General features: G+C 65.4%; 205 protein-coding genes, 2 tRNA genes, 3 other RNA genes and 7 pseudogenes (2 of these 217 running past the window's edge). 117 read left to right on the forward strand and 100 right to left on the reverse strand.

What is annotated here, in order from left to right; all coding sequences use genetic code 11:
* The 15 genes from HLH45_RS12395 to purB form a co-directional block, all read right to left on the reverse strand.
* Positions 1 to 88, reverse strand: partial view of a hypothetical protein gene (locus HLH45_RS12395; RefSeq protein WP_008577231.1) — the 5' portion only. Its footprint begins 107 nt before the window's first position; 88 of the gene's 195 nt are visible here — the first part of the coding sequence; its start codon is at positions 86 to 88; the stop codon falls past the left edge of the window.
* A 446-nt stretch (positions 89 to 534) separates the two neighbouring features.
* Positions 535 to 1,938 (reverse strand): TolC family protein, encoded by a 1,404-nt coding sequence (locus HLH45_RS12400; protein ID WP_046931948.1) that lies wholly within the window; start codon positions 1,936 to 1,938, stop codon positions 535 to 537.
* A complete protein-coding gene (locus HLH45_RS12405) occupies positions 1,935 to 3,020 on the reverse strand; it encodes an efflux RND transporter periplasmic adaptor subunit (RefSeq protein WP_008571780.1) in 1,086 nt (361 codons plus the stop codon). The genes HLH45_RS12400 and HLH45_RS12405 overlap by 4 nt, the downstream gene beginning before the upstream one ends.
* Positions 3,004 to 4,692: an ABC transporter transmembrane domain-containing protein gene (locus HLH45_RS12410; RefSeq protein WP_008571779.1), complete on the reverse strand. Its 1,689-nt coding sequence runs from the start codon at positions 4,690 to 4,692 to the stop codon at positions 3,004 to 3,006. The genes HLH45_RS12405 and HLH45_RS12410 overlap by 17 nt, the downstream gene beginning before the upstream one ends.
* Positions 4,693 to 4,781: 89 nt before the next feature.
* On the reverse strand, positions 4,782 to 5,681 hold the full coding sequence (locus tag HLH45_RS12415) for a hydrogen peroxide-inducible genes activator (RefSeq protein ID WP_046931950.1): 900 nt from the start codon (positions 5,679 to 5,681) through the stop codon (positions 4,782 to 4,784).
* Between the two features lie 241 nt (positions 5,682 to 5,922).
* A complete protein-coding gene (locus tag HLH45_RS12420; protein WP_046931951.1) occupies positions 5,923 to 7,692 on the reverse strand; it encodes an ABC transporter transmembrane domain-containing protein in 1,770 nt (589 codons plus the stop codon).
* A complete protein-coding gene (locus HLH45_RS12425; RefSeq protein WP_008572004.1) occupies positions 7,689 to 8,291 on the reverse strand; it encodes an IMPACT family protein in 603 nt (200 codons plus the stop codon). Before HLH45_RS12425 ends, HLH45_RS12420 begins: the two co-directional genes overlap by 4 nt.
* A gap of 265 nt (positions 8,292 to 8,556) precedes the next feature.
* Complete coding sequence (locus tag HLH45_RS12430) at positions 8,557 to 9,150, reverse strand: LOG family protein (protein ID WP_008572002.1); 594 nt, start codon at positions 9,148 to 9,150, stop codon at positions 8,557 to 8,559.
* Between the two features lie 154 nt (positions 9,151 to 9,304).
* A complete protein-coding gene (lpdA, locus tag HLH45_RS12435; protein WP_008572001.1) occupies positions 9,305 to 10,747 on the reverse strand; it encodes a dihydrolipoyl dehydrogenase in 1,443 nt (480 codons plus the stop codon).
* A 111-nt stretch (positions 10,748 to 10,858) separates the two neighbouring features.
* Positions 10,859 to 12,073: a dihydrolipoyllysine-residue succinyltransferase gene (gene sucB, locus HLH45_RS12440; RefSeq protein ID WP_008572000.1), complete on the reverse strand. Its 1,215-nt coding sequence runs from the start codon at positions 12,071 to 12,073 to the stop codon at positions 10,859 to 10,861.
* A 42-nt stretch (positions 12,074 to 12,115) separates the two neighbouring features.
* Entirely contained in the window at positions 12,116 to 14,944 is a 2,829-nt protein-coding gene (locus HLH45_RS12445; protein ID WP_008571999.1) for a 2-oxoglutarate dehydrogenase E1 component, read from the reverse strand.
* A 180-nt stretch (positions 14,945 to 15,124) separates the two neighbouring features.
* On the reverse strand, positions 15,125 to 16,057 hold the full coding sequence (locus HLH45_RS12450; RefSeq protein WP_008571998.1) for a GNAT family N-acetyltransferase: 933 nt from the start codon (positions 16,055 to 16,057) through the stop codon (positions 15,125 to 15,127).
* The gene (locus tag HLH45_RS12455) at positions 16,054 to 17,547 is read right to left on the reverse strand and encodes a ribosomal protein uL16 3-hydroxylase (RefSeq protein WP_008571996.1); all 1,494 of its coding nucleotides are present in this window, start codon (positions 17,545 to 17,547) and stop codon (positions 16,054 to 16,056) included. Before HLH45_RS12455 ends, HLH45_RS12450 begins: the two co-directional genes overlap by 4 nt.
* 245 nt (positions 17,548 to 17,792) lie before the next feature.
* Positions 17,793 to 18,293: a DUF3060 domain-containing protein gene (locus HLH45_RS12460; protein WP_011346970.1), complete on the reverse strand. Its 501-nt coding sequence runs from the start codon at positions 18,291 to 18,293 to the stop codon at positions 17,793 to 17,795.
* Between the two features lie 243 nt (positions 18,294 to 18,536).
* Complete coding sequence (gene purB, locus HLH45_RS12465; RefSeq protein WP_008578090.1) at positions 18,537 to 19,904, reverse strand: adenylosuccinate lyase; 1,368 nt, start codon at positions 19,902 to 19,904, stop codon at positions 18,537 to 18,539.
* 196 nt (positions 19,905 to 20,100) lie between these two features.
* Between purB and HLH45_RS12470 the strand changes: the two genes are divergently transcribed.
* Positions 20,101 to 21,051 carry a CAP domain-containing protein gene (locus HLH45_RS12470; RefSeq protein WP_008578092.1) on the forward strand — a complete coding sequence of 317 codons (951 nt, stop codon included), beginning with the start codon at positions 20,101 to 20,103 and terminating at the stop codon, positions 21,049 to 21,051.
* A 10-nt stretch (positions 21,052 to 21,061) separates the two neighbouring features.
* Here HLH45_RS12470 and HLH45_RS12475 read toward each other — a convergent pair whose 3' ends face one another.
* A complete protein-coding gene (locus tag HLH45_RS12475; RefSeq protein ID WP_008578093.1) occupies positions 21,062 to 22,384 on the reverse strand; it encodes a hemolysin family protein in 1,323 nt (440 codons plus the stop codon).
* Between the two features lie 283 nt (positions 22,385 to 22,667).
* On the opposite strand from HLH45_RS12475, the gene HLH45_RS12480 reads away from it, so the two are divergent.
* Positions 22,668 to 24,074 carry a class II fumarate hydratase gene (locus HLH45_RS12480; protein ID WP_008578094.1) on the forward strand — a complete coding sequence of 469 codons (1,407 nt, stop codon included), beginning with the start codon at positions 22,668 to 22,670 and terminating at the stop codon, positions 24,072 to 24,074.
* 129 nt (positions 24,075 to 24,203) lie between these two features.
* Here the strand turns inward: HLH45_RS12480 and HLH45_RS12485 are convergent, their stop codons facing one another.
* The 7 genes from HLH45_RS12485 to HLH45_RS12515 all read right to left on the reverse strand — a co-directional run bounded on the left by HLH45_RS12485 (position 24,204) and on the right by HLH45_RS12515 (position 28,855).
* The gene (locus HLH45_RS12485; protein ID WP_014089812.1) at positions 24,204 to 24,626 is read right to left on the reverse strand and encodes a hypothetical protein; all 423 of its coding nucleotides are present in this window, start codon (positions 24,624 to 24,626) and stop codon (positions 24,204 to 24,206) included.
* Positions 24,627 to 24,992: 366 nt separating this feature from the next.
* Positions 24,993 to 25,529: a DUF2884 family protein gene (locus HLH45_RS12490; protein WP_008578096.1), complete on the reverse strand. Its 537-nt coding sequence runs from the start codon at positions 25,527 to 25,529 to the stop codon at positions 24,993 to 24,995.
* Between the two features lie 28 nt (positions 25,530 to 25,557).
* Entirely contained in the window at positions 25,558 to 26,376 is an 819-nt protein-coding gene (locus HLH45_RS12495) for a DUF4097 family beta strand repeat-containing protein (RefSeq protein ID WP_008578097.1), read from the reverse strand.
* Positions 26,377 to 26,386: 10 nt separating this feature from the next.
* Positions 26,387 to 27,373 carry a hypothetical protein gene (locus tag HLH45_RS12500; RefSeq protein WP_008578098.1) on the reverse strand — a complete coding sequence of 329 codons (987 nt, stop codon included), beginning with the start codon at positions 27,371 to 27,373 and terminating at the stop codon, positions 26,387 to 26,389.
* Entirely contained in the window at positions 27,370 to 28,245 is an 876-nt protein-coding gene (locus HLH45_RS12505) for an ABC transporter ATP-binding protein (protein ID WP_008578099.1), read from the reverse strand. Before HLH45_RS12505 ends, HLH45_RS12500 begins: the two co-directional genes overlap by 4 nt.
* Positions 28,242 to 28,604, reverse strand: coding sequence for a GntR family transcriptional regulator (locus HLH45_RS12510; RefSeq protein ID WP_003483692.1), 363 nt, complete (start codon positions 28,602 to 28,604; stop codon positions 28,242 to 28,244). Before HLH45_RS12510 ends, HLH45_RS12505 begins: the two co-directional genes overlap by 4 nt.
* Positions 28,605 to 28,606: 2 nt before the next feature.
* Positions 28,607 to 28,855: a hypothetical protein gene (locus HLH45_RS12515; protein WP_074053199.1), complete on the reverse strand. Its 249-nt coding sequence runs from the start codon at positions 28,853 to 28,855 to the stop codon at positions 28,607 to 28,609.
* Positions 28,856 to 28,988: 133 nt separating this feature from the next.
* On the opposite strand from HLH45_RS12515, the gene HLH45_RS12520 reads away from it, so the two are divergent.
* The 11 genes from HLH45_RS12520 (at position 28,989) to HLH45_RS12565 (ending at position 38,959) form a co-directional block, all read left to right on the forward strand.
* On the forward strand, positions 28,989 to 29,546 hold the full coding sequence (locus HLH45_RS12520) for a glutathione peroxidase (RefSeq protein ID WP_011346979.1): 558 nt from the start codon (positions 28,989 to 28,991) through the stop codon (positions 29,544 to 29,546).
* Between the two features lie 30 nt (positions 29,547 to 29,576).
* Complete coding sequence (locus HLH45_RS21795; RefSeq protein ID WP_223866235.1) at positions 29,577 to 29,762, forward strand: hypothetical protein; 186 nt, start codon at positions 29,577 to 29,579, stop codon at positions 29,760 to 29,762.
* Positions 29,680 to 30,603 (forward strand): FKBP-type peptidyl-prolyl cis-trans isomerase, encoded by a 924-nt coding sequence (locus HLH45_RS12525; RefSeq protein WP_223866234.1) that lies wholly within the window; start codon positions 29,680 to 29,682, stop codon positions 30,601 to 30,603. Before HLH45_RS21795 ends, HLH45_RS12525 begins: the two co-directional genes overlap by 83 nt.
* 25 nt (positions 30,604 to 30,628) lie before the next feature.
* Positions 30,629 to 31,978 carry a UDP-glucose dehydrogenase family protein gene (locus HLH45_RS12530; protein WP_008576522.1) on the forward strand — a complete coding sequence of 450 codons (1,350 nt, stop codon included), beginning with the start codon at positions 30,629 to 30,631 and terminating at the stop codon, positions 31,976 to 31,978.
* Positions 31,971 to 32,207 (forward strand): SlyX family protein, encoded by a 237-nt coding sequence (locus tag HLH45_RS12535; RefSeq protein WP_008576524.1) that lies wholly within the window; start codon positions 31,971 to 31,973, stop codon positions 32,205 to 32,207. The genes HLH45_RS12530 and HLH45_RS12535 overlap by 8 nt, the downstream gene beginning before the upstream one ends.
* An 18-nt stretch (positions 32,208 to 32,225) precedes the next feature.
* Positions 32,226 to 32,960: a DUF2058 domain-containing protein gene (locus tag HLH45_RS12540; protein WP_008576526.1), complete on the forward strand. Its 735-nt coding sequence runs from the start codon at positions 32,226 to 32,228 to the stop codon at positions 32,958 to 32,960.
* A gap of 330 nt (positions 32,961 to 33,290) precedes the next feature.
* Positions 33,291 to 34,136: a transporter gene (locus tag HLH45_RS12545; protein ID WP_033479129.1), complete on the forward strand. Its 846-nt coding sequence runs from the start codon at positions 33,291 to 33,293 to the stop codon at positions 34,134 to 34,136.
* A 138-nt stretch (positions 34,137 to 34,274) separates the two neighbouring features.
* Positions 34,275 to 35,450 (forward strand): LacI family DNA-binding transcriptional regulator, encoded by a 1,176-nt coding sequence (locus HLH45_RS12550; RefSeq protein WP_011346982.1) that lies wholly within the window; start codon positions 34,275 to 34,277, stop codon positions 35,448 to 35,450.
* Positions 35,451 to 35,463: 13 nt separating this feature from the next.
* The gene (gene fucP / locus HLH45_RS12555) at positions 35,464 to 36,774 is read left to right on the forward strand and encodes an L-fucose:H+ symporter permease (protein WP_008576532.1); all 1,311 of its coding nucleotides are present in this window, start codon (positions 35,464 to 35,466) and stop codon (positions 36,772 to 36,774) included.
* The gene (locus HLH45_RS12560; protein ID WP_008576535.1) at positions 36,771 to 37,757 is read left to right on the forward strand and encodes a carbohydrate kinase family protein; all 987 of its coding nucleotides are present in this window, start codon (positions 36,771 to 36,773) and stop codon (positions 37,755 to 37,757) included. The genes fucP and HLH45_RS12560 overlap by 4 nt, the downstream gene beginning before the upstream one ends.
* The gene (locus tag HLH45_RS12565; protein ID WP_008576537.1) at positions 37,754 to 38,959 is read left to right on the forward strand and encodes an AGE family epimerase/isomerase; all 1,206 of its coding nucleotides are present in this window, start codon (positions 37,754 to 37,756) and stop codon (positions 38,957 to 38,959) included. Before HLH45_RS12560 ends, HLH45_RS12565 begins: the two co-directional genes overlap by 4 nt.
* 140 nt (positions 38,960 to 39,099) lie before the next feature.
* Here the strand turns inward: HLH45_RS12565 and metH are convergent, their stop codons facing one another.
* The 3 genes from metH to HLH45_RS12580 all read right to left on the reverse strand — a co-directional run bounded on the left by metH (position 39,100) and on the right by HLH45_RS12580 (position 44,142).
* Positions 39,100 to 41,853: a methionine synthase gene (metH, locus tag HLH45_RS12570; protein WP_008576538.1), complete on the reverse strand. Its 2,754-nt coding sequence runs from the start codon at positions 41,851 to 41,853 to the stop codon at positions 39,100 to 39,102.
* Between the two features lie 166 nt (positions 41,854 to 42,019).
* A complete protein-coding gene (locus HLH45_RS12575) occupies positions 42,020 to 43,150 on the reverse strand; it encodes a homocysteine S-methyltransferase family protein (protein WP_008576539.1) in 1,131 nt (376 codons plus the stop codon).
* On the reverse strand, positions 43,147 to 44,142 hold the full coding sequence (locus HLH45_RS12580; protein ID WP_008576541.1) for an ArsR/SmtB family transcription factor: 996 nt from the start codon (positions 44,140 to 44,142) through the stop codon (positions 43,147 to 43,149). The genes HLH45_RS12575 and HLH45_RS12580 overlap by 4 nt, the downstream gene beginning before the upstream one ends.
* 88 nt (positions 44,143 to 44,230) lie before the next feature.
* Here HLH45_RS12580 and HLH45_RS12585 point away from each other — a divergent pair.
* From HLH45_RS12585 to HLH45_RS12600, 3 genes and pseudogenes are all read left to right on the forward strand, one after another.
* Positions 44,231 to 45,553: pseudogene (locus HLH45_RS12585) on the forward strand (acyl-CoA dehydrogenase family protein).
* Positions 45,554 to 45,610: 57 nt separating this feature from the next.
* Positions 45,611 to 45,694: pseudogene (locus HLH45_RS21800) on the forward strand (acyl-CoA dehydrogenase family protein); the annotation flags it as partial.
* A gap of 294 nt (positions 45,695 to 45,988) precedes the next feature.
* Positions 45,989 to 47,512, forward strand: coding sequence for a platelet-activating factor acetylhydrolase IB subunit (locus HLH45_RS12600; protein WP_008576546.1), 1,524 nt, complete (start codon positions 45,989 to 45,991; stop codon positions 47,510 to 47,512).
* A 346-nt stretch (positions 47,513 to 47,858) separates the two neighbouring features.
* Here HLH45_RS12600 and HLH45_RS12605 read toward each other — a convergent pair.
* Positions 47,859 to 47,945 (reverse strand) — tRNA-Leu (locus tag HLH45_RS12605).
* 121 nt (positions 47,946 to 48,066) lie between these two features.
* Between HLH45_RS12605 and rnr the strand changes: the two genes are divergently transcribed.
* From rnr to HLH45_RS12625, 4 genes are all read left to right on the forward strand, one after another.
* On the forward strand, positions 48,067 to 50,595 hold the full coding sequence (gene rnr / locus HLH45_RS12610; protein ID WP_031421995.1) for a ribonuclease R: 2,529 nt from the start codon (positions 48,067 to 48,069) through the stop codon (positions 50,593 to 50,595).
* 273 nt (positions 50,596 to 50,868) lie between these two features.
* Positions 50,869 to 51,342 (forward strand): GFA family protein, encoded by a 474-nt coding sequence (locus tag HLH45_RS12615; RefSeq protein ID WP_033478631.1) that lies wholly within the window; start codon positions 50,869 to 50,871, stop codon positions 51,340 to 51,342.
* Positions 51,343 to 51,650: 308 nt separating this feature from the next.
* Complete coding sequence (rlmB, locus tag HLH45_RS12620; RefSeq protein WP_011346992.1) at positions 51,651 to 52,400, forward strand: 23S rRNA (guanosine(2251)-2'-O)-methyltransferase RlmB; 750 nt, start codon at positions 51,651 to 51,653, stop codon at positions 52,398 to 52,400.
* Positions 52,401 to 52,661: 261 nt separating this feature from the next.
* On the forward strand, positions 52,662 to 55,697 hold the full coding sequence (locus HLH45_RS12625) for a ligand-binding sensor domain-containing diguanylate cyclase (RefSeq protein WP_033478628.1): 3,036 nt from the start codon (positions 52,662 to 52,664) through the stop codon (positions 55,695 to 55,697).
* A gap of 137 nt (positions 55,698 to 55,834) precedes the next feature.
* Here the strand turns inward: HLH45_RS12625 and rnt are convergent, their stop codons facing one another.
* From rnt to HLH45_RS12670, 9 genes are all read right to left on the reverse strand, one after another.
* On the reverse strand, positions 55,835 to 56,476 hold the full coding sequence (rnt, locus tag HLH45_RS12630) for a ribonuclease T (RefSeq protein WP_008572178.1): 642 nt from the start codon (positions 56,474 to 56,476) through the stop codon (positions 55,835 to 55,837).
* 257 nt (positions 56,477 to 56,733) lie between these two features.
* Complete coding sequence (locus HLH45_RS12635) at positions 56,734 to 57,141, reverse strand: RcnB family protein (RefSeq protein ID WP_011346994.1); 408 nt, start codon at positions 57,139 to 57,141, stop codon at positions 56,734 to 56,736.
* A gap of 110 nt (positions 57,142 to 57,251) precedes the next feature.
* Positions 57,252 to 57,962, reverse strand: a complete 711-nt coding sequence (phoU, locus tag HLH45_RS12640; protein ID WP_008572166.1) for a phosphate signaling complex protein PhoU — start codon at positions 57,960 to 57,962, stop codon at positions 57,252 to 57,254.
* Between the two features lie 128 nt (positions 57,963 to 58,090).
* On the reverse strand, positions 58,091 to 58,921 hold the full coding sequence (gene pstB, locus HLH45_RS12645; RefSeq protein WP_033478627.1) for a phosphate ABC transporter ATP-binding protein PstB: 831 nt from the start codon (positions 58,919 to 58,921) through the stop codon (positions 58,091 to 58,093).
* A gap of 22 nt (positions 58,922 to 58,943) precedes the next feature.
* Positions 58,944 to 59,813, reverse strand: a complete 870-nt coding sequence (gene pstA, locus HLH45_RS12650; RefSeq protein WP_008572164.1) for a phosphate ABC transporter permease PstA — start codon at positions 59,811 to 59,813, stop codon at positions 58,944 to 58,946.
* Positions 59,813 to 60,787, reverse strand: coding sequence for a phosphate ABC transporter permease subunit PstC (pstC, locus tag HLH45_RS12655; RefSeq protein ID WP_008572163.1), 975 nt, complete (start codon positions 60,785 to 60,787; stop codon positions 59,813 to 59,815). The genes pstA and pstC overlap by 1 nt, the downstream gene beginning before the upstream one ends.
* Before the next feature lie 112 nt (positions 60,788 to 60,899).
* Positions 60,900 to 61,991: a phosphate ABC transporter substrate-binding protein PstS gene (gene pstS, locus HLH45_RS12660; RefSeq protein WP_008572162.1), complete on the reverse strand. Its 1,092-nt coding sequence runs from the start codon at positions 61,989 to 61,991 to the stop codon at positions 60,900 to 60,902.
* Positions 61,992 to 62,337: 346 nt separating this feature from the next.
* Entirely contained in the window at positions 62,338 to 63,357 is a 1,020-nt protein-coding gene (pstS, locus tag HLH45_RS12665) for a phosphate ABC transporter substrate-binding protein PstS (protein WP_008572161.1), read from the reverse strand.
* A 190-nt stretch (positions 63,358 to 63,547) separates the two neighbouring features.
* Positions 63,548 to 64,798, reverse strand: a complete 1,251-nt coding sequence (locus tag HLH45_RS12670; RefSeq protein ID WP_008572160.1) for an OprO/OprP family phosphate-selective porin — start codon at positions 64,796 to 64,798, stop codon at positions 63,548 to 63,550.
* 337 nt (positions 64,799 to 65,135) lie between these two features.
* Here HLH45_RS12670 and HLH45_RS12675 point away from each other — a divergent pair, with 337 nt between their 5' ends.
* From HLH45_RS12675 to HLH45_RS12685, 3 genes are all read left to right on the forward strand, one after another.
* Positions 65,136 to 65,456, forward strand: a complete 321-nt coding sequence (locus HLH45_RS12675) for a hypothetical protein (protein ID WP_014089829.1) — start codon at positions 65,136 to 65,138, stop codon at positions 65,454 to 65,456.
* A gap of 114 nt (positions 65,457 to 65,570) precedes the next feature.
* The gene (locus HLH45_RS12680; protein ID WP_008572158.1) at positions 65,571 to 66,251 is read left to right on the forward strand and encodes a carbonic anhydrase; all 681 of its coding nucleotides are present in this window, start codon (positions 65,571 to 65,573) and stop codon (positions 66,249 to 66,251) included.
* 11 nt (positions 66,252 to 66,262) lie between these two features.
* The gene (locus tag HLH45_RS12685) at positions 66,263 to 67,831 is read left to right on the forward strand and encodes a SulP family inorganic anion transporter (protein WP_008572157.1); all 1,569 of its coding nucleotides are present in this window, start codon (positions 66,263 to 66,265) and stop codon (positions 67,829 to 67,831) included.
* A 199-nt stretch (positions 67,832 to 68,030) separates the two neighbouring features.
* Here the strand turns inward: HLH45_RS12685 and nth are convergent, their stop codons facing one another.
* The 3 genes from nth to HLH45_RS12700 are packed head-to-tail and all read right to left on the reverse strand — an operon-like array spanning position 68,031 to position 69,908.
* Positions 68,031 to 68,741, reverse strand: a complete 711-nt coding sequence (gene nth, locus HLH45_RS12690; protein ID WP_011346997.1) for an endonuclease III — start codon at positions 68,739 to 68,741, stop codon at positions 68,031 to 68,033.
* A complete protein-coding gene (locus HLH45_RS12695; RefSeq protein WP_014089831.1) occupies positions 68,738 to 69,118 on the reverse strand; it encodes a hypothetical protein in 381 nt (126 codons plus the stop codon). Before HLH45_RS12695 ends, nth begins: the two co-directional genes overlap by 4 nt.
* Before the next feature lie 7 nt (positions 69,119 to 69,125).
* Positions 69,126 to 69,908, reverse strand: a complete 783-nt coding sequence (locus HLH45_RS12700) for an enoyl-CoA hydratase-related protein (RefSeq protein ID WP_031422007.1) — start codon at positions 69,906 to 69,908, stop codon at positions 69,126 to 69,128.
* A gap of 163 nt (positions 69,909 to 70,071) precedes the next feature.
* Between HLH45_RS12700 and HLH45_RS12705 the strand changes: the two genes are divergently transcribed.
* The 4 genes from HLH45_RS12705 to HLH45_RS12720 all read left to right on the forward strand — a co-directional run bounded on the left by HLH45_RS12705 (position 70,072) and on the right by HLH45_RS12720 (position 73,597).
* On the forward strand, positions 70,072 to 70,770 hold the full coding sequence (locus tag HLH45_RS12705) for an FKBP-type peptidyl-prolyl cis-trans isomerase (RefSeq protein WP_004429231.1): 699 nt from the start codon (positions 70,072 to 70,074) through the stop codon (positions 70,768 to 70,770).
* Positions 70,771 to 70,882: 112 nt separating this feature from the next.
* Positions 70,883 to 71,686: a CoA pyrophosphatase gene (locus HLH45_RS12710; protein ID WP_033479087.1), complete on the forward strand. Its 804-nt coding sequence runs from the start codon at positions 70,883 to 70,885 to the stop codon at positions 71,684 to 71,686.
* Entirely contained in the window at positions 71,683 to 72,555 is an 873-nt protein-coding gene (locus HLH45_RS12715; protein ID WP_008576340.1) for a sulfurtransferase, read from the forward strand. The genes HLH45_RS12710 and HLH45_RS12715 overlap by 4 nt, the downstream gene beginning before the upstream one ends.
* A gap of 88 nt (positions 72,556 to 72,643) precedes the next feature.
* A complete protein-coding gene (locus HLH45_RS12720; protein WP_008576338.1) occupies positions 72,644 to 73,597 on the forward strand; it encodes a DUF1684 domain-containing protein in 954 nt (317 codons plus the stop codon).
* 219 nt (positions 73,598 to 73,816) lie between these two features.
* Here the strand turns inward: HLH45_RS12720 and HLH45_RS12725 are convergent, their stop codons facing one another.
* A complete protein-coding gene (locus tag HLH45_RS12725; protein WP_008576336.1) occupies positions 73,817 to 74,392 on the reverse strand; it encodes an N-acetylmuramoyl-L-alanine amidase in 576 nt (191 codons plus the stop codon).
* A 23-nt stretch (positions 74,393 to 74,415) separates the two neighbouring features.
* Here HLH45_RS12725 and HLH45_RS12730 point away from each other — a divergent pair, with 23 nt between their 5' ends.
* The 8 genes and pseudogenes from HLH45_RS12730 (at position 74,416) to HLH45_RS12765 (ending at position 81,212) form a co-directional block, all read left to right on the forward strand.
* A complete protein-coding gene (locus HLH45_RS12730; RefSeq protein WP_008576334.1) occupies positions 74,416 to 74,907 on the forward strand; it encodes an MOSC domain-containing protein in 492 nt (163 codons plus the stop codon).
* The gene (locus HLH45_RS12735; RefSeq protein WP_008576332.1) at positions 74,904 to 75,431 is read left to right on the forward strand and encodes an alpha/beta hydrolase; all 528 of its coding nucleotides are present in this window, start codon (positions 74,904 to 74,906) and stop codon (positions 75,429 to 75,431) included. Before HLH45_RS12730 ends, HLH45_RS12735 begins: the two co-directional genes overlap by 4 nt.
* A gap of 40 nt (positions 75,432 to 75,471) precedes the next feature.
* A complete protein-coding gene (locus HLH45_RS12740) occupies positions 75,472 to 75,978 on the forward strand; it encodes a GNAT family N-acetyltransferase (protein ID WP_008576330.1) in 507 nt (168 codons plus the stop codon).
* A 297-nt stretch (positions 75,979 to 76,275) separates the two neighbouring features.
* A pseudogene (locus tag HLH45_RS12745) lies at positions 76,276 to 76,771 on the forward strand (ATP-binding cassette domain-containing protein); the annotation flags it as partial.
* Complete coding sequence (locus HLH45_RS22000) at positions 76,768 to 76,959, forward strand: hypothetical protein (protein ID WP_074053196.1); 192 nt, start codon at positions 76,768 to 76,770, stop codon at positions 76,957 to 76,959. The pseudogene HLH45_RS12745 and the gene HLH45_RS22000, both read left to right, overlap by 4 nt.
* The gene (gene rlmKL / locus HLH45_RS12755) at positions 76,956 to 79,091 is read left to right on the forward strand and encodes a bifunctional 23S rRNA (guanine(2069)-N(7))-methyltransferase RlmK/23S rRNA (guanine(2445)-N(2))-methyltransferase RlmL (RefSeq protein ID WP_008576327.1); all 2,136 of its coding nucleotides are present in this window, start codon (positions 76,956 to 76,958) and stop codon (positions 79,089 to 79,091) included. The genes HLH45_RS22000 and rlmKL overlap by 4 nt, the downstream gene beginning before the upstream one ends.
* A 220-nt stretch (positions 79,092 to 79,311) precedes the next feature.
* Positions 79,312 to 80,088: an NAD kinase gene (locus HLH45_RS12760; RefSeq protein ID WP_008576325.1), complete on the forward strand. Its 777-nt coding sequence runs from the start codon at positions 79,312 to 79,314 to the stop codon at positions 80,086 to 80,088.
* 167 nt (positions 80,089 to 80,255) lie between these two features.
* Entirely contained in the window at positions 80,256 to 81,212 is a 957-nt protein-coding gene (locus HLH45_RS12765; RefSeq protein ID WP_014089840.1) for a 5'-nucleotidase, read from the forward strand.
* Positions 81,213 to 81,242: 30 nt separating this feature from the next.
* Here the strand turns inward: HLH45_RS12765 and HLH45_RS12770 are convergent, their stop codons facing one another.
* From HLH45_RS12770 to sbcB, 4 genes are read right to left on the reverse strand one after another with little or no spacing between them, the layout of a single operon-like run.
* Positions 81,243 to 81,794 carry a DUF2939 domain-containing protein gene (locus tag HLH45_RS12770; protein ID WP_008576322.1) on the reverse strand — a complete coding sequence of 184 codons (552 nt, stop codon included), beginning with the start codon at positions 81,792 to 81,794 and terminating at the stop codon, positions 81,243 to 81,245.
* 41 nt (positions 81,795 to 81,835) lie between these two features.
* A complete protein-coding gene (locus tag HLH45_RS12775) occupies positions 81,836 to 82,828 on the reverse strand; it encodes an aldo/keto reductase (RefSeq protein ID WP_008576320.1) in 993 nt (330 codons plus the stop codon).
* The gene (locus tag HLH45_RS12780; RefSeq protein ID WP_008576319.1) at positions 82,828 to 83,514 is read right to left on the reverse strand and encodes a DUF2461 domain-containing protein; all 687 of its coding nucleotides are present in this window, start codon (positions 83,512 to 83,514) and stop codon (positions 82,828 to 82,830) included. The genes HLH45_RS12775 and HLH45_RS12780 overlap by 1 nt, the downstream gene beginning before the upstream one ends.
* Positions 83,511 to 84,956: an exodeoxyribonuclease I gene (gene sbcB, locus HLH45_RS12785; protein WP_008576316.1), complete on the reverse strand. Its 1,446-nt coding sequence runs from the start codon at positions 84,954 to 84,956 to the stop codon at positions 83,511 to 83,513. Before sbcB ends, HLH45_RS12780 begins: the two co-directional genes overlap by 4 nt.
* A 147-nt stretch (positions 84,957 to 85,103) precedes the next feature.
* On the opposite strand from sbcB, the gene HLH45_RS12790 reads away from it, so the two are divergent.
* A non-coding RNA gene (locus tag HLH45_RS12790) (sX9 sRNA) lies at positions 85,104 to 85,180 on the forward strand.
* 239 nt (positions 85,181 to 85,419) lie between these two features.
* Here HLH45_RS12790 and HLH45_RS12795 read toward each other — a convergent pair.
* From HLH45_RS12795 to can, 5 genes are all read right to left on the reverse strand, one after another.
* Positions 85,420 to 86,787 (reverse strand): FAD-dependent oxidoreductase, encoded by a 1,368-nt coding sequence (locus tag HLH45_RS12795; protein WP_008576314.1) that lies wholly within the window; start codon positions 86,785 to 86,787, stop codon positions 85,420 to 85,422.
* A 171-nt stretch (positions 86,788 to 86,958) separates the two neighbouring features.
* Positions 86,959 to 88,230: a kynureninase gene (kynU, locus tag HLH45_RS12800; protein WP_008576312.1), complete on the reverse strand. Its 1,272-nt coding sequence runs from the start codon at positions 88,228 to 88,230 to the stop codon at positions 86,959 to 86,961.
* Positions 88,231 to 88,263: 33 nt separating this feature from the next.
* Complete coding sequence (locus HLH45_RS12805; protein WP_008576311.1) at positions 88,264 to 90,444, reverse strand: FUSC family protein; 2,181 nt, start codon at positions 90,442 to 90,444, stop codon at positions 88,264 to 88,266.
* Positions 90,445 to 90,456: 12 nt separating this feature from the next.
* On the reverse strand, positions 90,457 to 90,987 hold the full coding sequence (locus HLH45_RS12810; protein WP_008576309.1) for a 3-hydroxyanthranilate 3,4-dioxygenase: 531 nt from the start codon (positions 90,985 to 90,987) through the stop codon (positions 90,457 to 90,459).
* Between the two features lie 86 nt (positions 90,988 to 91,073).
* Positions 91,074 to 91,736, reverse strand: coding sequence for a carbonate dehydratase (gene can / locus HLH45_RS12815; protein ID WP_008576307.1), 663 nt, complete (start codon positions 91,734 to 91,736; stop codon positions 91,074 to 91,076).
* A gap of 155 nt (positions 91,737 to 91,891) precedes the next feature.
* On the opposite strand from can, the gene HLH45_RS12820 reads away from it, so the two are divergent.
* The 5 genes from HLH45_RS12820 to HLH45_RS12840 are packed head-to-tail and all read left to right on the forward strand — an operon-like array spanning position 91,892 to position 94,451.
* Positions 91,892 to 92,428: a glycoside hydrolase family 108 protein gene (locus HLH45_RS12820; RefSeq protein ID WP_008576306.1), complete on the forward strand. Its 537-nt coding sequence runs from the start codon at positions 91,892 to 91,894 to the stop codon at positions 92,426 to 92,428.
* A 42-nt stretch (positions 92,429 to 92,470) separates the two neighbouring features.
* Positions 92,471 to 93,001, forward strand: a complete 531-nt coding sequence (locus tag HLH45_RS12825; protein WP_008576304.1) for a DUF2589 domain-containing protein — start codon at positions 92,471 to 92,473, stop codon at positions 92,999 to 93,001.
* 51 nt (positions 93,002 to 93,052) lie between these two features.
* Positions 93,053 to 93,670 (forward strand): DUF2589 domain-containing protein, encoded by a 618-nt coding sequence (locus HLH45_RS12830; protein ID WP_003485902.1) that lies wholly within the window; start codon positions 93,053 to 93,055, stop codon positions 93,668 to 93,670.
* A 46-nt stretch (positions 93,671 to 93,716) separates the two neighbouring features.
* The gene (locus HLH45_RS12835) at positions 93,717 to 93,977 is read left to right on the forward strand and encodes a hypothetical protein (RefSeq protein ID WP_008576302.1); all 261 of its coding nucleotides are present in this window, start codon (positions 93,717 to 93,719) and stop codon (positions 93,975 to 93,977) included.
* Positions 93,978 to 94,451, forward strand: coding sequence for a hypothetical protein (locus tag HLH45_RS12840; RefSeq protein ID WP_008576299.1), 474 nt, complete (start codon positions 93,978 to 93,980; stop codon positions 94,449 to 94,451).
* Between the two features lie 11 nt (positions 94,452 to 94,462).
* Here HLH45_RS12840 and HLH45_RS12845 read toward each other — a convergent pair.
* A pseudogene (locus HLH45_RS12845) lies at positions 94,463 to 94,651 on the reverse strand (hypothetical protein); the annotation flags it as partial.
* A 52-nt stretch (positions 94,652 to 94,703) separates the two neighbouring features.
* Here HLH45_RS12845 and HLH45_RS12850 point away from each other — a divergent pair.
* From HLH45_RS12850 to HLH45_RS12865, 4 genes and pseudogenes are all read left to right on the forward strand, one after another.
* On the forward strand, positions 94,704 to 95,414 hold the full coding sequence (locus HLH45_RS12850; RefSeq protein ID WP_029819143.1) for a hypothetical protein: 711 nt from the start codon (positions 94,704 to 94,706) through the stop codon (positions 95,412 to 95,414).
* A gap of 168 nt (positions 95,415 to 95,582) precedes the next feature.
* Positions 95,583 to 96,451, forward strand: a pseudogene (locus HLH45_RS12855) (hypothetical protein).
* Between the two features lie 371 nt (positions 96,452 to 96,822).
* Positions 96,823 to 97,536: a LuxR C-terminal-related transcriptional regulator gene (locus HLH45_RS12860; protein WP_050541581.1), complete on the forward strand. Its 714-nt coding sequence runs from the start codon at positions 96,823 to 96,825 to the stop codon at positions 97,534 to 97,536.
* Positions 97,503 to 97,732, forward strand: a pseudogene (locus HLH45_RS12865) (hypothetical protein). The gene HLH45_RS12860 and the pseudogene HLH45_RS12865 overlap by 34 nt, the downstream one beginning before the upstream one ends.
* Before the next feature lie 140 nt (positions 97,733 to 97,872).
* Here HLH45_RS12865 and HLH45_RS12870 read toward each other — a convergent pair.
* The 5 genes from HLH45_RS12870 to asnS are packed head-to-tail and all read right to left on the reverse strand — an operon-like array spanning position 97,873 to position 100,787.
* Positions 97,873 to 98,508 (reverse strand): FMN-binding negative transcriptional regulator, encoded by a 636-nt coding sequence (locus tag HLH45_RS12870; RefSeq protein WP_008576286.1) that lies wholly within the window; start codon positions 98,506 to 98,508, stop codon positions 97,873 to 97,875.
* A gap of 1 nt (position 98,509) precedes the next feature.
* Positions 98,510 to 98,836, reverse strand: coding sequence for a hypothetical protein (locus HLH45_RS12875; RefSeq protein WP_008576284.1), 327 nt, complete (start codon positions 98,834 to 98,836; stop codon positions 98,510 to 98,512).
* Positions 98,833 to 99,138, reverse strand: coding sequence for a hypothetical protein (locus HLH45_RS12880; RefSeq protein WP_008576283.1), 306 nt, complete (start codon positions 99,136 to 99,138; stop codon positions 98,833 to 98,835). Before HLH45_RS12880 ends, HLH45_RS12875 begins: the two co-directional genes overlap by 4 nt.
* Entirely contained in the window at positions 99,135 to 99,332 is a 198-nt protein-coding gene (locus HLH45_RS12885; RefSeq protein ID WP_008576281.1) for a hypothetical protein, read from the reverse strand. Before HLH45_RS12885 ends, HLH45_RS12880 begins: the two co-directional genes overlap by 4 nt.
* A 60-nt stretch (positions 99,333 to 99,392) precedes the next feature.
* Positions 99,393 to 100,787: an asparagine--tRNA ligase gene (gene asnS, locus HLH45_RS12890; RefSeq protein ID WP_008576278.1), complete on the reverse strand. Its 1,395-nt coding sequence runs from the start codon at positions 100,785 to 100,787 to the stop codon at positions 99,393 to 99,395.
* Between the two features lie 204 nt (positions 100,788 to 100,991).
* Between asnS and HLH45_RS12895 the strand changes: the two genes are divergently transcribed.
* From HLH45_RS12895 to HLH45_RS12925, 7 genes are all read left to right on the forward strand, one after another.
* Positions 100,992 to 101,330 (forward strand): HesB/IscA family protein, encoded by a 339-nt coding sequence (locus tag HLH45_RS12895; protein WP_007966300.1) that lies wholly within the window; start codon positions 100,992 to 100,994, stop codon positions 101,328 to 101,330.
* A 407-nt stretch (positions 101,331 to 101,737) separates the two neighbouring features.
* Entirely contained in the window at positions 101,738 to 102,169 is a 432-nt protein-coding gene (rpsF, locus tag HLH45_RS12900) for a 30S ribosomal protein S6 (RefSeq protein WP_003485869.1), read from the forward strand.
* Positions 102,170 to 102,180: 11 nt separating this feature from the next.
* On the forward strand, positions 102,181 to 102,411 hold the full coding sequence (gene rpsR, locus HLH45_RS12905) for a 30S ribosomal protein S18 (protein WP_002804494.1): 231 nt from the start codon (positions 102,181 to 102,183) through the stop codon (positions 102,409 to 102,411).
* Between the two features lie 187 nt (positions 102,412 to 102,598).
* On the forward strand, positions 102,599 to 103,048 hold the full coding sequence (rplI, locus tag HLH45_RS12910; RefSeq protein WP_003485864.1) for a 50S ribosomal protein L9: 450 nt from the start codon (positions 102,599 to 102,601) through the stop codon (positions 103,046 to 103,048).
* Positions 103,049 to 103,257: 209 nt separating this feature from the next.
* Positions 103,258 to 106,761 carry a chromosome segregation protein SMC gene (smc, locus tag HLH45_RS12915; RefSeq protein ID WP_014089857.1) on the forward strand — a complete coding sequence of 1,168 codons (3,504 nt, stop codon included), beginning with the start codon at positions 103,258 to 103,260 and terminating at the stop codon, positions 106,759 to 106,761.
* A 56-nt stretch (positions 106,762 to 106,817) separates the two neighbouring features.
* Positions 106,818 to 107,549 (forward strand): cell division protein ZipA, encoded by a 732-nt coding sequence (gene zipA / locus HLH45_RS12920; protein ID WP_008576275.1) that lies wholly within the window; start codon positions 106,818 to 106,820, stop codon positions 107,547 to 107,549.
* Positions 107,550 to 107,555: 6 nt separating this feature from the next.
* Positions 107,556 to 107,939 (forward strand): hypothetical protein, encoded by a 384-nt coding sequence (locus HLH45_RS12925; protein WP_008576274.1) that lies wholly within the window; start codon positions 107,556 to 107,558, stop codon positions 107,937 to 107,939.
* A 181-nt stretch (positions 107,940 to 108,120) separates the two neighbouring features.
* Here HLH45_RS12925 and HLH45_RS12930 read toward each other — a convergent pair whose 3' ends face one another.
* Complete coding sequence (locus HLH45_RS12930) at positions 108,121 to 109,245, reverse strand: pyridoxal phosphate-dependent aminotransferase (RefSeq protein ID WP_031422051.1); 1,125 nt, start codon at positions 109,243 to 109,245, stop codon at positions 108,121 to 108,123.
* A gap of 344 nt (positions 109,246 to 109,589) precedes the next feature.
* Between HLH45_RS12930 and ligA the strand changes: the two genes are divergently transcribed.
* The 3 genes from ligA to HLH45_RS12945 all read left to right on the forward strand — a co-directional run bounded on the left by ligA (position 109,590) and on the right by HLH45_RS12945 (position 113,845).
* The gene (gene ligA / locus HLH45_RS12935; protein ID WP_074053194.1) at positions 109,590 to 112,091 is read left to right on the forward strand and encodes an NAD-dependent DNA ligase LigA; all 2,502 of its coding nucleotides are present in this window, start codon (positions 109,590 to 109,592) and stop codon (positions 112,089 to 112,091) included.
* On the forward strand, positions 112,088 to 113,050 hold the full coding sequence (epmA, locus tag HLH45_RS12940) for an EF-P lysine aminoacylase EpmA (RefSeq protein WP_008576271.1): 963 nt from the start codon (positions 112,088 to 112,090) through the stop codon (positions 113,048 to 113,050). The genes ligA and epmA overlap by 4 nt, the downstream gene beginning before the upstream one ends.
* 108 nt (positions 113,051 to 113,158) lie before the next feature.
* The gene (locus tag HLH45_RS12945; RefSeq protein ID WP_008576270.1) at positions 113,159 to 113,845 is read left to right on the forward strand and encodes a DUF3011 domain-containing protein; all 687 of its coding nucleotides are present in this window, start codon (positions 113,159 to 113,161) and stop codon (positions 113,843 to 113,845) included.
* A 4-nt stretch (positions 113,846 to 113,849) separates the two neighbouring features.
* Here the strand turns inward: HLH45_RS12945 and HLH45_RS12950 are convergent.
* Positions 113,850 to 113,926: non-coding RNA, sX9 sRNA (locus HLH45_RS12950), on the reverse strand.
* A 117-nt stretch (positions 113,927 to 114,043) separates the two neighbouring features.
* Between HLH45_RS12950 and mtnA the strand changes: the two genes are divergently transcribed.
* The 3 genes from mtnA (at position 114,044) to HLH45_RS12965 (ending at position 120,713) form a co-directional block, all read left to right on the forward strand.
* Entirely contained in the window at positions 114,044 to 115,108 is a 1,065-nt protein-coding gene (gene mtnA, locus HLH45_RS12955) for an S-methyl-5-thioribose-1-phosphate isomerase (protein ID WP_008576269.1), read from the forward strand.
* A 209-nt stretch (positions 115,109 to 115,317) separates the two neighbouring features.
* On the forward strand, positions 115,318 to 118,020 hold the full coding sequence (gene gyrA / locus HLH45_RS12960) for a DNA gyrase subunit A (RefSeq protein ID WP_008576268.1): 2,703 nt from the start codon (positions 115,318 to 115,320) through the stop codon (positions 118,018 to 118,020).
* 224 nt (positions 118,021 to 118,244) lie between these two features.
* Positions 118,245 to 120,713 (forward strand): membrane-bound PQQ-dependent dehydrogenase, glucose/quinate/shikimate family, encoded by a 2,469-nt coding sequence (locus tag HLH45_RS12965; RefSeq protein WP_008576267.1) that lies wholly within the window; start codon positions 118,245 to 118,247, stop codon positions 120,711 to 120,713.
* A gap of 332 nt (positions 120,714 to 121,045) precedes the next feature.
* Here the strand turns inward: HLH45_RS12965 and HLH45_RS12970 are convergent, their stop codons facing one another.
* From HLH45_RS12970 to hutI, 5 genes are all read right to left on the reverse strand, one after another.
* Positions 121,046 to 121,774 carry a hypothetical protein gene (locus tag HLH45_RS12970; RefSeq protein WP_008576266.1) on the reverse strand — a complete coding sequence of 243 codons (729 nt, stop codon included), beginning with the start codon at positions 121,772 to 121,774 and terminating at the stop codon, positions 121,046 to 121,048.
* Positions 121,775 to 122,043: 269 nt separating this feature from the next.
* Positions 122,044 to 123,711 carry a urocanate hydratase gene (gene hutU, locus HLH45_RS12975; protein WP_008576264.1) on the reverse strand — a complete coding sequence of 556 codons (1,668 nt, stop codon included), beginning with the start codon at positions 123,709 to 123,711 and terminating at the stop codon, positions 122,044 to 122,046.
* A 16-nt stretch (positions 123,712 to 123,727) separates the two neighbouring features.
* Entirely contained in the window at positions 123,728 to 124,585 is an 858-nt protein-coding gene (gene hutG, locus HLH45_RS12980) for an N-formylglutamate deformylase (protein ID WP_033479085.1), read from the reverse strand.
* 181 nt (positions 124,586 to 124,766) lie between these two features.
* The gene (gene hutH / locus HLH45_RS12985) at positions 124,767 to 126,308 is read right to left on the reverse strand and encodes a histidine ammonia-lyase (protein ID WP_031422068.1); all 1,542 of its coding nucleotides are present in this window, start codon (positions 126,306 to 126,308) and stop codon (positions 124,767 to 124,769) included.
* Positions 126,309 to 126,321: 13 nt separating this feature from the next.
* Positions 126,322 to 127,527 carry an imidazolonepropionase gene (gene hutI / locus HLH45_RS12990; RefSeq protein WP_008576258.1) on the reverse strand — a complete coding sequence of 402 codons (1,206 nt, stop codon included), beginning with the start codon at positions 127,525 to 127,527 and terminating at the stop codon, positions 126,322 to 126,324.
* Positions 127,528 to 127,587: 60 nt separating this feature from the next.
* Between hutI and HLH45_RS12995 the strand changes: the two genes are divergently transcribed.
* From HLH45_RS12995 to hutC, 3 genes are read left to right on the forward strand one after another with little or no spacing between them, the layout of a single operon-like run.
* Entirely contained in the window at positions 127,588 to 128,958 is a 1,371-nt protein-coding gene (locus HLH45_RS12995; protein ID WP_008576256.1) for a formimidoylglutamate deiminase, read from the forward strand.
* A 60-nt stretch (positions 128,959 to 129,018) separates the two neighbouring features.
* A complete protein-coding gene (locus HLH45_RS13000) occupies positions 129,019 to 129,246 on the forward strand; it encodes a hypothetical protein (RefSeq protein ID WP_008576254.1) in 228 nt (75 codons plus the stop codon).
* A gap of 28 nt (positions 129,247 to 129,274) precedes the next feature.
* Positions 129,275 to 130,012, forward strand: a complete 738-nt coding sequence (hutC, locus tag HLH45_RS13005) for a histidine utilization transcriptional repressor HutC (protein WP_008576253.1) — start codon at positions 129,275 to 129,277, stop codon at positions 130,010 to 130,012.
* A 182-nt stretch (positions 130,013 to 130,194) separates the two neighbouring features.
* On the opposite strand, the gene HLH45_RS13010 is transcribed toward hutC, so the two are convergent.
* The 3 genes from HLH45_RS13010 to HLH45_RS13020 form a co-directional block, all read right to left on the reverse strand.
* Positions 130,195 to 131,193 (reverse strand): restriction endonuclease, encoded by a 999-nt coding sequence (locus tag HLH45_RS13010; RefSeq protein WP_011347042.1) that lies wholly within the window; start codon positions 131,191 to 131,193, stop codon positions 130,195 to 130,197.
* Between the two features lie 539 nt (positions 131,194 to 131,732).
* On the reverse strand, positions 131,733 to 132,293 hold the full coding sequence (locus tag HLH45_RS13015; RefSeq protein ID WP_008576248.1) for a phasin family protein: 561 nt from the start codon (positions 132,291 to 132,293) through the stop codon (positions 131,733 to 131,735).
* A gap of 162 nt (positions 132,294 to 132,455) precedes the next feature.
* Complete coding sequence (locus HLH45_RS13020) at positions 132,456 to 132,731, reverse strand: polyhydroxyalkanoic acid system family protein (protein WP_008576246.1); 276 nt, start codon at positions 132,729 to 132,731, stop codon at positions 132,456 to 132,458.
* 235 nt (positions 132,732 to 132,966) lie between these two features.
* On the opposite strand from HLH45_RS13020, the gene HLH45_RS13025 reads away from it, so the two are divergent.
* Positions 132,967 to 133,776, forward strand: coding sequence for an FHA domain-containing protein (locus HLH45_RS13025; protein WP_033479079.1), 810 nt, complete (start codon positions 132,967 to 132,969; stop codon positions 133,774 to 133,776).
* Here the strand turns inward: HLH45_RS13025 and msrQ are convergent.
* Both msrQ and msrP read right to left on the reverse strand, forming a co-directional pair.
* Entirely contained in the window at positions 133,718 to 134,374 is a 657-nt protein-coding gene (msrQ, locus tag HLH45_RS13030; RefSeq protein ID WP_008576242.1) for a protein-methionine-sulfoxide reductase heme-binding subunit MsrQ, read from the reverse strand. The two genes, HLH45_RS13025 and msrQ, sit on opposite strands and share 59 nt — an antisense overlap.
* A gap of 125 nt (positions 134,375 to 134,499) precedes the next feature.
* Positions 134,500 to 135,468, reverse strand: a complete 969-nt coding sequence (msrP, locus tag HLH45_RS13035) for a protein-methionine-sulfoxide reductase catalytic subunit MsrP (RefSeq protein ID WP_008576241.1) — start codon at positions 135,466 to 135,468, stop codon at positions 134,500 to 134,502.
* Between the two features lie 176 nt (positions 135,469 to 135,644).
* Here msrP and serC point away from each other — a divergent pair, with 176 nt between their 5' ends.
* From serC to aroA, 3 genes are all read left to right on the forward strand, one after another.
* Positions 135,645 to 136,730: a 3-phosphoserine/phosphohydroxythreonine transaminase gene (gene serC / locus HLH45_RS13040; protein ID WP_011347046.1), complete on the forward strand. Its 1,086-nt coding sequence runs from the start codon at positions 135,645 to 135,647 to the stop codon at positions 136,728 to 136,730.
* An 82-nt stretch (positions 136,731 to 136,812) separates the two neighbouring features.
* A complete protein-coding gene (gene pheA, locus HLH45_RS13045) occupies positions 136,813 to 138,021 on the forward strand; it encodes a prephenate dehydratase (RefSeq protein ID WP_033478911.1) in 1,209 nt (402 codons plus the stop codon).
* A 123-nt stretch (positions 138,022 to 138,144) separates the two neighbouring features.
* Positions 138,145 to 139,467: a 3-phosphoshikimate 1-carboxyvinyltransferase gene (gene aroA / locus HLH45_RS13050; RefSeq protein ID WP_008574926.1), complete on the forward strand. Its 1,323-nt coding sequence runs from the start codon at positions 138,145 to 138,147 to the stop codon at positions 139,465 to 139,467.
* A gap of 138 nt (positions 139,468 to 139,605) precedes the next feature.
* On the opposite strand, the gene HLH45_RS13055 is transcribed toward aroA, so the two are convergent.
* Positions 139,606 to 140,073 carry an energy transducer TonB gene (locus HLH45_RS13055; RefSeq protein ID WP_033478917.1) on the reverse strand — a complete coding sequence of 156 codons (468 nt, stop codon included), beginning with the start codon at positions 140,071 to 140,073 and terminating at the stop codon, positions 139,606 to 139,608.
* A 358-nt stretch (positions 140,074 to 140,431) separates the two neighbouring features.
* The gene (locus HLH45_RS13060; RefSeq protein ID WP_008574928.1) at positions 140,432 to 141,103 is read right to left on the reverse strand and encodes an energy transducer TonB; all 672 of its coding nucleotides are present in this window, start codon (positions 141,101 to 141,103) and stop codon (positions 140,432 to 140,434) included.
* A gap of 111 nt (positions 141,104 to 141,214) precedes the next feature.
* Between HLH45_RS13060 and serS the strand changes: the two genes are divergently transcribed.
* Entirely contained in the window at positions 141,215 to 142,495 is a 1,281-nt protein-coding gene (gene serS / locus HLH45_RS13065; protein WP_008574929.1) for a serine--tRNA ligase, read from the forward strand.
* Between the two features lie 321 nt (positions 142,496 to 142,816).
* On the opposite strand, the gene HLH45_RS13070 is transcribed toward serS, so the two are convergent.
* On the reverse strand, positions 142,817 to 143,401 hold the full coding sequence (locus HLH45_RS13070; RefSeq protein ID WP_011347050.1) for an FMN-dependent NADH-azoreductase: 585 nt from the start codon (positions 143,399 to 143,401) through the stop codon (positions 142,817 to 142,819).
* A 100-nt stretch (positions 143,402 to 143,501) separates the two neighbouring features.
* Here HLH45_RS13070 and HLH45_RS13075 point away from each other — a divergent pair, with 100 nt between their 5' ends.
* From HLH45_RS13075 to HLH45_RS13085, 3 genes are all read left to right on the forward strand, one after another.
* Positions 143,502 to 144,518 carry a LysR family transcriptional regulator gene (locus HLH45_RS13075; RefSeq protein ID WP_003485786.1) on the forward strand — a complete coding sequence of 339 codons (1,017 nt, stop codon included), beginning with the start codon at positions 143,502 to 143,504 and terminating at the stop codon, positions 144,516 to 144,518.
* Positions 144,519 to 144,886: 368 nt separating this feature from the next.
* Positions 144,887 to 144,976: transfer RNA gene (locus tag HLH45_RS13080), tRNA-Ser, on the forward strand.
* Positions 144,977 to 145,328: 352 nt separating this feature from the next.
* On the forward strand, positions 145,329 to 145,934 hold the full coding sequence (locus tag HLH45_RS13085) for a DUF488 domain-containing protein (protein ID WP_008574932.1): 606 nt from the start codon (positions 145,329 to 145,331) through the stop codon (positions 145,932 to 145,934).
* A 72-nt stretch (positions 145,935 to 146,006) separates the two neighbouring features.
* Here HLH45_RS13085 and HLH45_RS13090 read toward each other — a convergent pair whose 3' ends face one another.
* From HLH45_RS13090 to HLH45_RS21650, 4 genes and pseudogenes are all read right to left on the reverse strand, one after another.
* Positions 146,007 to 148,118 (reverse strand): methyl-accepting chemotaxis protein, encoded by a 2,112-nt coding sequence (locus tag HLH45_RS13090; RefSeq protein WP_008574933.1) that lies wholly within the window; start codon positions 148,116 to 148,118, stop codon positions 146,007 to 146,009.
* A gap of 268 nt (positions 148,119 to 148,386) precedes the next feature.
* Positions 148,387 to 149,577, reverse strand: coding sequence for an FAD-dependent monooxygenase (locus tag HLH45_RS13095; protein WP_008574934.1), 1,191 nt, complete (start codon positions 149,575 to 149,577; stop codon positions 148,387 to 148,389).
* A 35-nt stretch (positions 149,578 to 149,612) separates the two neighbouring features.
* Positions 149,613 to 150,077 carry a MarR family winged helix-turn-helix transcriptional regulator gene (locus tag HLH45_RS13100; RefSeq protein WP_033478918.1) on the reverse strand — a complete coding sequence of 155 codons (465 nt, stop codon included), beginning with the start codon at positions 150,075 to 150,077 and terminating at the stop codon, positions 149,613 to 149,615.
* Between the two features lie 42 nt (positions 150,078 to 150,119).
* Positions 150,120 to 150,289: pseudogene (locus tag HLH45_RS21650) on the reverse strand (MarR family transcriptional regulator); the annotation flags it as partial.
* Positions 150,290 to 150,550: 261 nt separating this feature from the next.
* Between HLH45_RS21650 and HLH45_RS13105 the strand changes: the two are divergent.
* On the forward strand, positions 150,551 to 153,406 hold the full coding sequence (locus tag HLH45_RS13105) for a hybrid sensor histidine kinase/response regulator (protein ID WP_008574937.1): 2,856 nt from the start codon (positions 150,551 to 150,553) through the stop codon (positions 153,404 to 153,406).
* A gap of 114 nt (positions 153,407 to 153,520) precedes the next feature.
* Here the strand turns inward: HLH45_RS13105 and HLH45_RS13110 are convergent, their stop codons facing one another.
* Entirely contained in the window at positions 153,521 to 153,865 is a 345-nt protein-coding gene (locus HLH45_RS13110; RefSeq protein ID WP_031422223.1) for a response regulator, read from the reverse strand.
* Between the two features lie 125 nt (positions 153,866 to 153,990).
* On the reverse strand, positions 153,991 to 154,224 hold the full coding sequence (locus tag HLH45_RS13115) for a hypothetical protein (protein ID WP_008574939.1): 234 nt from the start codon (positions 154,222 to 154,224) through the stop codon (positions 153,991 to 153,993).
* Between HLH45_RS13115 and HLH45_RS13120 the strand changes: the two genes are divergently transcribed.
* Together HLH45_RS13120 and HLH45_RS13125 are read left to right on the forward strand one after the other, a co-directional pair.
* Complete coding sequence (locus tag HLH45_RS13120; protein WP_031422225.1) at positions 154,163 to 155,680, forward strand: ATPase domain-containing protein; 1,518 nt, start codon at positions 154,163 to 154,165, stop codon at positions 155,678 to 155,680. The two genes, HLH45_RS13115 and HLH45_RS13120, sit on opposite strands and share 62 nt — an antisense overlap.
* A complete protein-coding gene (locus tag HLH45_RS13125) occupies positions 155,667 to 157,739 on the forward strand; it encodes a PAS domain-containing hybrid sensor histidine kinase/response regulator family protein (protein WP_008574941.1) in 2,073 nt (690 codons plus the stop codon). Before HLH45_RS13120 ends, HLH45_RS13125 begins: the two co-directional genes overlap by 14 nt.
* Positions 157,740 to 158,098: 359 nt before the next feature.
* Here HLH45_RS13125 and HLH45_RS13130 read toward each other — a convergent pair whose 3' ends face one another.
* The 14 genes from HLH45_RS13130 to HLH45_RS13195 all read right to left on the reverse strand — a co-directional run bounded on the left by HLH45_RS13130 (position 158,099) and on the right by HLH45_RS13195 (position 169,549).
* Complete coding sequence (locus HLH45_RS13130) at positions 158,099 to 158,806, reverse strand: tetratricopeptide repeat protein (protein ID WP_008574942.1); 708 nt, start codon at positions 158,804 to 158,806, stop codon at positions 158,099 to 158,101.
* Complete coding sequence (locus tag HLH45_RS13135) at positions 158,800 to 159,297, reverse strand: cytochrome c-type biogenesis protein (RefSeq protein WP_033478914.1); 498 nt, start codon at positions 159,295 to 159,297, stop codon at positions 158,800 to 158,802. The genes HLH45_RS13130 and HLH45_RS13135 overlap by 7 nt, the downstream gene beginning before the upstream one ends.
* Positions 159,294 to 159,836: a DsbE family thiol:disulfide interchange protein gene (locus HLH45_RS13140; protein ID WP_008574944.1), complete on the reverse strand. Its 543-nt coding sequence runs from the start codon at positions 159,834 to 159,836 to the stop codon at positions 159,294 to 159,296. Before HLH45_RS13140 ends, HLH45_RS13135 begins: the two co-directional genes overlap by 4 nt.
* Complete coding sequence (locus HLH45_RS13145; protein WP_008574945.1) at positions 159,833 to 161,821, reverse strand: heme lyase CcmF/NrfE family subunit; 1,989 nt, start codon at positions 161,819 to 161,821, stop codon at positions 159,833 to 159,835. The genes HLH45_RS13140 and HLH45_RS13145 overlap by 4 nt, the downstream gene beginning before the upstream one ends.
* Positions 161,822 to 161,884: 63 nt before the next feature.
* Entirely contained in the window at positions 161,885 to 162,355 is a 471-nt protein-coding gene (ccmE, locus tag HLH45_RS13150) for a cytochrome c maturation protein CcmE (protein ID WP_008574946.1), read from the reverse strand.
* Positions 162,352 to 162,558 carry a heme exporter protein CcmD gene (gene ccmD / locus HLH45_RS13155; protein ID WP_008574947.1) on the reverse strand — a complete coding sequence of 69 codons (207 nt, stop codon included), beginning with the start codon at positions 162,556 to 162,558 and terminating at the stop codon, positions 162,352 to 162,354. Before ccmD ends, ccmE begins: the two co-directional genes overlap by 4 nt.
* A complete protein-coding gene (ccmC, locus tag HLH45_RS13160) occupies positions 162,555 to 163,313 on the reverse strand; it encodes a heme ABC transporter permease CcmC (protein ID WP_008574948.1) in 759 nt (252 codons plus the stop codon). Before ccmC ends, ccmD begins: the two co-directional genes overlap by 4 nt.
* A 10-nt stretch (positions 163,314 to 163,323) precedes the next feature.
* Positions 163,324 to 164,649, reverse strand: coding sequence for a S8 family peptidase (locus tag HLH45_RS13165; RefSeq protein ID WP_008574949.1), 1,326 nt, complete (start codon positions 164,647 to 164,649; stop codon positions 163,324 to 163,326).
* Positions 164,646 to 165,302, reverse strand: coding sequence for a zf-HC2 domain-containing protein (locus tag HLH45_RS13170; protein WP_008574950.1), 657 nt, complete (start codon positions 165,300 to 165,302; stop codon positions 164,646 to 164,648). The genes HLH45_RS13165 and HLH45_RS13170 overlap by 4 nt, the downstream gene beginning before the upstream one ends.
* Positions 165,299 to 165,892, reverse strand: coding sequence for a sigma-70 family RNA polymerase sigma factor (locus HLH45_RS13175; RefSeq protein ID WP_007964109.1), 594 nt, complete (start codon positions 165,890 to 165,892; stop codon positions 165,299 to 165,301). The genes HLH45_RS13170 and HLH45_RS13175 overlap by 4 nt, the downstream gene beginning before the upstream one ends.
* A gap of 51 nt (positions 165,893 to 165,943) precedes the next feature.
* Positions 165,944 to 166,666: a TorF family putative porin gene (locus HLH45_RS13180; RefSeq protein WP_033478919.1), complete on the reverse strand. Its 723-nt coding sequence runs from the start codon at positions 166,664 to 166,666 to the stop codon at positions 165,944 to 165,946.
* A gap of 416 nt (positions 166,667 to 167,082) precedes the next feature.
* Complete coding sequence (locus tag HLH45_RS13185; protein WP_011347070.1) at positions 167,083 to 167,475, reverse strand: c-type cytochrome; 393 nt, start codon at positions 167,473 to 167,475, stop codon at positions 167,083 to 167,085.
* Between the two features lie 26 nt (positions 167,476 to 167,501).
* Positions 167,502 to 168,845: a hypothetical protein gene (locus HLH45_RS13190; protein WP_031422239.1), complete on the reverse strand. Its 1,344-nt coding sequence runs from the start codon at positions 168,843 to 168,845 to the stop codon at positions 167,502 to 167,504.
* Positions 168,846 to 168,928: 83 nt separating this feature from the next.
* On the reverse strand, positions 168,929 to 169,549 hold the full coding sequence (locus tag HLH45_RS13195) for a cytochrome b (RefSeq protein WP_170922856.1): 621 nt from the start codon (positions 169,547 to 169,549) through the stop codon (positions 168,929 to 168,931).
* A 304-nt stretch (positions 169,550 to 169,853) separates the two neighbouring features.
* Between HLH45_RS13195 and HLH45_RS13200 the strand changes: the two genes are divergently transcribed.
* From HLH45_RS13200 to HLH45_RS13270, 15 genes are all read left to right on the forward strand, one after another.
* Positions 169,854 to 170,291 carry a sugar 3,4-ketoisomerase gene (locus tag HLH45_RS13200; RefSeq protein WP_008574961.1) on the forward strand — a complete coding sequence of 146 codons (438 nt, stop codon included), beginning with the start codon at positions 169,854 to 169,856 and terminating at the stop codon, positions 170,289 to 170,291.
* Entirely contained in the window at positions 170,288 to 170,959 is a 672-nt protein-coding gene (locus HLH45_RS13205; protein ID WP_008574962.1) for an acetyltransferase, read from the forward strand. Before HLH45_RS13200 ends, HLH45_RS13205 begins: the two co-directional genes overlap by 4 nt.
* 3 nt (positions 170,960 to 170,962) lie before the next feature.
* Positions 170,963 to 171,916 carry a glycoside hydrolase family protein gene (locus HLH45_RS13210; protein WP_008574963.1) on the forward strand — a complete coding sequence of 318 codons (954 nt, stop codon included), beginning with the start codon at positions 170,963 to 170,965 and terminating at the stop codon, positions 171,914 to 171,916.
* Positions 171,917 to 171,923: 7 nt separating this feature from the next.
* Positions 171,924 to 172,835: a GNAT family N-acetyltransferase gene (locus HLH45_RS13215; RefSeq protein ID WP_008574964.1), complete on the forward strand. Its 912-nt coding sequence runs from the start codon at positions 171,924 to 171,926 to the stop codon at positions 172,833 to 172,835.
* Positions 172,823 to 173,947, forward strand: a complete 1,125-nt coding sequence (locus HLH45_RS13220; RefSeq protein ID WP_077708885.1) for a DegT/DnrJ/EryC1/StrS family aminotransferase — start codon at positions 172,823 to 172,825, stop codon at positions 173,945 to 173,947. Before HLH45_RS13215 ends, HLH45_RS13220 begins: the two co-directional genes overlap by 13 nt.
* Complete coding sequence (locus HLH45_RS13225; protein ID WP_008574967.1) at positions 173,944 to 175,197, forward strand: O-antigen translocase; 1,254 nt, start codon at positions 173,944 to 173,946, stop codon at positions 175,195 to 175,197. The genes HLH45_RS13220 and HLH45_RS13225 overlap by 4 nt, the downstream gene beginning before the upstream one ends.
* Complete coding sequence (locus HLH45_RS13230; protein ID WP_008574968.1) at positions 175,194 to 176,144, forward strand: glycosyltransferase; 951 nt, start codon at positions 175,194 to 175,196, stop codon at positions 176,142 to 176,144. Before HLH45_RS13225 ends, HLH45_RS13230 begins: the two co-directional genes overlap by 4 nt.
* Entirely contained in the window at positions 176,141 to 177,274 is a 1,134-nt protein-coding gene (locus HLH45_RS13235; protein ID WP_008574970.1) for a hypothetical protein, read from the forward strand. The genes HLH45_RS13230 and HLH45_RS13235 overlap by 4 nt, the downstream gene beginning before the upstream one ends.
* A gap of 43 nt (positions 177,275 to 177,317) precedes the next feature.
* Positions 177,318 to 178,169, forward strand: a complete 852-nt coding sequence (locus tag HLH45_RS13240; protein ID WP_008574973.1) for a Wzz/FepE/Etk N-terminal domain-containing protein — start codon at positions 177,318 to 177,320, stop codon at positions 178,167 to 178,169.
* A gap of 283 nt (positions 178,170 to 178,452) precedes the next feature.
* Entirely contained in the window at positions 178,453 to 179,295 is an 843-nt protein-coding gene (locus tag HLH45_RS13245) for a class I SAM-dependent methyltransferase (RefSeq protein WP_008574975.1), read from the forward strand.
* Between the two features lie 12 nt (positions 179,296 to 179,307).
* Complete coding sequence (locus HLH45_RS13250; RefSeq protein ID WP_033478921.1) at positions 179,308 to 180,543, forward strand: amidohydrolase family protein; 1,236 nt, start codon at positions 179,308 to 179,310, stop codon at positions 180,541 to 180,543.
* Positions 180,540 to 181,238 carry a class I SAM-dependent methyltransferase gene (locus HLH45_RS13255; RefSeq protein ID WP_008574978.1) on the forward strand — a complete coding sequence of 233 codons (699 nt, stop codon included), beginning with the start codon at positions 180,540 to 180,542 and terminating at the stop codon, positions 181,236 to 181,238. The genes HLH45_RS13250 and HLH45_RS13255 overlap by 4 nt, the downstream gene beginning before the upstream one ends.
* Before the next feature lie 133 nt (positions 181,239 to 181,371).
* A complete protein-coding gene (locus tag HLH45_RS13260) occupies positions 181,372 to 182,502 on the forward strand; it encodes a glycosyltransferase family 4 protein (RefSeq protein WP_008574981.1) in 1,131 nt (376 codons plus the stop codon).
* Positions 182,499 to 183,620, forward strand: a complete 1,122-nt coding sequence (locus tag HLH45_RS13265; protein WP_008574982.1) for a glycosyltransferase family 4 protein — start codon at positions 182,499 to 182,501, stop codon at positions 183,618 to 183,620. The genes HLH45_RS13260 and HLH45_RS13265 overlap by 4 nt, the downstream gene beginning before the upstream one ends.
* A 131-nt stretch (positions 183,621 to 183,751) precedes the next feature.
* Positions 183,752 to 183,828: non-coding RNA, sX9 sRNA (locus HLH45_RS13270), on the forward strand.
* A gap of 15 nt (positions 183,829 to 183,843) precedes the next feature.
* On the opposite strand, the gene HLH45_RS13275 is transcribed toward HLH45_RS13270, so the two are convergent.
* A complete protein-coding gene (locus HLH45_RS13275; RefSeq protein WP_008574984.1) occupies positions 183,844 to 185,058 on the reverse strand; it encodes a nucleotidyltransferase family protein in 1,215 nt (404 codons plus the stop codon).
* Between the two features lie 55 nt (positions 185,059 to 185,113).
* Positions 185,114 to 186,667, reverse strand: coding sequence for a B12-binding domain-containing radical SAM protein (locus HLH45_RS13280; RefSeq protein ID WP_008574985.1), 1,554 nt, complete (start codon positions 186,665 to 186,667; stop codon positions 185,114 to 185,116).
* A 131-nt stretch (positions 186,668 to 186,798) separates the two neighbouring features.
* Here HLH45_RS13280 and HLH45_RS13285 point away from each other — a divergent pair, with 131 nt between their 5' ends.
* Both HLH45_RS13285 and HLH45_RS13290 read left to right on the forward strand, forming a co-directional pair.
* Complete coding sequence (locus HLH45_RS13285; protein ID WP_008574986.1) at positions 186,799 to 187,857, forward strand: phosphoenolpyruvate carboxykinase (ATP); 1,059 nt, start codon at positions 186,799 to 186,801, stop codon at positions 187,855 to 187,857.
* Between the two features lie 93 nt (positions 187,858 to 187,950).
* On the forward strand, positions 187,951 to 189,672 hold the full coding sequence (locus HLH45_RS13290; protein WP_033478916.1) for an ATP-binding cassette domain-containing protein: 1,722 nt from the start codon (positions 187,951 to 187,953) through the stop codon (positions 189,670 to 189,672).
* Between the two features lie 161 nt (positions 189,673 to 189,833).
* On the opposite strand, the gene HLH45_RS13295 is transcribed toward HLH45_RS13290, so the two are convergent.
* Complete coding sequence (locus HLH45_RS13295; RefSeq protein WP_014089966.1) at positions 189,834 to 191,249, reverse strand: MFS transporter; 1,416 nt, start codon at positions 191,247 to 191,249, stop codon at positions 189,834 to 189,836.
* Between the two features lie 346 nt (positions 191,250 to 191,595).
* Here HLH45_RS13295 and HLH45_RS13300 point away from each other — a divergent pair, with 346 nt between their 5' ends.
* A complete protein-coding gene (locus HLH45_RS13300) occupies positions 191,596 to 192,597 on the forward strand; it encodes an LLM class flavin-dependent oxidoreductase (protein WP_008574989.1) in 1,002 nt (333 codons plus the stop codon).
* A 60-nt stretch (positions 192,598 to 192,657) separates the two neighbouring features.
* Positions 192,658 to 193,158: a pyridoxamine 5'-phosphate oxidase family protein gene (locus HLH45_RS13305; protein ID WP_046931967.1), complete on the forward strand. Its 501-nt coding sequence runs from the start codon at positions 192,658 to 192,660 to the stop codon at positions 193,156 to 193,158.
* 34 nt (positions 193,159 to 193,192) lie between these two features.
* Here HLH45_RS13305 and HLH45_RS13310 read toward each other — a convergent pair whose 3' ends face one another.
* Both HLH45_RS13310 and HLH45_RS13315 read right to left on the reverse strand, forming a co-directional pair.
* On the reverse strand, positions 193,193 to 193,861 hold the full coding sequence (locus HLH45_RS13310; protein WP_008571219.1) for an exopolysaccharide biosynthesis protein: 669 nt from the start codon (positions 193,859 to 193,861) through the stop codon (positions 193,193 to 193,195).
* Positions 193,845 to 195,185 carry a hemolysin family protein gene (locus HLH45_RS13315; RefSeq protein ID WP_008571220.1) on the reverse strand — a complete coding sequence of 447 codons (1,341 nt, stop codon included), beginning with the start codon at positions 195,183 to 195,185 and terminating at the stop codon, positions 193,845 to 193,847. The genes HLH45_RS13310 and HLH45_RS13315 overlap by 17 nt, the downstream gene beginning before the upstream one ends.
* A gap of 272 nt (positions 195,186 to 195,457) precedes the next feature.
* Here HLH45_RS13315 and HLH45_RS13320 point away from each other — a divergent pair, with 272 nt between their 5' ends.
* From HLH45_RS13320 to HLH45_RS13330, 3 genes are all read left to right on the forward strand, one after another.
* Entirely contained in the window at positions 195,458 to 196,084 is a 627-nt protein-coding gene (locus tag HLH45_RS13320) for a DUF47 domain-containing protein (RefSeq protein ID WP_008571222.1), read from the forward strand.
* Positions 196,085 to 196,093: 9 nt separating this feature from the next.
* Positions 196,094 to 197,221, forward strand: a complete 1,128-nt coding sequence (locus tag HLH45_RS13325) for an inorganic phosphate transporter (RefSeq protein WP_008571223.1) — start codon at positions 196,094 to 196,096, stop codon at positions 197,219 to 197,221.
* Positions 197,222 to 197,327: 106 nt separating this feature from the next.
* Positions 197,328 to 198,089 carry a YdcF family protein gene (locus tag HLH45_RS13330; RefSeq protein WP_008571224.1) on the forward strand — a complete coding sequence of 254 codons (762 nt, stop codon included), beginning with the start codon at positions 197,328 to 197,330 and terminating at the stop codon, positions 198,087 to 198,089.
* A gap of 193 nt (positions 198,090 to 198,282) precedes the next feature.
* On the opposite strand, the gene HLH45_RS13335 is transcribed toward HLH45_RS13330, so the two are convergent.
* Positions 198,283 to 199,788 carry a S10 family peptidase gene (locus tag HLH45_RS13335; protein ID WP_014089971.1) on the reverse strand — a complete coding sequence of 502 codons (1,506 nt, stop codon included), beginning with the start codon at positions 199,786 to 199,788 and terminating at the stop codon, positions 198,283 to 198,285.
* 383 nt (positions 199,789 to 200,171) lie between these two features.
* Complete coding sequence (gene parE / locus HLH45_RS13340) at positions 200,172 to 202,061, reverse strand: DNA topoisomerase IV subunit B (RefSeq protein WP_003481816.1); 1,890 nt, start codon at positions 202,059 to 202,061, stop codon at positions 200,172 to 200,174.
* Between the two features lie 164 nt (positions 202,062 to 202,225).
* Here parE and HLH45_RS13345 point away from each other — a divergent pair, with 164 nt between their 5' ends.
* From HLH45_RS13345 to truD, 9 genes are all read left to right on the forward strand, one after another.
* Entirely contained in the window at positions 202,226 to 202,468 is a 243-nt protein-coding gene (locus tag HLH45_RS13345) for a hypothetical protein (RefSeq protein WP_008571226.1), read from the forward strand.
* A gap of 314 nt (positions 202,469 to 202,782) precedes the next feature.
* Positions 202,783 to 204,447, forward strand: coding sequence for a CTP synthase (locus HLH45_RS13350; protein WP_008571227.1), 1,665 nt, complete (start codon positions 202,783 to 202,785; stop codon positions 204,445 to 204,447).
* Positions 204,448 to 204,670: 223 nt separating this feature from the next.
* Positions 204,671 to 205,501, forward strand: a complete 831-nt coding sequence (kdsA, locus tag HLH45_RS13355) for a 3-deoxy-8-phosphooctulonate synthase (protein ID WP_008571228.1) — start codon at positions 204,671 to 204,673, stop codon at positions 205,499 to 205,501.
* A gap of 116 nt (positions 205,502 to 205,617) precedes the next feature.
* A complete protein-coding gene (locus tag HLH45_RS13360; RefSeq protein ID WP_041470058.1) occupies positions 205,618 to 205,860 on the forward strand; it encodes a hypothetical protein in 243 nt (80 codons plus the stop codon).
* A gap of 124 nt (positions 205,861 to 205,984) precedes the next feature.
* Positions 205,985 to 207,277, forward strand: a complete 1,293-nt coding sequence (eno, locus tag HLH45_RS13365) for a phosphopyruvate hydratase (protein ID WP_008577316.1) — start codon at positions 205,985 to 205,987, stop codon at positions 207,275 to 207,277.
* 3 nt (positions 207,278 to 207,280) lie between these two features.
* Positions 207,281 to 207,646, forward strand: a complete 366-nt coding sequence (ftsB, locus tag HLH45_RS13370) for a cell division protein FtsB (RefSeq protein ID WP_008577317.1) — start codon at positions 207,281 to 207,283, stop codon at positions 207,644 to 207,646.
* Positions 207,643 to 208,437 (forward strand): 2-C-methyl-D-erythritol 4-phosphate cytidylyltransferase, encoded by a 795-nt coding sequence (gene ispD / locus HLH45_RS13375; protein ID WP_008577319.1) that lies wholly within the window; start codon positions 207,643 to 207,645, stop codon positions 208,435 to 208,437. The genes ftsB and ispD overlap by 4 nt, the downstream gene beginning before the upstream one ends.
* A 3-nt stretch (positions 208,438 to 208,440) precedes the next feature.
* A complete protein-coding gene (gene ispF / locus HLH45_RS13380) occupies positions 208,441 to 208,941 on the forward strand; it encodes a 2-C-methyl-D-erythritol 2,4-cyclodiphosphate synthase (RefSeq protein ID WP_008577320.1) in 501 nt (166 codons plus the stop codon).
* A 113-nt stretch (positions 208,942 to 209,054) separates the two neighbouring features.
* Positions 209,055 to 210,164, forward strand: a complete 1,110-nt coding sequence (gene truD, locus HLH45_RS13385) for a tRNA pseudouridine(13) synthase TruD (RefSeq protein WP_008577321.1) — start codon at positions 209,055 to 209,057, stop codon at positions 210,162 to 210,164.
* Positions 210,165 to 210,414: 250 nt separating this feature from the next.
* Here truD and HLH45_RS13390 read toward each other — a convergent pair whose 3' ends face one another.
* A complete protein-coding gene (locus HLH45_RS13390; protein ID WP_014089975.1) occupies positions 210,415 to 210,957 on the reverse strand; it encodes a Smr/MutS family protein in 543 nt (180 codons plus the stop codon).
* Positions 210,958 to 211,056: 99 nt separating this feature from the next.
* On the opposite strand from HLH45_RS13390, the gene surE reads away from it, so the two are divergent.
* From surE to HLH45_RS13410, 4 genes are read left to right on the forward strand one after another with little or no spacing between them, the layout of a single operon-like run.
* Positions 211,057 to 211,836 carry a 5'/3'-nucleotidase SurE gene (gene surE, locus HLH45_RS13395; RefSeq protein WP_008577325.1) on the forward strand — a complete coding sequence of 260 codons (780 nt, stop codon included), beginning with the start codon at positions 211,057 to 211,059 and terminating at the stop codon, positions 211,834 to 211,836.
* A complete protein-coding gene (locus HLH45_RS13400; protein ID WP_008577326.1) occupies positions 211,833 to 212,510 on the forward strand; it encodes a protein-L-isoaspartate(D-aspartate) O-methyltransferase in 678 nt (225 codons plus the stop codon). Before surE ends, HLH45_RS13400 begins: the two co-directional genes overlap by 4 nt.
* A gap of 18 nt (positions 212,511 to 212,528) precedes the next feature.
* The gene (locus HLH45_RS13405) at positions 212,529 to 213,143 is read left to right on the forward strand and encodes a YqaA family protein (protein ID WP_003481846.1); all 615 of its coding nucleotides are present in this window, start codon (positions 212,529 to 212,531) and stop codon (positions 213,141 to 213,143) included.
* Positions 213,140 to 213,919 (forward strand): peptidoglycan DD-metalloendopeptidase family protein, encoded by a 780-nt coding sequence (locus HLH45_RS13410; RefSeq protein ID WP_008577330.1) that lies wholly within the window; start codon positions 213,140 to 213,142, stop codon positions 213,917 to 213,919. Before HLH45_RS13405 ends, HLH45_RS13410 begins: the two co-directional genes overlap by 4 nt.
* A 183-nt stretch (positions 213,920 to 214,102) precedes the next feature.
* Here HLH45_RS13410 and HLH45_RS13415 read toward each other — a convergent pair whose 3' ends face one another.
* Positions 214,103 to 214,477: an Mth938-like domain-containing protein gene (locus tag HLH45_RS13415; RefSeq protein WP_008577332.1), complete on the reverse strand. Its 375-nt coding sequence runs from the start codon at positions 214,475 to 214,477 to the stop codon at positions 214,103 to 214,105.
* Positions 214,478 to 214,492: 15 nt separating this feature from the next.
* The gene (yhbY, locus tag HLH45_RS13420; protein ID WP_005915020.1) at positions 214,493 to 214,798 is read right to left on the reverse strand and encodes a ribosome assembly RNA-binding protein YhbY; all 306 of its coding nucleotides are present in this window, start codon (positions 214,796 to 214,798) and stop codon (positions 214,493 to 214,495) included.
* A 65-nt stretch (positions 214,799 to 214,863) separates the two neighbouring features.
* On the opposite strand from yhbY, the gene rlmE reads away from it, so the two are divergent.
* From rlmE to recA, 10 genes are all read left to right on the forward strand, one after another.
* Positions 214,864 to 215,496, forward strand: a complete 633-nt coding sequence (gene rlmE, locus HLH45_RS13425) for a 23S rRNA (uridine(2552)-2'-O)-methyltransferase RlmE (RefSeq protein ID WP_005915021.1) — start codon at positions 214,864 to 214,866, stop codon at positions 215,494 to 215,496.
* 60 nt (positions 215,497 to 215,556) lie between these two features.
* Complete coding sequence (gene ftsH, locus HLH45_RS13430; RefSeq protein WP_014089977.1) at positions 215,557 to 217,497, forward strand: ATP-dependent zinc metalloprotease FtsH; 1,941 nt, start codon at positions 215,557 to 215,559, stop codon at positions 217,495 to 217,497.
* Between the two features lie 126 nt (positions 217,498 to 217,623).
* Entirely contained in the window at positions 217,624 to 218,526 is a 903-nt protein-coding gene (gene folP / locus HLH45_RS13435; RefSeq protein ID WP_008577336.1) for a dihydropteroate synthase, read from the forward strand.
* Positions 218,526 to 219,509, forward strand: a complete 984-nt coding sequence (miaA, locus tag HLH45_RS13440) for a tRNA (adenosine(37)-N6)-dimethylallyltransferase MiaA (protein WP_046931970.1) — start codon at positions 218,526 to 218,528, stop codon at positions 219,507 to 219,509. The genes folP and miaA overlap by 1 nt, the downstream gene beginning before the upstream one ends.
* Before the next feature lie 77 nt (positions 219,510 to 219,586).
* Positions 219,587 to 219,865 (forward strand): RNA chaperone Hfq, encoded by a 279-nt coding sequence (gene hfq, locus HLH45_RS13445; protein ID WP_005915027.1) that lies wholly within the window; start codon positions 219,587 to 219,589, stop codon positions 219,863 to 219,865.
* An 11-nt stretch (positions 219,866 to 219,876) separates the two neighbouring features.
* Complete coding sequence (gene hflX / locus HLH45_RS13450) at positions 219,877 to 221,196, forward strand: ribosome rescue GTPase HflX (protein WP_007972061.1); 1,320 nt, start codon at positions 219,877 to 219,879, stop codon at positions 221,194 to 221,196.
* Between the two features lie 427 nt (positions 221,197 to 221,623).
* Positions 221,624 to 222,118 (forward strand): CinA family protein, encoded by a 495-nt coding sequence (locus tag HLH45_RS13455; RefSeq protein WP_008574640.1) that lies wholly within the window; start codon positions 221,624 to 221,626, stop codon positions 222,116 to 222,118.
* Positions 222,119 to 222,585: 467 nt separating this feature from the next.
* The gene (gene ubiB, locus HLH45_RS13460; protein WP_008574639.1) at positions 222,586 to 224,262 is read left to right on the forward strand and encodes a 2-polyprenylphenol 6-hydroxylase; all 1,677 of its coding nucleotides are present in this window, start codon (positions 222,586 to 222,588) and stop codon (positions 224,260 to 224,262) included.
* A gap of 88 nt (positions 224,263 to 224,350) precedes the next feature.
* Positions 224,351 to 224,992 (forward strand): transcriptional repressor LexA, encoded by a 642-nt coding sequence (gene lexA / locus HLH45_RS13465; RefSeq protein ID WP_008574637.1) that lies wholly within the window; start codon positions 224,351 to 224,353, stop codon positions 224,990 to 224,992.
* A gap of 172 nt (positions 224,993 to 225,164) precedes the next feature.
* Positions 225,165 to 225,279, forward strand: partial view of a recombinase RecA gene (recA, locus tag HLH45_RS13470; RefSeq protein ID WP_008574635.1) — the 5' end (the start) only. Its footprint extends 920 nt past the window's final position; only the first 115 of its 1,035 coding nucleotides appear in the window; the start codon lies at positions 225,165 to 225,167; its stop codon lies beyond the right edge, outside the window.

Raw genomic sequence — 225,279 nt, forward strand, 5'->3', positions numbered from 1 at the left:
TTGCACGCGGTTGTTGCTCGTCGCGAAATTCGATGATGACGTAAGGCTCGCCATCTGCACCGATTGCGGGAAATTGCCGGAAAGACATACGCACCTCCGAAAGTTCCTGAGTTTGCAGTGCAGATCGCGATGGACTGCACGCCCGGCGCCGAGCCGGTATGGCGAGCATGCGCATGCAGGTGTTACCCAGATGTCGATATGCGGTGAGGTGTGCGAGCCCTGCTGGTTGAGCTCGTCAGGCGCGGTGGCGACAGTGTTTGGCCACGCCGACAAGCGGCTGAGTACGCGTGCGTGGCATGGACGGCTGCCTGGGAGTGATGGGGCAGGCAGCTGCAACCTCGGGTTCGACCACGCGCCAAGCGCGCTGAAGCGTCGCTGGGCGTCATCAGCCAGCCACCTGCGTGACGGTTGCGTACGTGCGTGCGCTGCGTAGGCTTTGCTTGAATCCAGGGATGCTGCTGCGGCATCGCCAAGTCACTCGCACAACCGCGCGATCGCCCGGCATCACCGCCTGCCCGGCGCGCAGCCGAGCGGTCAACGACTCAACTGCAAGGCATCCCGGTCGGCGGTGGCCGCCGCCAGTTCGGCACGCGCAGAGGCGATGCGCGCCTGCGCATCGATCAGGCGTACGCGCGCGTCGTTGGCGGTTTCCTCGCGCTGGTTGACCAGGAAAAAGTCACCCGAGCCCAGCTCGAAGCGCCGCCGCTCGGCCGCGGCCAGGCGGTCTGCCAGGCCGCGTTCCTCATCGGCGATCTTGGCCAGCCGCTCGGCGGCATTGAGCGAGATGACGATCGATTCGACCTCGATCGAAATCTGGTCGCGTAGAAAACGGCTGCGCTGATCCAGCGCTTCGATCTCGGCACGCGCTTCGGCCACGCGGCCCCTGGCGGCGCGGTTTTCCAGTGGCACGCTGAAACGGAAGCCGATGATGGCGTCGGTCAGCGACCGGTTCGGGCCGCCGACGCCGGGCGGGCCCAGATCCTTGCTGACTTCCACGCTGACATCCAGGCGTGGTTTGAGATCGTTCTGGGCCAGCATCAGCCGTGCGGTGGCCTGGTCGATGCGGGTCAGCACGGCGCGGTAATCCGGGCGCTCCACCGGCGCGGTGATCTTGCTGGCGCCGGCCAGTCCTTCCAGCGCCGAGGTGTCGGCTGGCAGGCGTTCGGCGGACACGATCAGCGGCATGCCGGCGTCGTCGCGCAAATACAGCGACAAGGCGTTGGCCGCATTGGCGAAGTCCTGTTCCGCGCGCACCACCAAGGCGCGACGACGCACCAGATTCTGGTCGTTTTCGGTCAGCAGGATGGTGGGTCGCGCACCGAGCGTGACCTGGCGCGAAATCGCATTGCGGCGTTGCTCGGCCAGTTGCAGCAGCTCGTTGTAGGCGCGCAACTTCAGCCCGGCGGCGACCCAGTTCTGGTAGGCATCCACGGCGCGCCGCTGCACGCCGATGGCCACCATTTCCGCCTCGTACTTGGCCACATCGATATCGGTGCTGGCGATACTGCGCTTGGTGCGGCGTTCGTCGATCACGCGGTCGCGCAGCAGCGCGTACAGCGCGCCGACCTTTACTTCGCCGCCGCGATCGGTATAGGACTTGTCCTCGTAGATCGGGAAGGAGCCACGCGAGGAGCGGTAGCCACCGTAGTAATAGCCGCCGTTCTCTTCGAACGGCCGCTTGACCCCGGTTTCGATCGTACTGCCGTCGTAATAGCCGGCCTCGCGCGAGCGGCCTTCGATGTCGAACACCGTGTCGAAGGCGCCATCGGCCGAGATGCCCTTGCCTTCGGCCTGGCGCACCTTCGCCAGCGCTTCGACGATCTGCGGTGCCGAGCGTGCCGAGGACTGCAGCACCTCATCCAGCGTCAGCGCAGCGCCCTGGGCGAATGCCGCACCGGGGCAGAGTGCGATCAACAGGACGACAAGACGGCCGATCATTTCTTACCCGTCGCTTCGTCTTCGGACTTGGGTGCGGCCGGCTTGGCCTTGCTCTCTTCCTGCGTGGCCGCAGCCGGGCGCCGGCCGAATTCCAACGGGAAGTTGTTGAGCTGGCGCCACAGTTCGTAGCCGACCTTGACCGTTTCGCCCTGCACCCAGCCGCGCACCTTGCCGCCCTGGCGGGCGAATTCCTGCGCCGGCCATGCCGGCTTGCCCGGCATCGGCTCCACCAGGATGCGGAACAGCCCATCGGGCGCGGCGTTGGGGTCGATGGCGCGCACCCGGCCGTCGAACATGCCGTGCGCCACCGACGGCCAACCGCTGAACTGGATCGCCGGCCAGCCTTCGAATTCCAGCCGCACCGGGCGGCCGGGGCGGATCAGCGGCACGTCGCGGCCGTCGATATACAGCTCGACCGCGCGTTCCACCCGTTCCGGCGCGATCACCGCCAGCACGGTGCCCGGCGAGACCATGGCGCTGCCGCTGGCGGCATTGAGCTGCTGCACGCGGCCGTCGCGCGGGGCGCGCACCAGCTGTGCAGACTGGCGATTCAGCTGGATGTCGATGCGGGTCAGCTTGGCGCGCGATTCGGCCAGCTTGGCGTCGGCTTCGGCCACCTTGATCTGGGTCAGCTCGTAGTCGCGGCGGCCGGCCAGGCCTTCGGCCAGCAATTGCCTGCTACGCGCCACGTCGATGCTGGCCACTGCACGCGACTGCTGGATGGCGGCGATTTCCGCCTGCGCCTGCGCGCGCTCGCTGGCCAGGCGGGTGAGCAGGTCCGGGTCCAGATCGCCGACACGCGCGATCGGGTCGCCCTTGGAAACATGCTGGCCGTCATGCACGTACCAGCGCTCGACGCGACCCGGCACGAAGGCGGTGACCGGTTGCTGACGGTCGCTGGGATCCAGCGACACGACCTGGCCTTTGCCACTGGCGGTTTGCACCCACGGCGCCAGTGCCAGGATCGCCGCGGCGATGCCGATGCCGATCAACAGCATCCAGGCGACCGCCTTGGCGATGCTGGGCGGTCGCATTGCCGCCAGGGTCGGGAAATGCACCATGCGATCAGGGGCGTGCGGCATGCGGCACCTCCTGCGTGGATGCGATCAACTCGGCGCGTGTGGCGTAGCGTTGCTGGCGCTCCGGCTCCAGCCGGAACCAGCCATCCAGGGTGATGTCCTCCGGCCGCCCGGTGCACAGCAGCACCGTGGTTCCTGCATCCTTCAAGCGTCGCAGGACCTGGGTTAGGCGCTCGGCCGGGATCAGGTCGTACAGCTGCGACAGCATCAGCACGCGCGGGCGCACCAACAGTGCATTGGCCAGCTTCAGCGCCATGACCTCGCCAATCCACAGCGGGAACCCGGAGGCGGCAAGCCGGGTGTCCAGGCCTTGCGGCAACGCGGCGATGCGCGCGCGCAGGCCCACCGTATCGATGGCTTGCAGCATCGCTTCGGAGGTCACATCGGCCGAGGCCATCGCCAGGTATTCGCGAATGGTGACCTCCACGATGGTCGGGCGGTCGAGCACGGTGACTTCCGAACGCAGCAGGTACATATCGAACGTGGCCATGTCCGCACCACCCACCATCACCAGCCCGCGGTCGGGAACGACGTGGCGCTTGAGCACCATGGCCAGCAGGCGCTCGGCGCCGCCATCGGCCAGCGTGACCAGCTGCTCGCCGGCTTCCAGCGCGAAATCGAAACGCGCGCCCTCGATCACCACCCCATCCAGGCGTACCCCGCTGTTGCGCGGCGCCTCGCCGGCGGCAAGCACCGGGCGTTCCTGGGGGATGGCGTACAGCAGCGACAACTCCTCCGCGCTGGCCACCAGGTCGTAGAACGTGTCCAGGTAGCTGCCCAGCTGTGCAATGCCGTAGAACACTGCGCTCAGGATCAGTTCGGCTGCCACCAGCTGGCCGATCGACAGCTCGCCGCGCAGGATCAGGCTGCCGCCCAGCGCCAGCAGCGCCGCGCTGGCCACTGCATAGGTGAGCAGGAATGCCAGCGTCTGGGTGAAGGTGTAGCGGAAATGGCGCCGATGCCGGTCGACATAGTCGGCGGTCACCTTTTCCGAGCGATCCATGGCGAAGTTGAGATGGCGGCTGGATTTATAGAACCCGTTGGAGCCGCCGACGCTTTCCAGCCAATGCGCGGCGTTGTGTTTGGCCTGGCTCAGTTCGACCGCCGAGCGGATCGAACCGCGCGACCAGATCATCCAGATCGAGAAGATGGTCAGCAGCAGCAGCGCGTTGAAGCCGAGGAAAAACGGGTGATAGAAGCTGGTGACGATCAAGCCGACCGCCGACTGCAGCACGATGGTGAACGCACCGACCGCCAGGCTGGGCACTGCCTTTTGCACCACCACCAGATCGAAGTAGCGGTTGAATACATCGCCGCGGTTCTGGTCGGCGAAGAACGGATTTTGCGCATGTACCGCGCGCACGGTGATTTCCGCCACCACGCGTGCGAACAGGCGACGTTCGAACAGCGCCATCACCCACACCCGCATCGCGCTCAGTGCCGCCACCAGCAGCAGCAGGCCCAGCAGCAGGCCGGACAAGGTCCACAGCGGCGTGGGCAGCGCGGTGTTGGCAACGCTGTTGATCAGCAACTGCACCGAGATCGGCGTGGCCAGCGACAGCAGGCTGATCGCAACGCCGTACACCAGGGTCAGGCGCACATACGGCATGTCCGGGCCAAGAACTTCCGTCAGCCAGCTCGCCGCTTCCCGCCATCCAATCCGCTTGGCCGCCATTCGATATCCGTTGATGAGTTCAGTGAAGCATTGACGAGTTGCCGGCCCGCAAACAAGGCCATCGTGCTTATGTGCCGCATAGGATTTTCCTATGCAGCCACCGCGCGCAACAGATTGGCGATCAAACCGAAGGCCGGTGCGCGACCGGCACCCTGGCGCCAGAGTAGACCGATCTCCCTATAGTAGCGCCCGCCTTTGACCGGCCGCACCACCACGTCGTCGCCTTCGCGGATTTCCTGGCGCACGTACAGGTCCGGGAGCAAGGCAAGACCCATGCCCATGCCGGCCATCTGGCGGATCGCGTCCAGGCTGGTGCCTTCGTAATCGCGCAAGACATTGGCGCCCACGTCCATGGCGATCGCGGCAACCTGTTCTGCCAATCGGTATTCCGGCATCAAGGTCAGCAAGTTGGCGCCGCGCAGATCGGCTGGGGTGATGCAGGCCTTGGTGCGCAGCGGATGATCGGCCGCCATGGTCACATGCAGCAGTTCGCGAAACAGCCGCTCGCTGTGCAGGCCGCGGCCGGCCACCGGCAGTTGCGCGAGGACCAGATCGTGCGTGCCGCTGCTCAGGTCGGCGGCGAGTGCGGTTGGCAGGCCTTCGCGCACGTGCACGCGCAGGGCCGGGTGCTCGCGATGCAGACGTGCCACCAGGCTGGGCATCAGATAGGCGCCGAGCGTGGGCGAGACGCCAAGGCGGATGGTGCCGATCAAGGTATCGGCGGCGGTGGCGCGGACCTCTTCCAGATCGGTGACATCGAGCAGGATGCTGCGTGCGCGGTCGAGCAGCTCGCGACCGAGCGGGGTCAGGATCGCCTGCGCGCCGCGCTCGAACAGCGGCGCACCGATGATCGCTTCCAACGCGCGGATCTGCTGCGACAACGATGGCTGCGAGACGCCCATCTGCTCGGCGGCACGGGTGAAGCTGCCGGTATCGGCCAGCGCGACGAAATAGCTCAGCTGGCGAAGGGTGGTTCTGGGGCGGGTCATGGGGTCACATCGGATTGCGTGGGAGCGCACGGCCGGCATGGCCGGTGAGACAAGACGGGCGAGGTACGGCTAGCGAGTGCAGCGGTAGCGCGTCCGGCGAGTGCGGACGAGCCGCGGTAACCGCAGTGTACGAATGGCGCATGCCGATTCCGAGCACCGGCCGCGCCCGCATCGCGGTGGGCGCAGTCGTTTCGCTGGTTGCGCCAGGTGCCACCGCTGGAACGACGGCGCCTGGCGGCGCTCATTGGTCGATGAACTGCAGCCGCGCCAGCTCCGCATACAGCCCACCTTCGGCGATCAACTGCGCATGCGTACCCTGCGCGACGATGCGCCCGGCATCCATCACCACGATGCGGTCGGCCTTGAGCACGGTGGCCAGGCGGTGCGCGATCACCAGCGTGGTGCGGCCTTCCATCAGCCGCTCCAGCGCCTGCTGCACGGCGCGCTCGCTCTGCGCATCGAGCGCGCTGGTGGCTTCGTCCAGCAGCAGGATCGGCGCGTCCTTGAGCAGCGCACGCGCAATGGCCACGCGTTGCTGCTGTCCGCCGGACAGGCGCGTGCCGCGCTCGCCCAGTTCGCTGGCGTAGCCCTGGGGCAGGGCGCGGATGAAGCCATCGGCTTCGGCGGCGGCCGCCGCCGCTTCCACCTCGGCGTCGCTGGCTTGCAGGCGCCCGTAGCGGATGTTGTCGGCGGCGCTGGCGGCAAACAATGTGGGTTGCTGCGGTACCAGCGCGATGTGTTCGCGCAGCAGGACCGGGTCGACGTCGCGCAGGTCGATGTCGTCGATGCGCACCTTGCCGCTGACCGGGTCATGGAAACGCAGCAGCATCGACAGCACCGTGCTCTTGCCCGCTCCGGACGGGCCCACCAGCGCCACGGTTTCGCCGGGGCTGACATGCAGGTCGAACCCATCCAGCGCCGGCGCGTCCGGGCGTTGCGGGTAATGAAAGACCACCCGGTCGAAATGGATCGCGCCGCGCAGCGGCTGCGGCAAGGCCTGCGGCGTGGCCGGCGCCACGATCGCCGGTTGTTCGTCGAGCAATTCACTCACCCGGCCCATGCCGCCGGCGGCACGCTGCAACTCGTTCCAGACCTCGGCCAGCGCCCCGACCGACCCGCCGCCGATCAGCGCGTACAACACGAATTGGCCGAGTGTGCCCGGCGTCATGCGGCCAGCGATCACATCGTGCGCGCCAAGCCACAACACCGCGACGATCGCACCGAAGATCAGCATGATCGCCACCGCGGTCACGGTGGCCTGGGTGCGGATGCGCAGCTTGGCGGTATCGATGGCGGCAAACAGCGCAGTGCTGAAACGTTGGCTTTCGTAACGCTCGCGCGCGTGTGCCTGCACGGTACGCACCGCGCCCAGGGTTTCGGCCGCCAGCGTATTGGCGTCGGCCACGCGGTCCTGGCTTGCGCGCGAAATCTTCTGCAGGCGGCGTGCGCCCAGCACGATCGGCAGCACCGCCAGCGGGATGCCGATCAAGGTGAAGCCGGCCAGCCGCGGGCTGGTGACGAACAGCATGACCATGCTGCCGATCACCGTGACCGAACTACGCAAGGCCACCGACATGGTGGTGCCGATCAGCCCCCGCAGCAATTCGCTGTCGGCCGACAGGCGCGACACCAGTTCGCCGCTGCGGCTGCGGTCATGGAACCCGGCGTCCAGTCCGATCAGGTGCGCGTACAGCCGGCCGCGCAGGTCGGCAACCACTTTTTCGCCCAGCAGGGCGACGAAATAGAAGCGCGCCGCAGTTGCCAACGCCAGCACGACCGAAACTGCGAACAGCAGCGAGAATGCCTGGTTGATCTGCGAGTCGCCGGAGAAGCCCTGGTCGATCATGCGCTTGACCGCTGCGGGCAGGCTCAGTGTGGCGGCAGCGGAAATCGACAGCGCGACCAGCCAGGCGGCGAACAGGCCGCGCTGACGTCGGACGAATGGCCACAAGGTGCGCAGGCTGCCCAGCTTCCGCAACGGGTTGGAACGTGCAGCGGCTGGCTCGGTCATGCGGCTTCCGGGGTTGAGAGATGGACACGATTGCGAGTGGCGTCGCACAGGCGGGTTTTCAAGCCGGCGAGCTGATCTGCAGGCAGTTGCACGCGCAACGCTGCACCTTCGGCATCGAAGCGTTCGTCCAGTTTGTCGGCATGGAAGGCCGCCAGTGCTGCGTGCACCAGGCCCAGATCGTCGAACCGGCATTGCACCTGCACCAGCGACAACGCGATCAATGGCTGTCGCGTTGCCAGCCGCAGGCACTCGGCCGCGGTACCGCCGTAGGCGCGCACCAGCCCGCCAGCACCGAGTTTGATGCCGCCATACCAGCGCGTGACCACGACCACCACCCGATCGAAGCCCTGGCCATCGATGGCGGCCAGGATCGGCCGGCCGGCGGTGCCGCTTGGCTCGCCGTCGTCGCTGGAGCGGTAGTCCTGCCCGAAGCGATAGGCCCAGCAGTTGTGCGTCGCGTCCGGCACTGCCACGCGCTGCACGACCTCCAACGCATGCGCGGGAGCATCCAATGCGGCAGCGTGGGCCACAAAGCGACTGTGCTTGATGTCCAGACTGTGGTGCGCATCAGCGGCGAGGGTATCGAGCATCGCCGCCATTCTATGCGAGGCGGTGCTACCGATCGCTGCAGCCATCGTGACTGCCGTTGCAAGCTGGCGACACGGCCCGTGCGCGTGCCGTCGTGCTGCAGCACCTGCGCAGTGTGGCAGTGACGGCGGGCGACGCGCCGGCAGTGGCATCGTGCGTGCCGACGCCGCGGCAGCGGCTACGTACGCCTGTCATCGTGTGCCGGGCGACCAGGGAGCCGCGCTCTGCAACCCAGCCGACGCGCAGTGAGACGCCGTTTGTCTTGGCTGCCTTCGATTACACCAGCGTGGAACGACGCTTCTCGTCGATCCATTTCGACGCCTGCGCCGGGGTGTAATGCTGCATCCAGTCGAGCATCTGCTCGATATCGGCGCCGTACCACAGGTCGGCGCGTTGGTCCGGGTGAAGGAAGCGCTCTTCGACCATGCGGTCGATCATGCCAATCAGCGGTGCGTAAAACCCTTCGATGTCCAGAAACGCGCACGGCTTGTTGCCGATGCCGAGCTGGCGCCAGGTCAGCATTTCGAAGATCTCTTCCATGGTACCGAAGCCGCCGGGCAGGGCCACGAACGCATCCGACAGCTCGAACATGCGCATCTTGCGCTCATGCATGGAACCGACGATTTCCAGCGTGGTCAACCCACGGTGCGCCACTTCCCAATCGGCCAGCTGCTGCGGAATCACCCCGGTCACTTCACCGCCGGCCGCCAGCACCGCATTGGCCACGGTGCCCATCAAGCCAACGTTGCCGCCGCCATACACCAGGCGCAAGCCCTGCTTGGCGATGCGATCGCCCAACGCAATGGCGCGCTCGGCATAGGCGGGTTTGTTGCCGGCATTGGAGCCGCAGTAGACGCAGATGCTTTTCATGGGAACGGGAATCGGGAGTGGGGAATAGGGAATGGGTCAACGCAACCGCAGAAGCCGAAACGCATGACGCCGGACCTGGGTCCGGCGTCAGCATGAGGAGTGAAGTGATGGGAGCGCTTCTACGATTCCCGATTCCCCACTCCCGATTCCCGGCTTAATTCGCCTTATGAATCGCGCGCTTGCTCACCGCCATGGCGGCATCGTGGATCGCTTCGGACAGCGTCGGGTGCGCGTGGCAGATGCGCGCCAGGTCGTCGGCCGAGCCGTTGAATTCCATGGTCAGCACGCCTTCGTGCACCAGCTCGGACACGCCCACGCCCACCAGGTGCATGCCCAGCACGCGGTCGGTTTCGGCATCGGCGATGACCTTGACGAAGCCGGCCGGCTCGCCCATGGCCACCGCGCGACCGATCGCTGCGAATGGGAAGCTGCCGGCCTTGTAGGCGACGCCTTCGGCCTTCAACTGCTGCTCGGTCTTGCCGACCCAGGCGATTTCCGGCTCGGTGTAGATGACCCACGGAATGGTGTCGAAGTTGACGTGACCCGGCAGGCCGGCAATCAGCTCGGCGACCGCGATGCCTTCCTCGAAGCCCTTGTGCGCCAGCATCGGGCCGCGCACGCAGTCACCGATCGCCCATACGCCATCCACGCCGGTGTGGCAATGCCCATCGACCTCGATCTGGCCGCGGTCGGTGACCTTGACGCCCGTGCCTTCGGCCAGCAGGTTCTTGGTGGCAGCTTTGCGGCCCACGGCCACCAGCAGCTTGTCCACGGTCAGGGTCTGCTCGCCGGCCGCGTCGGTGTAGCTAAGCACTACCTGCTTGGCGTCGCCACTGCCGGTGATCTCGGTCTTGCTGACCTTGGCGCCCAGCTTGATGTCCAGACCCTGCTTCTTGAATTCCTTCAGCGCGGTCTTGGCAACCTCGGCATCGGCCAGCGCCAGGAAGTCCGGCAGTGCCTCGAGGATGGTGACCTCGGCGCCCAGGCGCTTCCACACGCTGCCCAGCTCCAGACCGATCACGCCGGCGCCGATGACCGCCAGACGCTTGGGAACGGCGGTGAAATCCAGGCCGCCGACGTTGTCGACGATGGTGTCGCCGTCGAACTTGGCGAACGGCAGTTCGATCGACTCCGAACCGGCCGCCAGGATCACGTTGGTGCCCTTGAGTTCGATCTCGCCGCCTTCGTGCTGGGTCACCTTGACGATGTTGCCCGGCAGCAACTGGCCGAAGCCGTAGTACGGAGTGATCTTGTTGGCCTTGAACAGCATCGCGATGCCGCCGGTGAACTGCTTCACGATCTTGTCCTTGCGGCCGATCATGGTGGGCACGTCCATCTTGGCGTCGTTGAAGCTGATGCCGTGGTCGCCGAACAGGTGCCCCATGTTCCAGAACTGGCGCGAGGAATCCAGCAGCGCCTTGGACGGAATGCAGCCCACGCGCAGGCAGGTGCCGCCCAGCGCCGGCTTGCCGTCCTTGCCCAATGCCGCGTCGATGCAGGCGACCTTCATGCCCAGCTGCGCCGCACGGATGGCGGCGTGATAACCGGCCGGACCGGCACCGATGACGACGACGTCGAATTGTTCTTGTTCGCTCATTCTTCGCTCACGAGATTAGGAATTGGGGATTGGGGATTCGCAAAACGCAGGATGCTCGAGACCGGGATGCTTTCGCCATCCCGAATCCCGAATCACCAATCCCGGCTTTCATCACAGACCGAACAACATCCGGCCCGGGTTTTCCAGCTGATTCTTGATGTCGACCAGGAACTGCACCGAATCCTTGCCGTCGATGATGCGGTGGTCATAGGACAGCGCCAGGTACATCATCGGGGCGATCACGACCTGGCCGTTCTCGGCGATCGGACGTTCCTTGATCGCGTGCATGCCCAGGATGGCGCTCTGCGGCGGGTTGATGATCGGCGTGGACAGCAGCGAGCCGAAGGTGCCGCCGTTGGTGATGGTGAAGGTGCCACCCTGCAGGTCCTCCAGGCCCAGCTTGCCGGCGCGCGCCTTGGCGGCGTAGTCGGCGATGCCTTGCTCGACATCGGCGAACGACTGGCGCTCGACGTTACGCAGCACCGGCGTGACCAGGCCCTTGTCGGTCGACACCGCGATCGAGATGTCGCTGTAGCCGTGATAGATGATGTCGTCGCCGTCGATCGAGGCGTTGACCAGCGGGAAGCGCTGCAGCGCGTTGGCGGCGGCCTTGACGAAGAAGCTCATGAAACCGAGCTTGATGCCGTGTGCCTTCTGGAACTCGTCCTGCAGTTCCTTGCGTGCGGCCGACACCTTGGCGAGGTTGACCTCGTTGAAGGTGGTCAGCATCGCGGTGGAGTTCTTGGACTCCATCAGGCGCTTGGCAATGGTCTTGCGCACGCGGGTCATCGGCACGCGCTCTTCCGGACGGGCGCCCGAGGCCTTGCCGACGCCGCCGGCCTTGGCGAAGTTGACGATGTCTTCCTTGGTGACCGCGCCACGACGGCCGGTGCCTTCGACCTGCGACGGGTCCACGCCCTGGGTGATTGCGGAGAAACGCGCACCCGGCGGCAGCGCATCGGCAGCCGACTTGGACGCAGCAGCAGGCGCGGCGGCGGCAGCCGGTGCCGGAGCGGCGGCCGGCGCAGCAGCGGCAGGTGCCGGTGCATCGGCCTTCTTGGCTTCAGCCGGTGCAGCGGCAGCCACGGCGCCTTCTTCGATGATCGCCAGAATCTGGTTGCTGGTGACCGTGCTGCCGGTGTCGAACTTGATTTCCTTCAGTACGCCGTCGACCGGCGAAGGAACTTCCAACACGACCTTGTCGGTTTCCAGGTCGACCAGATTCTCGTCGCGCTTGACCGCTTCGCCGGCCTTCTTGTGCCAGCTGGCGATGGTGGCGTCGGAAACGGATTCGGGCAGTACCGGAACTTTGACTTCGGTGGCCATTCGGGGAGCGTCCTAGGGTTTTCGTTCTTTGGGGAAGAGGAGTTATTCAGCGACTTGGTCGTTGAACGGGTTGAGCAGCGCATCGGCAACCAGCTTCTGCTGCTCGATGATGTGGTCGGCCATGTGGCCGGCGGCAGGCGAGGGCGAACGGGCACGGCCGGCATAATGCAGGCTCTGGCCGCCAGCCAGGCAGAAGTTGAGGTGATGGCGGATCTGGTACCACGCACCCTGGTTCTGCGGCTCTTCCTGGCACCACACCACATCGGTGGCGTTGCCGTAGGCCTTGAGCTCGGCCGCCAGCTGCGCGCGCGGGAACGGATACAGCTGTTCGATGCGCACGATGGCAACGTCGTCCTGGCCGCGCTTGGTCTGGTCTTCGAGCAGGTCGTAATAGACCTTGCCCGAGCACAGCACCACGCGCTTGACCTTGGCCGCGTCGGCCTTGGCGTCCGGGATCAGATGCTGGAACTGCCCGTCGGCCAGTTCTTCCAGGCTCGACACCGCCAGCTTGTGGCGCAGCAACGACTTGGGCGTCATCACCACCAGCGGCTTGCGGGTGGTCATGCGCATCTGGCGGCGGATCATGTGGAAGCACTGCGCCGGCGTGGTCGGCACGCAGACCAGCATGTTCTCCAGCGCGCACAGCTGCAGGAAGCGCTCCAGACGTGCGGAGCTGTGTTCCGGGCCCTGGCCTTCGTAGCCGTGCGGCAGGAACAGCGACAGGCCCGCGATGCGGCCCCACTTGGCTTCGCCGGCGGCGATGAACTGGTCGATCACCACCTGCGCGCCATTGGCGAAGTCACCGAACTGCGCTTCCCAGATGCACAGTGCATTCGGGTCGGTGGTGGAGTAGCCGTATTCGAAGCCCATCACCGCTTCTTCGCTCAGCAACGAGTCGATGACGGTGGCGTCTTCCGGGTTCTGCACCAGCTGGCGCAGCGGCAGATAGTAGTCGTCGGTCTTCTGGTCATGCAGGATCGCGTGACGGTGGAAGAACGTGCCGCGGCCGGCGTCCTGGCCAACCAGACGCAGCTTGTGGCCTTCGGCCAGCAGCGTGGCGTAGGCCAGGTTTTCCGCGAAGCCCCAGTCGCCGGGCTGATCGCCGGCAGCCATCTTGACGCGATCTTCGTAGATCTTCGCCACGCGGGCGTGCAGTTCGACGCCTTCCGGGATGGTGGTGATCAGCTTGGCCAGACGGTCCAGCTGGTCGCGCTTGACGCGCGTGTCCACCGGATCGGCAGCGGTGCCGACCAGGTACTTGGACCAATCGATGGCGAATTCGTCCGGCTTGCGCTTGGCCAGTTCGGTGGTGTATTCGCCCGAATCCAGCTTGTTGCGGTAGCCGTCCACCAGTGCCTTGGCCTCGTCGGCGCTCAGCACGCCTTCGCTTTCCAGCTTGGCGGCATACAGCTCGCGGGTGGTCTTGTGCTTGCGGATGGTCTGGTACATCACCGGCTGGGTCGCTGCCGGTTCGTCGGCTTCGTTATGGCCCCAACGGCGGTAGCACACCAGATCGATGACCACGTCCTTCTTGAACTGCTGGCGGAACTCGTAGGCCAGCTTGGACACGAACATCACCGCGTCCGGGTCGTCGCCGTTCACGTGGAAGACCGGCGCGCCGATCATCTTGGCCACGTCGGTGCAGTACAGCGTGGAGCGGGCGTCGTCGCGGGTGCTGGTGGTGAAGCCGATCTGGTTGTTGACCACGATGTGCACGGTGCCGCCGACCGCGAAACCGCGCGCCTGCGACATCTGGAACAGCTCCATCACCACGCCCTGGCCAGCGAATGCGGCATCGCCGTGGATCAGGATCGGCAACACGCTCTTGCGCTCGGCATCGCCGAAACGCTCCTGGCGCGAACGCACGCTGCCGACCACGACCGGGTCGACGATTTCCAGGTGCGAGGGGTTGAAGGCCAGCGCCAGGTGCACCTGCTTGTCCGTGCCAACGGCGATGTCGGCCGAGAAGCCCATGTGGTATTTGACGTCGCCGGTGTGCGCGCGGTCGTCATGGGCATGCTCGAACTTGCCTTCGAATTCGTCGAACAGCTTGCGCGGATTCTTGCCCAGCGTATTGACCAGCACGTTGAGGCGGCCGCGGTGGGCCATGCCGATCACGATGTCCTTGACCTGATCGTTGCCGGACTGGCGAATGATCTCGTCCATCATCGGGATCAGCGAATCGCCGCCTTCCAGCGAGAAACGCTTCTGACCGACGTACTTGGTGTGCAGGTAGCGCTCCAGGCCTTCGGCAGCGGTGAGCCGCTCCAGGGTGCGCTTGCGGCTGGCCGCATCGCCGGCAATCTTGCCGCCGGCGTCTTCCAGGCGCTTGTAGATCCACTGGCGCTGGTCGAACTCCTGGATGTGCATGAACTCGGCGCCGATGCTGCTGGCGTACGTCGCCTTCAGGCGCGTCAGCAGATCCTTGAGCTTCATCCGCGGCTGGCCACCGACGCCGCCGGTGCTGAATTCGCTGTCCAGATCGGCCTGGGACAGGCTGTGGAACGGCAGGTCCAGGTCGGGCGGGTTGACCGGCGGGACCAGGCCCAGCGGGTCGAGCTGTGCGCCGAGGTGGCCACGGGCGCGGTAGGCGGTGATCAGACGGCCGACATTGCGCTCGCGCTCGTCACTGGCGCCTGCGCCGGTGCCGGCGTTGGCAGCCTGCTTGGAAGCGGTGAGGATGTGGGCGATGGCCGCCGAATGCGGGACGTCACCGGCACCGCGACCTTCGAAACCATCGAAGTAGCTCTTCCACTTCGGATCGACACTGTCCGGGGCGACGAGGTACTGCTCGTACAGATCCTCGATATAGGCGGCGTTGCCGCCGGCGAGCTGCGATGACTGCGCGAACTGCTTTAGGAGATTATCCACGATGGTAAGTCGGGTCTGCTGTGGGGATGATTGTGCGGAAGCGGCAGGGCGAGATGCCCCATCGGTCGGTCTCAAATCTCGAAAAATTATACCCCCTTGCGCTAGTGAGGGGGCGTCTGCAAGCTGACCGGCGGGGTAGACCAATTGCGCGCGCGCCTACGTGCGAGGGGCGCTGTGGGGTCAGATGCCGAGCGCGCGCGGCTCGTTCCAGAGCGCGCTGCGCTCCCATATCTGCGCGAATTCGCGCTCCAACTGGCGGCTGCGCGCTGCACCCGACAGCCAGGTTTCGCCATCATCGAAGCGATGACCCGTTGGACGAAAGTAGTAGGCGTCGTCGCCGACAACATAGGCCGATGCAAAACTTGCATCGACCGGGTCGCTGACCGCGCGGAACCGGAACACGCTGGGCAGGCGCTGTGCCAGGCGCAGCATCGCGCTGCTGCTGGCCGCGGCGCTGGCGGTGTCTTGCACCAGGATATGCACGCGCTTGTCGTGGCGGGCGGTGGCGAAACGGCGCAGCGCATCCAGCACCGCCGCGTTGTCGAACAGGGGCGTGTCCAGGGCGCGGGTGTAGATGAGCACCTGGCGGCGCGCGGTGCACAGCAGCCCGGTGGTGGCGGCCAGGGCTGCGGTGAAGGTGTCCACTGCCATCGGGCCGTCGAGGCGACGGTGCACGACGGTGCCGGGCGCATCGTGGGCCTGGCCGATGTGCTCGGGTGAGGAAAGGGGGGGCGCGTCGGGCAGAAAGCCCAGGCGCGCGAAGACCGCTTCCGCAGCTGGGGTGGGACATGCGTGCAGGCCGGGCCAGCCGTGCTGCCGTGCCGCGTCGACCGCGGCAGCGAGCAGTTGGTCCGCCACGCCACGGCGGCGCCAGTCGGGCAGAACGCCGAGCCGGTCGAGACGGCGGTCGGCGGTGAGCCGCACCGAGGCGATCAACTGGCCGTCGTCGGTGCGCGCTGCCAGATGCAGGCTGAGTGGGTCCAGTGCATCCCACTCGACACCGCTGGTGTCGCCCGCGGTGTCGGTGGCACAGGACGGCCGCAGCGCACGCAGCGCCGCGGCGTCGGTGGCCGGGTCCAGCGTGACGATCTGCGGTCTGGCGTGCGCGCTCATGCAGGCTTGGTGGCGTCGTCGCTGTCGTCGGAATCGGTCTCGTCGGCGATCGCGCTGTCGACGTCCTGCTCGGCTCCGGCTTCGGCGGCGTCGCCGGGTTCGACATCGGCCTGCAGCGCCTCTGCCGGGGTGTCGGCAGCGTCGGCAACCTGTTCGACATCGGCGTCGGCATCGATGTCCTCGTGCGCCTCCGGCGCGTCGTCGTCGGCGTCTTGGTCGTCGTGGTCGGCCGACACGCTCAGGGCATGCGCGTGGTCGTCGTCTGCGATGTCGTCCTCGGCATCTTCGTGGGCGCGCTGGTAGTGGCCCTGTGCCAGCAGCTCCAGCACCACCTCGCGGCCACGCGGGGACAACTGCGCGTACAAGGTGCCGTCGATCTCTTCGGCTGCCGCCAGCCGGGACGCATCCTTGGCAGACAGCGCAAACTCCAGGCCGCTGCAGAACAGCGTGGCACCACGCTTGGCGCGCCGCCAGGCCAGTCGCGACCACGGGTGGCGGTGCAGCAGCACGCCTTCTTCCAGTGCCTGCTCGACCGCTTCGCGCGGGATCGGCTCGGGCGCCGGCACCACGTCGCCGGAGGCGCGGTAGGTGGTCATGAAGCGGCCGAACCAGTCGCCCAGACGGTCGGGGTCATTCATGCGCAGCGCATTGAGCGCAGCGACCACGCGGTTCATCGCGGTGACGTCGATCTCGTAGGGGTCGGCCGGCACCTTGAGGTCTTCGTCGTGATAGCGCACGGCCTCGTCGGCATCGGCAATCAAGGTGTCCAGGTAATCGCCGATCAGCTCGGCCGAGGACGGTGCGCGGGTGCCGATGGAGAAGGTCAGGCAGGCGTCTTCGGCCACGCCGTGGTGCGGGATCAGCGGCGGCAGGTAGAGCATGTCGCCCGGGCCCAGCACCCAATCGTGGGTGGGCTTGAACTCGCGCAGCAGCTTGAGCTCGACATCGTCGCGGAACGCCAGCGGCGTGGCCTTGCGGCCCTGGACGGTGCGCGCATCGATCTGCCAGCGGCGGTGGCCCTGGCCCTGCAGCAGGAACACGTCGTAATGGTCGACGTGCGCGCCTACCGAACCACCGGTGGCGGCGAAGCTGATCATGATGTCGTCGATGCGCCAGCGCGGCAGGAAGCGGAAGTGCTCCAGCAGGGCACGCACGTCGGCGTCCCATTTGTCCACGTCCTGCACCAGCAAGGTCCAGTCGTGGTCGGGCAGGCCGGGGAAATCGGTTTCCTGGAACGGGCCGGTGCGCACGTCCCAGCCGTCGGTGGCGCGGTCGTGGCTGATCAGGCGCGCCAGCACGCCGTCTTCGCAGGCCAGCCCGGCCAGGTCTTCCGGCTGCAGCGGCGAGGCGAAATCCGCGAACGCATTGCGGATCAACAGCGGGTGCTTGTGCCAGTAATTGCGCAGGAAACGCTCGACCGGCATGCCCAGCGGCTGTCCCGGACGGGCCTGGACTTCGATGGCAAGTGGGGTCGCTTTACGTACGGCCATGTGGGGTCCTTACACGATGTAGAAGAGAGTGTGGTGCGCGGCATCGGCCGGCGCCAATGGCCTATTGTCGACTGCCCGAGCCGGATGTCCACCTGTGCGGCGCGCAGCGTGCCGGCTCGCGTTCGCCGCTGCAGGGCTGGTCGGCATTTCCGATCGCTTCTTGATGTCGATGGCCTTGCGAGCGGCATGGTGGCGCTATCGGCGCACGCTGATCGCCGCGTGCGCCGATAGCGCACCAGCGCGCATCACATCACCTTGTTGCCGCTGCCACGGTCGTCCAGTACGGGCTTGCTGGATGGGTTGACGGTGTTGTCGTTGCCCGAAAACCGTACCTGTTTCACGGCACGCGCGAGCACAAGATTCTTGTTGCCCTGGATATCCACGCGATCGACATCGGTGAGATTGAGCGTGTTGTCGTGACCGCTCACGCTGAGCTGGCCAAGTTGCTGGTTGAGCACCGTGAAGTTGCTTCCCTCCAGGCGAATGCTGCGCGCGGTGTCCAGATTCATCGCGCCACGCGAGGCGGTGATGGTGACCGTGCCGCACTCGCCGTGCAGGATCCATTCGCTGTCATTGCGGGTCAGCCGGACATCCTTGCCGGCACAGTCTGCGCCGCTGGCCGGATCGGTCAGCGTGTTAGATACCGCCGACGGGGCCTGCGCGGCGGGGCCATCGCCGCCGCATCCGCTCAGTGCAAGGACGCTTCCCAGCGTCAACAGGGTCAGTGCCGTGTGAGTGACGCGCATCGCCGATCTCCTGGAAGTGAGGCCGGCAAGATAGCAGTCCGGTTTGGTCACCATGTGCAGGCCCTCGCCGGCCGCCCGTCCGCATGCGAGGTGCGACGCATCCCGCCCCGGGCGTCTTGGCCTCGTCATCATTGGCCTTGATCGTGCTGCATCGGCATGTGGTGATGCCGATGCAGCTTCGCCGATGAGGTCCGATGACGTGGCCCGCTTCGCAAGCCCTGCACCGCGTGCGGTTCGGTCAGCTCAGATCGCCCGCGCCAGCTGCTCGGCCAGGCCGGTATAGGCGCCCGGAGTGAGTGCGCGCAGGCGTTGCTTGTCGTCTTCCGGCAGTTGCAGGCTTTCCACGAAGGCCTGCATCGAGGCGGCGGTGATGCCCTGGCCGCGGGTCAGCGCCTTGAGTTGTTCGTAGGGGTTCGGCAGCCCGTGGCGGCGCATGACCGTCTGTACGGCTTCGGCCAGCACTTCCCAGGCCGCATCCAGGTCGCCATCCAGGCGCTCGGGGTTGACGGTGAGCTTGCCCAGGCCCTTGGCCAGCGAATCCAGCGCGACCTGGGTGTGGCCGAACGCGGTGCCGAGCGCACGCAGCACGGTGGAGTCGGTGAGGTCGCGCTGCCAGCGGCTGATCGGCAACTTGGCGGAAAAATGCTCGAACAGCGCGTTGGCGATGCCGAAATTGCCTTCGGCATTTTCGAAGTCGATGGGGTTGACCTTGTGCGGCATGGTCGAGGAGCCGACTTCGCCCTCTTTCAGCTTCTGCTTGAAGTAGCCCAGCGAGATATAGCCCCAGATGTCGCGCGCCAGGTCGATCAGGATGGTGTTGGCGCGGCGGCTGGCATCGCCGATTTCGGCCACATTGTCGTGCGGCTCGATCTGGGTGGTGTAGGGATTGAACACCAGCCCCAGGCTTTCCACGAAACGCTGTGCGAACGCTGCCCAGTCCAGGTCCGGGTACGACACCAGGTGCGCGTTGTAGTTGCCGACCGCGCCGTTGATCTTGCCGGTCAGTTCGACCGCGGCGATCTGCTTGCGCTGGCGCTCCAGGCGCGCGACCACATTGGCGATTTCCTTGCCCAGCGTGGTGGGCGAGGCGGTCTGGCCGTGGGTGCGCGAGAGCATCGGCTGGGCGGCCTGGGCGTGGGCGAGGGTGCGCAACGCGGCGGTAATGCCGTCCAGGCTGGGCAGCAGCATCTCGCGGCGGGCCTGCTCCAGCATCAGCCCGTAGCTGAGGTTGTTGATGTCTTCGCTGGTGCAGGCAAAGTGCACGAATTCCAGCGCCGGACCCAGCTCGGCGTCGTCCTTGAGCTGCTCCTTGATGAAGTACTCCACCGCCTTGACGTCATGGTTGGTGGTGCGCTCGATCTCCTTGACCCGCGCGGCATGCGCCACGCTGAAATCGTCGGCCAGGGCGCGCAGGCGCTGCGCGGCAGCCGGCGAGAACGGCGCCAGTTCGGCGATGCCCGGCTCGGCGGCCAGTGCCAGCAGCCATTCGATTTCGACCTTGACCCGCGCCTTGATCAGGCCGTATTCGGAGAAGATCGGGCGCAGCGCATCCACCTTGGAGGCGTAGCGGCCGTCGAGCGGGGACAGGGCGAGCAGGGCGGAATCCGACATGGGCAAGGGAGGCAGCGGTGACAGTGGGGCCAGCATTCTACGCCGCCAGGGCCGCGGGCAGGCCCGCTGCGCTGGAAAGTGGGTTGCCAGGCCCACGCCAGCGTGGGCTGAATGGCGGGCTATCAGCGCGGCAGAGACGCCCGACATGGCGCGAGCTGCACTTTATGGTAGAGCTCCCGCGCTGTTCCGGCCTGCCATGCGCCCGATCTTCGCTCGTCTCGCCTTCGCGATCTTGCCCGCCGCGCTGCCCGCCACCGCGCAGGATGCCGATTTCGCCGCGCAGGCGGCGGCGCTGTATCGCACCCCGCCAGCAATCGCCAGCTGCCGGGCCGGCGAGTTGCAGCCGGCGCAGCGACAACGCGTGCTGGCGCTGATCAACGACATCCGTCGGCTGCACGGTCTCGACGCGGTCGACGACGACCCGGCGGCCGAGCCCGAGGCCACCCAGGCGGCCTTGGTGATTGCCGCCAACGGCCGCCTCAGCCATGCGCCGACGCCGGACTGGCGCTGCTATTCCGACAGCGCGGCCAAGGGCGCGCGCCGCAGCCTGATCTATGGCGGGGTCAGCTCGCCGCTGCTGCGTTTTTCCAGCGCCGATGAGATCGTGATCGAGTGGCTGACCGACGCCAACAACGTCAGCGCCGGTGGACTGGGGCACCGGCGCTGGCTGCTGGATCCGTTTCTGCAACGCGTCGCCTTCGGCATGGTGGCCGGCCGCAATGGCGCTGCGTTCAGTAGCGGTGCCGCGCTGCGCTTGGTTCCGACGGTCGGCATCGCCGCGCGAACGCGCGAGGATTTCGTCGCCTGGCCGATCGGCGAGTACCCGGGCCGGTACTACGCCGACGATGCGTTGTTGTCGTTCACCGCCTTGCCGGACCGCAAGCGCAAGTTCGCCAATCGCGATGTCGACTACGCCGATGCGCAGGTGGAGATCCGTGAGCGCGATGGACGCCAGCTGCAGGTGCGCAACCTGAGCGAGGACCACGAAAGTTTCGGGGTGCCCAACAGCCTGCAATTCCGGGTGCCGCGCTTGCAGCCGGGTGTGATATACGACGTGACCATCCGCGGGGTGCGGTTCGGTGGGCAGTCGCGCGATTACCGTTATTGGTTTCGCATCGGCCAATCGCCTCGCGCGTCCACCGAATGAATCGACGACATCAGCTGGCCGCATCGACGGCTTCGCCCACCGGGCGCACCGTGACCGCCTGGATGCGGTGGCCTGCCATGCGCCGTACGGTCAGCAAGTGGCCATCCAGTTCCAGCGTTTCGCCTTCCTCGGGCAGGCGCTGCAGCTGATACAGGATCAGCCCGCCGACCGAATTGACGTGGTCCGGCGCGCTCAGATCCTGACCGAGCAGGCGTTCCAGGCGGAAGATCGAGGTGCTGCCGGCGACCAGCAGCGAGCCGTCCTGGCCACGGATCGGGGCATCGCGCACCACATGGCGGTGCTCGTCCTCGATGTCGCCGACCACCACTTCCAGCAGGTCTTCCAGGGTGAAAAAGCCCAGGATGCGGCCTTCTTCTTCCACGCACAGCGCCAGATGGGTGGTGCCGGCGCGGAATTGCTCCAGCGCGTTGGGAATCGGCGTTTCCAGGGTCAGCACGGTGGGAGGGCGCAGCAGCGGGCGCAGATCGTCCAGGTTCTGGCCGCGTGCCATCGCCACCAGCAGATCCTTGGTGTGCAGGATGCCCAGCACCTGCTCGCCATCGGCATCGAACCAGGGGTAGCGGCTGTAGCGCGACTCACTGAATTCGGCCAGCACCGCTTCCAGGGTCATGCCTTCGCGCAGGCTGCGCAGGTGCTCGCGCGGACGCATCAGGTCGCCGGCGACCAGATCCGGCAATTCCAACGCGTGGCTCATCAAGGCCAGCCCCTGGTCGGGCGCTACGGCGTTCGGGTCCTGGCGGCCGACGATCAGCATCAATTCCTCGCGTGAATAACGATGCGAGTGGTGTTCCACTTCGCCCCACCCGAGCAGGCGCAGAAAGCGGTTGGCGCTGGTATTGAGTACCCAGATGGCCGGGTACATCAGCCAGTAGAAAACGTACAGCGGCGCGGCGGTCCACAACGACATGCGTTCCGGGCGGCGGATCGCCATGGTCTTGGGCGCCAGTTCGCCCAGCACGATGTGCAGGAACGAAATCAGGCTGAAGGCGATTGCCAGCGCGGTGAATTGTGCCGCTTCCGGCGACAGGCCCAGCGTATCGAACAGCGGTTGCAGCAGATGTGCGAACGCCGGCTCGCCGACCCAGCCCAATCCGAGCGAGGCCAGGGTGATCCCGAGCTGGCAGGCCGACAGATACGCATCCAGATGGGCGTGCACCCCGAGCAGCAAGCGCCCACGCCAGCCGTTGGTTTGCGCCAGGCCCACCGCTTGCGTGTGCCGCAGCTTGACCAGCGCGAATTCGGCGGCGACAAAGAACCCATTCAACAGCACCAGCAACAGCGCGACCAACAGGAGCAAGACGTTACCTAACATGTCCGCCTCCGTGCGCTGCAGGAGCGGTACATCTGCGTGCTAGCGCATATGCGGCAGAGGTGCGGGGTATCCCGGCAACAGATGTGGAGTCTGCGTTTCTACAGTCAGGCTCGTCGCCCATGGCGGCTTGGCATCTCGTCATGATCAACAGGCAGTCTAGCCGACAGCGTGCGACGACATCGTCGCAACGCGGCGAGCGAGTATCGTAGGCAGCCTCGCCAGCGTGGGTACGCCCGCCGCCAGCCATCGATCACCACAAGTCAGCAATGTGCGGAGAGTGCAGATGAGCGAACGTTTCAGGACCGAACACGACAGCATGGGCGAATTGCAGGTACCCGCCGATGCGCTGTGGGGCGCGCAGACCCAGCGCGCGGTGCAGAATTTCCCGGTGTCCGGGCAGCCGATGCCGCGTGGTTTCATTCGCGCGCTGGGCTTGATCAAGGCCGCGGCAGCCGGCGTCAACGCCGAGCTTGGATTGTTGCCCAAGTCGATCGGCAAGACCGTGCAGGCCGCCGCGTTGCAAGTGGCCGAGGGTCGCTTCGATGCGCAGTTTCCCATCGATGTGTACCAGACCGGTTCGGGCACCTCGTCCAACATGAATGCCAATGAGGTGATTGCCACCTTGGCCACGCGTGCCGGCAAGGATGCGGTGCATCCCAACGACCACGTCAATCTCGGCCAGAGTTCCAACGATGTGGTGCCCACCGCCATTCGCGTGTCGGCATTGCTGGCTGTGCAGGAACATCTGCAACCGGCGCTCAAGCATCTGCGCAAGACCATCGATAAGCGCGCCAAATCGCTGGACAAGATCGTCAAGACCGGTCGCACGCATTTGATGGATGCGATGCCGCTCACCTTTGGGCAGGAGTTCGGCGCGTGGTCGGCGCAGCTGAGTTCGGCGCAGGAGCGTATCGACGACGCGCTCAAACGCCTGCGACGCTTGCCGCTGGGCGGTACGGCGATCGGGACCGGCATCAATGCTGACCCGCGCTTCGGTGGCAAGGTGGCCAAGGCCTTGTCCAGCCTGAGCGGAGCCAGGTTCGAGAGCGCGGAAAACAAGTTCGAAGGCCTCGCCGCGCAGGACGATGCGGTGGAGCTGTCCGGTCAGCTCAACGCGTTGGCGGTGGCGCTGATCAAGATTGCAAACGACTTGCGCTGGATGAATGCCGGACCGCTGGCGGGACTGGGCGAAATCGAACTGCCGGCGCTGCAGCCTGGCAGCTCGATCATGCCGGGCAAGGTCAATCCGGTGATTCCCGAAGCCACCGTGATGGCGTGCGCGCAGGTGATCGGCCACCACACTGCCATCACCATCGCCGGGCAAACCGGCAACTTCCAGTTGAACGTGACCTTGCCGCTGATCGCCTACAACCTGCTGGATTCGATCAACTTGCTGGGCAACGTTTCGCGTCTGTTGGCCGACACGGCCATTGCCGGGCTGAAGGTGCGTCAGGAGCGCGTCCGCGAGGCGCTGGACCGCAACCCCATTCTGGTGACCGCACTGAATCCGATCATCGGCTACGAAAAAGCCGCGGCCATCGCCAAGCGTGCCTACAAGGAGCAGCGGCCGGTACTGGATGTGGCCAAGGAAGACAGCGGGCTCGGCGAAGCGGAACTGCGGCGATTGCTCGACCCGGCAGCCTTGACGCGCGGCGGTATCCAGGCCGGCGGCGGTGGCGGCGGCGGCTGATCACCGCAGTGCATATGGAAGAGCGCACCTGTGCGCGATGAGGCGTGATCGGTAACTGCTCATCGCGCGCAACCGCGTTCCTGCGGTTTTCTTGCTGCTTCTGGCCGCTTGGCTGACGTGCGCTGGGCGTCAATGCCGCTCGGCTTGCAGGTTACTAAAACTCTCGCGATACGGCTGCAGCGACGGGATTTCATCCAGCAATTCCCCACTGAGCGTCTGGATCTGCGGCGTGGCGGTCAGCTTGATCGACTTGTATTCCGGATCCGGGCCGGCCTCGTTCACTGCCTGCTGACGCAACATCTGCAGGTGGCCGAACAGCAATTGCAGCTTGGCGCGTGTGGCTTCTTTCTGCGGCAGCGCGATGTCGTCGATCTTGAGCGTGCCGTCGGGGGTGATTTCGGCATTGGCAGCCGGCGGGCGGCGGATCATCACCGACTGCGTGGTGACCGCAACGCGCGGCTTGCCGCGTTCGGCGCGGCGAGACGACTGGTCGCCGCAGGCAGCAAGCGTGCACAGCAGAAGCGCCATGCAGAGCATCACGAACTTGTTCATGGGGTCGATGGAGTGAGGGAAGCACATTAGTGTAATCCCGCTCCGGTCTGCGGATCGGCAAAGCGGCCGTCCGGTGCCTGCCAAAATGTCGCAGGGCGTCGATGCGTTTGGTTACCGTGCACGCATCGCCGGTTCCAAGCGCGTTCCGGCCGGCCGATCAGCGATGGCACGCGCCATGCGGACAGCTGCGCAGGCGGTGCGATACGCAGTTGCTGAGCGTTGCGGATGGAGGCGCTGCCACCTGCCTGCGAACGGTCGTCAACCAGGCGTGTGGCGCACCGGCGTCGCAGTGGACGATCGGCACATGCCGCGCCGCGCACCGACGACGCCCGCCCGGCGGTGCGCGTCGTCGGTCTGTCGGGCCATCTACTTGCGGCAATCGTCGATGTCGTGCTGCGTCAGGGTCGAGTACGGCGCAAAGGCCGGCACCAGGTGCGCGGCTGCATCCTGTGCGGTGCGCAGCGTGGCCAGCTGATCGCAGATCTGCAGGGCCTTGTGCTTGAAGGTGTCTGCCTCGGCCTCGATCTTGTCGCCGATCTGATCTGAGTTGCCGCTGAGCACGCCCTTGATCGCTTGGCCTGCGGCATGTGCGCCGAACGCCGCGCCCTGGGTGCCGATGTCGATGCCCTTCTTGGCCACGCCTTGCACTTGCGCGTAGTAACTGCGCATCGCCTGGCGTTGCGCCTCATTCAAGTCCACCGGCTTGCCGTCGATGCTGAGCGCGCCATCGACACCGATGGTGGCGGCCGGCAAGCCGTCGCGCTTGAGCGTCAGGCTCTTGCCGGTAAAGGTCACGCCGGCACCATTGGCCTGGCTGGAGACGTTGACGGTGGGTTCGGACTTGCCGCAACCCGCCAGCAATACGCTCATCACTACCGCCGAAACAAGCAATTTCATCAGCATTTCCCCCACATCCTGAAAGAAGTCGTCGTCATTTGTCTGTCGGTACCCGGGTGCTGCCGGAGACCTCGCTCACATCGATATCGCCGCTGCCCTTGTGCGCCACGCTCAGATCGCCACGCACCTTGCGGACATTCAACGCGCCGGAAGCGACCGACTCCACGTTGACATTGCCTTGCACATCGCGGATATCGACATCGCCCGAGCCGATCGTGCCGATTTTGATGTTGCCTGCGACGCCGTGCAGCTTGATCTCGCCGGACTGCACTTTCGCCACCTCTGCCGCACCGTGCACCTCACGCGCCTTGAGGTCGCCCGAGCCCACTGCCAGCACGCGCAGCGCGCCCAGATCTTCCAGCTCGACATCGCCGGAACCCACCTTGGCGGTCACGCGGCCCTTGGTGTGACGAATGGTCATGTCGCCCGAACCCACGTCGGCGCTCACTGCGGCGGCCCCGTTGATCTGCGCATCGCCGGAACCCACGTCAAATTGCACCAGCACCGTGTTGGGCACGCTGCCGCGCAGGTCCAGGTAGGAATAGCTGTTGCCGAAGGAAAACCGGCGGTCATCGTTCAAGCTCACCACCAGCTTGTCGCCGACGCGCTTCTGGGTCACGGTCAGGCTCTTGAGCAATTCGGCCCTGGCAGCACAGGCGCGCCCGCCCAGTTTCCCGCCGCCGCCGGGCGAGGCGTCCAGATGCAGGTCGTTGGAAGCGACCTCGAACAGGACCGACTTCACGCCGGTCAGTTGCAGGTCCAGGCTACGTGGTTCGGAGAACTTGCACTGCTCCTCTGCCGCTGCAACACCGGGCAATGCGAGCAGGATGGCCAGGCTCAGGGTCAGGCGCATGGGAGGTCCCTCAGGCTTCGGAGCGCCGACGGCGCAGGTAGATGGAAGAGGCGATCAAGGCGATACCGACGGCTGCGCCAATCCAGATATCCGCGCTGCCATAGACGCGCGTGCTGTCGGTGTGCTGCAGGGCCCATTGCACCAGGTCGCTGGGGCTTTGCAGGGTGCTGCTGTCCAGGTTCCCGCTGACGGCAAGTGGCGACCAGGTGCCGGGCAGGGCGCTGAGCAGGCCACGGTAGCCGACGATGTACCAGATCCAGCCGATCGGCAGCGACACGCCCGGCATCGCCGAGAGAATGCTCAGCATCACGCAGGCCAGCAGCGGAAACAGCACCGCCCACAGGAACGGCTTGCTGTTGGCCCAGGCCGAGCAGAACATCAGCCAGCCCACGGTCGGCAGCGCCCATAGCAGGCTCATCGGCACGGTCTTGAGCAACAGCCACAGCAGCGAGAACGGGTGCGAATGGGTCGCCAGCGCCCAGGGGCTGGGCACGCCGGCAATCAGGGCGCCAACGATGGCGATCAGCCACAGCGCCATGCCGACCGCCGCACCGATCGCGATGGAGATCAGCGGCGCCAGCAGCAACGCCCAGGCAGCCTTGGACAACACGGTCTGCACGTCCGACACCGGCAACGATTTCCAGAACAGCACGCTGCGGTCGCGGCGATCGTCGTACAGGCTGCCGAGTGCGTAGAAAAACACCACGAATGCCAGCACCACCGAGGCGATGCCGATGCCGCCCAGCAGCAGGCCGTCGCCGACCTGGCCCAGCGTGCGCGTGTATTCGGCCAGATCGTCCATGGTGATGCTGTCGCCGACCATGTTGCGGCGGGCGCTGATCGCACCGATCACCGCGCCCAGCAGCGCGAAGAACACCGCGATGCCGCCGGTGATGAACTGCGCCCACACGAAGCCGCCACGGTGCTCCCAATATTCGCGTTTGAGCAGCCAGGCGAAGGTGCGTGCGGGTGATGCTTGGTTGGTCACTGCATTCATGCGTAGGTCCCCTTCATGACCGCAACGAACAGGTCGGCTAGGCCGGGATTGCGGGTTTCGCCAAAACGGGCGAGCTGCTCTTTCGGCGCGCCATCGAACAACATCACGGTCTTGCCGAACGGCAGGCCGCGCTCGTCGATCGGCTTCAGGGAGCGCGCTGCATCCAGCTGGTCGGCACCGACCAGGACTTCGGTGTAGCGCTCGGAGATGCTTTCCATGTCGGCGGTGAGCACGATGCGGCCGTCGCGGATGAACATCACATCGGTGAGGATGTGCTCGATCTCTTCGACCTGGTGGGTGGTGACGATGATGGTCTTCTGCTCGTCGAAGTAATCCTCCAGCAGGCGCTGGTAGAACTGCTTGCGGTAGAGGATGTCCAGGCCCAGGGTTGGTTCGTCCAGCACCAGGATGCGTGCGTCGATGGCCATCACCAGCGCCAGATGCAGCTGCACGATCATGCCCTTGGACAACTCGCGCACCCGCGATTTGCGGTTGAGCTGGGTATTGGCCAGGAAGCGCTCGCACTTGGCGCGATCAAAACGCGGATGCACGCCGGCGACGAAGTCGATCGCTTCGCCGACCCGCAGCCAGCGCGGCAGCACCGCCACGTCGGCAATGAAGCAGACCTCGTTCATCAGCGCATTGCGCTGGGTGCGCGGATCCATGCCCAATACCTGCAACTCGCCGGCGAAATCGGTCAGCCCCAGCACCGCCTTGAGCGCAGTGGTCTTGCCGGCGCCGTTGGGGCCGATCAGTCCAATAATGCGGCCGGCGGCAATGGTGAAGCTGGTGTTGTCCAGCGCGAGCCGATGCTTGTAGGCCTTGCGCAGGCCACGTGCGTCGACCACATGGTCGGAGGAGACGGCGGTCATGGTGTTTTTCCCTGTGGCAACAGATCGTCGATGGACAGTCCCAGGCGCTGGATCCTTTCCAGCACGGCGGGCCATTCTTCATTCAAGAAACGCTCGCGTTCGCTGCCACGCAGCTTCTGTGCGGCCTCCGGGGTCATGAACATGCCCAGACCGCGGCGTTTTTCCACCAGGTTCTCGTCGGCCAGTTCCTGGTAGGCGCGCGAGACGGTGATGGGGTTGAGTTGGTAATCGGCCGCCACCTGGCGCACCGAGGGCAGGGCATCGCCGGGCTTGAGAATTCCATCGAGCATCATGGCAATCACCCGTTCCTTGAGTTGGCGATAGATGGGAGCGCCGTCGCTCCACTGAATGTCGTTCATGATCAGCTCCGTGGGCGCAGGGCCTGCGCGAAGGAGAAATAGGGCATCGACAGCGAGGCGCGCACATGCCGGCCAGGCCGGGAACGCGCTTCGGGGGGAGTTGTCGCGTTTTCCGTAACCGCCTCCGACACGCCATAATCGGCGCCGGACTCCGTCACCTGACTGGAAGCGGCTCCCAGGCAACCAATGGCAAACAGGGTGCTGCCGAACAGCAACAGCGGAACTGGTCGCGTCAAGCGTGTGCTGTTCATGCTTTCCCCTGCGTTGGGTGACTGGTGTTGTATTAAACTATAACACCGACACGCAGGCAGTCAACTGTTTGTCATCCCCAACTGATGGCACCCCTCATCGGTGCGCCGCCTCAACTTTCGAAGGGCATTGCTCATGTTGCTCAATCGTCTGCTAGCTCTTGTATTGACTGGCTTTTTTGCAACATCCGCGTTCGCTGCCGGCACTCCGGTACTGGATGTGGAATACCGGCCGCTGGCCGGCAAGACGCCAATCAACCTGAACCGTACCTACGGCGGCAAGGTCGTCATGGTGGTCAACACCGCCAGCAAGTGCGGCTTCACCCCACAGTACGAAGGGCTGGAAGCGCTCAACCAGCGCTTCGGCAGCCGCGGCTTCACGGTGCTGGGTTTTCCATCCAACGATTTCCAGGGACAGGAACCGGGATCGGAGAAGCAGATCCAGGAATTCTGCACGCTGACCTATGGGGTGAAGTTCCCGATGTTCGAAAAGGTCCATGTGCTGGGTGCGCAGGCAACGCCGCTGTATCAGCGCCTGACCCAGGCCACTGGCGTGGCGCCGGGCTGGAACTTCCACAAGTATCTGATCAGTCGCGATGGCCGGGTGGTTGCGCAGTTCCCCAGCAAGATCAAACCGGACGATCCGAGCGTGCTGGCAGCAATCGAACGCGAGCTCAAGGCACCGGCGCACTGAGCACTCGCATCGCCGCGCGCGCATGCGACAATGCGCATTCAGCGCCATCGGTGGCGTGTCTTTTCACTTTTGGGAAGTGCATCGAATGAAGATGGGAAAGCGCGGCGCGGCGGCGTCGTTACTGATGGTGGCAATGTCGGCATCGATGCCGGCGATGTCGCAGCAACCGGCCGCAGCGGCCACCAAGGAGAAGCCAGCTTTGAATGCATCGTCTGACAAGAGCACGCGCGAGGACGTGAGCTACGCCATCGGTATGGACGTGGCACGTTCGTTCGAGCCGATTGCTCAGGACATCGATGTGAACGCGATGCAACGCGCCATCGAAAATGCATTCAAGGGCGGCAAGCCGCTGTTGTCGGATGAGCAGACCCAGGCCACCGACACCGCGTTGCGTACCGCGCTCGCTGCCCGCAATGGCCAGCAGGTGCCAGGCATGGCGCCGGGCGCCGCGCCGGCCGCCCCGTCCAAGGAAAATGTCGGCCTGATGCTCGGCGATCGTGCGGTTGGTCCGTCGCTGGCCGGCATCAAGGACGAGATCGATCTGTCGATCCTGATGGAAGCGGTGCGTACCGTGTTCGCCAAGGGCACCACGCGTCTGACCCAGCAGGAAGCCGCAGCCACCATGCAGGCATTCGCCTCTGCCAAGCAGGGTGCCGCCGCTGCCAACAATCGCAAGCAAGGCAATGAGTTCCTTGCCAAGAACAAGACCGAGAAGGGCGTGATCACCACCGCGTCCGGCCTGCAGTACATGGTGTTGCGCCAGGGCAGCGGCGAGCGCCCGATGCGGACCAGCAAGGTGCGTGTGAACTACGAAGGCAAGCTGCTCAACGGGCAGGTCTTCGACAGTTCCTACCAGCGCGGCCAGCCGGCGGAGTTTGGTCTGGATCAAGTCATCCCCGGTTGGACCGAGGGCGTCGCGTTGATGCCGGTCGGTTCGAAATACCGTTTCTGGATTCCGTCCAACCTGGCCTATGGCCCGAACGGCACGCAAGGCGGGCCGATCGGACCTGACGCAACGTTGACGTTCGATGTCGAGCTGATGGGTATCCTTCCCTGATCTTCCGCGGCAGGCATTCCATTCCATGCGCGTTGCGATCTTCGGCACCGGCTACGTGGGTCTTGTGACCGGTGCCTGCCTGGCCGAAGTGGGGCACCAGGTCGTCTGCGTGGATATCGATCAAGCCAAGCTTGATGCCCTCAATCGCGGGCTGATTCCGATCTATGAGCCCGGCCTGGAGCCGATGGTGAAGGCCAACCATGCCGCCGGCCGGTTGCGCTTCACCAGCGATGCGGCTGCAGCCATCGCGCATGGCGAGATCACCTTCATTGCCGTCGGCACGCCGGCTGACCAGGACGGGAGTGCCGACCTGCAATACGTGCTGGCAGTTGCGCGCACGGTGGGCCGGCATATCGACGGCCCGGCGATCGTGGTCAACAAGTCCACCGTGCCGGTCGGCACGGCCGACATCGTGCGCGTGGCGATCCAGGAAGAACTGGCCGCGCGCGGAGTTGCGCACGAGGTCGATGTCGTCTCCAACCCCGAATTCCTCAAGGAAGGCGACGCGGTGGCCGACTGCATGCGCCCGGACCGCATCGTGATTGGTGCCAAGAAGCCGGCGGCCATTGCGCGCATGCGGCGGCTGTACGCACCGTTCAACCGCAATCGCGATCGCATCGTGGAAATGGACGTGCGGTCGGCCGAGCTGACCAAGTACGCGGCCAACGCGATGCTGGCGACCAAGATCAGTTTCATGAACGAGATTGCCACCATTGCCGAGCGTGTCGGTGCCGACGTCGAGCACGTGCGCAACGGCATCGGTTCGGATCCGCGTATTGGCTGGCACTTCATCTATCCCGGCGCCGGCTACGGCGGCTCGTGCTTCCCGAAGGACGTGCAGGCATTGGCCAAGACAGCCGAGCAGTACGGCATGCGGCCGACCCTGCTCGAGGCAGTGGAAAGCGTCAATAACGCGCAAAAGGGCCATCTGTTCGAATTGGTGCAGCGGCATTACGGTGCCGAGGGCACCGGCAGTGTGGCCGGCAAGACCTTCGCGGTGTGGGGTCTGGCGTTCAAGCCCAATACCGACGACATGCGTGCTGCGTCCAGCCGTCGCCTGATGGAACAGTTGTGGGAAGCCGGTGCCACCGTGCGCGCCTACGACCCTGAAGCCACTCGCGAAGCCAGGCGCATCTTCGGCGAGCGCGATGATCTGGCGTATTGCGACGATGCCTTTTCTGCACTGGAAGGTGCCGACGCCCTGGTCGTGGTCACCGAGTGGAAGCAGTTCCGCAGCCCGGACTTCGGCAAGATCAAGCAGGCCTTGAAGGACGATGTCGTCTTCGACGGCCGCAACCTTTACGACCCGCAGGAGATCGAAGCCGCAGGTCTGGCGTACTACGCCATTGGACGAGGCCGTTCGTTATATGCATGAGCAACTCCCGCTGCACGACCGCGCGCTGGAAGCGCGGTTGATCGAATTGGAAACGCGCCTGTCCTTTCAGGAGCAGGCGCTCAACGAACTGAGTGAAGCACTTGCAGACGCCCGTTTGACGGGTGCACGCAACGCCGAACTGATCCGCCACCTGCTCGAGGATCTGGGCAAGGTGCGCTCCACATTGTTTGCCGATGCAGCGGACGAACCGCCGCCTCCGCACTATTGATTGCAGATTGCCGCCGCCATGAGCGATACCTTACGTGACCAGTTGCTTGGGTTGGGCTTCAAGTCCGCGCCCAAGCCCGAACGCAAACCCGACGCACGGCCTGCAGCGCGTGCACATGGCAATGGCGGCAAGCCAGCACCCGGGGGAAATCGGCCGGGCCAGGGCAGGGGACCGCAGCGGCCACATGCCGCCGCGTCAACCGACGGCAATGGCGAGCGCAAACCCGCTGGCAGGCCCGAGCGTCGGCATGACGGCAAGCCCGGCGCAGCGCCGCGTCCGCAGCATGCCGCTGCAGACCGTCGCGGCCCCAGGCCGGCACGCACGCGCGAAGATATCGATCTGGCCAAGGCCTATGCGATTCGTGCGCAGCGCGAGAAGGACGAGCGCATCGAAGCCGAGCGAGTGAAGCAGGAAGAAGCACGCCTGCGTCGCGAAGCCAAGGCCAAGCTCGAAGCGCTGGTGAAGGACAAGGGTTTGAATGATGCCGCTGCGGATATCGCCCGGCATTTTCCGTATGGCGGCAAGATCAAGCGCATTTACGTCACCGCCGATCAGCTCAAGGCGCTCAATGCCGGCGAGCTGGGTGTGCTGCAACTCAACGGACGCTATCTGCTGGTGACTGCCGAGCTGCTTGCCGAAGCCGAAGCGGTGTTCGCCCCATCGGTCGCCTTGAAGGTGGACCCGAACGCACCAGCGGGCGACGACCCGTACGCTGATCCGAAGTATCAGGTGCCCGACGACCTGGTCTGGTAGAACGCCCGATGCGTGGTGTGTGTTGTACATGGGCACCTGCGGGTGCCCATTTTCATTGCGTTTTCCGCAGGCAATAGGCGCGTAGCCACCGCGCAAGCCAGAGGGCGGCCATCGGATTGTCTGGCGCAGAATGCGGGTTGGTTGCTTGATCATGGTGCTTCATGCAAGGCCATCGGGGCTCACCCCGACCGCTGGCGCGGGAGACAGCACGCAGCGCGACGCTATACAAGCCGGTCACGGGTGGCGCGGCACCATGCGCGCCGTTACGTGTCGATGCAGGCCGGCGCCTTTGCCGTGCCCTCGTCCCTGCTCGGTTGCTCCGTCCTGCCAATGGTGCTGCATATGTCCCTGTCGTCGAAATTCCTGAAATCCAACGTCGTGGCAGCCGTCGACAGTCGTGCCCTCAGTCGCGTGCCGGTGCAGGCGCTGCGCCGAACGGCGTCGGCCTTGGTGATGCTTGCGCTGTGCGTGGCTAGCGGGCACGCCGCCGCACAGGCAGACGATGCGCCGGCGTTCGACCGGCCAGGCATTCCATTCGCTGCGGAGGCGTTGCAGCCAGGTGCGTTTGCCTGGGAGCAGGGCTTGCCGGATGCAAGTACCGACCGCAGCGACGGGCAGCGCACGACCCAATACACCGCCGACACGCTGCTGCGTCTGGGGTTGTTCCAGAATGTCGAACTGCAACTCGGGAGCGACAGCTACAACTGGCAGCATGGTGGGGGCGTGCGGGTACGTGGCGGCGGGGATAGCAGTGTCGGATTGAAGGTGGCCTTGCCATCGCGTTCGGAGAGCTTTCATTGGGCTGCGCTGGGCACTTACAGCATCCCGACCGGCAGCCCGTCCTTCAGCGACGGCTACTCGCGCGAACTCGGTGTGACTGCATCCTGGGATCTGGCGCAGCAGCGTGCCATCGCGTTGTACGTCAATTACGCGCGCGATGACGACGGGCACACCTGGACCTTCGCGCCCAATTACACGTTTTTTTCCGGCGACCATTTCAGCAGCTATGTGGAAGCGGGCGTGGACACCGGCAGCGCGCATTCGCGCGTGGCCGGCGCGGGTGGCGCCTGGCAGCTGCCGCATGCGATGCAGCTGGATGTGTCGGTGTTGCGGGGACTGACCTCGGAAAGCCCGGATTGGCAAGGTGGCATCGGGCTATCGATCGCGTTTGAGTGACTGGTGCGAACCGCCGCTGTCGGATCACTGGCCAGTCGGTGCGTTGCCTTGGGCCTTGGCCTCGTGCGAAATGGACTATGTTGCACTGCCGCATGCATTGACTGCGCGGAAGAGGCCTAATTGGATCGATCCAATTTGATGCCACTGCATGCGTCTTTTTTCCACCGCAAGGCTTGCCACGTGACGCCAGCCAAGCCGACACCCGAGATGACTGCGGACGATGGTACGCCGGGCGCGCGGCGCGGCGCGGTGACGCTACGCGATATCGCCAGCGCCATCGGTGTCTCGCGCGCGACGGTGTCGCTGGTGCTGCGCGGGAGCCCGCTTGTGCATGCAAGCACGCGCGCGCGCGTGGAGGCCGAGTTGGATCGGCAGAATTACGTCTACAACCGCGCCGCGGCGAATTTGCGCCAACGCACCTCGTCCAGCGTCGCGCTGGTCATCAACGATTTGTCCAACCCGTTTTTTGCCGAGTTCGCCGCCGGTGTGGACGAGGCACTGGGCGCAGCCGGCTATGTCACCTTGCTCGGCAGCACCGGCGAATCGACGCAGCGTCAACAGGCAGTGCTGACCTCGCTGATGGAGCACACGCCGGCGGGCATCATCCTGTCGCCGGCCGAAGGCAGCCAGGCGCAGGCGCTGACCCAGGTGCTCGGCCGCCAACGCAACGTGGTGCTGTTCAATCGCGAGGTGGAGGGCGCGCAATGGGATCTGCTGGCGCTGGACAACGCACAAGGCGCGTTCGAGGCCTGCTCGCACCTGATTGCGCAAGGTCATCGGCGTATCGTGTTCTTCGGTGGGCATGCCGCATCCAGTTCCTGCCGGCAGCGTCGCGCCGGCTATGCGCGCGCGATGCAGGAGGCGGACCTGGAAACGCATTACGTCGAGTCGGCTCCAAATCGCCAGGACGCCGCACTGTGCGGGGCGCGCTTGCTGAGCACTGCGGCGCAGGCTGCGACTGCAGCGGTCTGCTACAACGACAGCGTTGCGCTCGGTTTGATGGCGGCCCTGGCCAGGCACGGCATCGTGCCCGGCCGCGACTTTGCGGTGACCGGCTTCGACGACATCGCCGAAGCGGCGCTGTTCACGCCTGCATTGACCACCCTGGCCGCAGACCCGCGTGCACGTGGCAGGCAGGCTGCGCAGCTGGTACTGCAACGCATCGGTAGCCCTGAGCTCGCCGCACAACAGCTGACCGCCGCAGTTGCCTTGAATATTCGCGCGAGCAGCGCCTGCGGACCGACAGCGCGAATGTCATCACCTCCCCAAAGCGGTCCATCCGCCCATTCCCCCACCAAGGCCTCCGGCCGCTGACCAGGCAATCCCTATGGTTTCCCTTTCCACGCAATCCTCCGTGCCCAGCGGCAACAAGGCGCCCGTCAACAACGGCGTCGCGTTGTCGGTGGTCACCACGATCTTTTTCATGTGGGGCTTTCTGACCTGCCTCAACGACATCCTGATCCCGCATCTGAAGGCGGTGTTCGAGCTCAATTTCGCGCAGGCGATGCTGGTGCAGTTCACCTTCTTCGGTGCGTACTTCCTGATGTCGCTGCCGGCCGGTTGGCTGGTGAATCGGTTGGGCTACAAGCAGGGCATCGTGGCCGGGTTGGCGGTGGCGGCGGTCGGCGCGCTGGGTTTCTGGCCGGCGGCGGAATTGCGCGTGTACAGCGCATTTCTCGGCGCATTGTTCGTGCTGGCCACCGGCATCACCATCTTGCAGGTGGCCGCCAATCCCTACGTCGCCTTGCTGGGACCCGAGCGCAGCGCCTCCAGTCGCCTGACCCTGGCCCAGGCACTGAACTCGCTCGGTACCGCGATCGCGCCGCTGTTGGGCGGCTGGTTGATCCTCTCCAACACGGTGATGAGCGGCGACCAGCTGAAGGCCCTGCCGGAAGCCGAGCAACTGGCTTATCGCGTGCAGGAAGCGCAGGCCGTGCAAGGCCCGTACATCGGGCTGGGTATCGTGCTGTTCTTGCTGGCGATTTTCGTGTTCTTGTTCCGTCTGCCGGCACTGACCGACGCCAGCGCACAGAAAGACGACAGCAAGCATTCCTTGCTCGATGCCTTGCAACACCCGCATGTGCGCTTCGGTGTGTTGGCGATCTTCTTCTATGTGGGCGCAGAAGTGGCCATCGGCAGCCTGATGGTCAATTACTTCTCGCTGCCGCAGATCGGTGGGTTCACCGAGCGTGAGGCAACCAAGTACGTGTCGGCCTACTGGACGCTGGCGATGATCGGCCGTTTCATCGGCTCGGCGCTGCTGGCCAAGTTGTCGCCGCGCGTGTTGTTGTCGGTGTTCGCGGCCATCAATGCGGTGTTGCTGGGCCTGACCATGGCTAGCGGCGGCATGTTGGCGGTATATGCGCTGGTGGCGATCGGCCTGTTCAATTCGATCATGTTCCCCACCATCTTCACCCTGGGTATCGAACGGCTCGGCCCGCTGACCGGGCGCGCCTCGAGCCTGCTGATCATGGCCATTGTCGGTGGCGCCATCGTGCCGTATCTGCAAGGGCTGCTGGCAGACAGCATCGGCCTGCATGAGTCGTTCGTGCTGCCGTTGCTGTGCTACCTGTACATCGTGTTCTACGGTATCTGGGGCTCGCGGTTGCGCGGCGCACTGGCGGAGGCACGCGCATGAGTGCGACCAAGCATCAGGTAGTGTGTTTCGGCGAAGCGCTGATCGACATGCTGGCGTTGCCGCAGGACGGCCCGGACCAGGCGCGTACCTTCGCGCAATATGCCGGCGGTGCGCCGGCCAATGTCGCCGTTGCGGTGGCGCGCCTGGGGGGCGCTGCGCATTTCGTCGGCATGCTCGGGCGCGACATGTTCGGCGATTTCCTGCTGCAAAGCCTGCAGCAGTCCGGCGTGGCGACCGATGGCATCGTGCGCACCGATCAGGCCAAGACTGCGTTGGCGTTCGTTGCGTTGGACGACGCGGGCGAACGCAGTTTCAGTTTCTACCGTCCACCGGCAGCGGACCTGTTGTTCCGTCCCGAGCACTTCGCCGAGGACGGGTTTACGCAGGCAGCGGTATTGCATGTGTGCTCCAACAGCATGACCGAGCCGGAGATTGCCCAGTGCACGCTCGACGGCATGCGCCGTGCGCGCGCCGATGGCGCCATCGTCAGCCTTGACCTCAACCTGCGCCCGATGCTGTGGCCGCAGGATGTCGATCCGGCGGCGTTGCTATGGGAGGCGCTGGCGTTGGCCGATGTGGTCAAGCTTTCGCGCGAGGAGCTTGAGTATCTGGCGGGAACGCTCGATGGCGATGCCGGTGCGGTGACGCAAAAGCTGTGGCAGGGCAGGGCCAGTTGGTTGCTGGTCACCGATGGCGGCGGACCGGTGCATTGGCAGACACGCACCGATGCGGGCCAGGTGCCGGCGTTCCAGGTGCAGGTGCGCGATAGCACCGCCGCTGGCGATGCGTTCGTCGGCGGGCTGCTGTATCAGCTGGCAACGCGTGCTGCATCGCTGGAGCAGCTATGCGGCGATTCCGCGGCAATCAATGAGGTGATTCGGTTTGCTGCCGCGGTCGGCGCGCTGGCGGTGACGCGCAAGGGCGCGTTCGCGGCAATGCCGAGCATCGATGAAGTCCATTCCTTGATCCAGGAACAATCATGAGCCGTTTGCCTGCAACACCCGCACCCGATTTCCGTTCGGCTGACGTCTTGCGCCAGCACATCGCCGACACCATGGCGTTCTACCATCCGCGCGCGATCGATCCGGCAGGTGGGTTTTTCCAGTATTTCCGCGATGACGGTTCGATCTACGATGCCGGGCATCGGCACCTGGTCAGCAGTACGCGCTTCGTTTTCAACTACGCAATGGCCTACCGCGAGTTTGGCGATGCTGCGTACCTGCAGGCGGTACGTCACGGGCTGGACTATCTGCGCAATGTGCATCGCAATCCGCAAACCGGCGGTTATGCGTGGACGCTGCGCGATGGCGTGGTCGAAGACGACATGAATCACTGCTACGGCGTGGCCTTCGTGTTGCTGGCGTATGCGTGTGGTTTGAAGGCCGGTGTCGATGAGGCACGCGCGTGGATGGACGAAACCTGGCAGCTGCTGGAAAAACATTTCTGGGAAGCGGAGTTCGGGCTGTATCGCGACGAAGCCGACGCGCAATTCAACTTCACCAGCTACCGCGGCCAGAACGCCAACATGCATATGTGCGAGGCGATGATCGCCGCGTACGAGGCCAGCGGCGAGCAGCGTTATCGCGATCGCGCGCTGGTGCTGGCCGAGAACATGACCCGGCGCCAGGCCGCCAAGGCCGATGGGCTGGTGTGGGAGCATTACAACCCGCAGTGGAACATCGATTGGGACTACAACCGCGACAATCCCAAGCACCTGTTCCGCCCGTGGGGTTTTCAGCCCGGCCATCAGACCGAATGGGCCAAGCTGCTGATGCTGCTGGATCGGTATGCGCCGGCCGACTGGTTGCTGCCGACCGCGCAGCATCTGTTCGACGTGGCAGTGGAGCGCTCATGGGACACGCAGCGCGGTGGGCTGTATTACGGCTTCGACCCTGAGGGCAATGTCTGCGACGACGACAAGTATTTCTGGGTGCAGGCCGAGTCGTTGGCCGCTGCTGCATTGCTGGCGCAGCGCAGCGGCGACGATCGCTACTGGCAGTGGTACGACAAGCTGTGGGCCTATTCGTGGGCGCACATGATCGACCATCAGTATGGCGCGTGGTATCGCATCCTGGATGCGGACAACCGCAAGTACAGCGATGAGAAAAGCCCGGCGGGTAAGACCGATTACCACACCATGGGCGCGTGCTACGAAGTCTTGAACGTGTTGCGGCCGGCTGCTTGATGCTGGCGTAATCCAGGCGCCGCCGCGCAATGCGGTGGCGTTGCCGCGCAGGAGCGCACCCGGGCGCGATGAGGCTTTACCGATAAGACCCCCATCGCGCCCGGGTGCGCTCCTACGATATCTGCGGTCAGCAGATGCCCTTACTCCGGGTCGTAATCCAGATTCGATGCCAGCCAACGCTCGGCCAATGCCAGCGTGATGCTCTTGCGCTTTGCATAATCGGCCACCTGTTCCTTGCTTAGTCGCCCGACCACGAAGTATTGGCTCTTGGGATGGCTGAAGTAATAACCGGAGACCGCGGCAGTGGGCAGCATCGCAAAGCTTTCGGTCAGCGACATGTCGGCGTTGCGCTCGGCATCGAGCAGATCGAACAAGGTGCGTTTTTCGCTGTGTTCCGGGCAAGCCGGGTAGCCGGGAGCCGGGCGGATGCCGCGATAGCGCTCGGCGATCAAGGCTTCGTTGTCCAACGCTTCGTCCTCCGCATAACCCCAGAACTCGGTGCGCACGCGTTGATGCAGCCGCTCGGCCAGCGCCTCTGCCAGACGGTCGGCCAACGCCTTGAGCAGGATGGAGTTGTAGTCGTCGTGCGCCGCTTCGAACCGGGCCACATGCGCATCGATACCGATGCCGGCAGTGACCGCGAACGCGCCGATCCAGTCCTGCTTGCCGCTGCTCTTGGGAGCGACGAAATCGGCCAGGCAGAAGTCGGGGCGGTCGATGGGCTTGTCGACTTGCTGGCGCAAGAAGTGCAGGGAATGGGGAATGGAGAATCGGGAATGGTCAAGTGTGCGGGCATCGCCTTGCAATTCCCGGTTCCCGATTCCCGATTCTGCCGGCTCCGTCAGGACGACAACATCGTCTCCAACGCTATTTGCCGGCCACAGCCCGAACACGGCCTTGGCCGTCAGCCACTTCTCTTCGACGATGCGCTTGAGCATGCGGCGTGCGTCGCGATACAGCTCGCTGGCCTGGGTGCCGACGATTTCGTCGCTGAGAATCGCCGGGAACTTGCCGGCCAGCTCCCATGCCTGGAAGAACGGCGTCCAGTCGATGAGTTCGATCAGCTCCTGCAACGAGTAGTCGTCGAAAACGTGGATGCCTGGCTGGCGTGGGGCCGGTGGAGTGTAGGTGTCCCAATCGCCGTCGAAGCGCTGCGCACGGGCTTTTTCGAGCGACACCAGGCGCTTGGCATCGCCGCGGTTACGGTGGCGTGCGCGGATTTCCGCGTAATCGGCATCGTTGGCGGCAACGAAGGCCTGGCGCAGGTCGCGCGAGATCAGCGACTGCGCCACGCCCACGGCACGCGAGGCGTCCTTCACCCACACGGTGGGCGCGGTGTAGTGCGGGTCGATCTTCAGCGCGGTGTGCGCGCGCGAGGTCGTTGCGCCGCCGATCAACAACGGAATGTCAAAGCCCTGCCGCTGCATCTCGCGCGCCACATGCGACATTTCTTCCAGAGATGGCGTGATGAGGCCGGACAGCCCGATCAGATCCGCGTTTTCTTCGCGAGCGCGATCCAGGATCACCTGCGCCGAGACCATCACGCCCAGATCCACCACATCGAAGTTGTTGCAGGCCAACACCACGCCGACGATGTTCTTGCCGATGTCGTGTACGTCGCCCTTGACGGTTGCCATGATGATCTTGCCGTTGGACTTGCCGACATCGCCGGTGCGCAGTTTTTCCGCTTCGATGAAGGGCAGCAGATAGGCCACCGCCTTTTTCATCACGCGCGCGGACTTGACCACCTGCGGCAAAAACATCTTGCCGGCGCCGAACAGATCGCCCACCACGTTCATGCCGTCCATCAGCGTGCCTTCGATCACGTCCAGAGGGCGCGTGGAATGCTGGCGCGCTTCTTCGGTGTCGGTTTCCACGAATGCGTCGATGCCGTGCACCAGCGCATGCGCCAGGCGCGCGCGGACCGGCTTGTCGCGCCAGGCCAGGTCTTCGACTTTCGCCGCGCCCTTGGTGCCCTTGTAGCGCTCGGCGATTTCCAGCAGACGTTCGGTGCCGTCGCGGCGCCGGTTGAGGATCACGTCCTCCACGCGTTCGCGTAGTTCCGGATCCAGCTCGTCGTAGATCGGCATGCCGCCGGCATTGACGATGCCCATGTCCATGCCGGCCTTGATCGCATGGAACAGGAACACCGAGTGGATTGCCTGGCGTACGGTTTCGTTGCCGCGGAAGGAGAACGAGACGTTGGAAACGCCGCCGGACACATGGCAGTGCGGCAGCGTGTCCTTGATGATGCGGGTGGCTTCGATGAAGTCCACCGCGTAGTTGTCGTGCTCTTCGATGCCGGTGGCCACGGCAAAGATGTTCGGGTCGAAGATGATGTCTTCCGGCGGAAAGCCAACCTGCTCGGTCAGCAGCGTGTAGGCGCGCGTGCAGATCTCGACCTTGCGCGCGCAGGTGTCGGCCTGGCCCGCCTCGTCGAAGGCCATCACCACCGCGGCGGCGCCGTAGCGCAATACCTTGCGGGCGTGTTCGATGAACACTGCTTCGCCTTCCTTGAGCGAAATGGAGTTGACCACGCTCTTGCCTTGCAGGCATTTCAATCCCGCTTCGATGACGCTCCACTTGGACGAATCCACCATCACCGGAATGCGCGCGATATCCGGCTCGGACATGATCAGGTTGAGAAAGCGCGTCATCGCCTTCTCCGAATCGATCAGGCCTTCGTCCATGTTGACGTCGAGGATCTGCGCACCGCTGTCCACCTGCTGACGCGCGACCTCCACCGCTTCCTCGTAGCGCTCCTCCTTGATCAGCTTGCGGAACTGCGCGCTGCCGGTGACGTTGGTGCGCTCGCCGACGTTGACGAACAACAGGTCCGGCGTAATGACCAGCGGCTCAAGGCCGGACAGGCGGGTGTAGCGGGGAGTGCTCATGCAAGGCTCTGCTGGACGATGACGGCGCGATCGGTCGTGGTGAGTGGGTGTTCACGGCCCGGGCCTCGGGCGCGGTGCAATGCAGCCCTCATCCGGCGCTGCGCGCCACCTGCTCGCGCAGGCGGGAGAAGGTGCGCAAAGGGTGGATGAGGGTGAGCCTGACGCATCACGCCGCCAGCTCTGGTGCGCCAGGCAGTTGCCGCGGTGGCAAATCGGCGACCGCTTCGGCGATGGCGCGGATATGGTCCGGAGAGGTACCGCAACAGCCGCCGACCAGGTTGAGCAGGCCGGCCTGTGCGAATTCGCGTAGCGTGGACGCCATTTCTTCCGGCGTCTCGTCGTATTCGCCGAAGGCATTCGGCAAGCCGGCGTTCGGATGCGCGCTGACATAGGCGTCGGCGATCTGCGCCAAGGTTTCCACGTGCGGGCGCAGATCCTTGGCGCCGAGCGCACAATTCAAGCCGATCGACAACGGCCTGCCGTGCGCGACCGATGCATAAAACGCTTCGGCAGTCTGTCCGGACAAGGTGCGCCCGGATGCGTCGGTGATGGTGCCGGAAACCATCACCGGCAAACGCCCGCCGCGTGCCTCGAAGACCTCTTCGATCGCATACAACGCGGCCTTGGCGTTGAGCGTGTCGAAGATGGTTTCCACCATCAGCGTATCCGCGCCGCCATCGATCAAGCCCTCGATGGCCTCGCGATAGGTTTCGCGCAGTGCATCGAAACTGGTGTTGCGGTAGCCGGGATCGTTGACATCGGGGCTGATGGAGGCGGTACGGCTGGTGGGGCCGAGCACGCCGATCACAAAGCGCGGTTTGTGCGGAGTCAACGCCTCGACTTCGTCGCAACAGGCGCGCGCGACTTGCGCGCCTGCCTTGTTCAACTCGTACACCAGATGTTCCAGGTGATAGTCGGCCTGGCTCACCGACGTGGCGTTGAAGGTATTGGTTTCCAGTAGATCGGCACCTGCATCCAGATAGGCGCGATGAATGCCGGCAATGATCTCCGGGCGGGTCAACAGCAGCAGATCGTTGTTGCCCTTCAGATCGTGGCCCTGCGGTACGTGTGCGTGGTCGCAACCGGGGCCGTGCACGTGCGCACTGTCGTAGCCCTCGGCAAAGCGGGTGCCGCGGTAATCGGGCTCCTGCAGATCGTGGCGCTGGATCATGGTGCCCATCGCGCCATCGATGATGAGGATGCGCTCGGCAAGCGCGGCGGTGAGCTTGGCTGCGCGCTCGGGACGTAGCCAGGGCAGGGCATGTGCAACGGGGGAGTGGAGTGCTGCAGGCGTCATGATGCGATGCTCCGTGAGCCAGCGGCGCTGCGGTCGGCGATTCCCGAATCCCGATTCCCCATTCCCGGCTTCACAGCAATCAACGAGATCACTTCGAAATGGGGCGGGCGCTTTTCGCGTGTCACCGTCTCCAGGCTGGAGACGTCCAGCCCGGCTTTTTCAACGAACTTGCGCAGCTCCTTGGCAGCAAACCCCAGATTGACGTGGCCGTACGCATGCACCGCGGCGCGGTGTTCGTGCTTGGCCAGGCTGCACAGCAGCAGGCGGCCGCCCGGGCGCAGCACGCGCGCCGACTCGGCCACCGCCTGCGCCGGTTTGGCCGCGTAAGTCAGCGCGTGCATCAGCACCACCAGGTCGAAGCTGGCATCGGGGAATGGCAGCGCATGCATATCGCCTTCGCGCACTTCCACGTTGCGTAGTTTGCGCAGGCGCTCGCTGGCGGCCGCAACCACGCGCGCGCTGGTATCGATGCAGATATAGCGGGTGGCATGCGGTGCCACCAGTTCGGCCAGCACGCCGTCGCCGGACGCGATATCGAGCACGTCGCCGGTTTCCAGCAGGGGCAGGGCGGTGCGCGCCAGCGCTTCCCAGGTGCGTCCGGGCGAGTAATGCCGCTCCATGTCGCCTGCCACCGAATCGGCCCAGTTCTGGTCCGCGGCACGGTTGGCCAGCACGGCGGCCACGCGCTCGGCATCCTGGCGCAACAACGGATCGTCGCTGCCGGTGCTCAGTGCCAGCCATAGCGCGCGCTGCGCCGGGTCCAGCGACACTTCGTCGAAGCGGTAATACGCCGATACCCCGGCGCGGCGGTCGCGGACCAGCCCGGCTTCCTTGAGTTTGGCCAGGTGCGTGGACACCCGCGGCTGCGCCAGCCGGGTAATGGCCGACAGCTCGGCCACGGTGAGTTCTTCCTGCTCCAGCAAGGCCAGCAGGCGGACTCGGGTGGCGTCGGCGAATACCTTCAAGCGGGCCGACCAGTCTTCCAGATCCATGAATATCTCTATATCGCGATATGGAGATATTTTCGGGCCGGCGGCGGGTGCGGTCAACTACATACGCATGCGAATGGTTGGCGCTACAATGGGGTCCAGCTCAGGCCTGAAGGGGTGCGACGTGGATTTCAGCTTTACCGAAGAACAATTGATGATCCAGGATGTGGCGCGCCGCATCGCGCAGGAAAAGATCGCGCCCAGCGCCGAGCAATTCGACCGTAGCGGCGAATTCCCGCTGGAAAATATCCGCCTGCTTGGCGAAAACGGTCTGATGGGCATCGAGGTGCCGGTCGAGTACGGCGGCGCCGGCATGGACCCGATCAGCTATGCGCTGGCGATGATCGAAATCGCCGCGGCCGATGGCGCGCACTCCACCATCGTCTCGGTCAACAACTCGCTGTTTTGCACCGGCATTCTCAAAAACGGCAGCGAAGCGCAGAAGCAGCTGTACGTGCGCGCGATCGCCGAGGGCACGCACATCGGTGCGTTCGCGCTAACCGAGCCGCAGTCCGGCTCGGATGCCTCGGCAATGCGCTGCCGCGCGGTCAAGCAGGCCGATGGCAGCTTCGTCATCAATGGCAAGAAGAGCTGGATTACCTCCGGCCCGGTGGCCAAATACATCGTGTTGTTTGCGGTGACCGAGCCGGACAAGGGCTCGCGCGGCATCACCGCCTTCATGGTCGATACCGACCGCGCCGGTTTTCATCGCGGCAAGACCGAGCCCAAGCTCGGCATCCGTGCCTCGGCCACCTGCGAAATCGAGTTTGCCGATTACGTTGCGCAGCCCGACGAGGTGCTGGGCGTGGAAGGCGAGGGTTTCAAGACTGCGATGAGCGTTCTGGATGCCGGGCGCATCGGCATTGCCTCGCAAGCGGTCGGGATTGCACGCGCGGCGTATGAGGCCACGCTGGCCTACGTCAAGGAGCGCAAGGCATTTGGCGCGGCGATCGGCACGTTCCAGATGACCCAGGCCAAGATCGCCGACATGAAGTGCAAGCTGGATGCGGCGCTGCTGCTGACGTTGCGCGCGGCGTGGTTGAAGGGGCAGGGGCAAAAGTTCGGTACCGAAGCGGCCGTGGCCAAGCTCACCGCATCCGAGGCGGCGATGTGGATCACCCATCAGGCGGTGCAAATTCATGGCGGCATGGGGTATTCGAAAGAAATGCCGCTGGAGCGCTACTTTCGTGATGCCAAAATTACCGAAATCTACGAGGGCACCTCGGAAATCCAGCGCCTGGTGATCGCGCGCGGCGAAACCGGGCTGCGCTGAGGTCTTGCCGCGCTCCAGCAGTGCCGCTGCGCGCGGCACCGCTGGAGCGCTCTCCGCGATGCCAAAATTACCGAAATCTACGAGGGCACCTCGGAAATCCAGCGCCTGGTGATCGCGCGCGGCGAGACCGGGCTGCGCTGAGGTCTTGGCGCGCTCCAGCGGTGCCGCTGCGCGCGGCACCGCTGGAGCGCTCTCCGCGATGCCAAAATTACCGAAATCTACGAGGGCACCTCGGAAATCCAGCGCCTGGTGATCGCGCGCGGCGAGACCGGGCTGCGCTGAGGTCTTGGCGCGCCCCAGCGCTGCCGCTGCGCGCGGCACCGCTGGAGCGCTTTCCGCGATGCCAAGATCACCGAAATCGACGCGGGCGCCTCGGAAATCCAGCGCCTGGTGATCGCGCGCGGCACGGCAGGGTTACGGCAAGGTCCGTGATTCCCTCAGCATTGCCGCAGCAACGCGGCAACGTCGGAGTGCTCACTGCAGTGCGTTGTGATCATCAAGGGCGGCTACGCCAAGGGTTGTCCTGCGTTGCACGCGCGGACCACAATCGACGCTTCTCCCGTGTCTGGTGCGCGCATGTCCCAGTCTTCGCACGCTGCTTCGTCCCGTGTTTCACGCTCCGGCTTTGCGCATACCCTGTGGTGCTGGGGGCTGCTGCTGTTCTGCACGACGGCAGGCGCGCAAACCTCGCCGCCTTCGATCGTGCCAACCGATCGTCTGCGCGAGTCCTGGTGGGCGCAGCGGCATGCGCAGGTGCTGGAGCAGGTCAAGCAGCACCCGGATACCAAATTGCTGCTGATCGGCGATTCGATCACTCAAAACTACGAGAAAGCCAAGGCGCCGGACGAAGACTTCCGACCGACCTGGCAAACCTTCTACGGCAGCCGCGGTGCGCTGAACCTGGGTTTCAGTGGCGACGGCACCGAAAACGTGCTGTGGCGGCTGGCCAATGGCGAAGTCGACGGGTTGCAGCCGAAGGTCGCGCTGGTGCTGATCGGCACCAATAACACCGGCCATCTCGGTCAAACCGCCGAACAGACCCAACTCGGTATCGATGCGGTGGTCGCGGCGATCGAGCAGAAGCTGCCGCGCACGCACATCCTGCTGCTGAGCGTGTTGCCCAGCGATCTCTCCAGCGAAAAATCGCGGCGCGATGCGCAGATCAATCAGGGCCTGGCCGTGCGTTACGGCGACAACCCACGCGTGACCTATCTGGATGTGAGCTCGGTCTTCCAGCGCGACGGCAAACTCCGCACCGATCTGTTTTACGACACCCGGTTCCGTCCGGCGGCCGGTGCCTTGCATCCGGACACGCGGGGGCAGCGCATGCTGGCCGAAGCGATCGAGCCCACGCTGGCGCGGCTGTTGGGCGAGCCACCGGTCAAGCCGGTGGCCGAACTCGGCCGTGACGCGGCGACCTCGCTGATGCCGGTCGACTGGCTGGAGCAGGATTCCTACGACTGGTACGCACGCCACCACGCAGCGCTGGCCGTCGCGCGCAGCCTGAAGCCGGAGGTGGTGATGATCGGCGACTCGATCACGCATTTCTGGTCTGGGCTGCCGCAGGCCACGCGCGTCAGTGGCCCCGAATCATGGCAATGGTTGTATGGCACGCGGCCGGTCCTGAATCTGGGATTCGGTTGGGACCGCACGCAAAATGTGCTGTGGCGCATCCGGCAGGGCGAACTCGATGGTCTGGACCCGCGCTGGGTGGTGCTGCATATCGGCACCAACAATCTCAGCGGCACCGCGCAATCGCGCGCCAGCACCCCGGCTGAAGCGGCGTTGGGTGTGCAGGCGGTGGTGAGCGAGGTGCGCCGTCGCCTGCCCAACAGCAAGCTGATCCTGATGGCGATCATGCCGCGTGGCCGCAACCCCGACGATGCACGGCGCGCGCCGATCGCCGAGACAAACCGGATGCTGGTCGCGCGCTATGCCAAGGATCCGGCGGTGCAGTTGGTCGATATCGGCCCCAAGATGCTGCAGCCCGACGGCACGTTGCCCGAAGCGCTGATGCCCGATGGCACCCATCCCAGCGAGTCCGGCTACCGCATCTGGGCGCAGGCGCTGCGCGAGGCGGGCATTACCGCTGCGCCGTAACGGTGGCGGCACGCGAGCGCGTTCATCCAAAAGCGAGCGCGGAGGGTAAGGGGGGGACGTGCGGCCGCCCGCGCGCTGGCGCGTCGCGCGGGTCGGCAGTCGCGTTTGGTTTTCAGGAGTGCGCGGGGCCACGCTCCGGCGTGGAACGTGATGATGGCCAACGGGCTCAAGCGAGGCCATCTGCGTCCCGGGCGAGGCCCGGCATGAGCTGGTCTGCCGTTTCCAACGCCGAAAGAGCGAGCTAGGGCCGGGCTGCCGGCGAGGGCGCGGCGATCGAGTGCAGCGCACTGCATTTTCGAACCCCAGAAACCAGAAGACCCCCGATTGCTCGGAGGTCTTTTTAAACTGGTGCCCAGAAGAGGACTCGAACCTCCACGAAGTTGCCCCCGCTAGCACCTGAAGCTAGTGCGTCTACCAATTCCGCCACCTGGGCAGGTGAGCCGCGAATTTTGCAGGCCCCCGGCCGGCTTGTCAATGGGTTCCATGCGGCAATCGTCGGCGGTCGCGCCGGCCTTGCTGCCCATCCCGCCGCGCCACGCAGTACCATGTAAGCAATGACAAAGAAAAAAACCCCAGATTCCGATCGGCCGAGTCGCCGCAAATCCACCGGCGCAGGCGATTCCAGCACTGCCGAACAACAGAAGTTGCCGGGCTGGATGCCAGACTTCCTGGTCCGCGCCGCAGCCGGCGCATCGACCAAGTCCGCCAACAAGCGCGCTGCCGACAAAGCATCCAACCCCTCCAAAGCCTCGTCACAGCCGGCGGCCGCGCCGCCTGCGCCGCGCGCTCCGCATCCGCGCAAGAGTGGGCCGTCTGCGCCGCCGCCGGAACGCTTCCAGACCACCGCGCCTGCGACTGCCGAATTCAAGGATCCGCATGCCGAGCGCGAGGCTCTTCGGTATGCCGAGCCGATCGCCAGCCGCGAGGCCATCCTGCAATTGCTTGAAGCCTGCGACGGTCCGCAGACCGCCGAAGAAATTGCCGAGCAGCTCAATCTGAGCGACCGCATCGATGCGCTGGGCAAGCGCCTGGCCGCAATGGTGCGCGAAGCGCAACTGGTGCAGAACCGCCGCGGTGGCTACGCGCCGGTGCAGCAGACCAGCCTGATCGCCGGCGTGGTCATCGCCAATCCGGAGGGCTTCGGTTTCCTCAAGCCCGACGAGGGCGGCGACGACCTGTTCCTGCCGCCGTTCGAAATGCGCAAGGTCATGCATGGCGACCGCGCGCTCGCCAATGTCACCGGCATCGACCGTCGCGGCCGTCGCGAAGGTGCCATTGCACGCGTGCTCGAGCGTGGCATGTCGCGCATGCTGGGGCGCTTTTTCTATGAGCACGGTGTGGCTTACGTCGACCCCGACGACAAGCGCATCCAGCGCAATGTGCAGATTGCCCCGGACGGTATCGGCGAGGCACGCGAAGGCCAATTGGTGGTCTGCGAACTGATCGCGCCGCCGGACGCGCGCCGCCCGGCGATCGGCAAGATCATCGCGGTACTGGGCGACAAGCTGACGCCGTCGCTGGTCGTCGAAATGGCCATCCACGGCCATGAATTGCCGCACGAATTTCCGCAGGAAGTGCTGGACGAAGCGGCGGCCGTGCCGTTGGTGGTCGAGCCGCAGATGATCGGCGGGCGCGTGGACCTGCGGCAGATGCCACTGGTCACCATCGATGGCGAAGACGCCAAGGATTTCGACGACGCGGTGTATTGCGAACCCAATGTCGACGGCTTCCGTCTGGTGGTGGCAATCGCCGATGTGTCCAATTACGTGCGTCCCGGGACGCCGCTGGACGACGAAGCGCAAAAGCGCGCCACCTCGGTGTATTTCCCCGGCTTCGTGGTGCCGATGCTGCCGGAAACGCTGTCCAACGGTATCTGCTCGCTGATGCCCAAGGTCGACCGCATGTGTTTCGTCTGCGACATGCAGGTGGGACGCGATGGTGAAGTGACCGGCTCGCGTTTCTACGAAGCGGTGATGAATTCGCACGCACGCCTGACCTATAACCAGGTCTGGAAGGCGGTGGGCGAAGACGATGCGGACACCAAGGCCTTCATCGGCCCGCTGCTGCCGCAGGTGCAGCGCCTGCATCAGCTGTATCACGTGCTGTCGAAGGCACGCACGCAGCGCGGGGCGATCGAGTTCGAAACCTCCGAAGTGCGCTTCGTGCTCGACAACACCGGCGAGGTCACCCAGGCCGGCATGCTGGTGCGCAACGATGCCCACAAGCTCATCGAAGAATGCATGATCGCCGCCAACGTCGAGGCGGCGCGCTACCTGCTGAGCGTGCACGTGCCTGCGCCTTACCGTGTGCATGAGCGCCCGCCGGAGAGCAAGTACGAAGACCTGCTGGAGTTCCTCAAGGAGTTCCAGCTGAGCTTGCCGGCATGGAGCAAGGTGCGCCCCGGCGATTACACCAAGTTGCTGAAGAAAGTGCGCGCGCGCCCGGATGCGGCGTTGCTGGAATCGGTGTTGCTGCGCAGCCAGAGCCTGGCGGTGTATTCGCCGGAGAACAACGGCCATTTCGGTCTGGCGTTGGAGGCATACGCGCATTTCACCTCGCCGATTCGGCGTTACCCGGATCTGCTGGTACACCGCGCAATCAAGCATGCGTTGACCGGCGCCAGCCCGCAGACATTCATCTATACCCCGCGTCAGATGGCGGCGCTGGCATTGCAATGCTCCGAGCGCGGACGGCGTGCCGATGAAGCCGAGCGCGAAGTGGACGAGCGCTACCGCGCCGCGTGGATGGAAAAGCACGTCGGTGGCCAGTTCGATGGCGTGATCAGCGGTGTGACGGGATTTGGCCTGTTCGTGGAGTTGACGCAGTCCAAGGTCAACGGCCTGGTGCACGTCACGCAGCTGCCGCAGGACTATTACCAGTTCGATCCGATTCGCAAGACGCTCAGCGGCGAGCGCCGTGGTCGCGAGTTCCGCCTCGGCGACCCGGTGCGCGTGCTGGTGCTCAAGGCCAGCATGGAAGAGCGCAAGATCGACTTCCGCCTGGCCGACGAAAATGGCGCAGCGCCCGAAGCGCCGCTGCCGCCACGCGAGAAGCCGACCAAGCGCAAGAAGAAGCCGTACTGAGTTGCAGGACGGCGCTGCGGGTGGCCGAGCTGGCAGCCCGCCACGCGAGGTGGTGGTGACAAGCAGCCACTAAAATGAAGCGTGGGTCGTCGGGCGGGTACAGACGGGGCTGATGAACCGCGGCGCGCCGGCGGTTCGCGGCGACTTCCACCATTGGCCGCATCCGCTTGGCCGTGATCGCAGTCGTGTTATTCGCTGTGAGAGAGGCAGGTGGGCTGTTGCAGGCGAGTGGGTCTGCAATGATGTCCATAACAGACTGACGCGGAGCGGGGCATGGACACTTCAAGCGAATATAGCGGTGGCTGCCAGTGCGGGGCGGTGCGGTTTCATGTGCGTGGTGCGTTGGTGGATGCTTCGATCTGCCACTGCCGCATGTGTCAGAAGGCATTCGGCGCGTATTACGCGCCGTTGGTGTCTGTGCGAGGCGCCGAGTTTCGCTGGACCCGTGGCGAGCCCAAGCGCTTTGCATCGTCGAATGTCGTGCAGCGCGGTTTTTGCGCCGAATGCGGCACGCCATTGACGTATGAGGCACCCGACGGCGTGGCAGTCGCGGCAGGTGCCTTCGACACGCCCGAGCAGTTGCCGCCGCATATCCAATATGGACTGGATCGCAAACTGCCCTTCGTCGATGGCCTGGCGCAGCTGCCTACGCGTCCACCCGAAGACGATGCCGCCGCGGAGGCTTTTTTGGCCAGCGTGGTGTCGCGACAACATCCCGATCACGACACTGCGCATTGGCCGGCGTGAGAAAAGGCTTTGGTTTGTTGTGCTGCTGATCGCGGCATGCGAGCAGCAATGGCGTCACCTCGCTCGCGGCCGTCACTGGCCGCGGCAACACGCGCCAGTGCGCCATCTGGCAGGCATCCATCGACACGATGGGGTGCGCGGTGAGCGTGCGGTCAATGCAGGCGTGCGCCATTGGCCCCGGGCGCTGCGCGTCCAGCACCAGTGCCATCGCCGCATCGCGTCGTTGGCATCGCCGGGCTCCACGCACCGGCCGTGACGTGACAGGCCGCAGGCCCTACCATTCCCCTTTACCTCTTCGTATGCCCGCAATGAGCAAGCAGAACCAGTGGATCGTCGGCGTCAATGCTGTCGCCTCGTCCGTCGAGAACGACGCCGACAACGTGCGCGAGGTGTTGATCGAGGCCGGCAGCAAGAATCCGCGCCTGACCGAGATCGAAGAACAGGCGCGCCGCAAGGGCATCGACGTCCGCCGGGTCAATACCCAGGCACTGGACGGTGTGGGTGGGCAGGTACGCCACCAGGGCGTGGCCGCACGCTATGCCGCCGCGCGGCTGTGGGCCGAGAACGAGCTGGAAGGGTTGGTCGAGGCCGCCGAAGGGCGCGCGCTTGTGCTGATCCTCGATGGCGTGCAGGACCCGCACAACCTTGGCGCATGCCTGCGCAGTGCGGCAGCGGCCGGGGTCACCGCAGTGGTGATTCCCAAGGACAAGTCGGCCACGGTGAACGCCACCGTGCGCAAGACCTCCGCCGGTGCGGCCGACCGCATTCCGGTGGTGGCGGTGACCAACCTGGCGCGCTGCCTGCGCGACCTGCAGAAGCAGGGTGTGTGGCTGTATGGCTTGGCCGGCGAAGCAGAGGCTTCGTTGTACAGCGTGGATCTGCGCGGCAATGTCGGGCTGGTGCTGGGTGGCGAGGCCGATGGCCTGCGCCGTCTCACCCGCGAGCATTGCGACGGCCTGGTCAAGATCCCGATGCCCGGCGAAATTGAAAGCCTCAATGTGTCGGTCGCCACCGGTGTGACCCTGTTCGAGGCCGTGCGCCAGCGCCTGGGCACCTAACGGCCCGCATGCAGGCGCGAGCGCAGGCGTGCCGGCCTGCGTAACCCACGCGCGTTACGCGATGCACAGCAGCGCCAACGCTTGATCGTTGCATTGCCGATGGGCATCTGCGCAATGTTCCGCGCAGATGCGGTTCGCGAGGCGTTGACTGGCGCACGCGCAGGGAGGTGCAGCAAGGCTTTCCAGGCATGCGCAGCCACCGTCGAACGCAGCGCGACGTTTTTGCCTACCATATCGCCAGCGAACGGCGCGTTGTGTGTGATGAACGATGGGGTGGGCGCCTGGCAAACAGGCGAGAGCAGTTGCGGCGTCCAGGCGTCAGCACGACGAAAACATAGACGGCAGCCGCGCTGGCTCGGTGTCGGCGCCTGCCTGTTGTTGGCGCTGTGTTCGCTTGTTGCGACTGCCTCACCGGCCGGCACGGCACGCTTGCGCGATTACGCCATCGATAGCTGGAGTTCGCGCAACGGGCTGCCGCACAACTCCTTGCGCGACATCGCCCAGACCCGCGACGGGTATCTGTGGTTCGCGACCTGGGAAGGGTTGGTGCGCTACAACGGGCTGGAATTCAGCGTGATCGACCGCAGCACGCGCCCTGGGCTGCCCGATAACGGCGTCGGCGCGCTGTATGTTGATCGCGATGGCGCGCTGTGGCTGAGCGATGCGCGCGGCAATCTGGTCCGGCATGGTGCCGACGGGCAATGGCGACAGTGGCAGCGGCAAGGGCAATGGCCGCAGGCGTTGATCCATGCCATGACCATGGATGCCGAAGGCCGCATGTGGCTGTTGTTCGAAGGGCACGGGCTGGGCTGCCTGTGGCCGGATGGGCGCTTCGACTATTTCCCGCCGCGCGATGACGCGCCGCTGCAAAGCAGTTTTCCGCGCATGGTGGTCGATGCGCAGGGGCGCTTGTTGATCGGCACCTTCGATGGATTGATCTACCGCGAACCGGATGGGCGCATGCACCGCGCGCCGGCCGCATTCGGGTTTCCGCCGGGGTTGGCATGGCCGTATCGCGCAACGGACGGCACGGTGTGGGTGGTTGCGGGAGATCAGCTGTATCGCCTGCAGGGCGAGCGCGCCGAGCTGATGCATCGGGTGCCGGGGCAGGGTCACTTCACCGCGATGCTGCAGGATCGCAATGGCGACCTGTGGCTGGGCAGCGAAAACCAGGGGCTGCTGCGGATCGGGCCGTACGGCGTGGAGCATCTGCCGGCCGGTCGCAGCCTGCCGACCGGGCGCATCGTCAGTCTGCGCGAGGACGCCGAAGGCAGCATCTGGGTCGGCGCAAATGGCGGTCTGTTCCGGCTGCGCGAGACACTGTTCAGTCGCTACAGCCAGCGCGATGGATTAAGCGGCGACTACAGCCGCGCCTTGTTGGAAGACCGCGACGGCAGCCTGTGGATCGCCGGAACCGCCGGCCTGGACCGGATGCTGCCGGACGGGCGCATCGTGGCGGTGCCGGTGGCCACACCATCGGGGCGACGCCTTTCGGTGCTCAGCCTGGCGCTGGACCGGCACGGCGATCTTTGGGTAGGCACCTATGCCGATGGTGTCTTCGTGTTGCGCGCCGGGCGCGTGCTGCGCCATTACGGCGAGGCCGAGGGCATTCCCGGCGGGCATATCCGCGCGATCGTGATCGACGACCACGAGACGGTATGGCTGGCAACCCAGCGTGGCGTGGTGCAGCTGGTGGAGGGCAAGCGCACGCCGTTGGCGATCGACGGCTTGCCTGCCAGCGTGGTGACCGCATTGGCCAACGTCGATGGCGCGGTGTGGATCGGTTCGGTCGATGGTGCGGCAGTGCTACGCAACGGCAAGCTGCGCCAGTTGAATCTTGAGCAACTGGGCGGCGCGCGCAGCGTATTCGGTTTTCAGGCCATCGGCGATGCCATGTGGATCGCGACCGACCGCGGGTTGTATCGCGAGCGCAATGGCGTTCTCGCACGCGTAGGTCTGGAGCAGGGGATGCCGGTCGACACGGTGTTCCAGCTTGTCCAAGACCGGCTTGGCAATGCGTGGATCAGCAGCAATCGCGGCGTGCTGCGTACCGAATTCAAGACGCTCGATGCAGTTGCCGATGGGCGCGGCACGCTCGCGATCGAACGCTATGGCGAGATCGATGGCATGGGCAATGCACAGGCCAACGGCAGTTCCGGCCCCAGCCTGCTGCGGCGTGCCGACGGCACGGTGTGGGTGGTGACAGCTGGCGGGGTAAGCATGGTCGACCCCTCACGTCTGCAGCGCTTTCGCGAACGTCGCCCGCCGCCGGCAGTGATCGAGAACGTGCAGCAGGATGGCCGCCCGTTGGTGTGGCGCCAGCGCGCACAACTGGCCGGCGGGCATCGCTTGAACGTGTCCTACGTCGGCATGAGCTTTCTGCTGCCGGAGCGAATCGAGTACCGCACCCGGCTGGAAGGCCTGGACAACACCTGGACCGAACGCGGCCGGCAGCGCAGCGTGGAATTCATCGGCCTGCCGCCGGGCCGATATCGTCTGCACGTGGCTGCGCGCCATCCGGGCGGGGCATGGAGCCCGCACGAAGCGGTGTGGGCGTTCGAGGTATTGCCGCTGTGGTGGCAACGCCAGGATGTGCGCTTTGCCGCGGCGCTGGGGGCGCTCTTGCTGCTGGCCCTGCTGTATCGGGTGTTGCTGCATCGCTACAAGACCCATAACGCGCGCCTGGCCGAGCTGGTGCGCAAGCGCACCGAAGACCTGCAACGGCAGGCGCAGCGCTTGCTGCAGGCCAATCAGGAAAAGAGCGAGCTATTGACGCGTTTGCGCATCAAGTCCGATGTGTTCGAGCGCCAGGCGCACGAAGATGCATTGACCGGGCTACCCAACCGTCGCCATTTCGACGAAGCGCTGGCGCGCGATATCAGCCGTGCACGGCGCAGTGGGCGGACGCTGGTGCTGGCGATTCTGGATATCGATCACTTCAAGCGCATCAACGACCATTATTCGCACGCCAGCGGCGATGCGGTCCTGCACGAGGTGGGAGTGCTCCTGACGGCGGCCGCGCGCGCCTCGGATCTGCCGGCACGCCTGGGCGGCGAAGAATTCGCGCTGCTATTGGCCGACACCACGCTGGACGAGGCACAGGCGCTTTGCCTGCGCATCCGCGCGCTCTTCCACGCCCGTCACAACTGGGCCAGCGTCGAGGGCTTGCAGGTGACCTTCAGCGCCGGTGTTGCCGCGCTGCGCGACGACGACACCGGCTCGTCGCTGATGCAGCGCGCCGATCACGCCTTGTACGAGGCCAAGAGCGCCGGTCGCGATCGGATCTGTGTGGGTTAGGGGCGGGGAATGGGGAATAGGGAATCGTAGGAGCGATCCCCGCTGCGGGAGAGGGGCGCTCAGGCAGAGGAGGTAGGTGCGCTACTGGCGCGCTACCTGTGGAAAGCTCTTGCGATTCCCGATTCCCGATTCCCAACTCACACCGGCCCGGGCCAGGCGTTGGCGATCTTGCAGAACAGGCGTGCGGTCTGTTCGGTGTCGTAGACCGCGCTGTGGGCGTCGGCGGCATTCCAGTCCAGGCCGGCGGCCTGGGCGGCGCGTGCCAGCACCGTCTGGCCATAGGCCACGCCAGCCAACGTCACCGTGTCGAACACGCTGAAAGGATGAAACGGGTTGCGTTTGTGGCCCACGCGCGCCACGGCGGCGTTGAGAAAATTCAGATCGAAGTGGGCGTTGTGGCCGACCAGGATTGCGCGCTGGCAGCCGTATTTCTTCACCGCTGCGCGCACCGGCGCGAACACATGGTCCAGCGCGTCCTTTTCCTGTTTCGCGAAGCGGAACGGGTGGTCGAGCACGATACCGGTGATTTCCAGCGACTTCGGGTCTATCTCCAGCCCGGGCGCCGGCACCAGGTGCGCGCTGGCGGTCTCGCCGGGAAAGAAGCGTCCGTCGGTATCCATCTCGATCGGCACGCAGGCGATCTCCAGCAGTGCATGCTTGTTCCAGTCGAACCCGCCGGTTTCTACGTCCACCACCACGGGCAGATAGCCACGAAAGCGGCGCGACATCGGCAAAAAAGAGGGGGCAGGCTGTGCATCGACCGGTTCGTTCATCCGCATAGCCTAGCAGGTCGCACGCCGTGCTCTGCCCCGGCTGCAGGCTGGCACGCCCACACCGGCGGCAGCGACGCCGCGACGATTCGGTGCACGGCCACTCGAGTGGCGTCGGCGTGCATTGCCGGCCCACCGTCTACGCGCGTCTTCCCCGAACCGGGCGACTGCAGACCACACAGCGACAGTCGCCATACACCGAAATGAAAAGGCCCGATCCGCGTTGCCACGGACCGGGCCTCCCTAACGACACGGTGAGCGAGCCCTTAGCGACCCGCGACGACGCTGGTAATCAGCCCGGTGGCCACTGCGATCAGCACGTAGGTGTTATCCACGCGACGCCATTCGTGCCCGCGCGGCGGCGGCTTGAGATGGTGCTTGTGGTAGTCGGCAACGCGGCTACCACGATGGTCCGGTGCCAGCCGCTCGCCGCGGCGATACGGCGGGCCGCGGCGCTCGTTGCGATGATCCTCGTGATGCGCGTTGCGGCGATCGTCGCGCCTGTCGTCATGCCTGTCGTCGCGGTGATCGTCATGGCGGTCAGGACCATGGTCGTCGTGACGCTGCGCATTGCGGTCACGGTCGTGATCCAGCTCGTGCTGCTGCGGTGCTGCAAACGCTGCGCCAGAGGTCAGCAGCGTCAAGGCCATGAAGGATCCAACGAAACGTTTCATCAGCGGACTCCTGGGTCACAGGAAATGCCTGTGCAGCTGCACCGTAGAAGTTTCAAGCTGAATACGTAATGAGAAGGCCTTGCGGCGCCTCACGGCAACGCTGCCGCGGTCTAGATGACGCCGGTGCTGCTGGTGTCGTCGCGCTTCACCCGCGGAGGCAAGGGCTGCTCGCCATGCACCAGGAACCACACGTTCTCGGCGATGTTGGTGGCGTGGTCGCCAATGCGTTCCAGATTCTTTGCCATGAACAGCAGATGCGTACACGGAGTGATATTGCGCGGGTCTTCCATCATGTAGGTGAGCAGCTCGCGGAACAACGCGGTGTACTGCGCATCCAGGCGTGCATCTTCGTCGCGGACACGGATCGCCGCATCGGCATCCTTGTTGCGATACGCCTGTACGGCTTCGCGCACGGCATCGGCCGCCATCTGGCCAAGCGCGCGCAGGCCCACGGTCTGCGGCAGCGGCGGTGCGGAATTGAGCGCGATCGAGCGCTTGGCCACGTTGGCCGCGTAATCGCCGATACGTTCGATATCGGCCGGAATCCGCAGGCCTGCAAGAATTTCACGCAGATCGCGCGCCATCGGGCCGCGCAATGCAAGCCGCATCACGTCGTGGCTGATCGCATGCTCCAGTGCGTCGATCGCCTCGTCGTTGACCACGATGCGGTGCGCGGCGTTGTCATCGCGACGCTCCACCACATCCAGTGCGGCTTCCAGCTGCGCCACCGCCGTCTCGCCCATGCGCACGATCTCGGCGACAAGACGGTGCTGCTCCTCGTCGTAGCTTTTGACGATATGGTCGTTGAGGTGCTGGTTCATCGTGGTCTCGATTCGTGGCAGTGGTGGATGTCCGCCGTAACCTTGGCGACATGGCACATGATGCAAATGTCGTGCCGGGCGGTGCGGCGGAACTGCGTCAATGCGGCGTTGCGCTGGCGCGCCTTACATCAACCGAAGCGGCCGGTGATGTAGTCCTCGGTCTGTTGCTTGGATGGCTGCGAAAAAATGGTTTCGGTGCGGTCATGCTCGATCAGGTCGCCCAGGTACATGAAGGCGGTATAGTCGGACACGCGCGCGGCCTGCTGCATGTTGTGGGTGACGATCACGATGGTGTAGTCCCGCTTGAGCTCTTCCACCAACTGTTCGATGCGGCTGGTGGAAATCGGGTCCAGCGCGGACGTCGGTTCGTCCAGCAACAACACATCCGGGCGCAGCGCCACCGCACGTGCGATGCACAGGCGCTGCTGCTGGCCACCGGAAAGCCCCAGTGCGCTCTGCCCCAGCTTGTCCTTCACCTCGTCCCACAGCGCGCCCTGGCGCAAGGCCTGCTCGACGCGGTTCTGCATGTCGGCCTTGGACAGCTTTTCGTGGTGGCGGATGCCGTAGGCCACGTTTTCGAAGATGGTCATCGGAAACGGCACCGGCTTCTGGAACACCATGCCCACCTTGCTGCGCAGGCGGTTCATCGGGTACTTCGACGACAGGATGTTTTCGTTGTCCAGCAACACCTCGCCGCGCGCTTCCATCTTCGGATACAGCGCATAGATGCGGTTGAAGATGCGCAGCAAGGTCGACTTGCCGCAGCCGGAGGGACCGATCAACGCGGTGACGCGCTTTTCGGGAATCTCGATGTTGATGCTCTTGAGCGCGTGGTACTTGTCGTAATAGAAATCCAGATTGCGTGCGGCCACCTTCACCGGCTCCTGCGCCGTCGGCGCCCCCGTGGCGGCCGGAACAGCGATGCGATGCATCGGCTTGGCGTTTTGGAGATCGTTCATGTCGGGTGTCCGGAGGGAAAGGTCAGTCATTGGAAATCTTGTTGCGCAAGAGCAGGGCACGCGCACCCAGGCTCACCAGCAACACGAACACGGTCAGTACCAGCGCGCCGGCCCAGGCCAGCGTTTGCCAGGTGTCGTACGGGCTGCCGGCGAATTGATTCATGATCACCGGCACGCTGGCCATCGGCTGGAAGATGTTGCTGTTCCAGTACTGGTTGCCGAATGCGGTGAACAGCAGCGGTGCGGTTTCGCCGCTGATGCGCGCCAGTGCCAGCAGCACGCCGGTGACGATGCCTGCCGAGGCGCTGCGGTACAGCACCTGCACGGTGACTTTCCACTGCGGAATGCCCAACGACAATGCGGCTTCACGCATCTGCGCCGGCACCAATCGCAGCATTTCGTCGGTGGTACGCACCACTACCGGCAGCACGATGAAGGCCAGCGACAGTGCGCCGGCGAATGCCGAAAAGCGCCCACCGGTCTGCATCACGTACAAGGTGTAGACGAACAGGCCCAGCACGATCGAGGGCGCCGACAACAGGATGTCGTTGACGAAGCGCACCACCACGCCGGCCTTGCGCGCATTGCCGTACTCCGCGAGCCAGGTGCCTGCGGCGATGCCCAGCGGCGTGCCGATGGCCAGCGCCAGCCCGCACATCACCGCACTGCCGAAGAAGGCATTGAGCAGGCCGCCTTCCTGCATCGGCGGCGGCGTCATCTTGGTAAACAGGTTGAGGTCGATGCCCGGCACGCCCTTGGACACCAGCGTCCACAGGATCCAGGCCAGGAAGAACAAACCAAACAACGCAGTGACGCAGGAGAGCAGCAACGCAATGGCGTTGACGACCCGGCGGCGGTTGTACAGCGATTGCGACACCGAAGCGGCGGACATCAGTTGCCCTCCCGACGCGACAGCTGCATCAGCATGAAGCGTGCGATGGCCAGCACGATGAAGGTCACGATGAACAACACGAAGCCCAGCAGCAGCAATGCCGACCGGTAGGTTTCAGTGGCTTCGCCGAAATCGTTGGCGATCAACGCCGCGATGGTGGTGCCAGGCTCCAGCAGCGACGGCGACAGGCGCACCGTGTTACCGACCACGAACGCCACTGCCATGGTTTCGCCCAGCGCACGCCCCAAACCCAGGAACACGCCGCCGATCACCGCCGAGCGGGTGTAGGGCAGCACGATGTCCCAGCTCGCTTCCCACTTGGTCGAGCCCAGTGCGTATGCCGATTCCTTCAAGCGCGTGGGCACGGTCAAAAACACTTCGCGCATGACCGAAGAGATGAAGGGAATCACCATGATCGCCAGCACGAAGCCGGCGGTCAGCAGGCCGATGCCCAACGGCGGGCCCTGGAACAATGGGCCGATCAGCGGCAGCGTGCCGAGATGATCGTTGAGCCATGGCGTGACATGTTCGGTCATCACCGGCACCAGCACGAACAGGCCCCACATGCCGTAGATGATCGAGGGGATGCCGGCCAGCAGTTCGATGGCAGTGCCCACCGGGCCACGCAGCCAGCGTGGTGCCACTTCGGTCAGAAAGAACGCGATACCGAAACTCACCGGCACCGCAATCAGCATCGCGATCACCGCGGTGACCAGGGTGCCGTAGATCGGTGCCAGCGCACCGTATTTGTTTTCGACCGGATTCCAGTCGGCTGAGTAGAAGAAACTCAGGCCCTGCATCTGCAAGGCATGGCGTCCGCCCCACAGCATCGACAGTGCCGCGCTGCCGAGCGCCAACAGGACGAAAACGACCGTAGCGGCCAGCGCAAGCTTGAACAGGCGATCGGCACGTGCGTCGCGCAGGTCGCGGCCGCGTGGCGCGGTCATCGCTTCGGGAATGGCGGTGGCATTCATTCGATTGGACTCGTCACCCGCGCAATGGCGGGAGCGTGAGACAGCAGGAACGGCGAGGCACCTTCAGGTACCTCGCCGCAGCGCAGCCCGCCGCATGGGCGGGTGCAGGGCATTACTTGAACTCGCTGCCCCAATAGGCTTCGATCTGCTTCACCAGCTCCGGCGGCAGCGGCACGTAGTGCAATTCGCTGGCCTGGGCCTGGCCGTTTTCCAGCGCCCACTTGAAGAAGTCCAGCGTCGCCTTGCTGCGCGCGGCGTCCTTGGATTGCTTGTGCATCAACATGAAGTTGGTCGCGGTGATCGGCCACGCCTTCTCGCCCGGCGCATTGGTGATCACCAGGTTGAAGTCACGGGCGTTGGCCCAGTCGGCGCTGGCAGCGGCGGCGGCAAAGCTTTCCGCGTTCGGCTCGACCCACTGGCCGGCCGCGTTCTGCAGCGAGGTGTACGGCATCTTGTTCTGCAGGGCGTAGGCCAGCTCGACGTAACCGATCGAGCCCTTGATCTGCTGCACATACGAGGCAACGCCTTCGTTGCCCTTGCCACCCACGCCGCCCGGCCACTGCACCGAGGTGCCTTCGCCGACCTTGCTCTTCCACTCCGGGCTGACCTTGGACAGGTAGTTGGAGAAGTTGAAGGTGGTGCCCGAACCATCCGAGCGATGCACCAGGTTGATCTTGGTGGCCGGCAGGGTCACGCCCGGGTTGGCCGCCACAATGGCCGCATCGTTCCACATGGTGACCTTGCCCAGGAAGATATCGCCCAGCAGGGCGCCGGTCAGGCGCAGCTTGCCCGGCGCGATGCCTTCCAGATTCACCACCGGCACCACGCCGCCGATGGCGGACGGGAACTGGCCCAGGCCAGCCTGTTGCAGTTCCGTGCTGTCCAGCGGTTTGTCGGTCGAGCCGAAATCCACGGTGCCGGCCTTGATCTGCGCAATACCGCCGCCGGAGCCGATCGACTGATAGTTGACCTTGTTGCCGGTGGCGGCGTTGTAGTCGGCCGACCACTTGGACACCAGCGGATAGATGAAGGACGCACCGGCGCCGGAAATTTCAGCGCCCTTGCTGTCGCTGGCGGTGGCGCCTGCGGTCGGCGCGCCCTTTGCGGCGTCTGCGGACTGCGCGTCCTTGCCGGGCGAGCACGCGGCCAGGGCGAGGGCGATGGTGAGGGACAGGGCGGTCAGGCTGGCCGACTGCAATTTCATGGAAGCTCCGAGGCTGGATTGGCCGGTGTCTCCGGCAGACCACACTATGAAATGATGTTTTTGTTACACCTGCATGACAGTGCCTTCTGGCCAACGCATCACAAAAAAAGGACGCGGACCGCGGAGGGCGTGGCACCCTCCGGGATCCGCGTCCCGGGGCAACGCCGGGGAGAGAGACGGCGTCGTTCCTTTACGCGTTTTCGTGCTGGCTGCCGAGCCTCGGTGCGGGGCACCTGGTTGCCATTTCAGGCGGCCCTGCAGGTCGCCGGCATGGACCAGACAACCGCCCATGCCGTTGAAGGCATGGCTTGCCCACCTTGGCGCTGCACCAGAGGCTGCGCCGTCCTTAGTGCGGCAGATTCTTGGCCCAATACGCCTCGATCTGGGTGACCAGCGTGTCCGGCAGCGGCACGTAGTCCAACTGCTTGGCCTGCGCATCGCCCTTGGTGTAGACCCAGCGGAAGAAGTCCAGCGTGTTCTTCAGGCCAGCCGGGTTCTTCGGCTTTTTCTGCACCAGAATGAAATTGGTCGCCGTGATCGGCCAGGCGTTATCGCCAGCGGCGTTGGTCATCACCAGATAGAAGTCCTTGGCCGTGCCCCAGTCGGCACTGTTGGCCGCGGCGGCGAAGGTTTCATCCGACGGTTGCACGAACTTGCCGGCCGCGTTCTTCATTGCGGTGTAGGCCATCTTGTTCTGCAGCGCGTACGACAACTCGACATAGCCGATGCCGCCCTTGATCTGCTTCACGTAGGCGGCCACGCCCTCGTTGCCCTTGCCGCCGATGCCGGTCGGCCACTGCACGGCAGTCCCTTCGCCAACCTTGCTCTTCCAGTCCGGGTTGACCTTGGACAGGTAGTTGGTGAAGTTGAAGCTGGTGCCCGAACCGTCGGAGCGGTGCACCACGGTGATCTTGCCTTCCGGCAGTTTCATGCCCGGGTTGAGCGCAGCGATGGCCGGGTCGTTCCAGGTGCTGACCTTGCCCAGGAAGATGTCGCCCAGCGTCTTGCCGTCCAGCTTGAGCGTACCGGCGGCGACGCCCGGAACGTTGACCACCGGCACCACGCCGCCGATCACCGAGGGAAACTGCGCCAGGCCGGCAGCGGCCAATTCTTCCGGCTTGAGCGGGGCATCGGACGAGCCGAAGTCCACGCTGGCCGCCTTGATTTGGGCAATACCGCCGCCCGAACCGATCGATTGGTAGTTGACCTGCTTCTTGGTGGCGGCGTTGTAGTCGGCCGACCACTTGGACATCACCGGGTAGATGAACGACGCACCGGCACCGGTGACATCGGCAGCCTGGGCACACAGTGCCAGCGAGGCGGCGAGTACGCCGACGGCCAGACGGGTCTTGAAGGAGTGGATCACGGAACAGCTCCTGTAGCGAAGGGATGAGGACGTCCCGCCGTGGTGCCATTGCAGGGCAATGGCATGACCATGCGGTGTCTGGGAAATGACAGGGCGATGACGGCGTTGCGCCGTCGGATGTTCAGGCCGGCAGGAAGTGGCGGCGCTGCCACCGCGTGCGCTCGACCGATCGCACGCGGCAGCGACGCACTTACCAGTAGAACTGCGCGCGTGCTTCGATGATCGACGGGTTATCGTCGACCAGGCCGCGGGTGGTGCTGTTGTAGCGGGTGCTGTCGACCTTGGCGTAGTCGAGGGCGAACTTGAAGTTCGAGCGCCAGTACCAATTGGCGCCGACCGTCCAGATGTTCATCTTGCCGCCCAGCACGCCATCGACGAACGGTGTGTTGCCGTTGGCGACCAGGTGGCCATCGTTGAGGTCCAGGGTGTCGTAGCGCACCGCCAGCTGCCACATGCCCGATGCCGGCTCGTTGGGCAGCGGGGTGGTCGGCACGCCAGCCTTGTAGCCCCAGGTTTCGCCGGTGAGGTTCCAGACGCCGCTCACGTACCAGCCGTCGCTCTTATAGTCGTGCGCATTGGCACCGATGCGGTTGGCGTTTTCCTGGAAGTACTCGCTCTGCAGCTTGAACGGCCCGGTGATCCACATCGCCTCGGCACCGGCCACGCCAACGTTGTCCACATTGGTGATGGCGCCGCTGTCGATCAGGCGAACGGTGGTCAGGTCGGCGTCGGGGCGTGCGCGCAGGCGCAAGGTGTCGTCGTCGGTGTCGTAGGCCAGGTAGCTCAGGCCGAAGTGCAGCACGTTGCCAGTCTCGTTGATCGGTGCCCAGGTGCCGCGCGCGCCATAGCCGTTGCCGTGCGCCTGGTTACGGGTCAGCTCGCGGCCGAATGCACTGGCGGTCACGCTCCAATTGTTGTCGCCCATGCCATAGGCCACGCCCAACCGGCGCGAGATGCCATAGGTGTTGGTCACCGACGCCTTGGAGACGAAGTCGTTGTTCTTGGTGCTGGACAGTTCTTCCAGGCTGTTGGGCTGCTTGAACTGGCCGATCTGCAGGTAATTGTTCGCGTTGCCGCCGAACTTGTACTTGATGTTGTTATCCAGGAAGCGGCCCGTGCTGCGAATGGTGGTGCCACGGATGGTGACCTCCTTCAGCACGCTCGGGTCATAGCCGGCGACCCATTCGAAGTTGCCCGGGCCCTTGCCCTTGAGGACCAGCTCGGCGCGCCGGATGCTGAATTCGGAATTGTCGCCATTGGCACCGATCGGGCCATTGAGGTCCTGCACATCGTTGTGGAACCAGTTGCCGTCGGCCTGGACCAGGCCTTCCAGCGAGATTTCCGAACCACCGATTACATCGATGGCGATCTCGGCGTGTGCTGCAGGGGCGGCCAGTGCCAGCAGCAGCGCGGAACCAAGCAGGGTGGGAGCGAGTTTCATAGATGCCTTGCGACCTGAGAAAGTGGGCGCAGGCTAGGGTGTGAAGGTTGCGTTAATGTGACAAAACAACAGAAACGTAATACGTCATTTTTGCCAATAAAGACAAGAGTTTACGTGCGTTTCAACTATGTCAGTGTGTGTCAAAAAACTGAACGGCGCTGTTTTATGACAGTACTCGGTGCCAACCTCAACGCCTTGAATTTCCCAGCTGTGGCGCTGACGGGCTGAACTGGCGCTATGTCAGCCTGAACACATGCGTCAGTTTGTGCGGCGCACCACTTGCATACGCGGCGTCAAAATTGTTAGCTTCGAGGCCATGTTTCCTCGATTCCTCCAAATGCTGTTGGTCTGCCTGCTCGCGCTTTCCGCGTGGTCGGCAGCCAATGCGCACGCGCGCATGCATCATGCGTTCGTGGGCGACGGCCTGGCGGTAATGGTGGATGCTGGCGAAGAACGCGATGCAGCAGAAGATCCGCAGGACGACGGCGATACACAGAGCCAAGTCGACACACAGCCTGCAGACGATATCCCCTTGCTCTCCCAAGCATGGCCGATGCTGGCGCGGTATTCCCCCTCTTGGCACGCGCATCACGCGCCGGCAAATCAAAAACGCGACCTGATCCCACAGCTGCGCCCTCCAAACGCACTGCTTGGCTGATCCCCGCTGTCGCTGCACCCGGTGCATTCCGCGCCGGATTCCCAATTGATTTGTTTGTCTTGCAATTCGCGGTTTGCGCCGCGGATGGCTATTCGTTGCCTAGAGGAATCTCCCATGGAAAGTTTGCTAGAAGGTTTTCGCCATTTCCGTAAAGAAGTCTATCCGCGTCAGAGTGCGCGCTTTCAGGAACTGGCAGGCGGCCAGAGCCCGCACACGCTGTTCATCACCTGCGCAGACTCGCGCGTCATGCCGGAGCTGATCTTCTCCGCACAGCCAGGCGAATTGTTCGTCTATCGCAATATCGGCAATGTGGTGCCGCCGTACTCGCAACATGTCAGTGGCGTGGTGGCAGCGATCGAATACGCCATCGCAGTGCTGGGCGTGCGTCACATCGTGATCTGCGGGCACACCGACTGCGGCGCGATGAAGGCCGTGCTCAAGCCGGAGTCGCTGGAAGACGTGCCCTCCGTGGCAGCGTGGCTCAAGCACACCGATGCGGCGCGCCATGTCACCGCGCATCACGGGCACGATCCGCAGAGCCATGAAGCGCTGAACTGCATGACCGAAGAGAACGTGGTCTCGCAGTTGGACCACCTGCGCACGCAGCCGGTGGTGGCAGCGCGCCTGGCGGCGGGCACGTTGCGCATCCACGGCTGGATCTACGATATCGCGCACGGGGAGATCCGCGCCTTCGATGCCGAGAAGGGTGGCTTCCGGCCACTGCTGGCCGAAAGCACCCCCGAAGCCACTCCACGCCCGCGACTGCAACAAGTCGTGCGCGCTGAACTCGCCTGACGGAGCCTGCCATGAACACATCAGGTATCGGCGGATATTTCCGCCAGGGACTGTTTGGGCGTGATTTATTGGCGTCCGTGGTGGTCTTCCTTGTCGCGCTGCCGCTGTGCATGGGTATCGCGATCGCATCCGGCATGCCGCCCGCCGCGGGCCTGATCACCGGCATCGTGGGTGGTCTGGTCGTCGGCTTTCTGGCGGGTTCTCCGCTGCAGGTGAGCGGGCCGGCCGCCGGCCTGGCTGTGTTGGTGTTCGAACTGGTGCGGGAGCACGGCGCTGTTGCGCTCGGGCCGGTGATCTTGGTGGCCGGCGCAATTCAGCTGATTGCCGGTCTGTGCCGCGCAGGCGTCTGGTTCCGGATGACATCGCCGGCCGTGGTGGCCGGCATGTTGTCGGGCATCGGCATCCTGATCGTGGCCTCGCAGGCGCACGTCTTGATGGATGCCGCGCCCAAGGCCCGCGGTCTGGAAAACTTCGCTGCATTGCCTGGCGTGTTGTGGCAGGCCATCAGCGAGGGGACCGGCCGTAATGCGCTGTTCGTGGGTCTGGCGACGATCGGTATCATCCTGGCCTGGGACAAACTGCGCCCTCAGCGCCTGCGGTTTTTGCCGGGTGCATTGATCGCGGTGGTGGTTGTCACCGCGACCGTGCAGTTGCAGGGCTTGAACGTCAACAAGGTCGATGTCCCGACCAATCTGTTCTCTGCGATCAGCATCCCCAGCATTTCCGACATCTTCGGCGTGTTCAACCACACCTTGCTGGTCTCGGCAGTGACCTTCGCCTTCATCGCCAGCGCCGAGACCTTGCTGTCGGCGGCGGCGGTGGACCGCATGCATCAGGGGGCGCGGACGCAGTACGACCGTGAGCTGGCGGCGCAGGGCGTGGGCAATATGCTCTGCGGTTTCCTGGGTGCATTGCCGATGACCGGGGTGATCGTGCGCAGCGCGGCCAACGTGCAGGCCGGTGCGGCAACGCGTGCATCGACCATCCTGCACGGCAGCTGGCTGCTGGTGTTCGCCATGCTGTTGCCGTGGCTGCTGCGGATGACGCCGGTGGCCTGTCTGGCCGGCATCCTGGTCTATACCGGCGTGAAGATGATCAAGATCGGGCAGGTCAAGGAACTGGCGACCTATGGCCGCGGAACGGCCGCGATCTACCTGGCGACCACCTTCGCGATCGTGGCCACCGACCTGCTGACCGGCGTGCTGATCGGCTTCGGTCTGTCGCTGTTCCGTCTGGCACTGCATTCGTCGCGTCTGAAGGTCGAGGTGCGCGAGCACGCCGACAAGAAGGACGAAATGCATCTGACCCTCCAGGGTTCGGCCACCTTCCTGAAGGTGCCGGCCATGGCACGTACGCTGGAAAGCGTGCCGCCGAACACTGCGCTGCATCTGGATGTGGCCAAGCTGCACCACGTCGATCATGCCTGCATCGAGTTGTTGCGCGACTGGAGCCGCAATGCGGCCTCACGCGGCTGCGAACTGGTGGTGGACTGGAAGGAGCTGGATCGACGTGTCGAAGGCCAGCCCACGGTGGATGGCGTGCTGGTGGAACAGCGCGTCGAGCAGGCGAAAGCTGCGTAAAGTGTTGTAAACGCCCGGCGTTCGCGCCGGGTGACCCCCATCGTGATCGGGTGATGCATGGCGCCGAAAGACGCATCATCCGGTCACGATTTTTTTGGGCGGAGTGGGGATTCGAGATTCGTAAAAGCTTGCAGCCTTGCGGTTTGCTGCGTGTGACGAGGGCGCGCGGTTGCGCCGTTGCTCCGGCGCCACTGCTGTCTCAACTCTTGGTTTTTGCTTGCCGCTCAGGCGCCGGTGGCGTCTTGTCGCGGTAGCGGCATAGATCGTGGATCACGCAGCCCGGGCAATCCGGCTTGCGTGCCTTGCAGACGTAGCGTCCGTGCAGGATCAGCCAGTGATGTGCATCGTGTAGAAACTCGGCCGGGATCACCTTGACCAACTTGTCTTCGACCGCGCGCACGTCCTTGCCTGGTGCAAGGCCGGTGCGGTTGGAAACGCGAAAGATATGCGTGTCCACGGCCATGGCGGGTTCGCCGAAGGCGGTGTTGAGCACCACATTTGCGGTCTTGCGGCCCACGCCGGGCAGCGCTTCCAGCGCGGCGCGATCATGCGGCACGTCGCCGCCATAGCGCTCCAGCAGGATGCGGCAGGTGGCGATGACGTTCTTGGCCTTGGCGTTGAACAAGCCGATGGTGGAGATGTACCGCTTCAGGCCTTCTTCGCCGAGATCGAGAATGTCGCGCGGGGTGTTGGCCACCGGATAGAGCTTGCGGGTCGCCTTGTTGACGCCGACATCGGTGGCTTGCGCCGACAGCAGCACCGCGATCAATAACTCGAATGGGGTGGTGTATTCCAGCTCGGTGGTGGGGTGCGGATTGAGTTCGCGCAGGCGCTCGAACATCTCCTGTATCTCGGGCTTGCGCATGCTGCTGCCACGACGCGCCGGTACCATTGCCTGGGGTGTGTTCATGGCTGCGCTCCGCCAGCGGCTTTCGCCTTCGCGCGCGCCAGGATGGCAGCGGCCAGCGGCGGCAGTGCGGGCGTTGCCGGTTGGCTGGGTGCCGGGGCGGGCGCCCTGCGCGCATCGCGTTCGGTGGCGCGCCGTTGCAGGCGCGCCGAGCGCGCGCGGTAGCGTTCGCGCGCGGCCCAGGCGTCTTGTAGACGGCGTTGCGCGCTGAGCAACGTGGCGCAGACCTGCGGGCAGTCGGCGTCCAGCGTATCGTGCTGCGGGTCGGGCAGATAGGCCATCAAGCCGAGTGCCAGCGCACGATCCAGGTCGTCGGCCTGCACACAATCGAACAACCGCAGCGGCAACGGACGCGATGCCGGAATGAGCTCGAGCGTCATGGCGATATCAGCGGTTGTGGAACTGGGCAGGGCGTTTGTCGAGGAATGCGCGAGTGCCTTCGCGCATGTCGTCAGTGGCGAACAACAACGCAAATTGCGCGGTTTCCAGCTGCAGGCCTTCCTCGATGGCGCATTCGCCGCCGAACACCACCGCATCCAGAATGCCGCGCAGTGCCAGCGGCGCTGCAGTTGCCAGGCGTTGCGCAAGCGCCAGCGTTTCTTCGTGCAGGGCATCCGCTTCGACCACGCGATTGACCAGGCCCAATTGCAGTGCGCGGGCCGCGTCGATCGGCAGGCCGAGCAGGCACAGTTCCAGCGCTGCGGCGCGGCCGGTGAGGCGCAGCAGGCGCTGCGTGCCGCCAAAGCCGGGAATCAGGCCGAGATTGATTTCCGGTTGCCCCAGGCGCGCTGTTGCTGCGGCGATGCGCAGGTGACACGCCATTGCCAGCTCCAGGCCGCCGCCCAGCGCAAAGCCATTGATCATCGCGATCACCGGCTTGGGCATGCGCTCGATCCGGCGCATCAGTTGCTGGCCCAGCAACGAGAACTCGCGCCCCTGGATTGCCGACAGGTCACTCATTTCCGCGATATCGGCACCCGCCACGAAGGCCTTGGGGCCGGCGCCGGTGAGAATCACGGCGCGTATATCGTCCGCATTGGCTGCGTCCTGGAACGCCTGATCCAGGGCCTGCATGGTCTGCCGGTTCAATGCGTTCAGTTTGTCCGGCCGATTGACCGTAATCGTCCGGACGCTGGCGTGGTCGGCGATCAGAATGACGTGATTGGACATGTGAACCCTTGCGAACGTAAAAAAATAGTAAACACGGAACTTCCAAAACCCTTGCTGGTCCTAGCTTTCGCGATAAGTAGCGGTTCGGTATCGCGGCCGCTATCCTAGCGCGTCATCTCAGGCGGCAGACCCGTCCTGTGCCACCACCCTGGAGAATTGTTTGATGAAGTTGCGTTCTATCGCGGTCGCTGTGGCGGCCCTGGCCCTGACGGGCAATGCACTGGCCCAGGACACGACGTCCGAGAAGGGCAAGTTGAGCTATTACTTCGGCTACGACTACGGCAACAACCTTGCCGAGCTCACCGGCCGCGGCGAGCAGCTCGACATCAACTCGGTGGTAAAGGGTCTGCAGGACGCCTATGCCAAGAAGCAGCCGGCCATCACTGCCGACCAGTTGAAGCCGGCCGTTGAGGCGTTCCAGAAGCGCGAGCAGGGCCGTGCCCAGCAGGCCAAGGCCGAGTACGACAAGGCCGCTGCAGCCAACAAGACCAAGAGCGATGCGTTCCTGGCCAAGAACAAGAGCACCGCCGGCGTGCAGACGCTGCCGAGCGGCGTGCAGTACCGCGTGATCGAAGCCGGCAAGGGCGCCAAGCCGACCCAGGCCAGCACCGTGCAGCTGGAAGTGGCCGGTCCGTTCCCGTTCGGCGACCGCGAGAAGGCACGTCCGGCGCAGCAGATCCCGGCCATCAAGGTCAGCGAAGTCGAAATGCAGGCCATGCGCGACACGCTGCTGCAAATGCCGGCCGGCTCGAAGTGGGAAGTGACCCTGCCGCCGGAAAAGGCCTACGGTGCCGACCCGCGTACCCCGTTCCCGCCGAACGTGGCTGTGCAGTTCGAGATCAAGTTGGTCAGCGTCAAGTAATTGCACGTGATGTTGTTGCGACAACGCCGGCCACCAGGCCGGCGTTGTCGTTTTGGTCCAGCGATTGTCTGAAGAGAATGATGCAACGATGCAGCGGCCGCAGGACCCAGCGATGAGTGGCAACGATGTCGGATCCGAGGCCGGCCCTCTGCCCAGTCCGTGTATCGGTGTATGTTCGCTGGACGCGCAGTCGCACTGCGTCGGCTGTTTGCGCAGCCTGGATGAAATTGCACGCTGGATGAGCATGAGCGACGCCGAACGCCAGGACTATCTGCACACGGTGCTGCCCGCACGCGCGCTGACGGCGCGGCTGCCCGAATACGCGCAGTTGAGGCGGGCGCTGTATCCGCTGGATACCGCGCCGGCCGGGCCGGGTTGGAACCATGCCGAGCTGATCGACCTGACCGACGGCGACCCGTCTGCCGAAGCGGCGGTGCTGTGCGGGCTGGTGCCGCGCGAACAGGGCACGACGGTGTTGCTGACCCGGCGCACGGACAGCCTGCGCCATCACGCCGGGCAGGTCAGCTTCCCCGGCGGGCGGATGGAGCCGTCCGATGCCGATGCCGCTGCTGCAGCGCTGCGCGAGAGTTGCGAAGAAGTCGCGCTCGGCGCGCAGCACGTGCATGCCTTGGGGTACCTGGATCCGTTTGTGACGGTGAGCGGATTTCGGGTGACGCCGGTGGTGGCGGTCATCGACCCGGCGTTCGTGGCGGTGCCGCAGCCGGATGAAGTGGCGGACGTCTTCGAAGTGCCGCTGGCCTATCTGATGGACCCGGACAATCTGCGCAGTGTGGAACTGGAGTTCCGCGGACGCCCGCGACGCGTGCTCGAATACGACTGGCCTGCCCACCGTATCTGGGGCGCCACCGCCGCCATTCTTCTCAATCTTCGTCGTCGCCTGGAGCAGGTTGCATGAGTGCAGATCCGAACTGGACCACGCTGGTCGATGCCGCCACGCTTTCGGCCGCGTTGCAGCATCCACAGCTGCGTCTGCTGGATGCGCGTGCCGCGCCACCGACCGCGCCAGACCCGCACGCAGCGCGCAAGGCGTACGCGCAGGGGCATCTGCCCGGCGCGCACTATGCCGATCTGGACCACGACCTTGCAGATCTGTCACGGCCGGCGCAGGGGCGGCATCCGTTGCCGCATAGCGAGGCCTTTGCAAGACGCCTCGGCGAATGGGGCATTGATCCGCAGAGCCTGGTGGTTGTCTACGACGCAGGCGATGGCAGCATGGCGGCCGCGCGCGCGTGGTGGATGTTGCGGCTGATGGGCCATCGCCGGGTGGCGGTGCTGGACGGTGGCTTGGCCGCGTGGCGTGCGGCCGGTTTTGCGGAAAGCACCGAGTCGCCTGCCTTGCGCAGCGGCACCGCGTATCCGGGCCACTTTGACGCCACGGCGGTGGTGGATGCCGAGCAGATCGCGCAGCGCCTGCAACAGGCGCCGGGCTGGTTGCTGGACGCACGGGCAGGCGAGCGTTTCCGTGGCGAAGTCGAGCCGATCGACCCGGTGGCCGGGCACGTGCCCGGTGCAGTGAGTCGCCCGCTGGGACTGAGCCTGCGTGATGGTCGCTTCAAACCAGCTGCCGAACTGCGCGCCGAGTTGTCCGCGTTGCTGGGTGCGTACCGGCCCGAGCAGGCGGTGGTGATGTGCGGATCGGGCGTGACGGCCTGCCATCTGTTGCTGGCGTTGGAAGTGGCCGGGTTGTCCGGTGCACGCGTCTACGCCGGTTCCTGGAGTGGTTGGCTGCAAGATGCCTCGCGCCCGGTCGCGACCGGCGCCTGATTGCAGGCACAATGGCGGCAGGAACGGTGACCTGTGGGGACGCAGGTTCGCTGCGCGGAGCGCAGTTTCTTGCAGTGCTGGGTGAGCCATGCGGTTGCAGTTACGGATTGGCGCGCTGTGCGTCGCGGTGTGGACGCTGGCTGCCTGTTCGGCGGAGTCGTCCGCCGATGTCAGCGATACGCCTGCGGTCGCTCATCGCAATGCGGCGCCGCATGATGTGTACGAAGTCGCGCTGGAACGCGCGCGCGCGGAGCGGCTGAGGCAGCTGCGGGCGCCCGATGGGTGGTTGAGCTATACCGGTTCGGGGCGCGTGCGCGCCGGCCAGTACCGTGTGGGCAGCGACCCGCTCAGCGATATCGTCCTGCCTGCCGGCCCTGCGCAGCTGGGGCAACTGACGCTGGATGCTGCAGGACACATACGCTTTCGCGCAGATGGCTCTGCCGCGGTGACGCTCAACGGGCAGCGCATCGGCGACGTACGCCTGCAACCAGAGCGGGCAGGGCAGCGCGGCGACCGGCTGGACGTGGGTGGCCGACAGTTCTACCTGGTGCAGACAGGCGCCTTGTACGGCTGGCGCTTCCGCGACCCGGCAGCGCCCGCGCTGACGCAGTTCGACGGGCTGGAATATTTCCCGACCGATCCGCAGTGGCGCATCCAGGCGCAGTGGCAACCCTATCCAACGCCGCGCACGACCACCTTGCTGACCTCGATCGGCACGCCGCTCACCGTGGAGGTGCCGGGAGAAGCCGTGTTCTCGCTCAACGGCCACGAATACCGCTTGCGGCCGCTGCTGCAGGAAGATGGCCAGGGCCTGTTCTTCCTGTTCGCCGACCGCACCAGCGGCAAGGAGAGTTATGGCGGCGCGCGGTATCTGTTTGCCACCTCGCCCCGCGATGGTCAGGTGATCCTGGATTTCAATCTGGCCGAAAACCCGCCATGCGCACTGACGCCCCATGTGGTCTGCCCCATCGCGCCGCCTGAAAACCGGTTGGACGTGGCAGTGAATGCCGGCGAGAAGACTTACCGTGCGACCGAACGTTGAGTGTGCTGCAACGGGTGGACGGTGTGCGAGGCAAGAGGTGTTTTCAATGGCTCATCACAGCATCCGGGAGCGGTCACGTGCGTGTTCTCCGGGCGACGCTGTCTTTCGACGGCGCGGCTGGCACGCAGGTTGGATCGCTTCTCGGCGCTGTCGGGCGCGACCGGGCATGACCGACGTAACGCAGTGACTCGCCCACCGGCAGGGGCAAGAAAGCGCCTCCTAACGCGGCGTGTGCGACCAGCTCACCGCCGCTTCGATGCGCGGCCACGGGAACAGCGGGCCGGGGTCGAGCTTGCGCCGGATTTTACGGGCCGGGTCGTCGCTGGCGGCTTCCTGGGTGGTATCCAGCGCCTGATGGCCGGCGATGCGCCGCACCGAGGGCAGCTGCTGCTGCAGCCATTGCAACAAGGTGATCAGCGCGGCGATCTGCGCTTCGGGATAGGGTTCGGTCATCTGCTGATACCGCGAATCCAGCCAGTGCGGATAACGGCCGCGGTTGACCAGTTCGATGCCCAGCGTATGCGGGTTGTGCCCGCGCACATGATGCGCAACGCGCTCCAGGGCGACGTATTGCTGGATGCTGCCGTTGCGATCGAGGTAGTAATGCCCGCTGTTGCCGGTGCCGCTGTCATAAAGCACGCGTTCGCCGTATTCGCGCGCCATCGCCATGTCCGGCAATTCGGTGCAATGGATGACCACCATGTCGATCTGGGTGAGCGCGCGCCTGGCCAACCGCGATTCGTAGGATAACGGCGCATAGGTGATTGGCGGCGACGGCAAGACGGCATCGGACATGGAGCGGATGCTAGCATTGCCCGATGGCTTTGAATCCCGACAGCCCCCTGGGCAAATTGATGGCGACGCTGCCACAGACCGGTCAGGTGACCTGGATCGGTGTGCGCCCGGCGCGTGAGGTGGCGATGCAGGAAGTGGACGCGGCGCAGGTGAGCACCGGTATGGGTCTTGTGGGAGACCGCTACAAGGGTGGCAGCGGCAAGCGCGGCGTGACCCTGATCCAGGCCGAGCATTTGCCGGTGATCGCGGCGCTGTCAGGACACGCCACCATCGCGCCGGCGACGCTGCGGCGCAACCTGGTGGTGTCCGGAATTGCGTTGATCGCGCTGAAAGGGCGGCGATTCCGAATCGGCGAAATCGAATTGGAAGGCACCGACCCGTGCGACCCATGTTCGCGCATGGAAGATGCCCTGGGTGCGGGCGGCTATAACGCCATGCGCGGCCACGGTGGGCTGTGCGCACGCGTGCTGCGCGGCGGCGTGCTGCGCATCGGCGATACGGTGCAGGCGCTATGAGTCGCGGCCATTGCATCCTCTCGCACGGCTTCGAAAGCGGCCCGGACGCCTTGAAGGTGACCGCGCTGGCCAACGTGGCCGAGCAGTTGGGCTGGACCCATGAGCGCCCGGATTACACTGACCTGGATGCACGCCGCGAGGTGAGTACGCTGGGCGACGTGCCAGGCCGGCTGCAACGCCTGCTGGAAATTGCGCGGGCGGCGGCCGAGAAGGGGCCGGTGGTGCTGGCCGGCTCCAGCCTGGGCTCGTATATCGCCGGGATGGTGTCGTTGCAGGTGCCCACGCGCGGCCTGTTTCTGATGGTGCCGCCGACCAAGATGGGCCCGATGCCGGCGCTGGACGCCGCATCGGTGCCGATCTCGATCGTGCATGCCTGGCGCGACGCGTTGATTCCGGCTGCCGACGTGATTGCCTGGGCGCAGGCCCGGCATGCGCGCCTGCTGCTGGTCGACGATGACCATCGTCTGGCCTCGCACGTCGACGCCTCGGCGCGCGCGTTCGCAGCGTTGTTGCAGGGCCTGTGATGCGGACGGTTGCCAGCCATGGCTGCGCGCGGTGCCACCGATGAACGTGTTGATCCGCGAAGCCACCGAAGGCGACGCCGCTGCCATCGAACTGCTGACCATGGTGGCCTTCATGCGCGCCGAACACAGCCGGCATGACGAGCACCAGGTGATTGCAGGATTGCGTCAGGACGGCGCACTCGTGTTGTCGCTGGTCGCCGACCACGACGGCTACGTGGTCGGGCATCTGGCCGTCTCGCCGGTGGCGCTGTCGGACGATTCGCCCGGCTGGTTCGCGCTTGGCCCGCTGGCCGTGGGGCCCGGCCATCAACGGCAAGGGCTGGGGACGCGGCTGGTGCAGGCCGCGCTTGCCACGTTGCGCGAGCGCGGCGCCGCAGGCTGCCTGGCGCTGGGCGAGCCGGCGTTTTTCCGGCGCTTGGGCTTTGCGGTCGAACCTGGCCTGGCGTTGCCCGAGGTGCCTGCATCGGAATTGCAAGCCCTGGCGTTCGGCGACCGGCTGCTGCCGCTGGCCGATGTGGCTTACCACCCGGCGTTCGGGCTGGGTTGAGCGCCGGCTGCATTGGCCCGGCCTGTTGCGCCGGTGTCGCTGCCAGTGCGGCGGGTTGGACTGGCTGCACTTCACCTGTTGAGGATTGGTCCGATGCGCCATTGACGCCGCCGTCGTGATGACGGCCTACCCGCTGCTGGTCCGGTTGGATCAGCACGTGTGTTGGCATGCAATGGAGACCCGGATGACTGTCCGTCGCTGACGCTGGAAAGCGTGGCGTATGCGCTGCCCGATGGCAGCGCGCTGTTTTCCGATCTGAACATCCATATCGACCAACGCGCGACCGGCTTGGTCGGGCGCAATGGCCTGGTCGGCCCGAACGGCAGCGGCAAGTCCACATTGCTGCAGCTGCTGGCGGGCGCCTCCAGCCCGGCGCCGGGCATTGCCAGGTGCATGCGCCGACCGCCTATCTGGATCAGCACCTGGCGCTGCTGGACCCGGCGCGCTCGGTCGTTGCGCAGTTGCAGGACGCGGATCCAGCTGCGCCGGCCCACGCACAGCGGCTGCGCCTGGCGCTGCTGGGGCTGGACCGGGCGCGTGCCGACCTGCCCTGCAGCCAGCTCAGCGGCGGCCAGCGGCTCAAGCCGGCACTGGCCTGCGCGCTGTACCGGGCGCAGCCGGCGCAACTGCTGTGCTGGACGAGCCCACCCACCACCTGGATCTGGCCTCGGTGGAAGCGATCGAGGCGCTGCTGCGTGGCCATCAGGGGGCGCTGATCGTCGCCTCGCATGATGCCGCCCTCCTGCAGCGGTTGGGCCTGCAGCAGCGCCTGGACACGGCACAGGCGCAATAGGGGCTGGCGGCGTGGTGAACCGTGCGGCGGGCGATCCGGGCGCCGGGCTGGTAATGCCGGCCGCGATGGCCGACCATTTGCGGCCCGTCCACCGCGGCCGCGGCATTGCCCACCCAGGCGCCGGCCCGCTGTCCTGCTTTCACGCTCGCCGCCGCGGCCAGCGTCTCTATCGATACCTGCCTACGTGAAATTCTTCGCATCCTGCGCCAAGGGCCTGGAATACCTGCTTGCCGACGAGCTGCTTGCGCTCGGTGCCAGCAAGGCCACCGCCACTATTTCCGGCGTCAACGTCGAAGGCGAACTGCGCGATGCGCAGCGCGCCGTGCTGTGGTCGCGCCTGGCCAGCCGCGTGCTGTGGCCGCTGACCGAATTCGATTGCCCGGACGAAGACGCGCTGTACGCCGGCGTCGCCGAACTGCCCTGGGACGCGCATCTGTCTGTGGGGCATACGCTGTCGGTGGACGCACATGTGTCCGGGACCGCCATCACCCACGCACGCTATGCGGCGCAGCGCATCAAGGACGCGGTGGTGGACACCATGCGCCGGCAGGGGCTGGAGCGCCCGTCGGTGGACGTGGAAAACCCCGACCTGCGCCTGAACCTGTCGCTGCGCAAGGGCCGCGCCACCATTTCGGTGGACCTGGGCGGCGGCCCGCTGCATCGACGCGGCTGGCGCATGGCGCAGAACGAGGCGCCGTTGAAGGAAAATCTGGCCGCAGCGGTGCTGATGCGCGGCGGCTGGCCGCGCGCCTATGCCGATGGCGGCGGCTTGCTCGACCCGATGTGCGGCAGCGGCACGCTGCTGATCGAAGGCGCGCTGATGGCCGCCGATGTCGCGCCCGGTCTGCAGCGCTACGGCAGCGATGTGCCCAGCCGCTGGCGCGGCTTCGACCGCGAGAGCTGGCAGCAGCTGGTGAGCGAGGCGCGCGAACGCGACGGCGTCGGCCGTGCTGCGCTCAAGCAGGTGATCCATGGCAGCGACATGGACCCGCACGCCATCCGCGCCGCGAAAGAGAATGCGCAGGTGGCCGGCGTGGCCGAGGCGATCTGGTTCGGCGTGCGCGAAGTCGGTGAGTTGCAGACGCCGCCGCAGGCCACCGGCGTGGTGGTGTGCAATCCGCCGTACGACGAGCGCCTGGCCGCCGATGCGGCGCTGTATCGCCGTCTGGGCGATACCTTGCAGCGCGTCGTGCCGCAGTGGCGTGCCAGCCTGCTGTGCGGCAATGCCGAGCTGGCGTATGCCACCGGCCTGCGCGCGGGCAAGAAATACCAGCTGTTCAACGGTGCGATCGAATGCGCGTTGATCGTCTGCGACCCGATCGCAGTGCCGCGACGCACCCCGCTGGCAGCGCCGACCGCGCTCAGCGAGGGCGCGCAGATGGTGGCCAACCGGCTGCGCAAGAATCTGCAGAAATTCAAGAAGTGGCGCGCGCGCGAAGGCATCGAATGTTTCCGCGCCTACGACGCCGACCTGCCGGAATATTCCGCCGCCATCGACGTGTATCAGCAAGCCGACGGCGACCGGCGCATCTTCCTGCATGTGCAGGAATACGCGGCGCCGGCGACGATTCCCGAGGCCGATGTGCGCCGTCGTCTCAACGAATTGCTGGCCGCCGCACGCGAGGTCTTCGAAGTGCCGGCCGAGCGCGTGGCGCTGAAGTCGCGCGAGCGCGGCAAGGGCGGCAGCAAGTACGGCCGTTTCGAACAGCGCAACGAAATCGTCCACGTGCGCGAACACGGCGCGTTGCTGCGCGTGAACCTGTTCGATTATCTGGATACCGGGCTGTTCCTGGACCATCGCCCGCTGCGCGGCACCATGGCGCAGCAGAGCAAGGGCCGGCGTTTCCTCAACCTGTTCTGCTACACCGGCGTGGCCAGCGTGGAAGCGGCGGTGGCCGGTGCGGCGTCCACCACCAGCGTTGATCTGTCGGCAACCTACCTGCAGTGGTGCGCCGAGAATCTTGCGTTGAACGGGCTGGCCGGCAGCAAGCACAAACTGGTGCAGGCCGATGCGCTGGCCTGGCTGGAAGCCGAGCGTGCACACTTCGATGTGATCTTCTGCGACCCACCGACCTTCTCCAACTCAGCGCGTGCGGAAGATTTCGATATCCAGCGCGAGCATGTGCGTCTTTTGCGCGCGGCCGTGGCGCGGTTGGCGCCGGGGGGCGTGTTGTATTTCTCCAACAACTTCCGTCGCTTCAAGCTGGACGAGGAAGGGGTGGCGGAGTTCGCGCAGTGCGAAGAAATCAGCCCGCGCACCATCGACCCGGATTTCGAGCGGCATGCGCGCATTCATCGCGCCTGGCGGTTGACGGCCTGAGCTCGCGCCGGTTGCGTCCGATGGCGCGCCGGCTCGGCTCGCGTAGACGCCAGCAGACGCGGTTGCCAAAGTGCCATGCGTCGCAGGCGCGGGAGCGCGTGCTTGCCACGACGCGACCGCTGCCGTGCACGCGCAGAAGGCGTGGGCATGATCGCAACGCACCCACAACAAGCCCAGCACAGGGCTGCGGTATGCTGATTCGCATGCTCTGGAGTCAACGATGACCGCACCACCTCGCATCGCTTTTCTTGCCAGCCCCGCCGAGCCGGCGGTGGCCGCGCGCGCACGCCTTACGCAGCGCTATGGCGACCATGCCCTGGACAGCGCCGACATCGTCTGTGCGCTGGGCGGCGACGGGTTCATGTTGCAGACGCTGCACCGGCATGGCGCCTCCGACAAGCCGGTGTTCGGCATGAAGCTGGGCTCGGTCGGCTTTTTGATGAACCAGTACCGCGACAACGAAGACGACCTGCTCGAGCGCCTGCAGCGCGCCGAGCCAGCGTATCTGCGGCCGCTGGAAATGCAGGTGCAGACCGAATCCGGTGCCAGTGCCGGCTCGCTGGCCTACAACGAGGTCTCGCTGCTGCGGCAGACCCGGCAGGCCGCGCATCTGAGCGTGGATCTCAACGGCCAGACCCGCATTGCCGAGCTGATCGGCGACGGCGTGATGGTGGCCACGCCGGCCGGCAGCACGGCGTACAACTATTCGGCGCACGGGCCGATCCTGCCGCTGGGCTCGCATACGCTGGCGCTGACGCCGATCGCGCCGTATCGTCCGCGGCGCTGGCGCGGCGCCATCCTCAAGGCAGATACCGAAGTGCGCTTCCGCGTGCTCGACCCGTACAAGCGCCCGGTCAGCGTCACCGCCGACTCGCACGAAATCCGCGACGTGGTCGAAGTGACCATCCGCGAATCCACGCAGCGCCAGGTCACGTTGTTGTTCGATCCCGAACACAATCTGGAAGAGCGTATTTTCAGCGAGCAGTTTGCGGTGTGAGGAGCGGTGATTTGGGATTCGAGATTCGGGATTGGCAACGGCAGCAGCGTGCCACGTCGTCTTTAGAATCGCGCGCACGCGCTACGATGCTGCGCGGATGGGCGATCAAATCCCGACCTCCAGTTCCTGCTTTAAACCAATTCCCAATCACCAATCCCGGCCTCCCAATGCCCGACAACTCCCCAAGGTTATTGACCGTCGCGGTGACCTCGCGCGCCCTGTTCGATCTCGAAGAAGGCCATGCACTGTTCGAGGCCGACGGAGTGGAGGCGTATTCGGCGTTCCAGCGCGAGCATGAGGACGACATCCTGCAACCTGGCGTTGCGTTCCCGGTGGTGCGCAAGCTGCTGGCGCTCAATCACGATGTGCCCGAGGACGCGCCGCGGGTGGAAGTCATCCTGCTGTCACGCAATTCCGCCGATACCGGCCTGCGCATCTTCAACTCGATCCAGCATTACAACCTGGGCATCGTGCGTGCCACCTTCACCTCGGGCGAGCCGACCTGGCCGTACGTCAAGCCGTTCGGGACCGATCTGTTTCTTTCGGCCAATCCGGAATCGGTACGGCGCGCGCTGAGCCATGGCATCGCGGCGGCGACCATCATGCCGCGCGCACTGGGCGAACGCGCCGAGGCCGCGGCGGCAATCGTGGACAACGACGAAAGCCGTTTGTCGACGCAGCTGCGGATCGCCTTCGATGGCGATGCGGTGATCTTCGGCGACGAGAGCGAACGCATCTCGCGCGAGCAGGGCGTGGAAGCCTTCGGGCGTCACGAGCGCGAGCGCGCACGCGAGCCGTTGTCGGTGGGGCCGTTCCGTAATTTTCTGGCGGCCCTGCACACCTTGCAGGCGGCGTTTCCGCCCGGCCAGGCCTCGCCGATCCGCACGGCGCTGGTCACTGCGCGCTCGGCGCCGGCGCATGAGCGGGTGATCCGCACCTTGCGCGAGTGGGGCGTGCGTCTGGACGAGGCGCTGTTCCTGGGCGGGCGTCACAAGGGCCCGTTTCTTCAGGCGTTTGGTGCGGATATCTTCTTCGACGATTCGCAGCACAACATCGACAGTGCGCGCCAGCATCAGCACGTGGCCGCCGGACATGTGCCGCACGGCGTGGCCAACGAAGGATAAGGCGAAGGCGGCTGCGTTGCTCACCCGGCATCATGGCGCCGGTGACAACGCCAACTGGAGGTCCACCACCTTCCAGCGCAACCCTTGTGGTTCCAGCACCACCTTCAGTGGTGGTTCGCCGGGGGTGCGTTCGACGTCGATCACGAAGCGGTCCAGCGTCTCGAAGCGGTGTTTGGCGTTTTTCAGCGGTCGCGCGGGTTCGGTGGGGCCGAAGGGATCGCCGCCCTGCAGTTCATTGCGGCCGCGCTTCCATAGCACATGCCCCTGCAACAGTGCACCGATGCCGATCGGCGTCACCAGCGTATCCACCGCCGCACCACCGAGCTGGTTCCCCAGGCCATACAGCAACGTGCCCCACGGACCGGTGGCGATGTCTGGACCGGCTTGCCGCACCAGATAATCGTTGAGCTGGGCGCGCAAGCTGCTGCGCACACGCGGGAAGTCGACATAACGTTCCAGTGCAGCGGTGTCGCGTTGCTCGATGGCCTTGGACAGGCCATGCATGGTCATGTACGGCCCGCCGAACCACCACGCAGTGACGGTCAGCAGGAAAGCGATAAGGACGCCGATGGTTTTTTTCATGGCGCCCAGACTGCCGCAATCGCCGCCGCCGCAGGTGAAGATCAGTGACTGGGAGAGCCGCGGCCATCGCCGAAGGCGGTGACCAGACGTTGCCGTTGGACGGCGTCCAGCGCGTGTATGCGGGTCTGCAGCACTTCATCCAGATTGCTGATGCGCGTGGTGCCCAGGATGCCGCTGGCCACACCCGGGTGTTGCAGCACATAAGCGAATGCCGTTTGCGCCGGGCGCTGACTATCGATCGAAGCCACTGCATTGCGCATGTTGCGTGAGCACTGCATCAACGCGCGGCTGCTGGGCTTCAGCCAGGCGCGTGCCAGATACCAGGCGTCGGCCAGATGCGGCAGGCGCGCACGCGCGGGCAAGAGGTGGCCCTGCGCAAGCACGGTGCCGGCCAGTACGCCAATGCCCGCGTTATGCAGCTGGTCGATCAGCGGTTCACGGTCCTGCTGCAGCGCGTTGTAGTCCAGCAGCACCACATCGAAGACGTCGGGGTTGGCGATCATCCAGCGCAGGGTCGATGCCGAATGCGTATTGATGCCGGTGTGGCGGATCAGGCCGCGTTCGCGCAGACGCTGCATCGCCAGCAGCAGGTCGTCATTGATGTCGTGCTCGCTGGCGCCGTGCAGCTGGTAGATGTCGAGATAGTCCAAGCCAAGATTGCGCAGCGATGCTTCGCAACTGGCCGTGATCGCTGCAGCAGAGAAATCACGCTGTTCGGCACCACTGATACCGGCCTGGCCGGTCAACGTACCGCCCTTGCTGGACACGACAAGCGAATCCCGCGAACGCTGCGCCAGCAGGGGGCGCAGGATCCGCCCCAGGCGCGGTTCCGCATGGAAAGCGGAGTAATTGTGGCCGGTGTCGAGCAGGTTCACGCCTTGCGCCAGCGCGTGCTCGACCACCCGTGCGGCGGCGCCCTCGTCGAAGCGCCGGTGGCCCCAAAAACCGGAACATCCCAGACCGATCGGCGAGACCAATAGCTTGGTGCGGCCCAGCGTCCGGCGCTGCCGGCCAAGCGGTAGATCCTGTGTCATCAAAATTCCAGGTCCAAAGCCGCGCACAGGTAATCGACAAACGGGGCCAGGATCACCAGGTCCGTCTCGATAGTCTGGCGCAGTCGCGGCCCGGTCATGATGCTGTCGTCTAGGTGACGCAAGTACGCCCAGTTGCGGTGCTTGAGATCCTCGATGAACTCGAAGTCGTTGGGGAATCCACGCGGTGCGCGCACCAGTTTTTCGCTGTCGTCCATGGTGAATTTGCGCAGCAGTTTCGGGTTATGCGCGGCGGCCTTCCAGCTGCCGGGATTGTCGAAAATGAACTGGCGCAGCTTGCGTTGCGTGTCCGGCTCCGGATGCCACAGGCCGGCGCCGACAAAACTTTCGCCCGGCTGCAGGTGGATATAGAACGATGGCGCCGGCATCTGGCGGCGGCGTTCATGGAACAGGCGTGCGCCTTGCCAGTTCTTGTAAGGCGATTTGTCGTTGGAAAACCGCGCATCGCGATAGATGCGAAACAGCGAGCCGCCCTGGGTTTTGGGATCGGCGCGATAGTGTTCGCTGACCTGTGCCAGTGCCGGCTGCAGATCGGTGATCAGCTGCAGAAACGGCTGGCGCACATGCGCCTCATACTGATGCCGATGGTCGTTGAACCAGGTCTTGTCGTTGTGGCGGGCCAGGGCGCGCAGGAACTTGAAGCTGGCGTCGGAAAAGTAGGTGGTCATAGCGTGCGTTGGAGGTCCGAACCCCAGGCGGCGAGCTGATCGAGTAGGGCTTGCTTGGTAGCATCGTCGGGGTGAGTACGCCGTAAATCCGCAATCTGCGCGTGGTATTGCTCCAGGGTGACTTCACCCAGGCCGCGGTCTTCGAGCAGGCGCTGGCGGCGATACACGTTCCAGCGCTCCTGTTCCTCGAACGAGAGTGTCTGCGGCCAGTTGCGCGCGCGGTAGCGAAACAGCAGCTCGATCAGGCGCGGGTCGCGAAAGCGCGCTTCCAGCGCGCCCAGTTCGTCCGGCGCGCTGGCGCGGACCTGTGCAAGCAAGCGTTTGTCGCCTTCGGCCAGAAATCCATCGTAGAGCGAGGCATCGGCATCGTTGACCGCCGCTACCGCGGCGCGTTCGCTGCCGTAGACCTGGCGCACCTTCTCGGCAAGTTCAGGGCCCAAGGCGCGCAAGCGTGCCGCCTTGGCCACTACCGCGTCGTGATCCACACCCAGGCGCTGAAAATCTGCAGCGCGCAGATGCTGCCAGGCCACCAGCGCGGGCGACTTGTTCAGATGCACTTCCTTCAACGGAATGCGCTGTTCGCCTTCCGGCAGATCCGCGGCGCGGATGTACAGGCGGTCGGCAATATCGTCGGGGCTCAGCCGCAACAACACCTCCGGGTCGCCCTCCAGATCGAACACGATCACGCGGCTGTCGATGCGCGGGTGGCGCGTCAGCGGCAACACCGCCGCGGCGCACAGGCGCGAGGCGGGGTAGCGCTGCGAGATATGCAGCACCGGCTGCATGGCGATGACATCCAGCAAGGTGGCGGCAAAGCGCTTGTCGCGCAGGCGCAGCGCGTAGTCCCACAACTTTGGCTGGTGCTGCTGGAATTTGCGCGCCATGCCGATGGTGGCGTACACGTCCGACAAGGCTTCGTGCGCATCGCCTTCGCGCACATCGTTGGCATCGGCCAGGTGCTCCAGCTTGAACGAGGTAGCGCCATCTTCGCGCTGCGGCCAGACGATGCCGTCCGGGCGCAGCGCATGGACCAGTCGCAGCACATCCAGCAGGTCCCAGCGCGAGTTACCGCCACGCCACTCGCGCTCGTACGGGTCGTAGAAATTGCGGAACAGGCCGCAGCGGATGAATTCGTCGTCGAAGCGGATCGAGTTGTAGCCCAGCGTGCAGGTCTGGGGCCGGCCCATTTGTTCGGCGATGCGCGCGAACGCCTCTGCTTCGGTGACGCCTTCGCGCAGCGCATGTTGCGGGGTGATGCCGGTCACCATGGTGGCATAGGGCGAGGGCAGCAGATCATCGGCCGGCTGCACGAAAAAGCTGATGGGCTCTTCGATCACGCGCAACTGCGCATCGGTGCGCACCGCAGCGAACTGTGCGATGCGGGTGCGGCGTGGATCCTGGCCGAAGGTTTCCAGGTCGTAGAAGAGAAAGCTGTCAGGCATGCGGGTACGACATCCAGATGCGCGGCGCACGGCGTATGCGCTGCCGGTGCCGCCCAGTATCCCTCATCGCGGCAACGTCACGCTAAGAGCAGCCAACAAAACTACCGCGCAGCCGCCAGGCGGGTGCGGCCGGTGCTCGGAATCCTCATGTACCACGCGTGCACTGCGGTTCTGAGCGCGCCGTCCGCGCCCACCTGACGACTGCTCACTACGTTTTGTTAGCCGCTCTAAGGCGTGGCCGTGCGGGAGGTGAGCCACGTCCAGGAGCGAAGCGCTCGCCTGGCGGGCCGGGTGCGGCGTTTTTCCGGCGCTGGCGACCCCCAATGGGGCGCTTGCAAGTGCCTGGCAGCTGCAGCCACCGCCACCGCACCGGAAGGACATTCGACCGGGCGCCCATCGCAAGCCGGCACGTCACCGTCGCCCGTGCAAGCATCAACGCCGTCCTCCGTGTCTTCCGCAGAGGTCAATGCGCGCCGTCCAGCGGCTCCAGGCGTGCGTGCACAACCGCTTCCAAGGCAGCCCAGTCGATGCGCGACAGATCGCGGTGTCCCCGCGTGGCCTCCACCAGGATCTGGCGCTGGATCTCGCTGCGCGCCAACGCAATCGAATAGCGCGTGCGCAGGAACGTCACCATGGTGTAGTGCGGCACGAAGCGGGTGGGCCAGCGCGCCTGCAATTGCTGTTCGAGCTCGCGCTGCAGCAGGAAGTCGGGGTCGTCGACGCGGTCGCGCATTTCCAGGTAGTTCTCCAGCGCCATCTGCTGGATGGCGGCCGCATCGTCGCGACGCGCAGCCTCGAAGGCCGCGAACGCGCTGGCGAGGTCGTCGTGCGCGTCCAGCTGATCTGCCAACGCCACGCAATCTTCGAATGCGCAATTCATGCCCTGCCCGTGGAATGGCACCATCGCATGGGCGGCGTCGCCGATCAGCAATGCGCGGCCATCCAGATGCCAGCGATCCAGGGTCAGCGTGCCGAGCAGTCCGGGCGGATGCTCTTCCCAATGCTCCCTGAGCTGCGGAATCAGCGGCAATGCGTCCGGGAAATCGCGTGCGAACAAGGCCAATGCTTCATCGCCGGTGCGCGTGGTGGCAAAGCTCGGCTCGCCGGCGTTGGGCAAGAACAGGGTGACGGTGAACGTACCGCCATCGTTTGGCAGCGCAATGCACATGTAGCGCCCGCGCGGCCAGAGATGCAGCGCGTTGCCTTCGATCCGGAATCCGCCGCCCGGCTGCGGCGGAATTTCCAGCTCCTTGTACGAGTGATCGAGGAATTCGGTGCGTTCGCCCAGCGGCGATTTGCGCTGCATCGCCGCGCGCAAGGCCGAGCCGGCTCCATCGCTGCCGATCAAGCTCTGAAAGTGGATCTCGTGCGGCTGGTCGTCGCGGTCGTCGATGAAGCGCGCATAGCCGGCGTCGAAGTCCACGGTATGCAGGCGGCGGTAGAAATGCACGCGCGCGCCGGCCTGTTCGGCCAGGTCGAGCAGGGCGACATTCAGCGCGGCGCGGTGGATCGACCAGATCACCTCGCTGTCGTCGCGCCCGTAGCGTTGCAGCTGCGGTTGGCCGATGATTGGGTGCACCATGCGGCCACGCATCATGACCGCCTTGGCCATCACCGCATCTTCGGCGCCGGCCTGGCGCAGCGCATGCCGGCCGCGTTCGGCCAGCGCCAGGTTGATCGAGCGGCCGGACTCGTAGCCCTTGATGCGCGGGTCGCCACGCCGTTCGTATACGGTGACCTGCCAGCCGCGACGCGACAGCAGGATGGCCAGCAGGCAACCGGCCAGACCGGCGCCGATCAGGGTCAGGGAACGCGGAGAAACTGGGCTCAATGCAATGTCCGGCAGCAGCCGGACGCAGCGCCGGCGAAAAGGGAAAGACAGCGACTGGCAACGACGGTGGCCCCGGCAGCAGCGCCGGGCGGGCTGGGAGTGTACGTGGGCGCGCGGCGATCCCGCGTGCCGTACAAGTGCTTTGGTGGCACTGCAGTCAGACTGCCGCGCTTAAGCAGCCGCCCAGGCTTCCACCTGCTCGACGAAGGTATGCAGATCGCTGAAGCGGTTGTACAGCGGCACCGGGGCAATACGGATCACGTCCGGTTCGCGCCAGTCGCCGAGCACGCCGGCCGCGTGCAGATGCTCGAACAGCGCGCGGCCCTTTGCGCGTCCGCCGGCCACCCGCAGCGACAGCTGGCAACCGCGTCGTGCAGGTTCTGCCGGGGTGACGATCTGTAGTACCTGCGGCACCCGCGCGTGGATCAATTGCTCCAGATGCCCGGTGAGCTGTTCGGATTTGGCGCGCAACGCAGCCATGCCGGCCTGGTCGAACAACGCCAGCGACGCGCGCAGCGGTGCCAGCGCCAGCACCGGCGGATTGCTCAGCTGCCAGCCTTCGGCGCCGGGCGAGGGCACGAACTGCGGGTCCATGCGGAAGCGGGTCTGCTGCTCATGTCCCCACCAGCCGGCCATGCGCGGCAGGTCGCTATTTGCATGCCGCGCGTGCACGAAGCAACCGCCCACCGCGCCGGGGCCGGCGTTGAGATATTTGTAGTGGCACCACACCGCGAAATCCACGCCGTCGTCGTGCAGGGTCAGCGGGAGATTGCCCACCGCGTGCGCCAGATCGAAACCGACCGCCGCGCCCTGCGCGCGCGCCAGCCGCACGATCTCGGCCAGGTCGAAGGCCTGCCCGGTGCGGTACTGGATGCCCGGCCACAGCACCAAGGCCAGGCGCGGGCCATGCTGCGCGATGGCTTCGGCAATGGCCGTCATCGAGACGGTGCCGTTGGGTTCGTCGGCGTCCACTTCGATCAGATGCGTGGCCGGGTCCAACCCGTGCAGGCGCAGCTGCGATTCCACCGCGTGGCGGTCGGATGGAAATGCGCCTGCCTCGATCAGGATCGCGCCGCGCTCGGCAGTGGGACGGTAGAAGCTGGCCATCATCAGATGCAGATTGACGCTGAGGGTGTTCATCGCCACCACTTCGCCGGGTTGCGCGCCGACCACGCGCGCCAGCCCGTCGCGCACGAGTTGGTGGTAGGTCAGCCATTGGGTCGGGCCGGTGAAGTGACCTTCCACCGCCAGCGCGCCCCACCGGTCGAGCACCTCGTCCACCATCGCACGTGCCGCACGCGGCTGCAGGCCGAGCGAATTGCCGACGAAATAGGTCTGATCGTCATCGCCGTGCTGCGGGAACACGAAGGCATCGCGCAGGCCGCGCAGCGAGTCGGCGGCATCCAGGGCAGCAGCATGGGCGCGGGACAGCAGGTCGGTCATCGTCGGGCTCGCAACACGGATCAGGGCGGCAGTTTACCTGCCCGCATCGTGCACGCCGTCATGCACGGCCGGCGCATCGGCCGAGGCCGGTCGGGCAGGGCGCAGCAGGTGGGTGAGCGTGCCGATGCTGTCGGTGACGCGGTCGATGGTGTCGGCCAGCGCGGCGGTGGTTGGGGAACTGTCGGGCAATGCGGCCAGCGCATCGGAAAGCTGGCGCTCGGCGTTGCGCAAGGTGGTCGCGGCAGGAATACCGCCAGTGCGCAGGCAGTCGATCACCGCGGACAGCGCCTCATCGGCCTGCCGCGCGAAGATGGGCAGCGCGTCCAGCGTGGGCAACGGATGGCCATCGCGCAGCGCCGCTTCCAGCAACAAGCTGGCGCGGATCAGCCGGTTGCCATTGGCCAGCAGCGATTCGGCCAGCTTGAGCTCCTGCAGGTTGCGGCGGCTGCGCGGTTCGCCGCGAAGACGCTCGATCGAGGCCTGCGCATTGGTGCGGGCAACACGCGCGGCGGCACGCGTATCGCTCAGACCCTCCATCTGGCCGAGCAGCACATGGCGGAGATGGTCGCGATATGCGCTGAGCAAGTGCGCCAGCGAGGCGCGAATCTGCCGGCGTTCGCGCGTGGGCCACAACGCATAGGCGACCAGCGCCAGCGCGCTGCCGGCCACTGTCGCCTGCAGGCGCGCGCCGACCGCTTCGCCCGGTGCAACGCCTTCGAAGGACAGCAGCAGCACCAGCATGCCGGTCAAAAACGCCACGCCGATGCCGTAGTTCACCTGTGTCAGCAAGCGAAACCCGAGGCAAAACAGCGCCAGCAGGGCCATGCGGACGCTGGCGCCGTCCATGGCCAGGTGCGCGAGCAAGGTGGCAAGCAATAGTCCGACGAAGGTGCCGGCCACGCGCAACGCGCCAAAGCTGAAGGTGCCGCCGAAATCGGGCTTGAGCACGATGGCGGTGGTCATCGGAATCCAGAAGCCGTGCGGAATCTGCTGCCAGCGCTGGAAGGCGATGGCCAGCGCCAGGCACACGCCGCAACGCAACGCGTGCCGGAAGGCGACCGACGACAGGTCCAGATTCGCGCGCAACGTGGCCCAGGTCGCGGCCGGGCGCAACGCCGACGGCAGCCGCGCTTCGGCCAGTTGCGCCTGGATTTCGCCACGGCTGCTGGCCCAGTGCGCGTTGCGGATCAGCGCGCGCAGCTGGCCGCCCAGGCCTTGCGCGCGCGCGACGGCGACACGCACCAGGCGGCGTTCGCGCGTGTCGGCGTTGTCGTGCTGAAACTGTGCCAATGCACCGACCAGATCGTCGAACCCGGTCATCGAGGCATTGGCGGCCTGCGGGTCTTCACCCATGGTCATCGCGTGCGCGAGCTGTTCCAGCACGATGGCGCTGCGTTCGAGCACGCGCTCGATCGCCGGTCGCGCCTGCGAGTCGGTCAGGCGCGTCTCGGCATCGGCCAACGACAGCAGCTCCAGCCGCACCCGATCGCACAGCTCGGCGATGATGCGAAAGCTCTGCACCGCGATCGCGCGCGAGCGATGCTCGCCGTGCAGCATCACCATCGCGTCAAGCACTTCCTGCGTCGCCGGCGGCGCCGCACTGGCGTCCGGGCGCTGCCGCGCGATGCCGGCCAGCTGGCGCATCAGGTCTGCCAATGCAAAGCGTTCCGGGCGATAACGCTGCAGCGGCCACGCCGCCAACGCCAGCACCACCTGCAGCAGTCCGCCAGCGAAGATCAGCGCCGCCACACCGGGCGCCTGCTGCACCGGCAGCCGCATGTCTGCGCTGACGACCAGCAGGATCATGCTGGTCAGGCCCACCCGCGCGGCCACCGGTCCGAGCGCCACCAGCAAGCCGCCGCCCAGGCCGAGCAACAGGCCGGCCAGCACCAGCGTCGGCGTATTGTGGCCGACCCAGATGCCGAGCAAGGCAGCCAGGCCGGCCGCCAGGGCTGCCATCAACATGCGTTGCAGACGCGCGCGATACGGCCCGGGCTGGTCGGAAAACATGGTATTGAGCGCGCCGCTGCACACCGCCAGGCCGGCGGCAACCTGCCCGGTCGCCACGCCGATCGCCAGCGGCAGGACGACTGCAACGGTGTTGCGCAGCGCGACGCGCAGGGGCACGTCGCGCGGTTTGAGGTCGATCAGTGCGCGCAGCATGGTGCCGGTTTCAGAGCATGCGAGCGGCAAACCTGCTGCGCGCGGCCGCATGCCATCGCGCTGTCAGTCCTCGACCGTGGCATAGCGCTCGGGCGCAGGATGCAGATGCCCGCACTGCGAACAGGTGCGCAGCGCCAGCGAACGGTAGAAGCGATCGAACACCGGCGGGAAGTCGGTTTCGATGTTCTTCAGCGGAAACATCGCTTCATACAACTTGTGATTGCACTGCGGGCAATACCATTGCAGGCCGTCCTGCTCGTTGGGCAGGCGCTCGCGTTCGATCACCAGGCCGATCGAGCCGGCCGCGCGTTGCGGCGAGTGCGGCACCTTGGGCGGCAGCAGAAAGACTTCGCCGGCACGGATCGGAATGTCGCGCGCCACGCCCTCGTCCTGCACCTTCAGCACCATTTCGCCTTCGAGCTGGAAGAACCACTCCGGGCCTTCGTCGTAGTGATAGTCGGTGCGCGCGTTCGGCCCGCCGACCACCATGATGATGAAGCCATCCTGCTGGATGCACTTGTTGCCCACCGGCGGTTTGAGCAGATGGCGGTGTTCCTCGATCCAGGCGTGCAGGTTGATCGGCGGGATCAGCATCGACGTTCCTCGGCAAAGTAAGGTATCCGGCTCAGCCGGCCGCGTATGTCCGATGGACGCTGCGGCCGGCCACGTGTGCGTGCGGCTCAGCGCTCGGCGCGATCGGCCTGGATCCGCGCCAGCGCTGCGTCATAGCGTTCCTGCAGCAACTCGGGGCGGTCGATCGACATGCCCAGGTCGTGCGCGCGGCCATCGCGCAGGCTGTATACCCAGCCATGCACGCTCAATTGCTGGCCGCGCTCCCAGGCATCGTGCACGATGGTGGTGCGGCACACGTTGACCACTTGTTCGAGCACGTTGAGCTCGCACAGGCGTGCGTGCTGCACCGACAGCTCGCCGGCGTTGTGCAGGCAGGCTTCGTGCTTGTCGGCCACGTCGGTGACGTGGCGGATCCAGTTGTCGACCAGGCCCATGCGCTTCTGGGTCAGGCTGGCGAACACGCCGCCGCAGCCGTAATGGCCGACCACCAGCACATGCTTGACCTTGAGCACATCCACCGCGAACTGGATCACCGACAGGCAATTCAGATCGGTATGCACGACCACATTGGCGATATTCCGGTGGACGAAGACTTCGCCCGGCGCCATGTCGATGATCTGGTTGGCCGGCACGCGCGAATCGGAGCAGCCGATCCACAGATATTCCGGCGTCTGCTGGGTCGAGAGCTTGGAAAAGAATTCCGGATCCTCGCGGCGGATACGCTCGGACCAGGCGCGGTTGTTTTCAAGCAAGTGGTTAAGCTCGTTCATGCGTGCAGTATTCCAGAAAACGTGGTCGTGGCGGCTTCTATGAGCGCCCAGGATGAATCAGCTTTCAGGCTTAACGGTCTCGGCGAACGACCGATGTCCGGCCAGTGCACCCCTGGGGAAACTGGCGCCACCGATCAACTCCACAGGTGGCGCCGATGGCCGACTTCAACGCGTTCTTTCCGACCTTGCTCAAACACGAAGGCGGTTTCGTCAACGATCCCGTCGATCCGGGCGGAGCGACCAACAAGGGCATCACCCTGTCGACCTTCAAGGCCTGCGCGCAGAACCTGCTGGGCATCGAGCCAAGTCTGGCGAACCTGCGTGCGTTGACCGACGCCCAGGCTGGGGTCATCTACAAGGCGCAGTACTGGGACCGGCTGCGCGCCGATCAGATCGCGCTGCAGCCGTTAGCCAACATCGTGTTCGACTTCTACGTCAACGCCGGCAACAACGCCATCAAACTGCTGCAGACCGTGCTCAACAGCCAGACCGGCGGCAAGTTGGTCGCTGATGGCCGCATGGGGCCGGCCACCTTCGCGGCGCTGGCATCCAGCAACCAGCAAGACCTGTATGCACGCTACAAGGCCGGCCGCAGGGACTATTACCACAGGCTCGTCGCAGCGCGACCGGCGCTTGGCAAGTTTCTCAAGGGCTGGCTGGCGCGCGTGGATTCCTTTCCCGACTCGGTCTGAGCCGGCAGCGGCCCAGCGACACTTCCTACCGACGAGCCCGACATGGCGCAGATATCCCTCAATGATCTGATCGAAGCACTGGCTGGCGCGGTCATCGACGCCCAGGACCGGATCGAGCAACACCAGATGGCCAACCTGGGTGCGTTCTTCGACGAAGACAACCGTCCTAGAAGCGTCCTGATCCGCTTGCCGTCGCAGCACCCGGAAGCGGGTGAGAACGACGAAGACCTGTATCGGGCACCGCTGTTGCCGCTGGTGTCGTCCAACGTCCTGCGGATCAAGGATGTAGAGATCAGTTTCGATGCACAGCTCGGTGAACTCAGCGAGCTGGACGAAGCAGGCGTGCCGGATGCGTTGGCGGTTGCATCCGTCGTCGAGGACTGGCATCCCAAGCCGCCGGCGCTGCCAGGCCAGATCGGCATCGATCTCGGCTCCAACGCAAAAAATGCACGAAACAGTGCGGTGCACGTCGTGTTGCGCGTGGAAGGCAGCGAGCCGACCGAGGGCGTGGCACGTCTCATCAATCGCCTTGCGCAGTCGCAAGGTGTGTTCAAGACGGTCAAGGGAGAGTAACGCCCGCCGTCATCGCTTTCTTCTTAAACAACCGTTCTTCAGGAGAACATCATGAGCGATATCGTCAACATGTCCGACCAGTTCAAGGGCCTGCCGATGGCAGACCTGATCGGCGCCCCGTTGCGTGCAGCCTGCGATGCGCAGGTCATGCTGGCACGGGCCACCGCCGACTTCATCAAGGTCATCGGCTTTCTGCCGCCAACCGACCCTGCCGATCCCAACGGGAACGGCGGCACGCGCACCGCGCAGTTCAAATTCAAGCGCCCGGTCGAAGACCCTAGCGGTACCGGCATGGCAGAGGAGGAAGTGGAGATCGTTGTACCGCTGTTGACCCTCGTCAACGTACCCAACCTGAGCATTCAGACCGTGGACGTCACCTTCGATATGGAAGTCAAATCCTCGTTCTCGGAAAAGGAAGCCGAAGACAAGAGCCTCAAGGTGGATCTGGAAGCCAGCGTCGGCTGGGGTGTCTTCAAAGCCAAGGTCAACGTGCAGGGCTCCGTGTCCAGCCACAAGGAAAATACCCGCTCTTCGGATAACTCGGCCAAGTATCACGTCGCGCTGCACGCCGAAGATCGCGGCACGCCCGAAGGCCTGTCGCGTGTGCTCGACATCCTGCAGACCGCTGCGGCCCCACGCAAAGTCACCGCACCTGTGCCGGTGCCGTAACGTCGCTGGTGCGTCCCGTACTTTCCCCTAACCCGAGTCGTTGCCGATGATGGATTTTTCAGAAGTCAGTTTCATCAAGCGCATCGTCGTCGGCAGCGACAACCCGGCAAAAATGCAGACTGCCGAGCAGGTCGAAGCCGCGCAGCAGTTGCTCAATCGCTGCCTCAGCGAAGCGCCCAGGGGGGCAATTCTCGGAATCGAGAAGAGCTTCAATATCCTGCAGTTGGGCGAGCACCAGGTCGTGCTGCAATGGCTGTGCTACCACGTCGGGTTCAAGCGCAAGCCGGTCTGGCTGACGGAGGCATAGATGGCACGTGCGAGCTATTGCCTCGACACCTTCGTGGAGCTGCTCGACCAGGCCGTCCGACGCGCGCAACAGCGGTGCCGCCAGCGGCACGCTGCAGTCGTAAATGCCGCGGCGGCCGCATGCGACCTGTGGGTGCAGTGCATGGATGCAGAGCAAACGGCGCAGGCCGAAACGGCAACCCTGTTCTCCATTCCTGTGTGCCAATTGCGTGCGCTGCGGCTGCAGCAAATCAGCGAGTTTTCGTTGACGCTGCAAGTGCAGATCGAGCCGGTCACGCAGGCCGACGGTGCGCCCGGGTTGGCATTGCGTCTTGCGCCGCCAGATGGCCGCACGCCTGGGCATACGCTGAAGATCAGCTATCAAGGAGCCGAGCGTCCGCGTGGCGTGCTTTGGTTCGATGGTGTCGCGTTGAAGGAGTGGACGCTGCACCCGTTCATGGACGTGCCACTATCCGATCCAGGAGCGCTGCGGTGAGGCTGCTGCTGTCGGATGCCGATGCCCGGGCGCTCGCCGAGCGGCTGGGAACCGATGTGGCCACCTTGCATGCGGATCTCTGTCGGCAGTCCCGGCGCAAGCTGCGCTCCAGCTTCGTCATCTGCCTGCTTGTTGTTCTGGTCATCGCTGCGTTCGGTGTGCTGAGCGGCAGCGTGATCGATCTCTCCATGCTTTCCAATTTCTTATCGGAGCTTTTTCATGGCTGGTCAACATCGCTATCGACATCACATTTTGCGCATCACCTCGGCACTTGCCTTGTGTGTATCGCTGACTGCAGCGCAGGCAGCTCCGGCGGGCGGGATTCCGGCTGGTGACTGGCGCGGCATCCTGTCCGCCAGCGGCAGTACCGGTCCGGTCTACGTCCGTCTGAGTGCGCGCGCGGCTGGAGGCGAGGGCACCCAGGTGGCGGATCTGCGATTCGGGCCTCCCTACAATTGCGCGCTCGAGTTGCGCGCGCAGCCGGACGGGTATGCGTTGCTGTCGCGCAATGGCGGCAAGTTCTGCGAGGCGCTGACCGGCGGGGTTGCCCAACTCCAGATCGCAGAGGGTGGGGCGCACGGGATGCAGCTCACCTTGTCTGGCGGCGCCTCGCCGTTGGTCGTTGCCCTGAGTCAGAGCAGTGCTGGATTGGCCGAAGCCGGGCGCTGGCGTGGGGCGGGGCTGATCTCCGCCCAGCTGGAGATCGTGGCGACCACGATCCGTCCCGGCGACGTGCTCGGTCGCCTGCGTTACGGTGCTCCACGGGATTGCCAGGTGGAATTGCGCTATGCCGGGCGTGCAGCAGGTGCGTTGAATGCCTGGGTCGTGGCCAACGATAGAGGCTATTGCCGTCAGCTCAGCGATGCCCAGGCCAGTCTGCAGGTTCGTGCAGATGGCAGTGCCGAGCTTGCATTGCTGTTGAAGGGACAGCGAGAGACGGCGCTGTTCGAGCGGATGCCTTGAGGTGTCGTAGCCGCGTGGCTGCCAGTAAGGACGTCATTTATGTGGAAGCGAGCCAGTCGGCGCGCCGGCCTACGACGACGTGCAGTGGCCCAGCCGGTCCCGCCGGCGGATTTCGGCGGGCCGGCATTTTCCAGCGTGCTCGAACAACTGGAGCTCGAATGCCGGGCGATGGTGTCCTACGCACTGAAGCAAGGTCTGGCGATGTCTCCCGATCTGCCTGGCCGGCTGGCAGAGCTGCGCGTGATGCCTGGCGCCTCCTTGCACGGCGAATCCGGCGCGCGCGAATTGGCCGGTCTGCACCGACAGCTGGTGCGTGCGATCCAGCCGGCAACGCCGCAGGCGGTGGTGCTGATCGAGCGCGAGCGCCTGCGCGGTGGCTGGTTGCGCTGGCTGGGGCCGATTCCGTTGATCCGCACCTTGACCTTGACCTCGGTCGGTTGCCTGGCCTCAGTGGTCGGTCTGGCAATGTCCAGCCTGGTGAACGAGCACAACATCACGCTGGGCTTCCTCGCTTCCTCGGGAGCACGCTGGGCTGGAACGTGATGTTCATCCTGGCCTGTGCCGGACTCGGTGCGGCGTTCTCCGCGTTGTTCCAAGCCCATCGTTACGTTGCCGACGCAACATACGATCCGCGCTTCGATTCCTCCTATGCCGCGCGCATGATCCTCGGTCTCATCGCTGGCCTGATCCTGGTGGAGTTGCTGCCGGAGAATCTTTTTGCTGACAGCAGCCTGGGCGCGTTCGGAAAGCCCGCATTGGCGATGATGGGCGGCTTCTCGGCAAGCGCGGTGTATCGCCTGCTGCAACGCATGGTCGAGGTCATGGAAACGGTCGTGCGCGGCGATTCCGGCCAACAAGCCGCTGCCGCGATCCAGTCGCAGCGGGCGTCTGCCGAATCCGAAAGCATCCGCGCCCGTGGCGAACTTGCCGCGGGTCTGTTGGACCTGCAGCGTGAGATGCAGGCCGACCCGCGCCTGGATCAGGTGCGCCAGCAACTGACCGGCCTTGCCAGGCAGATGATGTCAGACGAGTCCTGATCGTTCGCGCATGAAATGCGCTCAGACCCACGTGCGCCCTTCTTTGCCCGTCCGTAGAGTGCGGTTTGGCACGGCCTGCCGGGCATCAGGTGGCAGCGCGCGTTCGCATCGTGCGGCATAGCTCGCTTCGGCGTCGGCGCAAATTGCGTAACACGCTTCAGGCAGGCGCACCCGACACGGCGCCTCAGCGACATTAGCGGCGCTGTCGATACCAGCATCTGATGCTCGCCAAATCAGTTCAAGACCGATGGCCCGGAGATAAGCGTGTGACAAGCTCGCTCAAGTGCTCCTGCCGAGCATCTGCCGATTCGCTGCAGCGCGCCGCGTGCAAGCCGCTGCACAGCGCGGTCCCCATTCGTGCACCAGAGGGTATGATGAAGACACGTATCGTCGTCGCTGCCTATCGCACCATCCTTGTGGAAGGGATGGTCGCTTTGCTGCAAAAGGTTCCCGGTATCGAAGTGGTAGGCCATGCAGAAGACGGGCTGGCATGTCTTCAGATCGCCGCCAGAGAGCGGCCTGATATCGTTCTGGTGGATGTGCTCCTACCCGGCCTCAATGGTATCGATCTGACGCGGCGCTTGATGCAGCGCAGCCCCAACAGCCGGGCAATCTGTATCGCTCCGTCCGATGCCTGTACCCAGGCCAGCGCAGTCTTCGAAGCTGGCGCCAAAGCATATCTGGCGCGCACCAGCCGTTTTGCCGAATTGCTGCGGGCGATTCAATGCGTCATCCAGGATCAGACCTATATCAGCCCGCAGATGTCGCGTTCGCTGATCGCCGGGCTGCGTCGAGCCGCCAAGGCCGATTCTGCCTACACCCGACTCACCTCACGCGAGCGCGAAATCGTGCAGCTCTATTCGGAAGGCCTGTCCACCAGGCAGATCGCCAACCGCTTGCACCTGAGCGTGAAGACGGTGGGGACGCATCGCGAAAACTGCATGTTGAAGCTCAATATCCAAAGCATCGCTCAGCTGACCCGTTATGCGATCGCCCAGGGCCTTTCTCCGCTTGAAGCTGCAATCGACGGTAACAGTGAGTCATCCGATGGCTGCGTAGCGCAGCACATGCGCCGTGCCGGCTGAGGCGTGTCGGCATGCACTGCGGTACATCGACGTCGGCACATTTCTGAGCGCCAAAAGCGCCGATCTGGCTGGCGCGCTGTCCAAGGCCGGCAATGGCGCCGTTGCCGGCGCGCGAGGCGGCAATTTGGAGTCGATTCAATGGCTGAAGCGAATGCTCGAACATGACCGCACCGGCAAACTACTGCTCATGCCATGAGCGTCGCGAAGGGCAATTCCTTGCGAAGTGGGGACACCTGCAATGACCTGTGCGCGGGCCGATGCAGGCGTCGGCCGCAGTGTGGCCGACGCGCCCCAGCCGTTTGGTGACTAGCCGTTCGAGGTACGAATACGGCCGCCTCAGCGCGTCGTATCGGCGTCCAGCGCCGCCTGCATCAATGCCGCGATGGCGTGCGCGTCTTGGTCGGCTTGCTGCGTCAGGAACTGGGCGACACTGCGTTGATTGCCGGCCGGGTGGTTCTGGCTCAGCTTGAAGGTGAGCTCGATGCGGCTTGGAACGAAGCGGAAGCCGACCAGGCCGCGCAATTGCCGGCGATGACTGTCGCGCTCCATTTCGAACTGCCAATCGCTGCCCACGCGTTGCTCGAAGTGCGCGCTCATGCGCGCAATCAAACTGCCCAGCGCGTCTTCATCGCTCACCTGGTTGCAGCGTCCATGCAGGTGCGCAACGGCGTAGTTCCAGGTGGGTACACGCGCAGCTGCGTCCTTGTCCAGGTACCAGGTGGGCGAGACATAGGCATGCGGGCCCTGCAACACCAGTACCGCGTCGCCAGCAGTGTGCGCCTGCGGATTGGGGCGTGCCCAATGGCCTTCGATCACGACATCCTGGCCATCGCGCTGATACAGCACCGGCAGGTGCGAGATCGCCGGCTGCCCGCCCTCGTCCTGGCTGATCAGGGTGACGAACGCATCGCGCGCGAACAGCCAGTCCAGCAAGGCCAGATCGGTCTGCGCAAATGCGCGCGGGGCGTACATGTCAGGCGCGGCCGCCCATGTTCACGACCATGCGCGCACGCAGCTCGGCATCGTCGTTACCTTGGGGCGGCGAGACTTCATGCAGCGAAAAGCCGCGGATGAGCGCGTCTTCCTCGTCCAGCCCTTCCAGTGCCACGAATTCGGCATCGAACAAGGCTGCGCGTGCGCTGTCTTCGCTGTCGTAGGGCAGCGTCTTGCCGTCGCTGTCCAGTACCTCGGCGGTGCCGGCTTCGTTGACGCGCAGGCGCGCCCAGATCAGCGTGCGGCCGATCGTGGCCAGCCACCAGGAGTCGCGGGCGCCCTGCAGGGTGTCTTCGTAAGTGGTCATTGCATTACCTTGGAAAGCAGGCCGAGCAGGGCCGCCATGCCCAGGCCGAAAAAGATGGTGAGCAGCGAGAGCCAGGCGGGTGTGGCCAGACCGGACAGCGCAGTGTCGCGGTAGCTGCGGTAACGGCGCGCCAATAACCAGCGCAACGCCACAGGGCTGATGAAGGCAGGGTCGCCGAAGCTGGCCAATGCCTCCGGGTGGCGGTCGCGCATGTGCACCAGGGTCAGCGGCCAGAAGATCAGCAGCGCGGTCAACCCGGCGACGGCGACACCGACAAAACACAGTGCGAAGAACAGGGTCATGTGGCCGCCAGCAGGAGTGCGAGTTTGGGGAGTGTCGCGCCGATAACCAACGCGGCGATGGACCAACGCATTGGACCGGTGGCATGCCGGGTTGCGGCGCGCGCGGCGTCGGTCTGCCACCAGCGTTGCGGCTCCAGTTGGCGCGCTGCCAGTCGCGCCAGCAACACGCTCCGTACCGCCGTCAGCCCGGCCATGATCGCCGCCAGCCAGAAGGCCAGCGATTGCAGCAGGGGGACGGCGGCCGGCAGCTCACCTCAGAACTCCGCGCTGCCTGGCGCACGCGGGTAGGGGATCGCGTCGCGGATGTTGCTCAACCCGCAGACGTACACCACCAACCGCTCGAAGCCCAGGCCGAAGCCGGCATGCGGCACCGAGCCGTAGCGACGGAAATCGCGATACCAGCTGTAGTGCTCCTTATCCAGGCCGAACTGCGCCATGCGCGCGTCGAGCACGTCCAGGCGTTCTTCACGCTGGCTGCCGCCGATGATTTCGCCGATGCCCGGCGCCAGCACGTCCATCGCCGCAACGGTCTTGCCGTCATCGTTCAAGCGCATGTAGAACGCCTTGATGTGCTCGGGGTAATTGGTCACCACCACCGGGCGGCCGATGTGTTCTTCGGTCAGCCAGCGTTCGTGCTCGGTCTGCAGGTCCAGGCCCCATTCCACCGGGAAATCGAATTTCTTGCCGGAGTTCTGCAGCAGCTTCACTGCGTCGGTGTAGTCGATCTGCTCGAACGGTGCATTGATGAACGCTTCGAGCTTGGCGATCGCGTTCTTGTCCACGCGCTCGGCCAGGAACGCCAGGTCGTCGCCACGCTCATCGAGCACCGCGCGGAACAGGTATTTGAGGAACTGCTCGGCCAGGCGTGCGTCTTCGGCCAGATCGGCGAAGGCGATTTCCGGCTCGATCATCCAGAACTCGGCCAGATGACGCGTGGTGTGGCTGTTCTCGGCACGGAAGGTCGGGCCGAAGGTGTAGACCTTGCTCAGCGCCAGGCAGTACGCCTCCACGTTGAGCTGGCCGGACACGGTCAGAAAGGTTTCCTTGCCGAAGAAATCGCGGCTGAAATCCACATTGCCGCTGGCATCGCGTGGCAGGTTGACCATGTCCAGCGTGGAGACGCGGAACATCTGCCCGGCACCTTCGGCATCGGAGGTGGTAATGATCGGCGTGCTGATCCAGTTGAAGCCGTTCTGATGGAAGAAGCGGTGCACCGCCTGCGCCAGGCAGTTGCGGATGCGGGTCACCGCACCGAACAGGTTGGTGCGCGGGCGCAGATGCGCCACTTCACGCAGGAATTCCGGCGTCATCGGCTTGGGCTGGATCGGGTACGTCAACGGGTCTTCGACCCAACCGACGATCTCCACGCCGCTCGCCTGGATCTCGAACGACTGACCCTTGCCCTGCGATTTCACCAGTACGCCCTTGGCGATCAGCGAGCAGCCGCTGGTCAGCCGCTTGATCTCGTCGAAATTAGGTAGGGTGTCGTTGGCCACCACCTGGATCGGAGCGAAGCACGAGCCGTCGGTCACGTTGATGAAGGCCAGTCCGGCAGATCCGCGCAAGGTGCGCACCCACCCCCGTACCGTGACTTCGCCGCCTTCCGGGAGCTTTCCCGCAAGCGCATGTTCAACGCTGACCACCGTCATGACTGTTCCTCGCCGTAGCGACCTTGAATGGCCTGCGAGTTTACTGGCTGCGGCCGCGCCGGCGCGAGCATCTGAACCGCGTGCCGACGGCGGCGCTTGTCGCAGGCGCAGGCTGCCCCCATCTGTTGCGGACGCCGCCACTCAGCGTTCTGCCCGGTTGTTGCGGCCTCGCTATACTTGCCACCACTGTTTCGGAGTGCCCTCATGGCCGTCAGCCTCACCCCCGCCGCGCTGGAGCGCGTGCAGCGTTTCGTGCAGCAGACCCCGGGTGCGTTGGGTCTGCGCTTTGGCGTGACCAAGACCGGTTGTTCCGGCTGGGGCCACGTCACCGACCTGGCACGCGAGGCGCGCGACGACGACGCGGTCTTCGAGCAGGGCGGGGTACGCATCTTCGTCGACCCTGCCAGCCTGCCGCTGGTGGATGGCACCTGCATCGACTTCGGCAAGCACGGCCTAAGCGAGACCTTCACCTTCAGCAATCCCAACGCCACGGCCGAATGCGGCTGCGGGGAGAGCTTCACCACCGCGGACGAGCATCGCTGAGCGCGACCTGAGCCAAGCGGCGCTGGAGTGTTTCCTTCTCCCACCGGGAGAGGCTGCCCCAAAAAGGGTCTGATGAGGGTACGGGCGAAGCTTCGCGTGGTTGAACGACACGAATGGCTTTGCCCCGTATCCTCACCCCAACCCCCGCTCTGCGCCCCAGCCCGCGCTTGCAGCGCGGCCGCTCCAAGCCACGCGCGCCAGTGGCGCGCAGACCGCGCCTTGGAGCCCCAGCAGGAGAGGGGCTTTGAAAGTATCCTTGCCCGGTCTGTTGCGGCTAAGCATCTGATCTGCCATACTTTCCTGCTTCCTGCCCGACTCCGGGCGGGAAGCCTTGCTCCACCGGCCGCTTGCGCGGACCACCGGGGAGCTGTCCGGCCCGCGCGGCCACATCCGAAAGGTAAAACAACATGAGTCGTCATTACGAAGTCGTGTTCCTGGTCCATCCGGACCAGAGCGAGCAGGTCCCGGCCATGATCGAGCGCTACAAGTCGCTGATCGAGGGCGGTAACGGCACCATCCACCGCCTGGAAGACTGGGGCCGTCGTCAGCTGGCCTACCCGATCCAGAACCTGGTGAAGGCGCACTACGTGCTGCTCAATATCGAAGTCGACCAGGCCGTGCTGAGCGAGCTGGTGGAAAGCTTCCGCTTCAACGATGCGGTGCTGCGTCACCTGGTCGTCAAGCGCGATGGCGCCGACACCGAGCAGTCGCTGATCATGAAGAGCAAGGACGAGAAGGGCGACAAGCCCGAGCGTAGCGAGCGTCGTCGTCGTGACGACGAAGAGGGCGAAGCGCCCGCCGCCAACGATAACGACGGCGACAACGCCGAAGCCGCTTAAGGAGCGCTGTCATGTCCAAGTTCTTCCGTCGTCGCAAGTTCTGCAAGTTCACCGCCGAGGGCGTCAAAGAGATCGACTACAAGGATCTCAACACCCTGCGTCAGTACCTCACCGAGAACGGCAAGATCGTGCCGAGCCGCGTGACCGGTACCAAGTCCAAGTACCAGCGCCAGCTGGCCACGGCCGTCAAGCGCGCACGTTTCCTGGCGCTGATCCCGTACACGGACAACCACGACGTTTAATCCGAGTCCCTCGGAAGAGCCCGCACATCCGTGTGCGGGTAATTAAAAATATAGAGGCCGGTCATTCGAGATGCGGTGTTAATCGTGCTTTTACGATTCCCGAATCCCGATTCCCGAATCCCGTCTTTTCGGACAGCACCCGTTGCGCCCTCCACATGCCGGCGCTAACGAATAACGGAGTAACACCATGGATCTGATTCTTCTGCAGAAAGTGACCAACCTGGGCAACCTGGGCGACAAGGTCAGCGTCAAGCCGGGTTACGGCCGCAACTTCCTCGTGCCGCAGGGCAAGGCCGTGCCGGCCACCGCTGCCAACGTTGAAGCGTTCGAAACCAAGCGCGCCGAGTACGAAGCCAAGGCCAACAGCATCCTGGCCGAGGCACAGAGCCGCGCCACCAAGTTCGAGGGCGCCAGCGTCACCATCGGTGCGCATGCATCGACCGAAGGCAAGCTGTACGGCTCGGTTGGCCCGCGCGACATCGCCGAGGCGTTCACCGCCGCCGGCCTGCCGCTGGAAAAGAGCGAAGTGATCCTGGGCGAAGGCGCATTCCGCAATGTCGGCGAATACGACGTTGTGCTGCACCTGCACGCAGATGTGGAAACCACGGTCAAGGTCATCGTCGAATCCGACGCCTGATCCAGGCCACATGTGTCACCCGAAGGGCGCCTTGTTAGGCGCCCTTCGTTTTTGGGGTGCCGCCGCCAGTGCGGGCATGCCCGTTATACTCATGCCCCATTGCCGGTTCCACGGCCCGCGGATCTTATGGATCAAGGGCTTGGGCGCTGGCTTCACAGGAAAAGTACCTGCCGGCCTCGTCCGCGCGGTGCCCGGAATCTCCAGCCCCCATGCGCCTGTCCACGATCAAGCTGTCCGGTTTCAAGTCGTTCGTCGACCCGACCACGTTGCACCTGCCCACCAACATGACCGGCATCGTCGGCCCCAATGGTTGCGGCAAGTCCAACATCATCGACGCGGTGCGCTGGGTGATGGGCGAAAGCTCGGCCAGCCGCCTGCGTGGCGATTCGCTGACCGACGTGATCTTTTCCGGCTCTTCGGCACGCAAGCCGGTATCGCAGGCGACGGTGGAGCTGATCTTCGACAACTCCGACCACACCATCAGTGGCGAGTTCGCCTCGTTCAACGAGATCTCGGTCAAGCGCCTGGTCAGCCGCGACGGCAATAGCGCCTACTACCTCAATGGCACCAAGTGCCGGCGCCGCGACATCACCGATCTGTTCCTGGGCACCGGCCTTGGGCCGCGCAGCTACTCGATCATTGAGCAGGGCATGATCAGCCAGATCATCGAAGCGCGCCCGGAAGACCTGCGCGTCTATCTGGAAGAAGCCGCCGGCATTTCCAAGTACAAGGAGCGCCGCAAGGAAACCGAGACGCGTATTCGGCATACGCGCGAAAACCTCGATCGTCTGAGCGACCTGCGCGAAGAAATCACCAAGCAGCTGGCGCATCTGCAGCGCCAGGCGCGGCAGGCCGAGCAGTACCAGGCACTGCAGGAAGAGCGCCGGATCAAGGACGCCGAGTGGAAGGCGCTGGAATACCGCGGTCTGGATGGTCGGTTGCAGGGCCTGCGCGAGAAGTTGAATCAGGAAGAGACACGCCTGCAACAATTGATTGCCGAGCAACGCGATGCCGAAGCACGCATCGAGACCGGCCGCGTGCGCCGCGAAGAAGCCGCCGAAGCGGTGGCCAAGGCACAAGCCGACGTGTACCAGGTCGGTGGCGCGTTGGCGCGTATCGAGCAGCAGATCCAGCACCAACGCGAACTCTCGCATCGCTTGCACAAGGCGCGCGATGAGGCGCAAAGCCAGCTGCAGGAATTGACCCAGCACATCAGCGGCGACTCGGCCAAATTGAGCGTGCTGCGCGAAGCGGTCGCCGCCGCCGAACCGCAACTGGAGCAACTGCGCGAAGACCACGAATTCCGCCAGGAGTCGCTACGCGAAGCCGAAGCGCGGCTGGCCGACTGGCAGCAGCGCTGGGAAACCCATAACCGCGACACCGGCGAAGCCTCGCGTGCCGGTGAAGTGGAGCGCACGCGCGTCGATTATCTGGACCGCCAGGCACTGGAAGCCGACCGCCGCCGCGAAGCACTGGTCAACGAGCGTGCCGGGCTGGACCTGGACGCATTGGCCGAGGCGTTCGAGCAGATCGAACTGCGCCATGAAACCCAGAAGACCTCGCTGGACGGCCTGACCGAGCAGGTCGAGGCGCGCAAGCACGCGCTCGCCGGGCTGCAGGAACAGCAACGCGCCAGCCAGGGCGAACTGGCCGAAGTGCGCAAGCAGGCGCAGGCCGCGCGTGGTCGGTTGTCGTCGCTGGAAACCTTGCAACAGGCCGCGCTTGGCCAGGAGCAGGGCGCCGCAGTGGCGTGGCTGAAGTCGCGCGGACTGGATTCGGCCGCGCGCGTGGGCGAGCGCATCAGCGTCGAGAGCGGCTGGGAAAACGCGGTCGAAGGCGCCTTGGGGCAGTTGATCGAAGGCGTGCTGGTGGAGGCGCCGGAGCAACTGGTCGACGCGCTGGGCGAGTTGGGCGATGGCCGCATCGCGCTGGTGTCCAGTGCCACTGACAATGCGAGCTTCGCGCCGACCTCGCTGGCCGCCAAGGTGCAGGGGCCGATCGCGATCCGTCGCCTGCTTGCGCGTCTGCACACCGCCGAGGATCTGGACGCTGCGCGCACGCTGCAACGCAGCCTGCCCGAAGGCGATTCGGTGATCACCCGCACTGGCGAGCGGCTGGGCGAGGGTTGGGTGCGCGTCTCTCGCTCGGGCGCGGCCAAGCAGGGCGCGTTGCTGCGTGAGCGCGAGATTCAAGAACTGCGTACGCAGATCGAAACCTTGCAGGAGCGCGAAGCCGAGCTTGAGCATCAGCTCTCCAGCTTTCGCGAACAATCGCTGGCGGCAGAGCAGCAGCGCGAAGACGCGCAGCGCCAGCTGTACATGGCGCACCGCAGCGTTTCCGAACTGGCCGGGCAATTGCAGAGTCAGCAGGGCAAGGTCGACGCGGCGCGCACGCGCATCGAGCGCATCGAAACCGAATTGGCGCAACTGCTGGAAACGCTGGACACCAGCCGCGAGCAGGCCCGCGAGGCGCGCGCAAAACTCGAAGACGCAGTCACCCTGATGGGCGATCTGCAGGGCACGCGCGAAGCGCTGGAAAGCGAACGCCGTCAACTCACCGATGCACGCGACCAGGCGCGCGATGCCGCGCGCGGCGTGCGCGATGCGATGCATGCATTGGCGCTGACGCTGGAGTCGCAACGCACCCAGATCGCATCGCTGAGCCAGACCCTGGAGCGCATGGACAGCCAGCGCGGGCAGCTCGATACGCGCCTGGAAGATCTGGTCGCCCAGCTGAGCGAAGGCGATTCGCCGGTGGAAACACTGGAACACGAACATCAGGCCGCGTTGAGCGAACGCGTGCGCACCGAGCGCGCGCTGGGCGAAGCGCGCACCCTGCTCGACAGCATCGACAGCGAGCTGCGCAGCTTCGAACAGACCCGCCAACAACGCGACGAACAAGCGCTGGCGCAGCGCGAGCGCATTTCGCAACGCAAGCTCGATCAACAGGCGCTGGTGCTCAATGCCGAGCAACTGGAAGCGGCGGTGGTCAAGGCGGGCTTCGTGCTGGAAGACGTGGTCAACGGGTTGCCCGAGGCGGCCAACGTGGCCGAATGGGAAGCGGCCGTTGGCCAGATCGACGCGCGCATGCGTCGCCTGGAGCCGGTGAACCTGGCCGCCATCCAGGAGTACGGCGAGGCCGCGCAACGCTCCGAATACCTGGACGCGCAGAACCTGGATCTCAACACCGCGCTGGAAACGCTGGAAGAAGCCATTCGCAAGATCGATCGCGAGACCCGCGGCCGCTTCAAGGACACCTTCGACCGCGTCAACTCCGGCGTGCAGGCGCTGTACCCGCGCCTGTTCGGCGGCGGCCATGCGTATCTGGAACTCACCGGCGAAGACCTGCTCGACACCGGCGTCACCATCATGGCGCGCCCGCCGGGCAAGCGCGTGTCGAGCATTTCGCTGCTTTCCGGCGGCGAGAAGGCAATGACTGCGGTGGCGCTGGTGTTTGCGATCTTCCAGCTCAACCCGGCGCCGTTCTGCCTGCTCGACGAAGTGGACGCGCCGCTGGACGAAGCCAATGTCGGCCGTCTTGCCAACATGGTGCGCGAGATGAGCGAAAAGGTGCAGTTCCTGTTCGTCAGCCACAACAAGGCCACGATGGAAGCCGCGCGCCAGCTCTCCGGCGTGACCATGCGCGAGCCGGGCGTCAGCCGTCTGGTCAGCGTGGACCTGGAAGAGGCCGCACGTTTGGCGGGTGCGGCATGACGTGCCATGCTTGTTGGAATAACGACACCTGTCACTCTTATGCGGAGGCACGCTGAATGTCCGACATGGCCATGATCCGGATCGGGATCCTGATCGCTGGACTGCTGCTGGTCGCGGCCATCTTCCTGTTTGGTCGCCCGAAGAAATCGCCGCAAGGGCGCCGGGTCGACAAGGACGAGGGCCAGCCGCGCGAACGGCGCGAGCCGGTGATTTCCAGCGAGTTTGGTGTGGAGGGTGACGCTGCAGAACGCGCAGAAGGCGTCGAGCAGAGCGAGCTCAACCTGGAAGGGCAGGATGCTTCCGGCGGCAACGAGGTCGGCAAGCGCCCGAACCAGGATTTCGACAAGATCGTGTCGTTGTTCGTGGCCGCCAAGGCGGGCCAGGTGTTGCGCGGCGAAGATGTGGTGGTGGCCGCAGAGAAGACCGGCCTGGTGTTCGGCCACATGAACGTGTTCCACCGCCTGGTGGAAGGCCATCCGGAGCGCGGGCCGATCTTCAGCATGGCCAGCATCCTCAAGCCCGGCAGTTTCGACATGGCCAACATCCGCGAGATGCAGACGCCGGCGATTGCGTTCTTCCTCACGCTGCCGGCACCGATGACTGCGCTCGACGCCTGGGAAAAAATGCTGCCCACCGTGCAGCGCATGGCCGAGCTGCTGGATGGCGTGGTGTTGGACGACAGCCGCAATGCGTTGGGCCGCCAGCGTGTTGCGCATATCCGCGACGAACTACGCGCCTACGATCGCCAGCACCAGGCACCGCCGCTGACCAAGTCGCCGCGCTGGTGAGTTGACATGTTGAGCCTGCAGGGCGTGTTGGCGGTGGCGTTGCTGCTGGTGCTGTGGGCGATCTTGGCGATGCCGTTGTTGTGGATCTTCACCAGGATCGCCGCGCGCCTGCGCAAAAGGCCGCGACATTCGCCCTGGGTGGTCGTAGGCTTTGCTGCCGCGATCACGCTGCTGGTCGCGCCGGTGCCGACGCCTTTCGTCAGCGTGTTCATGCCGCACGCCATCGCGCTGCTGGATCGCCGCTATTACCTGCACATCCTGCAAGGCCCGCCGCTACTGCACGAGCTGCTGTTGTGGAACGCCGGCTCGATGGCGCTGACCTTCGTCATCAGCTATCTGTGGATCCGCCGCACGCTGCGCGCACCGGAGCCTGATGGGTTGGATCGCTAGGAACTTAAAGCCCCTCTCCTGCGGGAGAGGGGGTGGGGTGCGGGTACGGGGCGAAGCCCTCGTGCAGCCGGACAACGCCAGGCGTCGCTCGCACCCTCATCCACCCCTTCGGGGCACCTTCTCCCCCATGAAGGAGGACAATGTCCCCAGGGAGAAGGATCTACCACTCAGTGCTGAGTGCTCAACGCTTGGCTTTCCCGAATGCCTCGCGGAAGCGCAGCATTTCCGCTTCGGTCCCCACGCTGACGCGCACGCGCTTGGGCCAGATCGGCCAGCTGCGGCCGACGATGACGCCCTGCTTTTGCATCGAATCGGCGAACACGCTCGCATCGCGCTTGACGTCCAGCAGGAAGCAGTTGGCTTGCGAGGGCAGGCAGGTGTAGCCCTTGCCCTTGAGCCAGGCGATGGTCTCCTCGCGTACGCGGGCGTTCTCGGCGCGGCGGGTCTGCACCAGCAGCGGGTCGCGCAGGCTGGCGATACCGGCGGCCATTGCCGGAACCGACACCGGGTTGCTGCCGAAAGCGGCAAGTTTGGTCTGCAGGCCGGGCGGGGCAAGGGCGGCGCCCAGGCGCAGGCCGGCCATGCCGTAGAGCTTGGAGAAGCTGCGCAGCACGATCAGATCCTGGCGCTGACGCACCAGATCGGCCACCGAGGGCTCGTTGCTGTAGTGGATGTACGCCTCGTCGACCACCAGCACGGCGCTGGCCGGTTTGTTGGCCAGCAACCATTCGATGTCGGCGCGCGGGGTGATGGCGCCGGTGGCGTTGCCGGGGTTGCACAGGTACAGCATGCCGGCAGTCGGGTCGGCCTTGGCCATCGCCTTGACGTCATGCGCGCCATCGGCACGCAGCGGCACCTTGCGTACGGCCACGCCGCGGGCGGTGGCGCTTTCGATCAACGGGTCGAAGCTCGGGTCGGCCACCACCAGCCCTGCACGCGCGGACGTGAACAGGCTGCCGGCACGGTTCAGCGCGTCCCGCGACCCGGGGAATAACGACAGATGATCGTTGGGCAGCTGCAGCTCGCCGGTCATCAGGTTACGCAGATCCTGCTCCATCTCGAGCAGGTAGCGGCCCGAGCGTGCCAGCGAACGGGTGGCAGCGTCCAAGGCGGCCGGGGCAGGCCCGAGCGGATGCTCGTTGAGGTTGAGGTAGACCGTGCCGGCCGCCGCGGCCACGCCCGGCGTTGCCGGCGCCGCGGCGCGCTTGCGGGCCGCTTCGGCTGCGGGTGCCAGCCCCAGTGCGGAAACCGCCACGCCGGTGGTAGCGAGGCTGAGAAACGAACGGCGCGAGACGGGCAACGACACGGCGAACTCCATAGGCGGCGGGCAAAGAGGGCGCCACGCTAGCGGGTTTGTGTCTGTCTGCCTATCGGGGAATTGCCATAAAACTGGTTCGACGCGTGCTTGCAGGCGTTGGACGGCAGAGACAGGTGGCGTGACGGTGGCTGGCTGTAATGGCCGTGCTCCTGCCGGGCCCGCTGTCCAGCCCGGATGCGAATGGGTGCTGACGCACCCGGTGCGCATCGACGCAAACGACTTCATCCATCGCTCAAGCATCGCTCAGTCATCGCGAACGGCACCCGCACCGCTGACCTTGGCATCGGCATGGCCCGTTAGAATAGGCGGCCCAGAGCCAGCCCTGCGATCGTATGACTGCCAGCCCGGATCCCGCTCAGCGCATCGATGCCCTGCGCCGTCGCATCGAAGACGCCAACTACCGGTATCACGTGCTCGACGAGCCGCAGATGGCCGACGCCGATTACGACAAGTTGATGCGCGAGCTGGAGGCCTTGGAGCGCGCGCACCCGGAATTGGCCAGTGCCGATTCGCCAACCCAGCGCGTCGGCCATCTGGCCGCCTCGCGATTTGCCGAAGTGCGGCATGCCTTGCCGATGCTGTCGTTGGGCAATGCCTTCAGCGATGAGGAAGTGACCGAGTTCGTGCGCCGCATCAGCGAGCGGCTGGAGGTCAAGCAACCGCTGTTTTCCGCCGAACCCAAGCTCGATGGCCTGGCGATCAGCCTGCGCTACGAGAATGGCGAGTTCGTGCAGGGCGCCACGCGCGGCGATGGCGCCACCGGCGAGGATGTCAGCGCCAACCTGCGCACCGTCCAGGCGATTCCATTGCGGCTGCGCGGCGAGGGCTGGCCGCAGGTGCTGGAAGTGCGCGGCGAGGTCTATATGCCGCGCGCCGCGTTCGAAGCCTACAACGCACAGATGCGTGCGCAGGGCGGCAAGGTGCTGGCCAACCCGCGCAATGGCGCGGCCGGCTCGCTGCGCCAGCTGGATGCGCGCATCACCGCGCAGCGCCCGCTGAGCTTCTTTGCCTACGGCGTCGGCGAAGTGAGCGAAGGCGCATTGCCGCAGACCCATTCGGCGATCCTGGCGCAACTGCGTGCGTGGGGCTTTCCGGTCAGCGCGCTGGTCGAGGTGGTGCAGGGCAGCGATGGTCTGCTGGCGTATTACCAGCGCATCGGTGCCGCACGCGATGGGCTGGCCTTCGATATCGATGGCGTGGTGTACAAGCTCGACGATCTGGCCGGGCAACGCGAAATGGGCTTCGTCTCGCGCGCGCCGCGTTGGGCGATTGCGCACAAGTTCCCCGCACAGGAGCAGTCCACCACGGTGGAGGCGATCGAGATCCAGATCGGCCGCACCGGTGCGGCCACGCCGGTGGCGCGCCTGAAGCCGGTGCATGTGGCCGGGGTGATCGTCACCAATGCCACGCTGCACAATGCCGACCAGATCGCGCGGCTGGATGTGCGCGTGGGCGACACGGTGATCGTGCGCCGCGCCGGGGACGTCATTCCTGAAGTGGCCGCTGTGGTGGCCGACCAGCGCCCGCCCGGTACCCAGGCCTGGCAGATGCCGACGCAATGCCCGGTGTGCGGTTCGCAGATCGTGCGCGAAGAAGGTCAGGCGGTCTGGCGCTGTTCCGGCGAGTTGACCTGCCCGGCGCAGCGCAAGGAGGCGTTCCGGCATTTTGTCTCGCGGCGCGCGATGGATGTGGACGGCCTGGGCGAAAAATTCATCGAAGTGCTGGTCGACAGTGGCCTGGTGAAAGGCGTGGCCGACCTGTATCTGCTAAGCGTGGATCAGCTGCTGCAATTGCGCCTGATCAGCACGGCCGAGAGTCCGCACGCGTTCTTGCGCGAGGCGCGCGAGCATCTGGCCAGCGGCGCATATGCGCAGCTGGAAACCAGCGTGGTCGGCATCGGCGTGGACCTGGCCGGCGAGCGCGACGTGCCGCAGACCTGGCAGGCCGATCTGCTGCGCGCAGGCTTGCCGCGCTTCGACTGGAACCGCAAGAAGATCGCCACCAAGTGGGCGGAGAATCTGATCGAGGCGATCGAAACATCGCGCGACACCACGCTGGAGCGTTTCCTGTTTGCGCTGGGTATCGAGCATGTGGGCGAAAGCACGGCCAAGGCGTTGTCGGCCTGGTTCGGCGATCTGGAATTGATCCGGCATCTGCCGTGGCCGCTGTTCAAGCGCGTGCCGGACATCGGCGGCGAAGTGGCGCGTTCGCTTGGGCACTTCTTCGATCAGGCCGGCAATCAGCAGGCCATCGATGACCTGCTGCAGCGTGGCGTGCGCATCGGCGATACGCATCCACCTTCGCCCAAGCTGCGCGAGGCGTTGAGTTTTGCCAGCGTGCTGGAAGACATGGACATTCCCAAGGTGACGCCGGTGCGCGCGCAGCAGCTTGCCGCGGCGGTGGATTCGTTCGCTGCGTTGCGCACGGCCGGTGCCGATGCCTTGCAGCAAGCTGGCGTTCCGGCACCCGTGGTGGCCGCGTTGCTGCAATGGCTGGATCGCCCCGAAAACACTGCGCTCGCGAATGCGGCGCAGCAGGCGATGGAAACCGTGCTGGCGCGTCTGCCCCAAGCCGATGCGCTGCAGACCGGCCCGCTCGATGGCCAGACCGTGGTCATCACCGGGACCCTGGCTGCGCTGACACGCGATGCGGCCAAACAGCGGCTCGAAGCATTGGGCGCCAAGGTCGCCGGTAGCGTCTCCAAGAAGACGGCATTTCTGGTGGCCGGCGAAGAAGCCGGTTCCAAGCTCGACAAGGCGCAGTCGCTGGGCGTGGAGATCTGGGACGAAGCGCGTCTGCTGGCCTTCCTGGGCGACCACGGCCAACAGCCGTGAGCACGGCGCAGTTGGATCTGGCCGCGCTGCAGTTGCGGGCGCGGCTCAACGCCGCGATCCGCGACTTCTTCGCCGAACGCGGCGTGCTGGAAGTGGAAACACCGGTGCTTTCGGAGGCCGGCAATACAGAACCGAATATCGAAAGTTTCAGTACGCGCTTCACCGGTCATGTCGATGCCGGCGCGCCGCTGCGCTGGTTGCGTACCTCGCCGGAGTATCCGCTCAAACGCCTGCTAGCCGCCGGCCTGGGCGATTGCTACGAACTGGGGCGGGTGTTTCGCAACGGCGAAGCCGGTGGCCGTCACAACCCCGAGTTCAGCATGCTCGAATGGTATCGGGTGGGCTGGAACGATCGCAGTCTGGCGCAGGAGACCATCGAACTGGTGCGTCGCGCGCTGGCGCTGGTCGGGCGCCAAGCGAGGGTGCAGGTGCTGACGTATCGCGCGCTCTTTGTGCAGGCGCTGGGCATCGACCCATTGTGCGACCCGATCGAAATGCTACGCGCTGCCTTGCATGACGTGGCGATCGATCCTGTGGGTCTGACCCGCGACGATTGGCTGGACCTGCTGATGACCCATCGCATCCAGCCGGGCTTTGCCGCCGACACCCTGACGGTGGTGCACGATTGGCCGGCCAGTCAGTGTGCGTTGGCGCGGATCCGCCACGACGATCCGCCGGTCGCCGAGCGCTTCGAGCTGTATCTGGGCAGTTTCGAGGTGGCCAATGGTTATCACGAACTGAACGATGCGCAGGAGCAGCGTGCGCGCTTCGTGCGCGACAACGCCGTGCGTGCGGCACGTGGATTGCCGCAGCTGCCGCTGGACGAGCGCCTGCTGGCGGTGTTGTCGCAGTTGCCCGACTGCGCCGGTGTGGCGGTGGGCGTGGATCGCCTGTTGATGGCCCTGCGCGGCACCACGCAGATCGCCGACGTGCTGGCGTTCGACTTCGCCCGCGCCTGAGTCATCTGGCTGTCATCGGCGCCGTATTGCTATCTTCACATCGATGATGCTCTCATCTTCGCGTCCACGGGGGCGCGACGAAGATCGTTCGGGGTGAGGATTGTCGGCATGAAGTGGCTGGTCAGCTTATGCGGTTTGTGGTGCTTGCCGCTGCTGCTGCTCGCCGATGCGCGCGCGTCCGACCGCGCAGCCGGCGTGGTGCGCTGCGAGTCCAAGGACCTGGCGCGCGTGCACTGCGCGATGGACACCGCCCAAGGCGTGCAACTGGTGCGCCAGCTCTCCGAAACCAGCTGCATCCGCGGTAGTGAATGGGATGTCGAACGCGACGGCGTGTGGGTCGAACAAGGCTGCCGCGCCGAATTCGCAGCGACCCGTGCGAAGACCGCAACCGTGATGCGCCGCGTGGTGCGCTGCGATTCCAACGGCGGCACGGTGGCCTGCCCGGTTGTGCTGCGGGGCGCGCCGGTGCGGCTGCTGCGGCAACGCTCGATGTGGCCATGCAAGGAAGGGCGCACCTGGGGCGTTCGCCGCAACGAAATCTGGGTCTCGCGTGGATGCGACGGCGAATTCGAAGTGGGCGCAGAAGATGGCTCCGGCTTCGTCGCGGTGCCGCGCATGGTTACCTGCGAATCGAAGAAAAGCGCGCGGCGCACCTGCGGGGTGTCGGTGGAACGTGCGGTGCGCCTGGGCCGGCAGATGTCCAAAACGCCCTGCGTGGAAGGCCAGACCTGGGGCTGGAGCCGCGACGGGGTGTGGGTGAACGACGGCTGCCGCGCCGAGTTCATCGTCGACTGAGAGCGGCCAACACGACATCGCGCGCAGTCGTCAGGCGGGTCGGGACGACGCGCCGTCAGCGCAGGTGTACGAGTGGTACCTGCCGATTCCGGGCACCGGCCGCGGCCGCCTGCCGGCTGCGCAGTGGGTTTGTTCGCCGCGCCAAGGCCGCGCGGTCGTGCAACGGCGCAGGCGCTGCGCGCGCCTTACAATGGACGCATGAACGACAGCGCCCATATCGATTACGCCCGCTACGACCACATCCGGCCACTGCTGTGGACCGGCGATGCCCTTGAATTGCTTGACCAACGCAAGTTGCCCTTCGAGGTGGCGCATGTGCGTTGCGACAGCAGCGACACGGTGGCCGAGGCGATCCATTCGCTGGCTGTGCGCGGTGCGCCGGCGATCGGCATCGCGGCAGGTTGGGGCGTGGTGCTGGCCGCGCGCGACATCGCTGCCGACGACGGCAGCGCTGCGCTGCAGAAGCTGGAGCCGGCGCTGCTGCGGCTCAACGCGGCGCGTCCGACTGCCGTCAACCTGGCCTGGGCGCTGATGCGCATGCGCCGCGTACTGGGCGCGGCCGGCGCCGACTGGCGCGAGGTGATCGCGCGCGAGGCGCAGGCCATCGCCGATGAAGACCTGGCCGCCAACCGCCACATGGGCGCGCTTGGCGCCGCGTTGATCGCACCGGGCAGCGGCGTGCTCACCCATTGCAACACCGGCTCGCTGGCCACCGCCGGCTTTGGCACCGCACTGGGCGTGATCCGCGCCGGCATGGCGCAACAGCGCATTGCCAAGGTGTTCGCCGGAGAGACCCGGCCGTGGCTGCAGGGCGCACGCCTGACCGTGTGGGAGCTGCAGCAGGACGGTATCGACGCCACCCTGATCGCCGATTCGGCGGCCTCGCATCTGATGAAATCCGGACTGGTGCAGTGGGTGATCGTCGGCGCCGATCGCATCTGCGCCAATGGTGATACCGCCAACAAGATCGGCACCTACCAGCTGGCCATCGCCGCCCGCCACCACGGGGTCAAATTCATGGTGGTGGCGCCGTCGTCCACGGTGGATATGGCAACGGCCAGCGGGGACCAGATCGAGATCGAGCAACGCGATCCCGGCGAGTTGTTCGGCGTGGGCGGGGTCAGGACGGTGGCCGATGGCATCCATGCCTGGAACCCGGTTTTCGACGTCACTCCGGGCGATCTGATCGACGCAATCGTCACCGAACGCGGCGTGATCGCGCAGCCGGACCTGGCGCGGATGCAGGCCGCCTTCGGCGCCTGAGCCCGGGGCCGGCCGCCCGGCTTCCAACGCCGCCCAAACTCCCTGCAAGTGCTTGTTTCTGGCTGGTAAAGCGGAGGCGTCGGGATGCCCTGCCGTGGTACAATCCGGCGCTTGAATCGCTCGGCGGGAGCGTGGGGTCGGCAGCCTGATGCAAGGGCGCTCCCGACGCGGCTTTCCGGCTCGCCCGCCACCTCACATACGGAACCCGAATGGCAGAAACCGCCAAGGAAATCATCCAGGTCAACCTGGAAGACGAGATGCGCAAGAGCTACCTCGATTACGCGATGAGCGTGATCGTGGGCCGCGCACTCCCCGATGCCCGTGATGGCCTCAAGCCTGTGCACCGGCGCGTGCTGTACGCGATGCACGAGCTGGGCGCACACAGCAACAAGGCCTACTTCAAGTCGGCGCGTATCGTCGGCGACGTCATCGGTAAATACCATCCGCACGGCGACCAGTCGGTGTACGACACGCTGGTGCGCATGGCGCAGCCGTTCTCGCTGCGCTACATGATGGTCGACGGTCAGGGTAACTTCGGTTCGGTCGACGGCGACTCCGCTGCGGCAATGCGTTACACCGAGTCGCGCATGTCGCGGCTGGCGCATGAGCTGATGGCCGACATCGACAAGGAAACCGTCGATTTCCAGCCCAATTACGACGAAAAGGAACAGGAACCGACGGTCATGCCGACCCGGTTCCCGAGCCTGCTGGTCAATGGCTCGGCCGGTATCGCGGTGGGCATGGCCACCAATATCCCGCCGCATAACCTGACCGAGGCGATCAACGCCTGCATCGCGCTGATCGACACACCCGAGCTGGATGTCGAAGGCCTGATGGAATACATCCCCGGCCCGGATTTCCCCACCGCCGGCATCATCAACGGCACCGCCGGCATCGCGGCCGGCTACCGCACCGGCCGTGGCCGTGTGCGCATCCGCGCCAAGGCCGATGTGGAAGTGGCCGACAACGGTCGCGAGGCGATCGTCGTCACCGAGATCCCGTACCAGGTCAACAAGGCGCGGCTGATCGAGAAGATCGCCGAGCTGGTCAAGGAAAAGAAGCTCGAAGGCATCAGCGAGTTGCGCGATGAGTCCGACAAGGACGGCATGCGCATCTACATCGAAGTCAAGCGCGGCGAATCTGCCGAGGTTGTGCTCAACAACCTGTACCAGCAGACCCAGATGGAGGCGGTGTTCGGCATCAACATGGTGGCGCTGATCGACGGCCGCCCGCAGTTGATGAACCTCAAGCAGATGCTGGAGGCGTTCATCCGCCACCGCCGCGAGGTGGTCACCCGCCGCACCATTTTCGAACTTCGCAAGGCGCGTGCGCGTGCGCACGTGCTGGAAGGCCTGACCGTTGCGTTGGCCAACATCGATGAAATGATCGAGTTGATCAAGACCTCGGCCAACCCGCAGGAAGCGCGCGAGCGCATGCTGGCCAAGACCTGGCAACCGGGCCTGGTGGGCGCGCTGTTGGGCGCCGCCGGCGCCGAAGCCTCCAAGCCGGAAGATCTGCCGCCGGGCGTGGGCCTGATCCAGGGCTTCTACCAGCTCAGCGAAGTGCAGGCCTCGCAGATCCTGGAAATGCGTCTGCATCGCCTCACCGGCCTGGAACAGGAAAAGCTGACCGACGAGTACAAGCAGTTGCTCGGCGTCATCGAAGGCCTGATCCGCATCCTGGAAAACCCGGACGTGCTGCTGCAGGTGGTCCGCGACGAGCTGATCAATATCCGCGAAGAATATGGCGACGAACGCCGCACCGAAATCCGTCACAGCGAAGAAGATCTGGACATCCTGGATCTGATCGCGCCGGAGGACGTGGTGGTGACGCTGTCGCACGCCGGGTACGCCAAGCGCCAGCCGGTGAGCGCGTATCGCGCGCAGCGCCGCGGTGGCCGTGGCCGCTCTGCCGCAGCGACCAAGGAAGAAGATTTCATCGACCAGCTGTGGCTGGTCAACACGCACGACACGCTGCTGACCTTCACCAGCAGCGGCAAGGTGTTCTGGCTGCCGGTGCACCAGTTGCCGGAAGCCGGCTCCAATGCGCGTGGCAGGCCGATCATCAACTGGATTCCGCTGGAAGCCGGCGAGCGCGTGCAGGCGGTGCTGCCGGTGCGCGAATACGCCGACAACCGCTACGTGTTCTTCGCCACACGCAACGGCACGGTCAAGAAGACGCCGTTGAGCGAATTCGCCTTCCGTCTGGCGCGCGGCAAGATCGCCATCAACCTGGACGAGGGCGATGCGCTGGTCGGGGTGGCCTTGACCGATGGCGACCGCGACGTGTTGCTGTTCGCTTCCAACGGCAAGACCGTGCGCTTTGGCGAATCCACCGTGCGTTCGATGGGCCGTACCGCCACCGGCGTGCGCGGTATCCGTCTGACCAAGGGCGAGGAAGTGGTCAGCCTGATCGTGGCCGAGCGTGCTGGCGGTGTCGAAGAAGAGATCGAAGGCGAGGAGGTCGATGACGTGGTGGAAGCCACCGATGGCGGCGAGTCTGCCGTAATCGAGGTCGCCGACGACGGCAACGTGGCCTACATCCTGACGGCCACCGAGAACGGCTACGGCAAGCGCACCCCGCTGACCGAGTACCCGCGCAAGGGGCGTGGCACCCAGGGCGTGATCGGCATCCAGACCACCGAGCGCAACGGCAAGCTGGTGCGTGCGGTGCTGCTGGGCGCCACCGATGAAGTGCTGTTGATTTCCGATGGCGGCACGCTGGTGCGCACGCGTGGTTCGGAGATCTCGCGCGTTGGCCGTAATACGCAGGGCGTCACGCTGATCCGCTTGTCCAAGGGCGAAAAGTTGCAGGCGGTGGAACGCCTGGATGCGTCGCTGGATGAAGTGGATGAGGTGGTGGACGAAGCAGGCGCAAGTGTGAGCGAGGCGCCGCCAACAACTGACGCATGATCGCAGCGCCAACGCGATGCAGTTGAGCAAAAACGCCGGTGAAAACCGGCGTTTTTTTATGCGCGAAGGTTTGGGGCGCCACGCTTTATGGCGAGTGCTGACATCTGCAACGCAGTGTCTTCATGCGTTCGCCGCAAAGATCGCGGCTCTTTCACTGGCCCGGGTCGAAGGTTGTGGGTGGTGCGGCGGCGTTGCGTCGCCGCTGAGTCGAAGAGGAACAACGGATGACGATTCTGGATCGTCCTTCCGGTCGCGGCCATTGGGCGCTGGCGACCTTGGGAGGCGTGATTGCTTTACTGGGCGCGGTGCTGCTTGCCGGTGGCGTGTGGCTGGCTGCGTTGGGCGGCTCTTGGTATTACGCACCGGCCGGCGCGGCGATGCTGATTGCTGGTGTGCTGCTGTTTCGTGGCCGCAATGCGGGCGCCTGGTGGTTTGCCGGCGTAGTGGCGGTTTCGTTGCTCTGGACGTGGTGGGAATCAGGCAGCGATTACTGGCGCTGGGTGCCGCGTCTGGGCCTGATCGTGGGTCTGGCATTCGTGCTTGCGCTGTTGCTACCGAAACTGCATCGCCCTGTGTCGCGCACGGTATCGCGCAGCCTGGCCGGTGCGCTGGCGATGGTATTTGTGGTGGCGTTCGCATTGGCGTTCATGCCGCATGGCGTGACTGAAGCCGATGGCGCGCTGGCGCATGCGGCAGGCATGCTCGGTGGTCTGGTCAACCGCGACACCTCCGCCCCGGTCGCGGCGTCCGGCGTACAGCCGGCGAATGCACCGGCCGACGGCGATTGGGCCGCATACGGACGCAGCCAGGCCGGCCAACGCTATTCGCCGCTGCAGCAGATCAATCGTGACAACGTCGCGCAGCTGCAGCAAGCCTGGCTTTTCCACACCGGCGATCTGCCGAACAAGCGCTGGGGTGCGGAAACCACGCCGCTGAAGGTGGGCGACAGCCTGTACCTATGTACTGCACGCAACCAGGTGATTGCGCTGGATGCCGCCAGCGGCAAGCAGCGCTGGCGCTACGATCCCAAGGTCAAGGACGAAGCGATTCCGTACACGGCGGCATGCCGTGGCGTCTCGTATTACGAAGTGCCGGCGGCTGCCACCGCTGCGGATGCTGGAGCAACCGCACCGCTGTGCCGCACGCGCGTGATCGAAGGCACGCTCGACGGGCGCTTGATTGCGCTGGACGCACGCAGCGGCACGCCATGCCCGGATTTCGGCAGCAACGGTCAGGTCGACATCACCGTCGGTATGGGCCAGACGCCGCCGGGCTATGTGTCGATCAATTCGCCGCCGGCCATCGTGCGCGGCGTGGTGGTCACCGGGCATCAAGTGCTCGACGGGCAGAAGCGTTACGAGCCCTCCGGTGTGATCGAAGGCTTCGATGCGGTGACCGGCAAGTTGCGCTGGGCCTGGGACATGACGCATCCGGAATGGAACGGCGCACCGCCGCCGGGCCAGAGCTGGACGCGCGGCACGCCCAATATGTGGACCACCGCCGCAGCCGATGAGCAGTTGGGCTATGTCTATCTGCCGATGGGCAATTCCACAGCCGATTACTGGAGCAGCTCGCGCACGCCGCAGGAAAACCGTTACGCGACCTCGCTGGTGGCGCTGGATGTCGCCACCGGCAAGCCGGCATGGAATTTCCAGACCACCCACATCGATGCATGGGACTACGACCTGGGCTCGCAGCCGAGCCTGATCGACTTCCCCAAGGACGGCGTCAACGTGCCGGCGGTGCTGTTGCCGAGCAAGCAGGGCGAGCTGTACGTCCTGGATCGGCGCACCGGCAAGCCGCTGGTGGGCGTGGAAGAGCGTGCGGTGCCAGGCGGTGGCGTGGAGCCGCAGATGCGTGCCAGGACGCAGCCGTTCTCGCTGTACCACACGTTGCGCAAGCCGGATCTGACCGAACGCGACATGTGGGGCATGACCCCGATCGACCAGCTGGTTTGCCGTATCCAGTTCCGCAAGGCCAGCTATAAGGGCATCTACACGCCGCCGGAAGCGGACCGGCATTCGATCGAGTACCCCGGTTACAACGGTGGTTCGGATTGGGGCAGCGTGGCGGTAGATCCGCACCGCGGTGTGATCGTGGCCAATTACAACGACATGCCCAACTACAACCTGCTGGTGCCGCGCGCCAAGGCCGACAAGCTGGGTTGGGCACCGCGTGATGAAGTGCGTGGCGATGCGGGCGGTGCGGAAGGCGCAGGCGACCCGCAGACCGGCACGCCGTATGCAGTCAACGTCAATGCCGGCTGGCGTCTGCCGTTCACCAAGTTGCTGTGCAAGGAGCCACCGTATGGCGGCATCCGCGCCATCGATCTGGCCAGCGGCAAGACGCTGTGGGACCGCCCGTTCGGCAGTGCGCGCGGCAATGGCCCGTTCGGCATCCGTTCCGGCCTGCCGATCGAAATCGGTACACCGAACAATGGTGGCGCGGTGGTGACGGCAAGCGGTTTGATCTTCATTGCCGCAGCCACCGACGACCTGATCCGCGCGATCGATCTGGCCACCGGCAAGGAGCTGTGGCATGCCAAGTTGCCGGCCGGTGGCCAGGCCAACCCGATGGTGTACGAATACGGTGGCCGCGAGTATCTGGTCATCATGGCCGGCGGGCACCACTTCATGGAGACCCCGGCAGGCGATGCGTTGATCGCCTACGCGTTACCGCAGAAGGCGCAATGATGTCGGAGACGAGCGGGGGCGGCTGCTAAAGACAGGCAGACGCAATGCCACGTGGTTGGTGGCTGGAATCGGAGTGTGCAATGCAGGCAGACATGCTGATGTCGCCCGCGAGTCGTCCTCCGGCAGCTACGAGGGATCGCACCATTCGTCAGTGACTCAGGACGTTGAAGCACGAAAAAGCGCACCGCAAGCGGTGCGCTTTTTTCTTGAAGCACATCTGGCAAGCGCTCAGCTATCTCGGCAAGACGACGCTATCTGCCCAGCGCTTGCCCACATGATGCATCAGGCCGCACGCTTTCCCGATTCCCGATTCCCGATTCCCGATTCCCGAATCACCCAACGTTCGCCGCCACCTCGTCGTCCTGCACCGCATCGCGCACATCCTGCGCCAGCGTCGCCTTGACGATGATCGAGCGGATCGCATCGGTGGCCTCGGACAGCGGCACATCGTTGCTCAGGCGCTGGAAGGTGTCGCGGCTGTTGTAGCCGGAACCATCCTTCAGGTAGTGCTCGTACATCGATAGCAGATCCTGGCAGGCGGTGATCAGCGCAGCGACATTGCCACGTACCAGCGCATGACCGATCTGATCGAAGCTGTGCAGGCAATCGGCAAGCCAGTGCAGGTCGTAGCGCGCGGTGGCAGGCTCGGGTGCGTTGTGGCCGCGGCTATAGGCGCTGTAGCGACGCAGGCTGCGCGCCACGCGCGCCACATGCGCGAACAGCGTGCCGATCTCGCTGGCGATATCCAGCCGCTGCACCAGCACCATGGGAATCACTTGGCCGGCAGCGGCTGCCTGCTGCTCGGAGGCGTTCTGCTCATGCTGTTCCAGCGATTGCTTGAGCACGGCATAGCTACGCTGCAGCGATTCCAGTTCCAGCGTGGTGGCCGCCGCACGCGCCTTCAGTTGCGATAGCGCCGCCTGATAGCGGCCAAGGCTGTCCTGCGTACTGGCAAGCTCGCCGGATTCGGCACGTAGCTGGCGGCCACGCACGAATGCCAGCCCGGTCGCGATCAGCGCCCAGAGTGCGAATGCAGGCACCAGGTAGATCAGGATGCCCATGGGGATTCCTCGAAACGTTGCATATCTTGTCGGCCTGCAACGCGCAGACTTGAGGCTGATCCTCGGCGCATGCCCTGATCCGGGACATCGTGCCCAGACACCGCAACTGCATGGTGCCGGCGCACAGCATCTGATGTGGCCAATGGCAGCCGTAAGAGGCCCGACAGCGGGCCCTTGCGGGGGACCGCGGAATGCATGAACAAGGCTGCGGGCGGGAGCGGCCCGGATGCTGCAGCGGTGCCCCCAAAGCGTGGCGCTGTTCGGCCGGGTCAGCGAAGAATGCCAGGCAAATCCAGCCCTTTTTCCTTCGCGCAATCGGTTGCAATGGCGTAACCGGCATCGGCGTGGCGCATCACCCCGGTGGCCGGGTCGTTCCAGAGCACCCGTTCGATGCGCTTGTCGGCGGCCTCGCTGCCGTCGCAGACGATGACCATGCCGGCGTGCTGCGAAAAGCCCATGCCGACGCCGCCGCCGTGATGCAGCGACACCCAGGTGGCGCCGCTGGCGGTGTTGAGCAGGGCATTGAGCAGCGGCCAGTCGGAGACCGCGTCCGAGCCGTCGGCCATCGCTTCGGTTTCGCGATTGGGCGAGGCCACGCTGCCCGAATCCAGATGGTCGCGGCCGATCACCACCGGCGCCTTCAGCTCGCCGCTGCGCACCATGGCGTTGAAGGCCAGGCCCAGCCGGTGGCGATCGCCCAGGCCCACCCAGCAGATGCGCGCGGGCAGGCCCTGGAAGGCGATCTTTTCGGCGGCCATGTCGAGCCAGCGATGCAGGTGCGCATCGTCGGGGATGAGCTCCTTGACCTTGGCGTCGGTCTTTGCGATGTCGTCCGGGTCGCCGCTGAGCGCAACCCAGCGGAACGGGCCAATGCCGCGACAGAACAGCGGGCGGATGTAGGCAGGCACGAAGCCGGGGAAATCGAATGCGTTATCGATGCCGGCTTCCAGCGCCATCTGGCGCAGGTTGTTGCCGTAATCCACGGTAGGCACGCCCAGCGCGTGGAAAGTGAGCATGGCGCGGATGTGGTTGGCCATCGACTCGCGCGCAGCGGCTTCCACTTCCTTGGGCGCGCTCACGCGTTTTGCGTCCCACTCTTCCACGCTCCAGCCCTGCGGCAGGTAGCCGTTGACCGGGTCGTGCGCAGAAGTCTGGTCGGTCAACAGATCCGGCTTGATCCCGCGCAGCAGCAGTTCGTCCAGCACGTCGGCGACATTGCCGAGCAGGCCGACCGACAGCGGTTTTTTCGCGGTGCACGACTCCTCGATCAGGCGCAGCGCCTCGTCCAGAGAGTCGGTCCACGTATCCAGATACCCGGTACGCAGGCGCATGTCGATGCTGGAGCGGCGGCACTCCACCGCCAGGCACGAGGCGCCGGCCAGTACCGCCGCCAGCGGTTGCGCGCCGCCCATGCCGCCGAGACCGCCGGTGAACAGCCACTTGCCAGCCAGGTTGCCGGCGTAGTGCTGGCGGCCCATTTCCACGAAGGTTTCGTAGGTGCCCTGCACGATGCCTTGCGCGCCGATGTAGATCCAGCTGCCGGCGGTCATCTGGCCGTACATGGCCAGGCCCTTTTGATCGAGTTCGTTGAAGTGGTCCCAGTTGGCCCAGCGCGGCACCAGGTTGGAGTTGGCGATCAGCACGCGCGGCGCATCGGCATGGGTGCGGAACACGCCCACCGGTTTGCCGGACTGCACCAGCAAGGTTTGGTCCTCGTCCAGCCGCGTGAGCGCAGCGACGATGGCGTCGAAGGATTCCCAGTCGCGCGCGGCGCGGCCGATACCGCCGTAGACCACCAGTTCCTGCGGGCGCTCGGCCACGTCCGGGTCCAGGTTGTTCATCAACATGCGCAGCGGCGCTTCGGTGAGCCAGCTCTTGGCGGTGAGCGTGGTGCCGGTGGCGGCGCGAATGACGCGGGTTGCATCGTGACGGGTCATGCCGGGTTCCTTGCAATCAGCGGTTGGCCGCAGGCGGCGCGGCGTCGGAAGAGGGCGCATTGGCAAAGTGCAGGCAGGCCTGCAGCACGTGGCGCAGTACCGCGCGCAGCACCACGGCGTGTACCGGCTGCCACGGCGTTGGCCAGTTTTCGGGCGTGAGGCTGTCGGGCTCGCGCATGTAGCCGCGACAGGCCAGTTCCATCTGCAAGGTGTGCACGCCATGCGCGGGCTGCGCGTAGTGGCGGGTGATCCAGCCGCCCTTGAAGCGGCCGTTGCGCACCGTGCTGGAGCCGCTGCTGCGGCACAGGCGCTCCACCGCATCGACCAGGCGCCGGTCGCAGCTGCGGTCCTCGTTGCTGCCGATATTGAATTGCGGCAATTCGCCATCGAACAGATGCGGGATGAACGAGCGGATCGAATGCGCGTCGTAGACCACGATCTTCGCGTGCTGCGCGCGCAGGCGCGCAATTTCCCCCGCAAGCGCGGCGTGGTACGGGTCGAACCAGCGCGTGCGACGCAACGCGATCTGCGCCTGATCCGGTGCCGCACCATCGGCATACAAAGGCTGATTGTCGAAGGTGGTGAGCGGGCACAAACCGGTGGTGTTCTGGCCCGGATACAGCGAGGCCCCGCTCGGGTCGCGATTGACGTCGATGACCGAGCGCGAGATGGCAGTCCGCAGCGTGGTGGCGCCCAGCGCCTGTGCGAAGTCGTAAAGCTGGTGTACCCACCAATCGGTATCGCGGCGCGCCAGCCACGGCGACACGAACTGGTCGGCCACGTCCTCCGGTAACTCGGTGCCGGTATGCGGAAAACTGACGATCAACGGCGCGTCGCCGCGGTGCAGTTCCAGCCAGTCGGGCAGGGCGTTCATCGCTGCGCTCCATGCACGCGTGCTGCGTGCGTGCGGCATGCGTTGCGCAGCTGTGCGTTGCGGATGCGTCGCGTGCGCGGCGCGGCGTCATCGCAAGTGCGTGCGCTTGGAGAGATCGCGAAAGACTGCAGTTGCGGCCGCGACGAGGCAGGTATCGATTCGCTGCACAAGCGCTGCCTACTCATACGTCCTGCTCCACACCCGGCAACGGGATCGCCACTGCCTGCGCCAGCGCGCCCGAGCGCACCAATGCGCTGGCAGCCAGCATGTCCGGATGAAAGTAGCGGTCGTCCTGCAGTGTCGGCACCTGCGCGCGCAACAGGGCACGCGCCGCTTCCAGCGCAGTGCTGGAGCGCAGTGGCGCATGGAAATCGCAGCCCTGCACGGCGGCCAGAAGCTCGATGCCGATGACGTTGGTGGCGTTCTCGGCCATCGCCAGCAAGCGGCGCGCACCGTGCGCAGCCATCGACACGTGATCTTCCTGATTGGCCGAAGTCGGAATCGAATCGACACTGGCCGGATACGCGCGCTGCTTGTTTTCCGATACCAGCGCGGCGGCGGTCACCTGCGGAATCATGAAGCCGGAGTTCAGGCCCGGGCGCGGGGTGAGAAAGGCGGGCAGGCCGGACAGTGCCGGGTCGACCAGCATCGCGGTGCGGCGTTCGCTGATCGAGCCGATTTCGCAGACCGCCATCGCCAGCATGTCCGCGGCGAAGGCGACCGGCTCGGCGTGGAAGTTGCCGCCAGACAGCGCTTCACCGGTGTCGCTGAAGACCAGTGGGTTATCGGACACGCCATTGGCTTCGATCTGCAGGGTGCGCGCGGCCTGACGCATCACATCCAGCGCCGCCCCCATCACCTGCGGCTGGCAGCGCAGGCAGTACGGGTCCTGCACGCGCACATCGCCCAGCCGATGCGATTCGCGAATGGCCGAATCGGCCATCAGGGCGCGCAATGCGGCAGCGGTGGCGATCTGCCCGGGCTGCCCGCGCAAGGCATGAATGCGCGCATCGAAGGGCGTATCCGAGCCCTTGGCCGCTTCCACCGACAACGCGCCGGTGACCAGCGCGGCCTGCAGGACGGTTTCGATCTCGAACAGACCGGCCAGGGCGCAGGCGGTGGAAAACTGGGTGCCGTTGAGCAGGGCCAACCCTTCCTTTGCGCCCAGCACGCGCGGCTGCAGCTGCGCATGTGCAAGCGCGTCGGCAGCAGGCAGTCGCTGCGCGCCGACGAAGGCTTCGCCAACGCCGATCATCACCGCGGCCAGATGCGACAGCGGTGCCAGGTCGCCGGAAGCGCCCACCGAGCCCTGGCACGGCACCACCGGGGTGATGCCGGCGCGCAGCATCGCTTCCAGCAACGCCAGCGTGCCCGGCTGCACGCCGGACGCGCCCTGGGCCAGGCTGGTGAGCTTGAGCGCCATCATCAGCCGCACCACCGGTACCGGCGTGGGCTCGCCCACACCTGCCGCGTGCGAGAGCACGATATTGCGTTGCAGGGTCTGCAGATCCTCGGGCTCGATACGCACGCTGGCCAGCTTGCCGAAGCCGGTGTTGACGCCATACACCGGCTCGCCACGCGCCACGATGGCCTCCACCGTTTGCGCGCTGCGCAGCACCGCGGCAGCGCATGCATCGTCCAACGCGACGTCGGCACCGCGATACAGCGCACGCCATTGCGCCAGCGTGACCCGGCCGGGTTGCAAGACAACAGAAACACTCATGACGACTCCGGATTCAGCACAGATGCCCGCGCCAGACGCGGGCATGAAGAGGATTGAAGCCCATGCGGTAGACCAGATCGGCCGGCGCATCGATGTTCCAGATCGCCAGGTCGCAGTCCATGCCGGCGCGCAACTGGCCCAGGCGCTCGCTGCGGCCAAGCGCCCGCGCAGCCTCGCGGGTGAACCCGGCGATGCATTCGTCCACGGTCATGCGGAACAACGTCGCCGCCATGTTCATCGCCAGCAGCGGGCTGGTCAGCGGCGAGGTGCCCGGGTTGCAATCGGTGGCCAACGCCAGCGGCACGCCGGCCGTGCGCAGCGCGGCAATCGGTGGCAGTTGGGTATCGCGGGTGAAGTAGAACGCGCCTGGCAGCAGCACTGCCACGGTGCCGGCAGCGGCCATCGCCGCAATGCCCGCCTGGTCCAGGTACTCGATGTGATCGGCCGACAACGCGCCGTAGCGTGCGGCCAGTTCGGCGCCGTGCTGGTTGCTCAATTGTTCGGCGTGGATCTTGATGCGCAAACCATGCGCTTGCGCCGCAACGAAGACTTGTTCGGCCTGCGCCTGCGAGAACGCCAGATGCTCGCAGAACACGTCCACCGCCTCGGCAAGTCCTTGCGTGGCGATCGCCGGAATCATCTGCGTGCAGACCTGGTCGATGTAGTGCTGCGCCTGCCCGCCAGGCGGCACGGCATGCGCGCCCAGGAAGGTCGGCACCACTTCCACCTTGCGCAGCGCGGCGAGTTGGCGCGCCACGCGCAGCTGCTTGATTTCATCGTCCAGCGTGAGCCCGTAGCCGGATTTGATTTCCAGCGTGGTGACGCCTTCGCCAAGCATCGCATCCAGGCGCGGCAGGCTGGCGGCCAGCAACGCCGCACCGTCGGCGGCGCGGGTGGCGCGCACCGTCGCCACGATGCCGCCGCCGGCTGCGGCGATGTCGGCATAGCTGGCGCCGCGCAGGCGTTGCTCGAACTCATTGGCACGGTTGCCGGCGTACACCAGGTGCGTGTGGCAATCGATCAGGCCGGGGCTGATCCAGCGGCGCCGGCAGTCGTGCGCACTGTCGGGCTGCAGCGCCGGGGCCTGTGCGGCTGCGCCGGCGTAGACGATATGGCCGTGCCGGCAGGCGACGATGCCATCGTCCACGATGCCCAGGCCGCCATCGGTCGCATCCAGGGTCATCAGTTGCGCGTTGTGCCACAGAACGTCGCAATGCATGGCGCAGGCTCGTGGTGTCTGATATGTATATACAATAAGTTCGGCGATCGAGGGTGTCTAGTGGCAGACCAACAGACGCAGGTGTTCTGGGCAGCCCGGGCATTGTTGCCCGACGGCTGGGCGAGCAAGGTGCGGGTCGCGGCAGAGCAGGGCCGCATCGTTTCGGTGGAGGCCAATGCGGCTGCTGCTATTACCGACACGCGCTGCGACGTGCTGTTGCCTGGCTTGGGGAATCTGCACAGCCATGCCTTCCAACGCGGCATGGCGGGGTTGACCGAAGTCGGCGGGCGCAGCGGCGACAGCTTCTGGAGCTGGCGCGAGCTGATGTACCGCTTCGTCGACCGGCTCGACCCGGACAGCCTGCAGGCAATCGCCGAGCAGGCATATGTTGAAATGCTCGAAAGCGGCTTCACCCGGGTCGGCGAATTCCATTACCTGCATCACGCAGCCAGCGGTGTGCCGTATGCGCAGCCCGGCGAAATGTCCGAGCGCATTGCCGCCGCTGCCGCCAACACCGGCATCGGGCTCAGCCTGTTGCCGGTGTTCTATGCGCACTCGGATTTCGGTGGTGCCACCCCCAGCCCGGCGCAACGCCGTCTGATTCACGACATTGACGGCTTCGCGCGCTTGCTGGACGACTGCAGACACAGCCTGAAAGCGCTGCCGGACGCGGTACTCGGGCTGGCGCCGCACAGCCTGCGCGCGGTCACTCCGCAGCAACTGGCAGCGCTGGTGCCGCTTACCGATGGCCCCATCCACATCCATATCGCCGAGCAGCAGCGTGAAGTGGATGCCTGCCTGGCCTGGTCCAAGCAGCGCCCGGTGCAGTGGCTGTTGGCCAACGCGCCGGTGGATGCGCGCTGGTGCCTGGTACACGCCACGCACGTGGATGCACACGAACTGCAGGCAATTGTCGCCAGCGGCGCGGTCGTCGGTCTGTGCCCGATCACCGAGGCGAATCTGGGCGATGGCGTGTTCCCGATGCAGGCCTTCGCTGCTGCGGGCGGGCGTTTCGGCGTGGGCTCGGATTCGAATGTGCTGATCGATGCAGCCGAAGAACTGCGCCTGCTCGAATACGGCCAGCGCCTGACGCTGCAGGCACGCAATGTCGTGGCGCAGGGGCCGGTGTCGAGCGGACGCTGGCTCTACGATCAGGCCGGCATGGGTGCCGCGCAGGCGCTGGGCCTCGCGCAGACCGGCATCCGTGCCGGAGCAGCGGCCGATCTGATCGAACTGGACACCGCGCATCCGGCCCTGCTGGCGCGCAGCGACGACGCCTTGCTGGACAGCTGGCTGTTCGCCGCGCGTGGCACCGCGGTGCGCAACGTCTGGCGCGGCGGGCGCTGGGTGGTGCGCGAGGGGCAGCATGTCGACCGCGCCCGTATCGCCGCACGGTTTGCCGCGGTGTTGCGCAGCCTGCTGGGCCAGTGACATTGCTCATCGCACGGTGGCGAGAGTGGTCAGGTGGCTGCCCAACGGCGCGCAGGAGTCGTGGTGTACGCTTTGCACCTGCCGATGACGGGCCCCGGCCGCAACCGCCAGTGGCTGCGCCTGAACCGCTCCAAGCGGATGCGCGCGCAGTGCTGCTCCTGGAGCCACCGCAGACGCAGCTGCGACTCCGGAGCAGGTGCACGCAGTGCGCTCGTCCATGCAGCGTGCATGGTGCATGCCGCAACCTGCAGCTGGCGCACGCTGCCGACCATGCGGCATGCCGATTGAATAGCCGCTCTTTTCGGAGACCCGCGCTTTGACCGCCACCACCACCATCGTGCCTGGCACCTTGCATCAGCGCATCCGCCAGGATCTGGAACAACGCATCCATAGCGGCGACTGGCCGCCCGGGCACCGCGTGCCGCCCGAGCACGAGTTGATGGCGCAGTACGGCTGCTCGCGCATGACGGTGAACAAGGTGCTCGGCTTGCTGGCCGATGCCGGCATGATCGAACGCCGCCGCCGTACTGGTTCGTTCGTCGCACGGCAGCACCCGCATCTGGAACAGGTGGCGCTCTCGATCCCGGACATCGAAGTGGAAATGACCACGCGCGGCCATGCGTACCGGTTCTCTTTGTTGTCGCGGCAGCTGCGCAACGTGCGGCAGCGCGTGCCGCAGGAACGTGCGCTGGGCAGCACCGGCAAGGTGCTGGAATTGCAGAGCGTGCACCTGGCCGACGGCCGCCCGTTTGCGCTGGAGCACCGCGTGATCGACATCAACACCGTGCCCGACGCATTGGACCAGCCGTTCACGGAGGTGGCGCCGGGCAGCTGGTTATTGCGCAACGTGCCATGGACGCGCGCCGAGCACCGCATCAGCGCTGCCAGTGCCGACGCCGCGCAGGCCGAGCAGCTCCAGGCGGACGACGGCGCGGCCTGCCTGGTGATCGACCGCCACACCTGGCGCGGCGAGCTGCCGGTCACCTACGTGCGCCAGATGTTTCTAGGCGGTTCGTACGATCTTGTGGCACGGTTCGCGCCGGGACTGCGCTGAGATGATGTCGGCAGGCGACGGGCGCGGTACTGCAGCGCTCAAGTCGCCAGGTGCTCGCTGAACGGTAGCGGCCGTGTTGCAGTCGCTGCACGCCGGGAAGGCGGCGATTGTGTGTTCACGATCAGGTGCCCGGCTGGGCATGCAGGCGACGCGGCACGACGACAGCAGCCAACGCCCCAGGATCAAATCGTGCTGCATTGACGCCAGCGCACCGGCTCGGCGGTGCCCGGGCGCGGGTTGAGTTGCACGCGCACCGTGCGCAGGTACGGGTAGCGTTGCAGCTCGCGGCAAATCAGCGGCCATGCCGCGCTGTCTTCCACCGTCCGATCCACTACCAGGGTTGCCTGGGTCAGCCAGATGCCACGCACCAGCCCCGGTGTCTGCGCCAACGCCTTGGAAACCTCGCGCTGATAGCCTTGGATGGTGGCTGCATCCGGTTCTGCGCCGGCTGCCGGCGCGGCCGGGGCCACTGCAGTAGGTGACGGGCCCGGCTGGGCGGTACTGGCGGAGGGCGTGGGCGGTGCGACCACGCGGGCCGGTGCGGGAATCGGTGCAGACGCCGCAGCGGGCGGTGTGGCCCGCGTCGGAGCCGGCGGGCGCAGCGCCAGCACCGCCATGACGGCCAGCGTCGCCAGCGCGGCGCCGGCGATGATGCTATGGCGGATCGCGCGGCGGCGCGCCGCACCAACCACGCCGGCTTCCACATCGCCAGGCAGATAGGGTTTGAGCAGCGGCCACAGACGCACACCGTCCAGCACTTCGATCGATTGTTTCTCCGCGGCGGCGATACCTTCGCGCTCCATGCGGCCTTCGGTCACCATCACGCCGCCGTTTGCACCAGCCAGCCGTGCCATCGCGCCCAGCTCGTTCACCGCCGCCACGCCGATGCGATAACCGCGCCCGTGCTTGCAGGCCACCAACCGGGTGCCATGCTCGGTCTGCATCATGAAGTCGGCGGTGGGCAGGCCATCCTGCGGCAGCTGGGTGGGCTGCCATCCGCGTTGATCCTGCAGGACGCGCAGCACCACGGCGGAAAAATCGCGCCAGTGCATGATGGCCAGCGCACGGACGCCTTCATGCACTTCATTGGCGCGTCGTCGTACCAGCCACAGGTAGGCAGACACCGCCAGCCAGAGCAGCAGTGCGGCCAAGGGCGCCAGAATCCAGGAAGGCATGAGCATCAAGCAATGGCGCGTATAACGAATCGTGCGTGTAGAAGAATCCTTCGCGAAAGATTCGTCAATGGATCGAGCGCGGTGATATCGCGAGCCGTGATCCAGATAGCGAAAGACCCGCCAGTCCGAAGCCGTGAGGGGAGGGGAGCAAACGGACTTCGTAACGCAGGACTGGCGGGTCGTTCCCGATTGTCCAAAAAATCATGTTGCTTTGCAACATCGGGCCGGAAGAGCTGCGTTTTGGCGCTAAGCCACTGATTCAAAAAGGCTGCGCAGAGCCAAATCGCACGTCAGCGACGCTGCATCCTCACGCCGGTCCATCGCCAACGCGCGGCTGCGGATTAGCCAATACACCACCCACGGTGAGTTGCACCCATCGGCGCGGGTAGCACCAGCCGATGACACCGCTCGAGGTGGCTGGGGGCGCCGCGCTTGGCCGGCGTGCAGAAACGTAGTGCGCAGCTGCACTCGGCGATGACTCCCTTCACCATCTCGGGCAACAACCGCGCCGTCACATGACAGCGCGGCTGCTTTCACTGTTGCGCTCATTCCGGGTCGAACGCACCGGGATTGCTGGACGACGATGCCGCCCCGGCACCCGCGCCGCCGGCAGCGGTCGTCTCGCTGGCCGCCTGCGCCGCCTGGTTAGCGGTACGGTTGGCACGCTTGGTGGCCGCGGTATTTGCGCGGACCTGGGCCTTCAGCGATTCGACCTCGCGCCGCAGGTTTTCCAATTCTTCCTGCTCGGGAATGTTGAGCGTGCGCAGCACGCCCTTCACGCGTTCGTCGAAGGCCTTGCCCAGTCTGTCCCAGCCGCGCACCGCGGTATCGCGTGCCTGCTCGAACTGGGTTTCCACCTCTTCGCGCAATTCGTCGACGCTCTCGGCCGCCCTGCGCTGGCCGGTGCGCTCATAGGCGGCGCCCTCGCGCACCAACGAGTCGAACAGCTTGCTGCCTTCGTTCTGCACGCGCCCAAGCGCGCCCAGACCGGCAAGCCATACGGTCTGAGCCGATTCGCCAAGCCGGCGCGAGATCTGTTCCGCCTGCGCCTGGAAGCCCTGGGCCGCGTTACCGCGGTTACCGTTCTGATCGTATCCGGTCGTCATGCGATGCTCCTGTAGGTTGCCAACGTGACATTGCGTTCACCCTAGTGCCGACCCTGCATCGGGCAGGTGAAGCACTGCCCGATCAGGCGTGCCGAAAGCATCTACCCGCAAGCGCCCGAGCAGGTGACTTGACGCTGAAGCAGCGCAGCGCCAATCGCGCGATCAGGCCAGTTTTTCGGCCAGCAAGCGCCGGATTTCCGATTCCACCATCGGCTGCACCGCCGACAGCAAAAAGCCGAGTTCGGCGGTGACGTGCACTTGTTGCGGCAACAGCGCGATTGCTCCGTCCACGCCGGCACGTGCGATGCGCAAAGTGTCGCCTTCCCAATGCGAAGCGACGCCGTAGCGATCGGTCAGCTTGCGCGCCGCCTCGTCGATGGCCGCGCGTGCCTGGGCCGGCGTCAAGGAATGGTCGTGGCGGATATCGATGCTGGACATGGGTGCGATGGGTCATGCGAAAAGTGAGGGCGCATTGTGCGCATGCCAGGCCCCAGCTCCAAGTGCGGCCATGTGTGGCCTTGCTGTCCGTGTCGCAAACACAGGTCTGCAAGCTGCGCTGCCGCCTGCTCAGCCGACGGCAGCGCGATCCTGGCGCGCCCGCGCCAGCGATCCAGCACGGCTCCGATCACCACCGATGGCCGCGCATGGGGGCAAACCTGCTAGGCTGCGGCGGGTGCGCGACCTGCAAGTTCATTTCACCCACCGGCAGCAGCCGGATCATTCCCTCAAGCCCGGCGTCCACCGGATCGTCCGTCATGCCTCCGGCAGCGTGCGGGTGGTCGGCGATGCGCAGGGCGCGTTGCTGTTGGCGCAGTTCTGCCTGGACCAACGCGGCCTGTGGCTGCAGGTAGCCAGCGGCATTCGCGGTATCCACGTCAATGGGCGCCCGGTGCGTCGCATGGCGCTGCTACGGGCGGGCGATGCGATCTATGCCGATGGCGTGGAAATGCTGCTGCGCAGTGCCCCGTCCAGTGCGCCGGCCAACGATATCCACGACGACACGGCCAACCTCGGCGAGGTCTGCCTGTTGTTGCGCGGCATCGGCGGGCGCCATCATGGTCGCAGTTTCACCCTGGATCGCGCGCGTCTGGTCGGCAGCGATGCTGCCGCCGATATCGTCATCGACGACCCGGCATTTGCGGCGCAGCACGCCCGTCTGGAACGACACGGCGACCGTGTGCTGATCCGCGATCTGGGTTCGGAAGAGGGGAGCTGGATCAATGGCGTCCAGGTGCGCGACGGCTGGCTGCAGGCTGGCGACCAGGTCGTCTTCGATGCGCGCCACCGTTTCGTGGTGGAAGTGCCGAGGACGCACCACGGCACCACCTGGGATCTGCCCGATACCGAACCCCCGCCGCCGCCGCGTGCGGCTGCAGAGCCGACGCGCGCACCGGTGAAGGTGGCCCGCTGGCCCTGGTTGCTGCTCAGCGCGGTGTTGCTGGCGGCGGCGTTGAGCGCCTTGCTATGGTTCGGCGCGCGCTGAGTTTTTTCCAGACGCGCCAGCTCAGCAATACCGCAAGAATGCCGGCGTACAGGGCCGGCTCGCGGATATCGGATTTCACCAGCCACCAGAAATGCAGCACCGCCAGCAGGCCGATCGGGTAGATCAGCGTGTGCAGGCGGCCCCAGTTGCGCTTGAGCCGACGCATCCACCCCTGGGTGGAGGTGATCGCCAGCGGCATCAGCAACAACCACGCCGCAAACCCCACCGTGATGTACGGGCGTTTGAGGATCTCCTCGAAAATCTGCGTCCAGAAGCCGCGCAGGTCCAGCGTGAGGTAAGCCGCCAGATGCACGCTGGCGTAGAAGAACGCGTACAGGCCCAGCATGCGGCGGAAGCGGATCACCACGGCCTGCCCGGTGAGTTGGCGCAACGGCGTGATCGCCAGGGTGATCAGCAAGAAACGCAGCGCCCACAGCCCGGTGCGGTGTTCGATCTCGGCCACCGGATCGGCGCCCAGCGCGTCGCTGCCGCCTTGCCACACCTGCCAGAATTGCCAGCCGAGCAGGGCGATCGGCGCCAGCGCCGCGGCATGCACCAGCGTCTTGGCAGCGATCACGGAAGTGGATGTCTTGGCCATGCGATCTCGAAGAAGGAAGCGATGCTGAAGCGTAGGAGCGCACCCGGGCGCGACTGGCTTTGGTGGTCATGCCCGTCGCGCCCGGGTGCGCTCCTACGCTGGGTCGATGCCAGATTGTGTGTTGCCTAGAACCACTTCTTCAGATCCATGCCTGCATACAGCGAAGCGACCTGATCGGCATATCCGTTGAAGGGCTTTGTGGCGATGCGCTCGGCAAACAGCTTGCTGGCGGTGCCGGCGATGCGGCGTTCGGTCTTCTGGCTCCAGCGCGGGTGATCCACTGCCGGGTTGACGTTGGAAAAGAAGCCGTATTCGGACGGTTGCAGATCGTGCCAGGCGGTCTCGGGCATCTTTTCGACGAAACGGATTTCCACGATCGATTTGATGCTCTTGAAGCCGTACTTCCACGGCACCACCAGGCGCAACGGCGCGCCGTTCTGCTGCGGCAGCGGCTTGCCGTACAGGCCGGTGGCCAGCAGGGTCAGCGGATGCATCGCCTCGTCGATGCGCAAGCCTTCGCGGTACGGCCAGTTGATCGAGCGGTAGCGTACGCCCGGCATCTGCTGCGGGTCGGCCAGGGTGGTGAATGCCACGTACTTGGCCTTGGAGGTCGGCGCGAAGCGCTTGAGTACCTCGCCCAGCGGCACGCCCGTCCACGGGATCACCATCGACCAGCCTTCCACGCAGCGCAGCCGGTAGATGCGTTCTTCCGGCGCGATGCCCTTGAGCAGCTCATCCAGCGACAGGCTGCCGGGCTTCTCGCATTCACCGCCTACCTTCACCGTCCAAGGCGACAGCTTCAGGGTCTTGGCCGCCTTGGACGGATCGGTCTTGTCGGTCCCGAACTCGTAGAAGTTGTTGTAGCTGGTGACGTCTTCCAGCCGGGTCAGTTCCTCGGCCGTGCGAAATCCGCTGCGCGCCTGCGCCGGCGTCACCACGGTCTTGGGAGGCGGGGGCGGGTCGGCTTCGGCACATCCGGCCACGCCCAGCGCGGGGGTCAACGCAAATAACTGCAGCAGCCGGCGGCGGTCGCGGTAAACGGCCTCATCGGTGATCTCGCTGGACGGCAAGTTGAAAGCATCGCGAAACGACATGGCAGGCTCCGGCAGTGGCTGCAGCGTGAGAGTAACGAACCAAGACAAAAGTTCGCCTGGGCACCTGTCTACGTTACGTCAGGCTCAGTCAAAAGGATGCAGCTGCAACTTTTTTGTCCGCTGCCAAGCCCGATGCGCTGCGGCATACTAGAAGGCTAGCTCGACCAAGGTGTGCCATGACACGCGCGTTCAATTTCAGTGCCGGCCCTGCGACATTGCCGGAATCGGTCCTGCGGCAGGCGCAGGCAGAGATGGTCGAGTGGAACGGCGTCGGCGCCTCGATCGTGGAAATCAGCCACCGCAGCGCCGATTTCATGGCGGTGGCGGCTGCCGCCGAAGCCGATCTGCGCAGTTTGTTGTCGATTCCCGACGACTATGCGGTGCTGTTCACCGCCGGTGGCGCCACCACCATCCAGGCGCTGCTGCCGCTGAATTTTGCCGCGCCCGGCCAGGCGGCCGACTACGTGATCACCGGGCATTGGGGCAAGACCGCGATCAAGCAGGCGGCCACGTCTGTGGATGCGCGCATCGCCGCCGACGCGCAGGCCGATGGCTTTGTCGACATTCCCCCGGCGGCCAGCTGGACCTTGTCGCCGCATTCGGCCTACGTGCACATCACCGCCAACGAAACCATCCATGGCGTCGAATTTCGCGACACGCCGGACGTGGGCACGTTGCCGTTGTTTGCCGACTTCAGTTCGTCGATCGCCTCCGAGCCGCTGGATATCTCGCGCTACGGCCTGATCTACGCCGGCGCACAGAAGAATCTTGGCCCGGTGGGCATTTCGGTGGTGATCGTGCGGCGCGACCTGCTGGAGCGCGCCGGGCAACCGCGTGCGGACATCTTCAATTACGCCTCGCATGCCGCGCGCGATTCGATGCTCAACACGCCGCCGACCTGGAACTGGTACGTGCTCGGGCTGACCGTCAAGTGGATGCTGGAACAGGGCGGAGTGCAGGAGTTCGCGCGCCGCAATGCCGAGAAGGCCGCGCTGGTGTATGGCGCCATCGATGGCTCCGGCGGCTTCTATCGCAACCTGATCAAACCGGCAGTGCGTTCGCGCATGAACATCCCGTTCTTTCTGCCGGACGAGCAGCTGGATGCGCTGTTCGTCAGCGAATCCAAGGCAGCCGGGCTGCTCGCGTTGAAGGGGCACAAGGCAGTCGGTGGCATTCGGGCGTCGCTGTACAACGCGATGCCGGTAGCCGGCGCGCAAGCGCTGGCCGCGTTCATGCACGACTTCCAGCAGCGTCACGGCTGAGTCTTCATTTACCTGCGGCGTCTGCCGCGCAGGCGCATGCGCTGACAGCGCACATGCGCCGCCATTTTAGGAATGCCCAGCGATGGCCCCCAAGTCCGACAAGCCCACGGCCGCCACAGGCGGCAAGAAAAAGCCGACCAAGACATCGGTGCGTGCTTCAGACAGCAAACCTGCAAACACGCCGGCTGAAAAGGCCGTGATCAAGACCGCCGCGCCGGTGCTGGCCGATGTGCGTGCCAAGATCGACGAGATCGACCGCAACATCCAGGCCCTGATTGCCGAGCGCGCCAACTTCGCGCATCAGGTCGGCAAGGCCAAGGGCAAGCTTGCGGCGGCGGTGGATTACTACCGCCCCGAGCGCGAGGCGCAGGTGCTGCGCATGGTGGTGGACCGCAACGAAGGCCCGCTCAGCGACGAAGTGCTGGTGCACGTCTACCGCGAAATCATGTCGGCGTGCCTGGCCCAGCAGGAGCCGCTGAAGATCGGTTACCTCGGCCCGGAAGGCACCTTCAGCCAGCAGGCGGTGCTCAAGCATTTCGGCCGCTCGGCGGTGGGCTTGCCGATGGCGACCATCGAAGAAGTGTTCCAGGAAGTGGAAGCCGGCAACGCCGATTTCGGCGTGGTGCCGGTGGAAAATTCGGGGCAGGGCACCATCCAGGTCACTCTGGACATGTTCCTGACTTCCAACCTGAAAATCTGCGGCGAAGTCGAGCTGCGCGTGCATCAGTACCTGCTTTCGCGCAACGGCCGGCTGGAAGATATCGAACGCATCTACGCGCATTCGCAATCGTTCGCGCAGACTGCGGGTTGGTTGCGCTCGCATCTGCCCAAGGTGGAAAAGATCGCGGTGTCCAGCAACGCCGAAGGCGCACGCCGCGCACGCAATGCTGAAGATGCCGCGGCCATCGGCGGCGAAAGCGCAGCCCACGTGTATGGCTTGAAGAAGGTCATCATGAAGTCGATCGAGGACGACGACGACAACACCACGCGCTTTTTGGTGATCGGGCGGCAGATCTTTCCTTCGTCCGGGCACGACCGCACGTCGGTGCTGGTGTTCATCCACGACAAGCCAGGTGCGTTGTTCGACGTGCTGAGCCCGTTCGCACGCCACGGCATCAGCATGAATCGCATCGAATCGCGGCCCTCGCATCAGGCCAAGTGGGAATACGGCTTCTTCATCGATCTGATCGGCCATGTCGAAGACGATGCGATGAAGCAGGCGCTGGCCGAACTGAAAGCGCACTCGGCACAGATCAAGGTGCTGGGTTCGTATCCGGTGGCCATTCCCTGAGCATCGAAGCTCGATACGACAATCCATGCCGGAGCGCCGCGACCTTGTATCGACGGCAGCGCCGCAACCTTCTTCAAAGCGCATCGTCAGCATTGGCGATGCCGCAGTCATCGGATCACATGCATGAGCAGCAGCACGCACCACTGGATTGCCCGTCGCGGCACCGCACTGCAGGGCAGCCTGGCCATTCCTGGCGATAAATCGGTTTCGCACCGCGCGGTCATGTTCGCCGCGCTCGCCGACGGCGTTTCGCAGATCGATGGGTTTCTCGAAGGCGAAGACACGCGCTCCACCGCTGCTATTTTCGCCAAGCTGGGCGTGCGCATCGAAACGCCGTCGGCGTCGCAGCGCATCGTGCACGGCGTGGGTGTGGATGGTCTGCAGCCGCCGGCCGAGGCGCTGGATTGCGGCAATGCCGGCACCGGGATGCGTCTGCTCGCCGGCCTGTTGGCGGCGCAGCGCTTCGACAGCGTGCTGGTGGGAGACGAGTCGCTATCCAAGCGGCCGATGCGGCGCGTGACCGGCCCGCTGGCGCAGATGGGCGCGCGGATCGACACGCAGGACGATGGCACGCCGCCACTGCACGTGCACGGTGGGCAGGCACTGCACGGCATCGATTTCGTCTCGCCGGTTGCCAGCGCGCAGGTCAAGTCAGCGGTGCTGCTGGCCGGTCTCTATGCGCAGGGCGAGACCTCGGTGACCGAGCCGCATCCCACCCGCGACTACACCGAGCGCATGCTGTCGGCGTTCGGCGTGGAGATCGATTTTTCGCCTGGTAAGGCCCGTCTGCGCGGTGGGCAGCGTCTGCGCGCGACCGATATCGCGGTACCTGCGGATTTTTCGTCGGCTGCGTTCTTCATCGTCGCTGCCAGCATCGTTCCCGGCTCGGAGGTGGTGCTGCGCGCGGTCGGATTGAATCCACGCCGCACCGGGCTGCTGGCTGCGTTGCGCCTGATGGGCGCGGATATTGGCGAAGAAAACCACGCCGAACACGGCGGCGAGCCAGTCGCCGATCTGCGCGTGCGTTACGCGCTATTGCGCGGTGCGCAGATCCCCGAAGCGCTGGTGCCGGACATGATCGACGAGTTCCCGGCCTTGTTCGTGGCCGCGGCTGCCGCAAGCGGGCAGACCGTGGTGACCGGCGCCGCCGAACTGCGGGTCAAGGAGTCCGATCGGCTGGCGGCGATGGCCACCGGCCTGCGCACGCTTGGCGTGCAGGTTGACGAAACACCGGATGGCGCCACCATCCACGGGGGTAGCATCGGCAGCGGCGTGATCGAAAGTCATGGCGACCATCGCATTGCCATGGCGTTCGCCATCGCCGGCCAGCTGTCCACCGGTCAGGTGCAGGTGAACGATGTGGCGAATGTGGCGACCTCGTTCCCGGGTTTCGACACGCTGGCGCAGGGCGCCGGATTCGGGCTGGAAATCGCCGGGCATCGGTGACGCGTTTTCCGTTGCCGGATGGTCTGGATCTCGCCGGGTCCGGAAAGACCATGTCCGTTTGCGAGTCAGGAGCCGGACGACGCGCCGCGACATCGCGAGCGTTGCCGTCCGTCAAGCGCCGCAGCGCTGAGCAAATCCTCAACGCTGCGCGGTGAACTCCACCGGCACCTGCACGCTGCTCACCACCGCATGGCCGTCGCGCGTGGCGGGCTCGAAGCGCCACTGACGCAAGCTCTCCATCACCGCTGCATCCAGCCGCGGGTCGTCACTTCCGCTTCGGTCGACGATGGTGACATCGCTCACCCGGCCCTGCACATCCAGCTGCAAACGTGCGGTGCGGCTGCCCTGGATGCCGGCACGCGCCACGGCGGCCGGGTAGCTCGGCATGGCATTGCCAGGCAGCGGCTTGGCTTCCACGCTGCTGACCGCTGGGCGAGCAGGCTGGTGCGCCACCATCGTCATCGCACGCGGGCCATCGGTCGTCGGCAGGATCTGCCGACTCGCTGCCGGCAGCGGCCGCGTATCGGTCGCCAGTGACTCGTCGCTGTGGCGTGCCCACCACCAGCTGGGTACCACGATGAGCAGCGCCACCAGCGTTGCCCACATCCAGGGCGAAGCGCCGTCGCTCGCTGCATTCTGCTGCCGCTCCATCGAGCGCCTGCCGTGCTGCGGCAGCGACGACGGGTGAGCGGATGAAGGATTTGAAGTGACGGACATGGCCGACCTCCTGGCGCATCTGAGGATGACGAGACCAGTCTGGTTGGCGCTACCTGAGGGGCAGCTAAGGCGGACGGCGAATGAAGCGTTCGAGCTTGCTGAAAGTTCAGCTTAGTCAAGCTGACATTGCGGCCCGGTTAAAACTGCATGCTGTTTGTGGCTGCGTGGCGTCAGCCAAGGCCTGCCCCGTCGCGCCCCCACATCGGCAAGGCAGTGACAAGCAACACGCGCGAAGGGTTAGCTGTACTTACTGCGCAGGCTTGAACTCGAACGGGATGTCCATGCTGCCGGCCACCGGCTGGCCATTGCGCTGCGCCGGGTGGAAGCGCCAGTGCCGCACGGCTTCCATGGCCGCACGGTCCAGGTCGCGCGAGCCGCTGCGCTGCACCAGGGTCACGCCACCGGGATTGCCGGCGGCATCCACGTCGACCCGCACCACCACATCGCCAGCATCGCCGCGACGCAGCGCAGCCGACGGGTAGCGGGGCGGCGGCATCTGGCCCTGGATCGGTACCGGGCGATCGCCGCCAGCGACCGGTGCGTTGACCGGCGCGGCGCTGCCAGCGGCACCTGGCGCGCCGGGTACCGCATTTTCCGGCAGCGGCGTCGGCGCGGGCGGGGCGGGTGGCGCGGTGTCCACCAGGGTGGGGGTTTCGGCCGGCGGCTTGGCCTGCGGCATGTCGCTTGCGCCGTCCTGGGCGGGCAATGGCGCCGGCAGCGGCGCAATGGTGTCGTCGGTCTGCGCGCCTGCGGTCGGCTGCGCCGGCGAGGCTTTATAGAAGTCGTCCTTGCGGCCGGTGGCCCAGACCAGCAGGAACAACAGCAGGCCGGCAGCGAAGGCGATGCCGGCGATTTTCAGCGTGTGGCGGGGCAGACGCAGAACGATATGGCGATCGGACGCAGGACGGGGCGCGGACATAGGGCTCACCTGAAGAATCGTCGCAATTCTGGCATAGCCGTAGTGAATCGATCGCAGCAGGTGCCGGAACAGGCGATAATCTCGCGCTATTCCACTGACGCACCTATTCCGATGCTAGATCCGGCCCTGCTTCGCCAACACCCCGCCGACCTTGCCGAGCGCCTGCGAAGCACGCGCAGCTTCGATTTGAACATTGCGGAACTGGAGTTGCTGGAGAGCGAGCGCAAGCGTATCCAGGTGCGCACGCAGGAACTGCAGAGTCAGCGCAATTCCAAATCCAAGGCGATCGGGCAGGCCAAGGCCAAGGGCGAAGATGTGGCCGCGCTGATGGCCGAAGTGGCCGGGTTCGGCGATGAACTCAAGGCGTCCGAAGAGGCGCTGGATGCGATTCGCGCCAAGCTCGAGGGTATCGCGCTTGGCCTGCCCAACCTGCCGGCCGAGGATGTGCCGCTTGGCAAGGACGAAAGCGAGAACGTGGAGCAATCGCGTTGGGGCACGCCGCGTCAATTCGATTTCGCCGTCAAGGACCATGTGGAACTCGGCGCGCCGCACGGCTGGCTGGATGGCGAAACGGCAGCCAAATTGTCGGGCGCGCGGTTCACCGTGCTGCGTGGTCCGGTCGCGCGTCTGCACCGTGCCTTGGCGCAATTCATGCTGGACCTGCATGTGGGCGAGCACGGTTACGAAGAAACCAACGTGCCGCTGCTGGTCAATGCCGATTCGATGCGCGGCACCGGTCAGCTGCCGAAATTCGAAGACGATTTGTTCCAGACCGAAGTGGGCGAGTCGCGCCGTTACCTGATCCCCACCTCCGAAGTGCCGCTGACCAATATCGTGCGCGATGAGATCATCGACGCCGAGCGTCTGCCATTGCGCATGACCGCGCATTCGATGTGTTTCCGCGCCGAAGCCGGCAGTGGTGGCCGCGATACGCGCGGCATGATCCGCCAGCACCAATTCGAAAAGGTGGAGCTGGTGACCGCCTGCGCGCCGGAAGACAGTGATGCCGAGCATCAGCGCATGACGCGCTGCGCCGAAGTGGTGCTGGAACAACTCGGCCTGCCGTATCGCAAGGTGCTGCTGTGCACCGGCGACATGGGGTTTTCCGCGATCAAGACCTACGATCTTGAGGTATGGCTGCCTTCGCAGAACACCTATCGCGAAATTTCGTCCTGTTCCAATTGCGGCGATTTCCAGGCGCGGCGCATGCAGGCGCGCTGGCGCAACCCGGTCAGCGGCAAGCCGGAGTTGCTGCACACGCTCAACGGATCCGGCACTGCCGTGGGCCGCGCGATGATCGCGGTGATGGAGAACTACCAGAACGCCGATGGCTCGATCGATGTGCCGCAGGTGCTGCGTCCGTACATGGGCGGGCTCGAGCGGATCGGCTGAGTGCGGGTAACCGGAGGACGGCGCTCACAACCAGGCGGCGCGGGCGGCGTTCGGTGCGCATATCGCTTCGGGCGCTGCGGTTGCCCGGTTAGATCGACACTTGTCAGACGCGTGCTCGCTACGCTTGGCAGCTTCCACACATGCGAGTGTCGAATGGAGTCTGCGATGTCTGGCGCACATGGTGCGAGGGCGTTTGAGCGCGAGCTTCTTTGCTATTGGAAATCGACACAAAAAAACGGGACCAGCGGTGGTCCCGTTTTTCGCTATGGCAACTCGCAGTCATGACGACCTTTCAACGCGTCAACCCGTCACGCCGCAGGCTTACGCGCTCACAGCAGCCTCTTCTTCCTCACCCAGCCCGGCCAGCGCCGAGGCCAGCGCATCGGCGCGATGCTGCGGCGAATACGCCACACCCTCTGCGCGCACGAAGCTGATGTCGTCGATGCCCAGGAAGCCCAACACCTGGCGCAGATACGGCTCCTGAAAATCGTTCGTCGGATCGGCATACAAGCCACCACGCGCGCTGGCGATGATGACGCGCTTGCCGCCGGCCAGGCCTTCCGGACCATTGGCGGTGTACTGGAAGGTGCGCCCGGCAACTGCAATGCGATCGATCCAGGCCTTGAGCGTGGAGGGGATGGCGAAGTTGTACATCGGTGCGCCAATCACGATGACATCGGCCTGCAGGAACTGCTGCATCACCGCTTCGGCGGCCGCGGCCTCTGCCGGGTCGGTCTGCGCCAGCGTCTGCGCGGTCAGATGCGGAATCGGGTCGCGGTCGAGGTCGCGATACGACACGTCCACCTCGGGATGGCGCCGGCGCTGCTGCTCCACGACGGCGGCGCTGAGCACGCGCGTGACGGAATTGGCGCCTAGCGCGCTGGAATCGAGGTGCAGCAGTTTCATGACGATGACCTGTGGCAAGCGGCAGCGCCGCGGAGGTGTGCAGCCTAGGTCGTTGCTCTGTTGGAATAAAGGTGGTTAAATATCACGTATCGTTCTATCCATGGATACTTGTGCCATGCACGACCTGAATGACCTGTATTACTTTGCGATGGTGGTGGATCACGGCGGCTTTGCCGCTGCCGAGCGTGCGCTTGGCATCCCCAAATCGCGCCTGAGCCGGCGCATCAGCCAACTCGAGACCGACCTGGGTGTGCGCCTGTTGCAGCGCTCCACGCGCCGTTTCGCGGTGACCGACGTCGGCACCAGCGTGCACCGGCACGCGCAAACCATGCTTGCCGAGGCCCAGGCTGCGCGCGAGGTGGTGGATCGTCTCAGCGCCGAGCCGCGCGGTCTTGTACGTGTGAGCGTTCCTGTTTCGCTTGCGCAGATCCAGTTGCCCAAGTTGTTGCCGGAATTTTTGGCCAAGTATCCCAAGGTGCGGCTGCAGCTCAATATCAGCAATCGCCGCGTCGATGTCATCAACGAGGGCTACGACATTGCGCTGCGCGTGCGCTCGCGCCTGGACGACGACGGCAGCCTGGTGATGCGCAGCTTCGGACAGGTGCAGGAACTGCTGGTTGCCAGCCCCAAATACCTGGATCGCGCCGGTCGCCCCAAGGACCCCAGCGAGCTGGCCAACCACACCACCATGAGCACCAGCGAAGACGAAGCGCATCAGCGCTGGGAGCTGCACGGCCCGAACGGCGAAATGCGCCGCGTCGATCTGCAGCCACGCCTGGCCGGCTTCGACTTCCCGCTGCTGCAATCGATGGCGCGCGACGGCTTCGGCATCACCATGCTGCCGGAAACCGTGTGCGCCGAAGCGGTGCGCAGCGGCGAGCTGGAAGTGGTGCTGCCGCACTGGTCGCTGCCGCAGGGCATCTGCCATGCCGTGTTCGCCTCGCGTCGCGGCCTGCTGCCGGCGGTGCGGGTGTTCATCGACTTCCTGGCCGAACACCTGCCGCAGGAAATCGAACGCTCGCGCCTGGATTGCGGCGGCAATTGCGCTGAGTTGGCTGAAAAGCTCAAGCGTGCCGCAGGCACGGCGCCGCGCCTGGTGGTGGCCGAGGCGGGCTGAGCGTCCGTGACAAAGCTGGCCAAGGCTGGGTTGGCGGTCGAGGCTGGCCGGCACGTACGTTGGCAGTTCGCTAGCTGCTGCGCAGCCAGTGCGCTGCAGATGTTCGGCAGGTTGCCTGTGTGCTCAGGCATCTTCGCCGACCATGCGGGGTAGTGGCCGAGTACCATCAAGGGAGCGGCACGCTGCGCCAGCTGACGGCGTTGGTGTCATTGAGCAAAACGCGCCCGGGCATGCGAGAATGCGCGCCCGGGAGCGATCCTGGGAGAACGGCCGCACAGATGTTCGTGCGGCCACAGACAGGGCCACCCGCGCAAGGCGGGTTGCCCGCGTGACATCCGGCGCCTTCGGCGGTCACGCGCAGCAGCATCGGAGAGATGGCCGAGCGGTTTAAGGCACCGGTCTTGAAAACCGGCGAAGGGTCAAACCTTCCGTGGGTTCGAATCCCACTCTCTCCGCCAACGCGTCGCTGCAAATCGCTCCGCGCCGTGACGCTTCCCCAACGCACACCGCCCGTCTCATCTTCTGTCCCGCACTCAGCGCGATGGTCCCCTGACGATCAATGTGTCATCGAGCTGATCGCTCAGCGACGCGGTCGACCGTGTCGTGCAGATGGTCGCGCTACCAGCGCACCGCTGCCACCGCATTCAGGACGATCTGGAGCGATCAGCCATTACCTTGCTACGGGAATTGCACGCGCTTAAAAAGCCGATGAGCCAGATCCGCGTGCGGGAAGAGGTCGCGTGCCCATCACTTGCTGTGGGCGCTGGCAGTGCTAGTGCTGTATTGCCACTCCGCCTAACTGCTGCTGCGATGCATGACACCTCTCCCCTGATCAACACCGACGCGCCTGGGCTGCAGGCCGCTGGCGATACGGCCGGGATGCTCTGGACAATCGGTCATTCCACCAGGACCTGGGAGGCGTTCGTCGCGTTGTTGAGCGCGCATCGGATTAAGGCAGTGGTGGATGTGCGGCACTTTCCGGGCTCGCGTCGCTACCCTTGGTTTGCCAGCGACACGATGGCGCATGCACTGGACGCGGCGTCGGTGCGCTATCTGTGGCTGCCCGAGCTGGGTGGACGGCGCAAGGCGCAACCCGGGTCGCCCAATGGCGCGTGGCGCAACGCGGCGTTTCAGGGCTATGCCGACCATATGACCAGCGCCGACTTCGGCGCCGGGCTGGAGCAGGCGACCGCCATGGCACGTGAGCGGCGTACGGCGCTGATGTGCGCCGAAGCACTCTGGTGGCAATGCCATCGCCGCCTTATTGCGGATCTGTTGCTGCACCGGAGGTGGCAGGTGCTGCACATTCTTGGCGAGACCGCGGTGCAGCCGCATCAGTTGAATGCCGATGCGCGCCCGGTTGGGCGCGATCTGATCTATCCGCCGCGACAGGTTGGTCTGTTTTCTGCCGGTTAGGCGCTTGCGGTAGGTCGAGCCCCAGATGATCGCCGCGACCGTCGCTGGTGCGTCGAACGCTATCGCGCGGACTCACAGCACCGTTGCGTTGACCTTGAAGACTTCCACTGCGCGGGTGAGTTGCGCGGAGTGCTGTTCCAACGCATGCGCGGCGGTGCTGGCGGCTTCGACCAGGCGCACATTGTGTTGGGTGGTCTCGTCCATCTGCGCGATGGTGTGATTGACCTGTTCGATACCGCCGGCTTGTTCCTGCGAGGCGGCGGAGATATGGGCCATGATGTCGGTGACGTGCTGGACGCTGGTGACGATTTCGCCCATGGTGGTGCCGGCCTTGTGCACGAGGGTGGAGCCGTCGGCGACGCGTTGTACGGAATCGTCGATGAGCCGCTTGATTTCTTTTGCCGCATCCGAGGAACGGTGCGAGAGCGTGCGCACTTCCGATGCAACAACAGCGAAGCCGCGGCCCTGTTCGCCGGCGCGTGCGGCCTCCACCGCGGCATTGAGGGCCAGGATATTGGTCTGGAAGGCGATGCCGTCGATGACCGAAATGATGTCGGCGATGCGTCTGGACGAGGCTTCGATGCCGGACATTTGTTCGATCACCTGGCCGACCACGTCGCGGCCTTCCGAGGCGATGGCGGCGGCGCCGCGTGCGAGCTGGTTGGCGCGGGTGGCATGTTCGGCATTCTGCTTGACGGTGGAGGTCAGCTCTTCCATCGAGGCAGCGGTTTCTTCGAGGCTGGCGGCCTGTTGTTCGCTGCGCTGCGCCAGCTGCTGATTGCCGCTGGCGATATCTTCTGCGGCGAAGCTGATGCTGTTGGAGGTTGTCTGGATGCGGGTGACGATGTCGGTGAGGCGGTGCACGGTGCTGTTGGCATCGTCACGCATGGAGGCGAACACGCCGTGGAAGTTGCCGGACATGCGCACGGTGAGGTCGCCATCGGCGATCGCGCGCAGCAGCCCGGAGAAGCTGGCCAGGTTGGTATCGGAGGTGGCCATCATGGTGTTGAGGTTTTCCACCATCAGGCGAAAATCGTGCTCGAACGTTTCCGCCTTGCCGCGGAGTGCAAAGTCGCCTGCGCAGGCGGCCTGGGTCAGTTCCTGGATCTGCGCGTTGATGGCCTGCAGGTTGCGCTTAACCTGCTGCATGGTGGCGGTGATGGCGGATTTTTCGCCCGGATACTGCTCGATGTCCTGGGTGAGATCGCCAATGGCGTAGCTGCCCATGACCTGGGTCATGCGCAATTGGGTCTGCACGTGGGCGTGTACGAGTGCGTTGGTGTCTTGCACCATGTCGCCATATTCGCCGGGAAAACCCTGTGGGTCGGTGCGGTAGCTGATTTCGCCGGCGTCGTGGCGCGCAGCCATGCTGCGTTGCGCCCAGATCACCTCCTGCAGGCGTCGCTGCATCTGCTGCATGGCGCGCAGCAGTTGCCCGGATTCGTCGTTGCCGGTCGCTGCGTCCTGGCTGCGCAGATCGCCGTCGTTGATGCGCTGGGCCAGGCGCAGCGACTGGCGCAGCGGCAGCACCACACTGCGCGTGAGCAGGAACGCGATGGTGGCGCCCAACAGCAGGGCGACGACGGTGGACATCACCATCAGCATCGCAAAGCCGCGCGCGGTGGCAACGGCCTGCCTGGCGGCTTGGCGGTTCTTGGCTTCCTGCAGGTCGATGAAGGCGTTGATGCTGGCCAGCCAGGCAATGAAGGCCGGGCGCGCTTGCTGCAGCAGGTGCTGTTCTGCCTGCGCCTTGTCGGCCGCATCGCGGAACGCGCGCACTTGCGCGATCAGCGGCAGGGTGCGCTGCTCGACGGATTTGATCTGCCGGAGAATGTCTTTCTCTTTTGCATCGGTCGAGCTGGCGATCATGTCGTCGAGCGGTTGCGCAGCGCGTGCGTAATCGGCAGCGAGCTTGTCGATCGATTGTTCGGCGGCGTGGCGCTCTGCGGGGTCGTCCATGAGTACGACGTCGCGCAGAGCAATTGCGCGGTCGTGGACGCTGCCACGGAAATTGATCGCGTAGCGTTGCTTGACGCTGTTGACCTCATTGATGGCGGTGAGTTGCTGGTCGATGCTGCGAACGCGTTGGATGCCCACCACGGTCAGGATCACCATCAAGACGATGATCGCGAGAAAGCCCAGGGCCAGGCGCTGTCCAATGCGCAGATTCGGGAAGAGATGCATAGGTGTTCGATCGGTGTTCCGACTGGCGGAAGAGCGGGGAGTCCCGGCAACGGCAGGGAGACGAATACGCACGCGACAGCGCAAGAGCCAGCGCAACGGCCGCCGCTCAAATGGTGTCTCGACGTGTTCGTTAGCGACCTCTAGCAGTGGAACTGAAGGCGTAGCGTCTGCCGGTTCAGGTGCTGGTGGGGCTGCCCAATGCGCCGGGACACTCGTCGTTCCTGCCTGCACGCTGCCGCCGGCGGCTTACCGGCGCCTGCAACGGCGCTTAGGGATAACGCGAGAGATCCGGCGCCTTGATCGCCGGCGTCATCCACTTTGCAGCGAGGTTCTGCACGCTTGGCTGGCTGGCGAGTTTGAGCGCGCCATGCAGCAGGTGGATGCCGAGCCGGCTATGCGGGTTCATCAGGCGTGGGCCGATCTTCGGCACGCCCTGGGCCTGCTCGACCATCGGGCGCATGGCGGTGGCGTAGGCAGCGAAGGCCGCGTCCAGCGTGGCGGCCTGGGCGATTTCGTTGGCCAGAACATACGCGCCGGTCACTGCCAGGGTGGCGCCGATCCCGGCCAGTGGCGTGGCGCACCAGGCGGCATCGCCGGTAAGCACGGTGCGACCGCTATGCCAACGCTGCATGCGCACCTGGCGCAGGGCATCGAAGTAGAAGTCGTCGGTGCCATGCATGCCATCGAGCACGCGCGCCGCCTGCCACCCGGCGTCGGCAAAGCGCTCGTGCAGGTAGGTCTTCTGGGCGTCGATGTCCCAGTCTTGTTCGCCTTCGGGCGGTTTCTGCAGCGAGAGCATGGCGCGCGTGGTGCCGTGTCGGTCGGGTCGCAACGAGATGCTGCGCCCGCCGGTGGTGTGGTACCAGCGCCACAGCGGGTCGTCGTCGGCGCTGCGCGGGATGGTGAAGTAGGCGATGGTCAGATCCATCCAGCGCGGATCGTTTTCTCCCGGGAAGACCTGTTCGCGCGTCGAAGAGCCCACGCCTTCGGCGACGATCACCGCGTCGAAGCGTTCGCTGCAACCGCTTTCTAAGGTGACGGTAGCGGCATCGCTGCCGGCAGCGTCTTCGATGCTGGCGATGCGGTCGCCGAAGCGGTACGTCACATGGCCGCGCGCGGCATCGTAGAGCAGGCGGGCCAGATCGCCGCGCAAGATCTCCAGTTCGGCGGTCGGGCCATCGCCATCGATGTCTTCGGTCTTGAAGGTGGCGACGGCCTGGCCGTGCGCGTCGATCCAGGCGGTGCCTTTTTCGCCGGTTCCCTGGGCCAGCGCGGCCTGTTCCAGGCCCATGCGTTGCAGCACCTCACGGCCGACACCACGTACGTCGATGTTCTGGCCGCCATCGCGAAACCGGGTGGCGCGTTCCACCACGGTGACATCGAAGCCGCGATGGGCGAGGGTCCAGGCGGCAGTGTTGCCGGCGATGCTGGCGCCGGTGATGAGGATACGACGCGGCATTGCTGTCATCCTGGCAGGAAATATCAGGCATGATATTACACGCCCTGGCCGTGGCGCTCCATGTTCGCGATCAGCCGGTGCATCAACGCGACGGTCTGCTGCACCTCGTCGGCGGAAAAGCCTTCCAGCGCCACCGCGTTCATACCCAGCAGTGCCTGGCCACCGAGTTCGGCAATCTTGCGCCCGCGGGCGGTGAGCGCCACCAGCGCGGCGCGGCGATCCTGCGGGGTCGGGGTGCGCTTGATGAGCTTCAGTCCCTCCAGCTTGTCCAGCAGTGCCACCATGGCCGGCTGCTTCACGGCCGATGCGATGACCAGGTCACGCTGCAGCATCGGGCCTTTCCAGGACAGCAGCATGATCGGGCCGATCAGCGCCAGCGACACGCCGTGCGGCCGCAGTTCGGCGTCGACCAGGCGGTTGAAGACCCGCGCTGCATGGTTGGCCAGATACCCCGGCGCGATAGCAGCCTGCGGATGGATGAGTTCATACTGATCAAGCATCTGTAAGACCGTGCGTTGTCCTGTGGCTATCGGGCAATGGTACGTCTCCTGCAGTGCGGCATGGCGCTCGTTGCCGCGTGGCACCGCGTGCACGCCCGGCGGCTTGGCTGCCGGGGCGATATCGCGTCGCTGCGCGGCCCGAAGACGGCACGGCCCCATGTGCGCGGGCCGACGGCTGTACCGGCCGTGGCGCAGGCTGCGCGCTGCCGCAGACGCAGGAGCGCAAGCTGCCTGGTTCAGCCATCGCCTGCGGGCGTGGCTGGACGCCACCAGCCGTAGGCCAGATGATGGGCGCGAGCGCGCGGCTCGGTCTTGCCGACGCGTCATGCGCCTGCGGCGACCTGGTCTTTTCAACGGTTGGACATGATGTACGGATGGATGATGGAGAAGCTCGCAGCAGGCGACCTCGCGGTCGTGCACGTTGCGTGCTGGAGCGGCGACCTGCGTGTGGACACAATGCAGGTACGCCCTCTATGAATGCGGGATTTCCGCACGGCAACAGCGTCATGGCGCAGGCGGTACGCAGCCACGACTGGGCGGCGAGCCCGCTGGGACCCGCCGCTCAGTGGCCATCGCCGTTGCGCAATGCGGTCGATCTGATGCTGGGTTCGCCCGAAAGCATGTATGTGGTGTGGGGCGATGCGCTGACCTTTTTCTACAACGACGCCTACACGCCGATCCTGGGGCCGCGCCAGGCGCAGGCGCTGGGCGCGCCGCTGCGCGTGTTGTGGGCCGATGCCTGGGAGGCGGTGCGCGAGCCGATTGAAGCGGCGTTCGCAGGGCAGGCATCGCGCTTTGAGGAAGTGCCGATCGGCATGAACCGCTACGGCGTGCCGGAGCAGACCTGGTGGACGTTCTCGTTCTCTCCGATCTATCTGGACGATGGCCGGGTGGGCGGCGCGTTCTGCGTCACCAATGAAGTCACCGCGCGCAAGCTGGCGCAGGCGCGGCTGGCCGACGAACACGAGCGCCTGATCCGCTTGTTCGAGCAGGCGCCGATGTTCATGGCGTTCCTGAGCGGGCCGCAGCACCGGGTGGAGTTCGCCAACCCGTGTTATTCGCGCCTGATCGGCCACCGCGATGTGATCGGGCGGCCGTTGGCCGAGGCGCTGCCGGATGCGGTGGAACAGGGACATGTGCGTCGCCTGGACGAGGTGTACCGGTCCGGGCGCGCGTTTTCGGCCAATGCGCTGCCGTACAACGTGCAGGCGGTGCCCGGTGGTCCCGCCGAGCGACGCTTGCTGGATCTGGTCTATCAGCCGATCGCAGGCGCCGATGGCACCATCTCCGGCATCTTCGTGCAGGGCCTGGATATCACCGACCGCATCAGCCTGGAGCGCGCGGTGCGCGAGGCCGAAGTGCGCAACCGTCAAATCCTGGACAGCGTGATGGACTACGCCATCATCGCCACCGATATGCACGGGCGGGTGACGTCGTGGAACGAGGGTGCGCGGCGCATTCTGGGCTGGAGCGAGGTCGAGATGCTCGGGCAAACGCTGCAGCGCACCTTTACGCCGGAAGACGTCGAGCAGCGGCAGATGCTGATCGAGGCCGCTGCCGCGCTGGAAAGCGGCAGCGGCATGGACGAGCGCTGGCACGTGCGCAAATCCGGGGAGCGGTTCTGGGCCAATGGCTCGCTGATGGTGTTGCGCGAAGAAACCGGCGAGGCGATCGGGTTCGTCAAGGTGTTGCGCGACCGCACCGCCGAGCGGCTGGCCAGCGAAGCGCTGCAAAAGAGCGAGCGGCGCCTGGACGCACTGGTACGCGCGTCATCGCAATCGATTTTTTCCGCCAGTGCCCACTGGCGCGAATGGCGCCAATTGGTCGGCGACGGTGTGCTGAGCGATGCGGTGTCGGCCACGCCCGACTGGCAGGCGATGGTGCACCCGGACGACCGCGCGCGATTGGCGCAAGCGCTTGCGCAGGCGACTGCCACCAAGTCTGGTGTGGATGTGGAATACCGGGTGCTCGGCACGGATGGGCAGGTGGGCTGGACCTTGATGCGCGCGATTCCGTTGCTGGATGAGCGCGAACAGATCGCCGAATGGTTCGGCACCTCTGCCGACATCACCGACAAACGCGTGGCCGAAGAGCAGCTGCGGCAACTGACCGAGACGCTGGAAGAGCGCGTGCGCGAACGCAGCGCGGCGTTGTTGCTTGCCGAAGAGAAGCTGCGTCAGAGCCAGAAGATGGAAGCGGTGGGGCAGCTGACCGGCGGGCTGGCGCACGACTTCAACAATCTGCTCACTGCCATCAGTGTCGGCCTGGAGTTGCTGCAGACGCGCATCGAACAGGGCAAGTACGACCGGCTGGAGCGCTATGTGGAAATGGCGCAATCCAGCGCGGCGCGCGCCACTGCCTTGACCCAGCGGTTGCTGGCGTTTTCGCGCCGGCAGACGCTGGCGCCCACCGCGCTGGATGTGGAGGAGCTGGTGCGTGGCATGCACGACATCATTGCGCGCACGCTGGGGCCGTCGATCGCGCTGCAGCTGCGTCCGGCAGACCAAGCGTGGCAGGTGCTGGTGGACGCGCCGCAGCTGGAAAACGCGCTGCTCAATCTCTGCATCAACGCGCGCGATGCCATGCCCGATGGTGGGCAGCTCACCATCAGCCTGCACAACCGCGCGCTGGATGCCGCTGCCGCCCAGCAGCTGGAGCTGCCGCCTGGCGATTACGTGTGCCTGAGTGTGCAGGACACCGGTACCGGCATGACGGCCGAGGTCATGGCCAAGGTGTTCGAACCGTTTTTCACCACCAAGCCCATCGGCCAGGGCACCGGGTTGGGCCTGTCGATGATCTATGGGTTCACTCGACAGTCCGGCGGGCATGTGCGCATCGATTCGGAAGTGGGCGTGGGCACCACCATGGCCTTGTACCTGCCGCGCTTCACCGGCGTGCTGGCGCAAGACGACGTGGCACCTGCTGATGCGCCGCTGCAGCGCAATGCTGCGCACAGTCGCACCGTGTTGCTGGTGGAGGACGAAACCGCGATTCGTGTCTTGATCTCCGAAGTACTCACCGAAGCCGGCTACCGCGTGATCGAAACCGCCGAGGGCAGTGCGGCGGTGGAGCGCTTGCGCTCGCAAGAGCACATCGATGTGCTGGTGACCGACGTCGGCCTGACCGGCGGCCTCAATGGGCGACAGGTTGCCGACGCCGGGCGGCAATCGCGTCCTGCACTGCCGGTGCTGTTCGTCACCGGCTATGCGGCCAGCGCCGCGGTGGGCGCGGGCCAGCTCGACGATGGCATGGAAGTGTTGACCAAACCATTCCAGGCCATCGAGCTGGAGCGGCGGGTGGCGCAGTTGCTGGAGCGTCGCGCGCGCTAATCAGGTGCCGGTGCTGCTGCGAGCCGCTCGTTGCACCGGCATCGATCGCCTGAGACATGCGTATCGCAGCGAACGTGGCGCAAAGACGCAGCGGGCGCACGCGGTTGGGCCTGCCTAGAGCGCCGTCTGTACGATGCCCAGCAGATCGCGCAAGGAAAATGGCTTGGTCAAAAGACGCATGCCGGTATCCAGAAAGTCGGCACGTTTGGCGATTTCGCCTGCGTAGCCAGTCATGAAGACGATGGGCATTGCGGGGTAGAGCATGCGCGCCTGATCGGCAAGGTCGCGCCCGTTCATGCCGGGCAGGCAGATGTCCGACAGCAGCAGATCGAACGGGCATGCCCTGGTCAGTTGCGTCAGCGCGTGTTCGGCGTCTGCAGACGCCACCACGTGGTAGCCCTCGTCGCCAAGAATGTCTGCAGCCATCTCGCGGATTGCATCGTCGTCTTCGACCAACAGGATGCGTGCGTTGGGTAATGCGTGAGCCACTGCGGTCCTCGAGCGATCGCAATGCTACGATGCTTCGAGATGCACATTAGGCGCGCCTGCGTGACGGCGGCGTGCGATGCTGCAACACGATGCGTTCACCGCTGTTGCCAACGCCATGCGCCACCAGTCGGATGATCGAAAAACAGCGCAATTCTGCTGATCTGCGATACCTGCAGCAGCGATGCCGTGAATCGCGTCAAGCAAAGCAAGCTGATCAGTTCAGTCGCGCCCACCGGCCAATAACGCGCACGTGTTAAATTCAGCTCTATGAAGAACGTGACGCCGATGATCGCAAACCGCATCACCACTGGCAGCACCGGGCTCGACACTATCTTACGAGGTGGGCTGCCCGCAAACCGTTTGTACCTGCTTGAAGGCCAGCCTGGTGCGGGCAAAACGACGCTTGCACTGCAGTTCCTGCTGGATGCTGCGGCCAAGGGCGAGAGTTGCCTGTATGTGACCTTGTCGGAAACCATCGACGAGCTCACTGAAGTGGCTGCTTCGCACCATTGGTCGTTGGAGTCCCTGCATATCTTTGAGCTGGCATCAGCAGAGGCCTTCCTGGGCGAAGGGCGGCAGCAATCCATCCTGCATCCGTGGGAGATGGAGCTCGATGGCACCATCAAGCTCATCCAGGCCGAAGTGGACCGGGTGAAGCCGACGCGGGTGGTGTTCGATTCGTTGTCCGAGTTGCGCCTGCTCGCGCAGGATTCGCTGCGCTATCGGCGCCAGGTGCTGGCGCTCAAGCAGTATTTCGCGCCGCGCAACATCACGGTGTTTCTGGTGGACGATCTCACCGGCGAAAACGGCGAGCGGGATGCGCATTTGCACAGCCTGTGCCACGGGGTGATTTCGCTCGAGCGCACGACGCTGGAGTTCGGTGCGGCGCGGCGCCGCATGCAGGTGCGGAAATTGCGTGGCGTGGATTTCATCGCCGGCTATCACGACCTGGCCATCGTCACCGGCGGCATGCGTATCTATCCACGTTTGATCGCCTCCGACCACCACCGGCCATTTATCGGCGAACCGGTACCAAGCGGCGTGGAGCGTATCGATGCATTGCTGCACGGCGGCCCGTTGCGCGGGACCAGCACGCTGCTGACCGGGCCAGCCGGCTCGGGCAAGACCAATCTGGCCCTGCAGTTCGTGGTTGCCGCATGCGAGCGCGGCGAGCATTGCTGCGTGCTGGAGTTCGACGAGCGCACCGGCACCTTGTTGAAGCGTGCCGAAGGCCTGAGCATGGATCTGCGCAAATATATGGACGCGGGTCTGCTGGAGCTGCATCAGATGGATCCGGCCGAAGTCACGCCGGGCGAATTCGCCTGGACGGTGCGTGGCAGCGTGGAGGAGCGCGCGTGCCGCATTCTGGTGATCGACAGCCTCAACGGGTATCTGGCGTCGATGCCGCAGGAAAAGCAGCTGATGTTGCAGATGCACGAGCTGTTGTCGTATCTCAACCAGAGCGGGGTGACCACGTTCCTGATCAACCCGCAGCAGGGGCTGGTCGGCAGCATGGCGACCAGTAGCACCCTCAATGTCTCCTACATGGCCGACACCGTCGTCTTGCTGCGCTTTTTCGAGGCGAAAGGACGCATCCGCAAGGCGTTGTCGGTGATCAAGAATCGCAGTGGCGCGCACGAAGATGCGATTCGCGAATTGCGCATCGGCAGCAGCGGTCTTCAACTGAGCGAGCCGCTGGAGAAATTCCACGGCGTGTTGACCGGTACGCCGCAGTTTGTCGGAGACGACGGCCCGTTGCTGGATCGTCCCCTTGAATATCTGTGACGCGGACGGCTCCATCGTCCATATCATCGCGCCGTTCGGCCGCGACGCGCAGAGCATTGCCAGCATCGTTGGCGAACGCGGGCTGACATGCCGGGTCCATGCCACGCTGGGCGCGCTGGCAGGCGACCTGCACGATGGCTCCGGCGTGGTGGTACTGACCGAAGAAGCCATCCGTGGCGACCTGCATGCGCTGTCGCACATCCTGCAAGGCCAGCAGGCCTGGTCGGACATTCCGTTCGTGTTGTTGCGTACGCCGCGTGGCGCGTACAACCGCAGGCAGGTGCGGCTGCCGGCCGACATGACCAACGTCATCGAGTTGGAGCGGCCGCTGAGCTCGGCTTCGTTGCTGAGCGCCATCTCCACCGCGTTGCGCGCACGGCAGAAGCAGTTCGTCATCCGCGACCAGCTGGCGCAGTTGGCCGAAAGCCGCACCGCGCTGGCGCAGAGCGAGGCCGAACTGCGACGTGTCACCGATGCGCTGCCGGTGCTGATCGCCTTCATCGACAAGAACCTGATCTACCGCTTTGCCAATCGTTCGTACGAAGACTGGATTGGTGTGCCGCCTGCCGATGTGATCGGGCGGCCGCTGGTGGATGTGGTGGGGCCTGCGGTGGTCGAACAGCGCCGCGCCTGGATCGAGGCCGCATTGGCCGGGCAGACATTGACCATCGAGACCAGTTGGCCGCATGCCGATGGCCGGCGCCGCGATGCGGAAATCCGCTACATGCCGCGCTTTGATGCAGATGGCAAGGTGGATGGATTCCATGTGTTCGCCACCGATGTGACCGCGCGTGCGCTGGCGCTGGAATCGATCCAGCAACAGGCCAACCTGCTGGAAGCCAAGGTGGCCGAACGGACCGCCGAGTTGCAGCAGCAGATGCTGGCGCGCGAATCCAGCGAAGCGGCACTGCGCCAGGCGCAGAAAATGGAAGCAGTGGGCCAGCTCACCGGCGGCATCGCACACGATTTCAACAACATGCTCACCGGCATCCTGTCTGCGCTGGATCTGGCGCGGCTGCGCATCGACCAGGGGCGTACCGAAGGGCTGGGTCGCTTTCTGGATGTGGCCTCTGCCTCGGCATTGCGCGCAGCTGCGCTCACCCAGCGCCTGCTGGCATTCTCGCGGCGTCAGTCGCTACAGGCGCGGGATCTGCAGTTGAACGATCTGGTGGTGTCGCTGCAGGAGTTGCTGGCGCGCACGTTGGGCGAATCGGTGCGCCTGGAGATCGATCTCTGTGCGGAACTGCCGCAGGCGTACGTTGACGAGAATCAGCTGGAAAGCGCACTGATCAACCTAGCCATCAACGCGCGCGATGCCATGCCCGACGGTGGGCAGCTGCGTATCGCAACCCGGCAGCTGCAGGTGGAAGATCAGCCGCTGGAACTCGGGCGTGGCATCGCCTTGGCGCCGGGGAATTACGTGGTGGTGTCGGTTGCAGACACCGGAACCGGCATGCCCGCCGACGTGCTTGAACGCGTGTTCGAGCCGTTCTACACCACCAAGCCGATCGGCCAGGGCACCGGCCTGGGCATGTCGATGATCTACGGCTTCATGCAGCAGTCCAACGGGCAGGTGTGGGTGGAGTCGCAGCCGGGCGCGGGCACCACGGTCAGCCTGTATCTGCCCGCCGGGGTTGCGGCGCAAACCGCAGTGCCGCAGACGCAGAGCGATGCGGTGCTGGCAGGGCAGGGCCAGCATGTGCTGGTGGTGGAAGACGACGAGCAGGTGCGGCTGCTGGTCACCGAACTGCTCAGCGAGCTGGGTTACCAGGCCGACGTGGTGGCCGACGCGGACGCGGCACTGCCGATTCTTGCCTCGGCACGGCGGATCGACCTGCTGGTCACCGATGTCGGACTGCCGGGCCTCAACGGACGCCAGTTGGCCGAGATCGCGCGGCAGTCGCGGCGCGATCTGCCGGTGATCTTCATGACCGGCTACGCGGAAACGGCGCGCGACCGTGGCGAATTTCTCGGCGAAGGCATGAGCATGATCGCCAAGCCATTCACGCTGGGCGAGTTCAGTGGAAAGCTGCACGATGTGCTGGGGCCTTCGGCCTGAGTGCAGCTAACGCGATGTAGCGAGCCGGTCGAACGTGGATGATGCAGGGGAGCGGCGTATACGCGTGCTCGCTTTCGCTCTTGCGTGGCGATCTGTCTGCCTCGCGATTGCCCGGCCTTTCCGGCAGATGCGCTCCAGCTGGCACGCTGGCGCGAGAGGCTGCAATGCGATGACGTGCGTTCTGCCGCAACTGTACGGCACGATGCTTAGCACTTGATTGCACGATGCGATGACGCGGAGTGTTTGCGCCAGGTGCCGCGTCTTGCGCGTGAACCGGCTGCTTGGCATTGCGCACGCGCTGTGCAATTGCGCTGCAGTGCAGCCATCGCAATCAAGCCGCATCGCGCAGGATGCGTTGCTCAGCGCGTCCCACGCGCGGATTGCCGCGCGCTGGCCATCGATTCGGCCACCGCGATCTTGTCTGCCACCGCCTTCTGCATCGGCGATCCGGTTTCCAGCAAACCGTGCAGATGCCGCCAGTGCGCAGTGGCGGCGGCGAAGTCCTGCTGCTGAAAATCGCTGATGCCTAGCAACCAGAGTCCACGCTGGTTGTCCGGCTCGCGTGCGATCACCTGCTGCAGGCGTGTGCGCGATGCGGCGTCGATGGCGAAATCGGCGTGCGTGGCCATATCCGCCGCCACCCAGCCCACAATGGCGGCGCTGATGTCGGGAGCGATCTTGAGCACTTGTGCATACGCCTCGCGCGCCTCGGCGGGTCGGTCGTTCTGCTCGAATGTCTTGGCCTGCTGCATGAAGCGATCCAGCGCCTGCGCCTGCGCATCGGCAGGGGTGCTTGCCGCTTGCGCCTGCCCTGCATCCGCAGAGGGTGGCAGCGAGGCGACTTGCGCTGGCTGCGCTGCATACACCTGCGTGACGATCGCCTCCGGCGCGCCCACCAGCCGGTACAACCCGGCCGTGGCCAGCGGCAGGCCCAGTCCCAGCAGAATTGCCAAGCGGTAACGCGCACGACCGCTGCCGGTTGGGCGGCGCAGCAGCGGTGCCAGCAACAGCAGCAAGGCCAGCGCCACCAGCACGGCGCTTGCGATATAAAAACCCGCCATCACCATTGGTCCTCCACTTGCGGCGCCACCGGCGTGCCGGCGCGCGCACGGGTGCGCACGGTGTGGATGACCACGCCGGCACCTGCAAGCAACATCAGCGCCGGCCCGAACCACAGCAGCCAGGTGCCGCGTGTGACCGGCGGGTCGTACAGCACGAAATCCGAATAGCGATCGACCATGTACTGCTTGATCTGCGCATCGCTCTTGCCGGCCTGCAGTTGCGCGAACACCTGATGCCGCAAATCGCGCGCCAGGCTCGCGTTGGAATCGGCCAGGTTTTCGTTCTGACATACCAGGCAGCGCAGTTGCGCGGTCAAGCGCTGGTAGCGCGCCTCCTCGCTGCGGTTCTTGAACGGCAGCGGATCCACGGCCTGCGCTGCCAACGAGGGCGCCAGCAGCATGCCAAGCAGCAACACCAGCAACAAACGCACACGGCGGCCTTGCGCGCGCCAATGCCAGCGCCAATGCCACAGTCGTGTGTGACGCGCCGCCATCACGGCGTACCCTTGGGCAGCGCGGCGATGGCCGGAAGCAACTCGTCGTTGATGGCATCCGGGGTCAGCACGCCGATGTGCTTGTAGCGGATCACGCCCTGCGCATCGATCAGGAACGTCTCCGGTGCGCCGTAGACACCGAAGTCGATGGCGGTCTGGCCGGCTTCATCGGCGATCACCACTGCATACGGGTTGCCGAGTCGCGCGAGCCAGGCGATGGCGTCGGCGGGCACGTCCTTGTAGTTGTAGCCGATCAGCGGCACGCCAAGCCGGCTGGCCTGGGCCATCAACACCGGGTGTTCGTGCACGCATTCGGCGCACCAGCTGCCGAACACATTCAACACGTAGGGTTTGCCCAGCAACTGGTCACGACCGACGCGTTGCGCCGGGTGGTCCAGCCGCGGCAACGAGAACGCCGGTGCCGGTTTGCCGATCAACGGCGACGGTACGTCGCGCGGATTGTGCTGCATGGTCCGCAGGATGCCGACGCCGAACAGCGCCGCCAGCAATACGAAGCCCAGCAAGGGCAGCAGACGATTCACGGGTGCGATTCCTGTGCGATGACGAGCGCTGGTTGCGCCGGAGAAGCGGCCAAGGGGTGTGCAGTCACCGGTGCACGAAAGCGGCGTGCGCAGGCGCTGACGAAGCCGCCGAGCATCATCAGCAGGCCACCGGCCCAGATCCAGCGAATGAAGGGCTTGTAGTACAGGCGCAGCGTCCAGTCGTTTTCGATGTGCTCATCGTCCAAGGGCTCGCCCAGCGCCACATACAGGTCGCGGGTGATGCCGGGATCGATGGCCGATTCGGTCTGGATCCGCTCGCTGCTGTACAGGCGTTTTTGCGGATGCAGTTGCGCGACCACCTGGCCGTTGCGGCTGACCTGCACGCTGCCTTGTTCGGCTTTCCAGTTCGGCCCATCCACCAACTGCACGCCATCGAAGCGGAAGCTGTAGCCGGCGATCTGCGCGCTCTGGCCGGGCGACAGCCGTACATCGCGTTCCACCGACAGGCTTTCGGAGACCAGCACGCCGGCAACGAACACCGCCACGCCCGCATGCGCGATCAGCATGCCGGCCATTTCCGCCGGGAAGCGCCGCCCGCGCGGCATGTCGCGCCAGCGTTTGACCACGTACAACGCGGTGCCCGCAGCCACCCATGCGGCCACACCCATGCCGGCGATCGCCTTGGCCTGGCCATCGGCAAACACACTGCCGACCAGGGCGCAGGCGATCGCGGCGATGCCTGCGCGTGTGCCGAGTGCTTTCAACGGTGCGGCTTCGGCCTTGCCCCAGCGCAGGTAGGGGCCGAACGGCAGCAACAGCACCACCGGCAACATCAACAACGGAAACAGCAGGCCGAAGTAGGGCGGCCCGACCGAGACCTTGCCCAGCGCAAACGCGTCGGCGATCAGCGGGAACAAGGTGCCCAGCAACACCATGGCCGCGGCCACGGTGAGCAGTAGGTTGCCGATGAGAATGCCGGTTTCGCGCGAGGCGGCGGCAAAGGGTTTGCCGCTGGCGATCTTGGGCGCGCGCAGTGCATACAACAGCAACGAGCCGCCGACGACGGCAACCAGAAAAATGAGGATGTACAGGCCACGGCGCGGATCGGCCGCAAACGCGTGCACCGAGGTCAGCACGCCCGAGCGCACCAGGAAGGTGCCCAGCAACGAGAGCGAAAACGCCAGGATCGACAGCAGGATGGTCCACGCGCGCAGGCTGCCGCGTTTTTCGGTGACCGCCTGGGAGTGGATCAACGCAGTGCCGACCAGCCAGGGCATGAAACTGGCGTTTTCCACCGGGTCCCAGAACCACCAGCCGCCCCAGCCCAGTTCCGCATAGGCCCACCAGCTGCCGGCGACGATGCCGGCGGTCAGGCAGGCCCAGGCCACATTGGTCCACGGCCGTGCCCAGCGCACCCAGGCCTGTTCCAGTTCGCCGCCGAGCAATGCCGCCACTGCGAATGCGAAGGCCACCGAAAACCCGACATAGCCGGTGTACAGCACCGGCGGGTGGAAGGTCATGCCGGGGTCCTGCAACACCGGATTGAGTTCGTTGCCATCCAGCGGAATCGGCGACAGCCGCCCGAACGGATTGGAGGTCAGCAGGATGAAGGCCAGAAAGCCCACCGAAATCAGCCCCAAGATCGCCAGCACGCGGGCGGCGAAGTGCTGCGGCAGGTGCCGGCTGAAGGCGGCCAGCAGCACCGTCCAGGTGGCGAGGATGGCGATCCACAACAGCAACGAGCCTTCGTGCGCGCCCCACACCGCCGCAACGCGGTAGTACCAGGGCAGGGCAATGTTGGCGTTGGCGGCGACGTAGCCCACCGAAAAATCCAGCGACAACAACGACCAGGCGAGCAGGCCGAACGCCATCCACACGAACACCGCCTGGCCCACCGCCGCAGGCCGCGCGACACCCATCAACGCGGTGTTGCCGCGCCACGCACCGATCAAGGGCACTACACCCTGGGCGAGCGATAACAGCAGTGCCAGGATCAGTGCGATCTGGCCAAGTTCAGGCGTCATGGGCGGATCGCAAGGCGAAACGGAAGGGAAGTCATGAGGTGCGTGGCAGCGACCGAAAGCGCATCAACGCGGTGCGGTCAGCGGCGTGGCGGTGGCGGGGAGTGGTTTTCCGGCATGGCCTTCGGCCATGGCGTCCTTCAGCTCTTTCGGCATGTAGGTCTCGTCGTGCTTGGCCAGCACTTCGTTGGCGACGAAGTGCCCGCCCTGCATGCGCCCGTTGGCGATGACCGACTGGTTGTCGCGAAACAGATCCGGAAGAATGCCGGTGTACTCCACCTGGGTGGCCGCGTTTTTATCGATGACGGTGAAGCTGACTTTCAGCGAATCACCGGCACGCTGGATCGAACCGGCCTTGACCATGCCACCGAGCCGGAATTGCTGGTAACCGGCGGCTTCCCCCGCGCTGACCTGGCTTGGCGTGAACAGGTAGCTCATGTTCCGCTGCAAAGCGAACACGATGAGCGTGACGGCCAACGCGGCGGCGCTGAGTACACCGATCACCCACCACAGACGTTGTCTACGCGTGGCGTTCATGGCGCGTCGCGCTCCAGTGCCGGTGCCGGTTGATCGCGTGCACGACGCGGCACCTGCCGCTGCAACTGGCCGCGCAGTTCACGCGGCAAGCGGCGGCGACGCAGCCAGGGCGCTGCAAGATCGGCCAGCAGCACCAGCACGAATACTGCATAAGCGGTCCACACGTATTGGCCGTAGCCGCCCATCGCCAGAAAAGCGCTCATGCGCTGCGCTCCGTCAACACGATGCGGCGGACCCAGTCCTTGCCGCTTTCAAGCGCCAGCAAATCCACCCGCACGCGGCCGAACAGGCTCGCAACGTAATAGCACTTGGTTGCCAGCATCATGGTCAGCAGCGGCCACAGCATGTCTGCGCTCATCTTGGAGGGGCCGAGCAGGCGCACGGTGGAACCCTGGTGCAGCGTGTTCCACCACACCACTGAGTAATGCACGATGGGCAGATTCACCAGACCCACCAGTGCGAGCAAGCCGGCCGCGCGCATCGCCTGGCGGCGGTCTTCCACGGCGTAATACAGGCCCAGCACGCCCAGGTACAAAAACAGCAGCAGCAACTCGGAGGTGAGCCGCGCATCCCAGGTCCACCAGGTGCCCCACATCGGCTTGCCCCACAGCGCGCCGGTGCACAGGGTGATGAAGGTGAAGGCTGCGCCGATCGGCGCCGAGGCCATGGCGACCACTTCGGCCAGTTTGATGCGCCACACCAGCGCAATGAACGCCGAAACGCCCATTGCCGCGTAGATGAAAAGACTCATCCAGGCGCTGGGCACATGGATGAAGATGATGCGGTAGGCATCGTGCTGCTGGTAATCCGGCGGTGCCAGTACCAGGCCGCCGTAGGCTGCGACCGCGCCGAGCAACGCGGCCAGCCCCAGCGCCCACGGGCGCACGCTGCCGGCGACACGATAGAACGTCGGTGGCGAGCTGAGTCGATGCAGCCACAAGGGAATCCACTTGGCCATGCCGGTGCCGTCAGTTGGAGTGTTTGGCGTGAGGCGCCAGCGCCTGCACTGCGGCGCCGGCGTTGACCTGCAACTGCCCGTCGGAAACTTTGCTGGTGCGCTGCATGAGTTCGCGCAACGCCTTGGCATCCATCGACGGTTGCAGCGACAACAACAGCGCGGCCATGCCGCTGACATGTGCGGTGGCCATCGACGAGCCGGAGGTGAAGTCGTAGCGGCCGTTCGGTTGCGTGGTCAGGATGTCCTTGCCGGGCGCGCTGAGCACGCCGGGCATGGCCGGTGTTGCGCTGCTGCTGCGCACGACCAGCACGCCGGGTACGTCATTGGGAAAGCCATCCAGGCGCCCGTTCGGTGGCATTGCCGCCACCACGATGCGGCCCTGTTGCACCAGCTGCTGCAGCATCTTACTCAGCAGCGGATCGGCGGGGCCACCCAGGCTCAGGTTGATCACGCGCGCTGAGCTGTTGTCGATCGCCGCCAGCGCCTTGGCCAGGGTGAAGGTATTGCACCGTGCGGTGGCGCCGACCGTGGGCGCGTACCAGCACGCCTTGTAGATACTCAGCATGGCCTTGGGTGCCATGCCGACGATGCCCTGGTGATTGTTGCTGCCGGCGGCAATGATGCCGGCCACTTCGGTGCCGTGCGGATCGGTGCTGGTCTTCACCGGTGTGTCGTCGACCAGATCGTGCACGTCGCGGATGCGCGCCTTCAGATCGGGGTGGTTGGTGTCCACGCCGGTATCGACGACCGCGATCACCACGCCGCGGCCCTCGGTCACGGTCTGTGCGCTGGCGGCATCGGTGTCGATGAAGCCGCGTTGCATGTCCACGTACGGGTCGTTGTAGCTGGACAGCGCGGTCGTCTTTTCCGACGCATCGGTGGAGAACACCGAAAAATCCTGCACCGGCTGCACCAGCTCCACGCCTTCGTCGTCGGCCAGCGCACTGACCAGTTCATCGCGCGAGACGCCCGGCGGCGGCTGCAGCACAGCGCAATACAGGCCCAGCGAGGTGATCGGCCAGGCCGAGACTTCGCGCAATTTGTAGCGCTGCTTGATGCTGTCCATGCGCGCGGCAGCCTTCTGGCCGGCACCGTAATAGCTGGATGCGTAGCCGATCAGGCTGGAGCCGGCGCGGGCTGGCGGCGCGGCGAGCGGGTTGGCCACCGCCAGCAGGATGTCGCGGCTGCCATCGGGCGTTTGCGCATCGGCCAGTGGCGGGGCGGTGCCGGCAACATCGGTCGCCGGCTCCTGGAGGGCTGCGGCCGCGTGCGCGTGGGAGGTCGCGCCCAGGCCGGTGAACGCGGCGATCAGGCCAATGGCGAGCAGGCGCTTCATGGGGCCGAGACGATCTCCGCCAGCCGGATGCCCGGGGTGGCGCGTAGTTGCTGCACGGTCTGCTGCGGTTGGACCGGGGGCTGCGGTGCGGCAGGCACCACGGTGTAGGCGCCCATGTCGTTCGGGCCGCCGACCACCTGCAACTGCTGCGCATGCAGCAGCCGGTCCCAGTCGGCCACGGTCATCTTTGCGTCCGGCACCACGCGGATGGCGCCCTGCGGCACCGGCAGGGCCGCCACGCTGCTGAGCGTGCGGTAGTCGTGCGATGGCGCGGGCGAGGCCAGCTTGACGCCCATCACGCCCAGCCCGATGGCCTGGACCAGCGCCGCGGCGGCCAGGGCGCGTACCGTCCAACTGCCGGAGCGGCGTGCGGCCGGCACGCGCGCAGGTGCGCTGTGCTGCTCCGGTGCATCCAGGCGGCCGAGCAGGCGTTGCAGACCGGCGTTCGGGTCCAGTTGCACTGTCGACGGCAGCGCCAAGGCCTGGCGCAGGCGGTTCTGCTGGGCGAATTCGGCGCTACATGAGGCGCACTTGGCCACGTGCGCGATCAGCCAGGTGTTTTCTTCCTCGGTGGCACTGTCCAGCAGCACCGCCGGCATCAATTCCCAGGCGTGCGAGCATTCCTTGCCAGGCGCGATGAAAAACGTCTTCATTGCATGGTCTCCGTGTAAGGGGCGCCGCCGGCCAGGCCGGGCAGCACATTGCGTAATTTGACCCGGGCGTGGAACAGCCGGGCTTTGATGGTGCCAACCGGGCACTGCATGATGTCGGCCACTTCCTCGAGCTTGTGGCCGACGCCGTAGACCAGTTCGACCACCAGGCGCTGGTCCGGCGACAACCGCTCCATGCCCTTGTCCAGCCAGTCGCGCAGTTCGCGGTCGTCGTTGTCGTCGGCACTGGGGGCGTGGTCTTCCACCAGGGCGGTGTCGTCGATGGCTTCGCCGTCATGCTGGCGCAGGCATTTGAGTCCGCAGCGGTAGGCGATGCCCATGATCCAGGTGGAGACCTGCGAGTCGCCGCGGAAGTCGCCGGCCTTTTGCCAGGCGATCCAGAAGCAATCGTTGATGGCCTCTTCGATGATGTCCGGGCGGCGGGTCAGCCGCGACAGGAAGCGGCACAGCCGTCCGTGATAGCTGTGGTACATGCTGGCCAGCGCGTCGCGATCGCCCCCGGCCATGCGGCGCAACAGCATGCGGTCGGTGGCATCGCCCAGGGTGTCGGTGTCATTCATCGGTGCAGGCATGGCGGGTAACCCACGTCAGTGCGCGCAGGCAGGCAAAAGGTTGCGTGTGGATCAGAAGGTTCTGGCGACCGTGCCCAGCCACGGCATGTCGCCGGGGCCGCCCTGCATGCGCGGGGTATTGCCGCTGGTCAGGATGCGCTCGGCTTTCAGTGTCCATCCGGCGCGGTTCCACTTCAGGCCCACCTGGCCGTACTGATAGCGGCCCGAGCGCGCTGCACCGTAGGCCATGGCCGGAAAACGCGACGAACCGGCACCGAGCGACAGGCTGACATCGTTGCGCAGCGGGACGTTGGCGGTGATGTCGAACGCCACGTTCCACGGCGACCGGTCGGCCCGCGGGAAATTGAAGGTGGACAGCGAAAACGTCAGCAGGTCGCGGTAGGACCAGGCCAGGCTGGCTTCCTGGCGGTCGAAGGTGCGCGTGGCGCGGTCGGTCGGGTAGCCGTAGTAGAGCAGGCTGGCCTGCATCTGCCAGCGGTCGTCCAGCATCCAGGCGCGCCCGACCTGGGCGGTGACCGCGACCGGATCACTCCAGGCGGGGGACTGCAGCGCCACCGAGGTGGAAACCGACCAGCCGGGGGCGGGCAGCCAGTAGCCTGCGGCCTGCACGGTGACCTTGTTGGGCGCGATCGAGATACCACGGTCGATCAGGCTGGAGGTTAGCGCCACTGCACCGCCGAAGTCCTTGGCCAGGGCGCTGCCGCAGGAGCCGGCTGCCAGCGCGAGCAGCAGCCACTGCATCAGCGCGCGGTGCCGGTGTGGTGGGCGGCGCACCCGCGGTTGGCCTGGTTGCTGGGCGGATAAGGCCGGTTGCGCCTCGCACCGTGGGTGGCGTGCGGCACTGTCCAACAGTGCGCCCACGCAGAAGATCGCGCGGGCGAAGTGGCGTCGCGGTCGGGAGGGGAGCGGCTTGGAAGCTGGAGCGGTCGGCAATGGCGTGGGCGGGTGTCAAACAGGGACGCGATGGTGCCCCAGGGCGGCGAACGAGACCACCGCGGCGGCGGCGATTGCGTCCGTATACGCGAAGGCACCGCGTCGGGCAACGCGAATCCATCCGGGCCGGCCGGTCGCGGCCGCCTGCAACGCCTGGCTGTGCAGGCGGCCGACGGACAGGCTGCCACGGCTGGGCGATTGGCGCGCCATGCGTCCGCCCCCTCGGGCGACGACGCGCCATGCCGCAGTGGCCGCCCCTACTTCAGGGTGTTGAGGTAGGCGATCAGTGCGTCGAGCTCCTTCGGGTCGTCCAGGCCGTCGTACTTCATCTTGGTGCCCGGCAGCGCCTTGGACGAGGATTGCGACAGATAGGTCTTGAGCTGGGCCGGAGTCCAGGTCCACTTGCTGTTCTTGAGCGCATCGGAATAACCGCCGAAGTCTGCGACGGTACCGGCAGGGCGGCCTGCCACGCCGAACAGCGACGGACCTTTCTTGTTCTTGCCCGGTTTGACGCTGTGGCATTCACCGCATTCGGTGAGGAAGACGCCGGCGCCGTCGGCAGCGTAGGCCGAGGGCATGGTCAGTGCGCCCGCCAGCATCAGGCCGGCCAACGGGGCGCACAACACGGAGAGTTTGCGTGGTGGGTTCATGTGGATCCGTACAGGTGCGGGAGGGATCAGAAGGCCAGATTGACCGACAGGGTGAAGCTGTCGAGATCGCGCGGATTGGTGATCGGCGGGCCACGGAAGACGTTGGAGGTGCTGCCGTTGAACTTGTCGAAACGGAACCAGCCGGCGGACACGCGCAGGTTGGCCATCGAGGTGTAGGTGCCGTCCTTGCCGAACGGGGTCCAGTACAGCAGGATCAGATTGCTGGTGGTGTCCGGGATACCCACCGGCGAATAGCGCGCCGCATCGAACGAGCCGCTGTTGATCATGTGCGCGGCCAGCACGCCGTAGGTCTGCTTGAAGGCGTAGTTCATGCTGAGGGTCTGATCGCGCACGCTGCCCCGGTCCAGCGCCGGCATGGTCGGGTCGGTCGACATCAGCGGGCTGCCGTATTTGCGACGCTCGTAGATGTTGACGTAGGCCAGCGACAGCACGTGCTCGCGGGTGCCGAGGAACTGGTAGGTCAGGTCGTAGCCCAAATCGGTGAGGTCGTCGCTGGGCCCGGTGCGCAGCGGCTGGCGGCGGGTCGTGAGCGCAGTCAGGCCCACCGAGAAGAACTGGCGCTTCATGTCCTTCATGTAGGCAAGACGCGCATAGCTGGTGTCGCTGAGCTTGCCCGGGTCGCCGTTGACCGGCCAGCCGAGGCGGTCCTGCGCAGACGGCGACAGCGCGCTGTAGCTACCCACTTCGCCGTACCAATTGCGGTCGTACAGGCCGTAGACGCTTGCACCGATGACGCGGTTGGACAGCGCCGAGGAGCTGAGCATGGTGGAGGCGCCGCCATTGGAGGCAGGGGTAAGCGTGGAGGCGTTCGGCAACACGTGCACCGGGTCGGAAATGCCCGGGTTGTTGTTGACGCTGACACCGATCATGGTGTCCTTGCCCGCCATCTGGAACGGCTTGCTGACAAAGCGCAGATCGACATCGTCCAGGCGCGTATCGAACGTCGCATTGCCGCTGTTGTTGGAGCGGATCTTCGAGTAGCCGCCGATGTTGTCGTTGAGGCGGCCGCCCAGATACAGATCGGCTTCGCGCAGGCGCGAGGTGCTGTCGCCGCGGCTGGGGTTGTTACGCGACCAGGTGAGCTGGCCGGACACCGGGATCTTGGTGCCCTCGCCATCGGTATCGGTAAAACCGCCGAGCTTGAAGCGCATGCCGTAGGGCGTGAGCGAGGGACCATAGGAACCGACATGGCAATCGGCGCAGGACGAGCCGGTCTGGCGCGCGAACGAGGGAATCGCCTGCGCCTGCGTACTGGCCAGTAGCAACAAGGGGCCGGACACGCACAACAAGGACGTCAGGGAGGCGGTACGCGCGGCAGTGCGACGCGGAGCGGGCTGGGGCATGGGCATGGAAAGTCCTTGTTCGACGGTGCGGGAGGCAGCGGTGCGGGAACGGGCGAGGAAACGAATGACAGACGGCGGGGTGCGGCGGCTCATGCGCGCTTGCCCGGCAACACGCGGCGCAACAGGCCGTCGCGCAACACCAGGTGATGCCAGAGCGCGGCGCCGATATGCAGCAGCACCAGCGCCAGCAGCGCCCAGGCCGCATTCAAGTGCCAGGTGCCCAGGCTGTCGCCGAGGTCGCCGTCCGGCGCGACCAACGCGGGCAGGGGGATGCCGAAGAAATACACCTGCTTGCCGTAGGCGCTGCTCAGCGACCAGCCCAGCAATGGCAGCGCGAGCATCAGGCCGTACATCGCCACATGCGTGGCACCAGCGGCCAGGCGCATCGGCAGCGATGCGGGTGGGCCGGGCGGCAATCTGCGCAACCGCAGGCGCAACCCGATGCGTAACGCAAACAGCACCAGGACCAGCAAGCCAAAGTGGCGGTGGCCTTCCAGCAGCCACTGACGCAGTGCGCGGCCATCCAGCTCGGCGCGCAGCAGGATCAGCGTGGCCGCCATGGCCAGGCACAGCACGGTGAGCCAGTGCAGCACGCGCATCGCCTTGGGCAAGGGCAGCACGCGCGCAGCTGCGGGCGCCTGTTCTGGCAGGGGCGCGGTGTCTGTGCCGTTGACGGGAGCGCTGGCGGGCGCAGGGGGGGAGGAACGCATCTGATCTGTCTTCCGGTGGTGGTCGTTGGTTCCGGCTGCGCGCTGCGCTGCCAGGCCTGGCTCCCCACGCCGGCCGAACGGCGGCCAGGTGAACGTGCACCGATGGGTGCGGCGATGTCGGAAAAAGGTTGCGTCGCCGTGGCACCTGGTTCGCACGTGCTGCACACCGAAGCGCTGCGACGCGGTCGGCTGCGCTTGCGCGCACAGCGCTTCGCATGGCCCCGAGCGCGCGCAACCTTTCGCGCAACCCGACGCACTCAGGCATGTCGCACTACGTGCAATCAGCGGTTACGCCTCTCCGATCATGGCTATCGAACGCATCCAGTTGCATACCCACGGTGACGATCGCGGGCTGCTCATTTCATTGGAGCAGCAGCGCAATGTTCCGTTCGAGATCCGCCGTGTGTATTACCTGTTCGGCACGCGCCACGACGTGCACCGCGGCCAGCATGCGCACCGCCAGCTCAATCAATTCGCCGTGGCCTTGCACGGCTCGGTGACGATTCTGCTCGACGAAGGCAACGGCAATGGTCCTAGCGAAGTGGTGCTGGACGACCCGTCGCAAGGCCTGCTGCTCGGCCGCATGGTGTGGCGCGACCTGTACCGCTTCAGTGCCGACTGCGTGCTGATGGTGCTGGCCGACCAGTTTTACGACCCTGGCGATTACATCCTGGATTACGACCAGTTCGTGAGCGAAGTGCGCACTGGCGCCGCGCTGCAAGCCTGCAGGCTGGAAGCATGAGCGTACCGAGGCAACTGGTGATTGTCGGCGCAGGCGAGTTCGCGCAGATCGCGTGCGAGTACTTCCAGCACGACAGCCACTACAAAGTGGTCGCTTTCAGTGTGGAGCGCGATTTTCTGCTGCAGACCACCGTGGCCGGCTTGCCGGTGGTGGCGTACGAAGAACTGGAACAACGCTATCCGCCGCACGACTATGCGGTGTTCGTGGCGATTCCGGCAACGCAACTCAATCGCCTGCGCACCCGTTTTTTTCAGGATGTGGTGCGGCGCGGCTATTGCTGTGCGACGTACGTGAGCTCACGCGCGTTCGTCTGGCAGAACGCGCAGATCGGCGCCAACTGCTTCATCTTCGAGGGCAACGTCGTCCAGCCGTTCACCCGCATCGGCGACAACTGCGTGTTGTGGAGCGGCAACCATATCGGCCACCGCACGGTGGTGCAGGATCATGTGTTCATCGCCTCGCATGCGGTGATTTCCGGCTATTGCGAGATCGGGCAGGGCAGCTTCATCGGGGTCAACGCCACGCTCAGCGACAAGGTGCGGATTGCCGCGGACAACGTCATCGGTGCCGGCGCGCTGGTGACGCGACATACCGAAGCCGAGCGTGTGTACGTGGGTTCGCCGGCACGCGCGGTGGCGGGCAGATCCAGCTTCGATGTGGAGCTCTGAACGGTGTTTGCCTGGAACAAGCGCGGCTTGGTGTTCGACGTCGCACGCCACGGGGTGGGCGGCTGGATGCACCATGCCGCACTGACGCCAACACCGCATCGCCTGTCTGCTCAGGTGCTGCGGGTGTACGCCGGCTTTCGCGATGCGCAGGGCGTGAGCCGGATCGGCTACGTGGATGTGCGCGCCGATGCGCCAACGCAGATCGTCGGCGTCAGCAAGCAGCCGGTGCTCGACATCGGCCGTGACGGTTGTTTCGACGACAACGGCATGATCCTGGGCGATGTGGTGGCCGGGCCGGACGGGCTGTACCTGTTCTATGTCGGCTTCCAGCGCGTGGCCAAGGCCAAGTTCCTCGCCTTCACCGGTCTGGCGGTCTCCTGCGACGGGGGCGAGAGCTTCCAGCGTCGGCAGGAAACGCCGCTGCTCGATCGCGCCCCCGGTCGCAGCACGATTGCCGCGGTGCATTCGGCACGCTACGAAGAGGGCCGCTGGCGATTGTGGTACGCGGTGGGCGATGACTGGGAAACGATCGGCGGCCAGCCATATCCGCGTTACCACATCCGCTACGCCCAGACCGACGACCTGCGCTGCATCCCCACCGACGATGCTGTGTGCCTGCGTCCACGTGGCGACGAATACCGTATCGGGCGTCCGCGCGTGTACCGGCTCGGCGAGCGCTATCTGATGTATTTCACCCGCGGCGACCTTCAGGGTGGCTACTTTCCCGGCATCGCCTTCAGTGGCGATGGGGTGCACTGGGAACGCGACGACCGCCAGTTGGGGCTTGCATTGTCCGATGACGGCTGGGATGCGCAAATGCTGTGCTACCCCGCCTTGATTCAGCACGGCCAGCGCGTGTTGATGTTCTACAACGGCAACGCGATGGGGCAGGCCGGCTTCGGCCTGGCAGAGGCGGCGTTGCCGGTTGCGTTACAGGGCGGCCATGTTTTCGGTTAGGTCTTACATGCCGGGCGATGCGTTCGCGTGGGATGCCCTGGTGGCGTCATCGCGCAATGGCAATCTGCTGCATCGGCGTGACTATATGGACTATCACGCCGAGCGCTTTGTGGATGCGTCCCTGCTGGTCCAACGTGGGGACACGGTGGTGGCGGTGCTCCCGGCCAATCTGCAGGGCAGTTGCGTCAGCAGCCACGCCGGGCTCACCTATGCCGGGCTGCTGTCGTCGATGGCGCTACGTGCCGGCGCCACCTTGCAGGTGTTCGAGCAGATTGCCGCGCACTACCGCGCGCTTGGCGTACGCGAGGTCATCTACAAGCCGGTGCCACATATCTTCCATGCGTACCCGGCCGAGGAAGAGCTCTACGCACTGCATCGGCTTGGCGCGCAGCTGTGCCGGCGCGACTTGTCGTCGGTGATTGCACTACGCGAGCGGCCTGCATTCAGCACCGAGCGGCGGCGTTCCATTGCCAAGGCGCGCAAGGCCGGCGTGCAGATCCAGCGCGGGACCCAGCTCGATGGATTCCATGCGCTGCTGACCCAGGTTCTGCAGCGGCATGGCGTAGCACCGACGCACCGGCTGGATGAGCTTCAACTGCTGCAACGCCGGTTCGCGCAGCAGATCGTGTTGCATGAAGCGCGCGCTGATGGACAACTGGTCGCAGCCGCATTGGTCTTCGACTTCGGCCGCTGCGTGCATACCCAATACCTGGCGGTCTCCGAACAGGGGCGCCAGTTGGATGCGTTGAGCCTGCTGCTGGCCGACCTGATCACCGATGTCTATGCGCAGCGCGAATATTTCAGTTTCGGTATCTCCACCGAACAGGGCGGGCAGGTGCTCAACGAAGGCCTGGTGGAACAAAAGGAACGCTTCGGCGCGCGCGCCGTGGTGCAGGATGTCTATCGATGGTTGATGTAATGGATGTGCCTTTCCTGGATTTGCGTGCAGTCAATGCGCGCTATGCGGATGAACTCAAACTCGCAGCGGCACGCGTGATCGATGCCGGCTGGTATGTGCTCGGTCAAGAGCTGGCCGCGTTCGAAGCCGAATTCGCCAGTTATTGCGGCACCACGCATGCAGTCGGCGTGGGCAATGGGCTGGATGCGTTGGCGTTGATCCTGCGCGGCTATCGTGAGCTGGGGGTCCTGCGCGAAGGTGACGAAATCATCGTGCCGGCCAACACCTTCATCGCGACATTCCTGGCGATCAGCCAGAACCATCTGGTGCTGGTGCCGGTCGAGCCGGACCCGGTCACTTTCAACATCGACCCGGCAAGGGTGGAGAAGGCGATCGGGCCACGCACGCGCGCCATCATGGCAGTGCACCTGTATGGGCAATTGGCCCAGATGCAGGCTCTGCAGACCCTGGCCCATCGCTACGGCCTGCTGCTGATCGAGGATGCCGCGCAAGCGCACGGGGCACGCGCACAGGGGCGGCGCGCCGGTGCCTTCGGCGATGCGGCGGCATTTAGCTTTTTCCCGACCAAGAACCTGGGTGCACTGGGCGATGGCGGCGCAGTCACGACGTCGGATGCACGTCTGGCCGAGTGCATTCGCGCGCTGCGCAACTATGGCTCGGAAGTGAAGTATCACCATCTCTGCCAGGGGGTGAACTCGCGTCTGGATGAAATGCAGGCTGCTTTCCTGCGCGTCAAGCTGGGCTATCTGGAGGACGAAATCGCGCTGCGGCGTGCAGTGGCACAGCGGTATCTGCACGGCATCTGCAACCCGCTGATCGTGCTGCCCGCGCCGGTGGCAGAGCAGCAGCACGTCTGGCATCTGTTCGTGGTACGCAGCCCGCAGCGCGATGCCTTGCAGGCACATCTGTTGCGGCAGGGCATCCACACGCAGATTCATTATCCGGTGCCGCCGCATCGGCAGCCGGCATACGCCACCCTGGGCGAGGCGTGCCTGCCGCTGAGCGAACAGCTGCATCGGGAAGTGCTGAGCCTGCCCATGGGGCCGGCGCTGGACGATGCAGCAGTTGCGCACGTGATCGCGGCCTGTCAATCGTTCGGCAGCGACACATGAATCTCGTGCGCAGCAGCGCCTACACCGGCGTTGCGACGCTGGCCAAGCTGCTGGCGGCGTTGGTGGTGGTCAAGCTGGTCGCCGTCTACGCCGGGCCGCAGGGCGTGGGCCGGCTTGGCCAGTTCCTCAACCTGATGTCGGTGCTGGCGGTATTGGCCGGTGGCGGCATCAGTGCCGGCGTCGTCAAGCATGTCGCGCAGTACCGCGACGATGCGCCCGCGTTGGCGCGCTTGCTGAGTGCGGCGCTCTTGTACGCATTCTGCGCGGCCTGCGTGATCGCGCTGCTGGCGATGGCGTTCAGTGGAGCCATTGCTGAGCGCCTGCTGGGCGATGCGAGCTACCGTCCGCTGATCTGCGTGTTGGCAATCGCGCAGCTGGGAATCGCATTGCTCAACTACATACTGGCGCTGATCAACGGCTTCATGGACGTGCGGCGGCTCGCCTTCGTGCAAGTGACAGGCGCCGTGCTGAGCGTTGCCTTGGTGGCGTGGCTTTCAAGCCGGATGCAACTATACGGGGCGCTGCTGGCGCTGGTCCTGGGTCAGGTACTGTGGCTGCTGGCTGCGGTTCCGGCACTGCGGCGTAGCCCCTATTTTCAGCCTGCCATGTGGCGGATGCGCTTGGATGCGGAGATGACCCGTCGGCTGGCGGCATTTTCGCTGATGACGCTCACCTCGACACTGGTGCCACAGCTGGCGACCATCCTGGTGCGCGATCATCTGGCGCTGCAATTCGGCTGGGAGCAAGTGGGCTACTGGCAGGCGGTGAGCCGGGTCTCCGATGCCTATCTGCTGTTCTTCACTACCGCCATCAACGTGTACTATCTGCCCAAATTGGCGTCGCTGCAAGGCGCTGCGGGGCTGGGCAGCGAGCTGCGCAGCGCGTATCGCTATGTCATGCCGGCGGTGATCGTGGCGGCGCTGGGCGTGTATGTATGCCGCGATTGGGCGACCCGGCTGCTGTTTGATCCCCAATTCGCCGCGGCGGCGCCCTTGTACGGCCCGCAGCTGCTGGGCGATGTGATCAAGATCGCGGCGTTCGTGCTGTCGTATGTGATGGTGGCCAAGGCGATGACGCGGCTGTTCGTGATTTCCGAATGCGTGTTTGCAGCGAGCTATCTGGCGCTGGTGTACGTGTTCACCGCGCAGTTCGGGCTGATCGGCGCGATGTACGCGTTTGCAGCAAACTACGTGCTGTATCTGTTGTTCAACATCGTGGTGGTGCGGCGCTACCTGGAGCGGGCGGCATGAACGATCAGGCACCTGTATCGGCACGTGCACGCTGGCCGTTGGTGTCGGTACTGATTCCGGCGTTCAACCATGAGCATTTCGTGCAGCGCTGCCTGGACAGCGTCCTGGAAGATCCGTATCCATGCAAGGAAATCGTGATCATCGACGATGGCTCCAGCGATGCCACCGGCGAAAAGATCAGTCAATGGATCAGCGATCATGGGCATCGGCTACCGGTGCACTTCGTGCAACGCGAGAATCGGGGGGTTGCCGCCACGCTCAATGAACTGGCCTTGCGTGCGCGGGGAGAGTATCTGCGGCTTGGCGCAAGCGACGATTATCTGTTGCCCGGCGGGCTGGACGCGCAGGTGCGCTATCTGCGCGGACATCCGCAAAAACTTGCGGTGATCGGCGATGCCTGCGTGGTCGACGCGCATGGGCAACTGTTGCATGGCAGCGCCATGCGCGATCTGCATAAGGTCGACAAGGGCTTGTATCGCTGCGAATCCGGCATCCGGCATGCGGTGATACGGCGGTGGGCAGTCAGTGGCGCGGTGACGCTGCTGCGACGCAGCGCCTTCGACGCGCGCAGCGGGTGGGACGAGTCGCTAAGAATCGAAGACTGGGATTTTTTCCTGCGCCTGGTTGCAGCCGATGCGCTGGGTTTCATCGATCTGCCGGTATGCGCCTACCGCTTGCATGGCAGCAACCTCAGCAAGACCGCAAACGTGCCGGCACGCATCGCCAACCTGCGCGAATCACGGCAAGTGGCGTTGCGCTGCGCACCGTTATTCGAAGAGCCCGATTGCACACTGCTGCATGCGCAGGCGCGCTACATCGCTGCCAAGGTGGAATTCCTGCGGCGCCGGCCGCACCGGGTGGCTGTGCATCTGGTGGCCTACGCATGGTTGTCGCTGTCTGCCAGATGGCGTCCGAAACGTACTGCGCGTGCGGTGGAGCTTGCATGAGCACGCTGTTGCGCCGCCCGGCGACATATCTGGCCGTGCCGATGCTGCTCAGCTGCGCGCTGACGTGGCTGACCTATGCGCTACCCGATGGCTACCTGGAAGGCATCGTGCTGCTGGCGCTCGCGGCAGCGGCCACCTTCTCGCTCGATACGGTGCTACGCACGCAGGTGCCGTCGGTCGAGCGCTTTCGCCACTACCGTTACGCCGGTACCCGCGATGCATTCCTGGCGATGGTACTGGCCGCGGCGGTGACGGTGTTCTGCATCGCCGACCTGGTGCTGTTTCCGATTCCGTTGTTCAGCGATCCAGCGTCGTACGCCACCTTGACCCCGTTGCGTGCGCATGTGCGGCACATCTCCAATATGTGCTGGATCCTGCCGCCGATCGCCCTGTTGTGCGTACGCCATCGTGGGCTGCGTGCGGCGATGGTGACGTTGGGATTCGTGTTTCCGATCGTGGTGATCGATCGCAACCGCATCTTCGCTGGCCTGTTTTCGTTCGTGCTGGTGATGCTGCTGCGGCGCGATCCGGCGCGTCGGCTGCCGTGGAAGACCATTGGCCTGCTCGTGCTGGCCGGCGGTGGCGTGTTTTCGATCCTTGGCGCGTTGCGCTCCGGTTCCCTGGCCACCGTGGCGTTGCCGTTCAGCGCGTTCTACCGTGCCATGCCGCAGGGCGTGCAATGGTTGCTGCTCTACATCAGCGCAGGGCCGTATAACTTCGGTGCGATGCTGGCAAAGGGCTACCTCAACGCCAGCTTCCTGATCAATCAACTGGTGCCGTTCAGTGGTTCGATTTCCACCGCCGGGACCAGCATTCCGCTGGATGCGCCCAACATCAATGTAGGTACCGAGTTCTTTCCGTTCTTGATGGCGTGGGGCGCTGCCGGTGCCTTGCTTGCAATGTTGGCCCTGTACGCCGGGCTGGTCTGGAGCGTGCGCCGCCTCAATGGCTCGCTGTCGATCTTCCATGTGCTGATCTTCCTGCGTATGGCCTACGCCTGCCTGATGTCGCCCTTCGCGCCACAGGCGTTCACATGGACCAACTTCGGCTTTATCGCGCTGTGCCTGGTGCTGCATGCCTGCACGGTGCTGCTGCCCAACCGCCTGTCCGCACATCCGTCTGCCGCGTGAGCGGGCAGCACGTCATTCATCGCCCCGTTGCAGAGCCACGCCCATGAATCAACACGACGAAATCTATCTGATCGACCTGTGGCGCATCCTGCGCCGGGAATGGCGCTGGGCAGTGGCAGCGCTGGTGGTGGTGCTGGGCCTGACCTTCGCCTTCACCCGCCTGGCCAAACCGCAATGGGAGGCAACCGCGTGGATCCAGGTTGGCGAAATCGGCCCGACTCCTGCTGGCCGCGACCCCAAGGTCGAACCGTTTCAGCGCGTGATCGATCGCATGAAAACGCGGCTGTTTCAGGATGCGGTGTTGCGTCAGGCGCAGGTGCCGCTCGATAGCCGCGCCGCGCAGCTGTATCGCGGCAGCCTGAAGCCGGACCCCGACCCTTACGCCAATCTGATCGGTGTGACCATCCGGGCTGAATCGGCGCAGCAGGCGCGCACGCTGGCCACGGCCACCGTGACGCAACTGCAGATACTGCACGGTGACACCAATGCAGCTGCGCTCGATCTTGCGCGCGCCCGCCTGCAGGGCTTGAGCGAGGATCTGCGCGCGGCCACCAGCCATCGCGAGCAGCTGCAGCGGCAATTGCAGGCCGGGCAGGGAGGGGCTTCCGCCACGCCGACACAGGTGCTGGCGGGCGTGTTGCTCACCGACAGCAACACCACGATTCGCGCCTTGAAGACCGAGCGCGACGACCTCGTCGCCCGGCTCACCGCGCGCTACACCTACCAGACCTCGCTGGCGTGGCCGCTGTACGTGCCCGACCGCCAGGCGTATCCAAATGCGATCACCGTCTGGGCGGCCGGCCTGCTGGCCGGCGCAGGGCTGGGCGTGCTGGCCGCGGTGCTGCGCAATGCGGTGCGTCGTCGTGCGCGGACTCCTGCACACGCTGGTGTGTGACGCTGCAGTGGTGCCTCGGCGCAATCTGGGGAATGCGTTCTCGCATGCAGCAGGCGCCGGGTGATACGCGAGCGAAAGCGAGACCGTGCATCGCGTGCGGCGCGTTTGGCCAATGCATGCATCTTGGGTGTGATTGCCTGTGCCAGCTCGGCCACCATCCAGTGCGCTGCAACCAAACCGGCAACATCGCGCACTCACGGGTCTATCAAGCGATGCCGCATCGGTGGCGTTGCGACCGGAGAGTGTGTGGTGAAAACAATAGGACGGGTGTGGGAGGCTGCGCATGTCGTCACTCAGTGAGCATGCGGCGCGGGGCGGCACGGTCGCGCCGGAGCAACTGCTGGAAACGCAACGTGCCTTCGACAGCGTTGCTCCCGACTACGATGGTCCCCGCGGCAACAACGCGCTGATCCAGCGCATGCGCACCACGCTGTGGGACACCGTAGCGAGCGAATTGCCGGTGGGGTCGCGGCTGATCGATCTGGGCTGCGGTACCGGCCTGGATGCTGGCGAATTCGCGCGCCGCGGATACTCCGTGCTGGCCACCGACTGGTCGCCGGCCATGGTCGAGCGCACCCGCCAGCGCGCTGCCACGCACAGCCTGCAAGAACGCCTCACCACCGCGCATGTCGGCATCCAGCAACTCGATCGGCTGGAAGGCAGCTTCGATGGCATGTACTCCAACTTCGGCCCGCTCAATTGCGCGCCGGATCTGCCGGCCGTCGCCGCACAGTGCGCGCGCCTGCTGCGCCCGGACGGCTGCCTGGTGTTTTCGGTGATCGGGCGGATCTGCCCGTGGGAAATCGGCCATTACGCCTTGCGTGGGCGCCTCAGGCGCGCGGCGGTGCGTGCCGCCAAAGGCGCAATTGCGGTGGGCATGAATGGGCACACCATCTGGACCTGGTACCACCTGCCGCGCGAGTTCTACCGCGCATTCGAAACGTACTTCGTGCTGGACAGCTACCGCGCCTTGAGCCTGTTCTTGCCGCCGCCGTATCTGGTGGAGTTTTGCGAACGCAATCCACGCCTGTCCGAGCGCCTGGGGCGCTGCGACGACCGGTGGGGCGGGCTGCCGCTGCTGCGCGACATGGGCGATCACTTTCTGATCGTGATGCGCAAGCGCTGAGTGGAGCAGTCGATGGCCATGGCCGATGTCTGCCTGCAAGGCGCACGTGCGATCACCCAGGCCGGTCCGTCGCGTGCCGCAGTGACGATCCGCGCGGGGCGCTTCGGCGGCACGCTGGGCACCGGCACCGTGCGCATGGATCTGCAAGGGCATGTGCTGGCGCCGGGCCTGATCAATGCGCACGAACATCTGCAGGTCAACTGCGTGCCGCCGCTGCCGCAGGCCGCGCCGTTTCGCAACAGCTACGCGTGGATCCAGGCATTTCAGGCGCATTTCCAGCATCCGGACGTGGCCGCCGCACTGCGTGTGCCCAAGGCAGTGCGGTTGCGCCATGGCGGTTTGAAGAACCTGTTGGCCGGCGTCACGTGCGTAGCCCAGCACGACCCATGGCACGCCACGCTGGACGAAGCGAATTTCCCGGTGAGCCTGCTGCGCGACTTCGGCTGGAGCTACGCATTGGGGTGGACAGGCTACGGCCCGCCCGTACAAAGCAGCTTTGCCGCGACCCTGCCAGCGCATCCCTGGATGATCCATCTGGCCGAAGGCACCGATGCGGTGGCGCGTGCCGAGCTCGACGAACTCGACCGGCTCGGCTGCCTGGCCGCCAACACGGTGTTGATCCACGGCGTGGGCATGGGTGAGCAGGATGTCGAGCGCGTGATCGCGCGTGGCGCAGCCGTGGTGTGGTGTCCGTCCAGCAATCAGGCGCTGCTCGGCCGCACGCTCGATCCGTGGCGCTTGTGCATGGCCGGCCGGCTGGCGCTGGGCAACGATTCGCGCATCAGCGGCGCGCGCGACCTGCTGGAAGAACTGCAGATCGCCAGCCGGAGCGGACTGGCACCGGACCAACTGCTTGGCATGGTCACCAGTGATTGTGCGCGTATCCTGCGCATGGCAACGCGTGGGCGGATCGCGCCTGGAGCCACTGCAGATGTGTTGATCGTGCGTGACCGCGGCGGCGAACCTGCCAGCAGCATCATCGGTTGCACGCGCAGCGACTTGCGTGCGGTGATTCGCGATGGCAAGCCGCGCATCGCCGATCCGGATTTTGCGCCGTGGTTCGGCGCGGCCGGCATCCGGACCGTGCCGGTGTTGCTGGACGGACGGCCCAAATTGCTCGATGCCACGCTGGCCGACCCCGCGGTGCTGGCGCTCGAACCCGGTCTTCAGCGTTTAACGCAGGAGCAGCCGGCGCAGGCCGCCGCGCAGGTTACCCATGCGCCGGTTGCCAATGGAGCGCTTTCGTGAGCGCAGTGCCGGTGCTCGAGCCCGCTGCTGCCTACGCACTGTGGGCGCAGGCGTATCCACCGCACGCGCACAACCCGGTGATGCTGGCCGAAGAGCGCGCCATGCTCGCACTGATGCCATCCAGCCTGCAGGGCCAGCACGTGCTGGACGCCGGCTGTGGCAGCGGCCGCTACATGCTGCACGCACTGCACCGTGGGGCCCGGCAAGTGACCGGTGTCGACCTGTCGCCGCAGATGCTGCACCGTGCCGGTACCGAGCTCGCACAGGACTGGCCGGCCGCACGCATCGTTCTGCAACAAGGCAGCCTGGATCATCTGCCGTTGCCCGATACGGTGGCCGACCTGAGCGTGTGCGGTCTGGTGGTGGGGCACCTGCAACAGCTATGGCCGGCGCTGGAAGAACTGCATCGCGTCACCCGCGTCGGCGGCATCGTGCTGTGCAGCGACGTCCACCCGATCGGCCACGCGCTGGGCTGGCGGCGCGACTTCAAGGCCGATGGGCAGCACTACGCGGTCCGCCACACCCCGCATCTCTATAGCCACTGGCATTCGGCGTGCACCGCACTCGGGTTCGTGATCGAAGCCGTGTCCGAGCCGATGCTGGATCCCGCGGATATCCCGGCCGGGGCGCGTTTCGACCAGATGGCGTTGCAGGTGCCGGTTGCGCTGGTGCTACGGCTGCGACGGGTCGCGTGAGCAAGATCCTGTACACCGCAGTGGCGGCCTGTGCGTGGGTTACTGCCCGTCAGTGGCACACAGCGGTCGCAGCGGTCGCAGCGGCACGCGGCAGCGACGTTGCATCGATCGCCATCCAGGCGCTGCCGGCCCTATGAGCCTGCACGTCGCACAGCTGAACCTGGTTCCCACGCCCGATGGCCTGAATGTGGAGCAGGTGTTCGCGCAATGGCCGACGTTGGCAGATATCGCCGAAGCTGTCGCCAGTGCTGGCGTGCAGGTGTCGGTGATCCAGGCCTCCGCCTTGAACACCAGGTTGCGCCGCCAGGGCGTGGATTACCGCTTCGTCGATCTGCACCAGCGTGGCAGCGCAGTCCGCGCCCGTACGCTAGCCGCATTGCTGCACGAGATCGATGCCGATGTGCTGCATGTACATGGTCTGGAATTCGCCGGCGACGCGCGGCGTCTGGCGCGCCTGCTGCCGCGGCTGCCGATCCTGCTGCAGGATCATGCCAACCGGCCACCACGCTGGTGGGCCAGGCGCCTGTGGCGCGCACGCTACGCGGCCGCAGCCGGCATCGCATTCACCTCGCTGGAGCTGGCGCGGCCGTTCGTGCGTGCGCGCCTGTTTCGCCGCAGCGCGCAGCTGTATGCCATCCCCGAATCCAGCAGCCGCTTCACCCCGGGCGACCGATCGCAGGCACGCGAGCAGATGCGGGTGCACGGTGACCCTTGTGTGGTGTGGATCGGCCATTTCAGTCCAGCCAAGGACCCGCTCTGTGTGCTCGATGCAGTGGCCCTGGCTGCGCGTGCGTTGCCCGGTCTGCGGTTGTGGTGCGTGTTCGACCAGGCGCCACTGATGGCGCAGGTGCAGCAGCGCCTGCGCGCCGACCCACAGCTGGCCAGATGCGTCCACTTGCTCGGCAAGGTCGAGCACGCACACGTGCAGGAGCTGCTGCGTGCGGCGGATTTATTTGTTTCTGCCAGCCATGCAGAAAGTTGCGGTTATGCTGCACTGGAAGCCTACGCCTGCGGTTGCCTGCCGCTGCTGACGGCCATTGCGTCGTTTCGTGCGCTCAGCGATGACGGCGCAGTGGGCGAGTTGTGGCCGGTCGGCGATGCATCGGCATTGTCGGAACTGTTGCTGCGCGTCAGTCGGCAACGCCCCTCGCGTGCACAGGTGCGTGCCCATTTCGACGCGCGCCTGTCGTTTGCCGCAGTGGGCCGGCGCTGGGCGCAGGCTTATACGCACTTGCGCGCGACCACGCCGGAGCGCACCGCATGAAGCTGGCCTTGGTGGTGCCAGGTGGTGTGGATCGGAGCGGGGAAGTCCGCGTGATCCCGGTGTTCCTGACCTTGATCGAGTGGCTGGCACGCAACCATGACGTGCACGTGTTCGTGCTGCATCAAGAGCCGCAGCCGGGCATCTGGCGCCTGCGCGGTGCCACGGTGCACAACATCGGCGCGCGTCGGACGCGGCTGCGCGCAATTGCCGCCATCTGCGACGAGCACCGGCGCGAACCGTTCGCTGTGATTCAGGCGATTTTTTCCGGCTATTGCAGCTTGATCGCGGTCACTGCCGCCAAGCTGCTACGCCGTCCCAGCATGGTGCATATCGCCGGCGGCGAGTTGGTGGCCTTGCATCGCATCGATTACGGCGGCCGCCGCAGATGGCGAGGGCGTCTGCGCGAGGCGGTGATCCTGCGGCTTGCCGACCAGGTAACGGCTGCCAGCGCGCCCATCATCGCTTCGCTGCAGGCACTGGGCATTGCTGCGCAACGCGTACCGCTGGGCGTGGATCTGCGCGCCTGGCCGCCGGCAGCGCCGCGCGCCCGTACCGGGCCGACCGCGCGCCTGCTGCATGTGGCAAGCCTCAATCCGGTCAAGGATCAGGCCACCTTGTTGCAGGCAATGGCCGCACTCAAGCGCGCCGGCGTTGCCTTCACCCTGGACATAGTGGGCGTCGACACATTGGGCGGTGCCATGCAGCGCCTGGTGCAGCAGCTCGGCTTGCAGCAACAGGTGCGTTTTCTCGGCTTCAAGACCCAGCGCGAGTTGCGCCCGATCATGCTGTCGGCCGATCTGCTGGTGCTGTCCTCGCTGCACGAAGCCGGGCCGCTGGTGCTGCTGGAAGCTGCCGTTGCAGGGGTTCCTACGGTGGGAACTGCGGTGGGGCATCTGGTCGAGTGGGCTCCTGTCTGCGCATTGGCGGTGCCGCCGGGCGACTGGGCCGGAATGGCAGAGGCCATCCGCCAGGTGCTCGGCGATGACGAACTGCGCTTGCGCCTTGCCTGGGCGGCGCAGTGCCGCGCCGTCCGCGAAGATGCGGCATTGACCACGCGCCTGTTCGAGCAGTTGTATCGCCAGCTGTGCGAGCAGCGGCCGCTGCCTGAAGTGCGTTGATGTGCGCGGCAAGGCAGGGCGCTATCGTCGGTGATCTCGTGCGCTCGTGCCTTGAGCGAGGAAAACTCCTTAGCAGCTGACAAAACGACTGTGCAGCCGCCACGCGGGTGCCACCGGTGCTCGGAATCGGTATGTGCCACATGTACGCTGCGGTTCTGAGCGCGCCGTCCGCGCCCACCTGACGGCTGCTCGCTACGTTTTGTTAGCCGCGCTTAGCGCAGCCTCACGCCGGCTGCAGATAGCCATCCAGCGCCGCACGCACCACGTACAACATGTCCGTGCGCGGCACGGGTCTGGTCAGGCGCGTCACCAGGCGGCGCGCCTGGGTTTGGCGCACCCATGGCTGATCCTGCAGCCATAACTGGGTCTGCAGCATGTCCGCGCGCTCCTTGCGGCTTTCTGCCGAAGGCACCACACGGCTGTGCAGATACTGCCGCGCTTCGCCCAACGAGCGCGACCATTCGATGCCAGGCAGCGCCGATAACCACAGGTTCGAGCACGATGCGGCGGTGAGCGTTTGCCGGGCTGCTCGCATGCGCAGCAGCGCAGGACAGTCAGCATGCAGGCGCGCCATCACCGCGGCCGGCACCACAGCGCGGTAATAGCGCTGCAGCAACAGCAGTGGCGGCAACGCCCACCATGGCGGCATGGCGCTGTCTTCCCACAATTGCTCCCAATCGCGCGGGCCCATGCGCGTTGCCAGCAAGGCAAGATCATGCAGATGCATCAGGCGAATGGTGCGGTGGCAGATGCCGCCTGCCGCATGCAGCAGCAAGTGACACATCAATGCGCCGATCGATGGATAGGGATTCAAGCCCGGTTGCGGCCGCTCCGGCCGGATTCGGTCAGTAATCTCCACGCTGCTCACCGGCAAACGTTCCTGGATGCGCGTGTGCAGCTCGATATTGATCGGCGCATCGCGGTGTTCGCCTAGCCCGGCCACTGCCTCGCCGTGCTGCGGCTTGAATACCTGGTGCTTCCACTGCTCGAAAGAAGCGACGTAGCCCAGTTCGCACAACAACGCCGCCGCTGCAGGCGCGTCGTCGGGTTCCACCAGCAGATCGATATCGGCCATCGGGCGGTCGCCAGGCAGATACACACCCAGTCGATGCAAAGCGGTTCCTTTCAATCCCACCAGCGCGACGCCCACGCTGCGGGCAGCGGTATCGATACGAGTCAGCAGCAGCGCGATGCGCCGATGGCGGTCTTCGACATGGCTGCGCTGTTCGCTCAGGAAGGCATTCCATTCGGCGTCCTGCCACAACGAGCGGCGCTGCAACAGCGGCGAAACGCCGTGCGCGGCCGCTGCCGCTGCCGCCAGCTGCCACTGCAGCCGGTCCCATTGCGGCAGTGCATCGCCTGGCTGGGCCAGCTCCAGAGCCAGCCGTTCGGTCGCCGTGTGCAGGCGGTGCTTGATGGTGCGAAGGGAAGGCTGCATGCGCGTGGTCCGGTCAGGCAAGGTGTCGATAGAAAAGTGTGGAAACGATCGCGCGCTAGCCCACCAGGACGGTGCTCAGGTGGCGTGGCTGACGCGCAGCACTGGGGGGCATCGGCTCGCTGCGGTGCCGGGCCTCACTGGCGATCAAGGCAGACCAGCGTGCTTCCAGTTGCTCCGACGCCTGCGCGAACGCATCGGCCGTGATCGTGGCACGCGCCTGTTGCAGATCGACCTGCCTGTGCAGCAGATCGCGGACACTGCGATAGAACTCGGAGTCGTACGCGCCACGGAACATCATCGCCAGGTCGTCGCTATCCTGCCAGTGCGTCTTGCTGCCCAGCTGATTCTTCACTTCTTCGTAGAACTTGGTGCCGGGCAGGGGATACGACACGCTGACTCCGATGATGTCCGGATTGGCCTGCGTCACCAATGCGCGCGTGGCCAGGATGTCGTCGAGTTCCTCGCCCAGATAGCCCAGCTGGATGAAGAAACCCACGCGGATGCCCTGCGTGCCCAGGCGCTCACGTGCGGCGATGACCTCGCCGACCTGGGTGCCCTTGGTCATCTTGTCGAGAATGCGCTGGCTGCCGCTTTCCGCACCGATCCAGGCCTCCACGCAGCCGGCGCGCGCCAGCGCTGCGGCCATGCGTTCGCTGGCAAGGTCGGCACGGGTCTGGATGGTGAAGGGAACCGCGCCGTCGGCATCGCTCAATTGCTGCGCAAAGGTCTCCACCCAATCGATATGGAAGCCGAAGATGTCGTCGGCCATCCAGATATGGTCCGGCCGAAAGGCGCGTTTGAGATGGATCATCTCTGCGGCCACCTCTTCGGCGCCGCGCCGCTTGTAGTGATTGCCCCAGATCGGCTTGGCGCACCAGTTGCAACGGAACGGGCAACCGCGCGAGGCGGCCATGTTCAAGCTGAAATGGCCATGCCGTTGTTGCCAGAAGCGCCGGTAGCGCGGCATATCCACCAGGTCCCATGCCGGCAGGCCGCTCAGCCGTGCGTCCGGTGGTTGCGCGCCGGGATGCACGCGCACTGCCGCAGGCTGGCTGGTGGCGATCTGCGCAACTCCCTCTAGCCAGTGGTCGGTGGTGATATCCGGCTTCGCTTCGATGCGCTCCAGCAACGAGATCAACGGGGCGATGCCTTCGCCGATCAACACCGCATGCGCGCCTGCGGCCAGGAACGCATCCGGGTTGTCGGACGCATCCGAGCCGGCCACCAGCACGCGGCAGCCGGCGGCACGGGCCTGCGCGATCATGCGGCAGGCGGCCTCGCGCATCCGGCTCAGGCACATCTTGGTGAGGAAGTTGAAGTTGTCTTCGTAGAAAACCACCAGATCCGGCTGCGCAGCGCGCAGTGCGGCGGTGTAGTCCTCCACATCGTCGGCCAGCATTGCATCGAACAGGCTCACCGCATGCCCACGCTCGCGCAGCAGCGCTGCAATCTGCAACGTCGCCAATGGCGGATACGGCTTGCCGCGCTCCCATTGCTTGGGGTCGTAACGCAGGAAATACGAATGACTGACCTGGATCTTTACCATCGGCACAAGGCTCTCGTTCTCTCGCCAGGCGGGCGCAGCAGCGGCGTGCGCAGACACCGGCATTCGGCTCGGCAGTAGGTGCGGATGCAGGCCGCTTTGGTTGCGTCGCGTTGCGTGCGGGCAAGGCTGCGGCGAGGCAACCTTTCTGTAGGAAAGCGGCACCCATCGGCTGATTCAGTGCATCGGATGAAGGCATGCCGCAGTCGGCTGCATGGGCGCAACACACGCCGCTGAACGATGGCTCCGCCGCCATCGCAGCAGGGGCCGCAGTAGCGGCAGATCCGTTCGGCGAGCATCGCCCGCGGCGCTTGGGCGTGCGCCGGCAGATTCTCGGCGCGCTGTTTCATTTCCACAGCGATAGCCAGGCACTGCTGGCGCTGGTCGATGCCGCCTACGCGGGTTTGCCCGCGCATCGGCTGCCGGGCGCTCCGGAATTTCATGTCACATTGGACCTGCTGCCGCGTGCGCCGGGCCGCACCGATGCCGAGCCGCCGCCTGTGCGCACGCACGCCAGCGGCGGCCTGCTGTGCGGCGTCATGGATGCGTGCAATTATCTGATGCTCTCGGTGCCACAGCGCCGCGCGATGCTGGTGGTGTCCGAGGACATGCTTGCCCACGCGTATCACGTGCGTTACGAACTGATCGAATTCGCCGTATTCCTGCTGGCTGCGCGTGGCATTGGGCTGGTGCCGCTGCATGGCGCTTGTGTAGGTCGACGCGGACGCAGCGTGTTGCTGCTTGGCGCCAGCGGTGCGGGGAAATCGACCTTGGCCTTGCATAGCCTGTTGCATGGCCTGGACTTTGTCGCCGAAGACGGTGTCTTTGTGGCGCCCGATAGCCTGCTCACCACCGGTGTGGCCAATTTCCTGCATCTGCGTGCCGAAGCGCTGGGCCTGGTCGACGCGCCCACGCGCGCATGGATCAGCGCATCGCCGGTGATCCGGCGTCGCAGCGGCGTGGAAAAATTCGAGGTCGATCTTCGCCATCGCCACGCGCATCTCGCGCCCAAGCCGATGCGGTTGCATGCGGTCGTGATGGTGTCCAGGTCGCCGGCCATCGCATCGGCACAGCGCCTGGTCGCGGTGCCTGGCGAGCAAGTCGCCGCCTGCCTGGCCCACGATCAACCGTACGCCGCCGGTCAGCCCGGCTGGCAGCGCTTCGTCGAACAGGTGCGGCGCATCGGCATGTTCACCTTGCACCGTGGCACGCATCCGCAGGCATCGGTGGATGCGCTGCTGCAGCTGTTGCAATGAGTGGCCGTATGCAAGCGTCCTGGAACGCCACCGGTCCGCAGACCCGCATCGCGCACTGGCGCCTGCATGTTGCGCACGAATGAGCCGCTGGCGATGACCGCCATCCGGCGCATGCGCGTTGCATTGCACCAGTTCGCGAGCACGCTGGTGCCTGCAGACATGCCGATGATTGCGCTTTACGTCGCGTTGTCGCTGGCTGCCGCGTTGGCCGGCAGCGTGGTGGCGGTGTGCCTGCTGCCGCTGGTGCAGCCAGGCCACAGCGTGCAACTGGTGGGCTATCGCCTGGCCTTGCCGGGCGGGCTGGCGATGCAGGCGTGCCTGTTCATTGCGGTGAGCCTGCTGTTTGCCGTGTTGCGCTGGCAGAGCGCGCGACTGGCCGCGCAGTTGACCAGCCGCTATGCCATCGGTTTGCGCGCGCGCGTGCATGCGGCATTGATCGATGCGCCGTTGCCGACCCTGTCCGGGGCCAGCTCGGCAGAAATCGCCAACGTGCTCACGTACAACATCGAGATCGCCACGCAAGGCTTCGGCGCCGTGCTGCAGCTGCTGGTCGCGGCCATCACTGCGCTGGTGAGCGTGTGCATCGCAGTGCTGATTGCACCTGTGCTGTTGATCACCACCCCACTGCTGGCGGTGCTGGCAGGGTTGGGTTTGCGCTTCTCCAGCAGTCGCGCACAGGCACGCCTCAGTCGCGCGTATGTGGCCGACATGACGCAGCTCTTCTGGCTCAGCGAAGATTTTCCGCGTCGCTTGCGCCACGTACGCTCGTTTCAGCGCGAAGGCCTCGAAACCCGCCATTACGAGCGCATTTCGGCGCGACTGGGGCACGGGTATGCGCAACAGCAAGCACTGGTTGCCGGCAGCCGCCTGCTGCTGGAACTTGCCGCGGTAGTCGCCATCGCCGGCATCCTGGTGCTGGCCAATCGCTGGCAGGGGGGCGAGCGTGCTGCGCTGATCACCGTCAGTCTATTGCTCGGCCGTCTGCTGCCGTACCTGGTCACCACGCGGCAGAGCCTTCAGCAGTTGCGTTCGGCGTGGCCGGCGCTGCAGCTGTGGCGCCGCTATGTCGACCTGGACGCTGCGCGGGTACACGTTCCGGAGCAAATGGCCGAACCACTCACGGCTGCGCTGCATATCGAACACATCGGGCTGGCGCCGCCACTGCCCCAATGCGCGATCGAATCGATATTGCTGGTACCAGGCCAGATGACCCTGGTGGTCGGTGCCTCCGGCGTGGGCAAGAGCAGTCTGATGGATGTGCTCTCCGGGCAGACGCCGCCGGCGCAGTTCGTGGCGCACATGGGCGGACGACGGCTGACATTCTCGGCATATCGACATCTGGTGCGACACAGCGCCTACATCGGCCAGGGCGTGCGGCCGTGGCAGCGCACGGTGCGCGACTGCCTGCAGTGGGTGCTGCCCGCAGCGTCCGACGCATGCATGTGGGAGGTGCTGGCCGATGTGGGCCTATGTTCGCGGCTGCAGCGCGATGCGCAAGGCCTGGACACGCCGATCAACGCGCAGGACGGGCGCCTCTCGGGCGGCGAATCGCAACGCCTGTTGCTGGCGCAGGTGCTGCTGCGTCGGCCGACCCTGGCCGTGTTGGACGAAGCAACCAGCGCGCTGGACGCCGATGCCGAACATCAGGTGCTGAGCACCTTGCGCGCGCGTTTGCCGGATACCGTGCTGGTGGTGGTTTCGCATCGCACCAGCTTGGCCGCCGTGGCCGATCGCACGGTGAACTTGGATGGTGCGCCTGTTCGGCGGGTGCATATCAGTTCGTCGGAAATTGCCACGCCGTACGATGTGCGCTAGGCCGGTCACACGCTGGCGGGTCGGTGGCTTTGCAAGTCGCTGACAGTACATAGCGCGCAATCATCGGGCTCGCTCGAAGACACGCAGGCACCGGATGGGCCGGTCACGCGGCGCACCGGCTGCGCACGCCAGGTGTGCGTCTGGTCACTGGGCCAGCCGTTTTATCCCGCAATCTCTTCCAGCGCCCGATTGCGCGTGCGCGGCCCGAACGCGGCAATCACGCTCGCCACGATCGACATGCTGAGCGCGATGAAGGCCAGCACCCCGTGGCTGCCAACCTGCGTCAGCAACCAGCCGATCAGCACGCTGCTCACCGCCGTGGAGAGGCGACTGAAGGAATAGCAGAAGCCCACTGCACGTGCACGCAAGCCGGTCGGGAACAGCTCCGCCTGATAGCCGTGATAGGCAAAGCTCATCCAGGCGTTGCAGAACGCGACCATCGCCCCGCACAGCACCATGCCGACTGCCTGATGCTGCAACGCGAACAGCCCACCGAACAGAACAGCGCCCAGCGCCGATGCGGTGATCTGCCATTTGTTTTCCCAGCGCTGTGCAAAACGCAGCAACAGCAATGGCGCCAGCGGGTAGGCCAAGGAGATCGCAAACGAGTACGCCAGGCTTTTGGTCACCCCGGCCCCGGTGCCCTGCGCCGAGATCAGCGCAGGCAACCAGTTGCCGAAACCGAAGAAGCCGATCGCCTGAAACACATGGAAGACCACCAACATCCCGATGCGCCCGCGATACGGCGCACGCCACAGCAGTGCGCTGGGCATTACACCGGCCGGCGCGGGTGTGGCCGCCTGCGGCGCGGGCAGTGGCGCACCCACATCGCGCGTGCAGCGCGCTTCCAGTTCGGTCACCACTGCATCGGCTTCTGCGTGCCGGCCGTGTGCGGCCAGCCAGCGCGCCGATTCCGGCAAGCGGCTGCGCAGCCACCAGATCGCCAGCGCAAACGCACCGCTGAGCAACACCACCCAACGCCAGCCGCTCACGCCCAGCGGCGCAGACGGTACCAACATCCACGCGGTCAGCGCGACCGTCGGAACCGCCAGAAATTGCACGAAAAAGGCAAATGCGAACGCCGCGCTGCGCATGTGCCGCGGTACCAGTTCGGACAGATACGTATCGATGGTGACCAGTTCGATTCCCAACCCGATGCCGACCACACAGCGCAGCACGATCACACCGCTGGCCGTGCTCTGCAGGCCCATCGCCACGGTCGCAGCGGTGTACCAGATCAAGGCGAAGGTAAACACCGGGCGACGCCCGAACCGGTCGGCAAACGGGCTCAATAGCGCGGCACCGACAAACAACCCAAGGAAGGTGGCCGCCGCGAATGCCGCTTGGTCGGACATGCCGAACGCGCCATCGGCGCCGCTGGCAAAAATGCCGTCGCCAATCAGCCCGGGGCTGATGTAGGCGGTCTGGAACAGGTCATACAACTCGAAGAACCCGCCCAGCGCCAGCAACCCCACCAGCCGCCACAGTGTTGCGCTGGCGGGCAACCGGTCGATCCGGGCGGCGATCTGCGCGGAAGGCGAGGGCTGTTCGGGGGGCGCTAAAACACTCGGAGACATGGGCAGGCAGGCAGATAGGGCAGTCTCATCATAGCCAGCGTCCAGATGCCGCAGCGGGCACGCTTCGTCGCGCGGTCAACGCGTTCGTCTGTGGCAAGAGGGCACTGGGCATCCAAGGTGCGCGCAGCCGACCAGGCAACAGCACTCTTCCTCACAATCGCGCCCGCACCGCCCTTGTCAGCAGCAAGCTCAACAACGCCGCTGTCGCGAGTGGAACCAAGCACGTGCACCTCATGCGTTGTCCGACTGCTGGAATGCTGTAATCCCTCACGGCACCCAACAGGCCGCTGGCAATGCCGCCGGGCCAGCCCCATCTCTGGCATATCACTCTTTCCGGAGTCATTCGATGACCCCCATTTCCGTGCTCGATCTGGCGCCGGTCTGCGAAGGCAGCGACACCACCCACGCTTTCGCCAACATGCTCGATCTGGCCCAGCACGCCGAGCGTTGGGGCTATCAGCGCTACTGGCTGGCCGAACACCACAACATGCCAGGCATCGCCAGCGCCGCCACCGCCGTGCTGATCGGTCACGTCGCCGGCGGCACCAAGACCATCCGCGTGGGTGCCGGCGGCATCATGTTGCCCAACCACGCGCCGCTGCAGGTGGCCGAACAATTCGGCACGCTGGCCTCGTTGTATCCGCAGCGTATCGACCTGGGCCTGGGCCGTGCGCCGGGCACCGATCAGCCCACCGCACGCGCCTTGCGCCGCTATTTCGACAGCGCCGATCACTTTCCGCAGGACGTGGCCGAACTGATGCGCTATTTCGCGCCGGCGGTGCCGGGGCAGCTGGTGCAGGCCGTGCCCGGCGCCGGGCTGGAGGTGCCGGTGTGGCTGCTGGGGTCGAGTCTGTTCAGCGCACGCCTTGCCGCCGCGATGGGGTTGTCGTTCGCGTTCGCCTCGCATTTCGCCCCCGACGCGATGGACGACGCGGTGGCGATCTATCGCCGCGAATTCCGCCCGTCCGCACAGCTGGCCAAGCCACACGTGATGCTGGCCCTGAATGTGGTGGCGGCCGAGACGCAGGCGCAGGCACGCCGTCTGTTCACCACTCAGCAGCAGAGCTTCGTCAATCTGCGCCGCGGCAAGCCGGGCAAGATCCCGCCGCCCATCGACGATATCGACAGCTTCTGGCAGCCGCATGAACGTGCCGGGGTGGAGCGTGCACTGGCCTGCACGGTACTCGGCGATGCCGAGCAGATTGCGCGCGGCGTGGCAGAGTTCATCGAGCGTCACACGCCCGACGAGCTGTTGTTCACCGCCAACATCTACGACCACGCCGCGCGTCTGCGTTCCTTCGAAATTGCCGCGGCCGCGTGCCGCGAGCTGGACGTGACCTTGGCGTGATTCACGTCGCTTTGCGCGGCGATCGGCTGTGATGCGTGCACATCCATTGGGAAGACCAGCATGCAACTTCAGCAACGCAGCGAGAGCATTAAGCAGTTGGCCGAGTTGATCCGCGGGGTGGACATCGCGATGTTCACCACCGTCTCGGCCGACGGCAAACTGGTGAGCCGGCCGCTGGGCACGCAGGAAGTCGAGTTCGATGGCGACCTGTGGTTCGCCACCGCCGCCGACAGCCCGAAAGTGGCGGAAATCGCCGCTGATCCGCGCGTCAACGTGGCCTATGCGTCGGCCTCGAAGAACACGTATGTCTCGGTAGCCGGCACCGCACGCGTGGTCCACGACCGCGCCAAGATCGAAGAGCTGTGGTCGCCGGCAATGAAGGTGTTCTTCCCCGGCGGCAAGGACGACCCGAACCTGCGCTTGATCCATGTGCGCGCCGAATCGGCCGAATACTGGGACGGCCCCAGCGGGCTGCTCGGCAAGGCGCTGTATTTCGTGATGACGGCGGTCACCGACGATACCGGCAGCCTGTCGGACAACCGCGTGGTCGATCTGAAATAACTGCGTCGCAAGCGACGCGCCGGACGCGCTGCGCTCAGCGCCAGGCGTCCGGCCACCAATCGCGAATCAGATCCACCAGCTGGTCGGAGGTGACCCCGAACACGGCCACCGAGATCAGCGCAGCTGCCCAGCCCACCAGCATCAGCGCACCGTCGCGCTCGAGCAGGGCCAGCGCGAACAGCAGCAGGATCAGGCCGAAGATGTAGTTGGTGAAGGGGATCGGCAGCGTCAGCAGGATGCCGACCAGCACCAGGAGCAAGCCGGTGAGGAGCTGCGCCGGCATCCGGTCCAGCATGCCATGCAACCGCGGTTTGAGCAGGCGATCCAGGCGTTGCAGCGTCGGTCCCAGTTTGGCCACGAAGCGCTGGCTGGTCCGACGGCGCGGCCCGCGTTCGCCGATGAAGCGCGGTACCCACGGCTTGCGCAGGCAGCACATCATCTGCAGCCCGATCAGGATGGTCAACGGTCCACTGATGCCACCGGCAACGCCGGGAATCGGAATGAACGAGGGCAGGATCGCAAGAAACAGAAACACGCCGAAGGCGCTTTGCTGCAGGTCGGCCAAGATCTCTCGAACGCGCAACACCTGGTCCGGATCACCTTCGCTGAAGGCTGCCAGCAGGCTGCGGATGCCTTCGTTGCGGTAGCGCATCTGCTGGCTGGCATCATCGTGCGGCGCACCGCCGTCACCCGACGATGTCATCGCTGTCCTCGTCGCCCACCCGGCTCAGCAGCAACTTGTCCACGCGCGCACCGTCCAGGTCGACGATCTCGATGCGCCAGCCGGCCCAATCGAAGAACTCGCCGGCCTGCGGAATGCGCCCGAAATAGTAAATGCACAAGCCCGCAAGCGTGTGGTAATCGCCCTCGTCGGCGTCGGGCAGTTCGGCACCGAGTACTTCGCGCAATTCTTCCACCGGCAGCGAACCGTCGATCAACAGCGAGCCGTCCGCGCGCGTGACCACCAGCGCGTCCTCGTCGGTATTTTCCACCGCCTGCAGGCGGCCGACCACTGCGCCCATCAGGTCGCTGATGGTCACCAATCCGCGGATTTCGCCGTATTCGTCCACCACCAGCGCCATCGACTGCTGTTCTTCGCGAAAGATTTCCAGCAGCTTCATCGCGTGCGTGGATTCGGACACGAACAAGGTGTCGCGCAGCGCCTGGAACAGGTGCGCGCCGTGGCCGTCCATGCGCGTGACCAGCGATTTGACTTCCAGCACCCCAGCAATGTCCTGGTCGCTGCCGCGGTACACCGGGTAGCGCGAAAATTCGTGCTCGCGCATGACCTGCAGATTGCGTTCCGGCTCGGCGTTGGCGTCCAGCCAGGCGATGCGGTTGCGCGGGGTCATCAGGCTGTCGGCGGTACGATCGCCCAGCCGCATCACGCGATTCATCATGTCGCGCTCGTGCGCGTCGATCACCCCGGCCTCGTGGCTTTCGGCCACCAGCATGCGGATCTCTTCTTCGGTCACCGAGGCCGACTCGTCCTTGCCCATGCCCAGCATGCGCAGGACCAGGCGGGTGGAGCGCGCCAGCACCCACACCCCGGGCGCGGCGATCTTGGCCAGCCAGGCCATCGGCACCGCGACAACGCCTGCGATGTCTTCGGAATTGCGCAGTGCCAGCCGCTTGGGCACCAGCTCGCCGAAGATCAGCGTCAGGAAGGTGATCAGCGCCACCGCCAGGGTGCTGCCGATCACCACCGAATACGGGCGCGGCTTGCCGACCAGTTCGAACGTGCCCGCCAAGGCCGGGAACACACCCTGCAGCCAGCTGGCGATGGCTTCGCCGATCGCCTCGCCGCCGAACACGCCGGTCAGGATGCCGATCAGGGTGATGCCGATCTGAACCGTGGACAGGAAGTTTTCGGGGCTTTCGGCCAGGGCCAGGGCCCGCGCGGCGCGCTTGCTGGAGCCGGCCATCTGCTTCAGGCGGCTCTTGCGCGAGGTCATCAACGACATCTCCGACATGGCGAAGAAGCCGTTCAGCACGATCAGGGCGATGACGATCAAAAACTCAACCACGGGCGTCTTCCCCGGTTAGTGAAGGGGAGGGCGGGGGAGCACTGGGGCTACCGGCGGGCGCACAGGCCGGGCGGCAACACGGGGGGATAGGGTCGTCTTCCATAGGGTGCGCCCGAAGGCGCGGGGGCATGGTAGCAAACCACAGGGTGGTTCGAGCCGGGAAATGTCGATGTGAAGGCCGCTCCCGGCGCGAGATACCCAGAGAGGTCATGGAACGGTCATAATTCGCGTCTGGCGCCGTCTCTCCCTCGACGGCAGGAAGTTGTCCACCCATGTTCTCGTTGCAGACCATCTTCGGTTCCGGCAAGCAGTTCTATGCGCTTCTGAACGAAGCGGCGCAGGCCGCCTACGACAGCACCAGGGCGTTGCACGCCATGATGCGCGAGTCCGACCGCCAACCGGCGCTGGACGCCTTCAAGCTGGCCCGCCTGCGCGAACGCGCCGCCTCCGACAAGATCGGCCAGGCGCTGGTGGATAGCTTCATGACCCCGATCGAACGCGAAGACATCGAGGCGTTGGGCTCGGCGTTGTACAAGATTCCCAAGCAGGTCGAGAAATTCGCCGACCGCTACTCGCTGGCGACCAAGCACCTGGAACACATCGACTTCGCTCCGCGCGCCGCGATGCTGGAGCAGGCCGCCGCGGTGGTGGTGGAGATGGTGGCCGACCTGCCGCACATGAACATCGACCGCATGACCGCGCTCAATGACAAGCTGCGCATGCTCGAAAACGAAGCCGACCGGCTGATGCTGGAGCTGTATCGCGACATCTATTCCGGCCGGCTGGACACGTTGCAGATGTTCCTGCTCAAGGAGTTCTTCGAGATTCTGGAAAAGGCCATCGACCGCTGCCGCGAGGCCGGTGTGGTGGTCTACCAGATCGTGCTGAAGAACAGCTGAGGTCGCCGCGTGCTTACCTTAGTTCTGGTGGTGATCCTGGCCGCGTTGGTGTTCGAGTTCATCAACGGCTTCCACGACACCGCCAACTCCATCGCCACCGTGGTCGCCACCAAGGTGCTCTCGCCCGGTTGGGCGGTGATGCTGGCCGCCGGCATGAACCTGATCGGCGCGCTGACCGGCACCGCCGTGGCGTTGACGATTGCTTCCGGCCTGCTCAACACCAACGTGGTCGACGTCACTCCGCAGGTGATCCTGTGCGCCCTGCTGGGCGGCATCATCTGGAACCTGATCACCTGGTGGAAGGGCCTGCCGTCGTCGTCTTCGCATGCCTTGATCGGTGGCCTGTGCGGCGCCGGCCTGGCCGCGGCGCACAACAACTGGGACGCGCTGATCTGGTCGGAAAACATCGGCAACTGGGCCAAGAACAAGGGCCTGTTGTGGAAGGTGTTCGTCCCGATGATCACCTCGCCGATCGCCGGTTTCGTGCTCGGCATCGTGGTGATGGTGCTGCTGTGGGCGATCATCGCCGGCATGTCCAAACTCGGCGGCCCGATCGGGCGGCTGGCGCGCCCGCGCTGGGTCAATGCGTTCTTCGGCAAGGCGCAGATCGCCTCGGCCGCGTACATGGGCTACGCGCACGGCCACAACGACGCGCAGAAGACCATGGGCATCATCGCCATGACCCTGATCGGCGCGCAGTCGGCCGGTGCGCTGGACGATTTGCCGAGCTGGTTGTCGTTCCTGCATCCGGGCACCGGCCTTGCCGCCGGCGCCGGTATCCCGATGTGGATCGTGCTGACCTGCGCGGTGGTGATGGCCGCAGGGACGGCGTCGGGCGGCTGGAAGATCATCAAGACGCTCGGCCACAAGATGGTCAAGCTGCATCCTATCCACGGCTTTGCCGCAGAAACCAGCTCGGCGACGGTGCTCACCGTGGCGGCGCATTTCGGCATGCCGGTATCCACCACGCACAGCATTTCCACCGCCATCATGGGGGTGGGTTTTGCCAAGAACCCGCGTTCGCTGCGGCTGGGGGTGATCGAGCGCATCGTCTGGGCCTGGATTCTCACCATCCCGGCCGCTGGCGGCGTGGCGTATCTGATCCTGACGCTGTTCGAGCTGTTCGGCTGGACCTGAGCGATGCCGCGGTGCGCTCACGCACCGTCGGCAGACTGCGCCGCCGTTGCCGTATCGACCTGTTTGCGGCAGGTTGCCCGCATGCCATGAGTGAGACCCTTTCCCGATGATGCTTGCCCTGGTGTGCGTGTTGTTCGGGTTTGCCTGGTTGATCGACCGCCGCGGATTGCGGCGGTTCTCCCGCGTGCTGGGCCTGGCCAGCTTACTGCTGGTGTTCGCGGTGGGCTGCGGTCCGTTGCCCTCCTGGATGCTGCAACACCTGCAACGCACCGGGGTCAACGATTTCAACGCGTGGGGCGCGCGCAACGTCATCGTGCTGCTGGGTGCCGGCACCGTGCGCCCGGAAGGCCGCGATGCGGTGGCCGAAGCCAATCTGTTCGCCTACGGCCGCATCGTCGAATCGGCACGGCTGTACTGGCAATGCCGGCACAGCGGGGGCGATTGCAAGATCGAGATCAGCGGCGGCGATGCACGCGGCCTGGGCCTGTCCGAAGCGGTGGTCTACCAGCGTGTCTTGCTGGGCCTGGGCATTCCGCGGGCAGATCTGATCATGGAGCCGTCGAGCATGAACACCTGGCAGAACGCGCAGTTCAGCCAGCCCTTGCTGCGCGCCTACCGGCCCGATCGCATTGCGCTGGTGTCCTCGGCCACGCATCTGCGTCGCGCCGAATTGTATTTTCGCCATTTCGGCATCGATGCCACACCGGTGCGCGCCGATTGGCTGACCGCCACCTGGTCGATCCTGCCGCAGAGCTACAACTTCACGCTGGCCGATGTGGCCCTGCACGAATACCTGGGCATTGCGCGCTATCAGGTCTACCAGTGGTTGGGGTGGAACGTGAAGGCTAGCGAGCCTGGTGCGTTGTGATTGGGGAGCCGGGATTTGGGATTGGGGATTGGTAACAGCTGGTGCGCTGCTAGATCTGCTTGGCTGATGTACTTGCGACGGTGCTTGCCAGTTCCAGATTGACGATGGCAACGCAGATGCGCGGCACTCGGAAACGATGGTGCTGCCCGACGGCTTGGTCGCCGGCCGCGTGTGCGGCCGGCGCTGGCTGCGCTCAGCGCGTTTCGTACATCGCCTTGACGTCGTCACGGAACGCGGCCTGGCTGTCGGGGCGGTTGTAGAACATGTGGCCGCCGGGATATTCGCGTACCTGCACGCGTTTGCTGTCGCTGCCCATGGCCGGCATCTGGTCCACCGTCAGGACCGAACCCATGAACGGGCAGGAGAGGTCGTTCCAGCCGTGCGCGATCAACACGCGCAGCTTCGGATCGATCGCCACCGACTGACGCAGCTGGGTCACTGCGCCTTTGCGAAGCTCGTCGTTCCAGTCCCAGAGCTTGTTCACGTCGTAGTTGAGCGCGCGATACTGCGCATCGATCTTCCAGCCGACCACGCGGGTGACGAAGTCCACCATTGCGGTGGTGGTGGGCGCAATGATGCTGTCCAGCAGCGGGTCGTTGGCGCGTTGTTCGGCATCGTTGGGAAACGGGTCGAAGGCGGTCACGTTGGAGTCGTAACGGCTGCCCAATTCGCCCTTGTCACGAAACACTTCGCGCAGATAGGCCTGGGTTTCCAGGCGTCCGCCGGAGCGCCGCACATATGCCGGGTCCAGCCCGGTCATGCGGGTGACCTGCTGCAGCATCGCTTCGGTGGCCTGCGGGTCGGTGCGTCCTTTCATCAGCGCCACCGCGTAATCGCCGCGGGTGTAGTCGATCACCTGGCGCATCGCGCTGTCGCTGAGCTGGCCCTGGCGCTCCAGGTGCGCAGCAGCGATCGAGGGAAGCGTCAGCATCCATGCCAGGGGCGACACATCGCCGTTGTCGTCCAGGGTCGGGTTGAGATACGGCGACACCAGCACCACGCCGTTCATCGCCACGCCCAGCTGCGTCTGCAGGTAATGGGTAATGCGCGGGCCGCGGAAGCCGCCATAGCTTTCGCCGACCAGATATTTGCGCGCCTGCAGGCGGCGGTTCTTGAGCAGCCAGTCGTAGATCACCCGCGAGAGATATTCCACATCCGCCTGCGGGTTGTAGAACTGCTTCTTGGCATCGTCGTCGCCGATCAGCGCGCGGCTGAAGCCGGTGCCCACCGGGTCGATGAAGACCAGGTCGGTGAAGTCCAGCCACGTGCCCGGGTTGTCGCGCAGTGTGGCCGGTGCCGACGCACTGTCGCCTTCGGCGCCGAAACCGACGATCTTCGGCCCGATCGCGCCCATGTTGAGATACACCGATGCGGCGCCCGGCCCACCGTTCAAGGCGAAGGTCACCGGGCGGTCCTTGCCATCGACGGTATAGGCGGTGAATACCACTTCCCCCGTGGTCTTGCCTTGCGCATCGCGCACCGGCAACGTGCCGACCGTGGCGGTATAGCTCAGGTTGCGGCCAGCCACGCGTGTGCTCTGGCGCACGCTGGCGTCGGCCGGCAATGGCGCCTGTTTGGCGGCAGCGGCAGCGGCATCGGGTTTGGCATCGCTTTTATCGGTTTTGTCTGGCGCTTCGGCCAGCGCTGTCCCGCTGAACAGCACGCAGGCCAGCAGGCCGGCACGGAGAAAGAAGGGCATGAGCATCGACGTGATTGCAGGGAAGCGCCGATGATAGGCTGCTGCAGAGCCCGGTGGATGTGCAGGAAGGCATGGATGTCGCGCGGACCGAGGTGGTACGCAAAGGCAGGTGTGTGCGGTCCGCCGAAATGAGCGCCTATGCAAGGCGCTTCCTTCTCCCGTCGAGACATTGTCCCGCCTGATGCGGACGGTGCTCCGAAGGGGAATGAGGGTGCGGGCGAAGCCTCGTGCTACTTACTTCGCAAGTGCATACGCCCGCACCCAAACGCCGCTCTGCGCCCCGCCCGCGCTTGCGGCGCGGGCGCTCAAAGTCGCTCGCGCCGCTAGCACGCGCAGGCCGTGCCTTCTCGCCCGGGCGGGAGAGGGGCTATCGGTTTCAGCACTCAGACTTCAAGCGAGGCCAGATCGCCCTTGGTTTCCAGCCACTGCTTGCGGTCGCTTGCGCGTTTTTTGGCCAGCAGCATGTCCATCAACGAACGCGTCTGCTCGCCGTCGTCGATGGTCAGCTGCACCAGTCGACGCGTGTCCGGGTGGATGGTGGATTCGCGCAGCTGCTGCGGATTCATTTCGCCCAGGCCCTTGAAGCGGGTGACGCTGATCTGGCCCTTCATCTTTTCGCGCGCGATCTTGTCCAGCAGCGTGGTCTTTTCTTCTTCGTCCAGCGCATAGAACACCTGCTTGCCCACATCGACACGGAACAAGGGCGGCATCGCCACGAACACGTGGCCGGCGGCCACCAGCGCGGGGAAATGCTGCAGGAACAGCGCCGTCAGCAGCGTGGCGATATGCAGGCCATCGGAGTCGGCGTCGGCCAGGATCACCACCTTGCCGTAGCGCAGCCCGGTGATGTCGTCCTTGCCCGGGTCGCAACCGATCGCGATCGCCAGGTTATGCACTTCCTCGGAGGCCAATACGCTGCCGGAAGCCACTTCCCAGGTGTTGAGGATCTTGCCGCGCAGCGGCAGGATGGCCTGGAAATCCTTGTCGCGCGCCTGCTTGGCAGAGCCGCCGGCCGAATCGCCTTCGACCAGGAACAGTTCGGTACGCGACAGATCCTGGCTGATGCAATCGGCCAGCTTGCCGGGCAGGGCAGGGCCCTGGGTGACCTTCTTGCGGACGATCTGCTTTTCGGTCTTCAACCGTGCGCTGGCGCGATCGATGGCGATCTGCGCGATCTTCTCCCCGATCTCCACGTTCTGGTTGAGATACAGGCTGAAGGCATCGTGCGCAGCACCTTCGATGAAGCCGGCAGCCTGGCGCGAGGACAGGCGTTCCTTGGTCTGACCGGAAAACTGCGGATCGGTCATCTTCAGGCTGAGCACGAAGGTCACCCGGTCCCAGACATCTTCCGGTGCCAGCTTGACGCCGCGCGGCAGCAGATTGCGGAAATCGCAGAACTCGCGCAGCGCATCGGTCAGGCCCGAACGCAGGCCATTGACGTGGGTGCCATGCTGCGCGGTGGGGATCAGGTTGACGTAGCTTTCCTGCACCAGCTCGCCTTCCGGCACCCAGGCCGCGGCCCAGTCGACGATTTCGGTGTCTTTTTTCAGGCTACCGACGAACAGGTCGGCCGGCAGCAGCTCGTGCTCGGCCATCTCACCCTTCAGGTAATCGCGCAGGCCGTTTTCGAAATACCAGCTGTCCTGCTCGCCGGTTGCCTCGTCGTGCAATTTGACGGTCAGGCCGGGGCACAGCACCGCCTTGGCGCGCAGCAGGTGCCGCAACGCACGCACATTGAATTTGGGCGTATCGAAATACTTGGGGTCGGCCCAGAAACGCAGCCGCGTGCCGGTATTTTTCTTGCCGACGGTACCCACCACTTCCAGCTTGGACGCGGCGTTGCCATCGCGAAACTCCATGCGGTGCTCGCTGCCTTCGCGCTTGATGAACAGTTCGACCTTGGTCGACAGCGCGTTGACCACGCTTACGCCTACACCGTGCAAGCCACCGGAGAAGGTGTAGTTGCGGTTGCTGAACTTGCCGCCGGCATGCAGCCGGGTCAGGATCAGCTCCACGCCCGGAATCTTCTCTTCCGGATGGATGTCCACCGGCATGCCGCGGCCGTCGTCGGACACTTCGCAGCTACCGTCCTTGTACAGCGTGACTTCGACCTGCTTGGCGTGGCCGGCCAGCGCCTCGTCGACAGAGTTGTCGATCACTTCCTGCGCCAGATGGTTCGGGCGCGCGGTGTCGGTATACATGCCGGGGCGGCGTTTGACCGGGTCCAGGCCCGACAGCACTTCAATATCGGCGGCGTTATAACGGGTGTTCATGCATCTCGTTGGCACGTGAAACGACGCGCAAGTGTGGGGGCTGAGCCGATTTTTTGCACGCGACCGGCGTTCAGTGGGGGGCCGGGCAGCATTGGCTACCGTGGCGTTGGTTTCGCAATCAAACGTCCCCACCTGAGGATGTCACCGAAGCCAAAGAGGACGCCATGAAGTTCAAGCACATCCTGATGCTCACCCTCGGTGCGGCCGCAGTCGCAGCGCTTCCCGCCATGGCCCAGGCCGCTCCGCAGCAGACCGGACAGGGCGCCGCAGCTCAAAAGGCCGATGACGCGAAGGCCAAGACCGAAGCCGAACGCAAGGCCGAACGCCGCGCTGCCGCCGCTGCGCAGAAGCCCAAGGCCGACAGCGCCCCGCGCGAGGAAGAGGAAGAAGAAAAGCCTGCACGCTGATCGCGCGGCCTAGCGGCCAGGTGCCACCGACGCCCCGGCATTGCCGGGGCGTTCGCTTTTGGGGCAGCTATGTAAGACCACGCAGCATTCGCCCTGTTGGCGTAGCCGGTGCCTGGGGCTGGCATGTAACGCGCATGCATTCCGGCCCCCGCAGAGAGCCCGCAATCGCCTGGCCACTGCCCGTCATGTCTGCCAGCCGCTCAGGCCTGCACGACATGCACTGTTTCAACGTGTGATGACCTCGTCGTCACGCAACCCTTGGGCATTCGCCCATCACCCGCTAAACTATGGCTTTCCGGGAGGCTTCAAGCCCCATGACCCCCCTGATTTTCGTTACCGGCGGCGTAGTGTCCTCGCTAGGCAAGGGCATTGCCGCCGCTTCGCTTGCGTCCATTCTTGAAGCGCGTGGCCTGAAGGTCACGATGATGAAGCTGGACCCGTACATCAACGTGGACCCGGGCACGATGAGCCCGTTCCAGCATGGCGAGGTCTACGTCACCGACGACGGTGCCGAAACCGACCTGGATCTGGGTCACTACGAGCGTTATGTGCGCACGCGCCTGTCGCGCAAGAATTCGGTGACCACCGGCCGCATCTACGAGAACGTGATCCGCAAGGAGCGTCGTGGCGATTATCTGGGCGCCACCGTGCAGGTGATTCCGCATATCACCGACGAGATCCGCCGCTGCATCGACGAGGCCACCGCCGGGTTCGATGTCGCGTTGATCGAAATCGGCGGCACCGTCGGCGACATCGAATCGCTGCCGTTCCTGGAAGCGATTCGCCAGGTGCGCACCGAGCGCGGCGCCGAAAAGGCCATGTTCATGCATCTCACGCTGGTGCCGTACATCGCGGCGGCCGGTGAGCTGAAGACCAAGCCGACCCAACATTCGGTCAAGGAACTGCGCTCGATCGGCATCCAGCCGGACGTGCTGCTGTGCCGGTCCGAGCAGGCGGTGCCGGATTCGGAGCGTCGCAAGATCGCACTGTTCACCAATGTCTCCGAGCGCGCGGTGATCAGCTGCCCGGATATCGACGTGCTGTACGGCATGCCGCTGGAATTGCTGCGCCAAGGCCTGGACGAACTGGTCATCGAGCAGTTCAAGCTGCGCGACAAGGTCGCCGCGGCCGACCTGTCCGAATGGGCGGCGGTGGTGGATGCGGTCAAGCATCCGCTGGACGAGGTCAACATCGCCGTGGTCGGCAAGTACGTCGATCACCAGGATGCCTACAAGTCGGTGGCAGAAGCGCTGCGTCACGGTGGCCTGCGTCAGCGCACCAAGGTCAACCTGAAGTGGCTGGAAGCGCAGGATCTGGAGGGCAGCGACATGTCTGCCTTGCAGGACATCGACGGCATCCTGGTGCCGGGCGGTTTCGGCGACCGCGGTTTCGAAGGCAAGGTGCAGACCTCCAAGTTCGCGCGTGAGCACAAGGTGCCGTATTTCGGTATCTGCTACGGCATGCAGGCGGCCGTGGTGGACTATGCCCGCCACGTCGCCGACCTGGATGCAGCCAACAGCACCGAGAACGATCGCCAGTCGCCGCACCCGGTGATCGGCCTGATCACCGAATGGCGCACCGCCACCGGTGAAGTCGAAAAGCGCGACGAAAAATCCGACCTGGGCGGCACCATGCGTCTGGGCCTGCAGGAGCAGCGCCTGAAGCCCGGTACGCTGGCGCGCGAGGTCTATGGCAAGGATGTGGTGGCCGAGCGGCACCGTCACCGTTACGAGTTCAACAACCGCTATCGCACGCAGTTGGAAGACGCCGGCCTGGTGATCTCCGGCAAGTCGATGGACGACACCCTGGTGGAAGTGGTGGAGTTGCCGCGCGACACGCACCCGTGGTTTTTGGCCTGCCAGGCGCATCCGGAATTCCTGTCCACCCCGCGCGACGGCCATCCGCTGTTCATCGGCTTCGTGCGTGCGGCGCGCGAGAAGAAGGCTGGCGGCAAGTTGCTCAAAGAAGCGCGTGCGTGAGTTCCTTCTCCCATCGGGACCTCGGTCCCCTTCATGGGGAGAAGGTGGCCCTTAGGGGCGGATGAGAGGGGCGCCGCGACGCACTGGAAGATGGCAGCTGTGATGAACGCGTCGCCCCGCGCCAGCCATGGCAAACCATCTGGCCTTACAAGCGCTTGCAACCCGTACCCTCACCCCAACCCCTCTCCCGACGGGAGAGGGGCTTAATTACTTAGGTGACCTGATGAAACTGTGTGACTTCGAAGTCGGCCTCGACCAGCCGCTGTTCCTGATTGCCGGCCCCTGCGTGATCGAATCGATGCAGCTGCAGCTCGACGTGGCCGGCAAGCTCAAGGAGATCACCGGCAAGCTCGGCGTCAACTTCATCTTCAAGTCGAGTTTCGACAAGGCCAATCGCACCTCCGGCACCAGCTTCCGTGGCCCGGGCCTGGAAGAGGGTTTGAAGGTGCTGGATGCGGTGAAGAAGCAGATCGGCGTGCCGGTGCTCACCGACGTGCACGAATACACCCCGATGAACGAGGTCGCGGCCGTCGTCGACGTGCTGCAGACCCCGGCATTTTTGGTGCGCCAGACCGACTTCATCAAGAACGTCTGCGCCGCCGGCAAGCCGGTCAACATCAAGAAGGGCCAGTTCCTGGCGCCATGGGACATGAAGCCGGTGGTGGACAAGGCCAAATCCACCGGCAACGAGCAGATCATGGTCTGCGAGCGTGGCGCCTCGTTCGGCTACAACAACCTGGTCAGCGACATGCGCTCGCTGAGCGTAATGCGCGACACCGGCTGTCCGGTGGTGTTCGACGCCACCCATTCGGTGCAGTTGCCGGGCGGGCAGGGCAGCAGCTCCGGTGGTCAGCGCGAGTTCGTGCCGGTGCTGGCGCGCGCGGCGGTGGCGGTCGGGATTTCCGGCCTGTTCGCCGAAACCCACCCGGATCCGTCCAAGGCGCTGTCCGATGGTCCCAATGCGTGGCCGCTGGATCGCATGGAAGAACTGCTCGAAACCCTGATGGAGCTGGACGCCGTCACCAAGAAGCACGGGTTTGCGCGCTTTGCGTGAGTTCTGATCAGCGCGCGGCCGCTGCAGCGCGCCGCCGGGAGCGGCGGTGGCGCCAGTGGCCCTGGGGCTGGTGGGCACTGGCCGCGTCGATCGCGGCGTGGGCGTGCATGGCGGTCATGGCCGTTCTGTTTACCGCCAGCATCGGCATGCCGGGCGATGGCGACCATGCCATGCAAGCCACGCAGCTGCCGATGCGCATCACGCTGATCATGGCCACCATGGCCGTTGTCAGTAGCCTGGCCACGGGCTCGGCTGCATTGCGGCTGAGTCGCCAGCCTGGTGCGGCGATCGCCGCGCTGATCCTGCTGTTGGTCTTGCTGCTGCTGTCTGGTTTGTCGCTGTTGGGCTTGATGGCGTAGCGGTCCGCCCGCGACGTGCTGCGTGTAGCGGCGACATGCGATTTGGCAATGGACCGGTGTGCAGCGATAATCCGGCAGCTTGTTTCCGGTGTACTTCCCCCCTTACTGGTAACCGAACGGACCTATGACCACTATCGCCAAGATCCTCGCCCGCGAAATCCTCGACTCCCGCGGCAATCCCACGCTGGAGGCCGAAGTCACGCTGGACGACGGTTCGTTCGGCCGCGCGGCCGTGCCGTCGGGTGCCTCGACCGGTACCAAGGAAGCGGTGGAGCTGCGTGATGGCGACAAGACCCGCTACCTGGGCAAGGGCGTGCGCCACGCGGTGGACAACGTCAACGGGACCATCGCCGAGACGCTGAAGAACTTCGATGCGGCCGACCAGCAGGGCCTGGACCGTCGCCTGATCGATCTGGACGGCACCGAGAACAAGGGCCGCCTGGGCGCCAACGCGCTGCTGGGTGTTTCGCTGGCCGCCGCGCATGCCGTAGCCGCCTCGCGCAAGCAGCCGTTGTGGCAATACCTGTCCACCATCACCGAATCCGACGTGGCGCTGCCGGTGCCGATGATGAACATCATCAACGGCGGCGCGCATGCCGACAACAACGTCGATTTCCAGGAGTTCATGGTGCTGCCGGTCGGTTGCAGCTCGTTCTCCGAAGCGCTGCGCGCCGGTACCGAAATCTTCCATTCGCTCAAGTCGGTGCTCAAGGGCCATGGCCTGAGCACGGCGGTGGGCGACGAAGGCGGCTTTGCGCCGGACTTCCGCAGCAACGTCGAAGCGCTGGACACCATCCTCGAAGCGATCGGCAAGGCCGGCTACACCGCGGGCGAAGACATCCTGCTGGGCCTGGACGTGGCCTCCAGCGAGTTCTACGACAACGGCAAGTACAACCTGGTCGGCGAGAACAAGCGCCTGACCAGCGAGCAGTTCGTCGACTTCCTGGCCGACTGGGTGGCGCAGTACCCGATCATCAGCATCGAAGATGGCCTGGCCGAGGACGACTGGGCCGGTTGGAAGCTGCTGACCGAGCGCGTCGGCAAGAAGGTGCAGTTGGTTGGCGACGATCTGTTCGTCACCAACCCGAAGATCTTCAAGCAGGGCATCGATTCGGGCACCGCCAACGCGATCCTGATCAAGGTCAACCAGATCGGCACGCTGACCGAAACGCTGGAAGCCATCGCGATGGCGCACGCGGCCAACTACGCCTCGATCGTGTCGCACCGCTCGGGCGAAACCGAAGACACCACCATCGCCGACATCGCCGTGGCCACCACCGCCACCCAGATCAAGACCGGCTCGCTGTGCCGCAGCGACCGCGTGGCCAAGTACAACCAGTTGCTGCGCATCGAGCAGGCGCTGGGCTCCGGCGCGCGTTATGCCGGCCGCGACGCGTTCGTTTCGATCAAGCGATAAGCCGTGCGCAACTGGCGCTGGCTACTGCTGGTGCTGGCGGTACTGCTGGCTTGGCTGCAGTACCGCTTCTGGTTCGGGCCTGGGAATTCCGGCGAGGTGATGATGCTGGAAGCCCAGGTCGCGCATCAGACACAGGACAACGAAGGTCTGCGCCAACGCAACCAGGCGTTGGCAGCAGAGGTGAAGGATTTGAAGGACGGCGAGGCGGCAATCGAGGAACGCGCGCGCAGCGAGCTGGGCATGATCAAGCCGGGCGAGACGTTCTATCGCGTGGTCGAGGATGCGCCGCTGCCGGCACCTGCATCGCCTGAGGCTCCGGCCCCCCCACAGCAAGCGCCTGAGCCGATCGATCCGGTGGATCACCCATGACCGGGTCCATCTGGGCAATCGTGCCGGCCGCCGGGCGCGGCACCCGTTTTGGCGGGCCGCTTCCCAAACAGTATTTGCCGGCCGGCGGTCAGCCACTGATGGCGTACACGTTGGCGGCGCTGGCGGCGCATCCGGCGCTGGCCGGCATCATGGTGGCAATCGCCCCCGGCGATGCCGATTGGCCCGGCTGGACCGCGGTGCAGTCCACGCCCGTGCTGACCTGCCTGGGGGGTGCGAGTCGCGCAGCCTCGGTGCTGGCTGGCTTGCTGGCCTTGCCTGAAAGCGTGCGTGCCGACGATTTCGTGCTGGTCCACGATGCCGCGCGGCCGAATCTGGCCCTGGCCGATCTGGACCGCCTGCTGGAAATCGGCCGTGGCGACCCGGTCGGCGCCATCCTGGCTGCACCGGTGCGCGATACGCTCAAGCGTGCCGGCGACGATGGCGGTATCGACGGCACCGAACCGCGCGAACGCCTGTGGCGCGCACTCACCCCGCAGCTGTTTCGTCGCCATCAACTGATCCGTGGACTCACCGAGGCCGCGGCGGCCGGTGTCGAGATCACCGATGAAGCGATGGCGATGGAGCGGATGGGGCTGCGCCCTTTGCTCGTGGAAGGCGCCGAAGACAACTTCAAGGTGACGACCCCTGCGGATCTGGCGCGCTTCGAATTTGAACTGGTCAACCGGGGGCTCGGAGCCCGGGACCCGGAAAGCGCACATCCCCAGTCGTCCGTTCTGGCTTCTGCTTTCTCCGGCCCGGGGTCCCGGGTTTCCGGGCCCGAAGAGATCTAATCCATGTCCTTCAATTTCCGAATCGGCCAAGGCTACGACGTGCATGCGTTCGGCCCTGGCGACCACGTGATGCTTGGCGGTGTGCGCGTGGCGCACAGCCACGGCGTGCTCGCCCATAGCGATGGCGATGTGGTGTTGCACGCCCTGTGCGATGCGATGCTGGGCGCGCTGGCGCTGGGCGATATCGGCCAGCATTTCCCGCCTTCCGATGCGCGTTGGAAAGACGCCGACAGCGCACAGTTCCTGCAGCATTGCGATGGCTTGCTGCGCGAGCGCGGATGGCGCGTCGGCAATGCCGACATCACCGTGATCTGCGAGCGCCCCAAGGTCGGCCCGCATGCGGTGGCCATGCGCGAGCGCATTGCCGGCCTGCTGGCGATCGAACTCGATGCGGTCAGCGTCAAGGCCACCACCAGCGAACAGTTGGGTTTCACCGGCCGCGGCGAAGGGATCGCTGCACAGGCCGCGGTGTTGCTGGGCAGGACCGCTGTGCCTCATCAATAGCAACACAGGCAGCGCTTGGGGCCGGAGCCGGCGCCGATGCTGCCCGACGCAATCACCGCGCCGAATCATTCGGCGCACAGCGCGCCACGTCCGGCGCGAAGGCGAACCACACCATGAGCGAGACCTCTTTGCTGCCGCGTGCGCATGGCGCTGCCGTGCTCAGCGCGGCGATGCGCAGCACCCCGGACGATTTCCAGGTCGACGAGCTGCCGGCATTCGAGCCCTCCGGCGAAGGCGAGCATCTGCTGCTCACCGTGCGCAAGCGTGGCCAGAACACCGCCTATATCGCCAAACAGCTTGCGCACTGGGCCGGCATCGCCGAGATGGGCGTCAGCTATGCGGGTCTGAAAGATCGCCATGCAGTGACCACCCAGCGCTTCAGCGTGCATCTGCCCAAGCGCATCGCGCCGGATATCGCCGCGCTGGATGATGCGCAGATGCAGGTGGTCCAGAGCGCCTGGCACAACCGCAAGCTGCAACGCGGTGCGCTGCACGGGAACCGCTTCGTGCTGACGCTGCGCCAGGTGCAGGGCGAGCGCGAGGCGATCGAGCAACGGCTGCAGGCGATTGCTGCGCGTGGCATTCCCAATTGGTTCGGCGAACAACGCTTCGGTCGCGATGGCGCAAATGTGGCGGCTGCGCTGGCGATGTTCGGTCATGTGCAAGCTGAGGACGGAACGTTGCTGCCGGCGCCCACATCCAGGCGGCGGCTGCGCAACGATCAGCGCTCGATGTTGCTGTCGGCAGCGCGTTCGGTCCTGTTCAATCGCGTGCTTGGCGCACGCGTGGCGCAGGGCAGTTGGGATAGCGCACTGCAGGGCGAGGCGTGGATGCTGGACGGCTCGCGCAGCGTCTTCGGCCCGGAGCCGTGGAGCGAGGCCCTGGCAGAGCGATTGGCACGTTTCGATATCCATCCCAGCGGGCCGTTGTGGGGCATTGGCGCGTTGCGCTCGACCGATCAAGCGGCAGCGCTGGAGCAGGGCGCGTTGTCCGATCCGCAATCCGAAGCATTGCGCCAAGGCCTGGAAGCAGCGGGGCTGAAGCAGGAGCGCCGCGCGCTGCGCTTGCGCCCGCAGGGTCTGGACTATCGATGGCTGGAGGCACAGACCCTGCAATTGGAGTTCGCGCTGCCGCCTGGCTGTTATGCCACCGCGGTGCTGTGGGAACTGGGAGATGTCACCGACGCCGGTCGCTTCAACGTCGGCATGCGCGCCGACGCATGATCGCGCACAAACGCCGGCCGATCGCGCGGGGCAGCATGGACGGTTCAATCATGCGATGCGCGCAAAAGCGGCCTCGGCGGTCGCTGAGGCGATAGTGGCCGGTCGCGGCGTCACGAGCCATGTCCAGCTGCACAAGGCGCGCAACAGGAATCGGCTCGTGTCCGACGAGCCATGCGCGACAGACCTTCCAGACAACACGTCGCCACGCGCAATGGCTGCCGTTTCGCATCACTCGCGCGTAATCATCGGCCTATCGCCGCCGCGCCAGCAACACCAGCAGCGCCCCGGTACCGCCCTGCGTCGGCGGCGCCGAATGAAACGCCAGCACATCGTTGCGTTGACGCAGCAGCCGGTCCATGAGGTTCTTCAGCACGGGCGCACCGGTGTCCGATTGCAGTCCCTTGCCGTGGATGATGCGCACGCAACCATGTTCGTGCGCGTGTGCTTCCAGCAGGAACTGGCGCAGCAACGATTCGGCCTGCGCTGCGGTGGCGCCGTGCAGATCCAGTTCGTCCTGCACCGAGAATTGCCCGCGCTTGAGCCGTTGAAACAAGCGGGTGGGAAGATTCTCGCGCCGATAGCTGGCGGTATCGCCCGCTTCCAGCGGCGCGCTGTCGCGCAGCAGGCGCGCAAATTCGGTATGCGCTTGGGCGTCGTCGCGCTCGGCCATGCGCGCGCGCGGCTTGGGGCGTGGCTTGGCGTTGGCCGGTGGGGCGACTTCACGAATCGGCTTGACCGCGCCGATCGCTGCGCGGAACAACGCGCCGTCGTCTTCGTCTTCAGGATGCGACATCTGCACAGCGTACCCGGTCCAAGCGCAGACGCACGCGAAGATCAAGCGCGAAGGCGCGGGACGCATCCGGTATCATGGCCCGGTTTTCCGAGGAGTCCCATGCGCGTACTGGTTAGCAACGACGACGGTGTCGACGCCCCCGGCATCCAGATTTTGGCCGAGGCGCTGCGCCATGCCGGTCACGAAGTGATGGTGGTCGCGCCCGACCGCGATCGCTCCGGCGCCAGCAATTCGCTGACGCTGGATGTGCCGATCCGCACCCGCCGCGTCGATGCGCAGACCTGCGCAGTGGCCGGCACGCCGACCGACTGCGTGCATCTGGCACTCACCGGTATGCTCGATTATGACCCGGACATCGTGGTCTCCGGGATCAATAATTCGGCCAATCTGGGCGACGACGTGATCTATTCGGGCACCGTGTCGGCCGCAATGGAAGGCCGCTTCCTCGGCTTGCCGGCGGTAGCGGTGTCGTTGGTCACGCACAATTACCAGGCGCATCACTACGACACCGCCGCGCGCGCTGCGGTGGAAATCGTGGCGCGGCTGAAGGCCGACCCGTTGCCCGCCGACACTATCCTCAACGTCAACGTGCCGGATCTGGCATGGTCGGATGTGCTCGGTTTCGAAGTCACCCGGCTCGGCAACCGCCACCGGTCCGAGCCGTGCGTGCCGCAGCGCGATCCGCGCGGCCGCACCGTGTACTGGATCGGCCCGGCCGGTCCCGAGCAGGACGCTGGCGCCGGTACCGATTTCCACGCCGTGCGTACCGGGCATATCTCGATCACGCCGATCCACGTCGATCTCACCCGTTACCAGGCACTGGACACCGTTGCCGGCTGGGTGGGTGGGTTGACCGCAGCGCTGGACGGCCCGGCATGACGCCGAGGCTGCGCCTGCAACCGGAGTCGGTCGGGATCGGCATGACCTCGCAACGCGTGCGCGACCGCCTGGTCGAGCGCTTGCGCGAGGCGGGCATCCAGGACGAGGCCACGCTCAACGCGATGCGCACCGTGCCGCGGCATCTGTTCATCGATGAAGCGCTGGCCTCGCGCGCCTACGAAGACACTGCGCTGCCGATCGGCCATGGCCAGACCATCTCCCAGCCCTGGGTGGTGGCGCGCATGACCGAAGCGGTGCTGCAGGTGACCCCGGCCAAGGTACTCGAAGTGGGCACCGGCTCCGGCTACCAGGGCGCGATCCTGGCGGCGCTGGGGCTGGAGGTCTACACCGTCGAGCGCATCGGCGACCTGCTGCGGCAGGCGCGCAAGCGCTTCCGGCACCTGGGCATGAATGTGCGCAGCAAGCACGACGACGGCCGCATCGGCTGGCCCGAACACGGGCCGTACGACGCCATCGTGGTGACCGCTGCCGCACCGGCGTTGGTCGATGCATTGGTCGACCAGCTGGCGGTCGGCGGGCGCCTGGTCGCGCCGGTCGGAGGGCCTTCCTCGCAATCGTTGGTGCAACTCACCCGCGGGGCCGATGGTGCCATCGAACAACAGGTTCTGGCGCCGGTCACGTTCGTCCCGCTGTTGTCGGGCATGCTGGATTGAATCCATGAGAGTTCTTCGATGAAGATTTTTGGGCCGTTGTACGACGTGGCCATCCGTTGGTCGCGCCATCGCCGCGCACCCGCGCTGCTGACCGGTCTCAGCTTCGTTGAGGGCTTCATTTTCCCGGTGCCGCCGGAAGTGATGTTGGCACCGATGTCGCTGGCCGAGCCCAAGCGCTCGCTCTGGTTTGCGACCCTGAGCCTGATCGGCTCGATCTGCGGCGCCCTGGTCGGTTATCTGCTTGGCCATTTCGCCTTCGCCGCGCTGCAGCCGCTGATCGAATGGCTGGGCTGGAGCGCGAAGATCCAGCAGCAGATCGAAACCCTGCGCACGCTGGTGGCCGATTCGCCGTGGAAGGCGTTCTGGGCGCTGGTCCTGGTCGGGTTTACCCCGATCCCGCTGAAGATCTTTACCTGGGCCTCGGGCGTGGTCGGCGTGCCGATCCTGCCATTCATCGCCAGCATGTTGGTCGGGCGCGGCAAGCGCGTGTATCTGGTGGCCGGCGCGATCCGCCTGGGCGGTGCGCGGGCCGAAGCGGCGCTGCATCGCTGGATCGAGCCGCTGGGCTGGGTTGCAATGGCGGTGCTGGCGGTCGGTGCGGGCTGGTTGGTGTGGAAGACAACGAACGGATGAGCAAGACGCAGATGAATTCGGCACGCAAGACAGCAGTCATGCTCGCAATGGCCATCGGACTGACCGCCTGCAGCAGCGCAACGGTGGTGCGTTCGCCCGGAGCGAGCGGTGGCGGGTCGTCATCGCGCCCCAACGCCGCGCCGCGTCCTTCGGTGCCGCGTCCGGGTGCCACGGTCACCGTGCAGCGCGGCGACACCCTGTACGCGATCTCGCGCCGGACCAATATCACCGCCGCGGATCTGGCCGCCTGGAATGGCCTGTCTTCCCCAAACACCATCTATCCCGGCCAGACGCTCAAGTTGTATCCGCCCGGTACCAGCAAGCCGGGTGGCAGCGCGCCGGTGGCTGGCGGCACCGTGGCCCCGCCGCGCCCCGTCGCGCCGATCGCCGCACCGGTCAGTAGCGGATTTTCGTGGCGTTGGCCGGCCGATGGCGTCGTGGTGGGCACCTTCGTCACTGGCGAAACCACCAAGCAGGGCGTGGACATCGCCGGCACCAGCGGTCAGGCCGTGCGTGCCGCCGCCGATGGCGTGGTGGTGTATTCCGGCGCCGGCCTGGTCGGCTACGGCGAGCTGATCATCATCAAGCACAACGACCAGTGGCTATCCGCGTACGGTCACAACCGCAAGCGCCTGCTCAACGAGGGCCAGAGCGTCAAGGCGGGGCAGCAAATTGCCGAAATGGGCCGCAGCGGCGCCTCCCGCGACATGTTGCACTTCGAGATCCGCTACAACGGCAAGCCGGTCGATCCGCTGCTGTATTTGCCGAAGAAATGAGATTGGGGAGTTGGGATTCGGGATTCGCAACGGCCCTGGGCTGTTCGTATCCGGAAAGAGAGTGGGTTCTTCGGACTCACCACTTGGACCAATTGACGCTCTAGCCTGGTTTGGCGATTGAAGGCGCAGCTTGCGGAAGCCCGCTCTTACGAATCCCCAATCCCGATTCCCGTACCAAGCCAATCAGCCCGGCAACACCATCGCCAAGGCCACCCGCCGGCCTTCGCTGGCCAGCACGTTGTAGGTGCGTGCGGCGGCGGCATTGGTCATCGCCTCCAGGCCGATGCCGCGGGTCAGGCAGGCCGCCAGCACGTCGGTCCTGGGGAATAACTGGCGTTCGCCGGTGCCGAGCAGGATCACGGCCGGGTTGAGCGCCAGCACCGCCTCCATGTGACTGGCCTGGAGTTGCTCCAGCGTCTGGACCGGCCAGTGCTCTACCAGCTCATCCGGCATCAGGATGAAGCTCTGCTGCAGGATCTGCTCGTTCACCTTGGCATGGCGGCCGTCGGCCGCGCGCAGCGCGTAGGCGTAATCGGGGTGTTCCTGACTTAAAGGCATGACGAACTCGCTGGCTCAGCCGCGCGGCAGCACGATCTGGCGCTTTTCCTTGCTGGGGCGGTACAGAATGGCGACGTGGCCGATGCGCTGTACCAACGCACTGCCGGTTTGTTCGATCAGCTCGGCAATCAGCGCATCACGTGTCTCGCGATCCTCCGATGCCACCTTCACCTTGACCAGTTCGTGGCGCTCGAGCACTTCCTCGAGTTCAGCCAGAAATGCCGGCGTGACCCCTTTGCCGCCGGTCTGCAGCAAGGCTTTGAGGTCGTGGGCCTGGCCGCGCAGGAAACGGTTCTGGGCGGAGGTGAGAACAATGGACATGCAGGATCGAAGGGAAGCAAAGGGTGTTCAGGGTATCATGGCGACCCGTTCGGACCCCTTTGCCAATGCCTTCCCGCAGTAAAAGCAGCCAGCGCTGGCTCAAGGAACACTTCGCCGACCCTTACGTGAAGAAGGCCCAGGCCGAGGGCATGCGCTCGCGCGCGGCCTACAAGCTGGAAGAGTTGCTGCAGCGCGACCGCCTGCTCAAGCCGGGCATGGTGGTGGTCGATCTGGGCGCGGCCCCGGGCGGGTGGTCGCAACAGGTGCGCAAATCCATGGGCGACAGCGGCCGGGTGGTGGCGCTGGATATTTTGGACATGCCGGCCCTGGCGGGCGTGGAGTTCCTTCACGGCGACTTCAGGGAGCAGGCCGTCCTATCCCAATTCGAAGCGATGCTGGGCGATGTGCCGGTGGACCTTGTGCTGTCGGATATGGCCCCCAATAAGAGTGGCATGGATGCGGTCGACCAACCGCGGATGATGCACCTGGCGGAACTGGCCATGGAATTTGCCGACACCCACCTCAAGCCGGGCGGGGCGTTCCTGATCAAGCTGTTCCAGGGTGTCGGGTCCGACGACTACATTCGCGAGCTTCGCCGCCGCTATGAGAAGGTGACGATTCGCAAGCCGGCGGCCTCGCGCAAGCGCTCCCCGGAAGTTTATGCGCTCGGTCAGGGCAAGCGTGTCCAGATCAAGTAAGCTGCCAATGACCATCGTATTTCAAGCATCGAAGAGTAGAGGGCACCGGAGCCAATGAGGATGAACGACTTGACCAAGAATCTGCTGCTGTGGGTGGTCGTCGCAGTTGTGCTGATGGTTGTCTTCCAGAGCTTCTCGCCGCGGATGGCGGGCGGCGTCGGTGCCGACTCGATCACCTACACCCAGTTCCTGAAGGAAGTGGACTCCGGGCGCGTCAAATCGGTGGATTACACCGATGAAACCAACCTGGCCGTCAACGCGATCCGCTTCAAGCGCACCGACGGCAGCGAAGCCACCGTCTACGGTCCGCGCGACGACAAGCTGGTCGACGTGCTGTACAGCAAGAACATCGAAATGACCCGCCAGAAGCCCTCGACCGGGCCTGGCTTCTGGTCGTTGGTACTCAATTTCCTCCCGGTCATCCTGATCATCGGCTTCTGGCTGTTCATCATGCGCCAGATGCAGGGCGGTGGCGGCGGTGCCAAGGGGGCGATGAGCTTCGGCAAGTCGCGCGCCAAGCTGCAGGGCGAAGACCAGATCAAGATCACCTTTGCCGACGTTGCCGGTTGCGACGAGGCCAAGGAAGAAGTCGGCGAACTGGTGGACTTCCTGCGCGACCCGACCAAGTTCACTAAGCTGGGCGGCAAGATTCCGCGCGGCGTGCTGATGGTCGGCCCGCCGGGTACCGGTAAGACCCTGCTCGCCAAGGCGATCGCCGGCGAGGCCAAGGTGCCGTTCTTCAGCATCTCCGGCTCGGACTTCGTGGAAATGTTCGTCGGCGTGGGTGCCAGCCGCGTGCGCGACATGTTCGAGCAGGCCAAGAAGCACGCGCCGTGCATCATCTTCATCGACGAAATCGATGCGGTGGGCCGTCATCGCGGTGCCGGTCTCGGCGGCGGGCATGACGAGCGCGAGCAGACCCTGAATCAGTTGCTGGTCGAAATGGACGGTTTCGAAGGCGGCGAAGGCGTGATCGTGATCGCGGCGACCAACCGGCCGGACGTGTTGGATCCGGCGCTGCTGCGTCCTGGCCGTTTCGACCGCCAGGTCGTGGTCGGCCTGCCGGACGTCAAGGGCCGCGAACAGATCCTGCGCGTGCACATGCGCAAGCTGCCGCTGGCCGAGGATGTCGTGCCGATGGTCATCGCCCGCGGTACACCGGGTTTCTCTGGCGCCGACTTGGCCAACCTGTGCAACGAAGCAGCGTTGTTCGCGGCGCGTGGCAGCGAGAAGGAAGTCCGCATGGACCACTTCGACCGTGCCCGCGACAAGATTCTGATGGGTGCCGAGCGCCGCTCGATGGCCATGAGCGAGGACGAGAAGACCCTCACCGCGTATCACGAGGCAGGCCACGCCATCGTCGGCCGCCTGGTGCCGGAGCACGACCCGGTCTACAAGGTCACCATCATTCCGCGCGGCCGCGCCCTCGGCGTGACGATGTATCTGCCGGAAGGCGACCGCTACTCGATGAACCGCGTGGCGATCGAATCGCAGCTGTGCTCGCTGTACGGTGGTCGCGTTGCCGAAGAGCTGATCTTCGGTGGCGACAAGGTCACTACCGGTGCGTCCAACGACATCGAGCGGGCCACCAAGATGGCGCGCAACATGGTGACCAAGTGGGGGCTGTCCGACGAGCTTGGCCCGGTGGCCTATGGCGAGGAAGAGGATGAGGTGTTCCTGGGCCGTTCGGTGACCCAGCACAAGAACGTCTCCGACGAAACCGCGCGCAAGATCGACGAAGTCGTGCGCTCGATCCTGGACAAGGCCTACAGCAAGACCAAGACCATCCTCACCGAGAATCTGGACAAGCTGCACGCGATGTCGCAGTTGTTGCTGCAGTACGAGACCATCGACGTGCCTCAGATCGACGCCATCATGGAAGGCCGCGAGCCGCCGCCGCCGGCGGGTTGGGGCAAGTCCGACAAGGACGGTGGCAACAACAACGACAAGGGTAGCCCGCGTCCGTTGCCGCCCATCGCCGGACCCGCCGAGCAACTCTAAGCCGGCCATGCACTGATCTGCGAGGCATCCATCAAGGCCGGGGAGCAATTCCCGGCCTTGATGCGTTATCGGGCCGCATCGATGCCCACGTATGGGCGACCATCACCAACCCAGGAGACACTGCCGATGTTCGATACCACCCTGACACTGGATTGCGCCGGCCGCAGCCTGCGACTGGATGCACCGCAGGTGATGGGTATCGTCAATGTCACACCCGATTCGTTCTCCGACGGCGGCCAGCATGCGACCTGCGAAGCGGCGATCGCGCATGGGCTGGCGTTGGTGGAGCAGGGCGCTGCGGTGCTGGATGTCGGTGGTGAATCCACCCGCCCGGGCGCTGCGGCGGTCTCGGTTGAAGAAGAATTGCAGCGGGTCATTCCGGTCATCGAGGCGCTGGCCCAGCGCACCAGCGTGCCGATCAGCGTGGATACGTTCAAACCGGAGGTCATGCGCGCGGCGGTCGCGGCCGGCGCCGGCATAATCAACGACGTCTATGCCCTGCGTTCGCCCGGTGCGCTGGAAGCGGCGTCGGACCTGCGCGTGCCTGTGGTCTTGATGCATGCGCGCAGCGCGCCGCACGCCATGCAGGATGCGCCGCACTACGACGATATCGTGGGTGAAGTGCACCGGTTTCTGGCCGAGCGCATCTTCGCTGCCGAGATGGCCGGCATCGACAAGCGCTGGCTGGTCCTGGACCCGGGCTTTGGATTCGATAAGACCACCCCGCACAACCTCACCCTGCTTGCGCAGCTGCAGCGGCTGCAGGAATTCGGTTTGCCGGTGCTGGCCGGGCTGTCGCGCAAACGCAGCATCGGCGAACTGACCGGGCGCCAGATCGCCGCCGAACGTGTGCACGGCTCGGTGGCCGCGCATCTGATCGCCGCACAACATGGCGCGCTGCTGCTGCGCGTGCACGATGTGGCGGCAACCGTGGATGCGTTGAAGGTATGGACGGCGATGGCGGCGATTCCCGTACCGCGTGTCAGCGCGCCCGCCGCGCCCACGATTCGTTGGCCGGACGAGGACTGATGCCTGTCGACCAACGCCCGCTGGCGATCGCCGTGATGGGCCCCACCGCCAGCGGCAAGACGGCGCTGGCGCTGGAAGCTGCGGAGCGCTGGAACGGGGAAATCGTCAGCGTCGATTCGGCGCTGGTGTATCGCGGCCTGGAGATCGGTGCGGCCAAGCCGGACGGGCCAATGCGCGCGGCGGTGCCGCATCATCTGCTCGACCTGCGCGATCCCTGGCAGGTGTATTCGGCAGCGGAGTTCGCCACCGATGCACGCCAGGCGATCGCGCAAATCGTGGCGCGCGGCAAATTGCCGATTCTGGCCGGCGGCACCGGGCTGTATTTTCGTGCACTGCTGGAAGGTTTGTCGCACCTGCCCGAGGCCGACCAAACGGTGCGTGCATCCATCGCGGCCGAAGCTCAGCATATCGGTTGGGCCGGTTTGCACGCACAACTGGCACGTGTGGACCCGGTTGCGGCAGCGCGCATTCATGCGACCGACCCGCAGCGGATCCAGCGGGCGCTGGAGGTCTACCGCATCAGCGGGCGGCCGATCAGCGCGTGGCAGGCGCTACCGCCAGGGCCGCGCCTGCCGGTACGCGTGTTGAAGGTGGTCTTGGCCCCACGCGAGCGCGCGGTGCTGCATGCACGGATCGCACACCGGCTGGATGCGATGTTGGCGCAGGATTTTCTGGGGGAAGTGCAGCGTCTGCGGGCGCTGCCGCAGATGCAGGCGGTGGCGGCGCCGCTGGATTTGCCGGCCGTGCGCGCGGTCGGCTACCGCCAGGCCTGGCAGTACCTGGACGGGGCTGGCGGCCTGGCCGAGTTCCGCGACAAGGCGATCCAGGCGACCCGGCAACTGGCCAAGCGGCAGCTCACCTGGCTGCGCGGCGAGCTGGACGCGCGCTGGTTCGACCCGGAGCGTGACCTTCATCAATTGGAGGACGCAATTGTCGGCTTCCTCGCTGATCGTCCCGCTGTACGGCAGGCTTCAGGCGTGTAACATCCCGTTTCCGGGACCGGCTGGGGATAGCAGGTGTCGACCGGAACAATAAGAACAATAATGAAGAGGATTTTTCGATGGCTAAGGGGCAATCTTTACAGGACCCATTCCTCAATGCGCTGCGGCGCGAGCGGGTGCCCGTGTCGGTGTATCTGGTCAATGGCATCAAGCTGCAGGGCACGATCGAGTCGTTCGACCAATTCGTGGTCCTGCTGCGCAATACCGTGAGTCAGATGGTGTACAAGCACGCCATTTCCACGGTGGTGCCGGCGCGCAATGTGCGCGTGGGGCCTGGTGGTGGGTATGTGCAATCCAATGAAGGCAATCAGGCGGAAGATGACGACGTCGAGCAGTAACGGAGCAGTGCGTGTTTGATCGGTCCCGCAAGGGTGAACACGCGTTATTGATACAGACCCACTCCGGCGGGCCTGCCGAAGACGATGTGATGGAGGAGTTCGCCGACCTTGCAAAGTCGGCGGGCGCCACGGTGGCCGCCACGCTCACCGCGCGCATCGATAAGCCCAGCCCGTCGACCTTGATCGGTAGCGGCAAGCTGGAAGAGGTCAAGGCCGCAGCCGAGGCCACCGGTGCCGATCTGGTGCTGGTCAACCACACCTTGTCGCCCGGCCAGGAGCGCAACCTTGAGCGGTATCTGGAGCGGCGTGTGATCGACCGCACCGGGTTGATCCTGGACATCTTCGCGCAACGTGCGCGCAGCCACGAAGGCAAGCTGCAGGTGGAGCTGGCGCAGTTGCGTCACATGGCCACGCGGCTGGTACGAGGCTGGACGCACTTGGAGCGTCAGCGCGGTGGCTCCATCGGCCTGCGCGGCCCCGGCGAAACCCAGCTGGAAACCGACCGCCGCCTGCTGCAAAAACGCGTCGAACAGCTGCAGCAGCGGCTGGAAAAGGTCGAGGTGCAGCGCACCCAGATGCGTCGTGCGCGGATGCGCAGCGAATTGCCACGGATTGCACTGGTCGGCTACACCAATGCCGGCAAGTCGACATTATTCAATGTGTTGACCGGCGCAGAGGCTTACGTGGCAGATCAATTGTTCGCCACGCTCGACCCCACCGTGCGACGCATTGCGTTGCCGGGTGGCAGCGCGATTCTTGCCGACACGGTCGGCTTCGTGCGCGATCTTCCGCACGAGCTGGTCGCCGCATTCCGCTCCACGCTGTCGGAGGCGCGCGACGCCGATCTGTTGCTGCACGTCGTCGATGCAGCAGACCCGTTGCGCGAGGAACGCATCCTGCAGGTCGATGAAGTGTTGCAGGCCGTCGGTGCGGGCGATCTGCCGCAACTGCTGGTATTCAACAAGATCGACAAGATCGAGGGCGCCGAAGTGCGCCACGACGCGCAGGACGGCATTCCTGACCCGGCACGCCGCGAGCGTGTCTGGGTGTCGGCGCGCGACGGACGCGGGCTGGAAGAATTGCAGCATGCGCTCGGCCAGCGGCTGGATCTGCGCCACCTGACCGGCCAGCTACGGTTACCACCGTCTGCCGGTCGCCTGCGTTCCAGGCTGCATCAGCTGGAAGTGGTGCGCAATGAGCAATCCGACGAAGAGGGTTGGTTGCTCGAGGTCGATCTGCCGATGGTCGAGGCCGAGCGGTTGGCCGCCGGGCAGGACGGTGCGCCGCTGCGCGCGATGCTGCCGGATCGTCGCGAAGACTGGGAAGCGTGATGGAAGCGGCACGGTCGGTCGCACACGACCGTGCTGCTGCTTCAAGGCGCATGGGGAAGGGTGGAGCGCGTCGCTGTGCGGCAGTTGCCAGGCCTCGTCCCGGCCAGCCGGAACTCACAGAAAATCAATATGAGCAGTGGGTGCTGCGCAAGAGTGCAGTGGTGCGCTCATGTGGCGCATCACACCTGTGATCAGGAATGACGCCCTGGGTGCGGTGATTCGGTGCTTGGAGGCGGCGCTGCACGTTGACCACGTGCGGCCGGCACCTCGGCGCACATGCAAGCCCGTCCAGACCCGTCGTACCGCATATTGGCCGCACATCGCCACTGAACCCTGGCCACCTCGCGCCCAGCCGGAATCGGCGCCAGCGGCAGACAGGCGCGACGAATTGGGCTAAAACGTCCGCTGCCCCCTCCTTGCCGTGCCCATGTCTTTTTCCGCCGATTCCGAACTGCAGCAGCTGGCCGAAGCCCTCGGGCAGCAATTGCTTGCCGCGCGCGAGCGCCTGGTCACTGCCGAGAGTTGTACGGGTGGCTGGATCGCCAAGGCGGTGACCGATGTCGCCGGCTCCTCGCACTGGTTCGATTGCGGCATGGCCGCCTATAGCTACGAGGCCAAGCAGGCGCTACTCGGTGTCCGCCCACAGACCTTGGAAGTGCACGGGGCGGTCAGTCGCGAAACGGTGATCGAAATGGTCTCTGGCGCCCTGGTGAATTCCGGCGCAAGCATCGCGGTGGCGGTGACCGGCATCGCCGGGCCTGGCGGCGGCAGTGAGGACAAGCCGGTCGGCACGGTCTGGATCGGCTGGAAACGCCGTGGCGGTTATGCCACCGCACAACTGTTCCAGTTCAATGGCGACCGCGATGCTGTGCGTCGTCAGACCGTCGTCGCAGCATTGCGCGGGTTGAGCGCGCTGCTTTAGCGGTCGTCGGGTTCGCTGATGGCGTTCGGCAGCAGATCCGCGGCGCCCCATTTCCGGCGCAATCTCGCACAGCCTGGAAACCCAAGGCCGTGACCGAGCGCCGTTCCAATAACTGGCTGGGCCTCGTTGTCGACACGCCGCTGCAGCACGCTGAGCGGACGCGTTACTTGGCACATGCGGCAACGAGGCTGCGAAGCGACAATGGCGCAACCCGGGTGCAGGCAGCTCATCAGCGAACGCTGCCTGTTGCGCATGTACCGCGCGCGCCTTGTAACCTGCGCTGAGCTTGGACGAGGCGAGAGCGCGACAGCGGAGGGCAGATCGGCTACAAACAAGGTCCGCTCACCGCCCCGCGTGCCAATGCATTCGTTTCTTGCTCCTGTCCCATCGATCGCCGCGTTGCAGGCTGCTATCTACTGCAGTGTCACGCATTGCCTGAGCGCAACGCGCTCGCAGGCGGTGCGCTGATGTGGGAAGCACTCGGCACGGTACGTGATCTTGGGCGTCTGCAGGAAATCGCTTCGGTCCTGATCCGCTACGGCTTCGGCGATGTGGTGCGTCGTATCGGCATGGCCGATGTGCTTGAGCGCGCCGGCAGGCTGTTGCATTGGCAGAACGCCGAGGGCCGGTTGCGCATGTCCGCAGCGATGCGCGTGCGGCGTGCACTGGAAGAGCTCGGACCCACCTTCGTCAAACTGGGCCAGGTGCTGGCCACGCGTGTGGATCTGCTGCCACCGGAGTGGATCGAAGAATTGAGCGAGCTGCAGAACGCGGTGCCGGCGCTGCCGTTCGAGCAGATTCGCCCACAGCTGGTCGCTGCGTTGGGCATGGAGCCGGAAACCGTCTTCGCGCGCCTGGACGAACAGCCGCTGGCAGCCGCCTCGCTGGCACAGACCCATCGCGCGTGGTTGGTCGATGGCACGCCGGTGGTATTGAAGATTCGTCGTCCCGATATCGGTGACACCATCGACGCGGATCTGCGCCTGCTCGCCCGGCTTGCTGAAATCGTCGAGACCCGCGCACCGGATCTCAAGCGCTACCGTCCTTCCGAGGTGGTGCAGCAATTTACCGTTTCGCTGCGACGCGAGCTGGACTTCGCTGCGGAGGGGCGCAACGCCGAACGCATCGCCGCCAACTTCGCGCACGATACGCAGGTGGTGGTGCCGGCGGTGTACTGGGAGTGGACCTGCGAGTCGCTCAACGTGCAGGAATTCATCGATGGAATTCCGGGGCGCGATCTGCTCGCCGTCGATGCGGCCGGCCTGGATCGCAGGGCGCTCGCACGTGCCGGTGCCGGCATCGTGCTCAAGATGGTGTTGCAGGATGGCTGCTTCCACGCCGACCCGCATCCGGGGAACATTTTTTACCTGCGCGACGGGCGCATCGCGGTCATCGATTTCGGCATGGTCGGGCGCGTCTCCGAGCAGCGTCGGTTTCAGGTCGCACAGCTGCTGCACGGCATGGTCAGCTACGACGCCGAAGCAGTGATCGACGTCTTGCTGGAATGGGCGGGCACCAGCCTGGAGATCGACGAGGCGCGTTTGCAGCAAGACATCGGCGCGTTCGTCGACGAGTATCGAGGCGTGCCGCTGAAAGAATTGCGTATTGGCGCAATGCTTGGCGACGTCACCTCCATCCTGCGCGATCACGGACTGACGCTGCCATCGGATCTGGCGCTGATGATCAAGGCCTTTCTCACCCTGGAAGGCATGGGGCGTCAGCTCGATCCGGATTTCGACATGGCCACCGAGGCGCGCCCGTATCTGGAACGCGTGGTGTTGCAGCGCTATGCGCCGCGCGCCATCGTGCGGCGCGGCCGGCGGACCGTGACTGGCGCGATCGACCTGATCGGCGATCTGCCGCGCGACCTCAAGCGCCTGTTGCAAGCCGCACGCCGCGGCAAGCTGCAGCTTCAGATCGAAACACGCGCATTGCGCGAGTTCGGCGAGCAGGTCGACCGCGCGGCCAATCGCCTCACGATGGGGATCGTGACTGCCGCGTTGGTGATCGGCTCCTCGATCGTCATGAACAGCGTCGGCGGGAGCGCCAGCCGCTGGTTGCTCGCGCTGGGCGTGGGCGGTTTCATCGGCGCGGCGCTATGCGGCATCTGGATCCTGTTTTCGATCTGGAGAAGCCGGCGCTAGCGCGCGACGCGCGGGGCATCGTGGTGGCCTGCGGGCACGGCGCGGCGAACACTTGCGCAGGCGCTCGTTAGTAGTAATACTACTAACCATGGACCTGACCGACACCCAGCAAGCAATCCTGGCCTTGATCGCCGAGCGCATCGATGCCGATGGTGTTCCGCCGTCGCAGACCGAGATCGCGCGCGCGTTCGGCTTCAAGGGCGTCCGCGCGGCGCAATATCACCTGGAAGCGCTGGAGCATGCGGGGGCGATCCGCCGCGTTCCAGGCCAGGCGCGCGGGATACGGCTGGCCGGGCAGGGTGCGCAGACACGCACGGCTCCGGTGAGCGAGGCGGCCCGCGACGATGTGCTGCGCCTGCCGGTGCTGGGCCGCGTTGCGGCGGGTTTGCCGATCGGTGCCGATATCGGCTCGGACGACTTCGTTGTACTGGATCGTGTGTTTTTCTCGCCCTCGCCGGATTATCTGCTCAAGGTGCAAGGCGATTCGATGCGCGACGAAGGCATCTTCAATGGCGACCTGATCGGCGTGCACCGTACCCGCGACGCGCGCTCGGGGCAGATCGTGGTGGCGCGGATCGATGAGGAAATCACGGTAAAGCTGCTGAAGATCGGCAAGGACCGCATCCGGCTGTTGCCGCGCAATCCGGACTACGCGCCCATTGAGGTGCTACCGGATCAGGATTTCGCGATTGAAGGACTGTATTGCGGACTGTTGAGGCCTAACCGCTGAGGTCTGCGCCGATGGCCGTGCCGGCGTTTCTCCGAGCTGGCACCGCAGGATTTCCCGCTGCCGCGGGACCTTCTGCCTCCCTAATCTGAGTGTGTCGCCTGCAGTCTCAGCCTGTGCGATACACCGCCGCTACATTAGCCCCATACCGAAATCACTGACGAGGATCACCCAGATGGACGAGAACAAGAAGCGCGCCCTTTCCGCCGCACTGAGCCAGATCGAAAAGCAATTCGGCAAGGGTTCGGTCATGCGCATGGGCGACCGCGTCATCGAGGCGGTCGAAGTCA

The organism is Xanthomonas euvesicatoria (genome assembly GCF_013112235.1).
In the GTDB taxonomy this organism is placed as follows: domain Bacteria; phylum Pseudomonadota; class Gammaproteobacteria; order Xanthomonadales; family Xanthomonadaceae; genus Xanthomonas; species Xanthomonas euvesicatoria.

Excerpts from the sequence above, each read along its gene's own strand:
- HLH45_RS13290 (WP_033478916.1), top strand. The coding sequence starts at position 187,951 with ATGACCGCCATCCGGCGCATGCGCGTTGCATTGCACCAGTTCGCGAGC.
- HLH45_RS12895 (WP_007966300.1), top strand. The coding sequence starts at position 100,992 with ATGGCCGTCAGCCTCACCCCCGCCGCGCTGGAGCGCGTGCAGCGTTTC.
- HLH45_RS12700 (WP_031422007.1), bottom strand. The coding sequence starts at position 69,908 with ATGTCCAATCACGTCATTCTGATCGCCGACCACGCCAGCGTCCGGACG.
- HLH45_RS13205 (WP_008574962.1), top strand. The coding sequence starts at position 170,288 with ATGAGCGTACCGAGGCAACTGGTGATTGTCGGCGCAGGCGAGTTCGCG.
- HLH45_RS12460 (WP_011346970.1), bottom strand. The coding sequence starts at position 18,293 with ATGCGCGTCACTCACACGGCACTGACCCTGTTGACGCTGGGAAGCGTC.
- phoU (WP_008572166.1), bottom strand. The coding sequence starts at position 57,962 with ATGAACCAGCACCTCAACGACCATATCGTCAAAAGCTACGACGAGGAG.
- HLH45_RS12685 (WP_008572157.1), top strand. The coding sequence starts at position 66,263 with ATGAACACATCAGGTATCGGCGGATATTTCCGCCAGGGACTGTTTGGG.
- HLH45_RS13190 (WP_031422239.1), bottom strand. The coding sequence starts at position 168,845 with ATGCCCATGCCCCAGCCCGCTCCGCGTCGCACTGCCGCGCGTACCGCC.
- HLH45_RS12480 (WP_008578094.1), top strand. The coding sequence starts at position 22,668 with ATGAGCGAACGTTTCAGGACCGAACACGACAGCATGGGCGAATTGCAG.
- HLH45_RS12580 (WP_008576541.1), bottom strand. The coding sequence starts at position 44,142 with ATGGATCTGGAAGACTGGTCGGCCCGCTTGAAGGTATTCGCCGACGCC.
- HLH45_RS13320 (WP_008571222.1), top strand. The coding sequence starts at position 195,458 with ATGTTCTCGTTGCAGACCATCTTCGGTTCCGGCAAGCAGTTCTATGCG.
- HLH45_RS13345 (WP_008571226.1), top strand. The coding sequence starts at position 202,226 with ATGAAGTTCAAGCACATCCTGATGCTCACCCTCGGTGCGGCCGCAGTC.
- HLH45_RS12925 (WP_008576274.1), top strand. The coding sequence starts at position 107,556 with ATGTTGAGCCTGCAGGGCGTGTTGGCGGTGGCGTTGCTGCTGGTGCTG.
- HLH45_RS12765 (WP_014089840.1), top strand. The coding sequence starts at position 80,256 with ATGCCCGACAACTCCCCAAGGTTATTGACCGTCGCGGTGACCTCGCGC.
- HLH45_RS12760 (WP_008576325.1), top strand. The coding sequence starts at position 79,312 with ATGACCGCACCACCTCGCATCGCTTTTCTTGCCAGCCCCGCCGAGCCG.
- ispD (WP_008577319.1), top strand. The coding sequence starts at position 207,643 with ATGACCGGGTCCATCTGGGCAATCGTGCCGGCCGCCGGGCGCGGCACC.
- rlmE (WP_005915021.1), top strand. The coding sequence starts at position 214,864 with ATGCCTTCCCGCAGTAAAAGCAGCCAGCGCTGGCTCAAGGAACACTTC.
- can (WP_008576307.1), bottom strand. The coding sequence starts at position 91,736 with ATGAACGAGCTTAACCACTTGCTTGAAAACAACCGCGCCTGGTCCGAG.
- hutI (WP_008576258.1), bottom strand. The coding sequence starts at position 127,527 with ATGCATTGCGACGTTCTGTGGCACAACGCGCAACTGATGACCCTGGAT.
- lpdA (WP_008572001.1), bottom strand. The coding sequence starts at position 10,747 with ATGAGCGAACAAGAACAATTCGACGTCGTCGTCATCGGTGCCGGTCCG.
- HLH45_RS13100 (WP_033478918.1), bottom strand. The coding sequence starts at position 150,077 with ATGCTTGATCAGTATGAACTCATCCATCCGCAGGCTGCTATCGCGCCG.
- HLH45_RS12715 (WP_008576340.1), top strand. The coding sequence starts at position 71,683 with ATGAGTGCAGATCCGAACTGGACCACGCTGGTCGATGCCGCCACGCTT.
- HLH45_RS13295 (WP_014089966.1), bottom strand. The coding sequence starts at position 191,249 with ATGTCTCCGAGTGTTTTAGCGCCCCCCGAACAGCCCTCGCCTTCCGCG.
- HLH45_RS12525 (WP_223866234.1), top strand. The coding sequence starts at position 29,680 with ATGTCGGCATCGATGCCGGCGATGTCGCAGCAACCGGCCGCAGCGGCC.
- HLH45_RS13275 (WP_008574984.1), bottom strand. The coding sequence starts at position 185,058 with ATGCAGCCTTCCCTTCGCACCATCAAGCACCGCCTGCACACGGCGACC.
- HLH45_RS12725 (WP_008576336.1), bottom strand. The coding sequence starts at position 74,392 with ATGTCCGATGCCGTCTTGCCGTCGCCGCCAATCACCTATGCGCCGTTA.
- HLH45_RS13265 (WP_008574982.1), top strand. The coding sequence starts at position 182,499 with ATGAAGCTGGCCTTGGTGGTGCCAGGTGGTGTGGATCGGAGCGGGGAA.
- lexA (WP_008574637.1), top strand. The coding sequence starts at position 224,351 with ATGGACCTGACCGACACCCAGCAAGCAATCCTGGCCTTGATCGCCGAG.
- HLH45_RS13455 (WP_008574640.1), top strand. The coding sequence starts at position 221,624 with ATGTCTTTTTCCGCCGATTCCGAACTGCAGCAGCTGGCCGAAGCCCTC.
- HLH45_RS12485 (WP_014089812.1), bottom strand. The coding sequence starts at position 24,626 with ATGAACAAGTTCGTGATGCTCTGCATGGCGCTTCTGCTGTGCACGCTT.
- HLH45_RS12740 (WP_008576330.1), top strand. The coding sequence starts at position 75,472 with ATGAACGTGTTGATCCGCGAAGCCACCGAAGGCGACGCCGCTGCCATC.
- pheA (WP_033478911.1), top strand. The coding sequence starts at position 136,813 with ATGGCCCCCAAGTCCGACAAGCCCACGGCCGCCACAGGCGGCAAGAAA.
- ligA (WP_074053194.1), top strand. The coding sequence starts at position 109,590 with ATGACTGCCAGCCCGGATCCCGCTCAGCGCATCGATGCCCTGCGCCGT.
- miaA (WP_046931970.1), top strand. The coding sequence starts at position 218,526 with ATGCCTGTCGACCAACGCCCGCTGGCGATCGCCGTGATGGGCCCCACC.
- hutU (WP_008576264.1), bottom strand. The coding sequence starts at position 123,711 with ATGACCCGTCACGATGCAACCCGCGTCATTCGCGCCGCCACCGGCACC.
- ftsH (WP_014089977.1), top strand. The coding sequence starts at position 215,557 with ATGAACGACTTGACCAAGAATCTGCTGCTGTGGGTGGTCGTCGCAGTT.
- HLH45_RS12515 (WP_074053199.1), bottom strand. The coding sequence starts at position 28,855 with ATGAACAGCACACGCTTGACGCGACCAGTTCCGCTGTTGCTGTTCGGC.
- HLH45_RS12675 (WP_014089829.1), top strand. The coding sequence starts at position 65,136 with ATGCTGTTGGTCTGCCTGCTCGCGCTTTCCGCGTGGTCGGCAGCCAAT.
- folP (WP_008577336.1), top strand. The coding sequence starts at position 217,624 with ATGTTCGATACCACCCTGACACTGGATTGCGCCGGCCGCAGCCTGCGA.
- HLH45_RS13405 (WP_003481846.1), top strand. The coding sequence starts at position 212,529 with ATGAAGATTTTTGGGCCGTTGTACGACGTGGCCATCCGTTGGTCGCGC.
- HLH45_RS13120 (WP_031422225.1), top strand. The coding sequence starts at position 154,163 with ATGAAGAACGTGACGCCGATGATCGCAAACCGCATCACCACTGGCAGC.
- HLH45_RS13170 (WP_008574950.1), bottom strand. The coding sequence starts at position 165,302 with ATGAAGACGTTTTTCATCGCGCCTGGCAAGGAATGCTCGCACGCCTGG.
- HLH45_RS12520 (WP_011346979.1), top strand. The coding sequence starts at position 28,989 with ATGTTGCTCAATCGTCTGCTAGCTCTTGTATTGACTGGCTTTTTTGCA.
- HLH45_RS12530 (WP_008576522.1), top strand. The coding sequence starts at position 30,629 with ATGCGCGTTGCGATCTTCGGCACCGGCTACGTGGGTCTTGTGACCGGT.
- HLH45_RS12495 (WP_008578097.1), bottom strand. The coding sequence starts at position 26,376 with ATGCGCCTGACCCTGAGCCTGGCCATCCTGCTCGCATTGCCCGGTGTT.
- asnS (WP_008576278.1), bottom strand. The coding sequence starts at position 100,787 with ATGACGGTGGTCAGCGTTGAACATGCGCTTGCGGGAAAGCTCCCGGAA.
- HLH45_RS13010 (WP_011347042.1), bottom strand. The coding sequence starts at position 131,193 with ATGCTCATGCCTTCCTGGATTCTGGCGCCCTTGGCCGCACTGCTGCTC.
- yhbY (WP_005915020.1), bottom strand. The coding sequence starts at position 214,798 with ATGTCCATTGTTCTCACCTCCGCCCAGAACCGTTTCCTGCGCGGCCAG.
- HLH45_RS13400 (WP_008577326.1), top strand. The coding sequence starts at position 211,833 with ATGACGCCGAGGCTGCGCCTGCAACCGGAGTCGGTCGGGATCGGCATG.
- hutH (WP_031422068.1), bottom strand. The coding sequence starts at position 126,308 with ATGAGTGTTTCTGTTGTCTTGCAACCCGGCCGGGTCACGCTGGCGCAA.
- serC (WP_011347046.1), top strand. The coding sequence starts at position 135,645 with ATGACACGCGCGTTCAATTTCAGTGCCGGCCCTGCGACATTGCCGGAA.
- kynU (WP_008576312.1), bottom strand. The coding sequence starts at position 88,230 with ATGACCGACCTGCTGTCCCGCGCCCATGCTGCTGCCCTGGATGCCGCC.
- HLH45_RS12510 (WP_003483692.1), bottom strand. The coding sequence starts at position 28,604 with ATGAACGACATTCAGTGGAGCGACGGCGCTCCCATCTATCGCCAACTC.
- pstB (WP_033478627.1), bottom strand. The coding sequence starts at position 58,921 with ATGAACGATCTCCAAAACGCCAAGCCGATGCATCGCATCGCTGTTCCG.
- HLH45_RS13130 (WP_008574942.1), bottom strand. The coding sequence starts at position 158,806 with ATGGTGATGGCGGGTTTTTATATCGCAAGCGCCGTGCTGGTGGCGCTG.
- HLH45_RS12405 (WP_008571780.1), bottom strand. The coding sequence starts at position 3,020 with ATGCCGCACGCCCCTGATCGCATGGTGCATTTCCCGACCCTGGCGGCA.
- HLH45_RS13330 (WP_008571224.1), top strand. The coding sequence starts at position 197,328 with ATGATGCTTGCCCTGGTGTGCGTGTTGTTCGGGTTTGCCTGGTTGATC.
- HLH45_RS13250 (WP_033478921.1), top strand. The coding sequence starts at position 179,308 with ATGGCCATGGCCGATGTCTGCCTGCAAGGCGCACGTGCGATCACCCAG.
- msrP (WP_008576241.1), bottom strand. The coding sequence starts at position 135,468 with ATGTCGTTTCGCGATGCTTTCAACTTGCCGTCCAGCGAGATCACCGAT.
- HLH45_RS13085 (WP_008574932.1), top strand. The coding sequence starts at position 145,329 with ATGCATGACACCTCTCCCCTGATCAACACCGACGCGCCTGGGCTGCAG.
- fucP (WP_008576532.1), top strand. The coding sequence starts at position 35,464 with ATGGTTTCCCTTTCCACGCAATCCTCCGTGCCCAGCGGCAACAAGGCG.
- HLH45_RS12615 (WP_033478631.1), top strand. The coding sequence starts at position 50,869 with ATGGACACTTCAAGCGAATATAGCGGTGGCTGCCAGTGCGGGGCGGTG.
- HLH45_RS13410 (WP_008577330.1), top strand. The coding sequence starts at position 213,140 with ATGAGCAAGACGCAGATGAATTCGGCACGCAAGACAGCAGTCATGCTC.
- smc (WP_014089857.1), top strand. The coding sequence starts at position 103,258 with ATGCGCCTGTCCACGATCAAGCTGTCCGGTTTCAAGTCGTTCGTCGAC.
- HLH45_RS12560 (WP_008576535.1), top strand. The coding sequence starts at position 36,771 with ATGAGTGCGACCAAGCATCAGGTAGTGTGTTTCGGCGAAGCGCTGATC.
- ccmD (WP_008574947.1), bottom strand. The coding sequence starts at position 162,558 with ATGAGCGCTTTTCTGGCGATGGGCGGCTACGGCCAATACGTGTGGACC.
- HLH45_RS12735 (WP_008576332.1), top strand. The coding sequence starts at position 74,904 with ATGAGTCGCGGCCATTGCATCCTCTCGCACGGCTTCGAAAGCGGCCCG.
- HLH45_RS13285 (WP_008574986.1), top strand. The coding sequence starts at position 186,799 with ATGCCGCAGTCGGCTGCATGGGCGCAACACACGCCGCTGAACGATGGC.
- rnr (WP_031421995.1), top strand. The coding sequence starts at position 48,067 with ATGACAAAGAAAAAAACCCCAGATTCCGATCGGCCGAGTCGCCGCAAA.
- eno (WP_008577316.1), top strand. The coding sequence starts at position 205,985 with ATGACCACTATCGCCAAGATCCTCGCCCGCGAAATCCTCGACTCCCGC.
- HLH45_RS12550 (WP_011346982.1), top strand. The coding sequence starts at position 34,275 with ATGCCACTGCATGCGTCTTTTTTCCACCGCAAGGCTTGCCACGTGACG.
- surE (WP_008577325.1), top strand. The coding sequence starts at position 211,057 with ATGCGCGTACTGGTTAGCAACGACGACGGTGTCGACGCCCCCGGCATC.
- HLH45_RS13245 (WP_008574975.1), top strand. The coding sequence starts at position 178,453 with ATGTCGTCACTCAGTGAGCATGCGGCGCGGGGCGGCACGGTCGCGCCG.
- ubiB (WP_008574639.1), top strand. The coding sequence starts at position 222,586 with ATGTGGGAAGCACTCGGCACGGTACGTGATCTTGGGCGTCTGCAGGAA.
- HLH45_RS12840 (WP_008576299.1), top strand. The coding sequence starts at position 93,978 with ATGGCACGTGCGAGCTATTGCCTCGACACCTTCGTGGAGCTGCTCGAC.
- HLH45_RS13305 (WP_046931967.1), top strand. The coding sequence starts at position 192,658 with ATGCAACTTCAGCAACGCAGCGAGAGCATTAAGCAGTTGGCCGAGTTG.
- nth (WP_011346997.1), bottom strand. The coding sequence starts at position 68,741 with ATGAACACACCCCAGGCAATGGTACCGGCGCGTCGTGGCAGCAGCATG.
- zipA (WP_008576275.1), top strand. The coding sequence starts at position 106,818 with ATGTCCGACATGGCCATGATCCGGATCGGGATCCTGATCGCTGGACTG.
- HLH45_RS12775 (WP_008576320.1), bottom strand. The coding sequence starts at position 82,828 with ATGACACAGGATCTACCGCTTGGCCGGCAGCGCCGGACGCTGGGCCGC.
- HLH45_RS13240 (WP_008574973.1), top strand. The coding sequence starts at position 177,318 with ATGAATCAACACGACGAAATCTATCTGATCGACCTGTGGCGCATCCTG.
- HLH45_RS13200 (WP_008574961.1), top strand. The coding sequence starts at position 169,854 with ATGGCTATCGAACGCATCCAGTTGCATACCCACGGTGACGATCGCGGG.
- truD (WP_008577321.1), top strand. The coding sequence starts at position 209,055 with ATGAGCGAGACCTCTTTGCTGCCGCGTGCGCATGGCGCTGCCGTGCTC.
- HLH45_RS12770 (WP_008576322.1), bottom strand. The coding sequence starts at position 81,794 with ATGAAAAAAACCATCGGCGTCCTTATCGCTTTCCTGCTGACCGTCACT.
- HLH45_RS12500 (WP_008578098.1), bottom strand. The coding sequence starts at position 27,373 with ATGAATGCAGTGACCAACCAAGCATCACCCGCACGCACCTTCGCCTGG.
- HLH45_RS12730 (WP_008576334.1), top strand. The coding sequence starts at position 74,416 with ATGGCTTTGAATCCCGACAGCCCCCTGGGCAAATTGATGGCGACGCTG.
- hutG (WP_033479085.1), bottom strand. The coding sequence starts at position 124,585 with ATGAACGCCCTGCCCGACTGGCTGGAACTGCACCGCGGCGACGCGCCG.
- ccmE (WP_008574946.1), bottom strand. The coding sequence starts at position 162,355 with ATGAACGCCACGCGTAGACAACGTCTGTGGTGGGTGATCGGTGTACTC.
- aroA (WP_008574926.1), top strand. The coding sequence starts at position 138,145 with ATGAGCAGCAGCACGCACCACTGGATTGCCCGTCGCGGCACCGCACTG.
- HLH45_RS12945 (WP_008576270.1), top strand. The coding sequence starts at position 113,159 with ATGAAGTGGCTGGTCAGCTTATGCGGTTTGTGGTGCTTGCCGCTGCTG.
- HLH45_RS13015 (WP_008576248.1), bottom strand. The coding sequence starts at position 132,293 with ATGACGACCGGATACGATCAGAACGGTAACCGCGGTAACGCGGCCCAG.
- HLH45_RS21795 (WP_223866235.1), top strand. The coding sequence starts at position 29,577 with ATGCGCATTCAGCGCCATCGGTGGCGTGTCTTTTCACTTTTGGGAAGT.
- HLH45_RS12835 (WP_008576302.1), top strand. The coding sequence starts at position 93,717 with ATGATGGATTTTTCAGAAGTCAGTTTCATCAAGCGCATCGTCGTCGGC.
- mtnA (WP_008576269.1), top strand. The coding sequence starts at position 114,044 with ATGAACGACAGCGCCCATATCGATTACGCCCGCTACGACCACATCCGG.
- sbcB (WP_008576316.1), bottom strand. The coding sequence starts at position 84,956 with ATGCCTGACAGCTTTCTCTTCTACGACCTGGAAACCTTCGGCCAGGAT.
- HLH45_RS13360 (WP_041470058.1), top strand. The coding sequence starts at position 205,618 with ATGGCCGTTCTGTTTACCGCCAGCATCGGCATGCCGGGCGATGGCGAC.
- HLH45_RS12670 (WP_008572160.1), bottom strand. The coding sequence starts at position 64,798 with ATGAAACTCGCTCCCACCCTGCTTGGTTCCGCGCTGCTGCTGGCACTG.
- HLH45_RS13060 (WP_008574928.1), bottom strand. The coding sequence starts at position 141,103 with ATGTCCGCGCCCCGTCCTGCGTCCGATCGCCATATCGTTCTGCGTCTG.
- HLH45_RS13390 (WP_014089975.1), bottom strand. The coding sequence starts at position 210,957 with ATGTCGCATCCTGAAGACGAAGACGACGGCGCGTTGTTCCGCGCAGCG.
- HLH45_RS12470 (WP_008578092.1), top strand. The coding sequence starts at position 20,101 with ATGCGCCCGATCTTCGCTCGTCTCGCCTTCGCGATCTTGCCCGCCGCG.
- HLH45_RS13415 (WP_008577332.1), bottom strand. The coding sequence starts at position 214,477 with ATGCCTTTAAGTCAGGAACACCCCGATTACGCCTACGCGCTGCGCGCG.
- HLH45_RS12695 (WP_014089831.1), bottom strand. The coding sequence starts at position 69,118 with ATGACGCTCGAGCTCATTCCGGCATCGCGTCCGTTGCCGCTGCGGTTG.
- metH (WP_008576538.1), bottom strand. The coding sequence starts at position 41,853 with ATGAGCACTCCCCGCTACACCCGCCTGTCCGGCCTTGAGCCGCTGGTC.
- purB (WP_008578090.1), bottom strand. The coding sequence starts at position 19,904 with ATGTCGGATTCCGCCCTGCTCGCCCTGTCCCCGCTCGACGGCCGCTAC.
- HLH45_RS13090 (WP_008574933.1), bottom strand. The coding sequence starts at position 148,118 with ATGCATCTCTTCCCGAATCTGCGCATTGGACAGCGCCTGGCCCTGGGC.
- HLH45_RS12575 (WP_008576539.1), bottom strand. The coding sequence starts at position 43,150 with ATGACGCCTGCAGCACTCCACTCCCCCGTTGCACATGCCCTGCCCTGG.
- HLH45_RS12540 (WP_008576526.1), top strand. The coding sequence starts at position 32,226 with ATGAGCGATACCTTACGTGACCAGTTGCTTGGGTTGGGCTTCAAGTCC.
- rnt (WP_008572178.1), bottom strand. The coding sequence starts at position 56,476 with ATGCGGATGAACGAACCGGTCGATGCACAGCCTGCCCCCTCTTTTTTG.
- HLH45_RS13145 (WP_008574945.1), bottom strand. The coding sequence starts at position 161,821 with ATGACGCCTGAACTTGGCCAGATCGCACTGATCCTGGCACTGCTGTTA.
- HLH45_RS12450 (WP_008571998.1), bottom strand. The coding sequence starts at position 16,057 with ATGAGCGCGCACGCCAGACCGCAGATCGTCACGCTGGACCCGGCCACC.
- HLH45_RS13055 (WP_033478917.1), bottom strand. The coding sequence starts at position 140,073 with ATGTGGGCAACGCTGGTGGCGCTGCTCATCGTGGTACCCAGCTGGTGG.
- HLH45_RS13260 (WP_008574981.1), top strand. The coding sequence starts at position 181,372 with ATGAGCCTGCACGTCGCACAGCTGAACCTGGTTCCCACGCCCGATGGC.
- sucB (WP_008572000.1), bottom strand. The coding sequence starts at position 12,073 with ATGGCCACCGAAGTCAAAGTTCCGGTACTGCCCGAATCCGTTTCCGAC.
- HLH45_RS12885 (WP_008576281.1), bottom strand. The coding sequence starts at position 99,332 with ATGGCCGGGCTGACGGCGGTACGGAGCGTGTTGCTGGCGCGACTGGCA.
- HLH45_RS12475 (WP_008578093.1), bottom strand. The coding sequence starts at position 22,384 with ATGTTAGGTAACGTCTTGCTCCTGTTGGTCGCGCTGTTGCTGGTGCTG.
- HLH45_RS13185 (WP_011347070.1), bottom strand. The coding sequence starts at position 167,475 with ATGAACCCACCACGCAAACTCTCCGTGTTGTGCGCCCCGTTGGCCGGC.
- HLH45_RS13175 (WP_007964109.1), bottom strand. The coding sequence starts at position 165,892 with ATGCCTGCACCGATGAATGACACCGACACCCTGGGCGATGCCACCGAC.
- HLH45_RS12830 (WP_003485902.1), top strand. The coding sequence starts at position 93,053 with ATGAGCGATATCGTCAACATGTCCGACCAGTTCAAGGGCCTGCCGATG.
- HLH45_RS13230 (WP_008574968.1), top strand. The coding sequence starts at position 175,194 with ATGAACGATCAGGCACCTGTATCGGCACGTGCACGCTGGCCGTTGGTG.
- HLH45_RS13300 (WP_008574989.1), top strand. The coding sequence starts at position 191,596 with ATGACCCCCATTTCCGTGCTCGATCTGGCGCCGGTCTGCGAAGGCAGC.
- pstC (WP_008572163.1), bottom strand. The coding sequence starts at position 60,787 with ATGAATGCCACCGCCATTCCCGAAGCGATGACCGCGCCACGCGGCCGC.
- ispF (WP_008577320.1), top strand. The coding sequence starts at position 208,441 with ATGTCCTTCAATTTCCGAATCGGCCAAGGCTACGACGTGCATGCGTTC.
- HLH45_RS12810 (WP_008576309.1), bottom strand. The coding sequence starts at position 90,987 with ATGCTGATCCCGCCGATCAACCTGCACGCCTGGATCGAGGAACACCGC.
- HLH45_RS13310 (WP_008571219.1), bottom strand. The coding sequence starts at position 193,861 with ATGACATCGTCGGGTGACGGCGGTGCGCCGCACGATGATGCCAGCCAG.
- HLH45_RS12635 (WP_011346994.1), bottom strand. The coding sequence starts at position 57,141 with ATGAAACGTTTCGTTGGATCCTTCATGGCCTTGACGCTGCTGACCTCT.
- msrQ (WP_008576242.1), bottom strand. The coding sequence starts at position 134,374 with ATGGCCAAGACATCCACTTCCGTGATCGCTGCCAAGACGCTGGTGCAT.
- rplI (WP_003485864.1), top strand. The coding sequence starts at position 102,599 with ATGGATCTGATTCTTCTGCAGAAAGTGACCAACCTGGGCAACCTGGGC.
- pstA (WP_008572164.1), bottom strand. The coding sequence starts at position 59,813 with ATGTCCGCCGCTTCGGTGTCGCAATCGCTGTACAACCGCCGCCGGGTC.
- HLH45_RS12780 (WP_008576319.1), bottom strand. The coding sequence starts at position 83,514 with ATGACCACCTACTTTTCCGACGCCAGCTTCAAGTTCCTGCGCGCCCTG.
- HLH45_RS12490 (WP_008578096.1), bottom strand. The coding sequence starts at position 25,529 with ATGCTGATGAAATTGCTTGTTTCGGCGGTAGTGATGAGCGTATTGCTG.
- gyrA (WP_008576268.1), top strand. The coding sequence starts at position 115,318 with ATGGCAGAAACCGCCAAGGAAATCATCCAGGTCAACCTGGAAGACGAG.
- HLH45_RS12680 (WP_008572158.1), top strand. The coding sequence starts at position 65,571 with ATGGAAAGTTTGCTAGAAGGTTTTCGCCATTTCCGTAAAGAAGTCTAT.
- HLH45_RS12565 (WP_008576537.1), top strand. The coding sequence starts at position 37,754 with ATGAGCCGTTTGCCTGCAACACCCGCACCCGATTTCCGTTCGGCTGAC.
- HLH45_RS13280 (WP_008574985.1), bottom strand. The coding sequence starts at position 186,667 with ATGCCGGTGTCTGCGCACGCCGCTGCTGCGCCCGCCTGGCGAGAGAAC.
- HLH45_RS12420 (WP_046931951.1), bottom strand. The coding sequence starts at position 7,692 with ATGACCGAGCCAGCCGCTGCACGTTCCAACCCGTTGCGGAAGCTGGGC.
- ccmC (WP_008574948.1), bottom strand. The coding sequence starts at position 163,313 with ATGGCCAAGTGGATTCCCTTGTGGCTGCATCGACTCAGCTCGCCACCG.
- HLH45_RS12880 (WP_008576283.1), bottom strand. The coding sequence starts at position 99,138 with ATGACCCTGTTCTTCGCACTGTGTTTTGTCGGTGTCGCCGTCGCCGGG.
- HLH45_RS12860 (WP_050541581.1), top strand. The coding sequence starts at position 96,823 with ATGATGAAGACACGTATCGTCGTCGCTGCCTATCGCACCATCCTTGTG.
- HLH45_RS13105 (WP_008574937.1), top strand. The coding sequence starts at position 150,551 with ATGAATGCGGGATTTCCGCACGGCAACAGCGTCATGGCGCAGGCGGTA.
- HLH45_RS13070 (WP_011347050.1), bottom strand. The coding sequence starts at position 143,401 with ATGAAACTGCTGCACCTCGATTCCAGCGCGCTAGGCGCCAATTCCGTC.
- HLH45_RS13165 (WP_008574949.1), bottom strand. The coding sequence starts at position 164,649 with ATGAAGCGCCTGCTCGCCATTGGCCTGATCGCCGCGTTCACCGGCCTG.
- HLH45_RS13220 (WP_077708885.1), top strand. The coding sequence starts at position 172,823 with ATGGTTGATGTAATGGATGTGCCTTTCCTGGATTTGCGTGCAGTCAAT.
- HLH45_RS13215 (WP_008574964.1), top strand. The coding sequence starts at position 171,924 with ATGCCGGGCGATGCGTTCGCGTGGGATGCCCTGGTGGCGTCATCGCGC.
- HLH45_RS12710 (WP_033479087.1), top strand. The coding sequence starts at position 70,883 with ATGAGTGGCAACGATGTCGGATCCGAGGCCGGCCCTCTGCCCAGTCCG.
- HLH45_RS12400 (WP_046931948.1), bottom strand. The coding sequence starts at position 1,938 with ATGATCGGCCGTCTTGTCGTCCTGTTGATCGCACTCTGCCCCGGTGCG.
- HLH45_RS12505 (WP_008578099.1), bottom strand. The coding sequence starts at position 28,245 with ATGACCGCCGTCTCCTCCGACCATGTGGTCGACGCACGTGGCCTGCGC.
- HLH45_RS12875 (WP_008576284.1), bottom strand. The coding sequence starts at position 98,836 with ATGACCACTTACGAAGACACCCTGCAGGGCGCCCGCGACTCCTGGTGG.
- HLH45_RS12970 (WP_008576266.1), bottom strand. The coding sequence starts at position 121,774 with ATGGGCATCCTGATCTACCTGGTGCCTGCATTCGCACTCTGGGCGCTG.
- HLH45_RS12825 (WP_008576304.1), top strand. The coding sequence starts at position 92,471 with ATGGCGCAGATATCCCTCAATGATCTGATCGAAGCACTGGCTGGCGCG.
- HLH45_RS12625 (WP_033478628.1), top strand. The coding sequence starts at position 52,662 with ATGAACGATGGGGTGGGCGCCTGGCAAACAGGCGAGAGCAGTTGCGGC.
- HLH45_RS12820 (WP_008576306.1), top strand. The coding sequence starts at position 91,892 with ATGGCCGACTTCAACGCGTTCTTTCCGACCTTGCTCAAACACGAAGGC.
- HLH45_RS12430 (WP_008572002.1), bottom strand. The coding sequence starts at position 9,150 with ATGAAAAGCATCTGCGTCTACTGCGGCTCCAATGCCGGCAACAAACCC.
- pstS (WP_008572162.1), bottom strand. The coding sequence starts at position 61,991 with ATGAAATTGCAGTCGGCCAGCCTGACCGCCCTGTCCCTCACCATCGCC.
- HLH45_RS12425 (WP_008572004.1), bottom strand. The coding sequence starts at position 8,291 with ATGGCGGCGATGCTCGATACCCTCGCCGCTGATGCGCACCACAGTCTG.
- HLH45_RS12545 (WP_033479129.1), top strand. The coding sequence starts at position 33,291 with ATGGTGCTGCATATGTCCCTGTCGTCGAAATTCCTGAAATCCAACGTC.
- hfq (WP_005915027.1), top strand. The coding sequence starts at position 219,587 with ATGGCTAAGGGGCAATCTTTACAGGACCCATTCCTCAATGCGCTGCGG.
- HLH45_RS13195 (WP_170922856.1), bottom strand. The coding sequence starts at position 169,549 with ATGCGTTCCTCCCCCCCTGCGCCCGCCAGCGCTCCCGTCAACGGCACA.
- rpsR (WP_002804494.1), top strand. The coding sequence starts at position 102,181 with ATGTCCAAGTTCTTCCGTCGTCGCAAGTTCTGCAAGTTCACCGCCGAG.
- HLH45_RS13225 (WP_008574967.1), top strand. The coding sequence starts at position 173,944 with ATGAATCTCGTGCGCAGCAGCGCCTACACCGGCGTTGCGACGCTGGCC.
- HLH45_RS13335 (WP_014089971.1), bottom strand. The coding sequence starts at position 199,788 with ATGCCCTTCTTTCTCCGTGCCGGCCTGCTGGCCTGCGTGCTGTTCAGC.
- HLH45_RS12805 (WP_008576311.1), bottom strand. The coding sequence starts at position 90,444 with ATGCGGCCGCGCGCAGCAGGTTTGCCGCTCGCATGCTCTGAAACCGGC.
- HLH45_RS13075 (WP_003485786.1), top strand. The coding sequence starts at position 143,502 with ATGGATACTTGTGCCATGCACGACCTGAATGACCTGTATTACTTTGCG.
- rpsF (WP_003485869.1), top strand. The coding sequence starts at position 101,738 with ATGAGTCGTCATTACGAAGTCGTGTTCCTGGTCCATCCGGACCAGAGC.
- HLH45_RS12720 (WP_008576338.1), top strand. The coding sequence starts at position 72,644 with ATGCGGTTGCAGTTACGGATTGGCGCGCTGTGCGTCGCGGTGTGGACG.
- HLH45_RS12455 (WP_008571996.1), bottom strand. The coding sequence starts at position 17,547 with ATGGCCGTACGTAAAGCGACCCCACTTGCCATCGAAGTCCAGGCCCGT.
- HLH45_RS12410 (WP_008571779.1), bottom strand. The coding sequence starts at position 4,692 with ATGGCGGCCAAGCGGATTGGATGGCGGGAAGCGGCGAGCTGGCTGACG.
- serS (WP_008574929.1), top strand. The coding sequence starts at position 141,215 with ATGCTAGATCCGGCCCTGCTTCGCCAACACCCCGCCGACCTTGCCGAG.
- HLH45_RS13095 (WP_008574934.1), bottom strand. The coding sequence starts at position 149,577 with ATGCCGCGTCGTATCCTCATCACCGGCGCCAGCATCGCCGGCAACACT.
- HLH45_RS13350 (WP_008571227.1), top strand. The coding sequence starts at position 202,783 with ATGACCCCCCTGATTTTCGTTACCGGCGGCGTAGTGTCCTCGCTAGGC.
- HLH45_RS13020 (WP_008576246.1), bottom strand. The coding sequence starts at position 132,731 with ATGTCCAGCATCGATATCCGCCACGACCATTCCTTGACGCCGGCCCAG.
- HLH45_RS12705 (WP_004429231.1), top strand. The coding sequence starts at position 70,072 with ATGAAGTTGCGTTCTATCGCGGTCGCTGTGGCGGCCCTGGCCCTGACG.
- HLH45_RS13235 (WP_008574970.1), top strand. The coding sequence starts at position 176,141 with ATGAGCACGCTGTTGCGCCGCCCGGCGACATATCTGGCCGTGCCGATG.
- HLH45_RS12965 (WP_008576267.1), top strand. The coding sequence starts at position 118,245 with ATGACGATTCTGGATCGTCCTTCCGGTCGCGGCCATTGGGCGCTGGCG.
- HLH45_RS12535 (WP_008576524.1), top strand. The coding sequence starts at position 31,971 with ATGCATGAGCAACTCCCGCTGCACGACCGCGCGCTGGAAGCGCGGTTG.
- HLH45_RS12600 (WP_008576546.1), top strand. The coding sequence starts at position 45,989 with ATGTCCCAGTCTTCGCACGCTGCTTCGTCCCGTGTTTCACGCTCCGGC.
- rlmB (WP_011346992.1), top strand. The coding sequence starts at position 51,651 with ATGAGCAAGCAGAACCAGTGGATCGTCGGCGTCAATGCTGTCGCCTCG.
- HLH45_RS12870 (WP_008576286.1), bottom strand. The coding sequence starts at position 98,508 with ATGTACGCCCCGCGCGCATTTGCGCAGACCGATCTGGCCTTGCTGGAC.
- kdsA (WP_008571228.1), top strand. The coding sequence starts at position 204,671 with ATGAAACTGTGTGACTTCGAAGTCGGCCTCGACCAGCCGCTGTTCCTG.
- parE (WP_003481816.1), bottom strand. The coding sequence starts at position 202,061 with ATGAACACCCGTTATAACGCCGCCGATATTGAAGTGCTGTCGGGCCTG.
- HLH45_RS12415 (WP_046931950.1), bottom strand. The coding sequence starts at position 5,681 with ATGACCCGCCCCAGAACCACCCTTCGCCAGCTGAGCTATTTCGTCGCG.